The organism is Proteus columbae (assembly GCF_009914335.1).
GTDB lineage: Bacteria > Pseudomonadota > Gammaproteobacteria > Enterobacterales > Enterobacteriaceae > Proteus.
On record NZ_CP043925.1, the window covers coordinates 2,645,166 to 2,875,851 of the forward strand.

Annotated in this window: 195 protein-coding genes, 10 tRNA genes, 2 other RNA genes and 1 pseudogene (2 of these 208 only partly in view); 71 read left to right on the plus strand and 137 right to left on the minus strand. The window is 37.4% G+C overall.

The features are described from left to right. The 3 genes in view from phsA to phsC are tightly spaced (at most 14 nt apart) and all read left to right on the plus strand, a layout consistent with a single transcriptional unit that may run on beyond the window. Nucleotides 1-2,196, plus strand: the 3' portion of a protein-coding gene (gene phsA / locus F1325_RS12665) for a thiosulfate reductase PhsA (protein WP_160230544.1). The gene continues 84 nt to the left of window position 1, outside the view; 2,196 of the gene's 2,280 nt are visible here — the last part of the coding sequence; its start codon lies off the left edge, out of view; the stop codon is at nucleotides 2,194-2,196. A gap of 14 nt (nucleotides 2,197-2,210) precedes the next feature. Beyond that, nucleotides 2,211-2,789, plus strand: coding sequence for a 4Fe-4S dicluster domain-containing protein (locus F1325_RS12670; protein WP_023581663.1), 579 nt, complete (start codon nucleotides 2,211-2,213; stop codon nucleotides 2,787-2,789). Next, nucleotides 2,786-3,565 (plus strand): thiosulfate reductase cytochrome B subunit, encoded by a 780-nt coding sequence (phsC, locus tag F1325_RS12675; protein ID WP_109370939.1) that lies wholly within the window; start codon nucleotides 2,786-2,788, stop codon nucleotides 3,563-3,565. Before F1325_RS12670 ends, phsC begins: the two co-directional genes overlap by 4 nt. Before the next feature lie 870 nt (nucleotides 3,566-4,435). Here the strand turns inward: phsC and F1325_RS12680 are convergent. From F1325_RS12680 to F1325_RS12715, 8 genes are all read right to left on the minus strand, one after another. Then, complete coding sequence (locus F1325_RS12680; RefSeq protein WP_109370940.1) at nucleotides 4,436-4,738, minus strand: helix-turn-helix domain-containing protein; 303 nt, start codon at nucleotides 4,736-4,738, stop codon at nucleotides 4,436-4,438. Between the two features lie 2,144 nt (nucleotides 4,739-6,882). After that, a tRNA-Val gene (locus F1325_RS12685) sits at nucleotides 6,883-6,958 on the minus strand. A gap of 14 nt (nucleotides 6,959-6,972) precedes the next feature. Then, nucleotides 6,973-7,048: transfer RNA gene (locus F1325_RS12690), tRNA-Lys, on the minus strand. Between the two features lie 40 nt (nucleotides 7,049-7,088). After that, nucleotides 7,089-7,164 (minus strand) — tRNA-Lys (locus F1325_RS12695). A 38-nt stretch (nucleotides 7,165-7,202) separates the two neighbouring features. Continuing rightward, nucleotides 7,203-7,278 (minus strand) — tRNA-Lys (locus F1325_RS12700). Between the two features lie 41 nt (nucleotides 7,279-7,319). Beyond that, a tRNA-Val gene (locus tag F1325_RS12705) sits at nucleotides 7,320-7,395 on the minus strand. A 43-nt stretch (nucleotides 7,396-7,438) separates the two neighbouring features. Beyond that, nucleotides 7,439-7,514: transfer RNA gene (locus F1325_RS12710), tRNA-Val, on the minus strand. 39 nt (nucleotides 7,515-7,553) lie between these two features. Further along, nucleotides 7,554-7,629, minus strand: a tRNA-Val gene (locus F1325_RS12715). 321 nt (nucleotides 7,630-7,950) lie between these two features. Here F1325_RS12715 and gltX point away from each other — a divergent pair. From gltX to F1325_RS12730, 3 genes are all read left to right on the plus strand, one after another. Next, nucleotides 7,951-9,369: a glutamate--tRNA ligase gene (gltX, locus tag F1325_RS12720; RefSeq protein WP_109370941.1), complete on the plus strand. Its 1,419-nt coding sequence runs from the start codon at nucleotides 7,951-7,953 to the stop codon at nucleotides 9,367-9,369. Between the two features lie 157 nt (nucleotides 9,370-9,526). Beyond that, a tRNA-Ala gene (locus F1325_RS12725) sits at nucleotides 9,527-9,602 on the plus strand. A gap of 27 nt (nucleotides 9,603-9,629) precedes the next feature. After that, nucleotides 9,630-9,705 (plus strand) — tRNA-Ala (locus F1325_RS12730). A 259-nt stretch (nucleotides 9,706-9,964) separates the two neighbouring features. Here the strand turns inward: F1325_RS12730 and F1325_RS12735 are convergent. The 4 genes from F1325_RS12735 to zipA form a co-directional block, all read right to left on the minus strand. Beyond that, complete coding sequence (locus F1325_RS12735) at nucleotides 9,965-10,180, minus strand: DUF3820 family protein (RefSeq protein ID WP_023581656.1); 216 nt, start codon at nucleotides 10,178-10,180, stop codon at nucleotides 9,965-9,967. A gap of 166 nt (nucleotides 10,181-10,346) precedes the next feature. Further along, complete coding sequence (locus F1325_RS12740) at nucleotides 10,347-11,531, minus strand: NupC/NupG family nucleoside CNT transporter (RefSeq protein WP_160230545.1); 1,185 nt, start codon at nucleotides 11,529-11,531, stop codon at nucleotides 10,347-10,349. A gap of 227 nt (nucleotides 11,532-11,758) precedes the next feature. Beyond that, complete coding sequence (ligA, locus tag F1325_RS12745) at nucleotides 11,759-13,786, minus strand: NAD-dependent DNA ligase LigA (RefSeq protein WP_109370942.1); 2,028 nt, start codon at nucleotides 13,784-13,786, stop codon at nucleotides 11,759-11,761. A gap of 58 nt (nucleotides 13,787-13,844) precedes the next feature. Then, the gene (zipA, locus tag F1325_RS12750; protein ID WP_406588774.1) at nucleotides 13,845-14,870 is read right to left on the minus strand and encodes a cell division protein ZipA; all 1,026 of its coding nucleotides are present in this window, start codon (nucleotides 14,868-14,870) and stop codon (nucleotides 13,845-13,847) included. 226 nt (nucleotides 14,871-15,096) lie between these two features. On the opposite strand from zipA, the gene cysZ reads away from it, so the two are divergent. Continuing rightward, a complete protein-coding gene (gene cysZ / locus F1325_RS12755) occupies nucleotides 15,097-15,867 on the plus strand; it encodes a sulfate transporter CysZ (RefSeq protein ID WP_109370944.1) in 771 nt (256 codons plus the stop codon). Between the two features lie 113 nt (nucleotides 15,868-15,980). Here cysZ and F1325_RS12760 read toward each other — a convergent pair whose 3' ends face one another. Continuing rightward, nucleotides 15,981-16,511, minus strand: coding sequence for a hypothetical protein (locus F1325_RS12760; protein ID WP_109371467.1), 531 nt, complete (start codon nucleotides 16,509-16,511; stop codon nucleotides 15,981-15,983). Nucleotides 16,512-16,746: 235 nt separating this feature from the next. Here F1325_RS12760 and cysK point away from each other — a divergent pair, with 235 nt between their 5' ends. The 4 genes from cysK (at nucleotide 16,747) to crr (ending at nucleotide 20,712) form a co-directional block, all read left to right on the plus strand. Further along, complete coding sequence (cysK, locus tag F1325_RS12765; RefSeq protein WP_109370945.1) at nucleotides 16,747-17,700, plus strand: cysteine synthase A; 954 nt, start codon at nucleotides 16,747-16,749, stop codon at nucleotides 17,698-17,700. A gap of 330 nt (nucleotides 17,701-18,030) precedes the next feature. Beyond that, nucleotides 18,031-18,288, plus strand: a complete 258-nt coding sequence (ptsH, locus tag F1325_RS12770) for a phosphocarrier protein Hpr (protein ID WP_006533407.1) — start codon at nucleotides 18,031-18,033, stop codon at nucleotides 18,286-18,288. 137 nt (nucleotides 18,289-18,425) lie between these two features. Further along, nucleotides 18,426-20,153: a phosphoenolpyruvate-protein phosphotransferase PtsI gene (gene ptsI, locus F1325_RS12775; RefSeq protein WP_109370946.1), complete on the plus strand. Its 1,728-nt coding sequence runs from the start codon at nucleotides 18,426-18,428 to the stop codon at nucleotides 20,151-20,153. 49 nt (nucleotides 20,154-20,202) lie between these two features. Further along, entirely contained in the window at nucleotides 20,203-20,712 is a 510-nt protein-coding gene (crr, locus tag F1325_RS12780; protein ID WP_036935451.1) for a PTS glucose transporter subunit IIA, read from the plus strand. A gap of 221 nt (nucleotides 20,713-20,933) precedes the next feature. On the opposite strand, the gene cysM is transcribed toward crr, so the two are convergent. The 8 genes from cysM to F1325_RS12820 all read right to left on the minus strand — a co-directional run bounded on the left by cysM (nucleotide 20,934) and on the right by F1325_RS12820 (nucleotide 28,475). Continuing rightward, nucleotides 20,934-21,818: a cysteine synthase CysM gene (gene cysM, locus F1325_RS12785; RefSeq protein ID WP_109370947.1), complete on the minus strand. Its 885-nt coding sequence runs from the start codon at nucleotides 21,816-21,818 to the stop codon at nucleotides 20,934-20,936. 173 nt (nucleotides 21,819-21,991) lie between these two features. Continuing rightward, the gene (gene cysA, locus F1325_RS12790; RefSeq protein ID WP_109370948.1) at nucleotides 21,992-23,080 is read right to left on the minus strand and encodes a sulfate/thiosulfate ABC transporter ATP-binding protein CysA; all 1,089 of its coding nucleotides are present in this window, start codon (nucleotides 23,078-23,080) and stop codon (nucleotides 21,992-21,994) included. Nucleotides 23,081-23,112: 32 nt separating this feature from the next. Further along, nucleotides 23,113-23,955 carry a sulfate/thiosulfate ABC transporter permease CysW gene (cysW, locus tag F1325_RS12795; RefSeq protein ID WP_160230547.1) on the minus strand — a complete coding sequence of 281 codons (843 nt, stop codon included), beginning with the start codon at nucleotides 23,953-23,955 and terminating at the stop codon, nucleotides 23,113-23,115. Beyond that, entirely contained in the window at nucleotides 23,955-24,788 is an 834-nt protein-coding gene (cysT, locus tag F1325_RS12800; protein WP_072068681.1) for a sulfate/thiosulfate ABC transporter permease CysT, read from the minus strand. Before cysT ends, cysW begins: the two co-directional genes overlap by 1 nt. Next, nucleotides 24,788-25,807, minus strand: a complete 1,020-nt coding sequence (cysP, locus tag F1325_RS12805) for a thiosulfate ABC transporter substrate-binding protein CysP (protein WP_109370950.1) — start codon at nucleotides 25,805-25,807, stop codon at nucleotides 24,788-24,790. Before cysP ends, cysT begins: the two co-directional genes overlap by 1 nt. A 246-nt stretch (nucleotides 25,808-26,053) precedes the next feature. Beyond that, nucleotides 26,054-26,950: a Dyp-type peroxidase gene (locus F1325_RS12810; protein ID WP_160230548.1), complete on the minus strand. Its 897-nt coding sequence runs from the start codon at nucleotides 26,948-26,950 to the stop codon at nucleotides 26,054-26,056. Between the two features lie 153 nt (nucleotides 26,951-27,103). Next, the gene (locus tag F1325_RS12815) at nucleotides 27,104-27,700 is read right to left on the minus strand and encodes an RpoE-regulated lipoprotein (RefSeq protein ID WP_244184986.1); all 597 of its coding nucleotides are present in this window, start codon (nucleotides 27,698-27,700) and stop codon (nucleotides 27,104-27,106) included. A 337-nt stretch (nucleotides 27,701-28,037) separates the two neighbouring features. Then, a complete protein-coding gene (locus F1325_RS12820; RefSeq protein WP_109371471.1) occupies nucleotides 28,038-28,475 on the minus strand; it encodes a GNAT family acetyltransferase in 438 nt (145 codons plus the stop codon). Nucleotides 28,476-28,608: 133 nt separating this feature from the next. On the opposite strand from F1325_RS12820, the gene hemF reads away from it, so the two are divergent. Continuing rightward, on the plus strand, nucleotides 28,609-29,517 hold the full coding sequence (hemF, locus tag F1325_RS12825; RefSeq protein ID WP_109370952.1) for an oxygen-dependent coproporphyrinogen oxidase: 909 nt from the start codon (nucleotides 28,609-28,611) through the stop codon (nucleotides 29,515-29,517). A gap of 89 nt (nucleotides 29,518-29,606) precedes the next feature. On the opposite strand, the gene F1325_RS12830 is transcribed toward hemF, so the two are convergent. Both F1325_RS12830 and F1325_RS12835 read right to left on the minus strand, forming a co-directional pair. Next, nucleotides 29,607-29,954, minus strand: coding sequence for a hypothetical protein (locus F1325_RS12830; RefSeq protein WP_232797509.1), 348 nt, complete (start codon nucleotides 29,952-29,954; stop codon nucleotides 29,607-29,609). Between the two features lie 106 nt (nucleotides 29,955-30,060). Next, nucleotides 30,061-30,630 carry a hypothetical protein gene (locus tag F1325_RS12835; RefSeq protein WP_109370953.1) on the minus strand — a complete coding sequence of 190 codons (570 nt, stop codon included), beginning with the start codon at nucleotides 30,628-30,630 and terminating at the stop codon, nucleotides 30,061-30,063. 319 nt (nucleotides 30,631-30,949) lie between these two features. Here F1325_RS12835 and F1325_RS12840 point away from each other — a divergent pair, with 319 nt between their 5' ends. Continuing rightward, complete coding sequence (locus F1325_RS12840) at nucleotides 30,950-31,864, plus strand: Gfo/Idh/MocA family protein (RefSeq protein ID WP_160230549.1); 915 nt, start codon at nucleotides 30,950-30,952, stop codon at nucleotides 31,862-31,864. Nucleotides 31,865-31,935: 71 nt separating this feature from the next. Here the strand turns inward: F1325_RS12840 and der are convergent, their stop codons facing one another. From der to trmJ, 22 genes are all read right to left on the minus strand, one after another. Beyond that, nucleotides 31,936-33,426 carry a ribosome biogenesis GTPase Der gene (der, locus tag F1325_RS12845; RefSeq protein WP_098942308.1) on the minus strand — a complete coding sequence of 497 codons (1,491 nt, stop codon included), beginning with the start codon at nucleotides 33,424-33,426 and terminating at the stop codon, nucleotides 31,936-31,938. A gap of 119 nt (nucleotides 33,427-33,545) precedes the next feature. After that, complete coding sequence (bamB, locus tag F1325_RS12850) at nucleotides 33,546-34,718, minus strand: outer membrane protein assembly factor BamB (protein ID WP_109370955.1); 1,173 nt, start codon at nucleotides 34,716-34,718, stop codon at nucleotides 33,546-33,548. Nucleotides 34,719-34,732: 14 nt separating this feature from the next. Continuing rightward, nucleotides 34,733-35,353, minus strand: coding sequence for a YfgM family protein (locus F1325_RS12855; RefSeq protein WP_109370956.1), 621 nt, complete (start codon nucleotides 35,351-35,353; stop codon nucleotides 34,733-34,735). Nucleotides 35,354-35,363: 10 nt separating this feature from the next. Further along, nucleotides 35,364-36,647 carry a histidine--tRNA ligase gene (gene hisS / locus F1325_RS12860; RefSeq protein WP_036912557.1) on the minus strand — a complete coding sequence of 428 codons (1,284 nt, stop codon included), beginning with the start codon at nucleotides 36,645-36,647 and terminating at the stop codon, nucleotides 35,364-35,366. A 122-nt stretch (nucleotides 36,648-36,769) separates the two neighbouring features. Then, nucleotides 36,770-37,891 carry a flavodoxin-dependent (E)-4-hydroxy-3-methylbut-2-enyl-diphosphate synthase gene (ispG, locus tag F1325_RS12865; RefSeq protein WP_160230550.1) on the minus strand — a complete coding sequence of 374 codons (1,122 nt, stop codon included), beginning with the start codon at nucleotides 37,889-37,891 and terminating at the stop codon, nucleotides 36,770-36,772. A 47-nt stretch (nucleotides 37,892-37,938) separates the two neighbouring features. After that, nucleotides 37,939-38,907: a cytoskeleton protein RodZ gene (gene rodZ, locus F1325_RS12870; protein WP_109370958.1), complete on the minus strand. Its 969-nt coding sequence runs from the start codon at nucleotides 38,905-38,907 to the stop codon at nucleotides 37,939-37,941. Between the two features lie 76 nt (nucleotides 38,908-38,983). Beyond that, nucleotides 38,984-39,418: a hypothetical protein gene (locus tag F1325_RS12875; protein WP_109370959.1), complete on the minus strand. Its 435-nt coding sequence runs from the start codon at nucleotides 39,416-39,418 to the stop codon at nucleotides 38,984-38,986. Between the two features lie 88 nt (nucleotides 39,419-39,506). Next, nucleotides 39,507-40,688 (minus strand): bifunctional tRNA (adenosine(37)-C2)-methyltransferase TrmG/ribosomal RNA large subunit methyltransferase RlmN, encoded by a 1,182-nt coding sequence (locus F1325_RS12880; RefSeq protein ID WP_023581631.1) that lies wholly within the window; start codon nucleotides 40,686-40,688, stop codon nucleotides 39,507-39,509. A gap of 155 nt (nucleotides 40,689-40,843) precedes the next feature. After that, on the minus strand, nucleotides 40,844-41,269 hold the full coding sequence (gene ndk, locus F1325_RS12885) for a nucleoside-diphosphate kinase (RefSeq protein ID WP_023581630.1): 426 nt from the start codon (nucleotides 41,267-41,269) through the stop codon (nucleotides 40,844-40,846). 343 nt (nucleotides 41,270-41,612) lie between these two features. Next, entirely contained in the window at nucleotides 41,613-43,934 is a 2,322-nt protein-coding gene (gene pbpC, locus F1325_RS12890; RefSeq protein ID WP_109370961.1) for a peptidoglycan glycosyltransferase PbpC, read from the minus strand. A gap of 48 nt (nucleotides 43,935-43,982) precedes the next feature. Beyond that, nucleotides 43,983-49,076, minus strand: coding sequence for an alpha-2-macroglobulin (locus tag F1325_RS12895; RefSeq protein WP_160230551.1), 5,094 nt, complete (start codon nucleotides 49,074-49,076; stop codon nucleotides 43,983-43,985). Between the two features lie 288 nt (nucleotides 49,077-49,364). Beyond that, entirely contained in the window at nucleotides 49,365-49,790 is a 426-nt protein-coding gene (locus F1325_RS12900; RefSeq protein ID WP_109370963.1) for an enhanced serine sensitivity protein SseB C-terminal domain-containing protein, read from the minus strand. A gap of 27 nt (nucleotides 49,791-49,817) precedes the next feature. Next, complete coding sequence (gene pepB / locus F1325_RS12905) at nucleotides 49,818-51,113, minus strand: aminopeptidase PepB (protein WP_160230552.1); 1,296 nt, start codon at nucleotides 51,111-51,113, stop codon at nucleotides 49,818-49,820. A gap of 280 nt (nucleotides 51,114-51,393) precedes the next feature. Further along, nucleotides 51,394-51,588 (minus strand): Fe-S cluster assembly protein IscX, encoded by a 195-nt coding sequence (gene iscX, locus F1325_RS12910; RefSeq protein ID WP_006533441.1) that lies wholly within the window; start codon nucleotides 51,586-51,588, stop codon nucleotides 51,394-51,396. Nucleotides 51,589-51,603: 15 nt separating this feature from the next. After that, a complete protein-coding gene (fdx, locus tag F1325_RS12915; RefSeq protein ID WP_006533442.1) occupies nucleotides 51,604-51,939 on the minus strand; it encodes an ISC system 2Fe-2S type ferredoxin in 336 nt (111 codons plus the stop codon). 2 nt (nucleotides 51,940-51,941) lie between these two features. Then, entirely contained in the window at nucleotides 51,942-53,792 is a 1,851-nt protein-coding gene (gene hscA / locus F1325_RS12920; RefSeq protein WP_109370965.1) for a Fe-S protein assembly chaperone HscA, read from the minus strand. An 11-nt stretch (nucleotides 53,793-53,803) separates the two neighbouring features. After that, nucleotides 53,804-54,325, minus strand: coding sequence for a co-chaperone HscB (gene hscB / locus F1325_RS12925; RefSeq protein ID WP_100158400.1), 522 nt, complete (start codon nucleotides 54,323-54,325; stop codon nucleotides 53,804-53,806). 48 nt (nucleotides 54,326-54,373) lie between these two features. After that, complete coding sequence (iscA, locus tag F1325_RS12930; protein WP_006533446.1) at nucleotides 54,374-54,697, minus strand: iron-sulfur cluster assembly protein IscA; 324 nt, start codon at nucleotides 54,695-54,697, stop codon at nucleotides 54,374-54,376. Between the two features lie 89 nt (nucleotides 54,698-54,786). Then, the gene (gene iscU / locus F1325_RS12935; RefSeq protein ID WP_006533447.1) at nucleotides 54,787-55,173 is read right to left on the minus strand and encodes a Fe-S cluster assembly scaffold IscU; all 387 of its coding nucleotides are present in this window, start codon (nucleotides 55,171-55,173) and stop codon (nucleotides 54,787-54,789) included. Between the two features lie 24 nt (nucleotides 55,174-55,197). Next, entirely contained in the window at nucleotides 55,198-56,412 is a 1,215-nt protein-coding gene (locus F1325_RS12940) for an IscS subfamily cysteine desulfurase (RefSeq protein WP_100158398.1), read from the minus strand. A gap of 68 nt (nucleotides 56,413-56,480) precedes the next feature. Further along, nucleotides 56,481-56,975, minus strand: a complete 495-nt coding sequence (gene iscR, locus F1325_RS12945; RefSeq protein ID WP_006533450.1) for a Fe-S cluster assembly transcriptional regulator IscR — start codon at nucleotides 56,973-56,975, stop codon at nucleotides 56,481-56,483. Between the two features lie 131 nt (nucleotides 56,976-57,106). After that, nucleotides 57,107-57,835, minus strand: coding sequence for a tRNA (cytosine(32)/uridine(32)-2'-O)-methyltransferase TrmJ (gene trmJ / locus F1325_RS12950; RefSeq protein ID WP_109370966.1), 729 nt, complete (start codon nucleotides 57,833-57,835; stop codon nucleotides 57,107-57,109). A 124-nt stretch (nucleotides 57,836-57,959) separates the two neighbouring features. Between trmJ and suhB the strand changes: the two genes are divergently transcribed. Both suhB and F1325_RS12960 read left to right on the plus strand, forming a co-directional pair. Further along, nucleotides 57,960-58,763, plus strand: a complete 804-nt coding sequence (suhB, locus tag F1325_RS12955; RefSeq protein WP_023581619.1) for an inositol-1-monophosphatase — start codon at nucleotides 57,960-57,962, stop codon at nucleotides 58,761-58,763. Nucleotides 58,764-58,881: 118 nt separating this feature from the next. Then, nucleotides 58,882-60,092, plus strand: a protein-coding gene (locus F1325_RS12960; RefSeq protein WP_160230553.1) for an IS3 family transposase whose coding sequence is annotated in 2 segments (ribosomal slippage) — nucleotides 58,882-59,224 and nucleotides 59,224-60,092 — 1,212 coding nt in all. Because the reading frame shifts where the segments join, the coding sequence is not laid out codon by codon here. A gap of 52 nt (nucleotides 60,093-60,144) precedes the next feature. Here F1325_RS12960 and F1325_RS12965 read toward each other — a convergent pair. Both F1325_RS12965 and glyA read right to left on the minus strand, forming a co-directional pair. Continuing rightward, nucleotides 60,145-61,299: a 3-phenylpropionate MFS transporter gene (locus tag F1325_RS12965; protein WP_109370967.1), complete on the minus strand. Its 1,155-nt coding sequence runs from the start codon at nucleotides 61,297-61,299 to the stop codon at nucleotides 60,145-60,147. A 92-nt stretch (nucleotides 61,300-61,391) separates the two neighbouring features. Further along, nucleotides 61,392-62,645, minus strand: coding sequence for a serine hydroxymethyltransferase (gene glyA, locus F1325_RS12970; RefSeq protein WP_088495048.1), 1,254 nt, complete (start codon nucleotides 62,643-62,645; stop codon nucleotides 61,392-61,394). Nucleotides 62,646-63,011: 366 nt separating this feature from the next. On the opposite strand from glyA, the gene hmpA reads away from it, so the two are divergent. Continuing rightward, nucleotides 63,012-64,211, plus strand: a complete 1,200-nt coding sequence (gene hmpA / locus F1325_RS12975) for an NO-inducible flavohemoprotein (protein ID WP_160230554.1) — start codon at nucleotides 63,012-63,014, stop codon at nucleotides 64,209-64,211. 95 nt (nucleotides 64,212-64,306) lie between these two features. Here the strand turns inward: hmpA and F1325_RS12980 are convergent, their stop codons facing one another. The 7 genes from F1325_RS12980 to purL all read right to left on the minus strand — a co-directional run bounded on the left by F1325_RS12980 (nucleotide 64,307) and on the right by purL (nucleotide 75,685). Then, a complete protein-coding gene (locus tag F1325_RS12980; protein WP_160230555.1) occupies nucleotides 64,307-64,954 on the minus strand; it encodes a hypothetical protein in 648 nt (215 codons plus the stop codon). Nucleotides 64,955-65,219: 265 nt separating this feature from the next. Continuing rightward, nucleotides 65,220-65,558, minus strand: a complete 339-nt coding sequence (gene glnB, locus F1325_RS12985; RefSeq protein WP_023581614.1) for a nitrogen regulatory protein P-II — start codon at nucleotides 65,556-65,558, stop codon at nucleotides 65,220-65,222. 15 nt (nucleotides 65,559-65,573) lie between these two features. Next, a complete protein-coding gene (locus tag F1325_RS12990; protein WP_109370970.1) occupies nucleotides 65,574-67,190 on the minus strand; it encodes an NAD+ synthase in 1,617 nt (538 codons plus the stop codon). Between the two features lie 73 nt (nucleotides 67,191-67,263). After that, entirely contained in the window at nucleotides 67,264-68,601 is a 1,338-nt protein-coding gene (glrR, locus tag F1325_RS12995; RefSeq protein ID WP_072063249.1) for a two-component system response regulator GlrR, read from the minus strand. 11 nt (nucleotides 68,602-68,612) lie between these two features. After that, nucleotides 68,613-69,656, minus strand: a complete 1,044-nt coding sequence (gene qseG, locus F1325_RS13000) for a two-component system QseEF-associated lipoprotein QseG (RefSeq protein WP_244184988.1) — start codon at nucleotides 69,654-69,656, stop codon at nucleotides 68,613-68,615. Next, entirely contained in the window at nucleotides 69,656-71,104 is a 1,449-nt protein-coding gene (locus F1325_RS13005) for a sensor histidine kinase (protein ID WP_167514944.1), read from the minus strand. Before F1325_RS13005 ends, qseG begins: the two co-directional genes overlap by 1 nt. Before the next feature lie 690 nt (nucleotides 71,105-71,794). Continuing rightward, nucleotides 71,795-75,685 (minus strand): phosphoribosylformylglycinamidine synthase, encoded by a 3,891-nt coding sequence (gene purL / locus F1325_RS13010; RefSeq protein ID WP_109370971.1) that lies wholly within the window; start codon nucleotides 75,683-75,685, stop codon nucleotides 71,795-71,797. 264 nt (nucleotides 75,686-75,949) lie between these two features. Here purL and mltF point away from each other — a divergent pair, with 264 nt between their 5' ends. The 6 genes from mltF (at nucleotide 75,950) to F1325_RS13040 (ending at nucleotide 83,885) form a co-directional block, all read left to right on the plus strand. Beyond that, nucleotides 75,950-77,422, plus strand: a complete 1,473-nt coding sequence (mltF, locus tag F1325_RS13015) for a membrane-bound lytic murein transglycosylase MltF (protein ID WP_109370972.1) — start codon at nucleotides 75,950-75,952, stop codon at nucleotides 77,420-77,422. Nucleotides 77,423-78,232: 810 nt separating this feature from the next. Further along, nucleotides 78,233-78,781 carry a fimbrial protein gene (locus F1325_RS13020; protein WP_109370973.1) on the plus strand — a complete coding sequence of 183 codons (549 nt, stop codon included), beginning with the start codon at nucleotides 78,233-78,235 and terminating at the stop codon, nucleotides 78,779-78,781. Nucleotides 78,782-78,959: 178 nt separating this feature from the next. Then, nucleotides 78,960-81,446 (plus strand): fimbria/pilus outer membrane usher protein, encoded by a 2,487-nt coding sequence (locus tag F1325_RS13025; RefSeq protein ID WP_160230556.1) that lies wholly within the window; start codon nucleotides 78,960-78,962, stop codon nucleotides 81,444-81,446. 30 nt (nucleotides 81,447-81,476) lie between these two features. Further along, nucleotides 81,477-82,241, plus strand: a complete 765-nt coding sequence (locus F1325_RS13030) for a fimbrial biogenesis chaperone (protein ID WP_109370975.1) — start codon at nucleotides 81,477-81,479, stop codon at nucleotides 82,239-82,241. A 25-nt stretch (nucleotides 82,242-82,266) separates the two neighbouring features. Continuing rightward, nucleotides 82,267-83,337, plus strand: a complete 1,071-nt coding sequence (locus tag F1325_RS13035) for a fimbrial protein (RefSeq protein ID WP_109370976.1) — start codon at nucleotides 82,267-82,269, stop codon at nucleotides 83,335-83,337. After that, nucleotides 83,337-83,885 carry a fimbrial protein gene (locus F1325_RS13040; RefSeq protein ID WP_109370977.1) on the plus strand — a complete coding sequence of 183 codons (549 nt, stop codon included), beginning with the start codon at nucleotides 83,337-83,339 and terminating at the stop codon, nucleotides 83,883-83,885. The genes F1325_RS13035 and F1325_RS13040 overlap by 1 nt, the downstream gene beginning before the upstream one ends. A gap of 7 nt (nucleotides 83,886-83,892) precedes the next feature. Here the strand turns inward: F1325_RS13040 and tadA are convergent, their stop codons facing one another. Both tadA and F1325_RS13050 read right to left on the minus strand, forming a co-directional pair. Further along, nucleotides 83,893-84,423, minus strand: a complete 531-nt coding sequence (gene tadA, locus F1325_RS13045) for a tRNA adenosine(34) deaminase TadA (RefSeq protein ID WP_109370978.1) — start codon at nucleotides 84,421-84,423, stop codon at nucleotides 83,893-83,895. Nucleotides 84,424-84,530: 107 nt separating this feature from the next. Then, nucleotides 84,531-85,166 carry a LysE family translocator gene (locus tag F1325_RS13050; RefSeq protein WP_109370979.1) on the minus strand — a complete coding sequence of 212 codons (636 nt, stop codon included), beginning with the start codon at nucleotides 85,164-85,166 and terminating at the stop codon, nucleotides 84,531-84,533. A 330-nt stretch (nucleotides 85,167-85,496) separates the two neighbouring features. On the opposite strand from F1325_RS13050, the gene F1325_RS13055 reads away from it, so the two are divergent. After that, entirely contained in the window at nucleotides 85,497-85,757 is a 261-nt protein-coding gene (locus F1325_RS13055) for a YfhL family 4Fe-4S dicluster ferredoxin (RefSeq protein WP_109370980.1), read from the plus strand. Nucleotides 85,758-85,797: 40 nt separating this feature from the next. On the opposite strand, the gene acpS is transcribed toward F1325_RS13055, so the two are convergent. The 12 genes from acpS to trmN form a co-directional block, all read right to left on the minus strand. Beyond that, the gene (gene acpS, locus F1325_RS13060; RefSeq protein ID WP_109370981.1) at nucleotides 85,798-86,178 is read right to left on the minus strand and encodes a holo-ACP synthase; all 381 of its coding nucleotides are present in this window, start codon (nucleotides 86,176-86,178) and stop codon (nucleotides 85,798-85,800) included. Beyond that, the gene (gene pdxJ / locus F1325_RS13065) at nucleotides 86,178-86,909 is read right to left on the minus strand and encodes a pyridoxine 5'-phosphate synthase (RefSeq protein ID WP_075673670.1); all 732 of its coding nucleotides are present in this window, start codon (nucleotides 86,907-86,909) and stop codon (nucleotides 86,178-86,180) included. The genes acpS and pdxJ overlap by 1 nt, the downstream gene beginning before the upstream one ends. A 69-nt stretch (nucleotides 86,910-86,978) precedes the next feature. Then, nucleotides 86,979-87,719, minus strand: a complete 741-nt coding sequence (gene recO / locus F1325_RS13070; protein ID WP_099073674.1) for a DNA repair protein RecO — start codon at nucleotides 87,717-87,719, stop codon at nucleotides 86,979-86,981. A 9-nt stretch (nucleotides 87,720-87,728) separates the two neighbouring features. After that, nucleotides 87,729-88,637: a GTPase Era gene (gene era / locus F1325_RS13075; protein ID WP_023581601.1), complete on the minus strand. Its 909-nt coding sequence runs from the start codon at nucleotides 88,635-88,637 to the stop codon at nucleotides 87,729-87,731. Next, on the minus strand, nucleotides 88,634-89,314 hold the full coding sequence (gene rnc, locus F1325_RS13080) for a ribonuclease III (protein ID WP_075673668.1): 681 nt from the start codon (nucleotides 89,312-89,314) through the stop codon (nucleotides 88,634-88,636). Before rnc ends, era begins: the two co-directional genes overlap by 4 nt. Before the next feature lie 194 nt (nucleotides 89,315-89,508). After that, a complete protein-coding gene (gene lepB, locus F1325_RS13085; protein ID WP_109370983.1) occupies nucleotides 89,509-90,480 on the minus strand; it encodes a signal peptidase I in 972 nt (323 codons plus the stop codon). A 14-nt stretch (nucleotides 90,481-90,494) separates the two neighbouring features. Beyond that, nucleotides 90,495-92,291, minus strand: a complete 1,797-nt coding sequence (gene lepA / locus F1325_RS13090; RefSeq protein ID WP_109370984.1) for a translation elongation factor 4 — start codon at nucleotides 92,289-92,291, stop codon at nucleotides 90,495-90,497. Nucleotides 92,292-92,592: 301 nt separating this feature from the next. Further along, nucleotides 92,593-93,057, minus strand: coding sequence for a SoxR-reducing system protein RseC (rseC, locus tag F1325_RS13095; RefSeq protein ID WP_109370985.1), 465 nt, complete (start codon nucleotides 93,055-93,057; stop codon nucleotides 92,593-92,595). Nucleotides 93,058-93,070: 13 nt separating this feature from the next. Continuing rightward, nucleotides 93,071-94,039 (minus strand): sigma-E factor regulatory protein RseB, encoded by a 969-nt coding sequence (rseB, locus tag F1325_RS13100; RefSeq protein ID WP_109370986.1) that lies wholly within the window; start codon nucleotides 94,037-94,039, stop codon nucleotides 93,071-93,073. 47 nt (nucleotides 94,040-94,086) lie between these two features. After that, entirely contained in the window at nucleotides 94,087-94,713 is a 627-nt protein-coding gene (gene rseA, locus F1325_RS13105; RefSeq protein ID WP_244184989.1) for an anti-sigma-E factor RseA, read from the minus strand. Nucleotides 94,714-94,751: 38 nt separating this feature from the next. Beyond that, on the minus strand, nucleotides 94,752-95,330 hold the full coding sequence (gene rpoE / locus F1325_RS13110; protein WP_006533574.1) for an RNA polymerase sigma factor RpoE: 579 nt from the start codon (nucleotides 95,328-95,330) through the stop codon (nucleotides 94,752-94,754). 296 nt (nucleotides 95,331-95,626) lie between these two features. Further along, the gene (trmN, locus tag F1325_RS13115; RefSeq protein ID WP_109370988.1) at nucleotides 95,627-96,382 is read right to left on the minus strand and encodes a tRNA(1)(Val) (adenine(37)-N(6))-methyltransferase TrmN; all 756 of its coding nucleotides are present in this window, start codon (nucleotides 96,380-96,382) and stop codon (nucleotides 95,627-95,629) included. Nucleotides 96,383-96,646: 264 nt separating this feature from the next. Here trmN and srmB point away from each other — a divergent pair, with 264 nt between their 5' ends. After that, nucleotides 96,647-98,011 carry an ATP-dependent RNA helicase SrmB gene (srmB, locus tag F1325_RS13120; RefSeq protein ID WP_160230557.1) on the plus strand — a complete coding sequence of 455 codons (1,365 nt, stop codon included), beginning with the start codon at nucleotides 96,647-96,649 and terminating at the stop codon, nucleotides 98,009-98,011. 136 nt (nucleotides 98,012-98,147) lie between these two features. Here the strand turns inward: srmB and grcA are convergent, their stop codons facing one another. Then, nucleotides 98,148-98,531, minus strand: a complete 384-nt coding sequence (gene grcA / locus F1325_RS13125; RefSeq protein WP_023581591.1) for an autonomous glycyl radical cofactor GrcA — start codon at nucleotides 98,529-98,531, stop codon at nucleotides 98,148-98,150. A gap of 334 nt (nucleotides 98,532-98,865) precedes the next feature. On the opposite strand from grcA, the gene ung reads away from it, so the two are divergent. Beyond that, entirely contained in the window at nucleotides 98,866-99,546 is a 681-nt protein-coding gene (gene ung, locus F1325_RS13130; RefSeq protein WP_109370991.1) for a uracil-DNA glycosylase, read from the plus strand. Nucleotides 99,547-99,664: 118 nt separating this feature from the next. On the opposite strand, the gene grpE is transcribed toward ung, so the two are convergent. After that, nucleotides 99,665-100,276: a nucleotide exchange factor GrpE gene (gene grpE / locus F1325_RS13135; RefSeq protein WP_160230558.1), complete on the minus strand. Its 612-nt coding sequence runs from the start codon at nucleotides 100,274-100,276 to the stop codon at nucleotides 99,665-99,667. Between the two features lie 100 nt (nucleotides 100,277-100,376). On the opposite strand from grpE, the gene nadK reads away from it, so the two are divergent. The 3 genes from nadK (at nucleotide 100,377) to bamE (ending at nucleotide 103,501) form a co-directional block, all read left to right on the plus strand. Beyond that, nucleotides 100,377-101,276, plus strand: coding sequence for an NAD(+) kinase (gene nadK / locus F1325_RS13140; RefSeq protein ID WP_109370993.1), 900 nt, complete (start codon nucleotides 100,377-100,379; stop codon nucleotides 101,274-101,276). Between the two features lie 87 nt (nucleotides 101,277-101,363). Next, nucleotides 101,364-103,025: a DNA repair protein RecN gene (gene recN / locus F1325_RS13145; protein WP_109370994.1), complete on the plus strand. Its 1,662-nt coding sequence runs from the start codon at nucleotides 101,364-101,366 to the stop codon at nucleotides 103,023-103,025. Between the two features lie 113 nt (nucleotides 103,026-103,138). Continuing rightward, nucleotides 103,139-103,501: an outer membrane protein assembly factor BamE gene (gene bamE / locus F1325_RS13150; RefSeq protein ID WP_160230559.1), complete on the plus strand. Its 363-nt coding sequence runs from the start codon at nucleotides 103,139-103,141 to the stop codon at nucleotides 103,499-103,501. Nucleotides 103,502-103,707: 206 nt separating this feature from the next. On the opposite strand, the gene F1325_RS13155 is transcribed toward bamE, so the two are convergent. Both F1325_RS13155 and F1325_RS13160 read right to left on the minus strand, forming a co-directional pair. Next, on the minus strand, nucleotides 103,708-104,004 hold the full coding sequence (locus F1325_RS13155) for an RnfH family protein (RefSeq protein ID WP_406588818.1): 297 nt from the start codon (nucleotides 104,002-104,004) through the stop codon (nucleotides 103,708-103,710). Then, the gene (locus F1325_RS13160; protein ID WP_006533588.1) at nucleotides 103,994-104,428 is read right to left on the minus strand and encodes an SRPBCC family protein; all 435 of its coding nucleotides are present in this window, start codon (nucleotides 104,426-104,428) and stop codon (nucleotides 103,994-103,996) included. Before F1325_RS13160 ends, F1325_RS13155 begins: the two co-directional genes overlap by 11 nt. Before the next feature lie 155 nt (nucleotides 104,429-104,583). Between F1325_RS13160 and smpB the strand changes: the two genes are divergently transcribed. The 7 genes from smpB to F1325_RS13195 all read left to right on the plus strand — a co-directional run bounded on the left by smpB (nucleotide 104,584) and on the right by F1325_RS13195 (nucleotide 111,047). After that, on the plus strand, nucleotides 104,584-105,066 hold the full coding sequence (smpB, locus tag F1325_RS13165) for an SsrA-binding protein SmpB (protein WP_109370996.1): 483 nt from the start codon (nucleotides 104,584-104,586) through the stop codon (nucleotides 105,064-105,066). 59 nt (nucleotides 105,067-105,125) lie between these two features. After that, nucleotides 105,126-105,492, plus strand: a transfer-messenger RNA (tmRNA) gene (gene ssrA / locus F1325_RS13170). Nucleotides 105,493-105,706: 214 nt separating this feature from the next. Continuing rightward, nucleotides 105,707-106,917 (plus strand): IS3 family transposase gene (locus F1325_RS13175; RefSeq protein WP_160229872.1). Its coding sequence is split into 2 segments (ribosomal slippage): nucleotides 105,707-106,049 and nucleotides 106,049-106,917, totalling 1,212 coding nucleotides; the frame shifts between segments, so codons are not numbered across the junction. 374 nt (nucleotides 106,918-107,291) lie between these two features. Next, the gene (gene hprR, locus F1325_RS13180) at nucleotides 107,292-107,984 is read left to right on the plus strand and encodes a response regulator transcription factor HprR (RefSeq protein ID WP_099074890.1); all 693 of its coding nucleotides are present in this window, start codon (nucleotides 107,292-107,294) and stop codon (nucleotides 107,982-107,984) included. Then, nucleotides 107,959-109,317 (plus strand): heavy metal sensor histidine kinase, encoded by a 1,359-nt coding sequence (locus tag F1325_RS13185; RefSeq protein WP_160230560.1) that lies wholly within the window; start codon nucleotides 107,959-107,961, stop codon nucleotides 109,315-109,317. Before hprR ends, F1325_RS13185 begins: the two co-directional genes overlap by 26 nt. 108 nt (nucleotides 109,318-109,425) lie before the next feature. Next, nucleotides 109,426-110,436 carry a protein-methionine-sulfoxide reductase catalytic subunit MsrP gene (gene msrP, locus F1325_RS13190; RefSeq protein ID WP_160230561.1) on the plus strand — a complete coding sequence of 337 codons (1,011 nt, stop codon included), beginning with the start codon at nucleotides 109,426-109,428 and terminating at the stop codon, nucleotides 110,434-110,436. After that, the gene (locus F1325_RS13195; protein WP_160230562.1) at nucleotides 110,436-111,047 is read left to right on the plus strand and encodes a protein-methionine-sulfoxide reductase heme-binding subunit MsrQ; all 612 of its coding nucleotides are present in this window, start codon (nucleotides 110,436-110,438) and stop codon (nucleotides 111,045-111,047) included. Before msrP ends, F1325_RS13195 begins: the two co-directional genes overlap by 1 nt. A gap of 113 nt (nucleotides 111,048-111,160) precedes the next feature. On the opposite strand, the gene F1325_RS13200 is transcribed toward F1325_RS13195, so the two are convergent. The 4 genes and pseudogenes from F1325_RS13200 to F1325_RS13210 all read right to left on the minus strand — a co-directional run bounded on the left by F1325_RS13200 (nucleotide 111,161) and on the right by F1325_RS13210 (nucleotide 115,968). Beyond that, nucleotides 111,161-113,398 carry a TonB-dependent hemoglobin/transferrin/lactoferrin family receptor gene (locus F1325_RS13200; protein WP_109371000.1) on the minus strand — a complete coding sequence of 746 codons (2,238 nt, stop codon included), beginning with the start codon at nucleotides 113,396-113,398 and terminating at the stop codon, nucleotides 111,161-111,163. 174 nt (nucleotides 113,399-113,572) lie between these two features. Continuing rightward, nucleotides 113,573-113,662, minus strand: a pseudogene (locus F1325_RS19405) (hypothetical protein); the annotation flags it as partial. Nucleotides 113,663-114,431: 769 nt separating this feature from the next. Then, a complete protein-coding gene (locus F1325_RS13205; RefSeq protein WP_160230563.1) occupies nucleotides 114,432-115,319 on the minus strand; it encodes a PhzF family phenazine biosynthesis protein in 888 nt (295 codons plus the stop codon). A gap of 67 nt (nucleotides 115,320-115,386) precedes the next feature. Next, nucleotides 115,387-115,968 (minus strand): histidine phosphatase family protein, encoded by a 582-nt coding sequence (locus tag F1325_RS13210; protein WP_109371002.1) that lies wholly within the window; start codon nucleotides 115,966-115,968, stop codon nucleotides 115,387-115,389. A 505-nt stretch (nucleotides 115,969-116,473) separates the two neighbouring features. Here F1325_RS13210 and F1325_RS13215 point away from each other — a divergent pair. Then, entirely contained in the window at nucleotides 116,474-118,024 is a 1,551-nt protein-coding gene (locus tag F1325_RS13215; protein WP_109371003.1) for a methyl-accepting chemotaxis protein, read from the plus strand. Nucleotides 118,025-118,133: 109 nt separating this feature from the next. Here F1325_RS13215 and F1325_RS13220 read toward each other — a convergent pair whose 3' ends face one another. From F1325_RS13220 to F1325_RS13230, 3 genes are all read right to left on the minus strand, one after another. Continuing rightward, nucleotides 118,134-118,712, minus strand: a complete 579-nt coding sequence (locus tag F1325_RS13220; RefSeq protein WP_109371004.1) for an NAD(P)H-dependent oxidoreductase — start codon at nucleotides 118,710-118,712, stop codon at nucleotides 118,134-118,136. A 357-nt stretch (nucleotides 118,713-119,069) separates the two neighbouring features. After that, nucleotides 119,070-119,969, minus strand: coding sequence for a DNA-binding transcriptional regulator YafC (gene yafC, locus F1325_RS13225; RefSeq protein ID WP_160230564.1), 900 nt, complete (start codon nucleotides 119,967-119,969; stop codon nucleotides 119,070-119,072). Nucleotides 119,970-120,215: 246 nt separating this feature from the next. Then, the gene (locus F1325_RS13230) at nucleotides 120,216-120,506 is read right to left on the minus strand and encodes a putative quinol monooxygenase (protein ID WP_109371006.1); all 291 of its coding nucleotides are present in this window, start codon (nucleotides 120,504-120,506) and stop codon (nucleotides 120,216-120,218) included. Between the two features lie 114 nt (nucleotides 120,507-120,620). On the opposite strand from F1325_RS13230, the gene F1325_RS13235 reads away from it, so the two are divergent. From F1325_RS13235 to F1325_RS13255, 5 genes are all read left to right on the plus strand, one after another. Further along, nucleotides 120,621-121,049 carry an MFS transporter gene (locus F1325_RS13235; protein WP_160230565.1) on the plus strand — a complete coding sequence of 143 codons (429 nt, stop codon included), beginning with the start codon at nucleotides 120,621-120,623 and terminating at the stop codon, nucleotides 121,047-121,049. A gap of 1,761 nt (nucleotides 121,050-122,810) precedes the next feature. Beyond that, nucleotides 122,811-124,337 carry an L-lactate permease gene (locus tag F1325_RS13240; protein ID WP_109371008.1) on the plus strand — a complete coding sequence of 509 codons (1,527 nt, stop codon included), beginning with the start codon at nucleotides 122,811-122,813 and terminating at the stop codon, nucleotides 124,335-124,337. Between the two features lie 119 nt (nucleotides 124,338-124,456). Then, nucleotides 124,457-125,176, plus strand: coding sequence for a (Fe-S)-binding protein (locus F1325_RS13245; protein WP_099659343.1), 720 nt, complete (start codon nucleotides 124,457-124,459; stop codon nucleotides 125,174-125,176). Between the two features lie 12 nt (nucleotides 125,177-125,188). Next, entirely contained in the window at nucleotides 125,189-126,610 is a 1,422-nt protein-coding gene (locus F1325_RS13250; RefSeq protein WP_075670932.1) for a LutB/LldF family L-lactate oxidation iron-sulfur protein, read from the plus strand. Between the two features lies 1 nt (nucleotide 126,611). Beyond that, on the plus strand, nucleotides 126,612-127,316 hold the full coding sequence (locus F1325_RS13255; RefSeq protein ID WP_109371010.1) for a LutC/YkgG family protein: 705 nt from the start codon (nucleotides 126,612-126,614) through the stop codon (nucleotides 127,314-127,316). A 123-nt stretch (nucleotides 127,317-127,439) separates the two neighbouring features. Here F1325_RS13255 and umoC read toward each other — a convergent pair whose 3' ends face one another. Then, entirely contained in the window at nucleotides 127,440-127,844 is a 405-nt protein-coding gene (umoC, locus tag F1325_RS13260) for a lysozyme inhibitor LprI family protein (RefSeq protein WP_109371012.1), read from the minus strand. A 398-nt stretch (nucleotides 127,845-128,242) separates the two neighbouring features. Here umoC and F1325_RS13265 point away from each other — a divergent pair, with 398 nt between their 5' ends. Together F1325_RS13265 and F1325_RS13270 are read left to right on the plus strand one after the other, a co-directional pair. After that, nucleotides 128,243-128,587: a DMT family protein gene (locus F1325_RS13265; RefSeq protein ID WP_075670926.1), complete on the plus strand. Its 345-nt coding sequence runs from the start codon at nucleotides 128,243-128,245 to the stop codon at nucleotides 128,585-128,587. Between the two features lie 407 nt (nucleotides 128,588-128,994). Next, nucleotides 128,995-129,378 carry a YkgJ family cysteine cluster protein gene (locus tag F1325_RS13270; protein ID WP_109371014.1) on the plus strand — a complete coding sequence of 128 codons (384 nt, stop codon included), beginning with the start codon at nucleotides 128,995-128,997 and terminating at the stop codon, nucleotides 129,376-129,378. Nucleotides 129,379-129,853: 475 nt separating this feature from the next. On the opposite strand, the gene F1325_RS13275 is transcribed toward F1325_RS13270, so the two are convergent. The 10 genes from F1325_RS13275 to galE all read right to left on the minus strand — a co-directional run bounded on the left by F1325_RS13275 (nucleotide 129,854) and on the right by galE (nucleotide 143,249). After that, the gene (locus F1325_RS13275; RefSeq protein ID WP_406588764.1) at nucleotides 129,854-130,435 is read right to left on the minus strand and encodes a DUF1287 domain-containing protein; all 582 of its coding nucleotides are present in this window, start codon (nucleotides 130,433-130,435) and stop codon (nucleotides 129,854-129,856) included. Between the two features lie 224 nt (nucleotides 130,436-130,659). Then, a complete protein-coding gene (locus F1325_RS13280) occupies nucleotides 130,660-131,826 on the minus strand; it encodes an MFS transporter (RefSeq protein ID WP_160230566.1) in 1,167 nt (388 codons plus the stop codon). A 398-nt stretch (nucleotides 131,827-132,224) separates the two neighbouring features. After that, nucleotides 132,225-133,082 carry an alpha/beta hydrolase gene (locus F1325_RS13285; protein WP_244184990.1) on the minus strand — a complete coding sequence of 286 codons (858 nt, stop codon included), beginning with the start codon at nucleotides 133,080-133,082 and terminating at the stop codon, nucleotides 132,225-132,227. Between the two features lie 114 nt (nucleotides 133,083-133,196). After that, complete coding sequence (locus tag F1325_RS13290) at nucleotides 133,197-135,233, minus strand: IreA family TonB-dependent siderophore receptor (protein WP_109371024.1); 2,037 nt, start codon at nucleotides 135,231-135,233, stop codon at nucleotides 133,197-133,199. Nucleotides 135,234-135,490: 257 nt separating this feature from the next. Then, entirely contained in the window at nucleotides 135,491-137,125 is a 1,635-nt protein-coding gene (locus F1325_RS13295; RefSeq protein ID WP_109371026.1) for a sodium/sugar symporter, read from the minus strand. A 323-nt stretch (nucleotides 137,126-137,448) separates the two neighbouring features. Then, on the minus strand, nucleotides 137,449-138,459 hold the full coding sequence (locus F1325_RS13300) for a substrate-binding domain-containing protein (protein ID WP_109371028.1): 1,011 nt from the start codon (nucleotides 138,457-138,459) through the stop codon (nucleotides 137,449-137,451). 183 nt (nucleotides 138,460-138,642) lie between these two features. Beyond that, entirely contained in the window at nucleotides 138,643-139,713 is a 1,071-nt protein-coding gene (galM, locus tag F1325_RS13305; RefSeq protein WP_160230567.1) for a galactose-1-epimerase, read from the minus strand. Continuing rightward, entirely contained in the window at nucleotides 139,713-140,873 is a 1,161-nt protein-coding gene (galK, locus tag F1325_RS13310; protein WP_160230568.1) for a galactokinase, read from the minus strand. The genes galM and galK overlap by 1 nt, the downstream gene beginning before the upstream one ends. 258 nt (nucleotides 140,874-141,131) lie before the next feature. After that, on the minus strand, nucleotides 141,132-142,187 hold the full coding sequence (locus tag F1325_RS13315) for a UDP-glucose--hexose-1-phosphate uridylyltransferase (protein WP_109371034.1): 1,056 nt from the start codon (nucleotides 142,185-142,187) through the stop codon (nucleotides 141,132-141,134). 45 nt (nucleotides 142,188-142,232) lie between these two features. Continuing rightward, nucleotides 142,233-143,249 (minus strand): UDP-glucose 4-epimerase GalE, encoded by a 1,017-nt coding sequence (galE, locus tag F1325_RS13320; protein WP_109371036.1) that lies wholly within the window; start codon nucleotides 143,247-143,249, stop codon nucleotides 142,233-142,235. A 612-nt stretch (nucleotides 143,250-143,861) separates the two neighbouring features. On the opposite strand from galE, the gene ghrB reads away from it, so the two are divergent. Next, complete coding sequence (ghrB, locus tag F1325_RS13325) at nucleotides 143,862-144,821, plus strand: glyoxylate/hydroxypyruvate reductase GhrB (RefSeq protein ID WP_109371038.1); 960 nt, start codon at nucleotides 143,862-143,864, stop codon at nucleotides 144,819-144,821. Between the two features lie 81 nt (nucleotides 144,822-144,902). Here the strand turns inward: ghrB and F1325_RS13330 are convergent, their stop codons facing one another. After that, nucleotides 144,903-145,817, minus strand: coding sequence for a cation diffusion facilitator family transporter (locus tag F1325_RS13330; protein ID WP_109371479.1), 915 nt, complete (start codon nucleotides 145,815-145,817; stop codon nucleotides 144,903-144,905). 534 nt (nucleotides 145,818-146,351) lie between these two features. On the opposite strand from F1325_RS13330, the gene F1325_RS13335 reads away from it, so the two are divergent. Continuing rightward, nucleotides 146,352-146,789 carry a universal stress protein gene (locus F1325_RS13335; RefSeq protein WP_023581562.1) on the plus strand — a complete coding sequence of 146 codons (438 nt, stop codon included), beginning with the start codon at nucleotides 146,352-146,354 and terminating at the stop codon, nucleotides 146,787-146,789. Between the two features lie 88 nt (nucleotides 146,790-146,877). On the opposite strand, the gene eco is transcribed toward F1325_RS13335, so the two are convergent. Next, a complete protein-coding gene (gene eco / locus F1325_RS13340; RefSeq protein ID WP_036912483.1) occupies nucleotides 146,878-147,357 on the minus strand; it encodes a serine protease inhibitor ecotin in 480 nt (159 codons plus the stop codon). A gap of 264 nt (nucleotides 147,358-147,621) precedes the next feature. Here eco and F1325_RS13345 point away from each other — a divergent pair, with 264 nt between their 5' ends. Then, nucleotides 147,622-147,837 (plus strand): DUF465 domain-containing protein, encoded by a 216-nt coding sequence (locus F1325_RS13345; RefSeq protein ID WP_109371040.1) that lies wholly within the window; start codon nucleotides 147,622-147,624, stop codon nucleotides 147,835-147,837. Nucleotides 147,838-147,947: 110 nt separating this feature from the next. After that, nucleotides 147,948-148,187 carry a YecH family metal-binding protein gene (locus F1325_RS13350; protein WP_023581559.1) on the plus strand — a complete coding sequence of 80 codons (240 nt, stop codon included), beginning with the start codon at nucleotides 147,948-147,950 and terminating at the stop codon, nucleotides 148,185-148,187. Nucleotides 148,188-148,308: 121 nt separating this feature from the next. Here F1325_RS13350 and F1325_RS13355 read toward each other — a convergent pair whose 3' ends face one another. Next, complete coding sequence (locus F1325_RS13355) at nucleotides 148,309-148,554, minus strand: DinI-like family protein (RefSeq protein ID WP_036934877.1); 246 nt, start codon at nucleotides 148,552-148,554, stop codon at nucleotides 148,309-148,311. A gap of 178 nt (nucleotides 148,555-148,732) precedes the next feature. Between F1325_RS13355 and F1325_RS13360 the strand changes: the two genes are divergently transcribed. Further along, on the plus strand, nucleotides 148,733-149,083 hold the full coding sequence (locus tag F1325_RS13360; RefSeq protein WP_109371042.1) for a nitrous oxide-stimulated promoter family protein: 351 nt from the start codon (nucleotides 148,733-148,735) through the stop codon (nucleotides 149,081-149,083). Here the strand turns inward: F1325_RS13360 and F1325_RS13365 are convergent. Together F1325_RS13365 and F1325_RS13370 are read right to left on the minus strand one after the other, a co-directional pair. After that, nucleotides 149,061-149,618 carry a GNAT family N-acetyltransferase gene (locus F1325_RS13365; RefSeq protein ID WP_109371044.1) on the minus strand — a complete coding sequence of 186 codons (558 nt, stop codon included), beginning with the start codon at nucleotides 149,616-149,618 and terminating at the stop codon, nucleotides 149,061-149,063. The genes F1325_RS13360 and F1325_RS13365 overlap by 23 nt on opposite strands. An 81-nt stretch (nucleotides 149,619-149,699) precedes the next feature. Then, on the minus strand, nucleotides 149,700-150,215 hold the full coding sequence (locus F1325_RS13370; RefSeq protein WP_244184991.1) for a bactofilin family protein: 516 nt from the start codon (nucleotides 150,213-150,215) through the stop codon (nucleotides 149,700-149,702). Nucleotides 150,216-151,378: 1,163 nt separating this feature from the next. On the opposite strand from F1325_RS13370, the gene F1325_RS13375 reads away from it, so the two are divergent. Then, complete coding sequence (locus F1325_RS13375) at nucleotides 151,379-152,215, plus strand: helix-turn-helix transcriptional regulator (protein ID WP_160230569.1); 837 nt, start codon at nucleotides 151,379-151,381, stop codon at nucleotides 152,213-152,215. An 84-nt stretch (nucleotides 152,216-152,299) separates the two neighbouring features. After that, nucleotides 152,300-153,175, plus strand: coding sequence for a T3SS regulon anti-activator ExsD domain-containing protein (locus F1325_RS13380; RefSeq protein ID WP_244313522.1), 876 nt, complete (start codon nucleotides 152,300-152,302; stop codon nucleotides 153,173-153,175). A gap of 59 nt (nucleotides 153,176-153,234) precedes the next feature. Here F1325_RS13380 and F1325_RS13385 read toward each other — a convergent pair whose 3' ends face one another. Both F1325_RS13385 and F1325_RS13390 read right to left on the minus strand, forming a co-directional pair. Then, nucleotides 153,235-155,937, minus strand: a complete 2,703-nt coding sequence (locus tag F1325_RS13385) for a sugar transporter (RefSeq protein ID WP_160230571.1) — start codon at nucleotides 155,935-155,937, stop codon at nucleotides 153,235-153,237. Nucleotides 155,938-156,049: 112 nt separating this feature from the next. Next, nucleotides 156,050-156,433, minus strand: coding sequence for a hypothetical protein (locus tag F1325_RS13390; RefSeq protein WP_244313523.1), 384 nt, complete (start codon nucleotides 156,431-156,433; stop codon nucleotides 156,050-156,052). A gap of 438 nt (nucleotides 156,434-156,871) precedes the next feature. Here F1325_RS13390 and F1325_RS13395 point away from each other — a divergent pair, with 438 nt between their 5' ends. After that, entirely contained in the window at nucleotides 156,872-157,420 is a 549-nt protein-coding gene (locus tag F1325_RS13395) for an NADPH-dependent FMN reductase (RefSeq protein WP_109371056.1), read from the plus strand. Between the two features lie 501 nt (nucleotides 157,421-157,921). Then, nucleotides 157,922-158,131, plus strand: coding sequence for a sigma-S stabilization anti-adapter protein IraP (locus F1325_RS13400; RefSeq protein WP_109371058.1), 210 nt, complete (start codon nucleotides 157,922-157,924; stop codon nucleotides 158,129-158,131). A gap of 901 nt (nucleotides 158,132-159,032) precedes the next feature. Here the strand turns inward: F1325_RS13400 and F1325_RS13405 are convergent. The 7 genes from F1325_RS13405 to xerD all read right to left on the minus strand — a co-directional run bounded on the left by F1325_RS13405 (nucleotide 159,033) and on the right by xerD (nucleotide 167,456). Next, nucleotides 159,033-160,583, minus strand: a complete 1,551-nt coding sequence (locus F1325_RS13405; RefSeq protein WP_109371060.1) for a methyl-accepting chemotaxis protein — start codon at nucleotides 160,581-160,583, stop codon at nucleotides 159,033-159,035. Between the two features lie 376 nt (nucleotides 160,584-160,959). Continuing rightward, nucleotides 160,960-161,033, minus strand: a tRNA-Gly gene (locus F1325_RS13410). Nucleotides 161,034-161,240: 207 nt separating this feature from the next. Continuing rightward, nucleotides 161,241-162,755, minus strand: coding sequence for a lysine--tRNA ligase (gene lysS / locus F1325_RS13415; RefSeq protein WP_109371062.1), 1,515 nt, complete (start codon nucleotides 162,753-162,755; stop codon nucleotides 161,241-161,243). 8 nt (nucleotides 162,756-162,763) lie between these two features. After that, nucleotides 162,764-163,862 (minus strand): peptide chain release factor 2 gene (prfB, locus tag F1325_RS13420; protein ID WP_109371064.1). Its coding sequence is split into 2 segments (ribosomal slippage): nucleotides 162,764-163,786 and nucleotides 163,788-163,862, totalling 1,098 coding nucleotides; the frame shifts between segments, so codons are not numbered across the junction. Nucleotides 163,863-164,033: 171 nt separating this feature from the next. Beyond that, complete coding sequence (gene recJ, locus F1325_RS13425; RefSeq protein ID WP_160230572.1) at nucleotides 164,034-165,767, minus strand: single-stranded-DNA-specific exonuclease RecJ; 1,734 nt, start codon at nucleotides 165,765-165,767, stop codon at nucleotides 164,034-164,036. 9 nt (nucleotides 165,768-165,776) lie between these two features. Beyond that, nucleotides 165,777-166,484 carry a bifunctional protein-disulfide isomerase/oxidoreductase DsbC gene (gene dsbC, locus F1325_RS13430; protein ID WP_109371068.1) on the minus strand — a complete coding sequence of 236 codons (708 nt, stop codon included), beginning with the start codon at nucleotides 166,482-166,484 and terminating at the stop codon, nucleotides 165,777-165,779. Between the two features lie 33 nt (nucleotides 166,485-166,517). Then, complete coding sequence (gene xerD / locus F1325_RS13435) at nucleotides 166,518-167,456, minus strand: site-specific tyrosine recombinase XerD (RefSeq protein WP_109371070.1); 939 nt, start codon at nucleotides 167,454-167,456, stop codon at nucleotides 166,518-166,520. Nucleotides 167,457-167,564: 108 nt separating this feature from the next. On the opposite strand from xerD, the gene fldB reads away from it, so the two are divergent. Continuing rightward, entirely contained in the window at nucleotides 167,565-168,083 is a 519-nt protein-coding gene (gene fldB / locus F1325_RS13440) for a flavodoxin FldB (RefSeq protein ID WP_088495999.1), read from the plus strand. Nucleotides 168,084-168,099: 16 nt separating this feature from the next. Here fldB and F1325_RS13445 read toward each other — a convergent pair whose 3' ends face one another. Together F1325_RS13445 and sdhE are read right to left on the minus strand one after the other, a co-directional pair. Further along, nucleotides 168,100-168,507, minus strand: a complete 408-nt coding sequence (locus F1325_RS13445) for a protein YgfX (protein WP_109371072.1) — start codon at nucleotides 168,505-168,507, stop codon at nucleotides 168,100-168,102. Between the two features lie 481 nt (nucleotides 168,508-168,988). Further along, nucleotides 168,989-169,264, minus strand: a complete 276-nt coding sequence (gene sdhE, locus F1325_RS13450; protein WP_036913402.1) for an FAD assembly factor SdhE — start codon at nucleotides 169,262-169,264, stop codon at nucleotides 168,989-168,991. A 264-nt stretch (nucleotides 169,265-169,528) separates the two neighbouring features. Here sdhE and ygfZ point away from each other — a divergent pair, with 264 nt between their 5' ends. After that, a complete protein-coding gene (gene ygfZ / locus F1325_RS13455) occupies nucleotides 169,529-170,515 on the plus strand; it encodes a tRNA-modifying protein YgfZ (protein WP_109371074.1) in 987 nt (328 codons plus the stop codon). A 31-nt stretch (nucleotides 170,516-170,546) separates the two neighbouring features. After that, the gene (locus F1325_RS13460) at nucleotides 170,547-171,149 is read left to right on the plus strand and encodes an HD domain-containing protein (RefSeq protein ID WP_099074840.1); all 603 of its coding nucleotides are present in this window, start codon (nucleotides 170,547-170,549) and stop codon (nucleotides 171,147-171,149) included. A 90-nt stretch (nucleotides 171,150-171,239) separates the two neighbouring features. On the opposite strand, the gene gcvP is transcribed toward F1325_RS13460, so the two are convergent. The 7 genes from gcvP to F1325_RS13495 form a co-directional block, all read right to left on the minus strand. Next, nucleotides 171,240-174,116, minus strand: a complete 2,877-nt coding sequence (gene gcvP, locus F1325_RS13465; protein ID WP_160230573.1) for an aminomethyl-transferring glycine dehydrogenase — start codon at nucleotides 174,114-174,116, stop codon at nucleotides 171,240-171,242. Between the two features lie 133 nt (nucleotides 174,117-174,249). Continuing rightward, nucleotides 174,250-174,642: a glycine cleavage system protein GcvH gene (gene gcvH / locus F1325_RS13470; protein ID WP_100159082.1), complete on the minus strand. Its 393-nt coding sequence runs from the start codon at nucleotides 174,640-174,642 to the stop codon at nucleotides 174,250-174,252. A 34-nt stretch (nucleotides 174,643-174,676) separates the two neighbouring features. Continuing rightward, on the minus strand, nucleotides 174,677-175,771 hold the full coding sequence (gcvT, locus tag F1325_RS13475; protein WP_109371078.1) for a glycine cleavage system aminomethyltransferase GcvT: 1,095 nt from the start codon (nucleotides 175,769-175,771) through the stop codon (nucleotides 174,677-174,679). A 414-nt stretch (nucleotides 175,772-176,185) separates the two neighbouring features. After that, the gene (gene ubiI / locus F1325_RS13480) at nucleotides 176,186-177,421 is read right to left on the minus strand and encodes an FAD-dependent 2-octaprenylphenol hydroxylase (protein ID WP_109371080.1); all 1,236 of its coding nucleotides are present in this window, start codon (nucleotides 177,419-177,421) and stop codon (nucleotides 176,186-176,188) included. A gap of 69 nt (nucleotides 177,422-177,490) precedes the next feature. Further along, nucleotides 177,491-178,663 carry a 2-octaprenyl-6-methoxyphenyl hydroxylase gene (ubiH, locus tag F1325_RS13485; RefSeq protein WP_109371082.1) on the minus strand — a complete coding sequence of 391 codons (1,173 nt, stop codon included), beginning with the start codon at nucleotides 178,661-178,663 and terminating at the stop codon, nucleotides 177,491-177,493. Between the two features lie 13 nt (nucleotides 178,664-178,676). After that, on the minus strand, nucleotides 178,677-179,987 hold the full coding sequence (pepP, locus tag F1325_RS13490) for a Xaa-Pro aminopeptidase (protein WP_109371084.1): 1,311 nt from the start codon (nucleotides 179,985-179,987) through the stop codon (nucleotides 178,677-178,679). 51 nt (nucleotides 179,988-180,038) lie between these two features. Next, a complete protein-coding gene (locus F1325_RS13495) occupies nucleotides 180,039-180,617 on the minus strand; it encodes a YecA family protein (RefSeq protein WP_109371086.1) in 579 nt (192 codons plus the stop codon). A gap of 176 nt (nucleotides 180,618-180,793) precedes the next feature. Between F1325_RS13495 and zapA the strand changes: the two genes are divergently transcribed. From zapA to F1325_RS13525, 6 genes are all read left to right on the plus strand, one after another. Continuing rightward, nucleotides 180,794-181,123, plus strand: coding sequence for a cell division protein ZapA (zapA, locus tag F1325_RS13500; protein ID WP_023581530.1), 330 nt, complete (start codon nucleotides 180,794-180,796; stop codon nucleotides 181,121-181,123). Nucleotides 181,124-181,232: 109 nt separating this feature from the next. Further along, nucleotides 181,233-181,416: non-coding RNA, 6S RNA (gene ssrS / locus F1325_RS13505), on the plus strand. 172 nt (nucleotides 181,417-181,588) lie between these two features. Then, complete coding sequence (locus F1325_RS13510; RefSeq protein ID WP_109371088.1) at nucleotides 181,589-182,182, plus strand: 5-formyltetrahydrofolate cyclo-ligase; 594 nt, start codon at nucleotides 181,589-181,591, stop codon at nucleotides 182,180-182,182. Nucleotides 182,183-182,305: 123 nt separating this feature from the next. Continuing rightward, nucleotides 182,306-184,363, plus strand: coding sequence for a peptidase domain-containing ABC transporter (locus tag F1325_RS13515; protein WP_160230574.1), 2,058 nt, complete (start codon nucleotides 182,306-182,308; stop codon nucleotides 184,361-184,363). A 2-nt stretch (nucleotides 184,364-184,365) separates the two neighbouring features. After that, nucleotides 184,366-185,727, plus strand: coding sequence for an HlyD family type I secretion periplasmic adaptor subunit (locus F1325_RS13520; protein ID WP_160230575.1), 1,362 nt, complete (start codon nucleotides 184,366-184,368; stop codon nucleotides 185,725-185,727). Between the two features lie 187 nt (nucleotides 185,728-185,914). Beyond that, nucleotides 185,915-187,855: a type I secretion system permease/ATPase gene (locus F1325_RS13525; RefSeq protein WP_244313524.1), complete on the plus strand. Its 1,941-nt coding sequence runs from the start codon at nucleotides 185,915-185,917 to the stop codon at nucleotides 187,853-187,855. A gap of 72 nt (nucleotides 187,856-187,927) precedes the next feature. On the opposite strand, the gene serA is transcribed toward F1325_RS13525, so the two are convergent. Beyond that, nucleotides 187,928-189,178, minus strand: a complete 1,251-nt coding sequence (gene serA / locus F1325_RS13530; RefSeq protein WP_109371094.1) for a phosphoglycerate dehydrogenase — start codon at nucleotides 189,176-189,178, stop codon at nucleotides 187,928-187,930. 272 nt (nucleotides 189,179-189,450) lie between these two features. Then, on the minus strand, nucleotides 189,451-190,107 hold the full coding sequence (gene rpiA / locus F1325_RS13535; protein WP_072063358.1) for a ribose-5-phosphate isomerase RpiA: 657 nt from the start codon (nucleotides 190,105-190,107) through the stop codon (nucleotides 189,451-189,453). Between the two features lie 160 nt (nucleotides 190,108-190,267). On the opposite strand from rpiA, the gene F1325_RS13540 reads away from it, so the two are divergent. Next, nucleotides 190,268-191,167 (plus strand): LysR family transcriptional regulator ArgP, encoded by a 900-nt coding sequence (locus F1325_RS13540; RefSeq protein ID WP_088494952.1) that lies wholly within the window; start codon nucleotides 190,268-190,270, stop codon nucleotides 191,165-191,167. Nucleotides 191,168-191,239: 72 nt separating this feature from the next. On the opposite strand, the gene F1325_RS13545 is transcribed toward F1325_RS13540, so the two are convergent. From F1325_RS13545 to ampD, 10 genes are all read right to left on the minus strand, one after another. Continuing rightward, entirely contained in the window at nucleotides 191,240-191,974 is a 735-nt protein-coding gene (locus F1325_RS13545) for an oxidative stress defense protein (protein ID WP_109419752.1), read from the minus strand. Between the two features lie 84 nt (nucleotides 191,975-192,058). Continuing rightward, nucleotides 192,059-192,682, minus strand: a complete 624-nt coding sequence (gene argO / locus F1325_RS13550) for an arginine exporter ArgO (protein ID WP_160230576.1) — start codon at nucleotides 192,680-192,682, stop codon at nucleotides 192,059-192,061. Between the two features lie 164 nt (nucleotides 192,683-192,846). Then, entirely contained in the window at nucleotides 192,847-193,707 is an 861-nt protein-coding gene (gene mscS, locus F1325_RS13555; protein WP_109371100.1) for a small-conductance mechanosensitive channel MscS, read from the minus strand. Nucleotides 193,708-193,799: 92 nt separating this feature from the next. Next, nucleotides 193,800-194,171, minus strand: coding sequence for a YacL family protein (locus F1325_RS13560; RefSeq protein WP_100159097.1), 372 nt, complete (start codon nucleotides 194,169-194,171; stop codon nucleotides 193,800-193,802). A 135-nt stretch (nucleotides 194,172-194,306) separates the two neighbouring features. Then, nucleotides 194,307-196,904, minus strand: a complete 2,598-nt coding sequence (gene acnB, locus F1325_RS13565; protein ID WP_109371102.1) for a bifunctional aconitate hydratase 2/2-methylisocitrate dehydratase — start codon at nucleotides 196,902-196,904, stop codon at nucleotides 194,307-194,309. Between the two features lie 488 nt (nucleotides 196,905-197,392). Then, a complete protein-coding gene (gene lpdA, locus F1325_RS13570) occupies nucleotides 197,393-198,820 on the minus strand; it encodes a dihydrolipoyl dehydrogenase (protein WP_109371104.1) in 1,428 nt (475 codons plus the stop codon). A 200-nt stretch (nucleotides 198,821-199,020) separates the two neighbouring features. Next, on the minus strand, nucleotides 199,021-200,892 hold the full coding sequence (gene aceF / locus F1325_RS13575; protein WP_160230577.1) for a pyruvate dehydrogenase complex dihydrolipoyllysine-residue acetyltransferase: 1,872 nt from the start codon (nucleotides 200,890-200,892) through the stop codon (nucleotides 199,021-199,023). 12 nt (nucleotides 200,893-200,904) lie between these two features. Next, the gene (aceE, locus tag F1325_RS13580; protein WP_109371108.1) at nucleotides 200,905-203,571 is read right to left on the minus strand and encodes a pyruvate dehydrogenase (acetyl-transferring), homodimeric type; all 2,667 of its coding nucleotides are present in this window, start codon (nucleotides 203,569-203,571) and stop codon (nucleotides 200,905-200,907) included. 163 nt (nucleotides 203,572-203,734) lie between these two features. Beyond that, on the minus strand, nucleotides 203,735-204,505 hold the full coding sequence (gene pdhR, locus F1325_RS13585) for a pyruvate dehydrogenase complex transcriptional repressor PdhR (RefSeq protein ID WP_109371481.1): 771 nt from the start codon (nucleotides 204,503-204,505) through the stop codon (nucleotides 203,735-203,737). 325 nt (nucleotides 204,506-204,830) lie between these two features. Then, on the minus strand, nucleotides 204,831-205,373 hold the full coding sequence (gene ampD, locus F1325_RS13590) for a 1,6-anhydro-N-acetylmuramyl-L-alanine amidase AmpD (RefSeq protein ID WP_109371110.1): 543 nt from the start codon (nucleotides 205,371-205,373) through the stop codon (nucleotides 204,831-204,833). 211 nt (nucleotides 205,374-205,584) lie between these two features. Here ampD and ppdD point away from each other — a divergent pair, with 211 nt between their 5' ends. The 6 genes from ppdD (at nucleotide 205,585) to yacG (ending at nucleotide 210,295) form a co-directional block, all read left to right on the plus strand. Further along, complete coding sequence (gene ppdD, locus F1325_RS13595) at nucleotides 205,585-206,028, plus strand: prepilin peptidase-dependent pilin (protein WP_109371112.1); 444 nt, start codon at nucleotides 205,585-205,587, stop codon at nucleotides 206,026-206,028. A gap of 100 nt (nucleotides 206,029-206,128) precedes the next feature. Next, nucleotides 206,129-207,229, plus strand: coding sequence for an ATPase, T2SS/T4P/T4SS family (locus tag F1325_RS13600; RefSeq protein ID WP_109371114.1), 1,101 nt, complete (start codon nucleotides 206,129-206,131; stop codon nucleotides 207,227-207,229). Continuing rightward, nucleotides 207,226-208,425 (plus strand): type II secretion system F family protein, encoded by a 1,200-nt coding sequence (locus F1325_RS13605; RefSeq protein WP_109371116.1) that lies wholly within the window; start codon nucleotides 207,226-207,228, stop codon nucleotides 208,423-208,425. Before F1325_RS13600 ends, F1325_RS13605 begins: the two co-directional genes overlap by 4 nt. 234 nt (nucleotides 208,426-208,659) lie before the next feature. Beyond that, the gene (gene coaE / locus F1325_RS13610) at nucleotides 208,660-209,283 is read left to right on the plus strand and encodes a dephospho-CoA kinase (protein WP_109371118.1); all 624 of its coding nucleotides are present in this window, start codon (nucleotides 208,660-208,662) and stop codon (nucleotides 209,281-209,283) included. After that, nucleotides 209,276-210,028 carry a cell division protein ZapD gene (zapD, locus tag F1325_RS13615; protein WP_109371120.1) on the plus strand — a complete coding sequence of 251 codons (753 nt, stop codon included), beginning with the start codon at nucleotides 209,276-209,278 and terminating at the stop codon, nucleotides 210,026-210,028. Before coaE ends, zapD begins: the two co-directional genes overlap by 8 nt. A gap of 54 nt (nucleotides 210,029-210,082) precedes the next feature. After that, the gene (gene yacG / locus F1325_RS13620; protein ID WP_088494938.1) at nucleotides 210,083-210,295 is read left to right on the plus strand and encodes a DNA gyrase inhibitor YacG; all 213 of its coding nucleotides are present in this window, start codon (nucleotides 210,083-210,085) and stop codon (nucleotides 210,293-210,295) included. Nucleotides 210,296-210,381: 86 nt separating this feature from the next. On the opposite strand, the gene mutT is transcribed toward yacG, so the two are convergent. From mutT to tnaC, 4 genes are all read right to left on the minus strand, one after another. Next, nucleotides 210,382-210,774 (minus strand): 8-oxo-dGTP diphosphatase MutT, encoded by a 393-nt coding sequence (gene mutT, locus F1325_RS13625; protein ID WP_160230578.1) that lies wholly within the window; start codon nucleotides 210,772-210,774, stop codon nucleotides 210,382-210,384. 106 nt (nucleotides 210,775-210,880) lie between these two features. Then, the gene (locus F1325_RS13630; RefSeq protein WP_109371124.1) at nucleotides 210,881-212,131 is read right to left on the minus strand and encodes an aromatic amino acid transporter; all 1,251 of its coding nucleotides are present in this window, start codon (nucleotides 212,129-212,131) and stop codon (nucleotides 210,881-210,883) included. Nucleotides 212,132-212,203: 72 nt separating this feature from the next. Next, complete coding sequence (locus F1325_RS13635) at nucleotides 212,204-213,607, minus strand: tryptophanase (protein WP_160230579.1); 1,404 nt, start codon at nucleotides 213,605-213,607, stop codon at nucleotides 212,204-212,206. Between the two features lie 114 nt (nucleotides 213,608-213,721). Further along, on the minus strand, nucleotides 213,722-213,826 hold the full coding sequence (gene tnaC, locus F1325_RS19565) for a tryptophanase leader peptide (protein ID WP_071788547.1): 105 nt from the start codon (nucleotides 213,824-213,826) through the stop codon (nucleotides 213,722-213,724). Nucleotides 213,827-214,657: 831 nt separating this feature from the next. Here tnaC and F1325_RS13645 point away from each other — a divergent pair. Together F1325_RS13645 and hpmA are read left to right on the plus strand one after the other, a co-directional pair. Next, nucleotides 214,658-216,343, plus strand: coding sequence for a ShlB/FhaC/HecB family hemolysin secretion/activation protein (locus F1325_RS13645; RefSeq protein WP_160230580.1), 1,686 nt, complete (start codon nucleotides 214,658-214,660; stop codon nucleotides 216,341-216,343). 33 nt (nucleotides 216,344-216,376) lie between these two features. Continuing rightward, nucleotides 216,377-221,110 carry a calcium-independent hemolysin HpmA gene (gene hpmA / locus F1325_RS13650; protein ID WP_160230581.1) on the plus strand — a complete coding sequence of 1,578 codons (4,734 nt, stop codon included), beginning with the start codon at nucleotides 216,377-216,379 and terminating at the stop codon, nucleotides 221,108-221,110. 200 nt (nucleotides 221,111-221,310) lie between these two features. On the opposite strand, the gene secA is transcribed toward hpmA, so the two are convergent. Both secA and secM read right to left on the minus strand, forming a co-directional pair. Continuing rightward, on the minus strand, nucleotides 221,311-224,019 hold the full coding sequence (gene secA / locus F1325_RS13655; RefSeq protein WP_109371130.1) for a preprotein translocase subunit SecA: 2,709 nt from the start codon (nucleotides 224,017-224,019) through the stop codon (nucleotides 221,311-221,313). Nucleotides 224,020-224,118: 99 nt separating this feature from the next. Next, on the minus strand, nucleotides 224,119-224,646 hold the full coding sequence (gene secM, locus F1325_RS13660) for a secA translation cis-regulator SecM (protein WP_160230582.1): 528 nt from the start codon (nucleotides 224,644-224,646) through the stop codon (nucleotides 224,119-224,121). Nucleotides 224,647-224,691: 45 nt separating this feature from the next. On the opposite strand from secM, the gene F1325_RS13665 reads away from it, so the two are divergent. After that, the gene (locus F1325_RS13665) at nucleotides 224,692-225,207 is read left to right on the plus strand and encodes a DUF721 domain-containing protein (RefSeq protein WP_160230583.1); all 516 of its coding nucleotides are present in this window, start codon (nucleotides 224,692-224,694) and stop codon (nucleotides 225,205-225,207) included. Nucleotides 225,208-225,241: 34 nt separating this feature from the next. Here the strand turns inward: F1325_RS13665 and lpxC are convergent, their stop codons facing one another. From lpxC to murC, 6 genes are all read right to left on the minus strand, one after another. Further along, nucleotides 225,242-226,159 (minus strand): UDP-3-O-acyl-N-acetylglucosamine deacetylase, encoded by a 918-nt coding sequence (gene lpxC, locus F1325_RS13670; protein WP_036913397.1) that lies wholly within the window; start codon nucleotides 226,157-226,159, stop codon nucleotides 225,242-225,244. Nucleotides 226,160-226,257: 98 nt separating this feature from the next. Beyond that, nucleotides 226,258-227,424: a cell division protein FtsZ gene (gene ftsZ / locus F1325_RS13675; RefSeq protein WP_023581499.1), complete on the minus strand. Its 1,167-nt coding sequence runs from the start codon at nucleotides 227,422-227,424 to the stop codon at nucleotides 226,258-226,260. 70 nt (nucleotides 227,425-227,494) lie between these two features. Then, on the minus strand, nucleotides 227,495-228,751 hold the full coding sequence (gene ftsA / locus F1325_RS13680; protein WP_098942190.1) for a cell division protein FtsA: 1,257 nt from the start codon (nucleotides 228,749-228,751) through the stop codon (nucleotides 227,495-227,497). 45 nt (nucleotides 228,752-228,796) lie between these two features. Next, nucleotides 228,797-229,582, minus strand: coding sequence for a cell division protein FtsQ (ftsQ, locus tag F1325_RS13685; protein WP_023581498.1), 786 nt, complete (start codon nucleotides 229,580-229,582; stop codon nucleotides 228,797-228,799). 1 nt (nucleotide 229,583) lies between these two features. Then, nucleotides 229,584-229,940 (minus strand): hypothetical protein, encoded by a 357-nt coding sequence (locus tag F1325_RS13690; RefSeq protein WP_160230584.1) that lies wholly within the window; start codon nucleotides 229,938-229,940, stop codon nucleotides 229,584-229,586. A 5-nt stretch (nucleotides 229,941-229,945) separates the two neighbouring features. Then, a protein-coding gene (murC, locus tag F1325_RS13695) for a UDP-N-acetylmuramate--L-alanine ligase (RefSeq protein WP_160230585.1) crosses the window boundary here: on the minus strand, nucleotides 229,946-230,686 show its 3' portion. Its footprint extends 723 nt past the window's final position; only the last 741 of its 1,464 coding nucleotides appear in the window; its start codon lies beyond the right edge, outside the window — the gene reads right to left on this strand; the stop codon is at nucleotides 229,946-229,948.

The following is a 230,686-nucleotide window of genomic DNA, read 5'->3' on the forward strand; positions in this document are numbered from 1 at the left end:
CTTGCATTTAATCCAGTAGATTCTCTTAAGGGTCAGTCAAAATTAACACCTAGCCTGTGTGAAATGTGTTCTTATCGTTGTCCAATAGAAGCTCAGGTTGTTAACAACAAGACCGTTTTTATCCAAGGAAATAGAAATGCGGAACACCAGAGTAGCCGAGTTTGTGCAAGAGGTGGAAGTGGCGTTAGCCTAGTTAATGATCCAAACCGGATTGTCAAACCCATGAAACACAAAGGCCCTAGAGGTGCTGGTGAATGGGAAGTAATAAGCTGGGAACAAGCTTATCAAGAAATTGCAGAAAAAATGAATACCATAAAACAAAATTATGGTGCAGAAAGTATCTCTTTTTCATCTAAATCAGGTTCACTCTCTTCTCACCTTTTCCATTTGGCAGCCGCATTTGGTTCACCGAACACGTTTACACACGCATCGACTTGCCCTGCGGGTAAAGCCATTGCAGCATCAGTGATGATGGGTGGCGATCTTGCGATGGATTTAGCAAATTCTAAGTATATTATCTCTTTCGGTCATAACCTTTATGAAGGTATTGAAGTCTCTGAAACGCACGAACTAATGAGCGCCCAAGAGCGTGGTGCAAAACTAGTCAGTTTTGATCCTCGTTTATCTGTCGTTTCAAGTAAAGCTGATGAGTGGTTCGCAATCCGCCCAGGCGGGGATTTACCTGTTTTAATGGCAATGAGCCATATTCTTATTAAAGAAGATCTTTACGATAAAGATTTTATTGAGAAATTTACCGTTGGCTTCCCACAATTAAAAGACGTTTTACAAGATACAACACCTGAATGGGCTCAAGCACATTCTGATGTTCCCGCTGAAGATATTGTTCGTATCACACGCGAAATAGCAGCAAAAGCACCTCATGCACTGATTATGCCTGGTCACCGCGCAACCTTTAATAAAGAAGAAATCAATATGCGCAGAATGATCTTCACCCTCAATGCCTTACTCGGCAATATTGAACGTGAAGGCGGTATGTATCAGAAAAAAGCAGCTTCAAAATATAATAAATTAGCAGGCATTAATGTTGCTCCTGAATTAGCGAAACCAAGCGTTAAAGGTATGCCTGAAATTACCGCAAAACGCATTGATGCAACAGCACCTCAGTTCAAATACATCAATAAAGGTGGTGGTATTGTTCAGTCCATTATTGATTCAACTTTAGAAGGTGTGCCGTATCAAACAAGAGCATGGATTATGTCTCGTCATAATCCATTCCAAACGGTCAGTTGTCGTCCAGAGTTGGAAAAAGCAGCACAGAAATTAGATTTAATTGTTAGCTGTGATGTGTATTTAAGTGAAAGTGCTGCTTATGCAGATTATCTGTTACCTGAAACCACTTATTTAGAGCGTGATGAAGAGATTTCTGATGTTTCAGGGCTAAATCCTGCTTATGCCTTACGCCAGCAAGTTGTTGAACCTATTGGCGATACAAAACCAAGCTGGTTAATTTGGATGGAACTAGGTAAAAAATTAGGTCTAAGCCAATATTTTCCTTGGGAAAATATGGGCGTTCGTCAGTTGTATCAAGTTAATGGCGATGAAGCACTGTATAAAGAAATCCATAAAAAAGGCTATTTATCTTATGGTATTCCATTGCTATTACGTGAACCTACCTATGTTAAAGCGTTCGTAGAACAATATCCTGATGCGATTAAGCATGTTGATGACAATGATATGATGGAAAAATCCCTCTCATTTAAATCACCAAGTGGCTTAATTGAAATTTACTCTGAAGAATTAGAAAGCCGTTTAGAAAACTATGGTATTCCACGCTTCCACAACTTCCCATTAAAAGAAAAAGACGAGCTTTATTTTATCCAAGGTAAAGTCGCCGTTCATACTAATGGTGCAACACAATACGTACCATTATTAGCTGAATTAATGTGGGAAAACCCAGTTTGGCTACACCCTGAAACAGCTAAAAATCATGGAATTAAACATGGTGATGAAATCATTCTGGAAAACAGTATAGGCAAAGAAAAAGCACATGCTTTGATCACTGAAGGCATTCGCCCTGACACCGTATTTGTTTATATGGGATCAGGTGCAAAAGCAGGTGCGAAAACAGCAGCGACTACAACAGGCGTTCACTGTGGCAACTTATTACCTCATGAAATTAGTCCTGTATCAGGTACTGATGTGCATACATCAGGTGTCAGAATTAGTCGGGCTTAAGGAAAAAAATAACGATGAACAATAATGATAAACAATTTGTCATGTTACATGATGAGAAACGTTGTATTGGCTGCCAAGCTTGTACTGTTGCGTGTAAAGTCATCAATGACATTCCAGAAGGATTTAGCCGACTTCAAGTCCAAATTCAAGGTCCTCATGACGACGAAGCAGGTAACCCACATTACCAATTTTTCCGTGTTTCTTGCCAGCATTGTGAGGATGCACCTTGTGTTTCTGTTTGTCCTACTGGTGCCTCTTTTATTGATGAGAATGGTATCGTTCAGGTGAAAAAAGAGCTGTGTATCGGCTGTGATTACTGTGTTGGTGCTTGTCCTTACCATGTTCGTTATATCAATCCAATGACGCATATCGCAGACAAATGCAACTTCTGTTCTGATACTCGATTAGCTGAGGGTGAATTACCTGCATGTGTATCGGTATGCCCAACAGATGCACTTGCTTTTGGTCGCATCGACTCACCTGAAATTCAGGCTTGGATCAAACAAAAATCCGTTTATCAATACCAATTAGATAATGTCGGAAAACCAAGTTTATTCCGTCGTAAAGAAATCCATCAGGGAGATAAAGCATGACTAGTATCTGGGGAGCAGAACTCCATTATACGCCAGATTATTGGCCTGTATGGTTAATGGCAGCTGGTTTATTAATCGTTGCTATGATAGCAGTATTAGTTATTCATGGCTTACTACGCTATGCCCTTGCGCCAAAACACTCTGGTCATTATGAAGAAGAGCGAGTTTATTTATATTCTAAAGCAATTCGTTTTTGGCACTGGGGTAATGCTTTACTGTTTATCCTATTACTATTAAGCGGATTTTTAGGGCATTTCTCTATCGGAAATGTCACTTCAATGGTGCTATTACATAAGATCTGTGGTTTTGTACTTATCGCATTCTGGATTGGTTTTATTTTTATCAATCTAACAACCAGTAACGGTGTGCATTACAAAGTAAGATTTAGCGGATTAATTGGTCGTTGTATCAAACAAGCTCGCTTTTATCTTTACGGTATAATGAAAGGCGAACCACATCCTTTCGCAGCAACTGAAACTGATAAATTTAACCCACTTCAGCAACTCGCTTACCTAGGTGTGATGTTTGGCTTAGTGCCACTGTTACTTGTTACTGGTTTATTATGTTTATATCCTGAAGTCCTCGGTTATGGCTATTGGATGCTAAAAGCACACTTAGTATTAGGAATAGTGGCATTAATGTTTATTTGTGCACACTTCTACTTATGTACACTGGGTGATACTTTCACTCAAACATTCCGTAGCATGATCGATGGTCATCACCGTCACCAGAAACATGATGATCATGGTTCCATAGCAGAAAAAACAGAGCATTAATTTCTCAATATTCCTTCTGTTACGTTTCATTTCCTAAAATGCCCGTTTGAACGGGCATTTTTTTGATCTTAATTCAGAAATAATTTTATAGTTTTATTATTAGCAAATATATCATTTTATTTACATGTTATTCGGTGTATATTCGGCGCCCCTTTCGATATATAAATATTTATATAATGATATACATTGCATTTGCGATGGGTATCGTTATATATATTTTTTAATATCACCCTCACCGATCAGCAACTCAAACACATTCTTAAACCTCTCAAAGACTAACTGTTACCGCCTCTTCATATTCACAGCGAAGAGGCAACAATAGTCCATCCCAATGTGATATTAACTACTATTATCCATAGATAGTCATTTAATGATAAATACTTAAATTTTGATCTAATAACGTATTCCCTCCAATGCACACATTTTGTCTTTATCATATTAAAATTCATTCTTTTTAAATTTATTGGTATAAAAGGCATAAGTTATACGTTTAATAGCTTCAAAAATGTTATCAGGAGGTGAAATCGTGGTGGATAATATAAGAGGTAATTTTATGGGAAGCTTATTCTAAACAAGTATTAATTAGCTGTTTTTTTCTCATACAAATAAATACGAGAATATATTTCTCTAAGTATGAAACTCTCAGTTCATTTGTAATAAAATTATTCTTTTTTCTTGAAAATTAAAAATTCTCATTCTCTATATACGTAAAATGCCCTAATAAGGGCATTGGTTTCATATAGAGGCTTTATTTCATCTATTAAGAAAATTCTTATTATTAACTAACCAGAGAGAAACACTTACATATAAGAATTATCTTACTCAATTTAGTTATTCTAAAATGAGTTACTTTCTAATTTAAGAATATTATTAGAAGATAGAAAGAGCCTTGCTATCGAAATGAGCTGGAATATGTTGTTCATGACGCTCAGTTTCTTGAGCTATTCCACCTGTTACTTCTTCAAAGAAGCTACCAATATTAACGCCTAGTACTTCAAGAACTCTAACTAAGCAATCAATATCAATACGGTTTACACCACGCTCATAACGAAATAACTGTTGTTCACTAATATCAATCTCTTTTGCTAACTGAAATACAGTATAACCTTGAGATTTTCTTAATGACTTAATTTTTTGTCCAACTGCATAAGCGACTGGATACTTGCTACTCATAATATTGTTCTCGCTTTTCACTTTGATTGATATCTAATTTTATAATGGTGTGTTCCTGCGCAATAATATGTAAAAATATATACTATCGAGGACACCTTTTTGTTTTAATAAAATATTATTTTTAGTAGATAAGAAATATTACAATTCATAACATGACTTATCATATGTAAATAATATACTACGCATTTAAACACTTTCAACTAGTCAAAAAAAGACAGTACAAGTACAATGATTTACTCATACTAGTAAACAATACCTAGGATAATGGTACATTCCCTTTATTTTCATGCAGTTAAAATATTTTATTTATAAAATTACGCTTTTTTTTCCTTAAACTTTACTCATTAATTAGAATTATTATCTACTACAAGCTTAATTTAAAGTGTGATTGTTTGAATTGTGTAAAAATAAATCAACTTATATCAGTCTAATTTATTTAAAATAATAAATTAACCTCATAAAGGTAACGATTTTCTTATTTTTATTAAATAACTTAAGCAATATCAATGAAATCTGATGAGTTTACAAAAAAATCAATATTATAGTTTAATTTCAATAAATTACATGCATTGCATTGAAATATAGATATAAATCTCATTTTAAACATTTGTTAATTAATTTATATAAGCATAAACCCTTACTCTTTCAACTAAATATATTACAAAACCTACAATTCTTTATTACTCTAGAATAAAAAATTATAGATTTAATTACTCATTTTTTTTGAATTTTTATTAATGAATAACTTATTTTAATTTTCAATTAGATTAAAAACCTTCTTTATGAAATAGAAAAAAGGTGAATGTTAATATAAATATATTTTGTTTTATCAGTAAGTTATTAGAATACTACACTTATTACCATAAAAACTATTCTTTTTATGAGCATAAAATACTATTCTTTCTTTTTCACTCAAATACGCGTATTTGATACATTACAAAAATAATGTAATCATCGCATCTTAAGCCAAATTAACGAGGGAATGAACTATTAATTATCGCCTTTAGCATGATCTAATTTTGTTAAAAAAAACAAAAATTAATCTTTTTACGTCCTAAGTAACTATACTCATTCCATATAAGAGTTATTCTTAGGGCAAAATAAACATTAATATTTTTATATAATTTATATTCCTGCTAAATGCACAATTTTCTCCATTTTTCTTAAAAAATGAAATTAACCACTTCAGGACAAATCAATTAATGATGAAACAAGTGCTTTTTGCTTTATATCATTTACTATCTAGTTCATTATGATGAAAAAATTGATAGATATCAAATTTTGAAATTAATTTATTTTAAATCATAGAATTAAGCAAGATATCCCGCTCTATCATATCTTTAAAAAAGAAGAATAAAGAAGATAAAACATCATTATATTTTATCTTTCTTCTTGTTAGCAGTATCCTATGATTTATAAAAAGTAAGAAGTATTAACTATAAAACCCTATTCTTATCTTTTAATCTTCTGAATTTTTTCTTAAAAAATGCGCACCACATATTTTTCAATGCTGATTTAAAATGTTTTAACTTACTCATTTTATGAGAGATATCGCTCATAAAAAGTGCTCAAAAAATTTATAACAGCGCATCTAAGGTTATTTAATTTTATTAATAAACTGGAAATGCCTATATCTACGTCTAAATAGAGTAGATCTTTCTTTTTCAGTTAGAGTAATTTTTTTAATATTTTCAGCTCAAAAATAAATACATACTTTCTACTGAGCACCCCCTCATCCAAAGTGATTAACTTAACAATAGAAGAGTGATTTTCTTTTTAAGCGCCTACACTTTAAATGATAAAGACATGACAGAATGTAAAAAAGCGTAATAAAGAAACTGAGTGACTGCTCCCCGCCCGTATTGGCCGAGGGTTTACGGCGTTTTTCGCTAAGTATTGCCTTGGGTATAGGGTATATGCCAATACAAGGATTAGGAAAGCATGTGGGTAAGGATATGCAGCCATGAACGGGGCATGCATGAGCAAGGTGATAAAACAGCAGATATAGAAAAAACAATTAAGGCTTAAAAGAATACAACTAAACTGCAATAACACAGGTATTAAAAACAAAATAACTATTGTTGCTTGTTTTTGATAAGTACTAGGGAGGACAAAGAAGAAATTATAACGAAGGAATAAAGAAGTGGTGGGCGGTATTGGGCTCGAACCAACGACCTCCTCCTTGTAAGGGAGATGCTCTACCAACTGAGCTAACCGCCCGCTTTATTATTAAATGGTGGGTCGTGGGCGATTCGAACGCCCGACCAATTGATTAAAAGTCAACTGCTCTACCGACTGAGCTAACGACCCATTTAATAATTTTGCGTAAATCTGTAAGTAGCTTTGTGAATGGTGGGTCGTGGGCGATTCGAACGCCCGACCAATTGATTAAAAGTCAACTGCTCTACCGACTGAGCTAACGACCCGGCACAATGTTCACTACTTTATGTTGTATTTTTAGGAATGGTGGGTCGTGGGCGATTCGAACGCCCGACCAATTGATTAAAAGTCAACTGCTCTACCGACTGAGCTAACGACCCATACCTAAATGTGTGATATTGCGCGAAATAACCGGATGAAGTGGTGGGCGGTATTGGGCTCGAACCAACGACCTCCTCCTTGTAAGGGAGATGCTCTACCAACTGAGCTAACCGCCCACTTCATGATGACTAAATTCTCACTACCACGCTTTAATGTAATTGGTGGGCGGTATTGGGCTCGAACCAACGACCTCCTCCTTGTAAGGGAGATGCTCTACCAACTGAGCTAACCGCCCAACTACACTAAATCATACAACTTATCACAACGAAAATAATGGTGGGCGGTATTGGGCTCGAACCAACGACCTCCTCCTTGTAAGGGAGATGCTCTACCAACTGAGCTAACCGCCCGTCGTGATGGGGTGCATTATAGGGATACTGCGCTATGAGTCAACGATTTTTATCAGTTTTTTATCGTGAAAATGATCGTTCGTTTTATTTTTAGTCAAGATGCTTTTTTTAGCACCATAAGTGACACAGCAATTAATCAAAGTAATCCTACGGATACTCTTCGTCAAACAAAAAATCATCAATTTGAAAAATTTATCTCTGTTAAAAGCTTAATGCCATTGAGGAATTAGCATCCAGTGATAAAATAAGGCAACCATTTCGTTTTTTTGATAATCACGATTACTTATCTATATATAAGTAAGACGTACAAAGGCAATCCCAATGAGTAAAATAAAAACCCGTTTTGCACCAAGTCCTACTGGCTATCTACATGTTGGTGGTGCGCGTACCGCACTTTATTCCTGGTTATATAGCCGTCACAATAAGGGCGAATTTGTACTGCGTATAGAAGACACCGACTTAGAACGCTCTACACAGCCAGCCATCGATGCAATCATGGACGGTATGAATTGGTTAAATCTGAATTGGGATGAAGGTCCTTATTATCAGACTAAACGCTTCGATCGCTATAACCAAGTGATTGATCAAATGTTATCTGCGGGTACTGCATACCGTTGCTATTGTTCTAAAGAGCGTTTAGAACAACTACGCGAAGATCAAATGGCGAAAGGTGAAAAACCTCGTTACGATGGTTGTTGCCGTGGCGGTAACCATAATCACAGCGCTGATGAGCCTCATGTTGTGCGTTTCTTAAACCCACAAGAAGGTTCTGTTATTTTTGATGACAAAATTCGTGGCCCGATTGAATTTAGTAACCAAGAACTTGACGATCTGATTATTCGTCGTACTGATGGTTCTCCAACTTATAACTTCTGTGTTGTTATTGATGACTGGGATATGGAAATCACTCACGTTATTCGTGGTGAAGATCATATCAACAACACACCTCGCCAAATCAATATTCTCAAAGCATTAGGTGCACCTGTACCTGAATATGCCCACGTATCAATGATTTTAGGTGATGATGGCAAAAAACTATCTAAACGTTATAACGCAGTCAGCGTAATGCAATATCGTGATGACGGCTATTTACCAGAGGCACTATTAAACTACTTAGTACGTTTAGGCTGGTCCCACGGTGACCAAGAGATCTTTACGATTGATGAAATGATTGAACACTTCACTTTAGAAGCTATCAGTAAATCAGCAAGCGCATTTAATACTGATAAACTACTTTGGTTAAACCATCACTACATCAATACATTGCCAGCAGAGAAAGTTGCGGTTCATTTAGATTGGCATATCAAACAGCAAAATATTGATACCAGCAATGGTCCATCATTAGTTGAGCTGATCAAATTATTAGGCGAACGTTGCAAAACATTAAAAGAGATGGCTGAAAGTTGCCATTACTTCTATGTTGATTTCGAAACCTTTGAAGAAGCTGCCGCGAAAAAACATTTACGCCCAGTAGCTCGTCAACCACTAGAAGTTGTTCGCGATAAATTATCAGCAATTACAGAGTGGACGGCTGAAAATGTTCACCAAGCCATTCAAGATACTGCTGATGAATTAGAAGTGGGTATGGGTAAAGTGGGTATGCCGTTACGTGTTGCTGTAACAGGTGCAGGCCAATCTCCTGGCTTAGATGTTACTGTTCACGCTATTGGTAAAACGCGTAGTATTGCACGTATTAATAAAGCATTAGACTTTATTACTGAAAGAGAAAACCAAGCTTAATTACCACGTTAATCTTGCTTATTAAGAAAGATACATTCCTAAAATGGGGAATGTATCTTTTTTTTGTACTCTTTTTCAGCAATCAATAAATAATGTGAGATTAACTGATTGACAGTATTGTGCTTGTTGCCTATTATCAAGCCCGTTCCAGTATGTTGGGGCTATAGCTCAGTTGGGAGAGCGCTTGCATGGCATGCAAGAGGTCAGCGGTTCGATCCCGCTTAGCTCCACCAATATACTTCTAGAACAATCCAATATGTGGGGTTATAGCTCAGTTGGGAGAGCGCTTGCATGGCATGCAAGAGGTCAACGGTTCGATCCCGTTTAGCTCCACCAGAATTTTAAGATCCTGAAGAGAAATCTTCGGGATTTTTTGTTTTCTACTCCCTCCACTTTTTAATATCGCAGATATGCCCATATTCAAACATAAAAAATGAATGGCCTGATCATATTAACTTTAGTTAACATAATGCATGAGTGGCATATTTATGAAAAAGAGTGAATTAGAAAATGTATTGTCATTATTTATTGAATTAAGCCAAAAAATTATTAATGCATTACCACCTGAAAAACCAGGTATGAACAATAATTAGCATCACCGCTTTAATGGCTTTAATAACCCTTCTAGACCTTCAATTTTAATTGCTAAGGTCATCTCCATAAGTTGACCAAGCTTACCTTCAGGAAACTCGCCTTTCTTTGCAAACCACAATAAATATTCTTCAGGTAAATCAACCAACATACGCCCTTTGTACTTACCAAATGGCATTTGAGTGTTTGCTATATCGATAAGGTGCTGTTTCTCTAACATGTTTTCTACCACGTTGTCATTGAAGGAATAGAACCGATTATAGGGCAATTTAAAGATAAAAAAAGCAGTACCCAAAGGTACTGCTTTATTTTCTGTTACTTGATTAACAAGTGACGCTGTTTACATTGTTATTTTATTCACATGCTATCTGTTTTATCTTCAGAGATTAAACAAACAGACCTGCGATAGCTGCTGATAAGAAGCTTACTAATGTAGAGCCGAACAGTAATTTCAGACCGAAACGAGAAACAACGTTGCCTTGTACTTCGTTCAGACCTTTAATCGCACCTGCTACAATCCCGATTGAAGAGAAGTTAGCAAATGAGACCAAGAATACAGATAAGATCCCCACAGAGCGTGGTGTTAACTCAGAAGCGATATCTTGTAAGCTACCCATTGCAACGAATTCATTAGACACTAATTTTGTTGCCATCACACTACCAACACGTAATGCATCTTGTTCTGGCACACCAATTACCCATGCTAATGGATAGAAAACGTAACCTAAACAATCTTGGAAGCTGATACCAAAAATCATGCTGAAAATCGCATTCACAGCAGCGATTAATGCAATGAAACCAATCAACATTGCAGCAACGATTAATGCAACTTTGAAACCCGCTAAGATGTATTCACCTAACATTTCAAAGAAGCTTTGGCCTTCATGCAGACTACCCATTTGAATATCTTCTTCATTTTCAACAGCATATGGGTTAATCACAGAAAGAACGATAAATGTACTGAACATATTCAGTACCAGTGCAGCAACAACGTATTTTGGATCTAACATTGTCATGTATGCACCAACAATTGACATAGATACTGTCGACATTGCTGTTGCAGCCATAGTGTACATACGACGCTGAGACATTTTGCCTAATACATCTTTATAGGCAATAAAGTTCTCTGATTGACCAAGAACCAGTGAGCTCACCGCGTTGAATGATTCCAGTTTCCCCATACCGTTCACTTTAGAAAGCACAGTACCGATAATGCGGATCACGAAAGGTAATACTTTGATATGTTGAAGAATACCAATTAATGCAGAAATAAAGATAATTGGACATAAAACATTCAAGAAGAAGAATGCTAAACCACCTTTCATCATGCCACCGAATACAAACTCAGTACCCTGTGCGGCATAGCCTAATAAGTGATCAAATAATCCAGCGAAGCCACGAACAAAACCTTCACCAACATCAGAGTTGAGGAAGAACCATGCTAATGCGATTTCAATAACTAATAACTGCACGATATAACGCAGACGGATCCCTTTGCGGTTGTTACTCGCAACGAATGCTAATGCGCCAATAACGGCGAGTGCTAAAACGAAGTGAATGATAGAGGACATGCATGCTCCAAAAATAAAAATAAATCTTGTAGAGCATTTTATGTAACGCGTAACATTACGATGTGACTACTGTCACAATCTCATGAAACCGCATACACACTATTTATTAAATAAGATAGGTTGATCACACTTTGAAAGTTACTTAAGAAACATTAAATGTAAATTTAGCTTAAGTGAAAATGCCACTGAGAAGGTTTCCCAGTAGCATTTATTAAATATTAGGATGATTATTTCGATTGATCAAGTAATCGTATCATTTCATCTTCATCGATAACAGTTATCCCTAATTCGTTAGCTTTCACTAACTTAGAGCCTGCTGCTTCACCCGCAATGACCATGTCAGTTTTTTTAGAAACACTTCCGCTTACTTTTGCGCCTAACGCCACTAATCTGTCTTTTGCTTCATCACGCGTTAACTGTGAAAGTGACCCAGTTAACACAACGGTTTTACCAGCAAAAGGATTATCACCCGCTTCATGAGTCACAATAACAGGCGCTTGCCATGTAATACCGGCATCATTGATCAATTGATCTATAACCGTTTTATTGTGTTCCTCTTGGAAGAAATTAACGACATGTTTAGCGACGACATCACCCACATCAGGGACTAATTTTAGCGCTTCTACATCTGCATTTCGTAATTCATCAAGGGTTGAGAAATGTGTTGTCAATCCACTTGCTGTTGCTTCACCAACTTCTCGAATACCAAGTGCATAAATAAAACGTGCAAATGTCGTTGATTTAGCCTTATCTAAAGCAGTGATCAATTTTTTAGCTGATTTTTCACCCATTCTCTCTAAACCAGATAGAATTTTTTCATCTAAACGGAAGAGATCTGCTGGTGTCTTGACATATTCTTTCTCAACCAGTTGGTCGATAATTTTATCGCCCATTCCATCCACATCCATAGCTCGACGTGAAACAAAATGTTTAAGTGCTTCTTTACGTTGCGCTCCACAAATTAAGCCGCCAGTACAACGAGCAACCGCTTCGCCTTCAATGCGCTCAACATCAGAATCACAAATAGGACAATGTGTCGGAAAGACAATCTCTTGAGCATCATCAGGGCGCTTTTCTTCAATCACACTGACAACCTGAGGAATAACATCACCAGCTCGACGAATAACGACCGTATCGCCAATGCGTATTCCTAAGCGTTCAATTTCATCAGCATTGTGTAACGTTGCATTACTCACAACAACACCTGCAACTTGAACAGGTTCTAAACGTGCAACAGGTGTAATCGCTCCAGTGCGTCCTACTTGGAATTCGACATCTTTGATAATCGTCATTTGCTCTTGAGCTTGGAATTTATAAGCAATAGCCCAACGTGGTGCTCTTGATACGAAACCCAGTTCCTCTTGCAATGCAATATCATCAACTTTGATAACAACACCATCAATATCAAAACCTAAATTGGGGCGAACTTCTTCTACATGGTGATAAAAATCAAGTACTGCTTTGCTGCCGGTGCAAAGTTTTACAGCATCGCTAACGGGCAATCCCCACTTTTTAAATTGTTGTAGGCGCTCATAGTGGCTTGTAGGTAATTCGCCACCTTCAAGTACACCGACACCATAACAGAAAAAGGTTAATGGACGTTTTGCTGTAATACGAGGATCAAGCTGTCTTAATGAGCCAGCTGCGGCATTGCGAGGATTAGCAAAAACTTTTCCGCCTGTGCGGCGCGCTTCTTCGTTTAAATATTCAAAGCCTTTTTCATTCATAAAGACTTCGCCACGAATTTCAATACGAGCAGGAATATCTTCACCATATAAACGCAGTGGAATGGCTTTGATTGTTCTCACATTCTCAGTGATATTTTCCCCTGTTGTGCCATCACCACGCGTTGCAGCTTGTACTAATACTCCATTTTCATAAAGTAAACTCACTGCCAATCCATCTAATTTTAATTCACAACAGAAAGTGATCTCTTCACTATTTTTTAAACGATCACGTAAACGCTTATCAAAAGCCAGATAGCTTGTTTCATCAAAAGCATTATCTAAGGAGAGCATCGGAATTTCATGTCTCACTTGCTCAAATGCCGTTAGAGGTAAAGCACCAACTCGCTGTGTAGGCGAATCAGAGGTAATTAATTCAGGGTGTTCAGCTTCTAATGCTTTTAGCTCATTCATTAAGCGATCGTATTCAGCATCAGGTATTTCAGGTGCGTCCATGACATGATAGAGATATTCATGGTGACGTAGAGTAACGCGAAGTTTATCAATTTTTTGTTGAGTGTTTTTATTCATGATTATCACCAAAGAAGAAAAACCCCCGCAAGCGGGGGCTTTTTTTACAGATATAAAGCTATTGATTTAAATCCAGCGTCCTACGAATTCTAGATTTATAAAGCTCGATTTTTTGTGGTGTTAAGAGTTTGCGTTCATCATCCAGCACAACACCACCTACATCAGATGCTATACGTTGAGCCGTAAGTAACATCAATTTAAAGTTTTGATTAGCATCACCATAAGATGGCACCATCATAAACATCGATACACCTGGTGTCGTTAATTCAGCCATCGTATCAATGTTAAATGTTCCTGGTTTCACCATATTCGCTAAACTAAACAACACAGGCCCATTGGCTGTTGGATTGAGATGACGATGGAAAATATTCATTTCACCAAACTGGAATCCAGCTTGAATGATACTTTGCATCAACACTTCACCATCCAGCATTTGACCATGATGTGCACTTACGTTTAGAACAATAACCAGCTCTTTCTCTGCTTCTGTTGCTTGCGGAGCAGATTCAACTTTTGGCTCTTCAGCCGGAGCATGATGCGAAGCCTCAGTTTCAACAGGAGTCACATGAGCCGTTGTCTCTGAAATTAAAGGCTCAAAACTCGTTGATGGGCTTACTGTATTAACGTGTGATTTTATTTCACTCGCAACATTAACCATAGGAGCTTGTTTTGGCTCATCCCTAACAATCGGTACAGGCTCATTTTCAATAACATCAAAAACACCAAGACTTGGCTCTTGCTGTAATGATGTGTCGTGAGAATTCCCTTTTGTTTGGTTTTCAGACATTAATGGATCTCTATCTACCACTGAAATTTCAGGTTCATGTAGAGGCTCCGATTTTATCGGTGGCTCACTCTCCCGCTTTTCAGTAGAGGATAAAGTTGATGTCTGATGACTAACCTCAGCATATTGTGGTTCGTCATCGTTCTCATCTGACTGATAATTCTGTTTCTGACGTTTTACTGGGCGATTACGGAAAAGCTTAGAACGCTCTTTTCGACCAATCCATAAGCCGTGTAATAACAAAGCTATGATTAAAATCGCACCAACAACGATTAATATCAGACGCAAATTTTGCTGCATCATTTCTATCTCTGTTGTCTTGAGGTTTAATAGCCACGTTGGCAAATATTACTTTTTACTAAGAGTATTTGCCAATGCTCATAAGTGCAAGCCAATACTTAATTTTCTTGTCACAAAGATACACACATCAATCTCTTATGCGCGTTTTTTAGACAATTCATGACTAGTAAGGCTGATTATCTCCCTATATGATACTAGCTTGCCCTCACTGGAGAGAATAGGAAGTATGACAAATTTGACAGAAACGAATAAAAATTTAAATGGATTTCATTATTTTGCTCTTGGTTGGCGTTTAATTACACGCAAAGGGCTGAAGCGTTTTGTTATCTTACCCTTACTTGCCAACATTATTATTCTCGGAAGCGCTTTTTGGTGGTTATATGGTCAAATTGGTGGCATGGTCAATTGGATGATGGAAAAAATTCCTGATTGGTTACAGTGGTTGAGTTATTTGATCTGGCCATTATCCGTTATTTTTATCTTATTAGTGTTCACTTATTTCTTTAGCACCTTAGCCAACATTATTGCTTCTCCGTTTAATGGATTATTGGCTGAAAAATTAGAAGGCCAAATAACTGGTATTGCCCCACCAGATACGGGTGTTGCAGGTATATTGAAAGATGTTCCACGTATTTTAAAGCGTGAGTTAACTAAAATAGCTTATTATTTACCTCGCGCTATTGTTTTGTTATTGCTCTATTTTATTCCTGCTATCGGACAAACCGTTGCGCCTGTTTTATGGTTTGCTTTTGGTGCTTGGATGATGGCAATTCAATATAATGACTTTCCATTTGATAACCATAAAATTTCATTTGCAGAGATGAAATCTTCGCTTAAACAGGATAAATGGAATAATCTTCAATTTGGTATGATTATTAATATTTTTACCATGATCCCTATTCTAAATTTAGTCATCATGCCAGTTGCGATCTGTGGTGCAACAGCAATGTGGTGCGATCGTTATCGTAAACAACATGTGCAAGATGGACAGTGGTAAACCTAATTTAGCGACGTATCGATAAATATAAAAGACCCCGTTTTATTCTTAGACGGGGTCTTATTTTATGGTTTTTCTAAAATGTGATTTGGCTTATTTTGTTATTAACCAGACTACTCAATTAATGAACGAATATAATCTTTCGTTTCTTCTCTATCCATCGGCTCACGCTCATTAATACCCATTTCAAAGATATTTAATGCGCCATCTAGTTTTTCAATAATCTCTTCATCATCTCGAATACAGAGAATATAAGCATTTTCAAACGGTGTGATATCGACCAATCGTAACCCTTTTTCTGTCAAAAAGTGGTTAATATATTCCAAATAAGGTAGTTCATAAGGCAACATATAAGGATCTACACTCACCTCATCCCAGTCAATATTTTCAACTTGAGATAAAATCAACGCACTCGGCGATTCAGGCAAAGAGATGTGCTCTAACGATTTTAGATCAGGAATATCACCGAAATATTCTGTCCACTCCACATAGTCCATTAATCCTTGAGCTGAGAGTGATTCATATAGCCAATTAAGGACATCTTCTTGAGCATCTGACTCGGGTAAATTTTCACGCAAAGCTTGCGCATCTAATTCAGGTACGGCGAGTTCAAGCGCACTAATCAACTCTTCAATGGTTTCCATTATGACCCCTGTATTTGCAGTAAATGTGGTTAAAAATAGATTATCAGCCATCAATATACTGTACATCTCTTGATTTATTAATTTGTGAATCGTCTCACTGACTCTTGATTAGAACCTTTTGGAATAAAAAGAGAAAAAAGTTATAAGTATATTCATAAAGCTTATTTCCATCTTTAGCTTGATGGCGTATGGTAATTTCATCTGACCTTATAAAAATTATGTACCGAGGATAAAAATGAGCAAGATTTTCGAAGACAACTCGCAAACTATTGGGCACACGCCCTTAATTCGCTTAAAACATTTCGGAAATGGCAACATTCTGGCTAAAGTGGAATCTCGTAACCCAAGCTTCAGTGTAAAATGCCGTATCGGTGCCAACATGATTTGGGATGCAGAAAAAAAAGGCATTCTTAAAGAAGGTGTTGAGCTTGTAGAACCTACCAGTGGTAATACTGGGATTGCTCTGGCTTATGTTGCAGCAGCTCGTGGCTACAAATTAACACTGACGATGCCAGATACCATGAGTGTAGAACGCCGTAAATTACTCAAAGCATTAGGTGCTAATTTAGTGCTGACTGAAGGCGCAAAAGGCATGAAAGGTGCCATTGATAAAGCCAATGAAATTCGTGATAGCGATCCTAAGCGTTACCTTTTACTACAACAATTTAGTAATCCAGCTAACCCTGAAATTCATGAAAAAACCACAGGCCCTGAAATCTGGAATGATACTGATGGTGAAGTAGGTGCTGTTATTGCTGGCGTCGGCACTGGTGGTACTATTACGGGTATTGGTCGCTATTTGAAAAAGACACAAGGTAAAGCGGTAACAATGGTTGCTGTTGAACCAGTAGGCTCCCCTGTTATAACTCAAGCTCTCGCAGGTGAAGAAATAAAACCAGGTCCACATAAAATCCAAGGTATCGGAGCTGGCTTTATTCCTGAAAACCTAGATTTATCGTTACTGGATCGTGTTATTCAAATCACTAACGAAGAAGCCTTTGATACTGCTCGTGAACTGATGACTAAAGAAGGTATTCTTGCGGGCATTTCTTCAGGTGCAGCTATTGCAGCAGCAGTAAAACTCGCAAAAGAACCAGAATTTGCAAATAAAGAAATTGTGGTTATTTTACCTTCTTCAGGTGAACGTTATTTAAGCACCCCACTTTTTGCTGACATTTCTGACAGCTAAATCGCGTCATCTCAATTGTAAAATATTTATTAAAAAAGCACCTCAATGGTGCTTTTTTTGTGGTAGAGATCAAAGTTTGTTATCCAGACAGGTGATTTATTTCTTCGAGTTTAGTATTTAATCAATTAATTATTTCGAAGGTCGAAATTAATCAGAAAATAACCGAGATGACAAAACGAACTCTTTTATCTTTCTGAACACTATTTTTATCAGATGACGCTTTACGGCTTAATATTATCTGATATTGCTACGCAAAGCAGGACAAATTCATCTACACTTACTAAGTCCTGACTTAATGTGAACAATTGAGTTATAAAAGGAAAAAATCCTATGTACCAGCAAGAAGTTACTATTACAGCACCAAACGGCTTACATACTCGTCCTGCGGCACAATTTGTAAAAGAAGCCAAAACATTTTCTTCTGATATCACGCTTATCTCTAGCGGTAAATCTGCCAGCGCTAAGAGCCTTTTCAAATTACAAACTTTAGGCTTAACCCAAGGTACTGTTGTAACTATCTCTGCTGAAGGCGAAGATGAAAAACAAGCTGTTGAAGCATTGGTAAAATTAATGGCGGAATTAGAGTAATTCGCAATTAAGCATTAACGCACTATTTATTCCCCTGAAACCATTCAGGGGAGTTAATTTCAATGATGATTTTAAAACAACAGTATTTTGCAATCCTATTCTTTTAAGATTATCACCAGCAAGTCGTAGGATAAATTATGATTTCAGGAATTTTAGCGTCACCCGGTATCGCATTTGGTCAAACCCTTCTCCTCAAAGAAGAACCCATCATCATTAGCCAACGTAAGATCCAAAGTGATGAAATTGAAAATCAAATCGAACGCTTTAAAGACGGTCGTAACAAATCTGCACAACAACTAGAAATTATTAAAGAGCGTGCTGAAAAGAACCTTGGTGCGGATAAAGCCGAAATCTTTGAAGGCCATATCATGTTGCTAGAAGATGAAGAGTTAGAACAAGAAATTGTTACTCTCATCAAAAGTGACAAAAAAACCGCTGAAGCTGCGGTTCAATCTGTTATTGAAGATCAAGCAACCGCATTAGAAGCGTTAGATGACGAATATCTAAAAGAACGTGCAGCTGACGTTCGTGATATTGGTAAACGCTTAATGCGCAATATCTTAGAAATGCCAATTATCGATTTAAGTGCTATCTCAGAAAAAGTTATTTTAGTTGCAACTGACCTTACCCCTTCTGAAACTGCGCAATTAAGCTTAGACAACGTATTAGGCTTTATCACTGACTTAGGTGGCAGAACATCTCACACATCTATCATGGCTCGTTCATTAGAAATTCCAGCTATCGTGGGAACATCTACTGCGACACAAACTATTAAAAAAGACGATTATCTTGTTCTTGATGCGATTAATAACAAAATCATTATTAACCCATCAGATGAGGAACTCGAAGCATTAAAAGCCATCAAAGAAGAGTATCTACACGAAAAAGAAGAATTAGCAAAACTCAAAGACTTACCTGCTATTACACTTGATGGGCATCAAGTCGAAGTTTGCGCTAATATTGGTACAGTTCGAGATGTTGCTGGTGCTGAACGTAACGGTGCTGAAGGTGTTGGTCTGTATCGTACAGAGTTCTTATTTATGGATAGAGACTCTTTACCAACAGAAGATGAGCAATTCCAAGCCTATAAAGCAGTAGCCGAAGCTGTAGGAAGCCCAGCGGTCATTATTCGTACTATGGATATTGGTGGCGATAAAGACTTACCTTACATGAACCTACCAAAAGAAGAAAACCCATTCTTAGGCTGGCGTGCAATTCGTATTTGTCTTGACCGTAAAGAGATCCTTCATCCACAATTACGTGCTATCTTAAGAGCATCTGCTTTTGGTAAACTACGCATTATGTTTCCAATGATTATCTCTGTTGAAGAGATCCGTGCATTGAAAGCAGAACTTGAAATACTGAAAAGCCAGCTTCGTGAAGAAAAGAAAGCTTTTGATGAATCTATTGAAGTCGGTGTTATGGTAGAAACCCCAGCCGCAGCAGTGATGGCTCGTCATATGGCAAAAGAAGTTGACTTTTTTAGTATTGGGACTAACGATCTAACACAATATACTCTGGCTGTAGACCGTGGAAATGAGCTGATATCTCATCTATATAATCCAATGTCACCTGCAGTACTTAACCTGATAAAACAGGTGATTGATGCATCACATGCTGAAGGTAAATGGACTGGAATGTGTGGTGAACTTGCTGGAGATGAACGAGCAACATTGCTCCTTCTCGGCATGGGATTAGATGAGTTTAGTATGAGTGCGATTTCAATTCCTCGCATCAAAAAAGTGATCCGTAATGCGAATTACGATGATGCAAGAGCACTAGCAGAGCAAGCACTTGCTCAGCCAACTGCAAAAGAATTGATGGACTTAGTAGAAACTTTTACTAAAGAAAAGACACTATGCTAATCGCATTAGCCAGAGCCCGGTCCCAACTACAATAATTAGGAGAAGATTCATGGGTCTGTTTGATAAATTAAAATCACTGGTTTCAGAGGAAAAGAAAGGCAGTGGCACGATTGATATTGTTGCACCACTTTCTGGTGAAATCGTCAATATCGAAGATGTTCCTGATGTTGTTTTCGCTGAAAAAATCGTAGGTGACGGTATTGCTATCAAACCTGCTGGTAATAAAATTGTTGCGCCAGTCGATGGTACTATCGGTAAAATTTTCGAGACTAACCATGCTTTCTCTATTGAGTCTGACAACGGTATCGAGTTGTTTGTCCACTTCGGTATCGACACTGTTGAACTGAAAGGTGAAGGGTTTAAACGTATCGCTGAAGAAGGTCAGCAAGTAAAAGTAGGTGATACGATTTTAGAATTTGACTTAGCTGTATTAGAAGAAAAAGCAAAATCAGTTCTAACTCCGGTTGTTATCTCTAATATGGATGAAATTCAAGGTTTAACCAAAATGACAGGCCCAGTTACTGTTGGTGAAACCGTTATTATTCAGATTAAAAAATAATCTTCTGTGATGTTCTCTATTTAAACCGCCACCAATAATGTGGCGGTTTTTTATATTCAAAAATCCAAGAGCGAAGATCAAAAATACGCTAACTCATTCGACGATGTTCTTACTCTAAATAATTCAAGGTGTAGCTAGGCGACAAGTGAATAAGTCCCTAGGAGCATACATTAGTATGTGACTAGGGTGAGTGAACGCAGTCAACAACGCTATAACTTGAATTATGACGAGAAAACGCCCGTAGATAAATAACGATCGCCTCTATCACACACAATCGCAACAATCACCGCACCAGGATTCTCTTTTGCAACGCGCAGAGCGCCAGCAACAGCCCCTCCAGAACTTACGCCACAGAAGATACCCTCTTGGCTAGCTAAAAGGCGCATCGTTGATTCTGCTTCTTTTTGTGACATATCTATCACACTATCCACCAACTCTTTTTTAAAGATACCCGGTAAGTAAGCAGGTGACCAACGACGAATACCAGGAATTTGACTTTTCTCTTCAGGCTGAAGACCTATCACTTGCACACTATTAGATTGTGTTTTTAAGTAACTTCCCACACCTGTGATTGTGCCCGTTGTTCCCATACTTGAAACAAAATGCGTAATACGACCTTGTGTTTGTTGCCAAATTTCAGGGCCTGTTGAAATAAAATGTGCTCTTGGATTATCGGGGTTATTAAATTGGTCTAATACCTTACCTTCACCCTGTTGTTCCATTTGTTGTGCGAGATCTCGTGCACCTTCCATACCGATTTCACGACTCACTAAAATCAATTCTGCGCCATAAGCTTGCATTGATGCTTGACGCTCTTTACTCATATTCTCAGGCATTAGCAGCTTTAAACGGTAACCTTTTACCGCCGCAATCATCGCTAAGGCAATCCCCGTATTACCACTGGTTGCTTCAATCAACGTATCACCCGGCTTTATTTCACCGCGTAATTCCGCTTGTTCAATCATCGATAATGCAGCTCTGTCTTTTACTGAACCTGCGGGATTATTGCCTTCAAGCTTAACCCAGATTTCAGCGTCTACCTCTTGTGTAAGTCGTTGTAGTTTTACTAATGGTGTATTACCAATAAATTGTTCTAACCCTGCCACAATAAGTCCCTGCTCATTTGTTTGTCTGTATTAATGAAGAAATCACATTTAACTTATTAACGCAATAACATTAACGTAATTCGATAAGTCTCTACACTTTCGTAAAAACCAAAACACCCACGCTAAAAATAAGCATGGGTGAGAAATAATAAAAGGCTATGCTATTAATAAAATTAAGCGGTATAAGCTAACGATACTGTATTTAAGGGAGTATCTCCCGTATATAAACGGGCTTGAGCACCTCCCATATAATAGGTATTTCCTTTTGTTGGCGCCGAAGAAATATCATTCCAAACTGCAGTAATAGGTGTTTCACTCCAACCTAATGGCTGTAAAATTAACTGCCAATAATGCCCTTTGGGTGATACCTCAATAACCTTAACGGGTAATCTGCAAACACTATTGGCATGTACACTTAATGCAATTTCCCACGGACGTAAGAACACATCTACCGAACCTTGATAAAGCGGTGTCACAGATAATGGCAAGTGATATCCCCCAATCTGTAATTGAGCGCCATTAATTTTACCTTTTAGGTGGTTCACATCACCTAAAAATTCTAAAACAAAGCGACTTTTTGGTGATTGCCACACTTCTTGTGGTGTCCCTACTTGCTCTATTTTGCCATTTCCCATAATCACAATGCGATCAGCCACTTCCATCGCTTCTTGTTGATCATGAGTGACGAAGACACTGGTAAATTTAAGCTCTTCATGCAATTCACGTAACCAACGGCGTAATTCGGTTCTCACCTTGGCATCTAAAGCACCAAAAGGCTCATCTAATAACAAAATTTGAGGTTCAACGGCCAATGCTCTTGCTAAGGCTACACGCTGTTTCTGTCCGCCTGACAATTGTGCTGGATAACGTTGAGCTAAATGAGGCAATTGGATCATCTCTAATAACTGCTCAACTTTTTTATGAATTGCGTCTTTGCTAGGGCGCTCGCGGCGGGGCAATACGGTTAAACCAAAAGCGATATTCTCAAATACGGTCATATGGCGAAACAATGCATAATGCTGAAAAACAAAACCGACTTTGCGATCTCTCGCATGTAATCGGCTAACATCCTGCCCTTCAAAACGAATACTTCCTTGGGTTTGATGCTCAAGACCTGCAATAATACGTAAAAGTGTCGTTTTTCCCGATCCTGAAGGACCTAACAGCGCCACCATTTCACCTGAAGCCACATCAAGACTGACATCATGCAACACTTCAGTGCGATCAAAATATTTTGTGACACTATTAATTTCAATACTCATATTTTGCCTCTACTTTTGTGTAAATAATGATGTCATTGCTGACGAGCTAAGTGCCATTGCAATGCACTTTTAAACATTAAAGTGAATATTGCCATCATGGCGAGTAATGCAGCCGCCGTAAATGCGCCAACGGTATTGTAATCTTGATGAAGTAATTCCACTTGTAACGGTAGTGAATAGGTTTCGCCACGAATAGCACCAGACACCACAGAAACTGCACCAAACTCACCAATTGCTCTAGCATTCGTTAATACAACACCATAGAGCAATGCCCAGCGAATATTAGGCAACGTCACACGCCAAAACATCTTCCACCCACTCGCTCCTAATAACACGGCGGCTTCATCTTCTTGGCTACCTTGGCTCATCATCACTGGTACCAGTTCTCTGACTACAAAAGGGCAAGTGACAAACACCGTAACTAATACCATTCCCGGCCATGAGAACATAAGTTGGATATCAAATTGCGATAACCACTGCCCAGCCCAGCCATTGCTACCGTAAAAAAGCAGATAAAGTAATCCAGCAACCACTGGAGATACTGCAAATGGAATATCTATCAACGTCATTAACAGTTGGCGCCCCGGAAAACGAAAGCGCGTGACAAGCCATGCCATACTGACACCGAACAACATATTGACAGGTACAGTGATTATCGCGATGAGAACCGTTAACCAGACAGCATGTAACATATCGCTGTCTAATAAATTCTCAGTAAATATTTCAACGCCTTTTGAAAACGCGGTCATAAAGATCCACGCAATAGGCACAACTAAAAATAAAATGGATAACACAACGCCAGTAAAGATTAACCCCCACTTTACCCAATCAATTTGGAGACGATATACCGAGCGTTGTTGCATAATATCTGACATCAATGCCCCCTTAACCGTTGACCAAATCGGCTTTGTAATCCATTAATTGAAAACAGTAAGACTAATGAAACAAGTAAAATTACAGAAGCAACGGCACTTGCCGCAGGATAATCAAACTCTTGCAATCGAATAAAAATCATCAAAGAAACGACTTCTGTTTGCCATGCAATATTGCCAGCAATAAAAATAACGGCGCCAAACTCACCTAAACTGCGCGTAAAAGAGAGCGCGGTTCCCGCTATTAGTGCCGGTGATAATTCAGGTAATACAACCTTACGAAAAGTCTGCCAACGACTCGCTCCTAGCGTCTCAGCCGCTTCTTCATACTCAGGGCCTAACTCTTCAAGAACTGGCTGAACCGTTCTTACAACAAAAGGTAAACTGGTAAAAGCCATAGCAACGGCAATACCAATCCATGTATTAATGACTTTTATATCAAATTTATCCAATACAAAACCGTACCAGCCTTGTGTTGAAAAAAGCGTTGCGAGTGTCAAGCCCGCAACAGCCGTAGGTAAAGCGAAAGGTAAATCCATTAAACCATCAAGTAGTTGTCTACCTGGAAAACGGTAACGAGTAATGATCCACGCAAGCAACATACCGAAAATAGCATTAAAAATGCTGGCAACTGCCGCCGCTAATAGCGTGACTTTATAAGCGGCCACAATTTGTGGATGCGTGATTACTGCCCAATATTGGGCCCAACTCATATCAGAAAGTTGCACAACCAGCGCACTCATTGGTAACAGCAAGATCAAGCAGGTATAAAACAGTGTTCCACCTAAACTTAATCCAAATCCCGGTAAAACCCGTTTGCTGGTTGTGGTAAACATTATTGACGTCCTTGCGCTAATAACTTGTCAAGCATGCCATCTGTCGTGAAATGTGTTTTCATCACGTTATTCCAGTCACCAAATACTTCTTCAACCGTAAATAGTGACGTTGCGGGGAACTGTGCTGTTTTTTCAGCCATGACCGCTTTATCATTTACGCGATAATTAAATTGCGTGATGATCTCTTGTGCTCTAGGGCTGTATAAATAGTTTAGATAGGCTTTTGCCAGTGCTTCGTTGTCATTACGTTGAACATTTTTATCAATCCAAGCGACTGGAAATTCAGCTAAAATATCAACAGGTGGTACAATGACTTGATATTCATCTTCACCATATTGTTGACGAATATTATTAACTTCAGATTCAAAGCTTATTAATACATCTCCGAGTCCACGTTCAATAAAAGAAGTCGTTGCACCACGGCCTCCTGTATCAAACACCTCAACATTCTTGAGGAATTTCTTCATCGCTTCTTGTGTTTTCTCATCGTTACCATAAGCTTTTTCAAAAGCTCCCCACGCGGCTAAATAGGTATAGCGGCCATTACCCGATGTTTTAGGATTAGGGAAAACCACTTTGACATCTTCACGCGTTAAATCTTCCCATGAAGTAATGTTCTTTGGATTTCCTTTGCGTACTAAATACGCCATGGTCGAATAATAAGGTGAACTATTATTAGGAAGACGTTGTTGCCAATTAGCAGGAATTAATTTGCCTTTATCATGCAAAATTTGCACATCAGTAACTTGGTTATAGGTCACTACATCCGCAGGTAAACCTTGCAATATTGCAAGTGCTTGCTTAGAAGAGCCTGCATGTGATTGTTTGATGGTGACTTTATCGTCAGGATGTTGTGCATCCCATTGTGTTTTAAAATCGCTGTTTAGCTGTGTGAATAACTCTCTGGCGATATCGTAAGAGCTATTAAGTAATTGAGCCGCCCCTGCATAACTACTAACCACCAAAGACAATGCTACGGTTGCTTGTAATGCAAAGGTTCTGATCGTGTTTTTCTTCATTAAAAGTACCCATCATTGTAAGTTTTATTCTAATGGTTACTCTATCGACTTTATTTATAACAGTGTAGTTAGCTTTTGTTATTTGATATAACTATAAGCTATTAAAAATGAATAAAACTCAGGCTAATTAATTAAATTTGCATCAATTACTCTTTATATGAAAAAAATTCAGACAAAAATGCCCGCTTTTAAAGCAGGCATTTCATTAATAAAGCGTATTTAACACTATTTAACACTAGATAATAATCACAGTGATTTTAATACTTCATAAGAAGGTGCGAAGTAATAACTTCCCGTTACAGGTTTACTCATACGTAATAGGTCATCATGTTTGCCGTCTAATTCACCAAACATGCTCAATAGTTGCTGCTCGATGTTATATAAACGACTACAGTAAGCTAAGAAATATAAACCATGTTTACCGCTTGCAGTACCGTAAGGCAGGCTGTGACGTAAAATCGCTAGCTCTTCACCATCTTCTTCAATCACAACACGAGAAACGTGAGATGTCACATTACGCTCAGATTCATCAAGTTCAACACTGTCTTTTTTAGTGCGACCGATCATTTTTTCTTGGTCTGATTCACTAAAACGAGCCCATTTTTTCAGGTTATGCTCATAACGTTGCACTAAAACATAACTACCACCAGCATCAATGCCGTCATTAATTAGTGCAACACCATAACGTTCATCATCCTGTGGATTTTCTGTGCCATCAATGAAACCACTTAAATCGCGCTCTTCTATCCAACGGAAACCATGAATTTCTTCTTCAACTTTGATTGCGTCACCAAAAGCAGCAATTGTGGCTTGTGCCAGTGAGAAATTCACATCATGACGCATAGATTGGATATGAATAAGAAGATCACGCTGTGTTGCAGGCGCTAAACCTTTACCTAGAGGGCGAAAAGGTTTGAGCTCTGGTGCGCTATTTTCATCGGAAAGTTTTTTCCAGAGATCAGAACCAAATGCAACAACTGCGCCTAGTGATGCATCAGGAAATTGCTTTTGTAAATCAGATAATGATTGCATGAATTTCTGACATCCTTCACGCAAAGCCTCTAATTCACCGACAACCATTGCTTCGATAAAAAGACCAAATTTACTATGTGCGACTAAAATGCCACTTTGTGCATGAGACATATTGCTTTCCTAATCAATAATCAAAACACCTAGAATGATGTTAATTATATCGAATATTTTTTCCTGAAGATTTGCCTTTTAACAAAAATCGGACAGTCTGATTATAAAATCTTCCTTGTTTTATAAGGAATAGCATAAGGAATAGCGTGAAGGCTATTTGTTCTGCCAAATAATCTGCGTTAATGTCCAGTTAGATAGAACTTCATCAGGTGGCATTAATCCATCAGGACCATCCCATTGACCACTAAAGACATAACTCACCGATTTAGCTTCTGTGGATTGACATAAAATAGTTCTCTGTTTTTCATCTTTAGGGCCTTTGCTGCACACACCAAATGCTTTTTTATAGATATCTTTAAATGGTGTACCTATCGTTATTCCCCAATCTGTTGTTGCCTTAGCATCAAAGACTTCTATTTTCTCAACGGTGCCTTTTTCTTTGCCATAGAAAGCCACTTGGATTTTATTATCTTCAAGTGCTTGGACTACAACAGTAATATCGCTACCTTGCATCTCCATACCTTCACGATAATTGAAGCTACCGCCTAGCGCATTTTTTATTTCACTTTCTGTTATTTTTGTTGAGCTGGTGATATTACCTAATCCATTAGCAGAAACTGTTAACGTATCATTTGAAAACCAATTCATCGGATTTAGTGCAGAAAAAGACATTCCTCCCATGGATGAACAGCCACTTAATAGCAAAACACTTGTGCTCAAACACAAGGGTAACCAAAACTTAGGCATCATTTATTTCTCCGTTAAACTTTTTCGTCACACATTAAAATAGATATTGAGGTTATTAAGTACACCTTATCTTACTCTTTGTATCGTCTCAATCATCAGGCTAAAACTGTCGCAATAAGTCAGAATAACAAAATATTTACTGATTTGATCTTAGATAACCACATGAAAAGAAAGCCTAGTTACGACCATCAACATAACATTTTGTTCCACAGAAAAGGCAATATCAGATTTTACGCATAAAATAAGAAGTACAAATGTAAGAATAGAAACAAAGAAAAAAGAGATAAAATAGAAAGGGAAGAGAAATAACCCCTAAAAATATCAGGGGTTTTAAACACAATTAAAGATCAAAATCCTGATCAACAATTAATCGTTTAGTATAAGTTGTGCTTTCTTGGTTTTGATCTTCATACAATAACTTCTCAAACATACAAATTGTTGCATCATTTTCTTCTGGTACAACTAATGTAATTTGAGGACACCCTTTCGCGATCAGCTTTTTCTCTAACCGAGAGATCAATGCATTCGCAATGCCTCTTCCTCTAAAATCTGGATGAACGCCTAAATAGTATAAAGAACCACGATGACCATCATAGCCCCCCATCACACTACCCACGAGTTCACCCGCGACTTCGGCGATCAGAAACAAATCTGGTGAGTGGTTTATTTTTCTTTCAATATCAATTTCAGGATCGTTATCAGGCGATATCAAATCGCAACGCTCCCAAAGTGTAATAATTGCCTCAAAATCATCTTGGCGAAATACACGTATTTCCATGGTTTTGCCCATTATCGGTCACATAAATCTGAATTTATTATCGCTTGTTTAGTTTATGAATCAACTTGAAAATGAGAACATAGACAATATGGAGTTCTATTTTTAATAAATATGATAAAAATTGTAGGTTATTATGAATTTACCTGATATTCATCGCGTTAAAGAATTTTTCTTATCACTACAAGATACGATTTGTCGCTCTCTTGAAAACATAGACCAAAAAGCCACTTTTCAGCAAGATAACTGGGAAAGAAAAGAAGGGGGCGGTGGTCGTACTCGCGTTTTAACCAATGGCGCTCTTTTTGAACAAGCTGGCGTCAATTTCTCGCATGTTTATGGCGACACATTACCGAAATCTGCCACTGCACATCGCCCTGAATTAGCAGGACGTCGTTTTCAAGCCATGGGTGTTTCATTAGTTATTCATCCTCTTAATCCTTATATTCCAACTTCTCATGCTAACGTGCGTTTTTTTATTGCTGAAAAAGAGGGAGAAGATCCTGTTTGGTGGTTTGGTGGTGGCTTTGACTTAACACCTTATTATGGGTTTGAAGAAGATGTTATTCATTGGCATAAAGTAGCTAAATCGGTTTGTACTCCTTTTAGTGGAGATTATTACTCTCGTTATAAAAAATGGTGTGATGATTATTTTTATATTAAACACCGCAATGAACCTCGTGGTGTAGGTGGCCTTTTCTTTGATGATTTAAATACTCCAGATTTTGACCATTGTTTCGAATTTGTCCAACAGGTTGGGCTTGGTTATCTTGATGCCTATTTGCCTATTGTTGAAAAGCGCAAATCAATGCCTTGGGGAGAGCGTGAACGCCAGTTCCAACTCTATCGCCGTGGCCGCTATGTTGAATTCAATTTAGTGTGGGATAGAGGTACATTATTTGGCTTGCAAAGCGGCGGAAGAACAGAGTCCATTTTAATGTCGATGCCTCCCTTAGTCCGTTTTGAGTACAATTACTCACCCGAACCGAATACCCCAGAAGCAAAGTTATACAGTGACTTTTTGATCCAAAAAGAGTGGGTATAAAATACTTAATTTATTGAGAGTAAAGCCACATTAAAAATGTGGCTTTACTCGAATCAAACGAGAAGTTTAATAACAAATATTTCCTAAAATCAATTAAACAAAAAAGCCAGTAAACCTGTCACTTTATTTTTGTTTTCCCACCCTTCTGCTCTCATACAGGTATTGAAATAGTCTTTACGTTCCCATTCATTAGCATCGGAAGGAAGAGATGCTCCTGCGCCTGAATTAGGAATATCTTTACCATTTATACTCATAGGAGCAAAAGAAGGCTGGCTTGAAGCCACATATCTCGCGGGATATCGCGCTTTAGCTTCTTGCATACACATATTCTTAGCAATATCTAACGGTGATGGATTTGTAGTTTTTGCTTCCCATTTTTCAGGTGTTGCACAAGCAGAAAGCGTAAAAATTGATGCAATGATGATCGTTTTTTTCAAAGTAATAGCTCATTAAGACGAATGGGAATCAATTGCATTTTAGCTATTTTTTTAAAGAAATAATTAATTTTTTATGAAGTTTAATCTCATTGAAGTGAGAGCGCTTTTACTCTTCAAATAATGCATCGGGACAATCTGAAATAACATCAAATCCCAAATAATAATATAAGTGATATTTATTTATATCGTCTTTATTAAAAATATGGATCCCTTCAGAGCTGTAGCAGTTCGTTATATTCACTTTATTAGTATTAAAGATAATTTCAGCTTGATTTAATGCACCAGTGATTTTAACCATATTTTCTTGCTTAGGATTATTAGGATAAATAACAGATATTGATAACTCATCCATAAAATGTGCAAGTTGAGTCAGTTTTTTATTATAAAAAAATGTGTAAGTTGTTTTATCGTCAACAGAGTCATAAACCACATTGTGTTTATCTGAAAGGATAAAGTCATCACCTTTTAATGATAAACAACGATTGTTATTTTTATCAGTAGCATCATTAAAACATGTATAAACAGATTGAGCTGCAAGTGTGGCTTTATCGGTGTATAAAAAAAGCCCCTCTTCTTTATTAGAAACGAGTCCAAGAGAAAAATTATTTGATGTATCACTACTTAATGCAATGTTTTGATACCCAAGAAGAACAAAGAGAACAAATACTCTAAGCATATTAATTTCCTAAAAATAAAAGAAAGACGCAAATACATTGTGGATGAAATTTATCAGTATTTCTAAGAAATTACACTACCGAAATACATTAACAAAGATAGCACTTTATAAGTGTAAAGCTCTTCCTTCTAGTGTCAGTTGAGGCGCATCACGGATAGTATGGTCAGCACCAATTGCTAGAACAGACATAGTCAATTTTTTCTCAGCATATTGCTGGCTTTGAATTATTGTTTGTGGAATGGCACGATAATATGAGTAACATACCTACTTTTTAATTGTCTTAAACTGATAACACATTGAAAAAATGAGAAGGTGAATAATGGGAAAACTGCGTATTGGTATGGTCGGTTTAGGATCAATTGCACAAAAAGTTTATCTACCTATTTTAAGTAAAGCTTCTAAGTGGGAATTTATAGGCGCATTTTCACCTAATCAGGAAAAAGGGAATATAATTTGTGCCACTTATCGTATCCCTTTATTCACTAGCTTAAGTGCTTTAGCCCAACAGTGTGATGCGATATTTGTACATAGTGCAACTTCAAGTCATTTTGAAGTTATAGACTATTTATTAAACGCAGGTGTACATGTTTATGTTGATAAACCCTTAACAGAACATATTCACCAATCTGAGGCACTTATTGAGCTTGCTGCCAAGAAAAATAAAAAACTCATGGTGGGTTTTAATCGCCGCTTTGCCCCCTTTTATCATCAGTTGAAACAAAATATTACCCACCTTTCTTCTTTAAGAATTGATAAACATCGATGTGATAGTGTCGGCCCTAAAGAGACACGTTTTACCTTGTTTGATGACTATTTACATGTTGTTGATACGGCGCTTTGGTTAGCAGGTTCAAACGCTAAATTATTAAGTGGTAGTATTATCCAAACAAAAGAAAATGCACTTTTTTATGCTGAACACCATTTAAAAATCGACGATTGCTGGATAACAACATCAATGCACAGAAAAGCAGGAAGCCAGCAAGAGCAGATTATTGCTGTTGATGAAGATGCAATCCATCAAATTACAAATATGAATTTATGGCGCAGTGAAAGCAGAAGTAGGCTCACTGAAAAACATCCAGAAAATTGGGATCCCATTTTATTACAACGAGGTTTTATTGGGGCGGTAGAACACTTTATCGAATGTGTTACGAATAATACAGAGCCATCGACAAGTGGAGAGCAAGCCATTGTTGCTCAACTCATGATAGAAAAAATGCTAGCTAATCAATAAATTCTATGTATAAAAAAACTGAGTTCATTATAAATTGAACTCAGTTTTTATTTTTTTGACGTTAAATTAACTTATTTCGATTTCTTCAAATGTGACATTAAACGCTTACGTTTACGCAACTGAGATTGTGTTAATTTATTTTTCTTATCCGCATAAGGGTTTTCACCCTCTTTAAATTGAATACGGATTGGCGTACCCATCACTTGCAGAGTACGGCGGAAATAGTTCATCAAATAGCGCTTATAGCTATCTGGTAAATCAGTGACCTGATTACCATGAATAACTACAACAGGTGGATTATAACCACCGGCATGTGCATATTTCATTTTTACACGACGTCCACGAACAATTGGTGGCTGATGATCATCTTCTGCCATCTTCATGATGCGAGTTAGCATAGAAGTTCCTACGCGACGCGTTGCACAGACATAGGCCTCTTGAATTGATTCAAAAAGATTACCCACGCCACTACCATGTAATGCAGAAATAAAGTGAACACGCGCAAAGTCAACAAAGCCTAGTTTAAGATCAAGCATGGCTTTTACTTGTTCGCGATCGTCTTGTGTCATGCCATCCCATTTATTAACAGCAATGACTAATGAACGACCTGCATTCAGGATATAACCTAATAATGAAAGATCCTGATCTGAAATACCTTCACGGGCATCAATAACCAGCAATGCAACGTTAGAGTCTTCAATGGCTTGTAATGTTTTGATAACAGAGAATTTTTCTACTGTTTCTTTTACTTTACCACGTTTACGAACACCCGCTGTATCGATGATGATATATTCTTTCTCATCACGTTCCATTGGGATATAGATACTGTCACGGGTTGTACCTGGCATATCGTAAACAACCACACGATCTTCACCAAGCATACGGTTTGTCAATGTTGATTTACCGACATTAGGACGACCAACAATCGCTAATTTTACCGGTAATGTAGAAGGGTCAAAGTCGTCTTCTTCCTCTTCTAACGCTTGTGCTTCTTGTTCTGCTTCTAATGCAGCCCAATAAGCCGCATTTTCTTCTTCTTCAGTCAGCTCTAGCTCTTCTTCCACCACTTTACCCGTAATTGGTAAGAGTGCTTGTTCAATCAATTGAGCAACACCACGGCCATGAGATGCAGCAATTGGGAAGATTTCGCCTAATCCTAAAGAGTAAAAATCAGCTAATGCAGTATCAATATCGATACCGTCAGTTTTATTCGCAACTAAATATGTTTTTTTCTCAACACCACGAAGGTGTTTTGCAATACCTTGGTCTGCTGGCATCAAGCCCGCACGAGCATCAACTAAAAACAGTACGATATCGGCTTCTTGAATAGCCTGTAGCGATTGTGATGCCATATGGGTTTCAACACCCTCTTCAGCACCATCAATACCACCGGTATCAATAATAATAAATTCTTCGCCTTCTAACTCTGCTCGACCATATTTACGGTCACGGGTGAGGCCTGGAAAATCGGCAACTAATGCGTCTCTTGTGCGTGTTAGTCGATTAAATAACGTGGATTTACCCACGTTAGGGCGCCCTACTAAGGCAATAACGGGTATCATTTTTTGATGCCTCATAAAAATACAATCACAAACCTGATTGTATTTTACATGTAATTACTAAAAAGACGAAACGGCTCCTTTAAAGGAGCCGTAAAATAAATAGATTTGTCAGCAATTAATTACCGACTATAAAGATAAAGCTTACCGTCGCGAGCTTGGATCATCAGTTTATCTTGTACCGCTTGAGGGCGACTTAATAAGCCTGAACTGTTCACTTGGTTTTGCGCAATAAATTTACCTGTGTTGGTATCAATCCAATGGAGATAACCTTCTGCATCACCAACCACTAAATAACCATCAAAAATAGCCGGAGCAGTTAAATTGCGATGCAATAAATCTTCTTGTGTCCATAATGTCACACCATCAGATTTACGAACAGATAAAACTCTGTCATTTTGGTCAACAAGGTAAAGATTATCACCCAACAGCACCATATCATTGACTGAGCCTAACTCACGTTTCCAAAGAATTTGTCCAGAACGCATATCAAGGCTAACTAAATTACCGTTATACGCCATTGCATAAACAGTATTTTCATCAATAATCGGTGTGATATCCACATCATTTAATCGGCTAATTTCAGTAGAGCCTTTAATTTGTGAAATATTTTGTTGCCAAATCAACTGCCCTTGAGAAAGAACAACTGCACTGACACGGCCATTATCTGCACCAATAATAGCTGCGCCATAAGCAACAGCAGGTGCAGACTCGCCACGAAGAGATAATGATGGAGTATCTAAGTTAATAGTCCAAGAAATCTCACCACTTAACAAGTCGAGTCCTTGCAACATACCATTACTGGTATGAATAAGTACTAAACCATCACTAACAACAGGTTTTGAAATGGCTTCGCCAGCGACATCTGCTTCCCAATCAATGGAGCCATCTTCAGTGTTCAGTGCGTATACTTTCGCTTTTTCAGTTCCCACAAAAACGCGAGTGCCTGAAACTGTTAGCCCACCAGAAAGTAATGCGGACTCATTGGATGAAAGAAAACCTGTTTTAATAGAGAGATCTTGCGACCAAAGCTCTTTACCTGTTTCTACATCTAATGCTTTCACTAAACCATGGCGATCAGCGACATAAACAACTGCGCCATCCCATGTTGGTGACAAGTGAGAATAGTATTTACCAATACCATTTCCAACTGATTTGTCCCAAACAGCTCTAGGTGTAAATTGGCTTTGCACCTCAGGCAATGGAGACATTGTCACATTATCCTGTTCACTAGAACATCCTGCCAACAAAGCAGATGCTAGTAGACCAACCAGGAGAGTTTTACGCAGTTGCATGTCTGAAGATCCCTTTAATTGGATAAATTATTGAGTTTAAGTTCAACCAGTGAGCGAATAGCACCCGCATTTTCATCAGTTAATGCGCTACGATAAGCGGTTGTAGCACCTGTGTTATCGCCTTTTTTCGCTAAGACATCACCACGGATATAATTTTTCATTCCATTCCATGCTTTGCCTTTCACTTGCTCTAACGAAACTAAAGCAGCATCTGTTTTATCTAATGCTAATTGTACACGAGCTAAACGAAGATTAAGCATATCTGCAAATGCGTCATTTTTTACTTTTGCCACAGCATTCGTTAGATGACGTTCACCACTGACTAAATCATTAGCATCAATAGCGATTTGGGCTAGCTCTAATGAAGCTAAAGCGCCATAAATATCATTCGTTTCAGTAACAAATTTTTCAGCTAATGCAATATTTTCAGGCGTAGGCTTAGCAAGTGCCTCGCTGACTGTTGCAAAAGCACCTGCACTTTCTTGCAGACGATTTGTTTGATGTGATTGCCAATATTTCCAACCAAACACACCACCAAAACCAATAACAGCGGCTAAAACAATAGTTAAACCGTAGTTTTTAAAGAACTGTTTAATTGCATCAACTTGTTCGTTTTCGGTGCTATAAACTTCCACAAGTCTCTCCTTAACCTAATAACAGAGTCAATTGCTGAGCGAGCTCATTGCGAGCAACGATTGTTTGTTCCCCTGAACGCAAATCTTTCACTGCAACAGTGCCGGCATTAATTTCATCTTCGCCTAAAATCAGAGCAATTTTAGCGCCTTGTTTATCAGCACGCCCTAACTGCTTTTTAAAGTTACCATTACCATGATTCGTCATTAAACGTAATGTTGGTAATTGATCACGAATTTCTTCAGCCAGCATTAATGCTGCGCTTTGACTCTTTTCGCCAAATGAAGCAAGGTAAACATCAGCGACATTAGTATCTGCAACAAATTCAGGGTTAACCGCTTGAACTAATAAGATCATGCGTTCCATCCCCATAGCAAAACCAACTGCTGGTGTTGGGTGCCCACCAAGTTGCTTCACTAGGCCATCGTAACGGCCACCCGCACACACGGTTCCCTGTGAACCTAATGCGCTAGTTACCCACTCAAAAACAGTACGGTTATAATAGTCTAAACCACGAACTAAACGCTGATTAACGCGATATGTAATACCGACAGCATCCAATAAAGCACAAAGACCATCAAAGTGCGCTCTTGATTCGTCATCAAGATAATCGAAAAGTTCAGGCGCATCATTCAATAAAGTCTGAATTTCTGGATTTTTTGAGTCTAAAACACGTAATGGGTTAGAATACATACGACGTTTGCAGTCTTCATCTAACTTATCTACGTGCTGCTCTAAGAAAGCAACTAACGCTTCACGATATTTAGCACGCGCTTCTAATGAACCAATAGAGTTAAGTTCTAATGTTACGTGTTCTGCAATACCTAACGCTTTCCACCAACGCGCAGTTAGCATAATTAATTCCGCATCAATATCTGGTCCTTGTAGACCAAAGACCTCTGCACCTAACTGGTGGAATTGACGATAACGACCTTTTTGAGGGCGCTCATAACGGAACATTGGTCCTAAATACCATAAACGTTGTTCTTGGTTATAAAGCAAACCATGCTCGATACCCGCACGAACACAACCTGCTGTGTTTTCTGGGCGTAATGTCAGACTTTGGGCATCTTCGCCACGATCGGTAAAAGTATACATTTCTTTTTCAACAACATCGGTCACTTCACCAATTGCTCGCTGAAATAGAGGGGTATGCTCTACGATAGGTGTTCTGATTTCACTAAAGCCGTAACCCGCTAAAATTTGTTTTAGCGTATTTTCAATTTTCTGCCATACACGAGTGTCAGCAGGTAGATAGTCGTTCATACCACGAATGGCTTGGATTTTTTGTGCCACTTTTCTTCTCTAATAGTTATTAATTGATTGTTAGGCTGATTATAGAAGCGAAATCAATCAGTATTCAATGTGAAATCAATAGTAAAACTGGCTCATAGATTAATGAGCCAGTTTTTTGAGTATTATTTGTCCAGCTGATTTATATTTATACGCATACTGTCATCAAGTATTGATGCTTTAGCTCGAATTTTTGCTTCTAATAAATCAATCATATTAACGTTATCAAGACGCTCTTTTTGTCTCACGCCATCTTCATAAAAACCACTTCGTGTTTTAGCGCCAGTTACACCTAACGTTGAAACTTCAGCTTCACCCGGTCCATTAACAACACAACCAATAATAGAAACATCCATAGGTGTGATGATATCTTCCAAACGTTGCTCTAATTCGTTGACTGTTCCGATAACATCAAATTCTTGACGAGAACACGTTGGGCAAGCGATAAAGTTAATTCCACGAGAACGAATACGTAAGGATTTAAGAATATCAAAACCGACTTTAACTTCTTCAACTGGATCTGCAGCTAATGAGATCCTTAATGTATCGCCGATACCTTCTGATAATAAGATCCCAAGACCAATCGCAGATTTAACCGATCCCGCTCTTGCGCCACCGGCTTCGGTGATCCCAAGATGCAGTGGTTGATCAATTTTTTTCGCTAATAAACGGTAAGAATCAACTGCAAGGAAAACATCAGAAGCTTTTACACTGATTTTAAATTGTTCAAAATTCAGTTTATCAAGGATATCCACATGGCGCATTGCCGATTCAACTAACGCTTCAGGTGTTGGCTCTCCGTATTTCTCTTGAATATCTTTCTCAAGTGAACCACCGTTTACACCAATACGAATAGGAATATTGTTGTGACGAGCGCAATCAACAACTTGGCGAATACGTTCTTCACTACCAATATTACCCGGATTGATACGTAAACAATCAACACCATATTCAGCGACTTTTAATGCGATACGGTAGTCAAAATGAATGTCAGCGACTAAAGGCACATTAACTTGTTGCTTAATTAATTTGAATGCTTCCGCAGCATCCATTGTGGGTACAGAAACACGAACAATATCCACCCCAACACGTTCCAGAGATTTTATCTGGCGAACAGTCGCTTCTACGTCTGTTGTTCGTGTATTTGTCATCGACTGTACCGTGATAGGAGCGCCATCACCAACAGGTACATTGCCCACATAAATTCGTGTCGATTTTCGACGAATAATAGGTGATTCTTTATGCATTGATTAATTCTCCCATGCTTCCATGCTTGCTCAAATGTGTAGTCAGATTAAGCGCTCGGTACTGTTATTTTCGCTATTTTTCCAGTAAAACGGCTTAAATCAACAGATTCACCATTAAACTGTAAGCGAGTAACAGAAGGTGCGCCTATTTTTAGTTTATAAGGTTGCTCACCATCAAATTCCAAACGATCACCCGCTTTCTTAATACCATTAAATAAGACTTTATTTTGAGCATTACGAACTTCTAACCAACATTCACCATCAAACATAAGAACCAATTGATTCGCAATAGCAGGTGCTTCCGATGAAGTAGATTCTTGCGTTGAATTTGCTCGAGAAGTTGTTGATGTTGTTAGCGGTGAGACTGGTAATGGAACCGTTCTCACTTCTGTTGGTGCTGGTGATGTCGTTTCAGTCGTTGGTGATGTAGCGACATTATTAGCCTGATTATCAACTAATGGCGGCGCAGATACTTGTAAATTATCACCTTCAGATGTTGACATATTATCTAAGGTTGCCAAAGGAGAATCTATCGTGTTGGTGTTTTCTTGTGTACTATTTTGCCCTACGTCTTGAGATGCCATAGAGACTAATTCTTGTTGATCCGCCTGATGACCTTGCCACCACCAAACACCTACTAATGCAATCATAACAATCAAAATCACCCAAGTGATTTTCATCAGCCAACCTTCACGTTTTTTATGACGTTTGCCTAATGAGTAATTTTGTGTGGTTGTCATTCTAATTTGTTTAACAGGCGCTTGTTGGTCGATAAAACCAAGGATGTCTTTTTCAGGAACACCAACGAGCTTGGCATAAGAACGCATATATCCGCGTAAAAATGTGGGTGCAATATCAGAAGAAACAGAATCTGTTTCAATGTCGCGCACTGTTGATAACTTCAAACAAAGTCGATCAGCAACAGTTTGTTGTGTTAGCCCTACTTTTTCTCGTGCCTGACGTAAAAGTTGACCTGCTGTTAATTTCACTTCTTCGGTTTTGTTTTCAGTATTCATTAGCAATCTAGGCACTGTGGCTATTGGATGTTTAACATTGATGAACTCGCAAAAGCACAAAGTACCTTAACGTATATCACCGCGATTTTTTTGATATTTTATTATCACTTTGCTGGCAGACCAAATAATCTGGCGGTATATCCTCAATTAACACACTATTATTGTTTAATAGTTTTTGTTCACAAAGGAAATTACCATAAAGCCTTAATACATTAACATTTACTGGCTTCGAGTTCATCGCTAATTTGTAATAATCTAACGCTTGAATAGAATTTCCCAATAACTGCGATGTTAATGCCATTCCTAAATTCGCATCAGGATGATTTGGCATCACTGATAACACTTTTTGGAAATGATATTGCGCTATTTGATATTGTCTTTCAGCTAAATAAGCATCACCTAATTGTAAACGTGTAGACACTGCAACACGTTCTTGATTGGCTGATGATTGACAACCGAGTGTCAATAGCATCAAGCCAATAGTTATAACTACTGATGATATCCTTATCATCGTTTTATTCCTCAAATATATTCATCCTTGTTCTCTCTACATTGTAATTATGTAATACACTTCACAAAGAAAGAGATATCCAACTGTATCAGACTGCTTTTACTGAAATTAGTTCACCTTGTTGGCGTTTTTTCAGTGTACGCTTTGTACGGTCAATAACATCACCAGCTAATTGTCCACAAGCCGCATCAATATCATCACCACGGGTTTTACGTACAATCGTCGTGAAGCCATATTCCATTAATACTTTAGAGAAACGGTCAATACGGCTATTAGAACTACGTCCATATGGCGCACCCGGGAACGGATTCCATGGAATTAAGTTAATTTTACACGGCGTGTCTTTTAAAAGCTCGGCTAATTGGTGAGCTTGATCTGTGCTGTCATTAATATGATCAAGCATGACATATTCAATCGTCACTCGCCCTTGGTTCGCGTTTGATTTAGCAATATAACGGCGAACACCTTCAAGAAACATTTCAATGTTGTATTTCTTGTTAATTGGAACGATTTCATCACGAATTTCATCAGTTGGAGCATGCAATGAAATAGCTAAAGCCACGTCCACAGCATCACCTAATTTATCTAATGCAGGTACAACACCTGATGTAGAGACAGTAACACGACGTTTAGATAGACCAAAACCAAAATCATCCATCATGATTTCAAGCGCTGGAATAACATTATTTAAATTTAGTAATGGCTCACCCATTCCCATCATCACGACATTAGTAATAGGGCGACGGCCTGTCTCTTTTAATGAGCCAATAATTTTAGCTGCACGCCAAACTTGCCCAATAATTTCAGACACTTTCAAGTTACGGTTAAAACCTTGCTGTGCAGTTGAACAGAACTTGCACTCTAAAGCACAACCCACTTGTGAAGAAACACATAATGTTGCGCGATCATCTTCTGGAATGTACACAGTTTCTACTTGTTGATCGCCAACTTTAATTGCCCACTTAATCGTGCCATCTGTTGAACGTTGTTCTTCAGAAACTTCAGGTGCTTTAATTTCAGCAATTTCTTTTAATTTATTGCGTAACACCTTGTTGATATCGGTCATTTGATCGAAATCGTCATAACAGTAGTGGTACATCCACTTCATAATTTGGTCAGCACGGAAAGGTTTTTCGCCCATAGAGACAAAAAGCTCACGCATCTGTTTACGATTTAAATCTAACAGATTAATTTTAGTTTTTTGATTCACAGTATTTTCTTTAGAAACAGCGACAGAAGCGCTTGGCGCTGGAGTGGTAGATTGGGTCATGACATTGCCTCGTTGTTACACTATGCGGCCTGCATTAGCATTGATGCTAATGGGATACTTATATATTTGTATAATAAACAATAATAAAAAACGCCCTGTTAATTATCAAACAGGGCGTCGCATTGTACTGTTTTTCGCGTAGAGATGCTAATAAATTAGCGCGCGCAAACTTCGTTTTCAGTGAAGAAGTATGCGATTTCACGAGCAGCAGAAGCTTCTGAATCTGAACCGTGTACCGCATTTTCAGTAAAGCTATCAGCGTAATCAGCACGTAATGTACCCGCTAATGCGTTGTCTGGGTTAGTTGCGCCCATCAGATCACGATGACGTTGAATCGCATTTTCACCTTCTAACACTTGAACCATGATTGGACCAGAAGTCATAAATTCAACTAAACCGTCAAAGAAAGGACGGCCTTTGTGTTCTTCATAAAAGCCTTCAGCTTGTTCGCGCGTTAAATGCAACATTTTAGCACCAATGATGCTAAAACCTGCACTTTCAAAACGGTGATAGATAGCGCCGATAACATTTTTTTTCACTGCGTTTGGTTTGATAATAGAAAATGTGCGCTGAATAGCCATGTCTTACCTCTAAATTATTTTATTAATGATAACTTTTGTTATCTCTTTTATCGCAGATCATGGAAAAACGAATCAAAAACCGCATTCCCTGCAAAAAATAGGGCTCGATTATAGGAGGATAAAAATAAATTGCACAGATTGAATATCCTTTTTTTTAAGAAACTGTGGCAAAAAAGTTATAAATTATCGTTCTAATCACATTTTTGACGTATTCCATGTTCAAACTTGAAAATAAGAATAAAAAAGAACCGAAATGACACTCGATAAATAGTCTAATTATCTTTATTAAAAAACCTATTTTAGTGAAAAATCCCTCAGTTCTCGTTTATTCCATTGATTTAGTTTAACGAAATATAAAATTAACCATATCCGTTTGACCACTTAGATCAAGCACAGAAAGTTGATATTTACCTCGTTTCTCTAATAAATAAGAGAATGTTTCTCCGTTTTCTGTTTTACCTATTTGCTCACCATTTAAAAACCACCATTGCATACCACTTCCTCCTTGTGTAGAAACTGTTATTTCGAGATTAGTTTCACCAGGTAATGGCCTTAATAAATCACCCGCACGAATACCCGAGATAAACAAGGGAATAATATCTTCTTTAATTGGTGGGCAAGTTTCAGAAATCGGTGGCAGTCGTTTTGCTCTGCGCTCTTTTTCAGGTAACCATGCTTCTAATGCTATCGGCCATAAAGCAATATCTTTTAACTCTGCGTTAGGACAATTAGGCCCAGTGCGTTTACCTTCATCATCTAACCAAATTTTTTCGTTGATCCCCAAAATACCTTCTTGGCTATCATTCAATAAAGTTGGCGGAATAGTGTTATCTAAGATCCAGCTTCGACGACTAACTCGACAGTTACTATCTTCTTTAGGTAATGCCTTACCTGTCGGCCAACAGATTGTTGCTGCTGTTACACTATTAGGACGTAAATCAGTAGGTGGTCTTTGTTTATTTTGATAGAAATAGCCAGTTAATAAGTTATTGACCTGATTCATAATAGGGACAGCCGTTGCAAAGCCGAATTGCCCTGCAACAGGTGTTCCATCAGGTCTGCCCACCCAAACACCAATGGTGTAGCGAGCATTCACACCGATAGACCACGCATCCCGATAGCCATAACTTGTCCCTGTTTTCCAAGCTAAAGGAACAACGGGTGAAATTGCACTATCTGGGCGAGGTCTGGCTTCTCCGGCTAATATGCGTCTGACAATCCATGCCGAACCTTGTGACATCAACACTCGGTTTTCTATTATTTGTTCCGGCTTAAAACGCAACGGTGCTGTTTTTCCTTGCCTTGCTAATGCACTGAAGGCGGAAACAAGCTCATCCATTCGTGTTGCAGTTCCTCCTAAGATCAGCGCTAAATTTGGCTCTGAACCATAAGGAAAGCGCATTTCAAGATGGTTATGACGCAATTTCGCTGCAAATTTCTTTGCACCATACACTTCGATAAGTTGTACTGCTGGCAAATTCAAAGAACGACTTAGTGCTTCACTGGCACTGACCGCACCATTAAAATCAGAGTCAAAATTACCAGGGCGATAATTATCAAATCGACGAGGAACATCTTGTAAGAGTGATTCTGCATGAATAAGCCCTTCATCTAATGCGAGTGCATAAATAAATGGCTTTAATGTTGAACCTGGCGAACGCCATGCGCTAATCATATCGACGTGGCCAAAGCGCGAATTGTCATTAAAATCAGCAGAACCAACATACCCTTTCACACTCATATCCGTATGATCAACAACTAGAATGGCTAAGGATGTTTTATCCGCTAATTGATACTTCCATTGATTCGCAATATCTTCGAGTTGTCGTTGAATATTGATATCAATCGTGGTGGTAATAACAGGCTCTCGCTTTTCGTTATACATACGACGAGCCAGCAGTGGTGCTAATTGTGGTGTTTGCCTTGGCGCTAATAAAACCTGCTCTTCTTTGATTTCATCAACTTTTTCTTGTGGCCATATTTGATACTCAGCCAATCTATCTAATACTTTATCTCTGGCAGCTTGAGCACGTTCAGGATATCTATCTGGTCGTAAACGACTTGGTGCTTGTGGCAATACAGCCATTAATGTCGCCTCTCCCGCAGATAAATCAGCGGGTGATTTGCCTAAATAAGCCCAACTTGCAGCTCCAATGCCCTCTAACGTACCGCCAAAGGGTGCTCTATTGAGGTAAATTTCCAGAATTTCATCTTTTGAGTAATACCACTCTAATTGCAAGGTGCGCCAAAGCTGTTTGATTTTCCCCCCTAAAGTACGGGAGTGAGGATCAATAAGGCGAGCTACTTGCATTGATAACGTGCTTCCACCTGACACAATTCTTCCTGAACTTAGGTCTTGCCACGCCGCACGTAATATCGCCATCGGGTTAACACCAGGATGCTGATAAAACCAGCGATCTTCATAAGTGATTAAAGCTTCTAAATATTCAGGAGAGACATCAGCGAGTTTGACATGATAACGCCATACCCCTTCTTTATCGGCAAAGCGCCAAAGAGGAGTACCATCTTGCGCTGTAACAATCGTCGCAATTTGAGGTTCAGGATCAGGGAGAGGCCAAATTTTATCTGCGATCCAGACTAAAATTGGCGTTGTTAGCAAAAAAATAATGATAACAGCAATAAGCCGTTTATATCCTAGTTTCATTCAATCACTCAAAGGAAAAAGCCCTTTCCGAAGAAAGGGCTACAAGATTTAAGGAACAACGTCAATCTTGGTTTCTGTTGATCCTATTGCACGCCAATAAGGCACATACATGGATTCAACTTGTGGTGGTGGTACTTGATAGTTACCTGGTGTTACAGCTCTTGCTAAATAGAGCAATGTCGTTGGGCGATATTTATCAACAGAGATAGCGGCAACAAAGCGATCATCTCGATACTCAAGATGTTTGATATTCGCTTGTCCCATATCATCGATAAATTCCTGCAAGTCTGCAGCACTATCACTTAAGCTTGCACTACTTGATGCTAAGTTTTGGTTTTCGATTTCAAGACCAGCTGGTAATAAATCAACAACTAATGCATCAGGTACATCTCTATCAGCAGAAACTTCCAGTTTAACCACCAGCATTTCACCACTTTGTAAGCGATTAGGATGAACGCGGTTTCCTTTCAAATCATAATAACTGCGATGGATATTTAATATATTACTATAAGGAGCAGGAGCCACTTTAGGATAGCCCACGATATTCATGCGAGAATAAATCGCGGCACCACCACGATTATTTAGCTCTAAGCCTTCTTGTAATTGTGCTGATGTTAATGTCTCATTGACTGCACGATCGCTACTGATTGCAGGAACTTGACGATTAACAGCAACTTCCCAAGGCTGTTCTGCCATATTAATAAAGAAGCGCCCAGCAAGGTATAACGAGTTACTTTCTTGGGTTGAGAACCATTCACGGCTTGTTAAGTTATCAGACAGTGTCATCACACTTGCATCACGAGATTGTGTTTCAAGGTTATTTTCACTTAACAATGCAATAATTAATGCTTGGTCACGAATGGTGCTACCGTAGTCGCCCAATCCATAATTATATTTACGCGTTGTTGTCACACCTTCAGCAATCAAGCTTTCAGCGCGGCTGCTATCCCCCATCAGTTTTAATGCGATACCTAACTGAACTAAGGCTAAACCACTTCCTGCTTGATTACGCTCAAGATAGAGACGACGTAATTCACCTAAAGGTGCTTTTTGCTGATTAGCTAATACTAACGCGGCATAAGCCCTTGCTGAGAAACGTGCTGCATCTTGATTAACCGCATATTCATAGTTAACTAAGCTTTTATCTTGTAAATAACGTAATAAACGATCATTCGCACGTTTTAATGAATCAGCTGGAACTGAATAACCTTGTTGTGACGCACGGAATAAGAAGTCAGTCGCATAAGCGGTTAACCAATATTCTTCACGTCCACCCTGATCCCATAAAGAGAATCCGCCTTCTGATTTTTGCATCGTCAGCAGATGCGCAATACCTTTATCAATAGCCGCTTTTCTATCAGCATCAGTTTGCGTTTTAATTCCCAACTGTTTCAACTCTTTTTCTGTTGAATACAGTGAAGGATAAAGCCCGCTGACTGTTTGTTCTAAGCAACCATAAGGATAAGCAAATAGCTCTCTAACATAACGCGCTACTTGTAATGGAGGGCGACTTGTCAGTAATAATTCACCTTCAAGCGTTGAGCTATTAAAGCGACTTAAAATTTCTGATGGTAAACGCCAAGTATCACCATCTTGCAATGTACTTGCATAATGGATAGTTTCTGCTGGGAATGCAGGGCGAACACCAATATTCCATGTATTGTGATAAGGTTTAATCTCTTCACCTGGTACTTTAATACCATAAATAGACAGAGAGAATTCACCCTGACCAAAACCATGTTTCGCTTTTACTGGGATTTGAATTTGAGTACGTTCACCTTTCGTTAGCGAGACAGTTTTGCTTTCAGCGCCACCTAATCCCACCAAACCTGAAGCGGTATAATTTAAGGTAATAGATTGTGCATCATCTGTCAGATTGGTTAAATCTAACGATAAAAGTGCATTATCACCACCAGCCATAAAGCGAGGTAATGAAAGCTGAGTCACTAAAGGTGCAGCAATAACAACTTTACCTTCCTGACTACCAAATTTATCCGCAGTCCAAGCTTGCGCCATTAAACGAACTTCACCATTAAACTCTGGAATAGGCAAAGAAACTTCGCCCTCACCTTGAGCATTTAATTTTACAGGAGCTGTTTGTTGAGCAATGATTTGCACATCAGTTAATGGCTTTTTGCCACCACGAGATAATGCGGCGGCTTCACCACCATCACCACCAAAACGCAAGTTAGCTAAACGACCTTGCCCTTCAATTAATTGACCGTAAACATCATATTGGTCAATGCTATAACGTTTACGACCAAAGAAGGCATCGTAAGGATCAGGGGTTTTATACTCTGTGATATTCAATACACCAGTATCAACCGCAGAAACTAATACATTAATATTTTCAGGTAATGGCTGACCAGCAACTGGATTCGCTTTAATACGAATTTTTAAATCTTGGTTAGGGCGAATTTTTTCAGGTGCATCAAGTGAAATATCAATCCGACGGTTTTTATCCTGTAATGGTAAATGCAAAATACCCACAGCACGTTTTACTGTCGCTTGTTTTGAAGTATCTCCTGGTCTTACAACAACAGAAGTCAGATAGAGATCGTGTCTTGCCCACTCTTTATTAATAGGCACTTCAACATCAAGCCCTTTTTCTGGTACATCAATTTCCTGCCACCATAAAGGTCCATTACTTGATTCAAGTAACACATAACCTTTACCCGGATGAGGTGCAACAATGTTTAACTTAACTTTTTCGCCCGGTAAATAACCATCTTTATCCAGTTTCAATTTAACTTGGTCTGGTCTTACCGCGCCTGTTCCACCAGAGTTATCCATCCAAGAATAACCTGCCCAGAAACGTAGGCTACTAACTAATTCTGTTTTAGGATCAACAACTTCAATACGATAAGAGCCCCACTCAACAGGGAATGCCACTTTTGCGGTGCCATCTTTCGCAATCTTAATTGTTTGCTCATCCATTTGCAGATCTTTTTCGTTATAGCCAGATTCCCAGCCATTCGAACTAGACCAACGCCAGTAATAATCATGGCGTTCATAGATAAACTTCACTTTCAGATCATTAGCAGGTAGTTTTTTGCCTTCTTGGTCTGTATAGACAATTTCAAATTCAGCCATTGAGTTTTCATCAACGCTATAACCTGATTTATATTTGTCTGTACGATAATCGTAGACTTCTTTTTTAGGAAAGACAGGACGAATACCCGCAAGATGAGTGGCAGGCCAAACTGCTTGTTGATAACGACGAGTAACAGGACGTCCACCCGCTTCAAGTAAGCTTGCTTGTAGAATGATATTGATAGGTGATTTCAACTCAGCGTAGCGTTCACTATCAACACTTAACTCACCTTCACCATCAGAGTCTAAATTAAGTTCAAACTCATCCAGTAGACGGCTGAAGTTTTCATCTTTTACAGTACCAAATTCATATCCAGGTAATTTACTGACAGCTTCACGAGAGGCTTTTAAGAAGACTTGCCCTTGTAAGCGATTATCGGCAGCTGGTGCGCCATAAAGATAGCGACCCTTAATGTCAAAATAAGCGTCATTACCACTCAATAAAATACCTTTCTTACCAGTGATTTCTAATGCCATACGTTCTGGCATAAAATCTTCGACCTGAAACTCATAGAAACGAGGTGTACCATCGCCTACATCAAAACGTAAGGTACGTGTACCAGTATTTTCATCCGCAGGAATAACTAATTTTAATTGATAAAGCCCCTTTTCAGGTTGCCAAACAAAACTACGAGACACTTGCCCGTCTGTTTTAAGCAGATCAACTTTAACAGGTTGCTCTTTAATAGGATTACCATCACCGTCACGTAGCAATGCGTTAACGATCAATGTTTCACCGGGACGATAGAGATCACGTGGGCCGAAAGCAAAAAACTGTTTGCTATAACCTTGTGGGCCGCCAATATCAAATTCAGACAGATCAAGCGCAGGTTTACGCAAGTCAATCATACTGGTTTGCCCATCACGAATAGCCATTAATAAACGTGCTTTATCACTTTTCTCAAGTGTGGCATGCCCTTGGCTATCTGTCTGTACTTTAGAAATCAATCCACCTTTTTCATCTAATAGGCGAATTTCTACTTTATCTAATGCAGAACCATTTTTAAGTGATTGGGTAAAGATATCTAATGTATCAAGATAACTGTGCATCGACAGTCCGATATCACTAAATGTGAATACCGTTGCTGGCACCGTATAAGAATACTTACCCGCTTGTTGCATAACCGCAATGTAGGCCCCCTCTTTTTTCAGGGCATCTATTGATTTTAGCGGTAACAACACGTTTTCACGGGTATTTGTTTCTGTGTTTAATTCAAAGCGACCGGTATAAACCAGATCAGCTTGAGATAAAAACTCATCTGATTCCCAATAGTTAATATTAGAACGGCTTTCCCATTGCGTTAAGAATTGGGCTAATTGCTCATCTTTAACACGGAAAAAGTTTACGTCAACTTGCCCCACATTTAACGCAATGATGGGTAGACCTTCAGCCGCTTCAAGTGGCAGTAACGATCCTTTACTGGTAAAGCCAACAGATGGGAAAATTTCTTCTGTTGTTAGTTTCTGGCTAAAAGGTGTCGTTAATGTACGTTCATTAATACCTTTTATTTTTTCATCAATGGTTAAATTTAATTCTGTTGATGGTGGTAAATGACGGAAACGTAGTTCCATTAGGTTATCAGATAGCTCCCACGCACCTTCTAATTTCCCTTTTTTGGTATCAACAAGGTGAATAACATCATCAAACTTTTGATCAGGATCAAGCGGTACAGAGAAAGTCACAACCATTGTGCTCGCACCATCACGCTGTAATTCTGATGCATCTAATACGGTGACTTCTTTTCCAGCAAAACGCATTGCCAACTCATCACGGACTTCTTTGCTTTTTAATGCAGTTTCGTTATTCGTTTTTGTTGTAACTGCTGGTTTTTCGCTTGTTTGAGTTGCAATACCTGATGTGCTCTGAGCGGTATCTTTTTGCTCTGTCACTTGTGTATTTTGCATCTTATCAGCAGATGATGTGTTTTCATCCGTTTGATCATCACAACCTATAAGAGCCAATGCTGATGCCAATACAACAGCAAGAGAGCTCCAACGATAGCCTCTCTTTTCTGTATATTGTCTAAATTGGTTTTGGTTCATATCCATTTCCTTTAATTCAACCCCTGAATAATGCGATGTTCTATGCAGGCAGAGATAATATATGTATTTTTTTATACTAATAAGATAAAGAATAACTTAATAAGCTATCTTTTACCGCGTAAGACGAAATAAATTACAACACAAAGTCGTCTTATTTTTACTTTAAAAATAAAGCCTAGCTAAAACAAAGCGTTATATAAAAATGCAAACAATTTGCTAATTTAGTCAATTTTCTATTATAAGATAAAAAAAAGCGATACCTGATGAGATATCGCCTAAATTTAGCGGGCTGTATTAACTATCTAAATTAACTATTGGGATGCCTTTTCTTAAGAATCCCCCTAGTTTGCGTTGATAAAAAGGTGATACATGGTGGATCATAAAATGACTCACGCCTTTTTCATCTTTATTCACAAAGCAAAAATCTAGAGATTGTCCTTCTTCTAAATATTCAAAAGCCGATTCAGCCGCTTGTGGGAGTATCTGCATGATCACATCTTCTTCACCCGTTATTTCTAAACCAATAAGATAAAATGACTCTTCATCATCTTGCTCCTGAGCATTAACAATAAAGGCGCGGCGGATCGGTTTATGTTCACCAAAAAACTCGCTAAGTGCGGTTGTTAATTTTTCAGGTTGTGGCTCTAGAACACTCAACTTTAAAGAAGAACCTTCAACAGAAACAATTTCTTGTGCCTCAAATTGTTCAGATACACCCATTACAAACTCCAAATCAAATAACGTTTATTATTTTGCTTTTGCTAATAACAGATTCGCGATAGAACGTACACCGTAGCCCGTAGCACCTGCCGCCCATTGCTCTACAGAAGATTTTCTGTACGTTGCTGAACAGTCGATATGTACCCAACCTTTTTTGTAGTTAGTGACAAAGTGCGATAAGAATGCAGCCGCAGTACTTGCACCTGCAGTATGGGAAGGTGCTGCGATATTATTTAAATCAGCGAAGCTAGAAGGTAATTGACTACGATGGAAATCCGCTAATGGTAGACGCCAGAACAATTCATTTTCTTGTTCAGCGCTAGTCAGTAGCTCTGCTGCTAATTTATCATCAAAACTTAATACAGAGTGATAGTCATTACCTACTGCAACTTTAGCTGCACCAGTTAATGTTGCTGCATCGATAATCAGCTCTGGTGCAATATTACTTGCATCAATTAAACCATCAGCTAAAACTAAACGGCCTTCAGCATCTGTATTCATGATTTCAACTGATTTGCCATTACGGTAACGAATAATATCACCTAATTTAAAGGCATTACCGCTGACCATATTATCTGCGATACACAGCAGTAGTTTTACGCGTTTATTTAAACCACGAGTAACCGCTAATGCTAAAGCACCTGCTAAGGTTGCTGCACCACCCATATCGACTTTCATTGAATTCATGGATGATGAAGGTTTGATGCTATAACCACCTGAGTCAAAAGTAATACCTTTACCGACTAAACAAGCAAATACAGGGGCATTGCTATCTTTTGTTGGATTGAAATCTAATGCTAAATAGACAGGATCACGAGAAGAGCCTCGTCCTACTGTATAAATACCGGCATAGTTTTGATCGCGCAGATCAACACCTTTGGTGATCTTATAGCTAATATCTTCTTTATCAAGACCACAGAACAGATCAACTGTGCGTTGTGCTAGTTGTTCAGGCCCTAATTCTTCAGCTGGTGTATTGATGGTATCTCTAACCCAATCAACGATGCGAATACGTGATTCTAGTTCGTGTTTATCTGCATCCTTTAATTGTGGCCATTCGATTGAACGAGCGCCTTTAGGTGCTCTAAAACCTAACCAGAAAGCCCAACTACGTTCTAAATCCCAGCCTTCGCCAACAAGTGCAACATTACGAATACCTTGGCCATCAACTTTACGTCCACCACGCTGAATAGCGCCTAAACGGTTTTCTTCCGTTAAGTGGATTGTCATGCCGGTTTCGCTAGTGCTAATTAGTGCTTTTTCACCCCAACATGCAGCAGCAGGTTCATTTGACAGCATGATAGGCATAATTTGTTTATTCATTTATTGTCTCACTTATTATTACTGGTGGCAGTTAACCTATTCAGACTACCAGATATTTACCGTTTAGCGTGATCAATTTACTGCAAAAACAAAGAGGTCACCATTATCATTCAGTGATCTTACGTATTTACATGATATTCCTCGAAGAAGATCGCACAATAAAATCCCCATACTTCCCTCTTTATGGTTATTTTTAAATCACTGATAAAGCAAAGTGAGAAAGGTCATAATGCAAAAAGACCAGCAATAAGCTAGTCTTTTAAATTTACGATGTCAGCAATTATTCAAATTCATCAAGCCAAACAAGTAAAATAGCCTCAAGAATTTTTTCATTGGATTTCTGTGGATCATCATCAAAATCTTCTAAATCACAAATCCACTGATGCATATCAGTAAAGCGTACCGTTTTAGGATCAGTGTCAGGGTAAAGATCAAATAATGCTTCCCCTATTTCACGCGTGTCACTCCATTTCATACTCGGCTCCTAAAATTAATGCTCTCTTGCGTGATTAATCGAATATTTAGGGATCTCAACAACTAAATCTTCGTCAGTCACTTTTGCTTGGCAACTTAAGCGGCTTTCTGGCTCTAAACCCCATGCTTTATCTAACATGTCGTCTTCAAGCTCAGAGCTCTCTTCTAGTGAATCAAAACCTTCACGCACTACACAGTGACAAGTTGTACATGCACAAGACATTTCACAAGCATGTTCAATCTCAATGCCGTTGCGTAATGCAACATCTAGAATAGACTCACCTTCTGTTGCGTCAACAACAGCACCTTCAGGGCACAGTGTGCTATGGGGTAAAAATACAATTTTAGGCATAGTTATATCTCATCCACAGAATGACCTGCCAACGCTTGTCGAATAGATGAATCCATACGACGCGCTGCAAAATCCTGAGTTTGCTTATCCAGTAGTTTAATCGCGTTTTCAATAGCAACAGGATCTGTTCCTTCAACGCTCTCTATTAAGGTATCTACAACTTTGTCGATAGCCATTTTCTCATCTTCATTTAACAGATGAGCATCTTCTTCTAATGCTGCAGTTAAACTTTCTAACACGCGAGCTGCTTCGACTTTTTGCTCGGCTAGACGACGAGCTTGTAAATCTTCTTGGGCATTTTCCATCGAAGATTGGATCATCTTAGCGATTTCAGTATCACTAAGACCATAAGATGGTTTGACTTGTACTGAGGCTTCAACACCCGTTGATTTTTCCATTGCACTGACACTGAGTAAACCATCAGCATCAACTTGGAAAGTGACACGAATATGTGCGCCACCCGCAGCCATTGGAGGAATTCCACGTAATGTGAAACGAGCTAAAGAACGACAATCACTCACCATTTCACGTTCACCTTGAACAACGTGAACACTCATTGCCGTTTGACCATCTTTAAATGTCGTAAATTCTTGCGCTCGGGCAACAGGAATAGTGGTATTGCGAGGGATCACTTTTTCAACTAATCCGCCCATTGTTTCAAGACCAAGAGAAAGTGGAATAACATCTAACAATAGCATTTCGCTATCCGGTTTATTACCCACCAAAATATCAGCTTGGATTGAAGCACCAATGGCAACCACTTTATCTGGATCGATAGAGGTTAACGGTTCTCGTTTAAAATAATCACCCACCATTTGACGAACTAATGGCACTCGTGTTGAACCGCCAACCATAACCACTTCTAGAACTTCATCTATTTCAACATCCGCGTCTTTTAATGCGCGGCGAACAGATAATAATGTACGTTTCACTAATGATTGAATTAATGATTCAAACTCAGCACGAGTGATCTCACCTTTCCATCCATTAATGTTGATATCTGCAACATCGTTATCACTCAATGCAATTTTGGTTTCTGATGCAACATCGAGTAATTGACGTTGTAATACAGCATCTTTTTGATGTCCAAAACCAGCACGTTCTCTTATCCAGTCTGCCAGCATCATATCAAAATCATCGCCACCTAACGCAGTATCACCGCCAGTCGCTAAGACTTCAAAAACACCTTTAGTTAAACGCAGAACAGAGATATCAAAAGTACCACCACCTAAATCATAAACAACGATGGTGCCTTCTTTTCCTGAATCTAGACCATAAGCAATAGCTGCCGCTGTTGGTTCGTTTAATAAACGTAGAACATGTAAACCCGCACGACGAGCCGCTTCTTTTGTGCCTTGACGTTGAGCATCATCAAAATAAGCAGGCACAGTAACAACAACACCATCAAGTTCGCCACCTAATGATTGTATCGCGCGCTCTGATAATGTTTTTAAGATGTCAGAGGAGACTTGGATAGGATCGACAATACCTGCTGCGGTTTTAATTAATGGCAGACCGTTGTCATTTTCATGAAAATGATAAGGAAGGTTTGGATAACGGCTTGTCACATCACTCAGTGAGCGACCCACCATTCTTTTTATTGAGCTTATCGTGTTAGCAGGATCTTTTTCTGCTTCTTTTTTAGCATTCCAACCAACATTGATATTATCAACTTGATACTGCACAACAGATGGCAATAAATAGCGACCTTCGCTGTCTGAAAGCGCTTCGGCTTGCCCACTACGTACAGTGGCAACTAATGAGTGTGTCGTACCTAAATCAATACCCGCTGCAAGCCGGCGCTGGTGCGGTGCAGGAGTTTGACCCGGTTCACTAATTTGTAATAATGACATAACAGTTTCCCTTAAAAACCATCAAACAAGCGTTCTTCAAGTTGCTCTACTTGCTCTTTTAATTTTGCGAGAAAACGCAATTTTCTCACATTATCTGCAGCAATATCCCAAGTTTGATTATCTAACGTTTTGACCATTTCATCATGGCGTACTGTGTACATTTTTTCTAAACGTGCAGAAAAATCGGCTAACAAACTTTCGGCTTCAGCACTGTGTTCGATGTTATCCAGCTCTTCACGTAATGTGAGTTGCTCCATTAAAAATGCAGTATCGTGCATCGTTTGTTGCTCATTAGCAATATCGATACCGTGTAATGAGAGCATGTATTCAGCTCTTGAAAGTGGATTTTTTAAGGTCTGATAAGCCTGATTGATGGTTGAAGCAAGCGAGATTGCTTGAGCCTGTTCTTTTTCAGACTGACCTGCAAAACGATCTGGGTGATATTGACGCTGCATATCTTGATAACGTGTAGCAAGTTGCTGTTTATCAATATCAAAACGATTAGGCATGCCTAATAGTGTGAAATAGTCCATACATCTACTCTTGGATTAATTAACGTTAATACTGTGTTTTAACACAAATTACACAGTGAAGCTCTCACCACAACCACACTCATTCGATACATTTGGGTTGTTAAATTTAAAGCCTTCGTTTAATCCTTCTTTGACGAAATCAAGCTCTGTTCCATCTAAATAGACCATGCTTTTACCATCAACGATAACTTTCACACCTTTGTCTTCAAAAACAGTATCTTCGTCATTGATAACATCAGCAAACTCAAGAACATAAGCCATTCCAGAACAACCGGATGTTCTTACGCCTAAACGCAAACCTTCACCTTTTCCACGATTAGATAGGAAAGAGCGAACACGATTAGCGGCGGATTCTGTAAGGGAAATTGACATGGCACACCTCACTCATAAAGAACGAAAGCGGATACTGAAAAAAAGTTTCAGCATCCGCCAATATTTTATTTTTTTATTATAAAAGACAATTACTTGCCTTGGCGTTTGCTTTTATAGTCTGCAATCGCTGCTTTTATTGCATCTTCTGCGAGAATTGAACAGTGAATTTTCACTGGTGGTAATTCTAATTCTTCTGCAATTGCTGTGTTCTTAATAGATTCGGCTTCATCTAATGTTTTGCCTTTCATCCATTCTGTTACCAGTGAACTTGATGCAATTGCTGAACCACAACCATAAGTTTTAAAACGCGCATCTTCAATTACGCCATTATCGTCAACTTTGATTTGCAGTTTCATAACGTCACCACAAGCAGGTGCGCCAACCATACCACTCCCTACAGTAGGGTCATTATTATCAAATGATCCCACATTACGAGGGTTTTCATAATGATCAATTACTTTTTCGCTGTAAGCCATGATTTAACTCCTGAAAACGTCTGATTAATGGTGAGACCATTCGATGCTGTTGATATCAACACCTTGTTTATGCATATCCCAAAGTGGCGAAAGATCACGTAAGCGACCAATAGCACTGTGGATTTGTTCAATTGCATAATCTATTTCTTCTTCAGTGGTGAAACGCCCCAGAGAGAAGCGAATAGAACTGTGTGCAAGTTCATCAGTTAAACCTAAAGCACGCAGTACATAAGAAGGTTCTAAACTAGCTGAAGTACAGGCAGAGCCTGAAGATACAGCAAGATCTTTCAGTGCCATCATTAATGATTCGCCTTCAACATAGTTGAAGCTCACATTAAGAATATTTGGCGCAGTATGTTCTAAAGAACCGTTGATATAAACTTCTTCGATATCTTTAATGCCATTCCATAAACGTAAACGTAATTCGTTTAAGCGTTTAGTTTCATCAGCCATTTCTTCTTTCAAAATACGGTAAGCTTCGCCCATACCTACAATTTGGTGAACGGCTAATGTACCTGAACGCATACCACGCTCATGTCCGCCACCATGCATTTGAGCTTCTAAACGAATGCGTGGTTTACGACGGACATAAAGCGCACCAATACCCATAGGGCCGTAAACTTTATGCGCAGAAAGAGAAAGTAAATCAACTTTTAACTTAGAGAGATCAATCGGTAGTTTACCCACGCTTTGTGTCGCATCTACGTGGTAAACAATACCTTTGCTACGGCATAATTCACCGATAGCAGCAATATCTTGAACAACACCAATTTCGTTATTTACATGCATGATAGAAACTAAAATAGTGTCTTCACGCATCGCTTCTTCAAGCTCTTTCAGGTCAATCAGACCATCACTTTTTGGTGCTAAATAAGTAACTTCAAAACCTTCACGCTCAAGTTGACGACAAGTGTCTAAAATGGCTTTATGTTCAGTTTTTGAAGTGATGATGTGCTTACCTTTTTTCTGGTAAAAGTTAGCAACACCTTTTAGTGCGAGGTTATCAGCTTCAGTTGCGCCTGATGTGAATACGATTTCACGAGGATCTGCACCGATTAAATCAGCAATCTGATTACGTGCAATATCGATAGCTTCTTCTGCTTGCCAACCAAAACGGTGTGAACGAGAGGCTGGGTTACCAAAAATGCCATCAATAGTCAGGCATTGCATCATTTTTTCAGCAACTCGTGGATCAACAGGAGTGGTTGCTGAATAATCTAGATAAATGGGTAATTTCATTGCTCACTAACTCCAAAGACGACGGATCTTCTTTAATAATTTTGTTTTTGCCTACCTAGAGATCGCCGTTAAACTCGCATATTAACAATGGTTTCTTGTAAACGACCATTGATAGCATGGCGTTTTTCATTGTCTTGACGATCGGCGACATCCATAACCTCTTCGTTATTGACTAACTCTTCAAGGCTGATACTGCTTAGGAAACTGGTTATACGATCACTTAAATCACGCCACAAAGTATGAGTCAGGCAACGATCGCCACCTTGACAACCTTCTTTGTTACCCTGACAACGGGTAGCATCGACAGATTCATCAACCGCAGAAATAACTTGAGCAACAAAAATTTGCCCTGCATCACGGCCTAATAAATAGCCGCCACCAGGACCACGAACACTTGCGACTAATTCATTTTTGCGCAAACGTGAGAAAAGCTGCTCAAGATAAGAAAGGGAAATCCCTTGACGCTCTGAAATATCAGCGAGGGGGACAGGGCCTTGCTGTGAATGCAATGCAACATCAAGCATTGCAGTAACTGCGTAACGCCCTTTTGATGTCAGTCTCATAACAAATACTCCGTGGTGAACAATAATCAAATTGTGTCATTCCCGAGTAATTTAGTCAACTATTTATCCGAGTGTTTTAGTCAAGTATTATACTCAGCCAAAAGTTGACTTAAGTTAATCAACTTTGTCCTCTATTTCTTAGCCCATTTCTCAACTGACGTCAGAATACCACGTAAGATATGAAGCTCTTGTGTTTCTGGGCGCGCACGCGTAAATAGACGACGTAAACGGCTCATCACTTGTCCCGGATGTTTAGGGCGAATAAAGCCAGATTCATTAAGCACCTGTTCTAAGTGAACGTAAAAACGTTCTATATCATCAGCTGGTGGATAATCAATCTCTGATGGGTTATTTTCCTCTTGTTTTTCTTCTTGGGCAAGTGCTGCCATACGAATTTCATAACTAACAAGCTGAACAGCCATCGCTAAATTTAAAGAACCATATTCTGGATTAGTCGGAACATACAGATGAAAATCACATTTTTGTAATTCTTCATTGGTTAAACCTGTGCGTTCACGGCCAAAAATAATAGCAACAGGCTTATTTTTAGCTTCCATGACACAGCGCTCACCACATTCACGCGGTGCAAGCATTGGCCAAGAAAGTGTACGGCTACGGGCACTTGTTCCTATGACTAAACCACAGCCTTCAATCGCTTCATCGATACTATTAACAATATGTGCATTGCCAATAACATCACTTGCACCCGCTGATAGGGCAATAGAATGCGAATCTGGTTTTTCTTTTGGATTAACAAAATAAAGATTGGTTAATCCCATAGTTTTCATAGCTCGAGCTGTAGAGCCCATATTGCCTGTATGCGAGGTTTCTACAAGGATGATGCGAATATTTTCTAACATTGATTTCTTGTTAATTGCTTTGTGATCTATCTATTTTATCACAATTGTAGCCAGAAACACGAATGCCTGTTATACTCTGGCACGTTTTTTATCCCCGTTCTTTAACATCTTGTGGAAGATAACCATGCATCCGATGCTGAATATTGCCATACGTGCCGCACGTAAGGCTGGTAATTTAATCGCCAAAAATTACGAAAATCCTGAATCTGTAGAGACTAATCAGAAAGGTACCAATGATTTTGTCACTAACGTTGACCGTGACGCAGAACAAGCAATCATTGAAATCATCCGTAAATCTTATCCAAAACACACCATTATTACGGAAGAAAGTGGCGAGTTACTCGGTGAAGATCACGACATACAATGGGTTATTGATCCACTTGATGGCACGACTAACTTCATTAAACGTCTTCCACACTTCTCTGTTTCTATTGCTGTACGCATTAAAGGCCGTACTGAAGTGGCTGTTGTTTACGATCCTATGCGTAACGAATTATTCTCAGCCGTTCGTGGTCAAGGCGCACAATTAAATGGTTATCGTCTGCGTGGATCTAATGCTCGCGATTTAGATGGTGCTGTTCTTGCGACTGGTTTTCCATTCAAAAGCAAGCAACATTCAGCTGCTTACATGAACATGTTAGGCAAACTGTTTGTACCTTGTGCTGATTTCCGTCGCACAGGTTCAGCAGCATTAGATTTAGCTTATGTTGCCGCAGGTCGTGTTGATGGTTTCTTTGAGATTGGCTTAAAACCTTGGGATTTCTTAGGTGGCGAATTAATCGCTCGTGAAGCAGGTGCTATTGTTTCTGACTTTACAGGTAACCATGGCTACCTACAAACAGGTAATATTGTTGCAGGTAACCCTCGTGTTGTCAGAGCATTATTAGCTGAAATTCGTAGCGAATTAACAGATGCATTAAAACGTTAATCTCGTTGATACGAATAAAATATAAAAGAAAAAGACCATAATATTATGGTCTTTTTTATTGCACTTGACCCGTCCTGAATAAGGTTGACACTTTTCCAATCTGAAATTGGAGAGTGTAATGAAACCAATCACTAAACGAACTCAACGCGATTATTCTCTCGCTTTTAAATTACAGCTTGTTGACCAAGTTGAAAAAGGCGAAATAACCTATAAACAAGCCCAAGATCGCTATGGTATACAAGGATGCTCTACTGTTTTAGTTTGGCTTCGTAAGCATGGTAGGTTAGATTGGTCAAACGGTACCCCTGATACTTTTTATAGAGGTTCAGCTATGACCCAATCTTCTGAACAACAAACGCCGGAACAACGCATTAAGATCCTTGAAAAGGAACTTGAAGAGGCTCGGCTTAAATCCGATTTCTTCGAAGCAGTGGTTAAAGTCATGGATAGAGACTTTGGAGTTCGTTTGTCAAAAAAGCGCAAAGCCGAGTTATTAAAGAAAAAACGGTTAAAAACCTCACCGTAACAATTGCTTGCCGTTTTATGCAGATCAGCCGACAGGCTTATTACAAGAGACTGGATAGAACTGAGGAACGAAAGAAAGCCGATTCGGCCATCATTGATGCTGTTAAATCTGAACGAGTCTTACAACCTCGACTGGGTGGGCGTAAATTACATTTTATTTTAAAGCAAAAACAGATGGTTATTGGTCGTGATCGGCTATTTTCTTTATTGAAGGAACATCAGTTACTGGTGCCTAATAAACGGGCTTATCATCGAACAACCTTAAGCCATCATCGTTTTTATCGGCATCCAAATTTAATTAAGTCAGGGTTTATCCCCACACAACCAGAACAGCTTTGGGTAGCAGATATTACCTATTTATCGACGCATGAAGGTGATACTTATTTAAGTTTAATTACGGATGCGTATTCACGAAAAATCGTGGGATATCATTTAGATAACAATATGAAAACAAGTTCAGTGAAGAAATCGTTGGTTCAGGCGTTAAAAAAACGGACTTCGACAACTTCGTTAATCCATCATTCAGATCGAGGGATACAGTATTGTTCTTCGGAATATCAGGAGATACATAAAGAGCATAATATTCAATGTTCTATGACTGATGGGTATGATTGTTATCAAAATGCCTTAGCAGAACGAATTAATGGAATATTAAAAATGGAGTATCTACTGATAAAACCGAGTAATCTGGAACAAACAAGAAAATTAGTAGAAGAATCAATCCAACTCTATAATGAAAAACGGCCACACTTATCGTTAAACTATAAAACGCCCGATGAAGTACATCGAGCGTTTTATGCCTGAAAAGTTGTCAACCTATATCAGGACTAGTCAACTTTTTCTTATGTAGAACAAGTTAACTATTTTGAGGTTTAACTTGAGGTCTTATAAACATCGCAGGAATAGTTAATGCGGCCATTAACCAGAAAATTAATGATTCTTGATTTGGCAGTTTCTCATATAGCCAACCTGAAACTATCGTCATAATCGCAATACTTCCTCCCATTGCTAAAGCAGAATAAACGGCTTGCAAGCGAATAATTTCATGCTCTTGACGCGCACTAATAAAGCGCATAGCGGCTAAATGGCATACTGTAAACGTACCACTATGTAAGATTTGCACAACAATAAGCGCGGGTAATGCGGTGAAACTCCCCATTAATCCCCAACGTAAAAGCCCAGCAAAAGCAGAAAGTAAAAGTAGATTTCTTGCGCTCCAACGACGGAATAAACGATGGCTCAGCATAAAAACAACCACCTCTGAAACCACACCTAATGACCAAAGATAGCCGATTGTTGCGGTGTCATACCCTGCTTTTTCCCAATAAAGCGCGCTAAAACCATAATACGCTGCGTGTGCGCCTTGCAGTAAAGAGACACATAACAGAAAACGCCAAACTGGCCCATCTGAAATGAGTTTCATAAAGGACACATTGCTGTGTTCTGCTTTTTTCACTTTACCCTGTGGCATAACTTTAGGGCGGAGCATAGATGTCAGGAATAGTGCAAAAGTACTGGCAATCAATCCATAAAGAATAATGGGATGCCCAAAAGCATCAATTAAAACACCTAGCAATGATGAGCTAATAATAAAAGCGATTGAACCCCAAACGCGAATTTTTCCATAATCAAAAGGAAACTGTTTTTGCCACGTTCCTGCTAGAGAATCTCCTAAAGGCACCATAGGTGAAAAGAAAACGTTAAATCCTGTCATCACAAAGAATAACCATGCCCAATGGCTACCCATCATAAATGCAACAGTAAAAAGTAATGAGAGAAAAGCAAATAATCTCAATGCAGTGATAAGTTTTGACGGATCTTTTACCGCAGGCGTTAAAATTAGGCTACCAACAAAACGTGCGGTTAAACCTACACCTAATAACAGACCTATCATTGCCGGATCGACACCCTCTCCTTTTAGCCATATGGACCAAAAAGGTAAAAAGATGCCGTATGAAAAGAAATAGGTAAAATAATCTAAGGCAAGCCACAATGTTGATGGAATAACCATCCAATCCCCCATTTTTAAGATGCAAAAAAACCCGCCAAGAACAAGTTCTCGAAGCGGGCTTGTACAACGGGTTTTATTATATCGTTACAAACTTATGCGTAAACTGGAAATTTAGCGCAGATATCCAAGACTTTTTGTTTCACTTTCTCAATGTTCGCTTCATCATTGATATTATCAAGGACATCACACATCCAACCGGCTAATTCACGAGCTTCCGCCTCTTTAAAACCACGACGCGTAATCGCAGGAGAACCGATACGAACACCAGAAGTTACAAATGGACTACGTGGATCATTTGGTACGCTGTTTTTGTTAACAGTGATATTTGCACGACCCAGTGCAGCATCTGCATCTTTACCTGTAATATCTTTGTCGACTAAATCTAATAAAAACAGGTGGTTTTCAGTTCCGCCAGACACTACTTTATAACCGCGATCTAAGAAAACTTCTACCATTGCTTTCGAGTTTTTAGCAACTTGTTGCTGATAAACTTTAAATTCTGGTTCCATAGCTTCTTTTAATGCTACCGCTTTACCTGCAATAACATGCATTAAAGGGCCACCTTGAGAGCCAGGGAATACAGCAGAGTTCAGTTTTTTATAAAACTCTTCGTCGCCACCTTTAGCAAGGATAAGACCACCGCGTGGGCCTGCTAAGGTTTTGTGAGTTGTTGTTGTAACAACATGTGCATGAGGGACTGGGTTAGGATAAACACCAGCAGCAACCATACCTGCTACGTGTGCCATATCAACAAATAAGAATGCACCAATGCTATCTGCAATTTCACGCATTTTAGCCCAATCAACCAGACCAGAATAAGCAGAGAAACCACCGATGATCATTTTTGGTTGATGTTTTTTAGCCTGAATAGCAATATCTTCGTAATCAATTTTACCTGATTCATCAATACCATAAGGTACTATGTTATACAGTTTACCAGAAAAGTTAACTGGTGAACCATGAGTTAAGTGACCACCTTGCGCTAGGTTCATACCTAAAACGGTATCGCCTGGTTTTAATAATGCCATATAGACAGCGGCATTCGCTTGAGAGCCTGAGTGAGGCTGTACGTTAGCGTAATCTGCACCAAATAATGCTTTTGCACGATCGATAGCCAGTTGCTCTACAACATCCACATACTCACAACCACCGTAGTAACGTTTACCCGGATAGCCTTCAGCATATTTATTTGTCAGCTGAGATCCCTGCGCCTGCATAACACGAGGGCTGGTATAGTTTTCAGAAGCAATAAGTTCGATGTGCTCTTCTTGACGAGTCACTTCACCTTCCATTGCATTCCATAATTCTGGATCGTAATCAGCAATATTCATTTCACGTTTTAACATTCACATCTCCTGACTCAGCTAACTTCACTAAAGACAAACTCCCATGCGGGAGAAAGAATGGCATACAGTGTAAACTCTTTTTCTTCATTGAGATAGCCCCTAATGAAAAAATACGCAATCGTTTGCCATCCAACTATAACAGCATATTATTACTTTTTAACAACCTCATTTTATCCTGTACTTATTCCTCTTTTTGAGGTGCATCTCGCCTTATTTTGCAAACACCCCGCATCATTCTCTAAGAATTGAGATTTTTTGTTAAAAAATAAAAACAGAGATTTACAAAATACTCAAAAAGAGATAAGTTGCATATAAAATACAATTTATAAAAATTCACAATAAACTGAAAATTTTTCAGGAGCAATTATGTTAGATGCACAAACTATCGCGACAATTAAATCAACAATTCCCCTCATTGCTAAAACAGGCCCTGCGTTAACTGCCCATTTTTATGATCGAATGTTTTCTCGCCACCCAGAATTAAAAGATATTTTCACCATGAGCCATCAAAGCAGTGGTGCACAACGTGAAGCTTTATTTAATGCGATATGCGCTTATGCAACGAATATTGAAAATTTAGCCACCATTTTGCCTGCCGTTGAAAAAATTGCACAAAAACACACCAGTTTAAATATTCTTCCTGAACACTATCCCATCGTCGGTGAAAATTTATTAGCAACAATTGATGAGATGTTTAATCCAGGGCAAGAAGTGCTAGATGCTTGGGGGGCGGCTTATCAAATATTGGCTGATGTCTTTATCAATCGCGAAGAACAAATTTATCAACAAAAAGAACAAACAAATGGAGGTTGGAGAGGATTACGAAACTTTAAAGTTAAACATAAAGTAAAACAAAGTGATGTAATTACCAGTTTTGAATTAGAGCCTGAAGATGGACTTGCGGTTACTCCTTATCAAGCAGGGCAATATTTAAGCATTTATATCCGTGATGAACATCTTGAAAACCAAGAAATACGTCAATATTCATTAACTCACTCTTCAAATAATAAAACCTATCGCATCGCAGTAAAACGCGAAGATAAAGGTATTTTATCGAATTTTCTGCATGACCATATTCAAGAAGGTGATACTTTACAAGTCGCCGCACCAGGGGGCGATTTCTATTTAGATGTGTCACCAACAACACCTGTAACCTTAATTTCAGCAGGTGTGGGTTTAACGCCAATGCTATCTATGTTACACACACTTTCAGCTCATAAAGCTAATATCAATTGGTTACATGCAGCTGAACATGGTGGTGTTCATGCTTTTAAAGATGAAGTTAATCAAGTCGGCAATCAACTTTCACATTATCAACAAGCGATATGGTATCGCACGCCACGAGCGGAAGACGTGCAAAATAAAGATTATCAATTCGAAGGCTTAATGACATTAAAACAAGTTGAAGATTGGTTAACTATTCCTGATATGCATTTCTATTTTTGTGGTCCATTACCTTTTATGCAATCTGTTGCTAAGCAACTTATTGAATTAGGTATTAATAGTGAAAAACTTCATTATGAATGTTTTGGTCCTCATGCTGTTATTACACAAGATTTACAGTAAAAATACTTTCATTAAAGTTCGATTTTAAATTGAATAAAAAAAACGCTGATAGAGTTATATTTATCGGCGTTTTTATTAGCTATTTCACTGCCTTTTTATGATCGATATTTATTTTCAATCGCCGCAGGAATAACATGATCTTTAGCAGAAAGACCGTACCAAATAACACTAATTAAGCAGAGCGTATAACCAAATAATTCACTGCCCTCTTCCACCATGTTTTTAACAGCACGGTTATAATCCTCACCCAATAATTTATGCCAAAGTATTCCCATTCCAAATAAACGAGAGAACAGTAAAACACATAATAGACCAGCAACTAACATTCCATGGCTTGGATGAGTAATAAAGTGAATTAAGCCTTTTAACGTTCTCTTGCCTTCTCTAATTGCAATAGCAATACAAATAAACGTTACCGTTAGAGCAAACCAAACCCAAGAGCCGTGTGCAATCTGATCAAATACACCATCTAACTCACGAATTAAAATACATAGAAAAAAGCCCAGAATAAGCGTGAATGCTCCCTGTTGTTCACTTCCTTGGCACGCTTTAACAAAAAAGAATAAACAGATAATGGCAACGATAATTTCTTGACCTAATTCAGTTACCGACGTTTCAGAAATACCATTATCAAGAACCAAAATATCAAGAAAAATAAATCCCGTAGTGATAGCGATTAACACTGCTGCACATAAAAATAAAGCGAGACGCTTTAATAAATAATTAAACACTATTTTGCCCATACCTTAATGATTTTTTAATATTGATGATAATAACTTTCCTTAAAAGTTATTGAATAACATTTTGTGCCTTAAAGTTTATAAAAAATAGTAAAATAAATTGCTCAGGAGCATCAATAGACTTGTATAAGATATAAATAGCATTATAGGCAAAACATTAAAAAATTAATTATGCACAAAAAAAGAAAAAACCCGATATCTTGATTAAAAAATATCGGGTTTTAATAAAAATGAAAAATATAATTATTTGGCTTAAATTAATTAATAACTAAATAGCCTCTTCGTCTTGTTCACCAGTACGAATACGAATAACGCGACTCACATCAAAGACAAAAATCTTACCATCACCAATTTTACCTGTTTGTGCCGTTGTCATAATTGTATCTACACAGGTTTCAACAATTTCATCAGAGACAACAATTTCAATCTTCACTTTAGGTAAAAAATCGACCATGTATTCAGCACCGCGGTAAAGCTCAGTATGCCCTTTTTGGCGACCAAAGCCTTTCACTTCTGTTACAGTCATTCCAGTGATACCCACTTCGCCGAGCGCTTCTCTTACATCATCTAATTTAAACGGCTTAATTATCGCTTCAATTTTTTTCATCGTATTATCCTGCTATTACCAGTTGTGGCGACCAAAACCGCTTGTAATTGGGTATCTGCGATCTTTACCAAAATTACGACTTGTAATACGTGGCCCAACAGGGGCTTGACGTCGCTTGTATTCATTAATATCGACTAATTTTATCACTTTACGGACTGTCGCTTCATCAAATCCTGCTGCAACTAAATCAGATACAGATTTATCTTGCTCAACATAACCTTCAAGAATAGCATCCAGAATGTCATAAGGAGGTAAATTATCTTGGTCTGTTTGCCCTGGTGCAAGTTCTGCTGATGGTGGTCTATCAATAACACGCTGAGGAATAGCAGGTGAAAGTGTATTACGATATTTAGAAAGCTCGAAAACTAATGTTTTAGGTACATCTTTTAGTACATCAAAACCACCCGCCATATCACCATACAATGTAGAATATCCCACTGCTGATTCACTTTTATTACTTGTGGTTAACACTAAACGACGACGTTTATTCGACATTGCCATCAAAATAACCGCACGACAACGAGCTTGTAGATTTTCTTCTGTGGTATCTGCAACAGTATCTTTAAACATAGGCGCAAGTTGAGCCATAAAAGCATCAAACATGGGTTCAATAGAAACCGTATCAAACTCAACACCTAATAAATCCGCTTGTTCTTTTGCATCATGAATACTCATTTCTGATGTATAACGAAATGGCATCATAACAGCCTGAACACTCTCTTTGCCTAAGGCATCAGCTGCGATAGCAACCGTTAATCCAGAGTCAATACCACCAGATAATCCTAGAATTGCCCCTTTAAAGCCGTTTTTAATCACATAATCACGCGTTGCAAGCACTAACGCTTGATAAACTTGCGCTAAAGGTGAAAGTTCCGGAGCAGGATCTGCCATCGGAACAATATTCAATTCGTCAAATTCAACGATGGTAGTTTGTTCATCAAATGCAGCTAAACGATGCGTAATAGTACCGCGTTCATCAAATACTTTTGAACAACCATCAAATACCAACTCATCTTGACCACCAATTTGGTTAAGATAAATCACGGGAAGGTGTGTTCTTTGGCAATGTTCTTTAATAAGCTGTGTACGAACATGGGGTTTTTCACGGTTATAAGGTGATGCATTAATAGATAGAACAAGATCAGCACCCGCTTGTTTTAATGCATCGATAGGTTCATTGATCCAGATATCTTCACAAATTAACAAACCTAGGTGATAACCTTTAAATGGCACTACACAGCGCTCATTTCCTTGTTGGAAATAACGCTTTTCATCAAACACACCATAATTAGGTAATTGTTGTTTGAAATAACGCGCTTGTAATTCACCTTTATAGAAAAATGAAAGTGCGTTGTAAATTTTGCCGTTTTGCCACCAAGGATGTCCAACAACAATCGCCGTTTTTTTACTTGCTTGTTCTAAACGTGTAAGTTGTGTTTCACAACGCTGTTGGAAATCAGGACGAAATAGCAGATCTTCAGGAGAGTAACCGCATAAAGCCAACTCAGAAAACATGACCAAATCGGTATCTTCTTGTGCTTTTACGGTAGATAACATGCGTTCGCAGTTACCTTCAATATCGCCAACAACCCAATTAAGTTGAGCCATGGTGAGTTTTAGTTTACGACTCATAAAAATTAGTCTCTCCGCTATCTTCCGCATAAAAGGAAAGTTAGTTTAAAAATATATTCGTTATCTGAAAAGGTTATTCTTTAAAATCATTCGCATCTAGCTCATGACGAGATAACAATTTATAAAACTCAGTTCGATTGCGCCCAGCCATACGTGCGGCTTGGGTCACATTGCCTTTTGTCATTTGCAAAAGCTTTCTCAAATAGGTCATTTCAAAATGCCCTCTCGCTTCTGCAAATGTGGGCAATGCCGTATTTTCACCTTGTAATGCCTGTGTTACAAGCGCTTCACTGATCACGGGTGCTGTTGTTAACGCAACACATTGCTCAATAACGTTAACCAATTGACGCACATTACCTGGCCAACTTGCTGTCATTAAGCATTTCATCGCATCGGTTGAAAAGCTTCGAACAAAAGGTTTATGGCGTTTAGCAGACTCTCTCAATAGGTGATTAGCAAGAACAGGAATATCTTCTGCTCTCTCACTTAATGTCGGAATACGTAAGTTAACCACATTTAAACGATAGAACAGATCTTCTCGAAATTCATTACGTTCCATCGCTTTAGGTAAATCACGATGCGTTGCAGAAAGAATTCGTACATCAATATCAATATCGCGATTACTGCCTAATGGGCGAACTTTTCGCTCTTGTAAAACACGTAATAACTTAACTTGCAATGCCATTGGCATATCGCCAATTTCATCTAAAAATAATGTGCCACCTTCAGCTGCCTGAAATAGACCTTCACGGCTACTCACCGCGCCTGTAAAAGCGCCTTTCGCATGGCCAAATAATTCAGACTCTAGAAGTTGCTCAGGTAAAGCACCACAGTTAATGGCAATAAAAGGTTTTTTCGCTCTAGGGCTTGCACGATGGATAGCTTGAGCAAGGACTTCTTTACCCGTACCACTTTGGCCATTGATAAGTACACTGACATCAGATTGGGCGACTAGCTTTGCTTGCTCTAATAAACGTAGCATTTGCGGGCTACGTGTCACGATATCTTTTGACCACTCTTCATCTGAAACAATAGTCACAAGCTCAAGTGCTTCATCAATCGCTTTATAAAGTGCGTCTCTATCAACGGGTTTGGTTAAAAAGCTAAATACGCCTTGCTGTGTTGCGGCCACTGCATCAGGAATAGAGCCATGAGCCGTAAGAATGATAACGGGCATGCCCGGCTGCTGACGTTGTATTTCAGCAAACAGCGCCATACCATCCATTTCATCCATTCGGAGATCACTAATAACAAGGTCTATTTTTTCTTTTAAGAGAAGTTTTAGTGCTTCTTGTCCACTTTCAGCGGTGAAGATATGAAAACCCTCACTTGTTAATCGCATACCAAGTAACTTTAATAACCCAGGATCATCATCGACAAGTAAAAGATTTGCTGATTTATGGCCAGCCATGCACATTCTCCTTATTTAGAACCTGCTTCAGTCGGTTTTGAGCCTTGTGTGTCAGTATCTGTTTTGACAGGTTCTGGTTTTACCGCCTCAGTTTTCGTAGATTCGGTTTTTGTAGATTCTGGTTTGGAAGGCTCTGGTTTAACCACTGTTGCAGACGGTTGTTTTTCCTCACCTTTTGACTTCTCTGTTATCGATTGCGTCGAAACGGGTTTTTCATTCGTTTTTTCAACGGCTGGTTTTTCAGCAGCAGGTTTCTCTGCATTCACTTTTTCTGTTTCCGTTACGCTCTCAGCTAAATCTTCATTTTGCGATAGCGAATCAACAGAGCCACTCTGTTTTCTATTCGATAACTGCCGTTCAATTTGGGTAAGGCTTTCAAGCTTTTTCAGGGTGACACTCAGTTCATGCTGTAACGCATTATTCTCTTTTCTTAGTGCATCAATTCTATTATCTGTATCTGTGATTAAACGACGATAACGACTCTTCTCTTCTGCTAAAGAGAGAATAAGCGTTTGGTTCTCAATCCATGTCGATAATAGAACTCGCATAGAACTTGGAAATTGTAATTGATAGCTTTCTAATAATACTAATTGTGTTCGACGATCGGCAATCGTCATTCCAGCACGCTCTAATAGAATACTTTTATAAAATGCATCATCCCAACCAGTGACGACAACACTGCTGGCTTGGCGTTGTGCTTCGGTCGTCATTATGCGGTTTGTACATTCAATGGCACGTAACCAATAAAGCGCGTTATTGATGCCTTCATCATAAAATGAGCTTAATGTTTTACATTCAGCCCAACGATAATCAATCGTTTTTTGTTTAACAACGGGGATTTCTGGCTCAGGCTCTTGTGTCTCAGTGAGCAACTTTGGTGTACACCCTGAAAGAACCAGTGGAAACAGAATAAACAAGAAACACTGCTTCCAATTTAATGCAATTTTTCTAGTTGATGCAGGGGCCATAGATAACAATTCAATACCAAGCATCTTCTTATTTATTTTTTTATACTCATGATGAGGAGATGCTTGTTTTTGTGACCTGATTTGCATTATTTAATCTCAGAAAGTAGCGGTAATTCAATACGAAAACAGACATCGGCATAGTCAGAAGGAACAACACTTAGTTCACCTTCCATTCTTTTGATACAGTCATGAGCAATACTTAAACCTAAACCACTTCCTTTGACAGCCCCTTTGCGTAGCAAAGATCCTTGGAAAAAGGGTTCAAAAATCATTTTTTGTTCAGATTCAGGAATAGGTGTTCCTTTATTGGCTATATCAATAACTATTTTCTGTTCAACTTGATAACTAGAGATCCAGATATTACCTGATTCAGCACCATAGTGCACCGCATTCGAGTAGAGATTGTCGATAACTCGCGATAATAACGTCGCTTCTGCTCGACATGTGGTTAGATTAAGTGAAATTATCGTTTTAATATCTTTTGCTCTCGCGGGTAAACTGTGGGCTAATACCACATTATTTACTAAATCAGTCAAGTTAATTTCTTCGATTTGTTGAGGAACTTCAGAAAGTTTGCGATTGTAATCAAGTAGTTGTTCAATTAATAACTGTAACTGCTTACTGCTATTATCGAGAATTGAAACGACTTCTTTTTGATCAAGAGTTAAAGGACCCGCAACTTCATCAGCTAATAATTCCGTACCTTCTCGCATACTGGCTAACGGTGTTTTTAACTCATGAGAGATATGACGCAAAAATTCATGTCGTTGTGACTCAAGCCATGCTAAACGCTCACTTAACCAAATAATACGTTGTGCTAATGAACGCAGTTCTCGTGGCCCTTGAAAAGTATCTAGATTATTACTCAGTGTTCGACCTTCACCTAATCGATTGATCATCTTCTCAATCCCTTTAACAGGGCCAATAATCATTCGAGTAAATAGCGCAATGAGGATCAAGCTGAACACAAAAACGATAAGACTTTGCCAACCGAAATAGCGCCCTTTTTCAGCGATTGCCATTTGAAGTTGTTCACCACGGCTAAAAATAATCTCTTTAGTTAATACAACTATACGGTTATTGGCATAAGAAAATTGCTCTAAAGCTTGTTGCATCTCTTTTGTGGGTTCACTACTTTCACATTGAATCGATTTTAGTTTTTCAAGTGAAGTATTAAGTACATCGGCTTCTTTAGATGCCGAAAGAGGAATAATGGTTTGCTGTAATGTTGAGAAGAGTTTGGTGTATTGCTGGTAGCGTTGCTGATACATATCATCATCAGTTTTATCTCTTAAAACACAATATCGACGATAGTTTCCTTCCATTTCAATCGCAAGATTTCGCATTACTTCACTTCGTTCAGTATCTGCGAGTGCATTTTTATTAGTAATAGCCGCCTGATTACTTAATTGATCGAGACTTTGATAAGCCTGATAAGCAAGCACAAGTAAAGGTAATAGCACCATCCAAAATGCCATTATCACGAGCTGTCTTAAAGAACGGGGGAAAACACGCCACTTTTTCAATGAAATCATCTCAACACCTATTAGAGTAATGCGATGCTACATGACTTGATAACAAGAAAAAAGTCCGACATTGGGAAAATTAGGTAAGAGAACAAACACAAACGAGGAAATGCGACAGGCTCTAGAAGTGGGAGAGCGGAATATCTTATTGAGATATTCCGCTCGTCAATATTTCATCTCTTTTTTCTCTAAAAGAGAATGAAGGTGGTGCCTCACTCCACGTGTCGCCCTGTGTTTGATAAGGTCCGAAGACGAGTATCATGATGTTGGACGGTAGGCACCTTACTCTGGCGTCATTCCTGGCTTATGTGGTATGTTCCCACCCATATTGTGGACCGACATAAAAAGTTGAATGAGCAACTGATTTATATAATGCACAAGGCGTGCCAACTTTTAAAGAAATCTTTTAACAAACTGAAAATAAACAAAAAATAAAAATACCTCTCTGATATTTTATTTATAACTCTTTTTTATCTAGTTATAAAACAACCAAGCTGTCTCCATATCCAGACAGAGTTACCCTAAATTTAATAATTACTTATATTTCAATAAATTAAATGTCGCTAAAAAGAGACAAGTAAACTGGTAAGTGTCTCCGTTTTTACACAACAAAAAATAATTCTTTTATTATCAATAAAATAAAGCCTCTAACAATGTAGAGGCCTTATGTATTTATCTCTAAGATAATATTACATTTGATTAATCAAATTGTTTTCTTGCATTGCGGAATAAACGCATCCAAGGGCTGTCTTCACCCCAATTATCTGGATGCCAAGAATTACTGACTGTTCTAAACACTCGTTCTGGGTGAGGCATCATAATGGTTGAGCGACCATCTTTTGTAGTGACAGCAGTGATCCCTTTTACAGAGCCATTAGGATTTAATGGATATTGTTCTGTAGGATTACCGTAGTGATCCACAAAACGTAATCCCACTAAATTTTGTGCTTCTAGTTGTGCTAGTTGCTCAGCATTACGGAATTCAGCAAAACCCTCACCATGAGAAACTGCGATAGGCATTTGTGAACCCACCATACCTTGTAGTAATAATGATGGGCTTTCTGTCACTTTCACTAAACTAAAGCGCGCTTCAAAACGCTCAGAACGATTGCGAACAAAACGAGGCCACAAATCTGCACCTGGAATAAGTTCTGATAATGTCGACATCATTTGGCAACCATTACAGACCCCTAGGGATAAGGTATCTTGGCGTTCAAAGAATTGGGCAAACTCATCACGTAAGCGAGAATTAAATAAGATGGACTTCGCCCAGCCTTCCCCCGCACCTAATACGTCACCGTAAGAGAATCCACCACAAGCCACCAGCACATCAAAATCACTGAGTGAACGTCGTGATGAATGTAAGTCACTCATATGAACGTCGATAGCATCAAAACCAGCCCTGTCAAAAGCAGCCGCCATTTCAACATGAGAGTTAACACCTTGCTCTCTTAAAACCGCAATACGAGGGCGGCTCCCTGTTGCAATATAAGGTGCAGCAATATCTTCATTTGGATCAAAGGTTAACTTCACATTTAACCCAGGATCGTTGAGATCTTGTTTTGCTTGATGCTCTTCATCCGCACACTCTGGATTATCACGTAAGCGTTGCATTTGCCATGTTGTTTCTGCCCACCAAAGACGCAATGTACTGCGTTTTTCGTTGTAAACTTCCGTTTCACGACTTTGGATAATAATGGCATCATTTTCTGTTGCTTGACCTAAATAATGTAAACAATCCGATAAACCATATTCAGCAAATAATGCTTCGACGACTTCTTGATGTTCAGCACGAATTTGGATCACACCACCGAGCTCTTCATTAAAGAGTCCAGCTAAAATATCTTCATCATAAGCACTGATATCAACGTGTAAGCCACAATGGCCTGTAAATGCCATTTCTACAAGAGTGACAAATAACCCACCATCAGAGCGATCGTGATAGGCCAACAATTTGCCTTCATTGACCAATTGTTGCATCACATTGAAGAACTGTTTCAACTGTTCAACATCACGAAGATCAGCCGCTTTCTGACCTAATTGGCGATAAACTTGAGCTAGTGCCGTTGCACCTAATGCATTATGACCATTGCCCAAATCAATTAAATACAAGCGGTTTCCAGCTTGTGTTGATAATTCAGGCGTCACTGTTTTACGCACATCTTCAACACGAGAGAATGCTGTAATAACTAAAGATAGTGGAGAAGTAACCTCTTTGGTTTTCCCATCTTTATCTTGCCAGCGCGTCTTCATTGACATCGAATCTTTGCCCACAGGAATAGTAATACCTAGCTTTGGACATAACTCTTCACCAATGGCTTTCACTGCGTCATATAAACCTGCATCTTCACCCGGATGACCTGCTGCTGACATCCAGTTAGCCGAAAGCTTAATGCGATTAAGCGCTTCTACATCACAACCCGCCATATTTGTTAGTGCTTCACCGACAGCCATACGTGCAGAGGCAGCAAAATCTAACAGTGCGATAGGTGCTCGTTCACCAATAGACATAGCTTCGCCATAATAGCTATCTAATGTTGCTGTGGTAACAGCACAATTGGCAACCGGAATTTGCCAAGGCCCGACCATTTGATCACGCGCAACCATTCCTGTTACGGTACGGTCACCAATGGTAATTAAGAAGGTTTTTTCAGCAACGGCTGGTAAATGAAGAACACGATAGACGGCATCTTTTAAATCGATATCTTTACGGGAGAGATACTCACCTTCTGTTTTAAGTGATTTTACATCACGCAACATTTTAGGTGCTTTACCTAATAATATGTCTAATGGCATATCAATCGGCTTATTATCAAAGTGTGTATCATTGAGCACTAATTCACGCTCTTGCGTTGCTTCACCAATCACAGTATAAGGTGCTCTTTCACGCTGACATAACGCATCAAAAAGAGGCATTTTTTCAGGCGATACCGCTAATACATAACGCTCTTGAGATTCATTACACCAGATCTCAAGTGGGCTCATACCCGGTTCATCATTAAGAACATCACGTAATTCAAAACGACCACCACGACCGCCATCATTAACTAATTCAGGCATTGCATTAGAAAGACCACCAGCACCAACGTCATGAATAAATAAGATCGGGTTATCGTCACCTAATTGCCAGCAACGGTCGATAACTTCTTGGCAACGGCGTTCCATTTCTGGGTTATCACGCTGAACAGAGGCGAAATCTAAATCAGCATCTGATTGACCTGATGTCATAGAAGAAGCGGCACCACCACCAAGACCGATGTTCATAGAGGGTCCACCAAGTACAATTAACTTAGCACCAACTGTGATTTCGCCTTTTTGTACGTGATCTTCACGAATATTACCAATACCCCCTGCTAACATGATGGGTTTATGGTAGCCGCGAATTTCAACACCATTGTGGCTATTTACTTGTTCTTCATAGGTTCTGAAATAACCTAATAATGCCGGACGACCGAATTCATTATTAAATGCCGCACCACCTAGTGGACCTTCAGTCATAATGTCTAATGCATTAACAATACGCTCTGGTTTGCCAAAATCTTCTTCCCAAGGCTGTTCAAATCCCGGAATACGTAAGTTAGAAACCGAAAATCCAACTAGACCAGCTTTAGGTTTTGCACCGCGTCCCGTTGCGCCTTCATCTCGAATTTCACCGCCTGAACCCGTTGCAGCCCCCGGCCATGGTGAAATTGCTGTTGGGTGGTTATGTGTTTCTACTTTCATCAAGATATGTACAGGCTCTTGATGATAGTGATAATGCCCTTTTTCTGTATCAGGATAAAAACGCCCCGCCACAGAGCCTTCCATTACTGCCGCATTATCTTTATAAGCTGACATGACATAATCAGGCGTTTGCTCAAACGTATTTTTAATCATTTTAAATAATGATTTATCTTGAGCTTTACCATCAATTATCCAATCAGCATTAAATATTTTGTGGCGACAGTGTTCAGAGTTAGCTTGTGCAAACATATAAAGCTCAACATCTGTTGGATTACGCTGTAAGCGGTTAAAAGCATCGACTAAGTAATCAACTTCATCGTCTGCCAGCGCTAATCCCATTTCGATATTCGCTTTTATTAGTGCATCTTTGCCTTTTGCAAGCACATCAATCGTTTTTAGTGGTGCTGGCGTTTGCTCGGCAAAAAGTGCATTTACATCTTGATAATTTAAGAAGATGGTTTCCATCATTCGATCATGAATAAAACCATAAAGCTGTTGCCACTGATTGTCTGTCATCGTACCGCACTCAATAAAGTAGGCGATACCACGTTCAATTCGGACAACCTTGGCTAAACCACAGTTATGTGCAATATCTGTCGCTTTAGAAGACCAAGGTGAAATTGTTCCCGGGCGAGGTGTAACAACTCGCATTTCCCCAACAGGCTCATGTTCTGTTAATGAAGGTCCATAATGCAGTAGTTGACGTAATTTAGTTTGATCATCTTCAGATAACTGCCCTTCCACTTTCGCGAAATGGACAAATTCCGCGTATATACCTTGTACAGGAAGATCATTTTCCTGACATAGAGTGAGTAATTTATTAATACGAAACGCGGATAAAGCGGGGGAGCCACGCAGGATTTCCATAGTATTGAGTTCTCTCTTTTAGCAGCTAACCTGACCAATCATTCAGGGGAAACGCGCCTAGTATAATAGAATAACCGCTCAGACGAAACCGTTTGCGTGAACAAAATAACGGCATTTAACTTAGAGTGTTTTAATGATTAATTGGTGTAATCAAGTTGCGTCTTGCCAATATGTTAAGCAAAATGCTCGATTACTGGAAATTTATCCATGTTAAAATGACGATTTTACACACAACAATAAACAACGTTAACGAGAACCAACCTATTGAATAATATAAGGATAAACTATTTCGTTATCGTTATCATAGCGCTCTTTTCAGCGGCTATTATCGCGTTGAATATTACATGGCCAGATAGGCAAAAAGCGCAGATAAATAAGATTTTATCTCGTGGTGAGTTAAGAATTAGTACGATACCTTCACCATTGATAACGATGAACGATAAAAAGGACCCCGTAGGTTTCGATTATGAATTAGTGAAACGCTTTGCAGATTACCTAGGCGTGAAACTTGTCGTTAATATGCGGACAAATATCAACCAAATGTTTGATGATCTGGAGAATAATAAAGCTGACTTTATCGCCGCCGGATTACTTTATAATAAAGAGAGATTAGATACGACACGCAGTGGCCCTGCTTATTTTTCAGTTTCTCAACAGCTTATTTACCGTAAAGGGACATTAAGACCACGTAGTTTTGATTCGTTAGATGGGCGACTTGTTGTCACTGCTGGCTCAGCTCATGCAAGTTTATTGCGAACATTAAAAGAGACGCAATACCCCGAGCTTGAATGGGAAGAATCAGATAATCAGACGACCTCGCAACTGCTAGAAGCATTATCAGAAGGTAAAATAACCTATGTTCTAGCAGATTCCATCAGTGTTGCAGTACAACAACGCATTCATCCTAATGTTGCCGTAGGGTTTGAAGTCACTGAAAGCCGTCCACTAACGTGGTATTTGCCTGATGGTGAAGATAATAGCTTATATGCAGCGATGCTCGATTACTTTAATCAATTATCTCAAGAAGATGTGTTAGCAAGACTAGAAGAAAAATATTTTGGCCATGTAGGTACATTTGATTACTTCGATACTATCTCTTTTATTACAGCGATAGATTCTATTTTGCCAAACTATCAGCCTCTTTTTGAAAAGTATGCAGATACTTTCGATTGGCGGTTATTGGCAGCTATGGCATGGCAAGAATCACATTGGGATCCTCATGCTACATCACCAACTGGAGTTAGAGGATTGATGATGTTAACTCGCCCTACTGCATCAAGTATGGGCGTTACTGACAGGCTTGATCCCGAAGAGAGTGTTCGAGGAGGAGCACAATATCTTAAACATCTCCTTTCGCGCTTGCCGGATTCTATTCCAGAAGATGAAAAAATTTGGTTTGCATTGGCAGCATATAATATGGGATTTGGTCATATGCTTGATGCCAGAAGGCTTACGGAGCAACAAAATGCCGATCCTGATAGTTGGCTAGATGTAAAATCAAGATTACCTCTACTTAGCCAAAAGAAATATTATGCAGACCTCCCTTATGGCTATGCCAGAGGCCATGAGGCTTATCGCTATGTTGAAAACATTCGACGATATCAACTTAGCCTTGTCGGTTACCTTCAAGCCAAAGAGAGCAAAAATAAAATATTATCTAAAGATAAAGAGAATGATAACGATGAAGAGCAAGAAAGCTCATCATTATCATTGACTCAAGATATGGCTTATCAATAATTTTTGTACTTAAAAACAGCCTATTAAACAACATAGCCTCTTTTATAGAGGCTTATTTATTTCATTTCTACTATTCAAAAATCACTCCAACCATTAAAACAATCCCTAAATTAATATTTTCTTAATATTAAAAATTGTTACATTTTGTCATGCTATTTTTTACCCAAAATAGGGAAAATTCATGTGTTAAAAAATGTAACACTCATTAGCCAAAACACTCACCTAATGAGTAAATTGTATTTAAAATGATCCAATTAGTCATTTTAGGACTATCAGAATAAGTGAAATATAAGAAAAAATTAACTTAAATACGTAGGAATTATCTCATACGTTATTATTCATTTTATGATTATTATTTTGGGAGAAACTTTTTTCACGATAAAAATTAACCTAAACGCGTCATTATTAACATCTAACTTATTGAATTATATATATTGCGATAATCTATAATTGATTTTATTAATTTTTCTAACCTAATGTTAATAACATTACTTTTTGTAAAGTTAAAATAATGTTAATTGCATTGTCTATTAAATTTATCTGCCTGATAAACTTTTTCACCCATAAATTGAGTAATAAAAAGAATAAACCTACATAAAACTCTATTAATATGGAATAGGCAAGATTAAATATGAAAATTGAGTAAATCAACAAAATGTTATATCAAATAGAATGCCTTTGTTGATATCATATAAACCAGTCATTATTCGAAACAACTCGAAATATAATGCAAATCAATTTTTATATTCCGACACTAATATTATTTTTCTATAAATAATAATACGCACGATCTTCAAGGGATTATCTATAATGAAACTGAGTAAAATTGCTTTAGCTGCTGCTTTAGTATTTGGTATTAATTCTGTTGCAACTGCTGAAACTTCTGCACCAAAAGTTGGCGCAACTAAAGGCGAAATTCAATTAAAAGGTGAAATTGTTAATTCAGCTTGTGGATTAGCAGCTTCTTCAAGTCCTGTTATTGTTGATTTCAGTGAAATCCCAACTTCTGCATTAGCAAATATGCAGAAAGCAGGTAACGTTAAAAAAGATATCGAATTACAAGACTGTGATACTACCGTAGCAAAAACAGCTACTGTTAGCTATACACCAAGTGTTGTTAATGCAACAAATAAAGACTTAGCATCTTTCGTATCTGGCTCAGCTTCTGGTGCAGGTATCGGCTTAATGGATGCTGGCAGCAAATCAGTAAAATGGAACACAGCAACAACACCAGTACAATTAGTTAATGGTGTTTCTAAGATCCCATTCGTTGCTTACGTTCAAGCTGAATCAGCAGACGCAACTGTAACTCCAGGTGAATTCCAAGCCGTTATCAACTTCCAAGTTGATTATCAGTAATCGTTTTATTTATTTAAATTAATTAAATAATAAATTAATTACTGCATTAACGCAGGGGACTTCCTCTGCGTTAAATTTGATAAAACACTTCAATTTAATAAGAATAAAATAAAAAGTAATAAAATAAATATTCATTATTTAATTACTTTTTATTTTATTAATAATTAGGCGTTTATTCATGTTAATTTCTTTTTTTCACAGCACAATATGGAAAAACATTTGTGCCATTTTGCTATTGTGCTTAGCGTTTTTCGCTCAAGCCGAGCCTGATGATTCTGTGGAATTTAACATTCATATGCTAGATGCCGAAGACAGAGATAATGTCGATTTATCTCGTTTTGCAACCTCTAATTACATTATTCCGGGTATGTACTACTTAGATATCCGTATAAATGGTCGTGACTTCCCTCGCCAAAACATTAATTATGTTGAAGTGAAACCCAATTACTCCATCGCTTGTATTGATCCTACTCTTCTAAAAAAGTTAACAGTTAACGAAGAAAATCAAAAATTTATCGAAGAAATCTCACCAGATTGTTTCAATATTAGTCAATTACCAGGTATCTCTATCAAAAATGATGGCGGTATTCTCGATATTGTTATGCCTCGCTCACTAATGAAATATGAAGATGCGGATTGGACACCACCTGAATTGTGGGACCCAGGTGTATCTGGGTTATTAGTTGACTATACCTTAACAGGTACATCAACTCGCCCAAATCAAGGCAATAACAACAACTCATTAACAGGATATGGGCAAGCTGGAATTAACCTTGGTGAATGGCGACTACGTGCTGAATATCAAGGAAACTACTCATCTGAATATTCATCAAATAATAGCTTTGATTGGAATCAGATATACGCCTATAAACCATTACCTAACCTAGCTGCAAAATTAACGCTTGGTGAAACTTATTTAAACTCTCAAGTTTTTGATAGTTTTCGTTTTACAGGTGCCAATATACAAAGTGATGAAAGAATGTTACCCCCTTCTTTGCAAGGTTATGCACCTGAAATTCATGGCATCGCAAACACTAATGCCAAAGTGACTGTAACGCAAAACGGTCGCTTAATTTATGAAACTACGGTACCTGCGGGCCCTTTTGCTATTAAACATTTACAAGATACAGTACAAGGCCAATTAAATGTCAGAGTCGAAGAGCAAAACGGTAAAGTAAGCGAATTCCAAGTACAAACAGCCAATCTACCTTATATGACTCGCCCAGGCTCAGTGCGTTATAACACATCAATGGGTCAGTCATCGCTCAACAACCATAAAATGCAAGGCCCTGTTTTTTATCAAGGCGATTTTTCATGGGGTATGAACAACACATGGTCGCTGTATGGTGGGGTTTTGTTGACGGCTAAAGATTACAATGCGTGGTCATTAGGTTTAGGTCACGATATGGGGCGTTTAGGTACGCTTTCAGGTGATATTACTCAGTCTTATAGCAAAACTTATGATAATGAAAATATCAATGGGATGTCATTCAAACTGAACTACGCTAAAACCTTTGATGAGTACCATAGTACGATTACTTTTGCGGGTTATCGCTTTTCAGAGAAAACATTCCGATCTTTCTCTCAATATATGGATGAGCGTTACAACGATATTAATAACAATGGTTATGAAAAAGAGATGTATACCATTACAGGTAACAAAACTTTTTGGGCTGATGATATTGAAAAATCGACAACACTTTATCTCTCTTATCGACACCAAAACTATTGGGATAAAAAGACACAAGAACAGTATGGTGTTACGGTAAGCCTTAATTTTTCTATTATGGGTATAGAGCAGATTAATACTAACTTATCTGCCTTCCGTACTCAGCATAAAGGTAATACTGATGACAGTATTTCTTTTAATATTTCAGTTCCATTAGGAAGTGGTAAAAGCATTGGTTATAGCTTGCAAGACAGTAACGGAAAAGTGAACCAAATGGCCTCTTATTCTGATAATAGCAATTATAATAATCTATGGCGTGTCCGTGCAGGTTTAAGCTCAGACAATAAAGCCAATACTGATGGTTATTATCAACACCGTTCGCAATATGCAGAAATTAACGCCAATGCGAGCTATCAACAAGATAATTATGTTGCACTAGGTGCAACAGTTAAAGGCGGATTTACTGCAACACGCCACGGCGCTGCATTACATAGCAGTAGCATGACATCAAGTACTGCTCGCATGATGGTTGATACTGATGGCGTTGCAGGCGTACCATTTAATAATCAAAGCACAACGACAAACCTATTCGGTATTGGGGTATTAACTGACTTAACTAGTTATAACAATGTTGATGCTCGTATTGATGTTGATAAAATGGATTCAGATATTGAAACACACAAAGCCATTACTTCTGCCACATTAACTGAAGGCGCAATTGGCTACTATAAATTCCCTGTTCGCCAAGGTGAGCGCCTAATGGCTATCTTACAAACAGTCGATCAAAAACACCCGCCATTTGGTGCCGAAATCACCAATAAAAACGGTGAAAATATGGGAATGGTGATGGAAGATGGTTTAGTTTATATCGCCGGTGTTAACCTTAATGAATCATTAAACGTGATCTGGGGTGGTAAATCCCAGTGTACGATTACAATCCCAGCTGCAATTAACGATCCACTAAAACATGAATTGTTATTATGTCAGGGATTTTAATGAATAAAATGAATTACTAGAGATAATTGTATGAACTCATTCAACACACTTAAAACGCTTTTTTGTGGCTCATTAATTGCACTTAGCATTGTGAGTACGACTCAAGCGGGCGTGTCATTAGATAGAACTCGCATTGTACTAATGGGCAACGAAAACTCAGCTAGCGTAAACCTAAAAAATACTAGCCCTGATATTCCTTTCTTAGCGCAATCATGGGTTGAAAATGAACACGGACAAAAAATCGCTTCTCCTTTAGTAGCATTGCCACCTTTACAGCGTCTTGATGGTGATCAAAAAGGCGTGGTTAGAATTACCAAAACAGCAGAAATTGGTCTTTTGCCACAAGATAGAGAATCACTGTTTTATTTAAATGTGCGTGAAATTCCACCAGCACCAAAACAAGCTAACGTGTTGCAAATGGCAATGCAGTCTCGCATTAAATTATTCTACCGCCCAACCACCATTATTCCTGAAAAGCCAGGCATGGTTTGGCAAGATCAATTAGTGTTTAAAAAACAAGGCAATCAATTTATTGCAGAAAATCCGACACCTTATTACATCACAATTATCGGGCTTTCTAATAAGTTGAATGGTGAGGATAGCGATAAGTTAACTACCTTCCCTGGTTTAATGGTTGCGCCTAAATCATCACTGGAAATTCCAGTTAAAACCAGCAACATAAATCAATTTTACATGATGTATGTAAATGATTACGGCGGACATCCAGAATTAAAATTTGTTTGCCAACAAAATAGCTGTAAAGCAGCACCTAAAGAACAACAACCCAAATATTAATTAACTTGACGCCGGTAGGAATAAAATGAAATTAACAACAGTAAATTTTTATTTCAATACGCTAAAATTACTTTTTACTGGCGCAATGTTATGTACTCCAGTTGTGGCATCTGCTTATATTCATGGTGAAGTTCGCACTGTTGGAGGCCCTAATATTTTTAGAGTTGCATTAAATAACGCAACATTTCCTAATAACCGACCTGGCGAAACGGCCACAGTAAACTTTTCTTTGCCTGACAGATACTTAGCAACGGTTTATTGCCCTAAAGATCCCTTAGTTCCGAATTCTCGCACTTATTATATGGCAAATTCTGACCTACGCTATTTAGGTAATAATTACTATGAACTGAATGAATATGTCGATGTTCAGATCAAGTTTTCTATTTGGGGTCCTGAATCACTTCCTACTGTTCCTTTTATTGAAAAACCGAACAATCGAAATGGGCAACAAGGTTGCCGTGTCCCTGAATCACCAAAACCCAACATGTCATCAGGAAGTAGTGGTGTATTAGTCTTTCGCTTGAAAAAACCGATTATTAATGGGGTTTCATTAACAGGACAAGCTGTAGCTCAAATGTATGCACGTGTAGGTAATGGCTTATATCAAGAATATGGCCCTGAGCCAATTTCAAAATTAGTGATTAGTTCAGGAATATTAACCACGGAAGATAGATGTACATTTAATAATGGCTCTCCAATTACCTTTGATTTTGGCAATGTCGGTAATACCTCTGACTATTTAAATGGTCAAAACTACAAGATCACGCGCAATATTCCCATCAAGTGTGAAGGTGGAAGTTTTACTAATCCTAACAGTAGAATTATGTTCAAAATTCAAACTGGGAGCTCAGGTATCGCTAGTTTTAACCCTAATTATCTTGGCACAACAGGACCTGTAGATAGAACTAATTTAGGTATTGTTTTAAGAGACAAATCAGGAGCGATTGTGCCACCTAATCAATATTTTTCTGTCGGGAAACTGAATAATTTTAAAGGAAACTGGGAAGTCACAGCAGCTCCTATTGCAAAAACAGGTAGCAAAATTACAGAAGGTGAATTTTCAGCACATGCCACATTAGTTGCGGAGTTTATGTAATGGAAAACCCAATAACAAAATCTGCTATTTCTCTTTTATTATTACTTTCACCTTCCGCTTTTGCTGTGACCGAGCTTATTGGTGGTGATATGGAATTTAAAGGTGTTGTGGTTGCACATGGTTGTACTATTGTTGCTGGTGATGAAAATAAAGTAATTGACTTCAAGCAGATATCAGCAAAAGATCTTTATACTTTTCAAAAAAGTGAACCTGTTGCTTTTAGTATTAGTTTAGAAAATTGCAGTCAAGATATTTATAAAAGCGTCACGATTACGTTAGATGGGAAAGAGCATCCTACAATGCCCGATCACCTTGCTGTTGTTGGCACAGGATCTGAAGATCCTAAAAGTATTGGGATTGTATTTACAGATGTTCAGCGCAATGTTATCCAATTAAAAAAGCCGAGCTCAACTCGACTTCTTAATAATAAACGTATTCAGTTTAATTTTATGACATATGTTGAGGCGTCACCCTCTGCACTGAAAAATCAAACATTGCTCACTGGCCCATTCCAAGCACAAGCAACGTATACCCTTAATTATCAGTAAACAGGTATTATTCTTTTATGGCTGGTTCAGTATTGATTATAACTGGACTGTTTTTTTGCTTTTTAAGTTGTTTCTTTTCAGCCCTTCTCATTTTAAAAAATTGGCTTAAAAGCTGTGAACACTCTTCACCTAATACACCTGATGTTATCTCAACTTTATGGTTCATTCCGGGATGCTGTAAAATATCAATAAATGAACCAGCTGCGCCAGTTTTTAAATCTGAGGCGCCGTAAACTACGCGTTTTACCCGACTATGCACAATCGCTCCTGCACACATCACACAAGGTTCTAGGGTAATATAAAGAGTTGTATCAAGTAGACGATAATTTTGTAAATGCTTTCCCCCTTTGCGTAATGCCATAATCTCTGCATGTGCAGTGGGGTCGTTATCGATAATTGAATGATTCCATCCTTTAGCAATGATTTTATTATCAACGACTAACACTGCGCCCACTGGTATTTCACCGATTTCTTGTGCTTTTTGCGCTTGCTCAATCGCTTTATGCATCCAATAAATATCATCTTTAACTTTATTCACAAGGATATCTCTTCATGATCATATAGCGGGATATTGTACCCTGTTTTCTATTGATAACTAAAGAGATTGTCTTGAATTCTTTATGACAAAGATAGCAAGATGAAACTTTAGTTTACGCGCGCTTCTGTGGCTAATTTGATAGCTAAAGCCCCTAAGATTGTTGCCATAAACCAACGTTGAATGAGTGCCCAACGAGGCCTTTGCATAAAGAACCCTGCAATAGAGCCAGCGGCAATAACAATCAATGCATTTACTGCGATGCTAATAATAATTTGAATACTACCTAATACTAATGATTGATTTAAAACGCTGCCATTTTGAATGCTAATAAATTGAGGCAACAGTGATAAATACATCAATGCAATCTTAGGATTCAATAGATTGGTAACAAATCCCATAACAAAGAGCTTTGTTGTATTGCCTGAAAGCAATTTTTTTGGATGAAAGATAGAACGCCCACCAGGTTTAATAGATTGCCAAGCTATATAAAAAAGGTAAATCGCACCACAAATCTTCAATGCATCATAAGCATAAGGTACAGCCATAAAAATGGCTGTAATACCAAATGCCGCTAATAACATATAAAAAATATAGCCGACAGCCACACCGATTAGTGAAATAAATCCGGCTTTTTTCCCTTGAGAGATTGAACGTGAAATCAGGTAAATCATATTAGGACCTGGAGTTAACACTAATCCCAAAGATAAAAGCGCAAACGTCCAAATATTAAACAGTGTTGGCATAAAATACCCCTTATGTTATTGCATTATTTAACATCAATAACAGGGTATTAGGTGTGCTGAATACCACAAAATATGCCCATAATAAAAAATATTTTTTTATAGTCTATCTGATATTTTACGACTCATAAGATAAATGTTACTCTTGCGAGGTTTTTTACTCTGCAAAATATACACCTATTAAATAGGTAAAATAAAATCATTAACAATGCAGAAATTTAAGATAAAAATAAATACAATTACTAAATTGTATTAGTAATAATTATACATGTAACATATAAGTGCAAGATATAAGTTACTGAAATTTAATAATTTATATATTAAGTGACTGATATGGCTTTACTAATTACGAAGAAATGCATCAACTGTGATATGTGTGAACCCGAGTGCCCAAATGATGCGATTTCAATGGGGGATGAAATTTATGAAATTAATCCTGATCTTTGCACTGAATGCGTAGGACATTACGATAAACCGACTTGCCAATCGGTTTGTCCGATTACTAACACGATCATCACTGATCCTGCTCATACTGAATCTCAAGATGAATTATGGGAAAAATTTGTGTTGATCCACCATGCAGATAAGCTCTAAACCTTAGTCAATGATTTTGTGGGTGATAAATCTAAGAGAGCTATTTTTCTAAAATAACTGTCGCACAAGCATAACGCTGTTCATCAGCAAGTGTTACGTGAATAGAGTTTATCCCCGCTTTCTCTGCCATCTCTTTTGCAATCGCTAAAAAATGCAGTGTAGGTTTGCCTAACTCATCATTACGCACTTCAAAATGATTAAAAGCCAATCCTAAACGGATGCCTGTTCCTAATGCTTTTGCCGCCGCCTCTTTTACTGCAAACCGTTTAGCTAAAAAGCGTATTGGCTGTTTATGGGATTGATAGATTTCCCATTCGGTATCAGTAAGAATGCGACGAGCAAGGCGTTCACCAGAACGCCCTATAATATCTTCGATACGCGATATCTCAACGATATCCATACCTAAGCCAACAATAGCCATTAGCGACGCGCTTCTCGCATTAAGCGTTTCATTTCTTCAACCGCTGGTGCTAATCCACTAAATACGGCTCTACCAATAATTGCATGGCCAATATTCAGTTCATAAAGTTCAGGTAATGCGGCAATACGTTGTACGTTGTGGTAATGCAAACCATGTCCCGCATTCACTTTTAAGCCTTTAGATGCGGCGTAAGTCACTGCATCACGAATACGGACAAACTCTTTTTCTTGAGCCATTTCATCTTCAGCGTCAGCATAAGCACCAGTGTGGATCTCAATAAAAGGTGCACCAACACGATCGGCTGCGTTAATTTGCTCATGATCAGGGTCAATAAACAGAGAAACTTTGATACCCGCTAAAGATAAGCGTTTAATTGCATCAGCAACTTTTGCTTCATTGCCAACAACATCTAAACCACCTTCTGTTGTCACTTCTTGGCGTTTTTCAGGTACTAAGCAGCAAAAATCAGGCTGAGTTTGACAAGCTATCTCAATCATCTCTTCAGTAACTGCCATTTCCAGATTTAATCTTGTCTGAACCGTTTGGCTTATCAACATTAAATCGCGATCAGTGATATGACGTCTATCTTCACGTAAATGGATAGTAATACCATCAGCACCAGCTTGTTCTGCAATAAAAGCCGCTTGAACAGGATCGGGATACGTTGTGCCTCGGGCATTACGAAGGGTGGCGATATGGTCAATATTAACGCCAAGTAGAATATCAGACATGCTCTTCTCCTGAAAAATAACGTTGCATTACCTTAGTTTACACATTCCATAGAGAAGAAAAAGACAATATTACTGTTCTGCCATCAATGCTCTTTTCTTTGGGGATTTTTTAATGGCAAATTGTCTAAAAAGTTCTCTACTTTTTAATGGTTTTCCGCCTAAATAGGGCTTCAATGCCATTCGAGTAAACCTTTTCGCCGCTTTTAATGTTTCAACAGTAGGAAATTCGCGACTGGCTAAGGATTTTAATTCAAATCCCGTAAAACTATTATGATCAACCACTAAACTCGCAATAAAACCTTTTTCTTCCCGATAACGATAGGTCATCGAATCTGAAACAGGCTCTCCACTTCCGGCACAATGCAGAAAATCTAAGCCATAGCCAAGTTGTGTTAATAACGCAAGTTCAAAGCGTCTTAGTGCCGCTTCGGGTGTGGTATCGCTAGCAGCAAGAATTTGCAAACAGGAGAGGTATTCAAAAAAAAGTACACTATAAGACGTACCATTTTCTAAAACGCGAGACAATAACTCATTAAGATACAAGCCACTGTATAGTACAGAGCCTGTCAGTGGTAATGCTAAAGAGATAGGTTCAGCATCACGAAGTGTTTTAACTTCTCCTCGCCCACTCCAACGAATGAGCAAAGGAGTAAAAGGTTGAAGTGCCCCTTTTAAGGGTGAACGACGGCCTCGCGCACCTTTTGACAATATGCGTACTCGCCCTTCATTTTCAGTGAAAAAATCGAGTAATAAACTCGTTTCACTGTAAGGTCGAGCATGGATAACGAATGCACGTTGCCAGCCATCCACTTCAGTTACCTACTTTAAATCGTCCACATAGCCAAGGCTACGTAAAGCACGTTCATCATCAGCCCAGCCCGCTTTGACTTTCACCCAAAGTTCTAAGTGAACTTTGTTTTCAAATAAGTCTTCCATATCCATACGGGCTTCAGTACCAATTTTCTTGATTTTCGCACCTTTATTACCAATAACCATTTTCTTCTGGCCTTCACGTTCAACCAGAATTAATCCGTGGATATCATAGCCACCACGCTCATTGGTAACGAATTGCTCAATTTCAACAGTGACAGAATAAGGTAATTCTTCACCCAAAAAGCGCATCAATTTTTCACGAATAATTTCTGATGCCATAAAACGCTGAGAGCGATCAGTAATATAATCTTCAGGGAAATGATGAGTCGCTTCTGGTAAACATTTACGTACGATTTTCGCTATCGTATCGATATTCATGTCTTTTTCAGCACTGATTGGTACAACATCAAGAAAATCCATTTGTTGGCTTAAAAAGCCAATGTGTGGAAGTAACTTGGTTTTATCAGTTACGTTATCCACTTTATTAATTGCTAATAAAACAGGGCAGCGTAATGATTTTAATTTATTTAACACCATTTCGTCATCAGGCGTCCAATTGGTGCCTTCAACAACGAAAATAACCAATTCAACATCACCTATTGAACTGCTTGCTGCACGGTTCATTAGTCTGTTGATGGCTCGCTTTTCTTCGATATGCAAGCCCGGTGTATCCACATAAATCGCTTGGTAAGCACCATCTGTATCAATACCCATGATACGGTGACGCGTAGTTTGCGGTTTACGTGATGTAATAGAAACTTTCTGCCCCAGTAATTGGTTCAGTAGTGTTGATTTTCCCACATTTGGGCGACCGACTATCGCAATAAATCCGCAATAGGTTTGTTCTTCGCTCATTCAAGCTCCAGTTGTATTAATGCCTGTTCAGCAGCGGCCTGTTCAGCTTTACGACGGCTTGTACCCATCCCTTTGACAGGTTGTTCGATACCGCTTATCTGACAATGGATCGTAAACTCTTGATCATGGGCTTCGCCACGAACCTGTACCACAATATAAGAAGGTAATGGTAAATGACGGCCTTGCAGATACTCTTGCAAACGAGTTTTAGGATCTTTTTGCTTATCGCCTGGGCTAATTTCAGCCAAACGATTCTCATACCAGTTTAAAATAATTTTTTCGATATTTTGAATATCACTATCGAGGAAAATTGCACCAATTAAAGCTTCCACCGTATCCGCTAAAATTGATTCGCGACGAAAGCCACCGCTTTTTAATTCCCCTGGGCCTAAACGTAGACATTCACCTAATTCAAATTCACGTGCTAATTCAGCGAGTGTATTTCCACGAACAAGTGTTGCTCTCATTCGGCTCATATCACCTTCATCAACACGAGGAAAGCGATGATAAAGTGCGTTAGCAATTACATAGCTTAGAATTGAATCACCTAAAAATTCTAAACGTTCATTATGTTTACTGCTGGCACTGCGATGCGTTAAAGCCTGTAGTAATAATTCATTTTGCGTAAAAGTATAGCCCAGTTTCTTTTGTAACTGGTTTATTAATAAAGTATTCATGTGCGATCAATTCCATAACTTAATTTGAAGCACACGCAACAAATCTGTTTAAGACAACGAGAAATTATCGAGTTGGATAACAGAACTGTTGCGTTTGCACTGGCTCCTGTCAATAACAGGAGCCAATCATATTTAAAGAAGCGACACATTCTACACTTAGATAAGAAGGAATGCTGTCGCTATTTTGTTAATAATTACTTAATGCCACCGATACGGCTAAAACGAACGCCTGTTGGCCATTCATTCTCTACTTTTTCAAAGCTCATCCAAATTGTTGTCGCTTTACCTACTAAGTTTTTCTCTGGAACAAAGCCCCAGAAGCGACTATCTGAACTACCGTCTCGATTATCACCCATCATAAAGTAATGACCTTCAGGAACAATCCATGTACCAACAGGTAATCCGGGTTGTATAAACTCTGGCATCGTCATATCACCGGGTATTGTCATGATGCGGTGAGAGACTTTATCAATAGTTTCTACTCTTTCTTCTTCACGTAATTGAGTTGCTGTTGAAATAGGCTCCTCAATTGGAATAGATTTCATACCATTAATACGCTGACCACCCGGTACATTTTGTAATAATAACGTCCATTCACTTGGATAAGCAGTACCATAAGTTACTGATATTTCTTCATTACAAATGGTTTTATCACAATTTGGATAGATATGAAGTTTTTTCGACACCATATCATAAACAATTTTATCGCCCGGTAATCCAATAACACGTTTAATAAAGTCAGTAGAAGGATCACGAGGATATTTAAATACGGCGATATCACCTCGTTTAGGTTTCCCTGTATTAATTAACGTGGTTTGTGTAATTGGATCTTTTAATCCATAAGCAAACTTTTCAACCAAGATAAAATCGCCAACCAATAAGGTTGGCATCATGGAACGAGAAGGTATTTGAAACGGCTCATACACAAATGAACGCAGAACCAAAACAATAATCAAAACTGGGAATAAAGAGCCTAATGTCTCTGCCCAGCTTGGTTTATTAATTGATTTTGCTAACTCTTGCTGATCCTCGGTCCCTTGCGTCATCTCTTGAAGACGCTTTAGTTTTGCTTTTCGGGCTGGTTTGAGTTTAAAGCGCTCAATTCCCCAAAAAACTCCCGTTATTAGCGTTGCCAGCGTTAGGATCAAGGCAAACGTGTTAGCCATGTTTTCTCCTTAAATTATTTATCTTTACCAACATGAAGAATGGCTAAAAACGCTTCTTGTGGTAGCTCTACGTTACCAATTTGCTTCATACGTTTTTTACCATCTTTCTGTTTCTGTAACAGTTTCTTCTTACGGCTAACGTCACCGCCATAACATTTGGCTAATACGTTTTTACGTAACTGTTTAACAGTTGAACGAGCAATAATATGGTTACCAATTGCCGCTTGGATAGCGATATCAAACTGTTGGCGTGGAATAAATTCTTTCATTTTTTCCACCAGCTCACGACCACGATAAGGTGCATTATCGTTATGTGTAATCAATGCTAAAGCATCAACGCGATCACCATTAATCAAGACATCTACACGTACCATGTTAGAGCCTTGGAAACGAATAAAGTTATAGTCTAAAGAAGCATAACCGCGTGATGTTGATTTTAAACGGTCAAAGAAATCTAATACCACTTCAGCCATCGGAATTTCATAAGTCAATGAAACCTGATTACCATGATAGACCATATTGGTTTGAACGCCGCGTTTTTCGATACATAAAGTAATTACGTTACCTAAGTATTCTTGCGGTAATAACATATGACATTCAGCAATAGGTTCTCTGATTTCTTCGATATTATTCAGTGGTGGTAATTTAGACGGGCTATCCACTAACACAATATCACCGTTAGTCATTTCAACTTCATAAACTACGGTTGGAGCTGTTGTGATCAGGTCGAGGTCATATTCACGTTCTAAACGTTCTTGAATAATCTCCATATGAAGAAGACCCAAGAAACCACAACGGAAACCGAAACCTAACGCTGTTGAGCTTTCTGGCTCATAGAATAATGAAGCATCGTTCAGGCTTAATTTGCCTAATGCATCACGGAATGATTCATAGTCGTCAGAGCTAATTGGGAATAAACCCGCATAAACTTGTGGCTTAACTTTTTTAAAGCCAGGCAATGGCTTATCTGCTGGTTTTTGCGCTGCTGTTAAAGTATCCCCAACAGGTGCACCTAAAATATCTTTAATACCACAAACAACCCAGCCTACTTCACCACAATTTAGCGTGGTTGTATCAATTTGTTTTGGTGTAAAAATACCAATACGGTCAATGTTATAAACCTGTCCCGTACTCATTACCTTGATTTTATCGTTTTTGCTGACTTTACCATTTTTCACACGGATCAATGAAACAACACCAAGGTAATTATCAAACCAAGAGTCAATAATCAGTGCTTGTAATGGAGCGTCTGCATCACCTTCAGGTGCTGGAATTTCTTTAACAAGACGTTCGATAACTTCTTTGACACCAATACCTGTTTTTGCAGAGCAACGCACTGCATCTGTGGCATCGATGCCCACAATGTCTTCAATCTCTTCAGCAACACGCTCAGGCTCTGCTGCTGGTAAGTCTATTTTATTTAAAACAGGAACGACGGTGAGATCCATATCCATCGCGGTATAGCAGTTTGCTAATGTTTGCGCTTCAACCCCTTGCCCAGCATCTACGACCAATAACGCGCCTTCACACGCAGCGAGTGAACGAGATACTTCATAAGAGAAGTCAACGTGTCCTGGGGTATCGATAAAGTTAAGCTGATAAACTTCACCGTCATCAGCGGTGTAATTCAAGGTTACGCTTTGCGCTTTGATTGTAATACCACGTTCACGCTCAAGATCCATAGAATCAAGAACCTGCGCAGCCATTTCACGATCTGATAAGCCACCACAAATTTGAATAATTCGATCTGATAACGTCGATTTACCGTGGTCAATATGTGCGATAATGGAAAAGTTACGTATGTTTTTCATTCTGAAATTATTTTTCTCTATTGCTTTGCTCTATAAATCTGGCTTTGGCGTCATTCATGGACACAAAGCGAAAACTCTATATTGCAGGAGTTATTATTGATGACGCATTCTACACACTAGAGACATTATACTCAAAGAAACGTTCATCAAACACAAACATTTATGCTAAGACTTGCATTTATTTGTAATTTTTTGCGGGTAATTTCCAGATATAGAAACGTGTTAATTTAAGATAGATATTATTACAAAAGCAGCATGACAAGAATAATGGGGCAGATGCCCCATTATTTTAATCAACTCATTATTCTTGAAATTGAACTTTAAGTTCATGAGGTGGAAGCCCTATTTGCAATACAATAGGCTCAAAACCTTCATCTTTGCTCCACCAAGTCGCCACTTTTTTGGCAAATAAAAAACCAAGAGCACCACCCACAAGTCCACTGCAAAAAATAGCAAATTCACTCGAAAGCCAAAAGCTCGCAATGCCTGCGACAATAAATAAGCCAATAAGTGGCGTTAAATACACTAGCATTGCGGAAAGAAGTAGATTATTTTCAGGAATACCTACTTCCACTTTTTGCCCTTCAACTAAAGGTTGTGCAACGGGAAGTTCGAGTTGATGAACTGTCTCAGGCCCTATTTTATTTAATAAATAAGAGCCACACGCAGCGCGAGCTTGGCAACTACCACAGCCAGAAGAAGATCCGTAGCGTAATAACGCCCGTCCTTCATGCCAATGTATAACTGTTGCCCACTCTTTAACCATAACTTATACCCTTTTACTTTTTCGTAAATACAACACTATTAACTATTGCTTGTGCCGTAGAAAATGGTAGCTGACCAATAAAGGTAATTTCATTACCTTCTTTGTCATAGGTATAAATTGTATTACGACCATACCTCAACATTTTATCGCGTTCGGGCGAATTAACCTGTTGACCACTTTTATTAACATAAATAGAGAAATCAAATAAACCATCACTAAATAAAATAGACTGACTAAACTCAGTTTCAGAAATTTGATGATTACTGCGTTTTACCTCTTTAAAACCTTCAGGCAATTGACTAACCGACCAGTTATAAACCAAAGGTTTAGCTTTTGGTACAAGTAATAAAGGAGGCATATTGACGGTACGTAACGAATTAAGTTCTGCTCCGACTTCACTCCCTTCATTAACTGTAATCACTCGAAATTGTTCAATGATGTCATTATTCTTATCTAGTAGATCGACTCTTAAAGGTAGATATCTTTCTTCATCTATAAACAAGACATAATCATAACGGTCATTATTTTTTGATAGCACGCGAACAACTCGGCTTGGAATATCACCAATATGCGTTCTACCTGCATCAATAAAATTATAATAACCTGATAATTCATTGAAATCTTGGTAAATAATAGAAGGGATATAATCAACGATATGATCATTTCTTAAGCTGAAAGCATCTAAGCCTGGCTCAAAATAGCTGATTTCATCACCACGTTGAACGATTTCACGGCGAGTACTATCCATTTGCATTAATTGTGCAAGCGGTTTGCCATCGATAAGAGTGTGACGGTAGCGAATAGGAACAATACCTTGAGAATTGATATTGATAAAAGATAATTCATAGGTAGAGCTTTGACTTGTCTGACCCATCTTTTGCAACAAAGCCTCGACACTACCTGTTTGAGGTTGTGCCAAGGCTTGTATCGGCATTGACAGGCTGCCCACCAGCAATAAGGTGGATAACCATGATTTTTTCATTACGACTGTTTCATTCCCACACGTTATTTATACATTAACATTTATTATTACTGTGCTACTGCAGGTTGAGTTTCACCTTTAGCGTTAACTGGCGCTTCATTTTGTGGTGCATTATAGATGCGGCGATCTAACTCATACTGTTGCAACATTAATCCAAGGCGCTGATTACGCTCTTGTAAACGTGTTTGCTGGTCTTTACCTAAAGTATCATTTTGAAGATTTAAGCTTACTGGTGAACCTGACCCCATAATAGGTTGAGTATTAAATACAGGTGTATCTACTTGAAAATCTTCAGAACCACTTTTTCCATTATATTGCTGAACACCAACAATAACAGCTAATGAAACACAAGCCGCGACACCGATTTGAGTTAACTGACTTGCCCAAGGACGTAACGTTTGTAAGAAAGAGTGCTGACGCCATTGTGATGGCGCAGGTTGCTGCTCTTGTTGTTGTTCAGGACTTATGCGAACAGGTTCATTCTCTAAAGCGAGCGCAACGCGACTTGCGATATCGAAGTGGACTACTTCACCTACATCACCACGCATTGTGTCACGAATTAAATGGTAGCGTTGCCATGTCTCTTTCATGGAGTCATCACGAGCAATTGTACCCATTAATTCTTTATCAAGAACTTCGCCATCCATAAATGCAGAAAGTTTTTCTTTTTGCATGTAAAAGTACCCTTCAGTCAATGATGGTTCACCCACAATTAAAACTCTTGTATTAATGGTTGAACCTTATTATCAATAGCTTCTCGCGCCCTAAAAATACGTGAACGTACTGTTCCGACAGGGCAATCCATAATGACCGCTATCTCTTCATAGCTTAGCCCGTCAAGTTCCCGAAGTGTAATAGCAACCCTTAAATCTTCAGGTAATGACTCTATGGTGTGAAAAACCACTCTCCGTAACTCTTCAGACAACATTAAATTCTCAGGGTTCGAAATTTCTTTTAGTGCATTGGGTGATTCGAAATTTTCAACATCACTCGCATCTAAATCATTCGAAGGCGGACGTCGCCCCTGTGCGACCAGATAATTTTTTGCTGTATTCACAGCAATGCGATAAAGCCATGTATAAAAAGCACTATCTCCACGGAAAGAACCGATGGCACGATAAGCTTTAATAAAGGCTTCTTGCGAAACATCTGGTACATCGCCCTGTGGTACATAACGGGAAATCAGGCTTGCTACCTTGTGTTGATAGCGGATAACCAGCAAATTAAAGGCTTTCTGGTCACCATTTTGTACCTTTTCAACCAACATTTGGTCCGTTAACTGCTCGCTCATTAGAGATGGACTCTCCCGAAGTCAAGCTTCGCACTATTTTTAAATGACTCCGTCATATTTACTCTCGTTATTCCTTCTCGTTTTTATGAGCTACAAGACTTAGAGCGCAAAAATAGTATGAAGTTCAATTCAATCATTATTTTAAGAGATGAATCACAAAAAAATCATCATGGTGATCACCCAACCCAAATGCAATCTGCCAATAAAAAAACGATAACACAATGATATTATTTGAATATATACGATTACTTACAACAATATATATTATCTTAAACAAGATATTATTAAATATAGATTTAATAATATAAATAAAAGTCAGTCACCCAAGATTGGAACTTGTCGGTATAGTGCCCTTCATTATTACGAATAATAAGTTCATCTATACTACATGCAACACTGCCTTGATTTTGTCTTTGAAATGCTAACAAAATTCGATGATAAGGTTTATCTGCACTGTCTTTAATATTAACGCGTTTCGCAACATTCCACTCTTTTTTTTCTGCAATTTCAATAAATTGCTCACCAATAGAATAAGGTAATACAACACAGAACAAACCATCTTCGGTGATAAGTGATTGCGCACTATCCAGCAATCCCTCATGCGTTAAAGTTTTGGTATAACGCGCTTGCTCACGAACATCATTACGACAAGCAATTGCTGGCTCAAAATAAGGAGGATTACTGACAATCAAATCATACTTATTTTGCGCTTGCTCTGCATAATGATGAATATCACTATGATGGATATGAATAAATGAATGCCATTGTGACTCCTGAGCATTTTCCGTCGCTTGTAATGCGGCTTTCTCATCAAGTTCAATGCCATCAATACACTCAATTTTAGTCGCTCGTTGAGCTAGCATTAATGCAATTAGTCCACTTCCCGTACCAATATCAAGTGCTCTTCTTACCTTATCGATAGGTGCCCAAGCCCCTAATAAAACACCATCTGTACCCACTTTCATTTCACACTTATCATGAGCAACAAAAAATTGTTTAAATGTAAAACCACCTTTGCGTAATCCTGCTTTTTTTACTTTCTTTTGATTCATCTATTGGCTCTATTGATTTGTACAGCAATCTCTTTTTTATTGCTTATCAAGCATGTCACGGAAAAAGAGATATATGATAAGATAACGTTTCTACAACCCCTATCTTAACATTAAACTATTTGTATACGATGCACGCTTATTTAGATTAAGCCTAAAAACAACGAATACCTTCGTCTATCGGTAATATATAATGTGATAGCGGTAAATCCTCTGGCTTTTAGCGGGGGATAATGTCAAAATCCGCGCCCTAAACAGAGGTATACAATGACAGCCACGACATTTTCCAGTCTTGAACTTGATGAAAGTTTATTGACCGCATTAGAAGAAAAAGGATATCAACGTCCTACAGCTATTCAAGCAGATGCAATTCCTGCTGCAATGGATGGACGCGATATTTTAGGCTCTGCGCCAACAGGCACAGGGAAAACTGCGGCCTTTTTGCTTCCGGCAATTCAACACTTGCTTGATTATCCACGTAAAAAATCAGGCCCACCGCGTATTCTTATCCTGACACCAACACGCGAACTTGCTATGCAAGTTGCCGAGCAGGCAAAAGAATTATGTGCGCACACACATTTAGATATCGCCACAATCACGGGCGGTGTTGCTTATATGAATCACGCTGAAGTCTTCAGTGAGAACCAAGATATCGTTGTTGCGACAACAGGTCGTTTATTACAGTACATCAAAGAAGAAAACTTTGACTGCCGCGCAGTGGAAATGCTGATTTTAGATGAAGCAGACCGCATGTTAGATATGGGTTTCGCTAACGATATCGAAACTATTGCAGGCGAAACTCGCTGGCGCAAACAGACATTACTGTTCTCTGCAACACTGGAAGGTAATGCGGTTATTGATTTTGCACAGCGCATCCTCAACGAACCTGTTGAGCTTAATGCCGATCCTTCTCGCCGTGAACGTAAAAAAATTCAGCAGTTCTATTATCATGCTGATAATCTTGAACATAAAACAGCGTTGCTTGCTGCATTACTTAAGCAAGACGATGTTAAAAAATCGATTGTCTTTGTTCGTAAAAGAGAGCGTGTAAGAGAGCTTGTCACTGCGTTAGAAAAACAAGGTATTAAATGCAGCTACCTTGAAGGTGAAATGGCGCAAACACAGCGTAACGATGCAATCAAACGTTTAGAATCAGGCAAAATGAATGTGCTTGTTGCCACAGACGTTGCTTCTCGTGGTCTTGATCTAGATGATATCACACACGTTTTCAACTTTGACTTGCCTCGTACTGCGGATGTTTACTTGCATCGTATTGGTCGTACAGGACGTGCGGGCCGTAAAGGTATCGCAATTTCATTAGTTGAAGCTCACGATCACCCATTATTAGGGAAAATTGGCCGTTACGTTCAAGAGCCAATTAAATATCGTGTTGTTGCTGAACTACGTCCAGAAACCAAAGCACCAAGCCTGAAAGCAACATTCAAACCTTCTAAAAAAGTACTTGCTAAACGCAAAGCGAAAAAAGAAGAAGAGAAAAAAGCAGTTAAAGAAAAAGTGCGAACTCGCGATCGTAAAAATATTGGTAAACGTCGCAAAGCAGTTGCTGAACATACAGAAAAAAATGTTGCGCCTACTGCACCAGCAAAAGAAACAAATACTGATAACGAATAATCTATACTCTTTCTGAACTTATAAAAAAACCGTAGCTATATAATATAGTTACGGTTTTTTATTTTTTCTTTTGTATGGAAAAAAAGCCCGATATTTTCATATCGAGCTTATTATTAACTTATTACTTTAGTGAAAATTACAGGCTTTCTGTGAAAGTACGAGTAATAACATCACGTTGTTGTTCTGGAGTCAGTGAGTTAAAACGCACAGCATAACCAGAAACACGAATAGTTAATTGAGGATATTTCTCAGGATTGTTAACAGCATCTTCCAGTGTTTCACGGCTTAATACGTTAACGTTAAGGTGTTGACCACCTTCTACACGAACAACCGGTTTAGATTCTACAGGCACTTCACGATATTCGATATTGCCTAACTCTTTACGGTTAATCACTTGGCCTTCTTCAAAACCTTTTTTAGCACAGATGCAACGAGCTTCGCCGTTTTCATCATCTAATAACCAGAAAGAGTGTAATAAATCGTCGTTATCAGCTTTAGTAATTTGGATACCAGTAATCATTTCGACCTCCAATTTGGGCGCAAAATCAAATTCCAATCTCATATCAGAACTTGGGTATTTGGTCTAACCAATGTTTCTGTCTACTTATATACCAGTATAAATGGCGCCATTCTTTGATAAATATCAATAAAATTCATAAGCACTTTATCCCAGAAGGTGCAAAGTGTTGTTTTAAATCAACAATCATTTATCACTGATTTGCAATTTTTTTTGTAAATTTTCAAATAAAAGTTGAGAACTCAATTAATTTTTATTTTTAGCCCATAATATTTTCATTCCCTTGATGAAATCGGTAAGCTTAGACACTATAAGATATCAACAAGGATTTTAGGTTATGACTACACCATTAACTTGGCATGATGTGATAGGCGCTGAAAAAGAAAAGCCTTACTTTCATCAAATTATGTTTCAAGTCGCACAACAAAGAGCCGCAGGTAAAATTGTTTATCCTCCTCAAGAAGATATTTTTAATGCTTTTCGTTTTACGCCTTTTGATAATGTGAATGTAGTTATTTTGGGGCAAGATCCTTATCACGGCCCTAACCAAGCACATGGACTCTCTTTTTCAGTGCGACCAGGCGTGCCAGCACCACCTTCATTAGTTAATATGTATAAAGAGCTTGAAAAAGAATATCCTGATTTTAAACGCCCGAATCACGGCTATTTAGAAAGCTGGGCAAAACAAGGCGTTTTATTACTTAATACAGTATTGACGGTAGAGAAAGGCCAAGCACATTCTCACGCTAACTATGGTTGGGAAATCTTTACTGACGCAGTAATCGAACAGATCAATCAGCGTAGAGATGGAGTTATTTTCTTACTTTGGGGCGCTCATGCTCAGAAAAAAGGACGTTTTATTGATACAAATAAACACGTTATTTTAAAAGCACCTCATCCATCCCCGCTTTCTGCTCATAGAGGCTTTTTAGGTTGTGGTCATTTTAAACAAGCCAACGATATTTTACAGCAGCAAGGTCGCAAACCAATCAATTGGCATCTTGCTCCCATTGAATAAAATTCCCCTATAAAACATAAAACCGCACAATAACAAGAATATTGAATAATCTTCGTATTGTGCGGTTTACTTTATCTACATGTAATAACTCATGTGATAACGAATGTTTTAATCAATATTACTTAGAAACGATAACCATAGCTGGGCGCAATAAACGACCGTTTAAGGTGTATCCTTTTTGCATAACATCCACAACATGATTAGAGTCATGTGCTGGGCTATCAATTAATGTCATCGCTTGGTGAACTTCAGGGTTGAATACCACATTTTTTTCTTCAACCACTTCAATGCCAAATTTATGAACAGCATCTAAGAATGATTTCAGCGTTAACTCTAACCCTTCAATCATAGGTTTTAGCGATTCATTTTCATGATCAGCTGCAGATAAAGCACGCTCTAAATTATCGAGTACAGGCAGTAACTCATTAGAAAATTTCTCAAGCGCAAATTTATGTGCTTTCTCAACATCTTGTTGAGTACGGCGACGAATGTTCTCAACTTCAGCTTGAGCGCGGATCATTGCTTCACGCTCTGTTTTTTGAGATTGCTCAAGTTGTTTTTCGAGAGAATCAACACGCGCTAATGCTTCCACTAATTCAGCTTGAGCATTAAAGTCCGCTTGTGCTTCTTCGGTCATTGTTGGCTCTTGAGACTCATTCATTGCAGATCCCATTCCTTCTTTTTCTTTTGAGGCTTGCTCTTCATGTACATTTTGTTCTTTACTACTCATGAACATCTCCGCGTAGTTTTGGTATTCATCTTCATATTTAGTTTATTATGGGGATCAATAAACGGGTTTCAAGGAATTGGCGCAAAACGAGGGTAAAAAAATGCCAGATAATACCGTAACAGAAGAAAAACACTTTAAATGCATTGGCATTGTCGGCCATCCCCGTCATCCTGAAGCAATTTCAACGCATGAAATGCTCTATCATTGGCTATTGGCTCAAGGTTATGACGTTATTATTGATACACAAGTTGCACAAGAACTAAAACTAGAAAATGCACAAACAGGTGATTTAACACAAGTGGGCAAAGTTGCTGACCTTGTCATTGTTGTTGGTGGTGATGGCAATATGCTTGGTGCTGCGCGCGTTTTATCTCGCTATAACATTAAAGTAATTGGCGTTAACCGAGGTAATTTAGGTTTCCTTACCGATCTCGACCCTGATAATGCCTTACAGCAATTAACCAATGTGTTAGCTGGGCACTATCATGAAGAAAAGCGTTTTTTACTTGAAGCACGCGTCTATGCTGAAGGTCAAAGAAATCGCATTGGTACAGCAATCAATGAAGTCGTGCTTCATCCTGGCAAAGTTGCTCATATGATCGAGTTTGAAGTTTACATTGATGATCGTTTTGCTTTCTCTCAACGTTCTGATGGCTTAATTATCGCAACACCAACAGGATCAACAGCCTATTCACTCTCTGCCGGTGGTCCTATTTTAACACCCAATCTTGATGCTATTGCGCTTGTACCTATGTTTCCACATACCTTGTCAGCACGCCCTTTAGTTATCAGCAGTGATAGCCAAATTCGCTTAAAATTCTCACAAACAAATATCGATTATGAAGTCAGTTGCGATAGCCAATTAGTGTTACCCATTAAAGAAGGTGATGAAGTTATTATTAAGAGAAGTCGTCAAAAGCTCAATTTAGTTCATCCGACTGATTACAATTATTTTAATACGCTCAGCTCAAAATTAGGTTGGTCGAAAAAAATGTTCTAATTTTTGTGCCTCACTACTTTACTGTATAAAAAACCAGTTTATACTGTATGTAATTACAGATATGTTTTTATACACAGGAGAGGCACTATGCTGACTCAATTAACCATTAGTCATTTTGCCATAGTCCGTGAACTTGAAATCGATTTTTCTGGTGGCATGACCACCATTACAGGCGAAACTGGCGCAGGTAAGTCTATTGCAATTGATGCACTAGGTTTATGTTTAGGTAACCGTGGTGATGCCAATATGGTGCGCCCAGGTGCAACTAGAGCCGATTTATGTGCACGATTCTCACTCTCTGACACGCCATCAGCACAACGTTGGCTTGAAGAACATCATCTTGATGATCATAACGAATGCCTATTAAGAAGAACTATCTCTGCTGATGGGCGTTCTCGTGGTTTTATCAACGGCACTTCCGTACCACTTTCACAATTAAGAGAGCTTGGTTCTTTACTTATCCAGATCCATGGACAACATGCTCACCAACAACTTCTAGAGCCTCGTTATCAAAAACAACTGCTTGATATCTATGCCCATGAACCGGCTTTATTAAAAAGCATGAAGTCGGCTTATCAAACATGGCATCAAAGTTGCCAAACTTTAGCCGCTTTTCAACAACTCTCTTTAGAACGAGAAGCTAGGCAGCAACTGGTTGATTACCATTTAAAAGAACTCAATGAGTTTCAGCCAGTACAAGGTGAATACCCAGAATTAGATCAAGAATATAAACGTCTTTCTAACTGCGGGCAATTTTTGACTTTAAGCCAAAATAGCTTACAAATTTTAAGCGATAACGAAGAGCAAAATATTTTAAGTATGCTCAATGTGGCTAAACATGAAATTGCTGAACTGACCTCTATGGAAAGTCAGTTCAATTCACTACTAGAAATGTTAGAAGAAGCAACGATTCAAATTAGTGAAGTGAGTGATGAACTTCGTCATTATAGCGATCGCCTAGAGATGGACCCTAATCGCTTATTTGAAGTAGAAAAACGCATGTCTAAGTACATCAGTTTGTCACGCAAACATCGTGTCGCACCTGAAGAATTATACGATCTTCATCAGCAATTAATTGAAGAAAAAAATGCCCTACTTCGTCAAAATGATGATTGTGATGCGTTAATCGAACAAGTTAAAGCTGACCATTTAATTGCATTAGATGTCGCAAAACAGTTACATCAGGTTCGCCAGCAGTATGCGAATGAATTAAGCCAGCTTATCACCAACAGTATGCATCAATTATCAATGCCTCATGGCTATTTTACTGTTGATACTCATTTTGATGATAGCTCACTGCAAATCGATGGTGCCACAAAAGTTGAATTTAATGTCACTACAAACCCAGGACAACCGCATCAAGCCCTTTCTAAAGTTGCTTCTGGTGGTGAATTATCGCGTATTGCACTTGCAATCCAAGTGATCACGGCGAAGAAAATGGATACACCTGCTCTTATTTTCGATGAAGTCGATGTAGGTATCAGTGGCCCAACAGCAGCTATTGTGGGTAAATTATTACGCGAATTGGGTGAATCAACTCAAGTAATGTGTGTCACTCACTTACCTCAAGTCGCGGGTTGTGGTCATCAACACTATTTTGTCAATAAAGAGACAAATGGTGAAGAAACTGAAACAACCATGAAACTACTATCGAAAAAAGAACGTCTACAAGAGCTCGCTCGTTTGTTAGCAGGCAGTGAAGTCACTAAAAATACCTTAGCAAATGCGAAAGATTTGTTGGCTGCATAACGATTAACAAACTTTTATTGATATTTAGGGTCATAGGCAGAGTGTGAAAGGTTTTCAATTGCTGCGTTGTCGATTATCATCGTCACTATGACCCTAAAAGGAATGTAATAACCATGCGTTTTAAACTGTTAAAAGTTGCCGCCTTATCTTTAGTCGTAATGACTTCAGGTTGCTCTATGTTCGAGAGACTGGTTTATCACCCAGATATCAATCAGGGAAATTATTTAACGCCAGCCGAAGTCGCAAAAGTTCAGCAAGGAATGACACAGCAGCAAGTTCAATTTGCCCTTGGTACGCCAATGCTAAAAGATCCTTTCGGAAGCCAGACTTGGTATTATGTTTTCCGTGAAAAGCCTGGTCATCAGAAAGTACGTCAAGAGACTCTTACCCTGACTTTTGATAGCAATGGCATACTGACTAAGATTGATAAACAAGGCAATATGCCTAACTTCTCAGCACCTACAACAAAATCGTAATGCGATTACAGTGCTAAGAAAGCTTAGTTTTGTATAAGATTGGCAAAAGTGAATTGCACCCCATACGTTAGATTTGACGTTGGGGTGTGTTTTTATAAAGAGAAATTGCTTTATAACAGTGTTGTCTTTTATTATATCTGTCTGTAATCAAACAGCCTATCAATGCAATATATGATGCTCCCCCCTATTGGGCAAAAAGCATAATATTAATCCGCTTTTTGTCGTGCTTTCTCAGCACGTTTACGACGCATTTCTTTAGGATCGGCAATTAAAGGTCGATAAATTTCAATTCTATCACCGTCTCGCACATTATCGCTTAACTTTGCTGGTCGACTATAAATACCCACTTTATTCTTAGTCAAATCAATATCATTACAAATCGTTAAGATATTTGAAGCAATAATGGCTTGTTCAACAGTATCCCCTAATGTTAGTTCCACAGGGATAAGATACTGTTTGTCAGGTAACGCATAGGTTACCTCTACCCATATTTTAGTCACGATAGATCTCTTTCGCTCTGTGAGTAAACGCCTGCACCATATTGTTCGTTAAATCCTTAAAAATACGACCAAAGGCTAACTCAATTAATTTATTGGTGAACTCAAAGTCTAGCTGAAACTCTATCTTACACGCATTATCATCAAGTGCGGTAAACACCCATCCCCCAGTTAATTTACGAAAGGGACCATCAACAAGACGCATATCCACACGTTCATTTGTCTTTAAAAAATTATGGGTAGTAAATGTTTTACTGATCCCCGCTTTAGAGACATTTATTGATGCAATCATTTCTTCTGGTGTGCTTTTGATCAGTTTACTTCCAACGCATCCTGGTAGAAAATCAGGATAAGTAAGAACATCATTAACCAGTTTAAACATTTGCTCTGTACTAAAAGGGACAAGAGCAGATCGACTAATCTGAGGCATAGTTATTCCTGTACGACAACACTGTGCGGATCATATCATTGAACAGTGACTAATTAAAAATCTAATGGAATATAGCTTAAGTTTTATGCAATTGAAAAGAAAACAGTCGGTTAAATGATTTCTTTCTATTGCTCATACAGTATAATGTGGACATTATGACAAAGAAAAAATCACACAAACCTGGTTCTGCGACCATTGCGTTAAACAAACGCGCTCGCCATGAATATTTCATCGAAGATGAGATAGAAGCGGGCTTGGCGCTCCAAGGCTGGGAAGTTAAATCACTGCGAGCCGGTAAAGCAAACATCAGTGATAGCTATGTTATCATGCGTGATGGCGAAGCTTATCTTTTTGGTGCAACGATTACGCCTTTAAATGTTGCATCAAGCCATGTCGTTTGTGATCCGACACGTACCCGTAAACTATTATTAAAACAGCGTGAACTTGATAACCTTTATGGTCAAATCAACCGTGATGGTTATACCGTTGTTGCACTTTCTCTTTATTGGAAAAACGCTTGGTGCAAAATCAAAATTGGCGTTGCAAAAGGTAAAAAAGATCACGATAAACGTGAAACCATTAAAGATCGTGAGTGGAAATTAGACAAAGCACGTATTATGAAAAATGCTAACCGCTAAATTGCGTTAAGTACTAGCAATGACAAGTATTTTTCTGATATACTCGCTGTCAACAACTTGGGGCTGATTCTGGATTCGACGGGATTTGCGAAACCCAAGGTGCATGCCGAGGGGCGGTTGGCCTCGTAAAAAGCCGCAAAAAAGATAGTCGCAAACGACAATCAATATAAAGCACTAGCAGCTTAATAACCTGCTTTGAGCCCTCTCTCCCTAGCTTCCGCTCTTAAGACGGGGATAAAGAGAGGTCAAACCCAAAAGAGATCGCGTGGATGCCTAGCTTGGGGTTGAAGCGTTAAACTTAATCAAGCTAGCTTATTCATGGCGCGTCTGTCCGCAGTGGGTAAGTAAAATTAAAGATAGACTAAGCATGTAGTACCGAGGATGTAGAAATTTCGGACGCGGGTTCAACTCCCGCCAGCTCCACCAAATTTGGTGGGTCAGTGATAGGACAACGGCTTCAAAAACAAGAAGTTAGCGAAATCGACAAGACTACACACTGACAATAAAAAGACTTTAAAGTGCACGCCCAATGCACGTGCATTTTAAAGTTTAGAAAAGCTCACTTCGGTGGGCTTTTTTAGTTTCAATGACCCGTCCTGAATAAGGTTGACACTTTTCCAATCTGAAATTGGAGAGTGTAATGAAACCAATCACTAAACGAACTCAACGCGATTATTCTCTCGCTTTTAAATTACAGCTTGTTGACCAAGTTGAAAAAGGCGAAATAACCTATAAACAAGCCCAAGATCGCTATGGTATACAAGGATGCTCTACTGTTTTAGTTTGGCTTCGTAAGCATGGTAGGTTAGATTGGTCAAACGGTACCCCTGATACTTTTTATAGAGGTTCAGCTATGACCCAATCTTCTGAACAACAAACGCCGGAACAACGCATTAAGATCCTTGAAAAGGAACTTGAAGAGGCTCGGCTTAAATCCGATTTCTTCGAAGCAGTGGTTAAAGTCATGGATAGAGACTTTGGAGTTCGTTTGTCAAAAAAGCGCAAAGCCGAGTTATTAAAGAAAAAACGGTTAAAAACCTCACCGTAACAATTGCTTGCCGTTTTATGCAGATCAGCCGACAGGCTTATTACAAGAGACTGGATAGAACTGAGGAACGAAAGAAAGCCGATTCGGCCATCATTGATGCTGTTAAATCTGAACGAGTCTTACAACCTCGACTGGGTGGGCGTAAATTACATTTTATTTTAAAGCAAAAACAGATGGTTATTGGTCGTGATCGGCTATTTTCTTTATTGAAGGAACATCAGTTACTGGTGCCTAATAAACGGGCTTATCATCGAACAACCTTAAGCCATCATCGTTTTTATCGGCATCCAAATTTAATTAAGTCAGGGTTTATCCCCACACAACCAGAACAGCTTTGGGTAGCAGATATTACCTATTTATCGACGCATGAAGGTGATACTTATTTAAGTTTAATTACGGATGCGTATTCACGAAAAATCGTGGGATATCATTTAGATAACAATATGAAAACAAGTTCAGTGAAGAAATCGTTGGTTCAGGCGTTAAAAAAACGGACTTCGACAACTTCGTTAATCCATCATTCAGATCGAGGAATACAGTATTGTTCTTCAGAATATCAGGAGATACATAAAGAGCATAATATTCAATGCTCTATGACTGATGGGTATGATTGTTATCAAAATGCCTTAGCAGAACGAATTAATGGAATATTAAAAATGGAGTATCTACTGATAAAACCGAGTAATCTGGAACAAGCAAGAAAATTAGTAGAAGAATCAATCCAACTCTATAATGAAAAACGGCCACACTTATCGTTAAACTATAAAACGCCCGATGAAGTACATCGAGCGTTTTATGCCTGAAAAGTTGTCAACCTATATCAGGACTAGTCACAATGACCAAGCAAATACATTCTTCCTCTTCAACTTTTATAGCATATTCATCATAAATTATTGCTAAACCCTAGCCGCATACATATAAGTTTTACAATTTTTTCTTAAGAATGAAAATACAAAAACGAGTGAATCTACTGTCATAAAAAATTTCTGGAATAAAATTAGTTACTTACTCTTTTACATAAAAGCTATTTAATAACAATGTTATGAGTCTCTAAAATCTATTATTACAAGGTCATTTTTAGTAAAAACTATCATATTTAATTAGCTCTATTAATCCTATATATGACTGGTTTAAAATAATACAAAATACCTATTCTAAAGAGTTTAAGAGGATCATAATGAAAATACTCTTAATTGAAGATCACGAAAAAACAGCCAATTGGGTTAAAAAAGGGCTAGAAGAAGCTGGATATACTATTGATATTACGAATGATGGTCGTGATGGCCTCTATTTAGCATTAGAAAATGATTACAAATTGATTATTCTTGATATCATGCTTCCCGGAATGAACGGTTGGAATATTTTAAAAATATTACGCACATCAAAGTCAGTCCCTGTGATTTGTTTAACAGCAAGGGATGCTATAGATGACCGAGTTAAAGGATTAGAATTAGGTGCAAACGATTATTTAGTAAAACCTTTCTCATTTTCAGAATTATTGGCAAGGGTCAAAAATCAATTAAGAGTTCAAAAAAATATTTCAACAATTATTGAAATTGCTGACTTAAAAATCAATTTATCTCGTCATGAAGTGGAGCGTAATAATATACAGATCCCAATGACTCGCCAAGAATATTCTTTATTACTTTTTTTTGCTTTACATATTAATGAAATATTACCAAGGACATTAATTGCAAGCGAGATTTGGGGAATTAACTTTGATAGTGATACTAATATTGTAGATGTTGCTATCCGTCGTTTACGAAAAAAAATTGATGATGGATTTGAAATCAAATTAATCGAAACGGTTAGAGGAATGGGATATAGGTTAAATGGAGTCAATAATGAAAACAAAATCACTGAGATTTAAAATTATCTTTTTATTTATCATATTGATGATTGCAAATGCAGGTTTTATGTCTTTAACGCTTTATCAATCGCTTAAAAATGAATTAATATCTCGTGATAATAACTTACTTGTAAATCGTGCAGACCAATTAGTAAAGTTAATTAATAGTGGAATTGATATCAAAACATTACCTATCTATTTTCAACGTATGATGGATATGCAACAAGATATTATTTATATTACGGATGCTAATAATAAAATTTTAGTTGATACTAATTCAGATATTTTATTTGCAGATCATCTAAAAACCACTGATACAAAGAATATAGATTTAAACATGATTACCTCCTGGGAAACAGAATCAGGTGTTCCTGTTTCGGCTATTAACTTTACAATAGAATCACCAATAGGCGTATTAAATGTAGTGATCGCCAAAGCATCCTTTGTGCGCATCAGTATGCTAAGCGAATATTTAAGTAAAATATTGATTATCTCATTAGCTTCTATTTTATTTATGGGAATATTAAGTTTTTGGTTAATTAAACATGGATTGAGAGATATCCGTTTTCTTAGCCAAATTACGGCTAAAACAGACAGACATACTCTTAGCCAAACCATAAATATCTCACAACTTCCCAATGAACTGAAAAGTTTAGGTGACTCATTAAATATAATGAGAAAAAGGTTAAAAAATGATTTTGTAAAGCTAACTCAATTAGCCGATGACTTGGCTCATGAACTCAGAACACCCATTAACGCTATAAAAGTTCAAAATGAAATTATGTTACAACGCTCTCGTAGCGTAGAAGAATATGAATCAATTATTATTAGTAATATTGAAGAACTGGATAAACTTGCAAAAATAATTGAAAATATTTTATTTATCGCTCGTGCTGAAAATAAAAATATCATTTTAAATAGAGAAAGCTTGGATTTATCGGATCTAATTGATGAAATTTATAACCTATTTTCATTTTATGCAGAAGAAAAACAGATTACCTTATTAAAAGAGCCTACAACATTAACAGTTAGTGCAGATCACTTACTTTTTACTCGCATATTAATGAACCTCATATCAAATGCAATTAAATATTCTCCCGCTAATACACAAGTCGTCACTCAATGTAAAAAAGAAAAAAATCAGTTACTGATTTGTATCAGTAATATTGGTGATGAATTGAATCAACATGAACAAATATTTACTCGTTTTTGGCGTGGTGATAATGCAAGAACAACAGATGGAAATGGCTTAGGCTTATCAATTGTACAAGCGATTATGACATTACATGAGGGTAAAGTCAGTTACGAGCGTATTGGAAAACATAATGTATTTATTTTAACCTTTCCATGCTAATTACGCGATATGACAAAATTGTCATCTTTTTGTCAGCTTTTTTATAAAACATCTCTGCATAATTAATTTATCAATCAAATATCTTCTTAATTATGTAGAGGTAACATCATGAAAAAAAACAGGAAAAACAACCTATCAGAAATTACACCTGAATCTGTTTTTATGATGAAACGACGTAATTTACTAAAATTATTAGGCATCGGCGCTGCTGGAATAGCGGTTTCATCCACTGCAAAAGCCGATTTATTTTCATGGCTTACTGAAGATAACAAACCAACAACACCAAAATCATCCCGTAAAGAATTACAATTTATTCAACCTGAAGAATATCAATCTTCATTACAATTAACTCATGAAGATAAAGTAATCGGATATAACAATTTCTATGAATTTGGCCTTAATAAATCCGATCCTGCTAAGTATGCACACACAATGAAAACAGAAGAATGGACATTAACTATTGATGGTGAAGTTAATCGCCCACTTACTTTAAACTTAGACGATATTAATCATAAATTTCAATTAGAAGAACGTATCTATCGTATGCGTTGTGTTGAAGCATGGTCGATGGTCATTCCCTGGGTCGGTTTTCCATTAGCGAGCTTACTTTCTTTAGTTGAACCCAATAGTCGTGCAAAATATGTTGCCTTTGAAACGCGTTATGCACCACAGGAGATGCGCGGACAAGATAGTCGCTTCATTGGCGGCGGTTTGCAATACCCGTATATCGAGGGATTAAGACTCGATGAAGCGATGAATCCACTCACATTATTGGCGACAGGGGTATATGGAAAATCCTTGCCAAACCAAAATGGTGCACCTATTCGCCTTGTTGTTCCGTGGAAATATGGATTTAAGGGGATCAAATCCATTGTCAAAATTCGTTTAACTGAGTCAATCCCACCAACAACGTGGAATCTTTCAGCACCGCATGAATATGGTTTTTATGCAAATGTTAATCCAGATGTTAGCCATCCTCGTTGGTCACAAGCAACAGAACGCTTTATAGGCACAGGTGGATTAGGTCAAGTTACAAGACAACCAACATTATTGTTCAATGGCTATGGCGACCAAGTCGCACATTTATATAAAGATTTAGATTTGCGGAGAAATTTTTAATGCAACCAATATATGGAATAAAAGTTAAGTTATTAAAAACCATATTCCATCTTATTGGTTTATTGGCTTTCACTTGGCTTATTTATACAATTTATACGCAAAATTTCAGCGCAGATCCTTCAAAAGATATTCAGCATTTTACTGGAATTACAACGTTACGTTTATTAATTATATTAGCTCTGATCCCTATGGTTGCCTTTTACTTAAAATTAAACACATTATTTCAAGTAAGAAAACTATTAGGATTATGGTGTTTTTTTTGGGCTAATTTACATTTAGCAAGTTATCTGCTACTTGAAATAGGTTGGGAAAATATTACTTTCTTTTTTAGCGAAGTTTTTTCCCGTATTTATCTTATTATAGGCGCTTTATGTTGGATAATTTTATTATTGATGGCTATAAGTTCATTTGATTGGTTAAAAAATAAATTTAATCAAGAATGGAAAAGAATACATAATCTTTTTTATCCACTCTTATTATTAGTCTGTATTCATTATTTTTTATCATTAAAATCGCCAACACCAGAGCCTATTATTTATCTAATTATTATTGGATTAACTTACCTTTTTCGCTTTTGGCAACAGAAAAAAAACAAATCAACTAATATATAAAATAGCCTACCCACCAATTTAATTCTAATATTATATAAATGATCTTGTTAAAGCCTCATTTAAGAGGCTTTAACAAATTGTAATAAACTAAATAGTTGCCTATCAATTCAGTATTAGAAATACAATGATATATCCATAGAAAAATTACGCCCAGGAGCAGTAAAACGTTGTAAACCAAGACGATCACGATCTATTTGATTTGTTGTACCAAATTCTGGCAGACTTCTTAATGCATCCCAAGTACTATATTTTCTATTAAATAAATTAAAAACCCCAGCACGTAATACAATATTTTTATTTACATTATAGTAAGCTGTTGTGTCAAATATAGTATAAGAATCACTAAGATATGGCCATTCACGACCATTCCGTATTGCTTGATTACCTTCTTTTCGTGCTGAATAAGTCATAAATATCCCTGCACCATATTTTTTATCCGCATTATCATAAGATAAGGAAGAAACCCATTTAAAAGGTTGTACAGAAAGTAATGAATCTCCAGAAGCATCTTTTCCGCGTGTATAATTAAATGTATTACGCAATATATATGTATTATCTAAGCCGAATATTTTAGAAAGCCGAATTTCATTCGTTAGCTCAAAACCATAAACGTATGCTGAGGCAACATTACTATATTGAAGATGATTTTGTGGTAATGTTGGCTTATTCCAATAACTATCGCCCATATTAGGATCATACCACGGATTAGGAACTTGTTTTTCGCTCTGCTTAAGATCAATAAAGTTATTGTATTTAGTATAATATACATTTACTTTATTAAATAATTTATCATTATTATAACTTAATGATATTTCATTACTTAATCCTTTTTCTTGCTTTAAATTAGGGTTAGGCTCTAAGCGATTACGAGCATCATTACCTCCATAATCAAAATAAAGCTCTTGAGCTGTTGGAATACGAAAACCCTGCCCAATTTTATATTGGAAAGTATAATTTGGTGTTATGTTATAACTGGTTGATAATGCCAAAGATAAAGCCTGATAATGATTATCAGTGAGATCGCTATCTTTCGCTAAAGATAATTTAGCATTATCTGTATGATGAGAAACATTATCATATCTACTGCCTAAAACTACATTTAATTTGTCATCAAACATTTTTATTTCATCAACAAAAGCAATACTAATATCTTGAGTATATACAGGTCTGATGATGCTATAATTAGATTGATAAGGAACTTTAGGCTTTCCTAGATATTTAGTATCTATATTTTTATTGTTAATTGTTTTTGTAGAATATGAAGTTCGTAGTGCTAATGAGTGCGTTGTATTAAATAAAGATAATGGCATTAATACTATTTCATTATTAATAAACCTACCATATTGAATGATATTCCTACTATTTTCTTCAAAAATATCATAATAATGACCATTATAATGTTCATCAAACGTAGAGCTAAATGCTTTTTGTTCTATTTTTTGCCAATTAAAGCTTGTCGTCATACTGTCAATATATCTTTCTGGAGTCCACGTATCAGAGAGTGTATATCTAATTCTTTTTGATAAATCATCACCAGTACGATAATAGGAAGAAAATAAGTACCAAGATTTTTCATCTGTATATGTTTTACCCTCACTGTATTCAAAAGTAGCACCTATTTTATGGTTTTGAATACCTAATAGATTAATTTTTGATAGTAAAGAATGACGCGTTTTTTCTTGAGGATCTGGTGTTCCCCTAGCAGAACCGAATATATCATTTTCATGTTTATAATTATTAGTTTCATGCCCATTACGATAAACATATAAGAGCATCCCTTCTACATCTTGTTGGGAAGTTGCAATACCTATCGTTTGCATTTTTTCATTATTTTTAGAAGTATAAACACTACGAGAAACAAATCCCCAATTACCTTCACTAATCAAATCAGCAGGATCTTTAGTAACGTATTTTACAGCCCCTCCTAATGCTCCACTACCTGAAAATATAGAATCAGCACCCTTAGATATAATTACAGACTTTAAATGTTCTGTTTCGATATCATTCATACTTCCATTAAAATAACCATAACCTTTATAAATGGTATTATCGAAGGTTTCTGCTTGAGGGATATCATCAACCTGTATAGCAACACGATCTTTATCAACACCTCTTATTGCATATCCATTATTACCAAAACGTCCTTCGGATGAGACACCGACACCAGGAAGATGGCGAACAATATCTTCCATGCTAAATATTAAATTTTTTTCCAATTGTTCTGAATTTAATGTTTTTTCATTAATTTTTTCTTCTTTTTTTTCAATCACATAAAGAACATCTTCAGATATAGCTTTATTATTAAAAAAAACTATCGAGGTAACAACTAGATAGAGTAACGTTTTTTTCATAAACACTCCTTAATTAAGGTATTGAATGATAATTATAATCATTATCATTCAATTCAATAAAAGGAATTGTAATACAATTGAAAATTTAGTTGTTTTATCTAATTAATAACAAATTAATTATATTTATGTTTACATATATTAATTTAAATGCATTCTTTAAGAATAAAAAAACACAAAATCATAAGCTGCAGTCTTAACCTCAATTGCCTCTTCCATACCTTTAATAATTAAATCAGCTAATTCACTCCACCTCATATGGCGTAGCCATTATATATCGCCATTACTTTTAACTATCTGTTTATGTTGTTTTATGAAAATCACTGGTAAGCCTATTACAAACGTCAAGATATGTCTGATAAACGGGCTTATCATCGAACAACACTCTATCACCATCATTGAAACCATCAATCTCATTACTTGCGAAAAGGAGAGAACTGGTAATCAACAATATATACCCCCATAGCCCCTGTTTTTACTGTTACCCATACTGTTCCTTGGTTTTCGATTTTGAATTGCTAATACAAAGTAATTTCCACCGTTCTGTAGAAATTTTTTTATCCATATACCGTAGTCACATCGGCCAAATTGGTTAGTGCTAAAGCCCGGTGATGTGATCTCATATTCAGTTTGAATATCAAAATACCCACAATGATATTTCTTTATGGCAGAAAAATAGGTACTGCAAAGGTAATGTAACGACATCTAAAGCTAATGTCACAGGAAGTAATACTCGGGCAATTTTTTCCCCAAACGAGTTTGATTTAGTATGATTAATTTAACACAACTCACCAAACTAGATTTACGTTGGAACAACTTCACCAAAGAACCATCAATAATAAACAAATTAAGAAATAATGGATGTATTGTTTTTATATAAAAATTAATTAATTATATATTTATTCTCGACTATAAAAATAATTTTCCAGTGGTTCTTCCTATTTTAGGATAGATACACTGGATTTATTTTATAGCTAGGATCAAATCGGATTTCAATTTTAAATAAGTTTTCGAAATTAAAAATCTTTTATTTTCTCTAAAGAGTAATAATCTTCGTGCCTATCATTGTCGCTTTTCCACCCACTCTAACTCGACTAATTGTATTTTCTGTTGAATCAATAATAACGTGAATAAGAGAGGAACATTGCATTGCACGCCCTTGCTCTAATAAAAAATGTGTTTGATGAGGGAAAACATGCTTAACAAGATAGCAGCCTAAAGCGCCACTAGAACTCCCTGTTGCAGACTCTTCATTGATGCCATATAAAGGCGCAAAGTTACGACAATGAGCAGTGATTTCTTTATCTTGGCTAAACTCAAAAACATGAAAACCAATAGTATTAAATTCACGACTTAAGTTTGCAATTGCTTCAAAATTAGGTTTTAGCGTATCTAATTTCCCAAATTGTACAGGGATCAAAATATCAGGTAGTCCCGTTGAAAATATCTCAATGGGTAAGCCTGTTTCTGAAATAGTTTCGCAATTTATTCCCAGTGCTGCAGCCACTGCATCGATATTTGGAGCTTGTCGTGAAACTGGCAGTGTTTGCTCCATAACGACATTTTCATCATCAATTGCGACGCTTAAAATACCTGCTTTCGTTTTTTGTGTGTAATGGCCAGAAGCCAATAAGTTGAGTGAAGATAAAGTAAAAAATACCGCTAATGTCGCATGACCACAAAAATCGACCTCTCCTTCAGGAGTAAAAAAATCAACTTTAAAATCAGTCTCTTCACCTTGATAAACAAAAGCTGTTTCAGAAAACCCAACTTCTTTCGCGATAGCAATTTTCTGCTCATCACTTAATTGAGGAGGGTTAAGTACCACGCCAGCAGGATTGCCACCTTTATTATTTCGAGTAAATGAGTTTACAAGGTGTACTTTGATCTCGTGCTCTACTGAGCGTATAGCTTCATTTTGCATATATTTCCCGCATTGCTTCGAATAGCATTAAATCTGTGTATAAAAATAGAGTGTTATAAAATACGCATTAATTAGGGCAAACTTCTGACACGCCATCTAGCCCTTGTTGTCTTTGTTCAAATACGACGCTTTTTTTATCCCCTTCTCGGATAATTTTTAAGATATAAATACTATCAAAATCACTACTTTTCCATTTAGGAATTAATTTAGGATCGCCTCCCTCTTGTTTCATAATATCTCGCGCAACCTTGGTTAAATTATCATGCTCCCATGCAATAAAAATAACCGAATTTTCATACTGTTGACTTAACAGTTCCTCACGTAATGCTTTTATCTCTTTAGCATGATATTGAAGATGAATAGGCAATGAGGTTTTAATAGCGATAGGTGAAATCGTTTGGAGTGAACGCAATGAATTCCCTAACTTACTCTGTTTAGGTGCCGCGGCGAATAATGCATCAGGTTTGCCAAATTGATTTATAAGCACGTCGGGTAGGGCTAATGCTCTATTTAACCCTTTACAGGTCAGTTGCCCACTATCATTATCAGGTTTTTCACCATGTCTTATAAAAACCAGTGTTTGATCGGAATACGCCATATGACTAAATCCTAAAATAAATACGCTCAAAAATATCAATACACTGCGCATACAGCGTTACCTTTAAGTCAATTGAGTATAAGAAATATGGGAAGTCAAAACACATCTAATATTAACCATAGACTCACCGAGTTTAAGCCACTCAGTCTATCATAGCCAAAAGTGTTTCAGCGGTGAGCAAGTTTTTGATAGCGCATATTTAACCATTTTTATACTCTGTTGATCTTTATTCTACCTTCTAAACACCCCAAAATTAATTAACAAAATTAAAATAGACCAAACAATTGTTAACAGAAAATAAAGAGTTTTTTAATTTTTTATTACTTTACATCCAAATTTATAAAGCTAAATGAAACTTAAATACTCAGCACATTTAGATAAAAAAATGGAGGAGATCTCTTTTTTACAATAAAAATAATATGTTAAAAATCAATGTAAGCCTTTTTATCTCCCTTTATTTAGTTTAATGACTAAAGTTCTGCCACTGCTTACCGATACTGTTTGTTCTTAAATAAGTTACCAATACTTATTAATTATTATTTATCCAGGGTTAAGCATGTTCTTTAAAAACTTTAAAATTCGTACAAAGTTAACCATCGCATTTACAACTTTTGTGATGCTAATTATGTTGGGTTCCAGTTTCGCATTAATGGGTTTAAATAGTGCGAATAAAGATATTCATGATGTCGTTGATGATATCTATCCAGCCACAGTCAGAGCCAACTTACTGATTAATAATTTCAATGAATTTATCATATTTCAGCAACTTACTATGCTTGATGAGCAAGGAAGTTTAGCGGCTGAGCAAGAGAGCAAAAAAGCAGAGATCACCGCTAAAGTTGCGCAATTGCTGAAAGAATTAGACGAAACAACACACGATGCTGAATCAAAAAAAATCTTAGCTGAGGTTTATGAGATCCGTCAGCAATATATAAACTCTCAAAACTTTGTGGTGAAGGCATTTAATGAAAATAACAAACACGCAGCAGTCAATGAACTGATCACAAAAACTTCCGCTATTCAGTTAAAGTATCGCGATAAAATATTAGAGTTTATCGAATTACAAGACAAAAAAATGGCAGAGGCAGGTAACGCTGTTGAACGTGATTTCATTGAGAAAAGAATATTTTTAGTATTATTAACCCTAGTCAGTATTATTGTGGGCAGTATTTTAGGATGGTTTATTACTAAAGGCATTACACTTCCATTAGAGAAGGCAATAAATTTTGCTAAAGCGATTGCCAATGGTGATTTAACACAAGAAGTGAATATTGATTATCATGATGATGCAGGAATACTATTACAAGCCCTTGCTGAAATGAAAACGCACCTATTAGAAGTTGTGCAAAATGTACAAAACAGCGCTGAAAATATTTCGTCGGCAGCAGAGCAAATTACAGCTGGTAGCCAAAATTTAGCAGCAAGAACAGAAGAACAAGCAACATCAGTAGAAGAAACGGCAAGCTCAATGGAGCAAATGACATCAACTGTTAAAAACACCGCAGATCACACTCATGATGCGATTAATGTTGCTGAAAAAACTGAAATCGCCGTACATCATAATGGCGAAATGATGCTTCAGATAACTGAAAAAATGAGAACCATTAATAGCTCATCATCTCAAATGACAGATATTATTAACTTAATTAATGCCATTGCATTCCAAACTAATATTCTTGCACTAAATGCCGCTGTTGAAGCCGCTAGAGCGGGCGAACATGGTAAAGGTTTTGCGGTTGTTGCTGGTGAAGTCAGACTACTGGCACAAAAAAGTGCAGACTCCGCTAATGATATACGCACTCTTATCGATAATTCATCAACTCAAACACAAGAAGGAATGGAATTAGTTGAACAAGCCGGTTCACAAATCCAAAAAATGATCGCTGATGTCGAAGAGATCAGTGCGCTATTGCGTGAAATTGGACAGGCAAGTAATGAACAAAGTGATGGTATATCGCAAATCAATAACGCTATAAGTCAGCTTGATTCAACAACTCAACAGAATGCGGGATTAGTTGAGGAATCGGTAGCTGCTGCAAGTTCACTTAATGAACAAGCACTTAATCTGAATAAATTAGTGAATTACTTTCAGATTAAAAGTATCTAATATTTAGTTGAATAAGTTTATTGAAAAAATAAAGGTCACTAGTCTTCTATCATAGTGACCTTTAAACGTGTTTTATGTATGTTCCAAACGGCTATACGAATAAATAAACTCAACCAAAGACGTGAGTTAAATGTGCTTTATATTCAGCAATATCATTATCAACCGTTGGCTCTTTAATAACATCATTGACCATAAAAGTCGGTAATTGAGATAATCCTAAAAATTGTTGTGACTTGTGGAAAGCGAAATAAACACCATCAACACCTCTGCCATCAAAAAAATTACCAAATTCATTAAAGGCTTCAACAGGCGCATTCCACGTTACAGAGATCATGTATTTCTTACCTTGTAACAGCCCCCCTGTACCGTATTGCTTTTTAGGATCACGACGCGTACGCCCATCGTTCTCATATAACTTGCCATGACCAAATGTATACACATCATCCATATATTTTTTTACTTTCCACGGCATCATCATCCACCAGCCAGGCATTTGATAAATAATGGTGTCTGCCCATAGAAATTTCTCGATTTCGTCGTCAATATCATAGCCATCTTCTATTTGAGTTTCTTTAACGCTATGACCTAATGTAACTAAATGCTCAGCAGCAACATCATGTAGTGTACGGTTTAATTGACCAGCAGAATGACCGAAGTTTTGACCACCATTAATCAATAAAATATTCATGCCAACTCCTAAATTTTCTCTTGCGATACGTTTAATAGAGTTAATTTAACAGGAAATAAAAAAATTCGCACACAACACCAAAATCTATAAAAAATTAAAATTCAGGATTATTTTCTTATCATTAAAAATTAACAAAGATAATTAAGAATAAAAAACTGAAATAGACCACTTCTACGATTAGGTATATTAATAATAGAGATTATTGCTTTTTAGGCAAAAGTCTATTGTTGCTCAGGCTATTTTTTTAAACCGTTGGCTGTTATAACATTAATAAGAATATCTTCTAATCTGATAGGATCGTCTTACTATCACACTAAGATAAACTGTAAGAAATTAAGGACATTAGTGTGCTAAAAGTTACAGCTTTAATGTGTCAGATAAATATTGAGTTAAACTATCAATAAAAACGCGGATACGTTGGCTCACCACGCGATCACTATAATAAACAGCATGAAAAGGTAATGGTATAGATTGTAATTTATCGCTAAATAGCTCAACTAGTTTGCCTTCTTGAATATCTTTATTCACCATAAAATCAGATAAACAAGCAATCCCTTCACCACTCACGCATAATTGCCTTAATGTTTCGCCACTGTTTGAAGATATCCCTTCTGTTACCGTAATTAATGCATTTTTTTCGATTTCTAAAGGCCATGTATTTAATGAAACAGGCTCAGTAAATGTTAAACAAGTATGTTCGCTCAATGCTTGCGCTGTTGTCGGAATTCTTTTTCGCTCTATATATTTTGGTGAAGCAATAATTTTACGATAGCTATTAAATAAAGGGCGAGCACGTAAACTTGAGTCTGTTAAATGGCCAACTCGTATGGCCACATCCACTTTACGCTCAATTAAATTCACAAAAGTTTCTGATGAGACTAATGACAAAATAATATCAGGGTATTGTTGGCGAAAAATAGAAATAAAAGGGATCAACATATGTAATACAACAGGGGTAGCCGCATCGATACGCAGTAAACCTTTAGGTGAATTTTGTGTGCCATATAACTCATTTTCAGCGGCTTGCATTTCCTGCAAAATAACTTTCATTCGCTGAAAATAAAGTTCACCTTCTACGGTAAGATCAATTTGGCGGGTCGTTCTATTCAGTAAATTAACACCTAATTTATCTTCTAATTTCTTCACTGTTCGGCTAACGGCTGAGTTAGCCAGATTCAGTTTATCAGCTGCTTTTGTAAAGCTTTTATGTTCCACAACTTCAACGAATACTCTCGCTTCTTCTGACGTTGCTTTCATACAATAAGTCCCAGTGCTATCAGGTAGTATATTGGGATTTAAGGATACGGACATTTTTTTATTATTGCAATTAAGTTAATAGTCAAGGGAGAATAGTGAGTTATTGTAAATAGTGTGAATGGTATAAATAAGCGTGACTACTTAAAAAACAAGCAGATATACATAATGTACATCTGCTTAAATCATGGTTTAAACATAAAATTTTTATTTAAAATAATAAGACACATTAACGGAGGGTAAATAAAATTAGGCTAATTTTTCAACAAATTTGATATCTAATAATTCAATTTTATCTTTTAGGTTTTCAACAAACGCTTTCATATGTGCCGTTTCATTGTGTTTATCGATAGCGCTCTGGTTTTCCCATATTTCAAAGAAAATAAAGGTTCTTGGTTGAGTGGTATCCTTATGAAGTTCATACTGGATACATCCTTCATCTTTATGGCTTGGTTTTATCATTGCTTTGCAAGCAGATAACACTTCATTTTCATGATTTTCTTTTGCCACAATCGTGGCAATTAATCTGACATTATTCATATGAAATCCTATATTCCAACATAAGTGTAAATGACAAATAAATAACAACCTGAAATTACTCTAGCATAATTCTTTATTTCATTATTTACATTTAGGCAAAAATAGCTACTTGTTGTGATTGGATTAGGATTTACCGTAGGTAATTACTTAGGGGGTAAGTTATCGGCAAAAGGAATTGATAGAACATTAGTGATGTTTTTTATATTACTGATTTTATCAATGATCCTTTTACCCTTAGTTTCAAATCATTTGTTCTTAACGATTATCACTCTTTTTATTTGGAGTGTGGCGAGCTTCGCCCTTGTTCCACCACTGCAAATAAAAACAATGCAGATAGCCCATGATGCACCGGGTTTAGTTTCATCAGTAAATATCGGTGCATTTAATTTAGGCAACGCTATTGGAGCCGTTATTGGCGGAGTTGCTTTAAAATACAGTTGCAACATTGTCCCTTTAAGTGCGGCCTTAGTTGGGATCATTGGTTTATTACTGGTTTTTGCTCAATATAAAGTGAAAAGAGAACCACAAAGAAGCTTGGCTTAGTCTTTAACGCCCTATTCATACTCACTAAAAAATGAACCTAGTTCACACTTTGGTTCTTTTTTTTCATGTGTAACAACGTCGACAATAAAATGTAAACAATTTTACCAATATCAGACAAACTGTTTGTTTTTGCCAACTTATTTCAACGTTTATGGATGGCGTCAAATGTTAAATCCTAAAACATCGCTAACATAATCGCTGATTTCCGTTATCAAAACAGCGCTATTTAATGATGAAAATAATCTTTTCACTATTAATACTCCCATAATAATCTCAGGATAATGTCACTTATTGTGAGATAAGCTTATAGAGCTAAAACAGGCAGCAACACATTTACACACTAAAGAAAATATTCCGTTAGAGATTATTACGTAGCTGAATCGAAAATAATTATCTGTAAACTCACTTTTCAATCACCTTTTTTACCTTGAATATTTGTATGACAATTATCTAGATGAAATTAATATTTCACCTAAAAATGAGACTATTACTTCAAAAATATTTCATATCTTATCTTTGTTCTATAACAGTCAACTTAAACACTTTTAAAAAGGTAAGAAATCCCCTTAAATAAATATTTTCCTATTATCAAATAGAATTTATTTCGTACTTTCTCATTTATAAAGAATAAGAAAAATAGACTTTTTACTTTTATCAATACGATCAAGATCACGTCAATCATATCTTTAATTGAGAAACGTTAGGAAGAACCATTCTCATTTATTATTTACTTTGCTTATCATAAATTCATTATCCCACTGATTTGTATTACAATTAAATCTAGTTTGAAAGCGAGTAATTGTGCGACTCTGGATACAAAAAGAAGTTAATCATTGATGAGAGAATCATATTAAAGTCCATTTAAACAGTTAATATAATAATATTAACTTTGTATAATTAAAATTATTATATTAAGGATAAATAAAAACAAATCAATGATAATAATTTATTTTCACACTAGATAAAAATAGATATAAATTAGAAATAAAAAAATAAATATATTTTAATAAATAAAAAACACGTAAAGAATAGGCAAGAAATAAAAAAAACAAAAGAAAGAAAACAATAAACATTAAAACAAGATATAAAAAAACAAAATAAAATATTAAAAATACAAAATAAAATATCATTGATAATGAAAGAGAGTGTTATAAAAATAAAAAAACGATAATTTAAATTATTAAGACAATAAAATTTATAACAATAAAATATCGAAATAAAAAATTTTTAGTTTATTTGTTAATAAAATAAGCAAAAAAGCAATTCATTAATTTAATTTATATTTATTTTGGGGATTGATGGTCTTTTTTTACCCTAAAAATGGCATTTTAGACTTCAATTTATCTTTTTATTACATAGCTAAAACCATCAATATCGTTCTTTTTTTCATCAAAAACAAATTTTGCAACAACATTAGCAATACAATTACATTGATGGGCGTCAAAAAACACGACAATTAACAAGCAAATAATGAGAAAAAAGGAATTTTTTTATATTTGTCACACAATTGATTTTATTCTATTACATATCAATAAATATTCCCTACAATAGCCAACTAATCTAACCTGACAATTTCCTAAGTGATGATATCTTTCATTGTTTAGGTTAGTAACTATCTTTTTTTATTTATGATTTATCGTTTCAGCAAAGTAGAGCATTAATAAAACCTAGTACCCTACACAATTATATAATGACCAACTTATAGGTTTGCCAACGCAGTTATAAACGATAACAATTGCAAACTTAAGGATAAAAATAATCATGTCAGACTATCTATCATTCTTATTAGGCATTGTGCCTTTAGCGGTTTTGATTTTTATGATTTTAAAAATGAAATCAGCCGTTCACCATGCCGTACTTGTATCTTTAGTGATAACTGTTGCACTTGCTATTTTCCATTGGAACAACACCATTCAATTTGCTTCAGTCTCTGTCCTTTATGGTGCAGTTAAAGGATTGTGGCCAATCATCATCGTTATTCTTGCTGCTATTTATAGCTATAACTTAATGCTAAAAACAGGTGGCATGGATGTCCTTAAAGATGTACTGGCTGGCATAAGTGATGATAAGCGAGTGCAAGTTCTGCTTATCTCATGGTGTTTTGGTGGCTTTCTTGAAGCTGTTGCGGGTTATGGTACTGCGGTTGCCATTCCTATCGGCATTTTAATTGCACTTGGATTTGATCCTTTTAAAGCAGCAGTTGCCTCTTTAGTTGCCAATACAGTTCCTACTGCTTTTGGTGCAGTCGGTATTCCAGTTTCAATTTTGGCGCAAAATACTGGGCTTGATGTATTAGTATTGAGTAAAACGATTATTATTCAGTTGGGATTATTTAATATCGTATTGCCTTTTGTCATCGTTGCCATTGCTGGTGGCGGAATTAAAGCGATTAAAGGTGTCGGATTTATTACCTTAATGTGTGGTATCAGTACACTGATCCCTCAATATATCGTTGCAGCTAATTTAGGTGCTGAATTACCAGCGTTTGCAGGTAGCTTAGTCAGCTTAATTGTGGTTATTTTCCTTGCTAAACGCATGAAAAATAGTGGTGATAAACAAAAAAATGTCAAAAAACATACTGGCAAAGAGTTGTTAGTAGCAAGTTCTATTTATCTGTTTACTTTTATCTTTATTTTAGCGTGTTCACCTTTATTCCCTACGCTCCAAAGCATGGCGAGTGCGATTTCCACAAAGATCCCATTTGTATTAAGTGAAACACAAACGGAATATCAAACCATTGCTTGGTTAAGTACACCGGGGGTATTAATTATTCTCGCCAGCTTTGTGGGGGGAACCATTCAAGGTGCAAGTGTTTCAACACTTATCTCTGTTCTGGTTAAAACGACTATCCAACTGAAAAACTCTATTATTGCCATCACAGCAATCGTAGCGATGGCAACTGTCATGGATTTCAGTGGCATGATTGGCAGTATCGCTGAAACCTTAGTCGATTTCACAGGCGCAGGATTTATCTTTATTGCCCCAGTGATCGGTGCGTTAGGAACGTTCGTAACAGGTAGTGACACCAACTCTAACGTACTGTTTGGTAAGTTACAAACCAGTGCAGCAGCTAAACTTAATATTGACCCATTCATTCTGGCCGCTGCCAATACCTCTGGTGCAACGGGCGGTAAAATGATTTCACCTCAAAGCATCGCCATTGCTGTTTCAGCGACAAAAATGGATGGCCAAAGCAGTGCCATTATGCGTGAAACCTTAAAATACTGTATCGCCTACATCGTTATTCTTGGGGCGAAGATCGGTATTATTTATCATCTAATGAACTAATTAATAAGGAGAAGTGAGCGTGTTTATTTCATTCACTTCTCCTCTTATAACGAAGCAATAAAAGAATTTTATCTTTAGTAAAAATAATAACATCTGAGCGATGTTTTGGAGTTCGATTAATGAAAGTTAATTTTTATGCGACCTGTCTTGGTGATGTGCTGAAAGCAGATTCAGCCCGAGACACCGTCTTGTTACTTGAAAAATTAGGCTGCGAAGTCTTATTTCAAGAACGCCAAGGTTGCTGTGGTCAGCCTGCGCTTAATAGCGGTTATGTAAATAACGCAAAACCCGCCATGAAATCGTTAATTGAAACATTGGAAGTGAACGACTATCCCATTATTTCACCCGCAGGCTCCTGTACTTACGCCATTAAAGGTTATCCAACTTATCTTGCTGATGAACCACAATGGGCATTACGGGCACAAGGTGTTGCCGATCGCCTTATTGATTTAACCAGCTTTATTGTTAACACCCTTGGTGTTGTCGATGTTGGGGCTCGTCTGCCAGGTAAAGCGGTTTATCACCCATCTTGCAGTTTAACCAGAAAATTAGGTGTCGTAAGTGAGCCTTTAACGCTGTTAAAACATGTTGAAGGTCTTGAAATGTTACCTTTTGCAAACTCAGAAACCTGCTGTGGCTTTGGGGGAACTTTCTCCGTGAAGATGTCTGAAATTTCAGGCGAAATGGTGACTGAGAAAGTCAAACATATTATGGATGTGAGTCCTGATTATGTCATTGGTGCCGATACAAGCTGCTTAATCAACATTCAAGGTCGTTTAAGTCGTGAAAAACGTCCTGTAAAAGTGTTGCATATTGCACAAGTTTTAATGAGCCAATAAGGGAGCCTGCTTATGTCTATCAAAACCAGTGATATAGATTTCAGACCTCGTCTAGAACATGAAATGAAAGACACAATCATGCGTAATGCGGTTGTTATGGCGCAAGAACGCATTGGGGCTAACCGTCAAATCATGGTGAAGGAGCTAGGTAATTGGGAAGAGTGGCGTGATCGCGCTGAACAAATCCGTAACCATGTTCTTGAAAACTTAGATGCTTATCTCTATCAATTATCCGAAAAAGTGACTGAAAACGGAGGCCATGTTTATTTTGCTAAAACAGCAGAAGATGCCTCTCGTTATATTTGTGAAGTTGCCAAAAAGAAAAATGCGAAGAAGATTGTAAAATCTAAATCAATGGTCACCGAAGAAATTGGAATGAATAAAGCCTTACAAAATGAAGGCATTGAGATCATCGAAACTGACCTTGGTGAATATATTCTTCAATTAGATAATGATCCACCGTCTCATATCGTGGTTCCAGCGATCCACAAAGATCGTTATCAAATTCGCAAAGTCTTAAATGAAAAACTCAATTATGAAGGCAGCGAAACGCCCGAAGATATGACGCTTTTCATTAGACAACGTATAAGACAAGATTTCCTTTCTGCTGATATTGGTGTCACTGGCTGTAACTTTGCCGTGGCTGAAACAGGTACTGTCTGTTTAGTCACCAATGAAGGTAATGCAAGAATGACCACAACATTACCTAAAACCCATATAGCGGTTATGGGTATGGAACGTGTGGCTCCTACCTTTGAAGAAGTTGATCCGTTGATAACCATGTTATGTCGTAGTGCCGTTGGCTCACGTTTAACCAGTTATAACACTTGGGTGACGGGCCCACGCGAAGCAGGTAATGTTGATGGCCCTGAAGAGTTCCATTTAGTGATTGTCGATAATGGTCGTTCTGAAATTTTAGGCTCACAATTTAAAGATATTTTACGTTGTATTCGTTGTGGTGCTTGCCTAAATACATGCCCTGCTTATCGTAATATTGGTGGTCATGCTTATGGATCAATTTATCCTGGTCCAATTGGTGCGGTAATTTCACCATTATTAGGGGGTTATAAAGATTTCCACGATCTCCCTTATGCATGTTCGCTATGTAACGCTTGTAATGTAGTTTGTCCAGTCAAAATTCCTTTAGCACAACTGATTTTAAAACATCGCCGTGTGATGGCAGAAACAGGCCTTACACCAAAAGCAGAACGTCGAGTTACAGGTATGTTTAACTACCTCAATTCACACCCTGCCCTTTGGAAAGTGGGTATGAATGTCGGTGCAAAAATGGCGGGATTAATGATCAAAAATGGTTCTACACCAATCAAAATCAGTGTTCTTAATGATTGGATGGAATCGCGAGATCTCCCTAAACCAGATGGTTATAGCTTCCGTAGTTGGTTTAAACGCCATAAAGCAGAAGGAAAAAAATAATATGTTAAACGAACAAAATCGTAATGAATTTCTGCAAACTATTGCTGAAAAATTAGGACGTCCTATTGCGCATAAGCCACAGCCGCAGCCTACACCAGTGAATGATTTAGCGAAAACACGCTTAACTAATTTAACTCAAGATGAACTGTGCAAAGAGTTTACGGACTTTGCACAGACTCAAATGGTGAAATGTGTTGTTAGCAAACCAGATGAAGTTATTAATAGCCTAATTGAGCTATGTGAAAGTTATGATTGTAAAGGCTCAGTGGTAATAAGTGGTGATGAGCGTTTAGATGCACTTGGCATCACAAAAGCGGTTAGCGAAAAATACGAAACTTATATTTGGAACCCTACACTTGGGCGTGAAAATATTGTTCATGCTGAACGCTCTCAAATCGGAATTGTTTTTGCTGAAGCGGGATTAACGGAATCTGGTGGAATTGTTTTATTTTCGTCTCCAGAGAAAGGACGTGCCGTGAGTTTATTACCTGAAACCTCAATTGTGATCCTACGTAAAAGCGATATTTTGCCTCGTGTAGCTCAAATTGCTGAGCGTTTACATAAGATGGCTCAAGAAGGTGTGAGAATGCCGTCTTGTATCAATTTAATTGGTGGTGCAAGTTCTACTGCTGACATTGAATTGATTAAAGTATGGGGGGTTCATGGCCCTGTTCATGCAGCTTATCTTATTATTGAAGATTGCTAATTCAAGATAAAATAACGTTAAAACGATAACAAAATAGCTAACAGTCAGAGTCGATCATCGACGCCTAAATCAAACCCAAAAGATAAGTTAATGGCTTTTGGGTTTTTCTCTATTATTTACCAATTAATTATTTAATAAAACTTTTGCTCTCCATTGATTTAATTTTATTTCACATGCGAGTAAAACATCCCCTGCCCCAGAACCGCCCATTAATAATGCTGATTGTCGTTGACATTCAGCGCTTCTAAATTGAATAAAATGCTGCTGAGAACTGGCTAATGCATCAATGGCACTTTTCGCTGCAACAGAATCAATATCTTCAAGATCACTCTTACTTTTATCATAAATGACATTCATTTGCTGTTCTGTCAGTTTTAACTCATCCAATAAACAAGCTTGCACAGCGGTTCTTGGCTCGTTTGCGGTCACTTCATAACATTTCGCTAAAGGATCGTATTTACCTTGTGCTGAAGAAAAAAAGCTCACTGTAAGTAAACTACAAGAGATCAGAAATAAACTTATCTTCACGCGAATTCCTTATAGATATTTATAATAAAATTTATGTTTAACATAATGTATAAAATAACTAATATCATATCTATTAGTGCGAATAGCTTCATTTTAGGACATATCGCATCTTACTTGATAAATTTAAATTTCAATCGATTAATAATAAGAAAATATTATTTAACACAATATCAATAGATTGAAATTCAACCAATAATTTTAAAAATAGCCATTTACTACTTTAACTTTGCATTTAATTGATAAAATAACAAACTTTCTTATACCGAAAAAAGTCTGCCATTTTAGTTTTCACTATTTTTTTTCTTAGCATAGCAATAGAAAACCCTCTTTTTTTGCAGTAATCTCATACTATTCTTATTGGCAATTTTTGCCTAAAAACGACCCGTGGTATCACTAATATGTTCTACAAATTTACCCCTATTATTCTTCTTATAATTTCCAACGTTTTTATGACATTTGCTTGGTATGGACATCTAAAATATGGCAATAAACCCCTTATTGTTGTCATTATTTTAAGCTGGTTGATTGCATTTGTTGAATACTGCTTTGCTGTACCCGCAAATCGCATTGGTCATAATTATTACAGTGCAGCAGAATTAAAAACCATACAAGAAGTGATCACATTAACTATTTTCGCTATTTTTTCTGTCACTTACTTGGGAGAAAATTTTACATTAAATCATTTTATTGGTTTTCTTTTAATTGGTGCAGGTGCTTTATTTATTTTTAAAGGCCCTTTTTAGAAAAATCGATTAGTAGATATCATTAGCTCATTTTTACAGCATGTTATCTACGCTTATTTTGTTATCGCCTTATCAAAACTGATAAGGCTTTTTTTATTCGAAATCTCATTTTCTGATTACTTTTAATACTCTTTATAGTGTGGTTTTTACGGAGGATTAAATAACATCATCACTTACCATTAAGTTATATAGTCTACTCAGAATTTTTTTCCAAAATAATAGTCTGTTTTGTAATAAAAATATTCTATATATAGAAACATTTCTCTTGAAAAATATTTTTCATTCGGCGCATAATGATTGCTCTAAGAGAAGCATCGTTTCTCTGTCTTTTTTTTGCCTCTCTTAAACTACCGCACCCTTAAAACGTGCGTTTTGTCACTTTAACGTCAGATAAAATGGTATCTGGTATGAGCAAACATTCTAACGATTTTATTTATATGCAGGATAATCCCTGTATGCATTGTGGTGCTTGTTGCGCCTATTTTAGAGTTTCGTTCTATTGGGCTGAAATGGTAAGTGGTGGAGGTGTGGTTCCAGATGAATTAACAGAACCATTAACGCCTTTTCTCTCTTGCATGAAAGGAACAAATTCTAAAAAACCACGCTGTGACAAACTGATTGGTGAAGTTGGAGAGTGTGTAAGCTGTTCTATCTACGAACAACGTCCTTCTCCTTGTCGTGAGTTTCAACAATCTTGGGTAAATGGCATTCCTAATGAAGCTTGTGATCGTGCGAGAGCGGCTTATGGTTTACCTCCATTAACTCATATCACCTTACCGCACAGCGCGTAAGACATCAGAGGGGTTAAGCCCCTCCTGATCATTGAGTAATACCCAACACGCTTTTTATAAAAAATAAAATAACAGCGCAAAAAATCATTATTAAATAATACGTTAGTTTGACTTTATTTTTAAATAACCTAGTATATAAGGTAATGAATTAATAACGTGTGTTTAGTGAGGTTTTTTATTTAAAAATAGCGATATATTTGGAGGGTATTATGATCAGTAGCTCTTTTTTTATCCTTTTCCTTTCTTTTATCTGTTCTACTGCTGTTGTTAGTATGTTACTCGGTGGCTTAGAGGAATGATTATGAATATTTCTGATGAAAATATTCTTCCCCAGAAATAATGCCCATACTTTATATAAAATCAGTATGGGCATTATTTTACTTGTCGTTTAAATTCTAGATTTATTTTTCCTGTTATTATTTTTATTCTATTTTTTATAAAAAATCAGATACCCAAATTTTCCTTGTTTATCTATTTAGTAAGTGAAATGCCCCGTTATTTTCCATGAAAATAAGACATCCTCAGCGACTTGTCCAAACCCAATATTATGCATAACTAGATAACGTTGGTTATCCCCGCTTTTCTTATTTACTACAATGCCAATATGAGGGCGCCCATTATCTAAACGCCAGCTAACAATATCGCCTGGCACATAATCTTCGGCATTTTTTGTAATTGGTTTTACTTTTCCTTTTCGTGTGAAAAAGACCTCTAAATTGGGAACTCTACGGTGATCAATATTCGTATCGGGTTTATTCAATCCCCACATTCGTTTACTTGGGTAAGCGGAAAAATTTGCTTTAATATCTTCATGTAATAATTTTTGTAAATCGATATCAATCCCACGATAACTACGAATAATCACATCACTACAGACTCCTTTATAAGCAGGCACGTCCCCCATTGGGTAGTCTATTTTACGATAATCAGAGTCGTAAAATACGGCTCTTGGTAAGTCAGCCGCATACTCCACCAGCTTTTTATTTTGTTCTGAAGTTAGCGCTTGTGCACTTGAAAAGGGAGTAATGAGTAAGAGTAAAACAGTAATTCCCATTATTTTCACTGTATGTTCTCCATGAAAAAGTTAAATCCATTATTTAAGAAAGAAATAACGTTATCTGTTTATACTGATAAAGCACAGCATAAAAATATCAGGGAAGTCTTAATTCGTTTTTAGATTCGCTTTTAGAGTAGAGATAAAAAAACCGAGCCACCTTTAGGGTAAGCTCGGCTGATAAATAAGGGAAAAAATAAGAAAGAGAAAAAGTAAGAGAATACAGTTTAGTTCAACACAATATGACTTTTACGGCGTAAACTTGCAAACAGCATGTAAACTGCCGTCACTAATAACACCACAAAGAAGAAATTCATAATGCCGTTATTGGCTTGCGCCATAAACATTCCCACCCCTAAAGGCCCAATAGCAGAGCCAATGCTATAACTTAATAGCATCACTTGTGTAATAGCGACAATGTAACTCGCATTCACATGATCGCATGCCAATGTAATAGCGATAGGATAAAGTGCAAAAGAAGACATTCCCAATAACGCTAGTGCAATAATAAGCACCATATAATCGCTAGAAAGATAAGTCAGTCCCATGGCAAAAACGCCCACTAAACACATCATCGCTAATAACAGTGTCTTGCTGATCATCACAGACAATTTGCTAATAATAGGCTGGATCACCATTCCGCCTAAAATAATTGCTGCCATCAACACACCTATTTGGTCTGTTGTAAATTGCCCTTGATTTAAAGCCAATGGCATCATGCCATAAATACTACCCATCACAACGCCAGACACCATACAGCCCACTAAAGCGGCTTTATTTAATCGGCTCATCTGTTTGAGTGATAAACTTTTATGAGAGTGCCCTTGTGGTTGCCCTTGTTTAAAAAGCAGAGGCGGTAATACGGCAATGAGTAATAAAACTAATATCGCCATAAACGGGATAGCGCCTTGCGTACCAATTGCACCAATCGCCAATTGCCCTAATGTTGTGCCGCCATAAAGCGAGGTCATATAAAAGCCTAAGCGTTTAGCTCGCTCTTTAGGATTATCGCCAATTAATAGCCATGACTCGACAACAACAAATATACCAGCAACCGCCATACCACCAATAAAACGGAAAACCATCCATGCTGATAAATAAGGCATTAAAGGCAACACACCGACAGTCACTGCCAACAATAATAAAAATACAACGAAAGAAAGACTGTGCCCTATTCTTGCAATAATAGGTTCTATCATGACTGAACCTATTAATAATCCAATAAAATAAATACTTGCTAACCAACTGGCATAGAGCGTATCCATTCCAAAACTGCTCATAGAGAGTGGAATTAAACTCATTAAATAGCCTGACGCGATAGCAAATACCGTTAACCCAGCCACAGGTACTAATGTACTGTCGCCTTTGCGTACCAAAGTAGTGTTCTGTTTCACTACCCTCGTCTCCACAGTCAAAACGGTTGATGATGCGCTGTTTTCTCGATGCCTGATAGAGGCGTTTCTTTTATCTAGGAAAGATAAAAGAAACAAAGGTGAAAACAGTGGATGGCGTCCCTAAATTCAGGAGACGCGAATATAGCGTTTAAATGATGATAAATAAAATTATAAAATCTAATGTCAGAAAACAATTTTATTTATATCAATCATGATTATCGTCTTTTTCCACCAAAAAGAAATAGCGCTAATCTAATATTTATTTTTATTAAATGATAAGTATTTTTTATTAAGAAAACTATGAGTAAATACGTGCTAAATAAAATAAAAATAATAAACATTCATTACTATCCTATCGTTACTCGATAGGATAGCTAAAAATGAAGAGATACTTTTGTTTATTCCACACTTTTCTCTAAAGCAATTTTAATGGCATCAGGAATTGAACCACCGTGACCTTTGCCCTCAAACAGATAAAACTCACACTGTTTTCCCGCTTCCGATAAATATTGACATAACTGACGTTGCGTTAACCAGCTACTACGCTCTTGATAATTTTTCTGTTGTTCTTCACTTAATTGGCTTAAATCTGGGTTTTCTTCTTTTTCACCCAAGGTTATTGCAATAGAAATATCATTAGGAATAGCTTGCCATTGCTCTTGTTTCACCCATTCGCCTTTTCCCCACCATAATGATGGGCTTGCTGCGATATAACGTTGAAATGTTTCTGGATGATTGAATAAAACATAGAGGGTAAACACGCCACCAAAGGAGTGACCAAACAGAGATTGCTGAGTGATCGAAACGTGTTCTTTAGCGAGTTGCTCTAACGCATAAGGCCTTACTTGCGTTAAGAAAAATTGATAAAAATTTTCTGCATTTCCACCTCGGCTAAATGCATCTCCTTTTACACTCGGCGTGTAGTCATGCGTTCTCTCTGTAATATAATAAGCTTTATCACCCACATATCCCACACTGATAATCGCAGGCAACGGCTTGTCTTTCTGCTTTATGGCTTCGTTTATCATCAACGGAAACTGGGCATTTCCATCAACGCTATAAATTAGCGTTGTCTTAGTGGTGTTTTTAGGAATAGCAAGAAAGAGGCGATATTGTTTTCCTTCATATGCCACTTCTTTATTTGTAATTTGATAATAAAAGTGAACCTGAGACTCAACTTCAGGAACTTCTTGGTTAGGTCTAGCTTGAGCCACCGCAGATAACATAATCATTCCACATAACATTAGTATTCGCATAAATCAGATACTCTGTCGGTAATTTAAAAAGTGAGCCATTAAGATGAAAATAATAGAGAGGCATAAAAAAATAAACCCCATACTTATACGGGGTTTATTTAAATTTAGGCTCGATTAGAAGCTATATTTAATATTCGCCCAATAACGACGACCTTCATCGACAACCCAGTTACCGCCTTTATCATTTACAGCAGGACCTGTTTCATCTGTAATATTTAATACTGCAAAATTAAACATCGTGTTTTTATTAAAGTTGTAGGTCATTCCTAAATCAAAGGTTGTGTACCCACTACGATAACGTGCCCCAGTGTAACCATTACGTTGTGCCGCCCAAACTTGCTTACCGGTATAAGCGGTATTGGCATAAAAACTGGTTGCTTCGTCAAACTGCCAATCAACTCGTGCATTGGCGCTATGTTTTGGTGTTAAATCTAATGGATAGCCTTTTAAGGATTCACCTGATGCTAATTTTTCATCATCACTTTTACGTTCTGAATCGATATAGGTGTAGTTTGCATTGACATGCCAACTTTCCGTAATTGGGAAACCAACCGCGGTTTCAATCCCTTTAATATTCGCTTTACCGACATTATCGTATTGATACAGTTTTAAACCTGTAATTGGGTCTATTTCACCTGTGTCGTAGTTAGTTAGCTTATCTTTAAAATCAGTATTAAAGAACGTCACACTTGCAGTAACACCATCTCCATTATCATAGCCAATACCAATTTCTTGGCTAACTGATGTTTCAGGTTTTAAATCACGATTACCGTACATAATCGCGCGACCTTTCTCTGTTGAAGTGCCATATTCTGGGCTAATTTCACGTAAGCTTGGTGCTTTAAAGGCTTTAGCCACACCACCTTTTAAAGTGAATTCATCCGTTAAATGATAAACGGCATACGCTCTTGGGCTCCAGTGATTACCGTAATATTCGTGATCATCAAGACGCACACCGCCAGTTAACGCGAGGTTGTCTGTTACGCTATATTCATCTTCAAGGAATAACGCTTTTTGATCAGCGGTAATGGTGGATTGTTTAACACCAGAGCCAGTGGATGATTCATCTTTTAAACGTGAATATTGATATTGGCCGCCAAAAGTCATCACGTTATCAGGCAAGAATGCAGTAAATTTCGCATCAAAAACAGTATTGGTAATTTCAGGGCGGCGATCTTCATAATACTTCTCGCGCTCTTTTGTCACCTTATCAATCATTTCTGTTTTGGTGATGCGTTTAGTCTGTTCTTGATAAACACTTAATTCTGAATGCAGAATATCAAACTGATTTTTATAGGTTAATGCCCAGTGATTACGGTCATTATTGGTTTCCAGCATTTTATTTTCATCCGCTTTTCCACCACGGATAGTAAATTCGCTCATGGATTTACCCGGTGTCGTTGTACGTTGTAACGTATTGCGACCCGCTTCTAATAAAATGGTTTGATTATCAGTCGGTGTGAATGCCAATTTTGCCGTAATATTTTTATTGTCATTACGACCTTGGCCATAAGTGATTTTATCTTCAGCACGTAAATAGCTACTGCCATAAAGCTGTAAGCCTAATTTATCTTCAATTAAAGGTCCTGAAAGATAAAAATCACCATTAATGGAATCGCCTGCATCACGGTTATGTTGCAATGTACCGCCAAGTGCAACAGAGCCATGCCACTCTTTTGTTACTGGTTTCGTGATGATATTGATAACACCACCCATTGCATCTGAACCATACAGAGATGACATTGGTCCACGAATAACTTCTATGCGTTCAATCGCCTCTGCTGGTGGAATAAAACCACCTTCATAGCCACCACTCCCATTAGGACGTGACTCACGGCTATTTTGGCGACGACCATCAACAAGAATAAGGGTGTAGTCACCCGGTAAACCACGCATGGTGATTTCTTGTTTATTAGCATTACCATTAATGCTAACACCTTCAACACCTTTTACGGCGTCGGCTAAATCATGAACGGGCTTTTTAGCGAGTTGTTCTTTGCTGATCACGGTAATACTTGCTGGTGCATCTGTAATTTGTTGAGCAAACCCTGATGCTGATACTACAAGTTTTTCTTCTTTGTTTTCTTGTGCATACAGCGGATAAGAGGCAGATAAAATACAGGCTGTTAAAACACCCATTTTAAAGTTCATAGCAGTTCCCTGAATTAATAACGGTTATAGTAATGAGAATGATTAATATTATCTTAATCAAATATTCATGAGAATGATTTTCTTTTCATATTTAGTGTTTTTTTTTAATCTGCATCAAAGCAAATTAGTGCTATTCCGATTAAGTACAGAAATAGCGGATCTTGAGCACAAAAAAAGCAGATGGCATAACCATCTGCTTTTTATCGTTTTGTAGAGTATTTTTAGATTTAGAAAATTAACAAATTACAATCTTGCTATTACCAGAATACGGCATAAAGCACACACAAGATGACCATAATGGCATAAGAAGCAATATTGAATCCGCTTTGTGTTTTAAAGGTTTTATCTGTTAATGCAATCGCTCCTACACTGTCATCAGTTTTAGTCGAGGTTAAACTCACTAAAGCAATCACAACAGTAGTAAAAATAAAGGTGTACATCATTTGATCAAGGAATGGCATACCTAATGGCATTAATTTTAGAAATAATGCAAACGGTATAGATAAAACCACACCAATGATTGCGCCTTTTGCATTCGTTTTTTTCCAGAATAAACCTAACAGGAATACCGCTAAAATTCCTGGGCTGACTAAGCCTGTATATTCTTGAATATATTGGAATGCCTGATCGATACCACCTAATAATGGTGCAATAAAGCAAGCAATAATTAAAGCAACAACTGCACTAATACGACCCACGTTCACTAAACGGGTTTCAGAAGCTTTTGGCCCAATATATTCTTTATAGATATCCATCGTGAAAATAGTCGCGATAGAGTTAAGCATAGATGCCAAAGATGAAACTATTGCAGCGGCAAGTGCAGCAAAAACAACACCTTTTGCACCTACTGGTAAGAACTGAGTTAACCAAGGATAAGCTTTATCTGCTTGTGATAAAGTTGGAATATGCTGTTGTGCCATTGTACCTAAACCTGCCATTAATTCAGGGTTAGTCGTAATAACAAATGCAGCAATACCCGGCACAACCACAAGAACAGGCACTATCAGTTTTAAGAATGCAGCAAACACTAACCCTTTTTGTGCTTCATTGATGGATTTAGCTGCTAAAGCACGCTGAATAATGTATTGGTTAAAGCCCCAATAATAAAGGTTAGCCACCCACAACCCACCAATCAGCACCGCGATACCCGGCAAGTTCATAAACTGCGGATTATCTTTTTCTAAGATCATTTTAAAGTGATCAGGTGCGGCTTGTGTCATTTTGCTCAAACCTTCCATAATCCCGCCATCTCCACCGATATAGCTGACTGCTAATACAGTGGTAAATAAGCCACCAAGGATAAGGAAAAATACTTGTACCACGTCTGTCCACGCAACAGCAGAGAGTCCGCCATAGAGTGAATAGACAACAGCAAATAATGCTAAACCAATAATGGCATACATCATTGGTACACCAAGGATGGTTTCTAATGCCAATGAACCTAAATATAGTACCGATGTTAAGTTAACAAAGATAAATAATGCCAGCCAGAATACGGCAAGAATGGTTTTTAAGTTACGGCTTTTAAAACGATTCTCGACAAATTCTGGAATGGTATAAATACCTTTTTCGATAAAAACAGGTAAAAAGTATTTAGCAACAATAATTAATGTCAGTGCAGCCATCCATTCATAAGAAGCGATAGCAAGACCAATGGAAAAACCAGAACCAGACATACCAATGAATTGTTCTGCTGAAATATTAGCAGCAATAAGCGAAGAACCAATTGCCCACCAAGGAAGGGTTTTACCTGCTAAGAAATAGTCCTTTGTTCCTTTTTTCTCACCATCCTTTGAACGAGAAACCCATAATCCTAGACTAATAATGATGACGACATAGAGGGCAAAAATTGCATAGTCTATTGTGCTTAACCCAACACCTTCTGTATGCATAATATTTTCCTTTCAGACCCATAGAGAGAATAGGATTTTAATGTAAACGTTTTCACAATCTTTTTCCGTTACTCTGTTCACAAATTTATCGCTTATGTTACGTAAATGGATCATAAAACAGGAAAACAAACAATTAGCATGACGAGTAAAGCAAAATTTAAGCTTAAAATACGATGATAGTTTTATTTTATAAATTTCAGATATTAAAATAATCGTTGAAAAAAGCCCTACAAATGATAACGATTACACAAATTAATTAAGTATGGCCTCTTAATGTAAAAACCATTAAGAGGATCGATTAAATTAAAAAGAAAATTAGGTAATTAAGAGAGGTGACTAAGATTAAAAACGGAATTACGTTGAACTAATGTTGGCGAAAAAATACGTTGTTTTTGTTCAAGCACTTCACCTTTAGAAAGCCTGATAGCGAGTGTTGCGGCTTGTTCTGCCATCATTTGTACGGGATAACGCACCGTGGTTAAACGAGGGTGAATATAGCGTGCAATTAATACGTCATCAAAGCCAATAACTGAGATTTTTTCAGGCACAGGGATTTCATTTTCATCAAGAACAGATAAAGCCCCAGCGGCCATAAAATCGTTGTAAGTCACTACGGCTGTAAAATCGATAGATTTCGTTAGCAGATGCATCATTGCTTTTTCACCGCCTTCACCTTCAGGCTCACCATACTCAATATAGCTTTCTGGCAATGAGATATTATTAGCTTCTAAAGCAGCTTTATAACCAGCAAGACGCTGAGTTGTATCTTCAATATGATGAGTAGATGAAATATATGCGATTTTAGTATGACCTTGACGAATAAGATGCTCTGTTGCCATCCATGCCCCTTTATAATTATCTAAAGCGACACAACGTTCGGCAATTTCAGGAATAAAACGGTTAATCAATACCATGCTTTTAACTTCTTGAGCATAAGCCAGCAACTCTTCATCAGAGAGTGCTTTTGAATGGATCACCAGACCATCACAGCGACTATTAATCAATAACTCGATAGATTGTCGCTCATCTTGAGCATCATGATAACCATTACAGACCAAGATGTGTTTCCCTGATTGTCTTGCAACGTTATCAACCGCTTTAACGAGTGTACCAAAAAAGGGATCCGAAACGTCATGCACTAAAACACCCAAAGTTTGCGTACTTTGGCTAACCAAAGCCCTTGCTGCTGCATTAGGTCGATAGCCTAGCTTTTGCATCGCAGCATTAACGGTTTCAATAGATGTCTGACTTGCTTTCGGCGAGTTATTAATGACTCTAGATACAGTCGCGACAGAAACCCCCGCTTCTTTCGCTACATCTTTGATAGTCGCCATATCCACCCCTTATGGATCACCTTTATTCATGGTTAAGAAATAACGAACCGTTAATCTACAAACAAAGAAAAAAGAGAGTAATAGAATTTAAGTGGCTTGATTATCAGCGAAGAAGGAAAATTTAAAAAGTAAAAAGATCAAATAAATAGTAAAAAGGAAAGCGTTTACACTTTCCTTTTGTTGTTACGAGTAAAACTTATAGATTGTTTGGCTATTCCACGCGGTATTTGCAGGTAAAATACCTTGGTTTTCATGCCATTCTGGATGATTAGGGCCATCTGGGAAATATTGTGTTTCTAATGCCAACCCTGAGTAATTGCCGTAATGACGACTCTTTCCTCTTGTTCCTACCAGAAAGTTACCTGTATAGAACTGTACAGAAGGCATGGTTGTAAAAACATCCATTTTAAGTTCGCCTTCAGGAGCAATCACCGTCGCAATAGGAGTTTTATCATCAATCGCTTTCTTATCTAAAATAAACGCATGATCGTAACCATTTGCGGCTTTTTGGCACTCATCTGCCATAAAATCAAGACCTACACGCTTTAATTTACGAAAATCAAACCCTGTCCCTATTACGCTTGCAAACTCCCCTGTAGGAATATTGCCTTTACCATTTTTTAAATAATGAGTCGCACAAATTTTTAAATCATGCTCAAGTGCAGTGCGCGCAGTATGTTCACCCGCAAGATTGAAATAAGCATGATTAGTTAAACTTAATGGTGTCGTTTTATCACTCATCGCCCGATAATCAATACACACTTCATTATTATCTGTCAGTGTATAGGTCACGCTTACTTTTACAGTACCAGGAAAACCTTGGTCACCATCATTTGAAATTAGTGAAAAAGTGACGGATTGAGAAGATTGCGCGGTGATCCCCCAGCGAAGATGGCTAAAGTTTTGCTTACCACCATGTAAGGTATTTTTACCTTCATTCGCACTAATTTTATATTCTTGCCCCTCTAATACAAATTTTGCCCCTGCAATGCGATTAGCAAAACGCCCAACCGTTGCACCTAAATACGCGGTTTGTTGTTTATGGGCATTCATATCCGCCGAGCCTAATAACACATCTCGACGATATCCATTAACTGGTACAATACAGGTTAACCAAGTCGCACCAATATCCATTAAAGAGATAGACATACCAAAACGATTTTTAAGCACTACTATTTGCGCAGGTTTTCCATCTGATGCGGGTTGTGCTGTCATTTGTTCAGGTTCAAGAAAACGAAGCTCATTAGTCGCCATTATTTTGTCTCCGAATAGCCCGCTCCTTGGCTTGCAGAGCAGACATAGATAGTTTCTTTTAATCCCGTTTTAGCTTCGTATTGCGCCTTAACAGAGTCAATGACTTTATCAACTAAATCTGGTGTCACTAATGCTACGACACAACCGCCAAATCCACCACCAGTCATTCTTACACCACCACGATCACCAATCACCGATTTCACAATTTCAACCAATGAATCAACCTCCTTGACTGTAATTTCAAAATCATCACGCATTGAGTGATGTGATTGCATCATCAGTTGACTTAATGTTGTTAAATTACCTTCACGCAAGGCGTCAGCCGCTTCTAATGTACGGCTATTTTCAGTAATAACATGGCGAGCCCGACGATAAACCACGTCGCTCATTAATGCTTTTTTAGCAAGTAGATCCTCTAATGTGGCATCTCTTAATGCAGTTACATTTAAAATCTGAGCAGCTTCTTCACACTGTTGGCGACGAGTATTGTACTCACTATCAACTAACCCACGCTTTTTATTAGTATTGATAATCATCACAACCATATTTTCGGGCATTGTCACTGCCGACGTTTCTAATGAACGACAATCAATTAATAGTGCATGATTCTCTTCACCACAAGCCGAAATAAGCTGATCCATAATGCCGCAGTTACAACCCACAAATTGGTTTTCTGCTTTTTGGCCATTTAATGCAATCTCTTTTTGGCTAATAGGTAATTGATAAAGTGTTTTAAGCGTTTGACCAATGGCGACTTCTAACGCAGCAGAAGAACTTAACCCTGCGCCTTGAGGGACATTTCCGGATATCGCAATATCCATACCATGAAAAGAATAGTTATCTTGTTGTAGAAAATGAATAACACCTCGAACGTAGTTAGCCCACATTTTATTAGGTAAAAACTCAATGGTATTATCGAGGCTAAATTCATCAACTTCATTTTGGTAATCAACAGCAATGACACGAATAATATTATCTTCTCGTTTTGCTGCGGCAACGACCATTTGATAGTTAATTGCACAAGGTAAAACAAACCCATCATTATAATCAGTGTGTTCGCCAATAAGATTTACCCTACCAGGCGCTTGAATAAAATGTGTAGGTGCGTAACCAAAAATAGATGAAAATGAACGAGTCACATTATTAATAAGTGCCTGCATAATAAATCCTTAGCTTAAAATTAAGTAATATACTCAAAATCATTTGAGTTGCAGATAGGCGGCAAGCAAAGATATCCCGATGAGCATACTCATGTATGTGATTCGGGTAGCTGAGCGTAGCCAACACCTCTGCAACTTGAAGGATGAGGGGTATAAAAAACCCACCACATCATTATGTAAATAATAAGATGCTTGATTTAATTTATTTCGTGCGCAAAAAGCAGATTAATTAAAATACCTTGCTATATTGCATGGTCATTAACGTTGCTTTTTATAATGAATGTCACTTACTTGACGTAAATTATTCGCGGCTTGTTCTGGCGTTAGATCTCTTTGCGATTCTGCCAGCATTTCATATCCCACCATAAATTTACGCACCGTGGCTGAACGTAATAATGGCGGATAATAAAGCGCATGTAATTGCCAATGATCGATATTTCTATCATCTTTAAAAGAAGGCGCAAAATGCCATCCCATTGAATAAGGGAAAGAACAGTGGAATAAATTATCATAACGACTTGTTAATTTTTTCATTGCAATAGCAAGATCATCTCGCTGAGCACTATTTAATTCACTCATTCTTCGAATATGCGCTTTAGGTAATAACATCGTTTCATAAGGCCAAGAAGCCCAATAAGGTACTACCGCCAGCCAATGCTCAGTTTCAACTACGGTACGACTTGCATCTTTACATTCAGCATCGACATAATCGATTAATAGATTTCGCCCGTATTTTTCAAAATAAGCTTTTAATTGTGCATCTTTTCGCGCTAATTCATTAGGTAAAAAATCACTCGCCCAAATTTGCCCATGAGGATGAGGTTGAGAACATCCCATCGTTTCGCCTTTATTCTCAAATACTTGAACCCAAAGATATTCTTTGTTGAGTTCTTCTATTTGATTATCCCAAGTATCAACGATTTTACGTAAGCTACTGACGGATAATTCAGGAATAGTTTTTCCATGATCAGGTGAGAAACAGACAACTCGACTAATTCCTCTTACTGCTTGAGTTTGAAATAAAGGATTTGATGAAGGCTCAATATGATATTCGTCTTGCAACAACGCAGAATGGTCATTATTAAAGACATACGTTCCTGTGTAATCTGGATTTTTATCGCCAGAGACACGGGTGTTATTTGGACACAAATAACAGTGAGGATCATAAGAGGGAAGTGTCGCAATCTGAGGCTTTTCATCTTTGCCATTCCAAGGTCGTTTCGCTCTATGTGGTGAAACTAAAATCCACTGGCCAGTTAACGGATTATAACGACGATGAGGATGTTCAACAGGATCAAAAATCAGTTTCGACATAGCCTTCTCTCTTATTTATTCAAGATTATCTGAATACTTTACGTCTTATTTCAGATAACCATTTGGGTTTTGTAACTGCCAACGCCAAGCATCCGCAGCCATATCATCAATTGAACGAATGGCTTTCCAGTGTAAATCTTTCTCTGCTTTTGCAGGGCTTGACCAACATTCTGCAATATCACCAGGACGACGAGCTTGTAATTGATAAGGAATAGGTTTACCGCTAGCTTTACGAAATGCTTCAATCATTTCAATCACGCTAGTACCGTTACCTGTTCCCAAATTATAAATATGTAAGCCCGCTTTTTTACCTAATACATTTAATGCTGCGATATGACCATCTGCCAGATCCATAACATGGATATAATCACGAACACCGGTACCGTCTTTTGTTGGGTAATCATCGCCAAAAACAGCCACTTGTTCACGACGACCAATTGCCACTTGAGCAATATAAGGGGTTAAGTTATTTGGAATACCTTTAGGATCTTCCCCCATCGTACCTGATGGATGCGCCCCTACTGGGTTAAAATAACGCAACAAACTAATAGACCAACTTTCATCAGCAATAAATAAGTCAGATAAAATGCGCTCAACCATATATTTACTGGTACCATAAGGGTTAGTCGTACCCCCTACTGGCGAATCTTCAGTGATAGGAACCGCTTGCGGATCACCATAAACAGTTGCAGATGAGCTAAAAATAATGCTTTTTACGCCCGCATCACGCATACAACGTACGAGCACCAATGTGCCATTAACATTGTTGTCATAATATTCAATTGGCTTCTGGACGGATTCACCAACCGCTTTTAATCCCGCGAAATGAATAACAGACTGAATAGAATGCTTAGCAAAAATTGATGCTAATAGCTGCTCATCACGAATATCACCGTTATAAAACAGAGGGCGTTTACCTGTTAGGGCTTCAACACGATTAAGTACTTCTTCATTCGCATTGCTAAGATTATCGTAAATAATCGGTGTCATGCCTGCTTCAATCATTTGTACGCAAGTATGACTACCGATATATCCCATACCACCTGTCACTAATATTTCCACATTCACCTCTTTTGATTCAAAGGAAAAGCGCAAGACGGTTTCTGTTCACTGACACAGAGTTTAGCAAGATCAACAAAATCATTTCGTGATCAAACCGACATTTAGTGTAAACGTTTACACTCTTTTGGTGCGCTTTAAATTTTTATACAACATCCTAATTTAAAATTGTATTACAGTAATCCAATAGAATAAGTAACACTATATCTCGCCTTAACACTAAAAATAATACACATTAAAAGTAAACGATTACATCTCATTTAATGCGCTAATTATATGATAAAACTGACATTCAATGGGTTTTATCATACCTTATTAACTTCCTCGCTAATATGTTTAAGCGGAGTAAGAACACTCCCCTCTAAATAATTCGGGGAAAAACGAGTCAACGACTACATACAATAATCACCATTAATAAACACGTTGAATATATACTCTAAATAATTCAAGGCACAGCTAGGCGACAAGTAAATGAGTTGCTAGGAGCATACATTAGTATGTGACTAGTGCGAATGAACGCAGTGTATGACGAGTATTGAAGTATGTGACTAATGCGAGTGAACCCAGTCAACAACGCTGTAGTTTGAAGTATGACGAGTATATAAGGAAAATATAATGAAACCGATTGTCGTGCTATATCAAGATCTTCCTGAAAAACTGTACAAAAAACTAGCTGATTTTGCTGATATCAAACAATTTAAAACGCTCTCTTTAGACTCTAATGATTTTCGTTCCACATTGGCAAATGCGTCAGGACTCTTAGGTGCTGGTGGCAACATCGATGAAAATTTTATTAATCAAGCACCTCATTTAAAAGCCGTTTCAACGGTTTCTGTTGGCTATGACAATGTTGACGTTAATGCACTCACTAAACGTAATATTAAACTAATGCATACTCCAACCGTATTAACAGACACCGTCGCAGATACCATGATGGGATTAGTACTTGCCGTAGCAAGACGTATTCCTGAACTTGCTGATAATATTAAACAAGGCTTATGGATCAAAGGTATCACACCTGATTGGTATGGCACTGACGTTCATCATAAAACCATGGGTATTATTGGAATGGGGAGAATAGGCAAAGCTTTAGCACAGCGCGCACACTTTGGTTTTAATATGAATATTCTTTATCACTCACGTACAGAATATACAGAAGTAAATGATAAATTTACTGCAAAGCATTGCACTTTAGAGACCTTATTACAGCAATCAGATTTCGTCTGTATCACGTTACCATTAACACCAGAAACGCATCATTTAATGGGACAGAAACAATTTTCGATGATGAAACCTGACGCTTATTTAATTAATGCAGGGCGCGGAGCTGTGGTGGACGAATTGGCACTAATCCATGCATTAGAACAAAAAGAGATCGCAGGTGCTGGACTTGATGTTTTTGAAAAAGAACCTCTATCTTCATCTTCACCTTTATTAACGATGAAGAATGTCGTTGCTGTTCCACATATAGGCTCTGCAACAAAAGAGACTCGCTATGCGATGGCTGAATGTGCAGTAGATAATCTGATTGCGGCGCTAAGTGATCACATAAAAGAAAACTGCGTCAATTTCTAAAATAGTAAATAGCGTTTTTTTAGATACAAAAAAGGTAATGAAAATCTATCATTACCTTTTTTATTAGATGTGCAAATCAGTTTAAGCAGGATCAACGTGAGCCATCACACTCAAGATCTGTTTATTTTGCAAAACCTTATTACGTGCATTAACAACAATCTCGTGACTTTCATTAACGGTGAGATCACCTTTAATTTCAAGATGTACATCTACGAGTAAATAATCACCTGAACGACGCGTCTTTAAATCATGAACGCCTTGCACGCCTGGAGTTGAAACCAGCATCTGTTTAATCTCTTCCAGCGTCTCTTTATCAGCCCCTCTGTCCATTAAATCCTGTAGAGCTTGATAAGTAAAACGCCATCCCATACGACCGACAAATAGTCCGACAATTAATGCTGCTAATGGGTCAAAAAATTTAAATCCAGCCAAACTTCCGATAATACCAATCGCAACAACTAATGAAGAAGCTGCATCAGAACGCGCATGCCAAGCATTTGCGACTAACATATTTGAGTCCACTTTTTTTGCAACAGCAAGCATATAGCGAAATAATCCTTCTTTAGCAGCTAATGCAAGTAAAGCCACATATAAAGCAACACTATGAACTTCAGGAATAGTAGAGGGATCTAAAATTTTATGAATGGCAGAAAACACCATTCCTAAACCAACAATTAATAAAATCGTCCCAAGAATAAGTGATGCCGCATTTTCATAACGAAAATGCCCATAAGGATGATCAGCATCAGGTTGTTTCTGACTACCTTTATTGGCAATTAAAACAACAAAGTCAGCAATAAGATCAGAGAGTGAGTGAATGCCATCGGCAATTAAACCTTGAGAGTGTGAAAAAAAGCCCACTGTAATTTGCCAAATGGATAAAATGATATTGACAAAAACACTCACTAACGTGCTTTTCTTAGCTGCCTTAAATTTTTCAGACTGCTTATTATCAGCCCGATCCAACTCAATATCATCAATGTGATTATGTGTCATAATAATAATCTTATTTGGTTTTAAATAGCCTACTCTATTGCCATAAATAAATAGAGTTCCATAGGTTATTTCAGGTTCCATAACTCATTGGTGAGGATAAAGGACGACTCTGAATAACAATCCAGTTTAGGGACTAAGATTGCTGTCCAGACATCATATTGAGATGTCATTGTCTATTAATATGCCATATTTAAATCTTTCTGTCTCTTATTTTTATCAATAAAATCTTATAGATACAGAATAATAATATAATTGATAATCATTCTTTTATGCATTTTCTATTTTTAATGAGAAAAAGAGAAATTTATTTTTAACATGACATTATTAATTGCTTCCCTGTCAACGAGTTAAGGTATATAACTTATTTTCATTATATTGTTAATATTATTTCAGACTGTTTTTAATTTTTAATGCTTAATAATGTAAAGTAGTAAATAATCATTCTCACTCTTATTTAAAACACAGATCACAGCTATTTTTTACTATTAGGCGATAATGGTAAATATTTTAAACTAACGCTAAGTGAGGTTTGTAATGTATAAGAAAATCCTAGTTCCCATTGATATTTTAGAAGATGAACTTTCTCAGGAACTAATCGCTCACATTGAACAAATAGCAAAGGTGGGTAAACCTGAGATCCACTTCCTCACCGTTATTCCTAATGCTGAACTTTTCTTTGGTATCGAGTTTGCTGCTATTCCTGAAAAATTCAAAGACTCGTCAGAACGTACTCGTCTTGCTTTTGTTGCACTACAAGAAATGATTAAAGATGCAAAAATTCCTGATGAGCAAATTATATGTAATGTTGGTGTTGGTAACGCAAAAGATGAAATTTTAGAATATGCCCGCCATATTGATGCTGATTTAATTGCGATTGCGTCACATAGACCTAATGTTTCCTCTTATTTATTAGGCTCAACAGCATCATCAATTGTACGCCATGCCAAAATGTCAGTTTTAGTTATACGTTAATATTTAGCTTAAATAACAATAAAGCCCTTTGTCTCAACAACAAAGGGCTTTTTAGCAAATGATGGTCTATTTTAAATCAGATTGACTGTTATTTTTTAACTGAATCTTGAGTAGTCTCAGCCGCTGACCAAATGCGATATTTCACATCAACATCTTTTGGTGCATAAACAACGATAGGTAATTTGCTGTTATAGCGGATAAAGGCATCTGATCCCATATTTGCCTGTACAAAGGCATCTTTTTTCGTATTGTCAGCACATCCCATCATTGTTGACATTGGGCCATTTAAATCGCCAACAACATAATAGCTATAACCCCAACCTTCTAAATTCTTTTCATCTAAATCCGCACCAAACCACTGATGGTTGCAATCTACTTTAAGTTCTTTACCAATAATTAATTCAACTTGGTAATTGCTTTCATTATCTTTTTTCTCTAATTCGATAACATGACGAACTTGATTTTCTTGAGCCTTAGGATAAGGTGCAACTTTATCTAAACTGTCAGTAGCTTGTGCACACGCAGATAAAGACATTGCGGCTACTAAAGATAATATTACTTTGTTCATCACTCTCTCCATTTTTACAGCGAACACTTCGCCGTTAACAAAATTAGTCAGATGTTTTTATTGCTCATTATCTGAATACTAATATTTTTAGTGCTTGAATGCTAACATCTTAGTAAATAGTACTATGAGTGGATAATTCTGAATGTTTTAAAAAGAAAAATCACGTTTTTTCATGAAATGTAAATTTGTGATACATCACCGTGCAGATAAGCTATCTATGATTATACTGAAATAGAGACCCAATTTCTTTTCATAGGAGGTTATATGTTCTCAGATCAACAAGCCCTTGTTTCTCAATTAAGAAATAGTGATCCCCGCTTTGAAGCTCTCTACGATAAACATCATCGACTCGATCAAGAAATTGCTAAATTAGAAGGTCCTAACGGAGCTGGCTATAACGATGAAGTTGCCAAACTAAAAAAAGAAAAGCTTCATCTTAAAGATGAAATGCAAAAAATACTTCAACGATGTGAAAAATAAGGCTCTTTTTAAGCGATGATAATCTGTCATCGCTTTTTATGATTAAAAACAAAGATACTACCCCATAAAGATGCATAATTAATGTATCTTTTATTTTTTAGGGGCTCAATATGTCATCAATACATGGTCATGAAGTTTTGCAAATGATCCTTTCTTCAGAGACTGCATTTACTAAAACATCGCTAATTGATGCTATCCATAAACAATTCGGCAATGACTCACGTTTTCATACTTGTTCAGCTGAAAATATGACAGCGACTGAATTAGTTGATTTCTTAGAAAGGAAAGGTAAATTTATTCCAGCAGAAGGTGGATTTACAACGAGTGAAAATAAGATTTGTCATCATTGATAGATATACAGTTTTAAAGCTCGATTGCCAGTGATTTCCTTTTCTATATCATTGGCTTTTTATATAAACAAATAAAAAGCCAATTCGTTCTGACAATCGTAATTACTTTATTTACTACATTTTATTCATCGTCTGTTTGCAACCAGCCATCATCTTCCCAAACGCTTTGAATAAGTTCCATTATGTGTTCATGCTTCGTTTCATCTTTTATGCCTGTAACTTGAATCGAATTCATGCTGCTAAAGGCAATACGAAACTGCATATCTGGATATTCTGGAATGATCTTTTTTCTCAGTTCGTGTTCTAAGAGCGGAAATAATGAGTCGGTTATCTTAGATTGTTTATTAAATAAAATTTCCACACGCATTGGTTTCACCATTTAAAGGCAAATAGACTGTATATAAATACAGTATTATATTCTAAGAAAAAAGAAAAGCCTTTTTAGTAAATTTTTTATTATTACGCATTAAATAATATTTTAGCGTCTCTATCGGCTTAATGATAAGATGCATAACAAATGCAACATACAACTAAGAGAGAAAAGTATGTCAGGAAAAAGAATAAATCGTGAAAAAAAAACCATTCAAAAAATGGTTCACCTTTATGCTCATTCACATCCTGAAGCTGACTCAGATTATTATCAAAAATTAATCAATTATTCCTATAACCGATTAGATAAATGTCGTTATGGTGAAGACAAACCCGCTTGTAAACAATGCCCTATCCATTGTTACCAACCAGCAAAACGAGAAACAATGAAACAAATCATGCGTTGGGCTGGTCCACGAATGTTAATTTATCATCCAATCTTAGCAATACGCCATCTTATTGACGATAAAAAACCTGTTCCTCCACTTCCTGAAAAAAAACGCACTATTCGTTCGACTGAAAAGTAAAATCGGATTTCTTCAAGCGGTATAAAACATGCTCAGCGAGAGGATGGGTCTTATCTAATGCTGGATGAAAGAAATTATCAGACTGATGCATACCTAGTTTTTGCATTACACCTTGAGATGGAAGGTTTGAAACCGCGGTAAAAGCAACAACTTCCTCTAACTCCAAAGTCTCAAAAGCAAATTTAAATACAGCTAACGCCGCTTCATAAGTATAACCTTTTCGCCAAAACTTTTTCGCAATCCGCCAACCAATTTCTATGCAGGGATTAAATGGCAAAGGCGCTGCTGGAATATTTAATCCAACAAAACCAATAAATTCTTGAGTCTCTTTTAATTCAACTGCCCACATTCCCCATCCATTTTGTTGAACAAATTTTTCACGGATAACCTCAACCATATTATCACTTTCTAATTGAGATAAAGTGCAAGGAAAATAGCGCATCACTTCAGGTGAAGAGTTGATTTCAGAAAAAAATGGCGCTTTATCACTCTCACGCCATTCTCTTAGGTGTAGTCTGGGAGTATCTAAATTCATCGTTATTCTCTGTTTATATAAAATTAAGATAATAGCGATAAAATAGGATAAGCAACGAACAATGAAAAGAAAAATGGTACTTTATTTTTTGTTTTCTTTTAGTTGGTTTTCTACTGGAGCAACAACTTTATCTTTATTTGCATTAGAGCTTTCTTTTATTGAAACAACGCGTTGTTGAGCAACTGATTTTGCTTGATGTTCAACTTGCTCTGATTGCCCAGTAAAAATACCACCACGCTTAATAGACATACTGCCACAACGGCTCGTACCACGTAATTCACCATGCTCTAAAATATCTAGGTTATTAGCAGCACAAATTCCTTTTACAAAACCGTCAATAATAATATCTGGTGCTGCTAATTCGCCTTCAACTTGTCCCGCATGCATAACACGAATAACGCCATCTTTGACATTAATATTACCAGCTACTTTACCCCAAATTTGGATATCGCCTTCAACATTAATATCGCCTTGGAATACCGTTCCTTTTGCAATAATCGTGTATAATTTCTGCTCTGGCATCGGTTTTTTCTCTTCTGTTATTACTGGTGCAACAGGCTCTGCTGCTTTTGGTGTTTCAGTTTTACGACTAAACATAGCGGTTTTTTTTAACCTCAACGTCATATAATAAATAATAATGCTAAAAATTAGGATTAGAATAATCAAAAATTCGCCTGCCATTTGATAACGCCAAAAAGCAATTAAGGCAAGAGTCCAAATTATCCATATCCCGCTGAATATAATATTTCGCAGTGTTCGCTTATTCTCCATAATTAGCTATATCCTTATCTCCCTGACAATAAATACACTTATGCATTCACCATTCTAATAAATAGATGGCAAGCATAATGCCAGCAATAAGCCTATTATTACCTTTTAGTTTTTTGATTTGTTCCTTAGACTAAATAATATTTAATTAAACACAAAGATTATCTATTTTAATCACCAAACTTTAATGTAAATAAATTATGAGTAGCAAACACTTATCTAGATAAATATTTCGCATTAAAAATTAACATTTTATACTTATATTCTTTTTTTATAAAAATATTGTTCAAAAATATTTATTATAAAGCCGCAGAACAATCTAATTTTTCAAAATAAAAATATGAGACATCTGTCACAGTAAAAATGGAAATGAAAAATTACCAAGAAGAAATCAGATTTAAGTGTGAGATTTATGTTTATTTTTTGTTAACATTAATCTTTACTTATCCATTTTTATAACTTATGTTAATATAACAGGGAAAACTAGTTTTCTTTTTTAGTTTTAACTTACATTTTATAACTTTATCTTTTCAAATAAAACATAACAATCAAACAACAAAATAACCACAATAAAAAACAATGATTATACCTATCTTTTAAATTCATCTATTATTTATTTACACTGTAAAGAAAACTAAGTAAGAATAACTCCATGTTATATATAAACTTTAATACTTTAAAAAATAAGTGTAAATTATTGATTACACAAATGCACTTACCATTCTTTATTGCCTAAAATAAAAATTTTTTCTTATTTAATTTTCTTTTGCAATTTATACCAAACCCCATTAAATTAACAAAATGACTTATCTTAAATTAGCAAAACAAAATGCAGTGTCTAATATCTAAAAAAAAACATCATCAAATTAAAGAAAATAGTCTCCTTTTTATTTTTAATAGCACTCAATAATAAAGAAGTGTTTTTATAAATGTTCTTATATTTATCATTATAAAAATACAGTGATACTCATATAATAATTTCTGGGCGAATTATGAATACAATGCAATGTGACAAAAAAAATCAAAACGATTGTGCGATTCAAAAAAAATCTTTTTTCTATCCACAATATCAAATACTAGAAAATGAACAAAAAGCCCTCTTCCTTATTCGGAAAAACACACTTATTTTGCAAAACTGTACGGATACAATCACAGCAAACCAAGATCAAGTTCTTTTTTTACAACAGGGCAATTACACATTAAAAACACAAGGTACCGATCCTGTAGAGATTATTGCGATACCCCTTTCAGATGATTTCTTAAGAGATTTCATGTCAAAATACAACGATATTTTGTGTAATATAGCAAGGGATGAAGAATTTTCTAGTGCCTTTATTTGTTTTCAAAACTCTCCTCTTATTCACTTTTGTAGCAATGGTTTTGAATATCTCACCGCCCAATCCTGCCCTGAAGCGTTCACACGGTTACGAATTGAAGAGCTTTTAATTCTTTTACTGTCAACAGAACAAGGGTCAGATTTAATGGCATTATTGCGTCAACTCAGTCATCGCCAAGTTGATCGCTTGAAAATATTTATGGAAAAAAATCATTTAAAAAGTTGGAAGCTAAAACAATTTTCCCGTGAATTTGGTATGGGGTTAACAACATTTAAAGAGCTTTTTAACCACGTCTATGGCACATCACCAAGAACATGGATCTGCGAAAGAAGAATTATTTACGCACATCAACTATTGCTGACTACTGAAATGAGTATTGTTGATATTTCTATGGAGTCAGGCTTTTCAAGCCAATCTTACTTTACACAAAGTTATCATCGTCGTTTTAATATGACACCAAGTAAAGCGAGAAACATCAGATTAAAATTATAAAAAATCCGACCGAATATCATAATATCTAAAAGTCATTCATAGTTAGAATACTTGAAATTTATTCTTATGAGTGAGTTCTATATCGTGATCAAAGAAAATAAACATACCCCACAAGCCCATTATTATGACTATTTAGCTTTACTGAAAAAAATGATGGCAACCAGCGATAAAAAAACTGTAGATGATTTGTTTGATCTACAGTTTTCTTTGCAGTCTAATAAAAACGGCGACACTGAATGTGATGTTAATGCACATCAGATAAAAATATTATCTCGAGTATTATGTCGTGAAAGCTTAGACAATTTATTGCAATCCACTTGGTTTTTACGAAAAAAATACTGTTTTGTTGATATCACTAAAGAAGAAATTCGTGATGTTGTTAGCGTGGCACGTTCATTTCATACGCAACAAGCAAATTCTACGTTAACCCCAATGGATTGGGATAAATCATTGAGAGCTACTGTCAATATCAATGAACATATGCGCTTAATTCAAGCTGTTATAAAGCCTCTATTTATTTGGTGGGTTCAGCATATTACCCCTCAACTATTCACACTTTATAAAACTAAAAGAGAGCTAGAGTCTCAAATTAAGCAGTGTGAAAATATTAAGTCATTCGAAAGAAAACAGCTATCAAATACAAGTGATTCTTTTTTATCTTTAGATGACATCAATATCAAACTAAATGCAGATAAAGTCCGACTAATTGTGATTAATGATCTACTACAAAAAGATATTAAGTTACTTTTAGAGAATTGGAAAAATGAACCGGTATTTAATCTTGAAATTAATAACACACTAGATTATATCCAAGGTGTAACACCACACTCAGAATTGATAAAACCGCTATGGAATATTTTAAACAATATTCCTGAAAATCCTGAAAATTGTCAAAGTTTAAAAATTTGGTTATTAGAAAGAGATCTTTGCTTAAAGAACGATGAATTTTTATGGCGATAATAAAATTTCAGCTCTTCTCTAAATAAAAAGAGAAGAGCTGATGTTAACTTTTAATTATTCTATTTAATATCTAAGATTTCAATTGTCACAATAGACATGGACTCTGGAGGCACTTGCCCTGGAACACCATTTTTCCCATAGCCACCACCTGGTTTTATATAAATTTTAGCTTTACCATTGATGCCTGCTTTGGCAATAAAGGTATTCAATGGTAGTGGTAATTGGCGATAAGGCAAGATAAGAGGCTTAGCTTTATCATAATTAAGCGTCACAGTACCATCCGTTAGCTCTTCATGCATAGTAAATACAACTGTTTTGCCCGCAATTGATGTAACGGGTTTACCCTGTTTTAAAATTTTAAAATAGGTATTGTCGTCATATTGTATGTAATTCTGTTTTTGGATCTCAGATAAAATGGATTTATTACGCTGGGCATTATCTTTTCCAATAATCGAATAAGCATAAGCAAGTTGCCCTGCAATCATTTGCCCTTCACCCGCCATTTTCTCAAGCTGCTCTTTTAGCGTTTTATTTTCTTTTAAAATATTACTAGTATCTGTATTAACTTTCGCTAATTCAGCATCTTTTGCTTTAATTTGCTCATTTAATTTAGCAATAGATTCTGTTTGCTGTTGCTTTAATGTACTAATTTGCTGTGTGCTTTCTGTATTTTGTTTTTCTAATTGTACTTTCGCTTCAGCTAATTGAGCACTCAACTTATCTGTCGTATTTTGCTTTTCAGAGAGTTGTTTTTCTAGCAATGCTAACGTTTTCTCACTTTCTGTTTTGCTCGTGGTGACTTGAGCTAATGCGATATTATTCTCTTTAAATTGTGTATCTAATGTTTGATATTTATTCGATAGCTCACTTTGCGCTTTCTCTAACTTAGCTATCAGATTATTTTTATCAGTAATTAAACTATCAACGGCTTTTTCACCCGCAGATAAGCTCTTTTTCAGATCAGCTAATTCAGTTATTTTATTATCTAACTGTAATTTTAATTCTGGAATTGCTTTTAGTTTTTCATCTGCCTGCTCTTTTTGTTGCTGGACAGCTAAAAGCGTTTTATTAAGTTGAGTTTGTTCCTGATTATTTTTTTCAACCTGTGTTTGTAATTGTGCTATTTCTTTACGTTGTTCCTCAACAAGTTTGCTATTAGCATCTTGTTGCTTTTCTGCTTCTGCTACTTTTAATGCAAGTTCTTTAGATAAATCTTCACGTTCTGACGTGATCTTCAATAATGTGCTTTGTAATTTATCTATCTCTTTTTTCGCAGAGTCATCTTTTAGCAAAAGTTGAGCCTGTGCAAATTGAGTCTGCACATCTTCTTTCTCTTTCTTTATTGTTGCTAATTGATTTTGTACATCTGTGAGTTGTTTCGTTAATTTATCTTGCTCAGTCGTTATTGTTGATAACGAATTTTCTAATGTTGCTATCTCTTTATTTTTTGCTGCTTCTAAATTAGCTAATTCTTGTTCTTTTTGCTTATTGTTATCATTCAGCAATTGCTGAGATTCAATATACTGAGCTTGTATAGCTTCTTTTTCTTGTTCAATTTTAGCAAGTAGTGCCTGCTTTTCATTTAATTGGCTAATTAACTTCTCTTGCTCTACTTTTATGCTTTCAAGTGAACTTTGTAATTTATCAATCTCTTTTTTGGCGCTATCATCTTTTAACAGAGCCTGAGCCTGTTGATACTGAGATTCTAATTGCTCTTTTTCTTGATCAAGCTGAGTATATTTCGCCTCTAAGCTTTTAAGTATTCCTGCTTGTTTTTCAAAATCTTGTTGCTGTTTTGCTAACTCTGTATTTTTTACTGTTGTAGCTTGTAATACGTTCTCTTTTTCGGCTAATTGCTTAACTAATAAGTCACGCTCTTTTTTTATTGTTTCCAAATCACTTTGTAGCTTGGAAACAGCTTGTTTTAACGAGTCATCAGTAAGTAAGTTATTCGCCGTAGCTAATTTTTCTTCTGTTTCAGCCAGCGTCAATTCGAGTTGTTTAATTTGGTTATTGGCATTTTGAAGTTTTTCCAAATGCTCTTTTGTTATAGCTGCCTGTTCAGTGTATTTTTGATACAACCTTTGGTATTTATTTCTCGTATCAGCTAAACGATTTAATAGCTCTTTATTAAAAAGAGGTTGTTTATGATCGAGTACAGAGCGATTGAACTGATATGCAAAGTGAAAAGGGATGGCCGTAACAGAATAAAATGTTCCTGGAATAATATCTAACAAGAAGTTGTCATTACGTTGAGGCCTTGTATAACTCTCTTTTGAATAAAGAGCTAACGGGTTATAAACCGTTGCATTATTTCGGTAGCTATAACGATTAAGATCCTCTGGTGTAAATTGTGGTTTAATCGGAACAAATGAAAGCAACGGCGTTAAATAACGAGTGTAATCACTCTTTAATTTTGAATAACTGGCGGGTAACACAGGGCAATTTTCTGCCAGCGTGATATCAGGAGTCTTAACAGGTTCGACTGCCTGATTATCTGTTTTAGCTCGCGTAGAAGGTTTAACTCGTTGCTCTGGTTTTGTTTGTTGAGTCGCTGTTGTGGTGCGGTTTACTCCACGATTAGCCTGACCAGCTCTCGTTGACGATGAAATTGTAGCAGATGTTTTAGGCTCAATTTTAATTGGCTCTTGCGTTTCAAAATAACGGTCAAAATCTTCAATAACAGAATTAAACTCATTATTGGCAAACGATAGTGTTGGAAACAGCATAAAAGCGAGACAAACACTCTGCTTTAATTTCATAGTAATTATTCACCTAATTTTTTTAATGTCGAATTAACTGACATAATCGACAAATAGCGAACTTTTGCACATAAAACTTCTGTTTTTGATTCAATACTCATTTTCAATAAATCTAAGCTATCTTTACTTGCTGTACCTTGAACACTACGGACATCGCATTGATTTCGCTAATTTCTTTAAATGAGCTCATCATGGATTGATAGTCAGATGGAGAAAAAGTTTTCAAAGAATCAAGTTGTTTGATGCAAGCGCTTTGTGGTGCTAGCCCCAATTTTCTTGCATCTACGCCATTATCAGCAGGCTCTGCTGCAGGCGCCATAGAAAGCGGTTGTGCAACAGCCACTGGTTGAGTAGTTGCTACAGGCTGTGTGGTTTGTGTTAGCGCTGGCGTTTCAATTGGACGAGTGTGATCAGTCCACGCACACCCAGATAGGGTGAGGACGCTGGTTGCCATAAATACAGCGAGGACATTCTTTTTATTTTGTAATAAGGACATCATTTTTCCTTAATTCCGATCAGACTTAAATAAGAGCATATGAGTTGTCGCATTTTAAGCCATTTTATTATAATTTTCTATTACCTACTGCATACTAAATAAATAGGCTAACACCCTTGGTTGCAATGAGTGTTTCTATCATTTCATTTATTTTTTCTTAAAACACTACTTACATCACACTAAATACATCAAATATTGAATATCGGATTTATTGAGTAAAAATGTTGTCATATAAACTGATCGTTTTTTATATTGATGAAATAATACCAGATAATAATAAAAATAATAATACTAATTTTATCATTTATTTACGTAATTTACGTGTAAAAAATACCCTTATATTTTGTTGCTGTTTTTTAATACCGAGATAAAATCAAAAAATGAATATCTAATATCGGTATTGATATTCATTTTATCCTTCCAAATAGGAGAACTAAGATGAGTCATTTTAAAATTGGTATCGTTGTCGGTAGTTTAAGAAAAGATTCGTTTAATAAACAAACAGCACATGCTTTAATTAAGTTATTTCCTCAAGAATTTACCTGTCAGTTTATCGATATTAGTGCTCTTCCTCTCTATAACCAAGATGATGATAGTCATACCCCTTCTTCTGTTATCGATTTCAAACAACAAATAAAAGCATGCCAAGGTATCATCTTTGTCACACCAGAATATAACCGCTCAATACCTGGTGTACTTAAAAATGCGATAGACCAAGCTTCTCGCCCTTATGGAACGAATGCTTGGAATGAAATTCCAGCCGGTATTATTGGTGTTTCAATTGGTAATATTAGTACGGCAATAGCTCAACAGCATTTACGTAATTCGTTAGCCTTCTTAAATATGCCGACTCTAAATCAACCTGAATGTTATCTAAAATGGTATGACGGAATGGTTGAGAATGGGCAGTTTTCAGAGAAAACAGCAACTTTTATGCAAAACTGGGTTGATGCATACGTGGCTTTTGTAAAGCAAAATAATCAATAATCAAATAAACTAAAAAGAGCTTTATGTGAAAAACATAAGCTCTTTTTTTAAACATCAAAGTTAATTTAATTTATTTGGTTATAATATCTCTACTGACAAATAAAAGTTTTAACATTTTATAGATAAAAAGTGATAATAATCTTGCTCTCTTCAACATTTAATAACAAAAGACAAAAATAGATTATCTTTAAAAGATATACTTTATTATTACAATTAAAAACTGTTTATTATACAACCAAAAATAAAGTGATTTAAATAGAATCGGGCTTGAGATCAAATTTAATCATTTATCTTATTCGTTCTAAAGTCAGAAAATATCAATAGACTTCAATCTACTACCACATATAAAACTTAAAATTTGATAATTATTTTTAATAATTTATATTAGGTAAGAACGTTAGCCATAATGTGCGATACATATCTAAATAATATGCTTCTATAATTGTGATAAACAAAAAAATTATCTATATTATTCATCCATTAAATACTGGCAGATAAATCATGGATAAAAATTTAAAAGAAATTGAATGTGAAATTGCTGCTCTAAAAATTGTTATCAAATCTTTACTTTCCACGCTAAATGATAAACAACGAAGAGATATGTTGGGCAATATATCTATAGTGCTTGAGGATACATCTAACAAATACCCTCAGCTTAATGAAGTTATTAACTTAACTGAGCAATATGTGAAAAAGCTTATTCAAACCTAATGAAAACGATATTTTCTATTGCTATTAAATTTATCCCCTAATTCTTATAGGGTACTAATAGTATCCTATTGATTATTTTGTATAGGATATACTGTGATTTTTCTTTCATTAACACAACGCTAAGTTAAATTTACTGAGTGTCTATTTCCTACATCTCAAATATCCTCACAGTTACTGTTCTAACGAAAAATGCGATAAAGTTGTATATTCTTTTATCAATTTAATTTTTTCTTGGATTTAAATAAACAATTAATTAATATAAAAATAATTTATCACACAGCAATAAATTGTCGTTCTTTTGAGGATCTTATGGAAAAAAAATTGTCAATATAGAGTATGAAATTGCAGCAGTAAAAGTAGTTCTAAAAGCCTTGTTATTGACTTTGACAGATAAACAAAAAGAAATAGCGATCCACGATATAAATAAGACCATCAATGATGCTTATATTGATCATCCTCAATACCAAAATATTATAAGCAAGACCGAACAGTATATAAAAAATACTCTAAACATTAAAGCAACATTCTTTATCGCCCTCTCTATTATTATTTATATTAGAGAGGATTTATATCTACATCTTTAAAAATCAAATCGCTTAAAGCTTTAACATAATCATTGATTGATTATGAAAGTTGAAATAAAAAGTACTTTTTAATTGATTGAGTATAAACGAAATAACATTATTATTTATGGCTCACTTAATTTTAATAATGATTTTCTGTTCCTCATGAGAAAATTTATAAACCATTATCCTTTCAATACTCAATCAGTGACCAAGTTAAACTTATTTCTAATTTTAAATAAAAGCACGAATAATAAGAATTTAAATTTATTATGTTTATGCGTCTAAAGAGTAAAAACTTACCACCTTAGACACACACTTTCTGAATATTTGCTATATCAACGATGAGCAAGATTGAATTTTTGTACCGATAACTGTAATTCTTCGGTTTGTCTTTCTAATGAAATAGCTGCCGCTGAAACTTGTTCAACTAAAGAAGCATTCTGTTGTGTTACACCATCCATTTGAGTAATAGCTACACTCACTTGGCCAATACCTTTACTTTGCTCTTCAGATGCAATAGTGATTTCTTTCATTATTGACGTTACCTGCTTAACTCCCGTCAAAATGTCTTCCATCGTGTTTTCCATATCACTCACTAATTTTGCACCTTTTTTTACACGCGCTGTGGAATCAGCAATAAGGACTTCAATCTCTTTAGCGGCTTTGGCACTATCTCCTGCTAAATTACGCACTTCATTGGCGACAACCATAAATCCTCGACCATGAGCCCCTGCTCTTGCCGCTTCCACTGACGCATTTAAAGCGAGTATATTTGTTTGAAACGCAATGTTGTTAATGACATTGATGATATCTGCAATCTTACTTGAACTATTAGAAATCCCGTCCATTGTTGTCACAACAGATTCAGCTAATTCATTGCCTTTTTCAACAGTCACTGATGCAACTTCAGCCAACTCTCTCGCTTGATAAGCATGTTCCATGTTCTGGTTAACAGCAGCTGTTATCTCTTCCATACTTGCTGCTGTTTGCTCTAATGCCGTTGCTTGCTCTTCTGTACGAGAAGCTAAATCGTTATTCCCTTTGGCTATTTCAGATGCGCCACGATAAATACTATCACTTCCCATTCGGATCGTACTTACCGCTTCATGCAAACTATTTTGCATATCATTTAATAACGGTATTAATCGCCCAGCACAGTTATTACCAAAAGGTTCTAGTGACTGACTCAGATCACCTTCTGTAATTTTCACAAAATGTTGGCGAATATTTTCGAGTGGTTTTTGTAACATAGCGACTAAATAACGATCAGTGAGGAGCAGAATAATCCCTCCTAAAATGACACTAATAATAATAACAATTTGTGTCACCTCAATAAGGTTATCCACTTCTTCAATCGTACTATCAATTTTTATATTTGCGGCATTATTAAAGTTTTCACTCACATTACCTAATTCTCGACTCAACGCAGGTGTTACATTTTTTGCATGATGTACATATTGCTCTATAGTGCCATTGAGCGCTAATTCCATCTGCTTTTTTACTCCTTGTTCAAAAAGCGCTTGCCATACGTCCATTAGTTCTTTTGATACTTTTTCATCCATCGGCCCTGGAGAAACAGATTTCATATACGAGATCTGTTTTCCCATATTTTCCATCGCCAATTGTACTTGCGTAAAATCGACGTCTTTGCCTTCTGCTTTTTCCTCAACGAGACGATTTAATCGAGAAGTGAATCGAAAATACTGATCATTTCCCTGACTGAGTGCAGCCATTTGTTTTATTATTTGATTATCAGATTGATTGCCTTTGGATATTTGCTCTAGCGCCCATGCGCTATAAAGACTGACACCGCCAAATAGCACACATAATGTCCCCAGTATGACTAACATCATCAGACGAATAGTAATGTTACGAAGTTTCCGCATCGAATTTCTCAACTAACAAGATAAAGTAAGCCCAATAGGGCGTAATGTACTTTTATCGACACTTTTTCAATTTATTTTAATTTTTTACTAAAGTTTTTTATAAATTAGTTTTTTATTTTCTATACATAAAAAGAGTTAGATGAAGGAAGTAAAAATGTTACTTATCTATCATTTTTTATAATTTGACATGAGAATAATAAATTCATTTAAAATCAACAAACTATAAAATTAGTGACTTGAAAAACAAATAAGAAGTATTAAAGAGATAAAAGGATAATTGAAGGGGAAAATAAGGTTTAGAATATTCTTAAATTAGCTAAATGAAGATAAATTTTGAATGGTCAATATTGAGAGTATATTTGAAGAAAAAATAAGTTGGAGCGGGCGAAGGGAATCGAACCCTCGTATAGAGCTTGGGAAGCTCTCGTTCTACCATTGAACTACGCCCGCATTCGATTTTTTTGATTATACGCCTCCTTGATTGAACGACAATCCCCTTCTTATTTAAATGATTATTTAATCATCAAAAAAAAGATAGCCATTTGTTTTAAAAAACAATAAAGCCACCTTTCGGTGGCTTTATAACTATATTGATATTCGTTAATGCTATTCGCTAATTAACCATTTATTTAAAATAACAGTTATTTAAAATAACAATTATTTATTAGGGCGCATTGCCGGGAATAAAATAACATCACGAATAGTATGGCTGTTAGTAAATAACATCACCATACGGTCAATACCAATACCTAAACCTGCAGTTGGCGGTAAGCCATGTTCTAATGCCGTGATATAGTCATGGTCGAAGAACATTGCTTCTGCATCACCCGCTTCTTTTTGGCGAACTTGATCTTCAAAACGCTCTGCTTGGTCTTGTGCATCATTTAGTTCTGAGAAACCATTACCAATTTCACGACCACCAATAAAGAATTCGAAGCGGTCAGTAATAAATGGATTATCATCGTTACGACGAGCCAGTGGAGAAACTTCTGCTGGGTATTCAATGATGAAAGTTGGTTGAATTAAGTGGCTTTCTGCAACTTCTTCAAAAATTTCACACTGAACACGACCTAAGCCCCAACTTTTCTCAATCTTAATACCAATAGATTGAGCAATAGCAACCGCTTTATCCATATCATCAAGATCAGCCATTACGGTTTCTGGACGATATTTGCAGATAGCTTCTTTCATGGTTAATTTGGCAAAAGGTTTACCAAAATCAAACTCTTGATCACCATATTTCACTAATGAAGAGCCCAGTACATTTTCAGTTAATGTACGGAATAATTCTTCAGTTAACTCAATCAAGTCGCGGTAATCTGCATACGCCATATAGAGTTCCATCATGGTGAACTCTGGGTTATGACGTGGTGATACACCTTCGTTACGGAAGTTACGGTTGATTTCGAATACACGATCAAAACCACCCACAACTAAACGTTTTAAATATAATTCAGGTGCAATACGCAGATACATATCGATATCTAACGCATTATGATGGGTAATGAACGGGCGCGCACTCGCTCCACCAGGAATGGTTTGCATCATTGGCGTTTCAACTTCCATAAAGCCTTTGTTCACCATAAATTGACGGATACCCGCCATGACTTGTGAACGAATTTGGAAAGTTTTACGCGATTCTTCATTAGAAATCAGATCTAAATAACGCTGACGATAACGCATTTCTTGGTCAGCTAAACCGTGGAATTTATCTGGTAATGGGCGTAGTGCTTTCGTTAATAAACGCACTTCGTGACAATGAATACTTAGTTCACCCGTTTTCGTTTTGAAAACACGACCGCGAGCACCTAAGATATCGCCGAGATCCCATTTTTTAAATTGCTCGTTATAGATACCTTCTGGTAAATCATCACGAGAAACATAAAGCTGAATACGACCACCCATGTCTTGCAATGTAGCGAAAGATGCCTTGCCCATAATACGGCGAGTCATCATACGACCTGCAATAGAAACTTCCACATTTGCTGCTTCTAACTCTTCTGCACTCATTGCATCATACTTTTGATGTAATTCGTCAGACAGCGCATCTCTGCGGAAATCATTTGGGAATGCGTTACCATTATCACGTAAAGCGGATAATTTTTCGCGGCGTGTTTGCAGTTCGTTATTTAAATCAGGTGCCTGCTCCGCACCTTGTTGCTGTTGCGACATGTTTTTCCTCACAGGCCCGCTTTTAAGCTAGCTTCAATAAATTTATCAAGATCACCGTCTAATACTGCTTGTGTATTACGCGTTTCCACACCAGTACGTAAATCTTTAATACGTGAATCATCAAGAACATAAGAACGAATTTGACTACCCCAGCCAATATCGGACTTGTTATCTTCCATTACTTGCTTGTCTGCATTTTTCTTCTGCATTTCCAGCTCGTATAACTTCGCTTTCATCTGCTTCATTGCCTGATCTTTGTTCTTATGCTGAGAGCGATCGTTTTGGCATTGAGTAACAAGACCTGTTGGAACGTGGGTAATACGAACCGCAGATTCTGTTTTGTTAACGTGCTGTCCACCCGCACCCGAAGCACGATAAACGTCAATACGTAAATCAGCTGGATTGATTTCAATATCAATATTGTCATCAACTTCAGGGTAAATAAAGGCAGAACTAAATGAGGTATGGCGACGGCCACCTGAGTCAAACGGGCTTTTACGAACTAGGCGATGAACACCTGTTTCTGTACGTAACCAACCATAAGCGTACTCACCAATAATTTTGATAGTCGCTGATTTTAATCCTGCAACATCACCGTCAGATTCTTCAATAATTTCTGTTTTAAAGCCTCTTGATTCAGCCCAACGTAAGTACATGCGCATCAGCATACTTGCCCAATCTTGCGCTTCTGTACCACCAGAGCCCGCTTGTAAATCAAGGTAGCAATCCGCACTGTCATATTCACCAGAGAACATACGACGGAATTCTAATTGCTCAAGCTTTTTATTTAAACCATCTAATTCAGCAATAGCTTCGTTAAATGTTTCTTCGTCATCAGCTTCAACCGCTAATTCAAGTAAACCAGAAACGTCTTCTAGTCCTTGCTCTAACTGATCGATTGTTTCTACGATAGCCTCAAGAGATGAACGCTCTTTGCCTAATGCTTGTGCCCTTTCTGGCTCGTTCCATACATCAGGTTGTTCTAATTCAGCGTTAACTTCTTCTAAACGCTCTTTCTTGGCATCATAGTCAAAGATACCCCCTGAGAACATTCGTTCTTTCAGAGACTTCTTCAATTTGGTGTTTTACGGGGTTGATTTCAAACATATTTTTTCGTCTTTATGTTGTTTTCAAAAACAATTGGAATAAATTTTGAACCGCATATTGTAACGGATATATCAGCGGGTTTATAGCATTTATATACAACTGTCTATCAGATAGTTGTTACCATAACAACGTTACTCTCTATATCACGGTAAATTGTTTAATTTATTCGCATTAACAAGGCCAAATGTGCTCAACAAGCAATTGAGCATTACGTTGCCCTCTAAATTCATTCACATCTAATCGATACGCTAGCTCAACTATTTTAATGCTGTTATCAGGCCACATATTAATATCAACATTAAAGGCAATAGCATCAATCATAAGATGGCTATTTACAGGCTGAAGCATCATTTTTAAATGCTTACTACCCACAATACGTTGCTGTAATAACGTGAATTTACCGTCAAATAAAGGCTCTGGAAAAGCTTGCCCCCACGGACCAGCCTCTCTTAGCATTTCAGCAATTGGTAGTGATAGCTGGTTTTCTGTTAGCTCACCATCAGATAAAATAACGCCTTGCAATTGCTCGTCAGAAACCAACTCTGCCATTAAAGACGAAAAATGACGCTGAAATAACGGGAATTTATCTTCTTCAAGTGAAAGCCCTGCTGCCATTGCATGCCCACCAAATTTCACCATCAAACCCGGATTTAATGTATTTAATCGCTCTAAGGCATCTCGCAAATGTACGCCACTAATTGAACGACCAGAGCCTTTTAACAGACCATCACCACTAGGTGCGAACGCAATAACAGGACGATGCAATTTCTCTTTAATACGAGAGGCTAAAATACCCACAACGCCTTGATGCCATTCGGGATGATATATCGCTAAACCATTAGGTAAATCATGTTGAGTGCCCATAAATTGGCGAAAAATGGTTGAGGCTTCTTCTTGCATTCCCGCTTCAATTTCACGCCGAGTTTGATTTAATCCATCAAGTTCATTGGCAATTTCACGAGCAGTACCAATATTGTCAGTTAAGAGTAAAGCAACCCCCACCGACATATCATCTAGGCGCCCTGCTGCATTTAAGCGAGGTCCTAAAGAAAAACCTAAATCACTACTAACCAATTGAGATAGTTCTTTACGAGACACTTCTGTTAACGCTTTAATACCCACACAACAACGTCCAGCTCTAATTCGGCGTAATCCTTCATAAACAAAAATACGGTTATTTTCATCAAGAGGAACAACGTCTGCCACTGTGCCTAGTGCAACTAAATCGAGAAAATCCGCCATATTAGGGCGAGCTAAGTTTTGTTGCTTGAACCAGCCTTGTTTTTCTAATTCAGCTCTTAATGCCGTCATTAAATAAAAAGTAACGCCAACACCTGCTAATGATTTAGATAAAAAAGAACAATCTGTCAGATTAGGATTAATAATCGCATCTGCGGCAGGTAAGGTTTGTCCTGGTAAATGGTGATCGGTAACGAGGACACGAATACCATATTCATGAGCCGCATCTACACCTTCAAAAGAGGAAATTCCATTATCCACAGTGATAATGAGATCAACCCCTTTTTTAGCAACGTCATGAACAACTTGAGGGCTTAAACCATAACCATCATCAAAGCGATTAGGAATATGATAGTTAACCTGCTTAAATCCCATTTGGCGTAATGCTTTAATCGCAAGTGCGGTACTTGTTGCACCATCAGCATCAAAATCGCCAACAATAACAATACGAGATTGTTGCTGTAATGCATCAATCAGTAATGAAATTGCCGTTTCTATTCCTGTTAATGCTTGATAATGAAGTAAGCCTTTTAACGATCGTTCTAGTTGAACTTCAGAGGTTATTCCACGATTAGCATAAATTTGTCGTAATAAGGGATCTAAGTGATCTGGTAATTGAGTTACCTGTGCAATTCGACGACGTAATGTCGGTTCAATAGTGACCATAAAACGTAATTACTTCTCTTTTTTATCTAATAATTCAACAAGGTTTTGTGCAGAAATATATCCACCATAAATACTAGCATTAGGTAATACAATAGCAGGTGTGCCTTGGATCCCCATCATGGTGCCTAATTTAAAATGTTCATTGATATTGATTTTTTTGCAATCATCAATCGCAATAATTTTGTCACCCTTAAATGCACTGTCTAATGATTTATTAGGGAAGCCACTACACCACACAGCATTCATTTCTTTGCTCACAATATTGTTGCTAATGCCATTACGAGGAAACGCTAAATAGCGTACTGTCACTCCTTGTTTATTCAATTCGGGTACTTCTTGATGAAGTTTTTGGCAATAGGGGCAACTAATATCAGTAAAAATAGTGATCACATGACGTTCATTTTGTGCTTTATAGACAATCATTTCATTTTTAAGTGAATCTACTTTTTTCATAATAATTTGATTGGCAATACTGACTGGCTCACCATTACTGATATTATAAATAGGGCCCGCGGTTAGATACTTACCATCATCTGTAATATAAAAAATGCCTTTGTCTGATAACACCGCATTTAACCCAACAATCGGTGTAGGTTGAATACTTTCTGCTTTAATTTGCATTTTAGCCAGTTGCGCTTCAATTGAGGCATTGTCAGCAAGCACGGACATTGACGCCATGCTTAATAATATTGGCAACCAGAATAATTTCTTTTTCATTTGAATTCCTATTTAACGCCTGCTCTTTAGCGGCTATCCCCTTGGATGATGTTGCTGATGAAGCGCTTTCAAGCGTTCTGTTGCAACATGGGTATAAATCTGTGTTGTAGAGAGGTCACTGTGCCCCAATAACATCTGTACAACACGCAAGTCTGCTCCATGATTTAAGAGATGTGTCGCAAATGCATGACGCAACACATGAGGTGATAGTTTTTCCGTATCGATCCCTGCTATCACAGCATAATGTTTTATCCGATGCCAAAATGTTTGGCGTGTCATTTTTTGCCCTCTTAAGCTAGGAAAAACAATATCGTCTGTTTTTCCTTGCATTAAAGTGGGTCTTCCATATTGCAGATATTGCTCCAGCCAGTAAATAGCTTCTTCACCTAAAGGAACTAATCGTTCTTTATCGCCCTTACCAATAACACGTAGCACACCTTGTCGTAAGCTGATATCAGAGAGGGATAATCCCACTAATTCAGAAACACGAAGCCCACATGCATAAAGGACTTCAAGCATTGCTTTATCGCGCAATTCAAGTGGCTCATCAATACAAGGGGCATTGAGTAAATCATCAACTTGTCGCTCACTTAAATCTTTTGGTAAACGCTTAGGAAGCTTAGGTGTTGACAGTAATGAGCTTGGGTCATCTAAACGTAATTTTTCACGATACAGATACTGGAATAATCGACGCATTGTGCTGAGTAGACGCGCGGCACTACTGGCTTTATAGCCTTCATCTAAACGCGTTGCGAGAAAGGATTGCAAATCCAAAGTAGTGACTGATAACCAGTCTAATTCGTGATGTGCAAGCCATTGTCCTAATGCTTGTAAGTCTAAGCGATAAGAACTGAGCGTATTTGCAGATAAGCCTTGCTCTAACCAAATATTGTCGAGAAATTGTTCAATGATAATATCAGTATCTTCATTGATATGAGTTGTCTTTTTTGTCGATAATTTGGTTTGTGACACAGTCTTACTCTCCCTCTCTTTAGCTTATCGCCTTTACATTATGCCTTATAAAAAAATTTTTCTGGTACAATAGTGACCTTTATTGGCAAAAATATCCTAAAAATCTTTATGAAAATTGGTCTATTTTACGGTTCCAGCACTTGTTACACCGAAATGGCAGCAGAAAAAATTCGTGATATTCTCGGTGAAGAGTTCGTTGATCTTCATAATGTTCAAGAGTGTGATATCACACTTATGGAACAATATGACATCCTTATTTTAGGTATTCCAACTTGGGATTTTGGTGAGATCCAAGAAGATTGGCTCAATATTTGGGATACATTGCCGACATTAAATTTAAAAAATAAGCTTATTGCAATGTATGGGATGGGTGATCAGGTTGATTACAGCGAATGGTTTCTTGATGCGCTGGGTATGCTCTACCATCATTTATTACCAAGTGGTGTTAAGTTTATTGGGTTCTGGCCTGTTGATGGGTATGAATTTGTCAGCCCAAAACCTTTATCTGATGATGGTAAACATTTTGTTGGTCTTGCATTAGATGACGTAAACCAGTTTGAAGAAACTGATGAACGTTTATCACAATGGTGTATGCAAATTCTACGTGAAGTAGAAGAAAATTTATAAATTTAATATCCAGATATTAAATATCTGGATATTGCATCAATAACTGAGAAAAGTTACGCCACTCATTTTCAGTCATACTATCAAAAGCAACCCATAACGTGATTTGCTTTTTATTTAGAATAGAGGTTAACGTTATTCGAGCACCAAAACGGCTGATCCAAGGGCGTTTTGTTATTTGCCATTCATGCAGTTTCCATTGAATTCGGTTGCCATTCAGTAAAATAAAATCCCCTTTGATACGACTAATATTCTTTTGTGTGAAATACCAACTACCTATCAAGAAAAGTAACAATGGAACCCAAACATAAATAAAATCAGGAGGCCATGGATACAACAGTAAACCGATCTCAAAGGCAACATAAGCAACTGTTGAGAAGAGTTGAGTAAACCATGATACTGTGAGGTGCGATTTCCATAAAATCACGAGTTATATTAACTCCTGCTATAATTCTATACGAATATAAATAAGTTAAAGATAATAAAGACCAACCTATTTATAATGTAACTTCTTCCTTAACCTTGCAAATAGTTTATCTTATATTTTAGCTTAATTATTTATTGTTACTTTTTCGATTTAATATGTGTTCAAAAAAATATAACTTAATAATAAGTACGAAATTTCTATTCTTTCTTAATCGCTGTTTTAATAAAGTCAGCATACCTGATTTATTAAGTATAAAGCGAAAAACATCAAAAAAAGGCGATTTAAGCGATCATTTTTAGAGGTAGTGCGCAAATTTAACGCAACTATATTTTTTATTTCAGTAAATTTTAGAGTGTCATTAATATTATTAAATTTCTATATAAAAAATAAAAACGCCTTTATTTGATGAGAAAATAAAAGCGTCATTCTTAATCAATCTTAATTACTATTGAATCTATCGCTGATTTGATAATCTATTTTATTAATATTTATCAACGATCTCCGCCATTCTAGCTTTATTGCGATCTTGGATTAATTTCACCATATAATAGAGCGCATCATCATCAGGGCGTCCATGATTCATTAACCAGTTAAATAAATCAGGATCTGCACACTCTAGTAAACGAACAAAAAGCGCTTTATCGTTATCAGATAGCGTATCGTATTCATTCTCGAAAAAAGGCATGATAGAAATATCCAGTTCACGCATTCCACGACGACATGCCCAGTTAATTCGTGCTTTATTCTCTATATCGATAGTCATACTCTGCTCTTTACATTGTTCAAATCAAGAAATACCACTATTTCTTCCTAGCATTGATAATAGTCTTATCGCAAAATTTTTAACATCAAAATGATCACAGTTTGCAGGTTTAGTCTCATAGACAACCTATTGAACACGCTTTCATTTGTTATTTATCAAGTTCATTTTCTGTGCGTTAAAAATAATAATGACTTGCATTGTCTTGCCACTCTTTTACCATAACTGATGTATCTGATTAATTTAATAGCTGGTGACATCATGACTCAAAATTCTACTCAGGCTAAACGCCCTCATGCAGCAATCAATTTGCCATTAACACTGGTTTCTTTAGATGAATGGTCACTGATAACAGCAACAGGTGCTGACAGTGAAAAATATCTACAAGGTCAACTAACAACGGATATTGCAGCACTTCCAACAACAACACATACATTGTCTGCACACTGTGAAGCAAAAGGTAAAATGTGGAGTACACTTCGCTTATTCCACCAGCAAGACGGTTTCGCTTATATTTTGCGTAAAAATGTCGCACAAAAACAACTTGCTGAATTAAAAAAATATGCTGTATTTTCAAAAGTAACCTTAGCTGAAAATACAGATAGCGTTTTATTAGGATTAGCAGGGCAAGGTGCTGCTCTTGCATTAGCAGATTACTTTCCAAATATCCCTCGTAAAGCAAACGAAGTGGTTAATCACGATAATACTTATATTCTGCAATTACCTTTACCTACTGAACGCTTTTTAATCGTAACAGACGAAGAAACGGCAAAAAATCTTGCAACAACATTAAAAGCAGAAACCAGTGATAGTGAGCAATGGTTAGCCTTAGATATTGAGGCTGGATATCCTGTTATTGATACTCCAAATATTGAGCAATTCTTACCTCAAGCAACAAATCTGCAAGCATTACCACTGAGTATCTGCTTTAAAAAAGGCTGTTATACCGGGCAAGAGATGGTATCTCGTGCGAAATTCAGAGGCGCAAATAAACGTGCTATGTATTTGTTATCAGGTGGTGGTACTGAATTGCCTGAGATTGGTGGTAGCGTTGAATGGCAATTAGGCGAAGATAAATGGCGTAAAACAGGAACGGTATTAAGCGCTGTACGTATGGCTGATAATACTATTTTGGCTGAAGTTGTTATGAATAACGATATGGAGCTAGATAGTGTATTTCGAGTTCAAGACGATAACATCAGTCGTTTATCCATTAAACCACTGCCTTATTCTTTAGAAGAAGAGTAATTCTTATTTATCATAACCAATACGGACTTTTATGACACAATTACCAAAAGGGGCATTTGGCCCCTTCTCTGATACTATTAACTTTATTATGGAGTTAGATAAACTAAAACGTGTTTATCGTAAAAATAATGTATTAGACAATAGTCGTTCCGAAAATACCGCAGAACATAGTTGGCACTTTGCCGTTGCAGCAATGAGTTTTCAGCCTTACGCGGGTGACATTGATATGGGACGAGCTATTCAATTAGCCCTTGTTCACGATATCGTTGAAATAGATGCTGGCGATGTGATGGTTTATGACGTTGCCGCTCGAGAAGCGATTAAAGAGCACGAGCAAAAAGCCGCAAAACGTATTTTCTCTTTATTGCCTTCTCCACAAAGTGAATATTTCCTCAATTTATGGCTGGAATATGATGCGGCTGAAACACCAGAATCTCAGTTTGCTAATATTCTTGATCGCACCATGCCAATGCTGATGAATTTACATAATGAAGGTCAAAGCTGGGTCGAAAATAATATCCGCTTAGAGCAAGTATTAGCGCGTAATCTGTTTATTGAAAAACAGTGGCCTGAATTTTGGCAATATCTCTACCCTCAATTATTAGAGGCACAGAAAAAAGGCTGGCTGAAGTAATCGATTCAATGCTGAATTTATTAAATAAAAAATACCGATGGCTAACTTAACCATCGGTATTTAAATTTAAGAATATAGCTAGATTAAAGCTTATTCATAGTCACTAATTGGCGCACATGAACAATGTAAATGGCGGTCGCCATACACATCATCCAGACGTTTAACCGCTGGCCAATATTTGCTTTGTTTCGTTGCTTCACTTGGGAACACCGCACATTCACGACTATAACTATGTGACCACTCTTGCACTAATTCATATTGTGTGTGAGGTGCATTAACTAATGGATTGTCATCAATTGGCCATACGCCTTTATCTACTTGTGCAATTTCAGCACGAATAGAAAGCAGCGCTTCAATAAAGCGATCAATTTCAACTTTACTTTCAGACTCTGTTGGCTCAATCATTAATGTACCCGCAACAGGGAATGACATGGTTGGAGCGTGGAATCCATAGTCAATTAAACGCTTAGCTACATCCATTTCACTGATACCGTAATTCGCTTTTAATGGGCGAATATCGATAATACATTCATGTGCGACATAACCATCAGCGCCAGCATAAAGAATGTCATAATCATTTTTCAAACGTTGTGCGATATAGTTCGCATTTAAGATTGCCACTTGGCTTGCTTGTTTAAGCCCTTGTGCACCCATCATACGAATATACATCCAACTAATCGGTAGTATTGAAGCGCTACCAAATTGAGCCGCAGAAACAGCACCTTGTGTAGTGACATTTTCCATTTCAACAACAGAATGACCTGGTACAAATGGCGCTAAGTGTGATTTCACGCCAATAGGCCCCATTCCTGGACCACCACCACCATGAGGAATACAGAAGGTTTTATGTAAGTTTAAGTGAGAAACATCAGAACCAATAAAGCCCGGTGTTGTGATCCCCACTTGTGCATTCATATTGGCACCATCAAGATAAACTTGTCCGCCATATTGATGAATGATTTCACAGACTTCACGAATACCTTCTTCATAAACACCATGCGTTGATGGGTATGTCACCATCACACAAGAGAGTTCAGCTTGATGTTTTTCTGCTTTGGCTTTTAAGTCTGCAATATCGATATTGCCGTTATCATCACAACCGACCACCACCACTGTCATGCCTGCCATATGAGCAGAAGCGGGGTTAGTACCGTGTGCTGAACTTGGGATCAAGCAAATATGTCGCGCACCTTCACCACGGCTTTGGTGATAACGACGAATCGCTAATAAGCCCGCATATTCACCTTGCGCACCCGAGTTTGGTTGCATACACATCGCATCATAACCCGTTAATGCAGCAAGCCAATTGGATAGTTGTCCAATCATCACTTGATAGCCTTTCGCTTGATAGGCTGGGCAGAATGGATGTAGCTCTGTAAATTCAGGCCATGTAATAGGGATCATTTCAGCGGCAGCATTAAGTTTCATCGTACATGATCCTAATGGGATCATCGCTTGATTCAATGCTAAGTCTTTATTTTCTAAACGATGCATATAGCGCATCATTTCTGTTTCACTGTGATACTGATGAAAGTTTTCATGTGTCAGCACAGTGTCTTTACGTTGCATAGAAGCAGGAATTGATACTGATGAGGAGGCAACTTGTTTATCAAGTGCATCAATATCACCAGTTAATGCTTTACCACTAATAATTTCAACAAGCTTTAATACATCTTCACGCGTTGTAATTTCGCTTAGTGTTACACCTACAGCACCCACAATATCAGTACGTAAGTTAATTTCGGCATCTTTAGCGCGTTGTAATACAGCGGCTTTATCGGCGGTATCAATCGTTAATGTATCAAACCAAGTTTTATGGCGTAATACCATACCGTTTTGTTGTAAACCCGCAGCTAAAATATCCGTTAAACGATGAATACGTTGAGCGATGGTTTTTAACCCTTCTGGCCCATGATAAACCGCATACATAGCCGCGATATTGGCAAGTAAAACTTGGGATGTACAAATATTCGAGTTCGCTTTTTCACGACGAATATGCTGTTCACGCGTTTGCATCGCCATACGTAATGCACGATTACCCGCAGCATCGCGAGAGACACCAATAATACGACCCGGCATCGCACGTTTATATTCATCACGGCAAGCAAAGAATGCCGCATGTGGGCCACCGTAACCCATTGGGACACCAAAACGTTGCGCTGAGCCTAATACGATATCAGCACCTTGATGACCTGGCGCAGTGAGAACCACCAGCGCCATTAAATCAGCGGCAACACTAGTAATTATTTTGCGCTCTTTTAGTGCGGCTAATAACTTGCTGTGATCATGAACTTCGCCCGTTGTGCCGACTTGTTGTAATAGCACACCAAAGACACCTTCAAGCTCTAATACTTTTTCAGCTTTATCAACAACAACCTCAAAACCAAAAGTATCTGCACGAGTTCTGACAACATCTAAGGTTTGAGGGTGAATATCATCAGCGACAAAGAAACGATCCGCATTTTTCAGTTTGCTTACACGTTTTGCCATTGCCATTGCTTCAGCTGCGGCCGTTGCTTCATCTAGCAACGATGCAGAAGCGAGATCCATTCCTGTATAATCAATTGTAACCTGTTGGAAATTCAATAGTGATTCTAGACGACCTTGAGAAACTTCTGGCTGATAAGGTGTATAAGCGGTATACCAACCTGGATTTTCTAATAAATTACGCAAAATCACAGGAGGCAATACAGAAGGTGCGTAACCCATTCCAATGTAAGAAGTAAAACGTTTATTTTGGCTGGCGATCGCTTTTAATTCAGCCAAGGCTTCTTGCTCTGTTGCCCCTGCACCCACATTCGGTGGTGTTTCTAATTGAATATTATTTGGAACAATTTTTTGAGTTAATTCATTTAATGAGGAGACGCCAACAGCACTGAGCATCTCTTTAATCTGTTCTGGTGATGAGCCAATATGGCGACGAATAAATTCATCGCGATACTCTAACTGATTTAAAGTCTGTGTCATTGCAAGTAATTTCCTGAATTCACTATGAATGGATAGGTAAATAGCACAAGGCTTAAAGCGCGTTGAGATAGCATTACGATAACAAGCTAACAAATAAAAACGCCCCGACATTGATTTGACGGGGCGCTTCGTTTTACTCTTCGCTATCTACCAGTTCTTGATAACCGGCGGCATCAAGTAAGTCATCTAATTCGCTTTCATTATTTGCTTTAATGCGAAATAACCAACCTTCTCCGTAAGGCGCACTGTTCACCAGTTCTGGAGAACCATCTAACTCTTCATTTACTGCGATAATTTCACCCGATAATGGTGCGTAAATATCTGATGCTGCTTTTACTGATTCCGCTACCGCACAATCATCACCAGCTGCGACTTCTCTACCCACTTCTGGTAGATCAACAAACACCATGTCACCTAATAATTCCTGTGCATGTTCAGTAATACCGATAGTGTATTCACCATTGCCTTCTGAACGGATCCACTCATGAGATTGTGCGTATTTTAATTCACTAGGTATTTGACTCATTGACCTTACTCTCCATTTAAAATAATTGTACGTGTTATACCAATGCTTTACCTGAACGAACAAAACCAGGTTTTACCACTTCTACTGGCATCTCACGATTACGCATTAATACAATTGCGCTATCTTTTATACCTGCTGGAACTCTTGCTAATGCAATACTAAAGCCTAATGTAGGCGAAAAAGTACCACTTGTAATAATACCTTCTCTTAACTCACCTAAATCATCAGTAAAGTGTACGGCAGTGCCAGCACGCAACACACCTTTCTCTCGCATTACAAGACCAACAAGTTTATCTGTGCCTGTTGCGCGTAATTTTTCTAATGCTTCTCGACCAATAAATTGACGATCTTCTGGTGCCCATGCAATCGTCCATCCCATATTTGCTTCAAGTGGATTAATCGTTTCATCCATCTCTTGGCTATAGAGGTTCATTCCCGCTTCTAGGCGTAATGTGTCTCTTGCACCTAATCCTGCGGGTTTAACTCCCACAGCTAATAATTTTTTCCAAAAATCGACTGCTTGCTCTTTTGGCATTGCGATTTCATAGCCAGCTTCACCGGTATAGCCCGTTGTCGCAATAAACAAGTCTCCAAGCTCTACACCATAGAAAGGCTTCATGGCAGAAACGACTTGGCGTTGCGCTTCGCTTAATAAGCTTTGTACTTTCTCTTGTGCATGAGGACCTTGAACAGCGATTAATGCTAAATCGTCACGAACAGTGATATTAACCACATAATCTGAAGCATGTTGTTCAATCCACGCGAGATCTTTTTCACGAGTAGCAGAATTCACAACGAGACGATAGAAAGAGTCATCAAAGTAATAGACGATAAGATCATCAATTACACCACCTGATGCATTTAGCATACCGGTATAAAGCGCCTTACCTTTTTCGGTGAGTTTAGCGATATCATTCGCTAATAAATAACGTAGAAAATCTTTAACTTGTGAGCCATGTAAGTCAACAATGGTCATATGAGAAACATCAAACATACCTGCATCACGACGTACAATATGATGTTCATCTATTTGGGAGCCATAATGCAAAGGCATCATCCAACCATGAAAATCGACCATACGAGCACCGCAGGCTACGTGCTCATCATACAACGGAGTCTGTTTTGCCATTCTTCCCTCTTTCTACTTTTACTTTAGATTATTCAGAGAACGTAATTTGTTAAATATAAAATTAAACTTGATTTGAAATCATAGTGTTAATCTCAAACTTAAGTTTATTTTTAAACATTGATTTAACAAATACGAGCAATTAACGTACAACGCAAACGATACCATCCCCTTGAACTTAGCATTGTGAGAAAAAATAAACCATAAGTTAAAATAGGGTATTGTGTCTCCTAATCATAATGTAGACATATGGGTATGCAGAACTAATGATTGCAATTATGCGTATCAGCGCTCATTTTTAGCGAGGAATTACTGAAAAAAGGGAATTAGTGCAAAGAATAGACTGAAAAAATAGATTTTTTTAGTTCTATTTCTTCAGTCAGATATAAATAAAAGTAATGTGAAATAAGAGAGAAATTAGATTTTTTCAACTGAAGTGAAATTTTTATTACTTAACCATTCAGGTAAATCAGAAAGTCCCATTGCTTGCTCAAGTAACTTAGGTTTTACCCCCGGTAAACTATCCGCTAACGAAAGACCGATATCTCGAACCAGTTTTTTAACAGGGTTATTGCCAGCAAAAAGTTCACGAAATCCTTGCATACTTGCCAACATCACCGCGGCTGCATGTTTGCGGCGGCGTTCAAATCGTCTCAAATAGAGATATTCACCAAAATCTTTACCTTCAGCTTTTAAGCGGCGAATTTCACCAATTAACTCTGCGACATCCATAAAACCAAGGTTAACACCTTGTCCAGCTAAAGGGTGGATAGTATGAGCAGCATCGCCTAGTAACGCTAAGCGAGGAGCGGCAAATTGGCGAGCATAACGACCTGTTAATGGTATGGTCATGCGATCACTTATTAATTCACATTGACCTAAACGCATATCAAAGGTCACACCCAATGTGCGCTCAAATAAGCTTTTTTCTGCGCTTTTATAACGTTCAGCAAGGTTGCTTGGTAAAGACCAAACAATAGAACAAGTATGAGGATCAGAAAGAGGCAGAAATGCCAAAATACCTTCGCCATGAAAAACTTGGCGCGCAACATTTTCATGAGGTTGCTCGGTACGAATAGTGGCAACTAATGCGTGATGTTCATAGTCCCAAAACGTCAGTGGAATATCAGCATGTTTACGTAGCCATGAATTAGCACCATCAGCGCCCACAACAAGTCTTGCGGTTAACATTTCGCCATCATTAAGGGTAATGAAAGCATCGTTTTCCCCCCACACTACACGCTCAATTTGTGTTGATGAATAGAAGGTAATATCACTATGGCTTTCACATTTTTGCCAAAGCACTTCACGAATAAGGTTATTTTCGATAATAGAGCCTAAGTGACTGAATCCTTCTTTTTGTGCTGAAAACTCAATACGGCCAAAGCTATCTTGATCCCAAACTTCCATGCCTTGATAAGGTGCTGTTCGTAATGCTTGCAAATTTTCCCAAACACCTAGTTTTTTCAGCAGCATTTCACTGGCTGTATTAATAGCAGATACGCGTAATGAAAAATCATCTTGTGGGTGAAAAAGCGTCGTTACTGGGTGATTTTCTATTATCGCTATACGTAATCCACACCCGTGTAATCCGCTGGCTAATGCAAGCCCAACCATTCCACCACCAGCAATAACAACATCAAATGATTTCATAATAAAAGTATCCTAAAAAGCGATTATATTTAATTCGAATAAAAATTGACCATCAAAGATCAACACGCTCTAGTCTGTCCAGCCAAGTGTTTGATGCGCCAATTTATCTCTCATCATTGGGAGTAATTCCATCGTCATTAGCCCTAAGTTGCGAGAAACAATCAGTGGCACACAACGATTTGCAAACACTTTCACCAACCCATCAGTAATAGAGATTGTTTTTTCTCTATCTTGTTGGCGAAGTTGTTGATATTGAGAGAGTACTCGATAACTACCAATATCAGTATTGGCATTAATCGCTTGGGTGATCGTATTGGCGAGAGCCATAACATCACGTAAACCAAGGTTAAAACCTTGTCCTGCAATAGGATGAAGTGTTTGCGAGGCATTTCCAACTAACGCTAAACGATGACCAATAATTTGATTAGCTTTTTGTAGCGCTAAAGGGTAGCAATTTCGCTTACCAATATGCTCTATCTTTCCTAAACGCCAGCCAAAGTCACGCTGTAAATGTGCGATAGTTGTTTCATCATCCCACTGTGAAACTTCATCCAATTTTTCAATAGGATGACACCATACTAATGAGCTACGCCCTTCACTCATTGGTAACATGGCTAATGGACCAAACTCCGTAAAACGCTCAAAAGCTTTGCCTTGAGGATCAATTTCTGTTTTGACATTAGCGATCACTGCCACTTGATGGTAAGGCTCTCGTTGCCATTGAATATGGCACTGGTGACCAATAGGTGAATGAGTACCATCAGCAGCAATCAGTAAATCACCCGATAATTGCGAACCATCATCAAGTGTTACCTCAACAGAATCGATATTACGTTGAACTTGTTCAACTTTAGCGGGGCAATAAAGCGTGATATTAGATTGTTTTTTTAACTTAGCAAAAAGCTGACGCCCAGCATCATGCAATTCAATAACATAACCCAGTGCTGAGATATCATAGTCTTGTGCATGAATATTAACAAAACCACAATGACCTTTATCAGAGACATGAACATGATTAATGGGAGTGACAAAAGGTTTTAATGTTGACCAAAGCCCGATTTGCTCTAACCGTTTCGCTGTTCCATGTGCTAATGCGATGGCTCTTGCATCAAACCCAGGGTGCCCATTGTCAGGCTCTCTTGCTTCAATTAACGAAATTGAAATCTTACCTTTATTTAATGCACAGAGAGCAAGTGCTAATGTCGCACCTGCCATTCCACCACCCACAATAATCACATTCATGCTGATTTTAGCCTTAAATTTTTCCTGCCATCAGAGCTTCAATTTCATCAGGATCTTTAACGACAGATGCCGTTAAATTCTCATTGCCTGTTTCCGTGATAACAATGTCATCTTCAATACGAATACCAATGCCACGATACTCTTGTGGCACATCTGCATCTGGCGCAATGTAAAGTCCCGGTTCAATGGTCAGTACCATGCCCGGTTCTAAAATGCGGTCACGCTCCGTGCCATAATGTCCAACATCATGAACATCAAGACCTAGCCAATGGCTTAAGCTATGCATAAAGAAACGCTGATAAGCTTTTGTCTCAATAAGATGCTCGATTTCACCGTGCATAATGCCCAGTTTAACCAGTCCTTCGACCATGATATACACGACATGCTCAGTGACTTCTTTGATACTTGTACCAGGTTTGTACAATTCCAAAGAAACATTGATGGATTTTAAGACTATGTCATAAATTTCACGTTGTTGACGGCTAAATTTACCATTAACAGGGAAAGTACGGGTGATATCACCGGCATAACCTTCATATTCACAGCCTGCATCAATAAGGACTAAATCCCCATCACGCATTTTGGTTTCGTTTTCGGTGTAGTGCAAAATACAACCATTTTCACCACTGCCGACAATACTGTTATACGAAGGGAAACGCGCACCATGAGAGGTAAACTCATGTTCAATCTCACCTTGAAGTTGATATTCATACATACCCGGCTGACATTTTTGCATCGCACGCGTATGTGCTAATGCGGTAATTTTTCCGGCTTTACGCAGTAATTCAAGTTCAAAATCAGATTTAAATAGGCGTTGCTCATGAACAATTGGACGCCAATCAATGATAGTTTGTGGTGCTTTTAAGTTACGACGAGAACCTTTTCTTAAGGTGTCTAATGCACCAAAGACTATCTCATCAGCAAACGCATATTCACCTTGAGCATGATAAACAACATCTAACCCGTTTAATAATTGGTACAGTTGCTCACCAACATCTTCATAAGGTAGCGCCTTATCAACACCTAATTTTTCAGGTGCAGCTTCTTGTCCAAGGCGACGACCAAACCAAATTTCAGCGGTTAAATCTCTAACGCGATTAAAAAGCACACTGTGATTATGTGTTTCATCACTTTTAATCAGCACAAGAATAGCTTCAGGCTCGCTGAAACCAGTTAGATAAAGGAAATCACTATGTTGGCGATAAGGATACTCACTATCGGCATTACGTTGCGCTGGTGGTGCGGCAAAAAAGATAGCTGCACTCGCAGGCTTCATTTGAGCTAATAATGCCTGACGACGGGATAAAAATTCTTGCTTATTCATACCCACTCCTGTCTTTCATTTATCTTTATGGTTATCTAATTAATGATGAAATTAATGTAGTACACGTTGCTCATTTTGTTTGTCATTTCCTTTGTCTTTTGGTGCGACAAAAGTGATATAACAAAGTTGAACGGATACTTTTACATATTCACTGACTTCTTCAAGTGCATCTTCAAGTTCTTCTTGGTTTTCGTCTTCTTCATAACCTAGCGCACCAATATTACGCAAATCAGTAATCACTTCGGTCAATTCTTTATGATCAGACAACTTAGGTTGAGCAACACCCAGACCTAAAAGAAAATGATTAACCCATCCCGCAAGGGCATCGGCTCTTAGAAAAACAGATTCAGATTCGTCAGGTACTAACATAGAGAAGTTGAACACACTGTCATCGAGCTGTTCATAGGTGATGTGATAAAGCTCTTCAAGTGGCTCTGATAACGTTTTAGGAAAAGCTAAACCCTCATTAGTCAGATCGTGTAATAAGGTTTTCCAACTGTTATCGCGCACTGCACCGCAAATAAATCCTGTAATCAAACCATGCATTTCAGCCGCGGTTAAAGGTACTGTATGTTGCTGTAATAATGCATCAATAGTTTGATAATTCGGTAATGTGTTCTGTTTTGACATAAGAATAAACGTCGCATTTAGGGGAATAGTTCAAGATATGCTACCATCAATAGAAGTCGCTGTACCAGTTAAGCCATGTTAATCATTGGAATTTTTGCAGTAATAGCGTTTAATACAGCGTTATAACCGTATACACTACTAAACACGTAGCACAGATTTTATGTCAGGAAGGAATCATGTCCGCACAACCCGTTGATCTTCAAATTTTTGGGCGCTCATTACGTGTCAATTGCCCACCAGAACAAAGAGATGCTTTACTGGCTTCTGCTGCTGAACTGGAACAACGATTACAAGATCTCAAAGAACGCAGTGGTGTTTCCAACACAGAGCACTTAATTTTTATCGTGGCATTAAATATGAGTCATGAGTTGGCAGAAGAAAAGTTAAAAACCAGAGACTATGCCTACAACATGGAAGAGAAGATAAAAATGCTACAACAATCCATTGAACAAGCTTTACACGATCAAGGCAAGCATCATGATCGCACTTTTTCAACTGCGAAGTAGATTTGTTCAGAAAGCACGCGTACACCACGAAATTCACAGATAATAGGTTGCTTTCTACAATTAAAATAATACAATAGTTCATAGATAAGGTGCTTAACGCACCCACCAAATTTCTCTGAGATGTTTGCCAGCGGGCCAGTCCCCTGAGCCGATATTCGAAACACATAGAACGTGGTGATCTGTTGCTTGTGAGCATACCCGATTCGTTCAGGCAGCCTAATGGTAGCAACACTATGTTCACCTTGGACCATGGGTTCAAGGGTTACAGCTTGCGGCGGCATCTTGGAGACCTCCATTTAAGTTCTAAACACTGAGTATTTTATAAATGCTTAATGTTTAGAACTTTTTTTATACCCTTTTCCCTTATCCAATCTTGGCTTTTCTCTTTTTTACCTCTAAAGTGTAATAAATTGATGTTAATGATACTTCATCATTAACACTAACGACTTACTGATGGGTTGATGAATGATAGAAGCCTCACTTTTTCAGCAAAGAGATGAAATACGCAAGTCTATCCGCCAAAAGAGACGCTTACTCACTCAAGAGCAACAGCAGGACGCTGCGCTAAAACTATGCGAGCAAGTTCTTACTCACCCTAAAATCAAACAAGCGCAGACGATTGCACTGTTTCTTTCTTTTGATGGTGAAATTGATACATCACCTTTGATCTCCCAGCTATGGGCATTAAATAAACAAGTTTGCTTACCTGTATTGCATCCCTTTCATCGCCATCACCTCCTTTTTTTACGCTACACACCGTCTACTACATTAGTAAAAAATCGCTTTAATATTTCAGAGCCGCCTTTAAATGTGAACATGGTGATTCCTATCTCTAGTATTGATATTATTTTTACGCCGTTAGTAGCTTTTGATGAACAAGGTCAACGATTAGGTATGGGGGGCGGTTTTTACGATAGAACACTAGAAAACTGGCAACAAAAATCATTTTACCCAATGGGATTAGCGCATACTTGCCAACAAGTTGCTCACCTTCCTATTGCAAATTGGGATGTGCCATTACCTGAAATTATTACACCAGAAAAGATCTGGCATTTTTAGTTTTGTATTAGTACTAGATTAAGATTAATAATTATCATCTGTGTTTTTTTATATTTTTGATAAAAAAAATAATATTAAATACCTTTTTATATTTTTCAGCTATACAAAAGGTATTTTATTGTCATGGATAATAAAACAGAAAGTCACCTAATAAAAAGCATTAGTATTATTATCAATCTAACTAAAAAGAGAGAAATAGAAATAAAAAAAGACTCTAATATAAACTCATTAGAAAATGAACATCAATTTAAACTAAAAAAAACAAAAAAATCACTTATTTTAAAAAAAATAGAACATCACATTATTTTTTTAGATAATAAAAACAACACATTTATATTATTAAAAAAAAATGAAAACACATATCTGATTTATAATCTGCAAACAGATAAAACAGAAAATCTAAGTCAAAGCCAATTCAATTCATTAAACATTACACAATGTTATTACCTTTGCTTTAAAGAAAATCCATTTTTTAGTCTCTCATGGTTTTTTACAGTAATAAAGAAATACAAACTTATCTTTATAAATATCCTTTTTTACTCACTCATTCTTCAACTATTAATGCTCACATCGCCTTTTATAATACAAATTATTATGGATAAAGTGATTATCCATCAGTCTCTATCAACACTAGATGTTTTAATTATTGGTTTAATTTTTATTGCTATTCTAGAAGGGACACTAAAAGGAATTCGAGAATATATTTATCAACACACAGCAAATAAAATTGATATAACGTTAAGTCTAAAACTCGCTCAACACTTGTTTAGACTTCCTATCGGCTATTTTAAATCACGTCAAACCGGTGCCATTGTTGCTCGAATAAAAGAATTAGATATTATACGAGAATTTATAACAAAAACACTGTTACTGTTATTTGTTGATTCTTCTTTTATTTTTTTATTTATATTTGCAATGGCAATATTATCGCTAAAGCTAACATTAATATTTATTTCGACAATTCCTCTTTATCTTATTTTAGCTAAATTACTTGCCCCAAAAATAGAATTTGCAGTTCAGCATCTTTATCAAAAAGTTGCAGTCAATACTGCCTTTCTTACTGAAAGCTTAGGTGGTATTGAGACAATTAAAAGCCTTTCTCTTGAGCCAAGATTTACACAACAATGGTATACACAAATACATAAACTAACAGGTGAAAGCGAAAAGCTTCAAAATATTGATAATTTATCTCGCTTTATTGTGTCATTTATAAATAAAACAACAGTTGCACTACTCTTATGGGTAGGGGCTTGTGAAGTTATTTCGCTCTCAATGACAATAGGTCAGCTTATTGCTTTTACGATGCTACTTGGCTATTGCTTACAACCTTTAGCGACAGCTATTGATGTTTGGGGAAAATATATCAAAACAAAAACAGCAATCTACAACTTACAAGATATACTTAACCTTCCTAAAGAACAAAATAGTTCAATATTAGAAACAAATATTAAGGGGGGAATTACCTTTGATAATGTCAGTTTTCATTATCAAAATCATACGCCTGCTATTTTAAATAATATTTCATTACATATAAAAAGACATGAAATTATTGGTATTGTTGGAACATCAGGATCAGGAAAAAGTACTTTAGCACGCATGATCTCAGGTCTTTATATTCCACAATCAGGTCATGTCACACTTGATAATATTCCTCTTTCACAACTTAATTTAAATAGAGTACGCCAGCAAATAGGTATTATTCTACAACAAAATTTTTTATTTAATCTCAGTGTGTTTGATAATATCCGACTCACTCGACAAAATGCCTCTTTAGAAGACGTTATTTACGTAGCAAAACTAACGGGTGCTCATGAATTTATTTTAAAACTACCATTAGGTTATGACACTATTATTGCAGAGGGAGGACAATCCTTATCAGGAGGACAACGCCAACGTATTGCGATTGCAAGAGCCTTATTATCTTCGCCTAAAATTTTAATCTTTGATGAAGCCACCAGCGCATTAGATGATGAATCTCAGGCTATTATCCAAGAGCACCTTCCTCTTATTGCAAAAGAGAGAACCGTTATCATTATTGCTCATCGACTTTCAACGGTGAGAACTTGCCATCGTATTATTGTGTTGGAAAAAGGCAACCTTATTGAAGAAGGAACACATAAGGAATTAATTGCAAAAAATAGCCACTACAAAAAACTTTGGCAACGTCAACAAGGATGTTGAGTATGAACCTAAATATAAAATCTGCACTTTCTAAAGTATTTCATCGTAATAAAAAGAATATTAATTATGATTTCTACCCTAATCATATTGCACTTATTGAAAAACCTTTAACGCCATATAGTCGTTATATTGCGTCAATTATTTCATTCAGTGTTATCGCTTTTCTTATGTGGGCCTATTTAGGTAAATTAAATGTGCAATCATCTGCAACAGGTAAACTTATTGTTGCAGGGCATTCTCAAGTTATTCAAATTTATGAGCATAGCCGCCTTGCTGTCCTTCATGTAAAAGAGGGACAAAAAGTAAATCAAGGTGATGCATTATTAACACTCGATATACTGGGTGTTGATGAGGAAGTTAAGGGAATACAGAAAAAAATAGATAGCCTGCTGTTACTTAAACTTCGTTATCAAGCATTAAGCCAAGAAACATCTCCACAAAAACTTTATCATTTTAATAAATTAGATGAAAAAACAAAAAAATCCATTCTTATCAGTTACCAAAAAGAAAAAGATGAATTTGAAAGTAATATAAATTTAATTGATGCCGAAATCGAGGTTAATAATAAAAATCAAACCATGATCCATAATGAACTATTATCATTAAATATATTAAAGGAAAATATTAAACAACGTTTTATTCTTAAGAAAAAGCTCTTTATAAAAAAAATAATTAGCCAAATGGAATATCTAGAAAATGAAAAAGAGTTATTAGAAATAAACCGAGTCATTACAATTAAGAATGCTGAATATCAACTTATTAAGAGTCAAGAGAAAAAACTAAATGAAAATTTAGATAATTTGGAGAAGCAGAAAAAATTAGAATGGCATGATAAATATAAACAGTATGAAAGTGAACTATTAATTTATAGCCAAAATCTTAATCATGCCCAAAAACGACAACAGCTAAAAATCGTCCGTTCTCCCGTTGCTGGTACTGTACAACAAATCACAAATTACACACTTGGCAGTATCTTACAACCATCACAACAAGTGATGACGATAATCCCTGATAATCAACACAATATAGCAGAAGTTAATATTCTCAATAAAGATATTGGTTTTATTCATGTAGGGCAAAAAGCAATGATAAAAATAGATGCTTTTCCTTACACTCGTTATGGCACCTTAGAAGGAAATATAACTAATATCGCCAGAGATTCCGTTCAACATGAGCAGCTAGGTTTAGTTTATCCCGCAACAATTGAACTAAATACGCAAATGATAGAAAGCAATAATCAACAATATAACCTTGCTCCAGGAATGTCTTTAATCGCTGAAATTATTATCGATAGACGTCGTGTTATTGACTATTTCTTAAGCCCAATAGAAGTTTACCGTCATAACGCACTAACAGAAAAATAATAAGATGCTGAATATCATGAATAATATTAATTTAGAGAAAGAAAAAAAATATCACTCATCAATTATTGATGGACTAATTTATTTTTCAAAAACACAAAGTGGAAAGATAAAAAAATAGCAAGTTATTCATTTTCTGGGTAAAGAAGATCATCTTAATAAATGGGATATTCTTGAAGCCATTCAACTTTTGGAATTAAAAGGTGATTTCTGCTTATTCGATTATAATGAGCATTTTATTATCGATACCCTTATAGAAATAAATGATTCTTGGTATATATTAAAAAAAATAAAAGAAAAAACATTAATTATTATAAATCCTAAAAATAATATAAAAACCGAACATATCATTGATAAAGAAAAAAAGCTTAATACATTACAACTTATTGCTAAAGAGCCCTCTTCATCATTATCAAAATTTAATCTAAATTGGTTTATTCCTTCTATACTAAAGCAGAAAAAATCATTATTCCTGTTTTTTATTTTATCTTGTTGCATTCAACTTTTTGCTCTAGTGAATCCCATTATTTTTGAAAAATTTATCGATACCGTTTTAACGGGGAGAAATTTATCTAATTTACATCTATTTGGCTGTCTATTCGTCTTAATTGCTATCACGGAACCCATATATCTTTTTTTGCGAGATAAGTTATATGCATTTATATCTTGTCAATTAAGTGCTGAATTTTCAGGAAAAGCGTATCAACATCTCGTCCGCTTACCGAGTCATTTTTTTACTCAACGCCCATCTGGACAAATCATTGCTCGTATACAAGAGCTTTCACATATCAGACAATTTATTACTGGTTCAGCATTGATGATGGTGCTTGATCTTATTTTTATTGCTGTGTTTATCTTTGTGATGTTTATTTATTCATCAACCTTAACGTGGATAACATTAAGTTCTTTAGTTCTTTATTTTATATTTTGGCTTATTCTAGGACCTATCATTCGTTATTGGGTAAAGCAAGAATATCAAACCAACGCAGATAATATTAGTCTACTGACAGAAGCGATAAATGGCATAGAAACCATTAAAGTGACGGCGACAGAAAATCATTTTATAGAAAAGTGGCAATACAAGTTGACCGATCACATCAATAAACGTTTTTCAGGTGCTAAAAAAGCGTTATTCGCTCAGCAATTTATTTTTATTATTCATAAGATCACTACTGCAATTATTTTATGGCAAGGCGTCAATTTCATTATTAATGCACAAATGACCGTAGGTGAACTTATCGCGTTTAATTTATTTGCCGCCCATATTACACAACCTATTTTACGTTTAGCGCAATGTTGGCAAGATTTTCAACAAACATCCATTTCTTTGCGCCGTATTGGTGATATTTTAAGTAATCCCACAGAACACCAATACCAAGGATTAGCTACCGTTCCTAAAATAACAGGGAGCATTACTTTTTCAAATGTCTATTTTCGTTACACAGACAAGACACCTGATGTTATTGAGTCACTTTCTTTATCTATTCCAGCAGGGAAATTTATTGGTATTACAGGGCGTTCTGGCTCAGGAAAAAGTACTCTTACTCGCTTAATTCAACGTTTCTATACGCCCCAACAAGGAAAAATTTATATTGATGGCATGGATTTAGCTATCGCTGATCCTTTATCTCTACGCCAAAGCATGAGTATCGTTTTACAAGAGAGCTTTTTATTTAGTGGCTCTATTTTTGAAAATATTCATTTATCAAAACCGAATGCGAGTGAAGAAGAAATAACAGAAGCGGCTCGACTTGCTGGCGCTTTAGATTTTATTAATCAACTTCCTTTAGGATTTAATACACAAGTAGGAGAAAGAGGCGCTAATTTATCAGGCGGGCAACGCCAGCGTATTGCACTTGCTAGAGCCTTATTAACTAATCCACGTATTCTTATTTTAGATGAAGCAACATCTGCATTAGACTATGAGTCTGAAGCACAAATTTTAGCGAATTTACCTCAAATTTGTAAAAACAGAACCGTAATAAGTATTGCACACCGTCTTAATACATTAGCGCATTCAGATTATATTTATGTAATAGATAAAGGGCAGGTATTAGAAGAAGGCTCTCACTCCCATTTATTAGAAAACCAAGCACTCTATTACCAATTATGGCAGCAACAAATTCAATAAATAAAGATTAAAAGATACAAAAAAGGCTCGATATTTCGAGCCTTCAATATATTACGAATAATTTATTAATAATTAGTAAAGCATACGAGCGCGGATTGTTCCCGGTAATGCTTTGATTTTTTGTAACACTAACTCAGCTTGAGCTTTCGTTTGTGTTGTAATATCGATCACAACATAACCTACGTTACCTGACGTACGTAAATATTGCGCGGCTACGTTGATATTTTCTTCAGTAAACACTTTGTTGATGCTATTCATCATACCTGGGCGGTTTTCATGAATATGCAGTAAACGGTTTACATCGTCGCCGTGGCTTGGCAGTGATACTTCTGGGAAATTAACAGCAGATAATGTAGAGCCGTTATCTGAATATTTCGCTAATTTACCCGCAACTTCATAGCCAATGTTTTCTTGCGCTTCTTGAGTTGAACCACCGATATGTGGTGTTAATATCACATTGTCAAATTTGATAAGTTCAGAAACAAACGGATCGTTAGGATCGTTATTCGCACCCGGCTCTGATGGGAATACGTCAACCGCAGCACCAGATAAATGTTTTGATTCTAACGCTTGAGCCAATGCAGGAATATCAACCACCGTACCACGAGAAGCGTTGACAAGAATTGCTCCCGGCTTCATGCGCTGAATTTCTTCATGTCCAATCATATTCTTGGTTGATGGTGTTTCTGGCACATGTAAGCTGACAATGTCACACATATTCAACAGTTCAGAGAGATGACGAATTTGCGTTGCATTACCTAATGGCAGTTTGTTTTCAATATCATAGAAATAAACATCTAAACCCACACTTTCGGCTAAAATACCTAATTGTGTGCCAATGTGACCATAACCAATAATACCCAGTTTTTTACCTCGTGCTTCAAAACAGCCTTTGGCTTGTTTATCCCAAACACCACGATGGGCTTTCGCATTGGCTTCAGGAATACGACGCAATAATAACAGTAATTCGCCAAGCACCATCTCAGCCACGGAACGGGTGTTTGAGAAAGGTGCGTTGAAAACAGGAATACCACGACGGGCAGCAGCCTCTAAATCAACCTGATTGGTACCAATACAAAAGCACCCCACTGCAACTAATTTTTCAGCCGCAGCAAAAATCTCTTCCGTTAAATGAGTGCGGGAACGAAGACCAACAAAACGTGCATCACGGATAGCTTCTTTTAATTCTTCGTCCGATAATGCACCTTTGTGATATTCAATATTGGTATAACCCGCAGCTCTTAAATTTTCTACTGCACTTTGGTGCACACCTTCGAGGAGTAGAAACTTTATTTTTTCTTTTTCCAAAGATACTTTGACCATTTACCCTGCCCTATCGTTATTACATTTAATGAAAAACAAAATCCTGTCTCAACAACATAACAAAAATAGATTTTGTGGCAATACAACCGATTGCTGTGATGACAGAATAAGCGGTAAAGAAAGCGATTTTCTACCGAGTAAAATGATTTTGACTTTGAAAATGGCAGGATTTTAAAGAGAGATATAACTGTCGTGTGATATATATCACTGAATTTGCAGTTTCTAAAATAATTTAAAAAATAGGTAGCCATCGCTACCTATCTTAAAAAGAATTACTTAATGGTTTTCACACCTTCAGAGGTACCCATTAAAACAACATTCGCACCACGGTTAGCAAATAATCCTACGGTTACAACACCTGGAATACTGTTAATTTTGTTTTCCAGTTCAATAGGATTAAGAATAGTTAAGTTATGAACGTCTAAAATAACGTTACCGTTATCCGTTACCACATTTTCACGATATTCAGGTAAACCACCTAACTTAACGAGTTCACGCGCAACATAAGAGCGCGCCATTGGGATCACCTCTACGGGGAGTGGGAATTTACCTAATACGTCGACTTGTTTAGATTCATCAACAATACAGATAAATGTTTTCGCTACACCTGCGATAATTTTTTCACGGGTTAATGCTGCTCCGCCACCTTTGATCATTTGCATGTGATGGTTAATTTCATCAGCACCATCAACATAAATGTCTAAAGAGTCAACTTCATTACAATCAAAAACAGGAATGCCGTAACTTTTTAATTTTGCAGTTGATGCTTCTGAACTTGAAACAGTGCCTTCGATTTGACCTTTCATTGTTGCTAATGCATCAATAAAGTGAGAAGCCGTAGAGCCAGTACCGACACCCACAATCGTGCCTGGTTTTACATATTCAAGCGCCGCCCAACCTACTGCTTTTTTCAATTCATCCTGAGTCATTTAAAAAACCTTATTTATCACGTTAATGGACTAAGAATAGCATATCGCATTCAAAACTAGCACGAGACACATCAAAAACTGAGAAGCAACATTTTAACTCATTACAACGAAAAATATGGCATAGTAAGCAATAGAATATAAAATCGAAGAGAGTCTGTTAATGAAACGCCCTGATTATCGAGCATTGCAAGCCCTTGATGCCGTCATTCGAGAACGTGGCTTTGAAAGAGCCGCGCAAAAGTTATGTATTACACAATCTGCCGTTTCACAGCGTATCAAACAATTAGAAAACTTATTCGGGCAACCGCTATTAGTCAGAACTGTTCCACCTCAACCCACTGAGCAAGGACAAAAATTATTAGCGCTATTGCATCAAGTAGAATTACTTGAAGAACAATGGTTAGGTGATGAAAATAGCGGTTCTACGCCTCTTTTACTCTCTTTGGCTGTGAATGCTGACAGTTTAGCAACATGGTTATTGCCTGCTTTACATCCCGTATTAACGCAACTGCCTATTCGTCTCAATATTCAAGTAGAAGATGAAACTCGTACTCAAGAGCGATTAAGACGAGGCGAAGTGGTTGGTGCAATCAGTATTCAGCCACAAGCACTACCAAGTTGCCTTGTTGATCAATTAGGCGCTCTCGATTACCTATTCGTTGCTTCTCCTGACTTTGCTCAACGCTACTTTTCCAATGGCGTAACAAAATCTTCGTTATTAAAAGCGCCAGCAGTCGCATTTGACCATCTTGATGATATGCATCAGGCATTTTTACAACAAAATTTCGGCTTATCACCCGGTAGTGTGCCGTGTCATATTGTGAACTCATCTGAAGCCTTTGTGCAATTAGCTAAACAAGGTTCAACCTGTTGTATGATCCCTCATCTGCAAATTGCTAATGAACTAAAAAGCGGGGAATTGGTTGATTTAACGCCAGGGCTTTGCCAGCGACGTATGCTTTATTGGCACCGATTTGCGCCAGAAAGTAGAACCATGAGAAAAGTGACAGACGCACTCATTGATTTTGGCCGTAAAGTTTTAAAACAGGATGAAGAGTAATACGCTATTTCATCTTATTAACACAAAAAATAGGCTTCATATTGAAGCCTATTTGTTTTTATCACCACATGATTATTTAGTGCGTTTTAATTCAAAAACGACATCAACATAATCTTTAAACTCAATGCTTTGCTGTTCATAGGTTTCTTGCACAGCAGCAGGTGCTTGTGCTTTTAATGCCATTGCATCCATGCGCACTTGTGCGATTGGATAAGGTGTGGCTTCTGGCGCACGATAGCTCACGCTATAAACAGCACCTAAATCTGCACCGAAACCTTTTGCTACTGACGTTGCTTGATCAATTGCATTTTTAATCGCAACTTCTCGTGCTTTTGTTTTGTATTGTTCTGGATTATTGACACCAAATTCAACGTTATTAATCTCATTTAAACCAGCTGCTAATGCGCCATCAAGCAACGTATTAAGCTGTTCTAATTTCTTAATTTTAACATTAACAGTACGTGTTGCGGTATAACCATTAATCACTGAACGCTCTGCTTTTTTATCGTACTCATAGTTTGGTTGAGTACGGATATTAGCAGCATCAATATCTTCTTTAACAACACCATTTTCTTTTAAGAAGGCAAAATATTTTGCAACACGCTCATCAACTTGTTTCTTAGCCTGAGCTGCATCTTTTGCTCTTTCGTTAACCTGAATATTTAATGTTGCCATATCAGGAGCGGCTTTAATTGTCGCATTACCCGATGTTGTGATATGAGGCCCTTCTGGCTCAGACGCCGCTAATGCAAAAGAAGGTAATCCCAGCGTAAACACGGATGCTAATACAATTGCTTTTAATTTCACAAAAACCCCCGACATAATAAAATTTAAGACCATCTTTTATGGCTAAGAAGAACCTTAGCATATCTGATGTAAAGTTCTTTAAGATTAAAAGAGAGTTTTCCATCCTTGTGCCGCTAATTGAACAGCAATAAACCACATTACACATCCCACAAACAGATTAATAATACGTTGAGCGCGCGCTTTGCTTAATATTGGAGAAAACCAAGCTGCCAAGAGTGATAACGCAAAAAACCAGCTTATAGAGGCAAATACCGCACCAAATGTAAACCAAGGACGAAGTTCTGACGTTAATTGCCCGCCAATACTACCTATCACAACAAAAGTATCTAAATAAACATGAGGATTAAGCCATGTTACGGCAACTAATGTTACGATCACACGCCAACGGCTTTTTACCTGATTTTCGCTTTGTGACAATTCAATATCTTTTGAAAAAGCAGTTTTAAATGCATTCCAGCCATACCATAATAAGAACGCGACTCCACCCCAAGTGATCAGTAATAAAAGTATTTCTGATTGGCTAAGTAGAGCACTTCCACCAAAGACACCTGCCGAGATCAAAATAACATCACTTAAAGCGCATAAAAATGCACTCATCAAATGAAACTGCTTTTTACTTCCTTGTTGTAAAACAAAGGCATTCTGAGCCCCTATTGGTAAAATCATTGCTGCACTTAATAAAAACCCCTGAAAAAAAGTTGTGAACATGCAAAATATCCTAATAATTATTCGTTTAATATTGGATGAATAATAGAGGGGTTTTGATATTAGAGGAAATGAATCATTCTTATTGATAATAAGAAAAACTAATGGCAATAAATACAAAAAAGCCACGTTATTAACGTGGCTCTAAATCATCTATTTTAGTGTGACTATTCTGCTTTAGTCGTCGCACTTTGTATTTGATGCATATAGACATCCATTTGTGGGAATGGAATACCAATTTTATTCGCATCCAATGTACGTTTAAAGTCTTCCATTAAGTCCCAATAGACAGGCCACGCATCATCATTTTTTGTCCACACTCGTACCACAAAATTTAATGAAGACGGTGCCATTTCATGTAAACGGATAGTCACGCCTTTATCATGTTGAATACGTTTGTCTTTAGCAACGACATCACCTAATACTTTTTTTACCGTATCAATGTCAGCATCATACGCTACACCAACAATGATTTGAGTGCGGCGATCAGGCTCTCTCGTTAAGTTAATCACTTCGCTACTGATTATCTTACTATTTGGGATAACAATAATTCTGTCATCTGCTGAGCGCAAAGTCGTTGAGAAAATTTGGACATCTCTAACAGTACCTTCCACAGCCCCTATAATCACATATTCGCCTGCACGAATTGGGCGGAAAATAACAATAAGCACACCAGCAGCAAAGTTTGAAAGTGAGCCTTGTAAAGCTAAACCAACCGCTAAACCAGCCGCACCTAATACAGCAATAACAGAAGCCGTTTGTACACCTAATCGGCCTAATACTGCAATTAAAGTGAAAGCGACAACGGTATAACGCACTAAAACAGATAAGAATGTCACGACAGTAGCATCGATATGACGTAACGTTAAAACTCTAGCAACACCTTTTCCAATCATTTTTGCCACAAATAAACCTATAAATAGGATCAAAAATGCGGCAACAATATTGACTGCATACTGAATAAAGAGATCTTGATTGGCGACAAACCAACCCGTTGCTTCATCTAAACTAGCAGGTAATTCATTCATTAGACCACCTTTTAAACTTAAAAACGTAATAAAAAGAAGAGTAATTCAATAGTATATTGTGGCAGATTTATTCCAAAAATATATAGGATTTGTTAATTTTTTCTATTTTCCAGAATAAATAACCGGTATTTTTGTAGCATAGTAGCGAAATCATCTAGCCCACAAAAAGCAATACTCTCGTTATCGTAATAACTCATGCCCTCTTCCATTTCATCTGTTTCAAAATGTAATGTATTTGCTCTTACCATTACTTCTTCGTCATCAATAGAAAGGCTGTATTCTTTACCGATTAATTCCCACTGTCTTTCACTACCTTTAATACCTTCCATTTCTTCAAGAATTTGATCTATCAGACTAATATCGCCCTGAATTTCATCATTCAGCCAATAGCCTATTGCTTCATGATCCATCGAAAAACGGGCTAGTATACCGCCAGTGAGATCTCGCTGAAATTCATAATCCATGGTGTACGCCCCTTATTAAGCTGCCACTTTTTGATAAAAAATATCTTATTCTTATTATGACAAAAATAACAAAAAACGGGAGGCATTTGCCTCCCGTTTGTTCATATAAAATACTTTAAAGCAATAAATTAATCGTTATACCGTTGTTTGGAAAATAACTTGGTCTGCTTTATCTGTATATTGCTCTAGTTGGTCAAAGTTTAAATAGCGATAAGTATCTTCTGCAGTTTCATCCACTTTACTCATAAAGTCCAGATACTCTTGTGGCTCAGGTAAACGACCTAATAATGACGCAACTGCGGCAAGCTCCGCAGAAGCAAGATACACATTCGCACCTGTACCTAAACGATTAGGGAAGTTACGTGTCGATGTTGAAACCACTGTTGCACCATCAGCAACGCGTGCTTGGTTACCCATACACAATGAACAACCCGGTACTTCGATACGCGCACCACTCTTACCAAAGACGCTGTAATAGCCTTCTTCCGTTAATTGTGCTGCATCCATTTTTGTTGGTGGTGCAACCCATAAACGTGTTGGTAATTGACCTTTATGCTGATCAAGCAGTTTACCCGCAGCACGGAAGTGGCCAATATTGGTCATACAAGAACCAATAAATACTTCATCAATTTTGCTGTTTGCCACTTCTGAGAGCAGACGTGCATCATCAGGATCATTCGGCGCACATAAAATTGGCTCTTTGATCTCATTTAAATCGATTTCGATAACAGCCGCATATTCTGCATCTGCATCAGCTTCAAGTAATTGAGGATCTTTCAGCCAGTTTTCCATTGATGTAATACGACGTTCAATAGTACGGCGGTCGCCATAACCTTCAGCAATCATCCATTTCAGTAAGATGATATTAGATTGCAGATATTCAATGATAGGCGCTTTATCCAGTTTAATCGTACAACCTGCTGCTGAGCGCTCTGCTGATGCGTCAGCAAGCTCAAATGCCTGTTCTACTTTAAGCTCTGGTAAGCCTTCAATCTCAAGAATACGACCAGAGAAAATATTTTTCTTACCTTTTTTCTCAACTGTCAGTAAACCGTCTTGGATCGCGTAATAAGGAATAGCATGAACTAAATCACGCAGTGTCACACCCGGTTGCATTTCACCTTTAAAACGTACCAGAACAGATTCTGGCATATCTAATGGCATTACTCCTGTTGCCGCAGCAAAAGCCACTAAGCCTGAACCTGCTGGAAATGAGATACCAATAGGGAAACGAGTATGTGAGTCACCGCCTGTACCAACAGTATCAGGCAGTAACATGCGGTTTAACCATGAGTGGATAATACCGTCACCAGGACGCAGTGAAACTCCGCCACGGTTCATAATAAAATCAGGTAAGGTGTGATGTGTTGTAACATCTACTGGTTTTGGATAGGCCGCGGTATGACAGAATGATTGCATCACTAAATCAGCAGAGAAACCAAGACACGCCAAGTCTTTTAGCTCATCACGGGTCATTGGACCTGTAGTATCTTGTGAACCCACAGAGGTCATTTTTGGCTCGCAATATTCGCCAGGGCGAATACCTGTACGACCACAAGCACGACCGACCATTTTCTGTGCTAAAGAGAATCCACGGTTGCTTTCTTCAACAGGTTTAGCATGACGGAACAATGTGCTAACCGGTAAACCTAGCGATTCACGCGCTTTTGACGTTAATCCACGACCAATGATCAATGGAATACGACCACCAGCACGCACTTCATCAATTAATACTTCAGTTTTCAGCTCAAAGGTTTCCAGTAACTCATTCGTTTCATGGTTACGAATTTCACCTTTGTATGGGTAAATATCAATAATATCACCCATATTTAATTTAGAAACATCGACTTCGATTGGGAGTGCTCCCGCATCTTCCATAGTATTAAAGAAGATAGGCGCGATTTTGCCGCCAAGAACAACACCACCACCTCGTTTATTAGGAACGAACGGAATGTCGTCTCCCATAAACCAGAGTACAGAGTTAGTTGCTGATTTACGTGATGAGCCAGTCCCAACAACATCACCAACATAAGCCAGTGGGAAGCCTTTCTTATTTAATGCTTCAATTTGTTTAATTGGGCCTACACTACCCGGCTGGTCAGGCTCAATGCCTTCGCGCGCATTTTTCAACATTGCTAAAGCATGTAATGGGATATCAGGGCGGGACCAAGCATCAGGTGCTGGAGATAAGTCATCGGTATTAGTTTCACCAGTGACTTTAAATACGGTAACAGTAATTTTTTCCGCTAATGCAGGGCGCTCAGTAAACCACTGTGCATCAGCCCAAGATTGCATAATTTGCTTAGCATAAACGTTGCCTGCTTTTGCTTTTTCCTCAACATCATAGAAGTTATCAAACATCAGTAATGTGTGAGAAAGCGCTTTGGCTGCAATTGGTGCTAACTTATCATTTTCCAGAGACTCAATTAATGCATGGATATTATAGCCACCTTGCATTGTGCCTAATAATTCAACAGCTTTTTCTGGTGTGATAAGAGGTGATGTGGTTTCGCCTTTCGCGAGGGCAGTTAAAAAGCCCGCCTTAACATAGGCAGCTTCATCAACTCCGGGTGGAACGCGGTTAACAATTAAATCAAGAAGAAATTCTTCTTCACCTTTAGGGGGATTTTTTAATAGCTCAACAAGTGCGGCTGTTTGTGTGGCATCGAGAGGTTTTGGAACGACACCTTCAGCTGCACGCTCTGCTACGTGCTTACGGTATTCTTCTAGCACGACTGTCTCCTCGCTTCTTTGTCATTTTGTATAACCCGGCTGTCTGCACCCTGTCTGTTGAAGGATGCCAGGTCAGAGGATCTTTTGCTCGCATAAAACATAAGAGATTGTAAAATTATGCCCAGCTAAGGGCTATCAGCATAGCAAATCTTCAACACGATGTTAATTCGTTCACATAAAAGTAACATTAATCAGATTCAAATATCCACTTATTCAGATTAAAACACTTAAACAAAATATATAACAGAGACTTTTAACCAAGATTTGGGTTAATAACCACACTTTTTATAGTTTTTTTAATACCCAAATTAGCACTAAAGTGAAATTAACGGTTAAATAAACGACTAATGCACATAATAATCGATATGAGTCTTCACAAAACAGTCATATTCTAAATAGAAACCATAAAAAAAGAGCCAAGTTCTATAAAGAACTTAGCCCTTATCATTTAAACAACTTTAGTAAACTGTTTTCAGTAAACGAGTCGCTTATTTTTTCTTTTTCGCTTTTGGATTTGGCAGGTCAGTGATACTACCTTCAAATACTTCCGCAGCCATACCAATTGATTCGTATAACGTTGGGTGAGCGTGGATAGTTAATGCGATATCTTCAGCATCACAACCCATTTCAATTGCCAGACCGATTTCACCTAACAGTTCACCACCGTTAGAACCAACAATTGCACCACCGATAACACGGTTAGTTTCTTTGTCGAAAATCAGTTTAGTCATACCATCAGCACAATCTGATGCGATTGCACGGCCTGATGCCGCCCAAGGGAAAGAAGCCACTTCATAGCTAACACCTTTCTCTTTCGCTTCTTTTTCAGTCATACCAACCCATGCAACTTCTGGTTCAGTATAAGCGATTGATGGAATAACTTTAGGATCGAAGTAATGTTTCTTACCAGAGATAACTTCTGCTGCAACGTGACCTTCATGAACACCTTTGTGAGCCAGCATTGGTTGACCAACGATGTCACCGATAGCAAAGATGTGAGGTACGTTAGTACGCATTTGTTTATCAACATGGATAAAGCCACGATCATCAACTTCGATACCTGCTTTACCCGCGTCTAACAGTTTACCGTTAGGTACACGACCGATAGCAACTAATACTGCATCGTAACGTTGTGGTTCTGCTGGGGCTTTTTTGCCTTCCATTGTTACGTAGATGCCATCTTCTTTTGCTTCAACCGCAGTTACTTTGGTTTCTAGCATCAGGTTAAATTTCTTGCTGATACGTTTGGTAAATACTTTAACCACGTCTTTATCAGCAGCAGGAATAACCTGATCAAACATTTCAACTACGTCAATCTGAGAACCCAGAGAGTGATAAACCGTTCCCATTTCCAGACCGATGATACCGCCACCCATAACCAGTAAACGCTCTGGTACGGTTTTCAGTTGCAGTGCATCTGTTGAGTCCCATACACGAGGATCTTCATGTGGAATGAATGGTAATTCGATTGGACGTGAGCCGGCAGCAACGATTGCATTGTCAAAAGTGATGGTAGTTGCACCTTCAGCACCTTCAACAGACAATGTGTGAGAACCAGTGAATCGTGCTTCGCCATTAACGACAGTAACTTTACGGCCTTTAGCCATGCCCGCTAAGCCACCCGTTAACTGAGAGATAACTTTATCTTTCCAGATGCGAATTTTGTCGATATCTGTTTTTGGTGCGTCAAATACAACACCGTGTTCAGACAATGCTTTCGCTTCTTCGATAACTTTAGCAACGTGGAGTAACGCTTTAGAAGGGATACAACCCACGTTCAGACAAACACCACCTAAAGTAGAGTGACGTTCAACTAAAACTGTTTCTAAACCTAAGTCAGCGCAACGGAACGCCGCGGAATATCCCGCAGGGCCTGCACCGAGAACCACTACCTGTGCTTTAATTTCAGTACTCATCGTGACCTCATTATTTATTTGTCCGGCGAGTCAGACGATAATCCATATTTAACACCGAGACTTACATACCGCATGCAGTTTACAGAAATGTTAATAAACTGAAAAGCGCTCTAACATGACGGATCTCACAACCTAAGATGTATGACTGTAAAACCCATCACTGTAATCAGAGAAACCGGCGCTAAGCACCGGTTTTAAAATTACATTACCAAACGACGTAAATCACTCATGTACTGATTAATCAGAGTGATGAATCGAGCACCGTCAGCACCATCGATCACACGGTGATCGAAAGATAGTGACATTGGTAAAATCAAGCGTGGTACGAATTCTTTACCATTCCATACAGGTTTCATGGAAGAACGGGAAAGTCCCATAATCGCAACTTCTGGTGCGTTAACGATTGGTGCAAAACCGGTAGTACCGATACCACCAAGGCTAGAAATAGTGAAACATCCGCCTTGCATATCTGCTGCTGTCAGTTTACCTGCACGCGCTTTCTTAGAAACTTCAGCTAACTCATAAGACAGTTCGATAATGCCTTTTTTGTTAACATCTTTGAAAACAGGAACAACAAGACCGTTAGGTGTATCTACTGCGATACCGATATTGATGTATTTTTTCAGGATCAGTTTCTGTCCATCTTCAGAGATAGAGCTGTTAAAACGAGGCATATCTGCCAGCGCTTTCGCTGCTGCTTTCATTACGAAGACTAATGGCGTGATCTTAACATCCAGTTTTTTCTTCTCTGCTTCTTTATTTTGCTGCTTACGGAATTCTTCAACCTCAGTAATATCTGCTTCATCAAACAGATTTACGTGAGGGATCATCACCCAGTTACGGCTTAAGTTAGCACCAGAGATCTTCTGGATACGGCTTAATTCAACTTCTTCAATTTCACCAAACTTGCTGAAGTCAACTTTCGGCCAAGGTAACATGCCAGGTAATCCGCCACCTGCATTAGCTGGCGCTGATTCAGCACGTTTAATTAATTCTTTCACGTAAGACTGAACGTCTTCACGTAAGATACGACCTTTACGACCAGTACCTTTTACTTTCGCTAAATTCACACCGAATTCGCGCGCTAAGCGACGAATAACTGGTGTTGCATGAACGTAAGCATCATTTTCAACAAACTCTTCTTTCGCAGCTGGCGCAGTCGCTTGTGCTTTAGCCGGTGCTGCTGGTGCAGAACTTGCTGGCGCTGGCGCGGTTGCTGCTGGTGCTTGAGCGACAGGCGCTGCACCGGCAACTTCGAAAGTCATGATCAGTGAGCCAGTTTTCACTTTGTCGCCCACTGCAATTTTGATCTCTTTAACCACACCTGCAAATGGTGCTGGCACTTCCATTGAAGCTTTGTCACCTTCAACTGTGATCAGAGATTGTTCTTCAGAGATGGAATCACCTACTTTCACCATCACTTCAGTAACTTCAACTTCATCACCGCCGATATCTGGAACATTCACTTCTTTCACAGCAGATGCTGCTGGTGCAGATGCCGCTGGAGCTTGTGCTGGTGCCACTTGAGCAACAGGTGCGCTACCTGTAACTTCAAATACCATGATAAGAGAGCCTGTGCTCACTTTATCACCTGTTGCAATTTTAATTTCTTTCACTACGCCAGCAAATGGTGCTGGCACTTCCATTGAAGCTTTGTCGCCTTCAACAGTAATCAGTGATTGTTCTTCAGCAACGCTATCGCCCACTTTTACCATTACTTCAGTAACTTCAACTTCGTCACCGCCGATATCTGGAACGTGAACTTCTTTCAGCGCAGCTGTTGCAGGTGCTGCAGCTGGTGCTGGTGCCGCTGCTTGAGCTGGTGCTGCTTGCGCGGCACCTTCTGCTTCAAAAATCATGATAAGAGAACCCGTTTGGACTTTATCGCCCACGGAAATTTTGATCTCTTTAACAATACCCGCTTGTGGTGATGGGACTTCCATAGACGCTTTATCGCCTTCTACGGTGATTAAGGATTGTTCTTCCTCAATACGGTCACCCACTTTCACCATCACTTCGGTGACTTCAACTTCATCAGCACCGATATCTGGGACTTTAATTTCAATAGACATTCACTTTACCTCTTACGCCAGACGTGGGTTTACTTTTTCAGGGTTGATGTTGTATTTTTTGATTGCTTCTTCAACAACCTTCACATCAATCTCACCACGTTTAGCTAATTCACCTAATGCAGCAACAATCACATAAGAAGTATCAACTTCGAAGTGGTGACGCAGGTTTTCACGGCTATCAGAACGACCGAAACCATCAGTACCTAATACGCGGTAATCATCTGCTGGTACATAAGTACGAACTTGTTCAGCGAACAATTTCATGTAGTCAGTAGACGCAACAGCTGGCGCATCATTCATAATTTGAGCGATGTAAGGTACGCGTGGTGTTTCTGATGGGTGCAGCATGTTCCAACGTTCACAATCTTGACCATCACGAGCCAATTCAGTGAATGAAGTTACGCTATAAACATCAGAACCAATACCGTATTCAGCAGACAGGATTTCTGCTGCTTCACGAACGTGACGCAGGATAGAACCTGAACCCAGTAACTGAACTTTACCTTTCGCACCTTCGTGTGATTTCAGTTTGTAGATACCTTTACGGATACCTTCTTCAACACCGGCTGGCATTGCTGGCATATGGTAGTTTTCGTTCAGTGTAGTGATGTAGTAATAAACGTTTTCTTGTTTATCACCATACATACGCTCTAAACCGTCTTGCATGATAACAGCAACTTCATAAGCGAATGCTGGATCATAAGAGATACAGTTAGGGATAGTCAGCGATTGAATATGGCTATGACCATCTTCGTGCTGTAAGCCTTCACCGTTAAGTGTTGTACGACCTGAAGTACCACCTACTAAGAAACCACGTGCTTGTTGGTCACCTGCTGCCCAGCATAAGTCGCCAATACGTTGGAAACCAAACATTGAGTAGTAGATATAGAATGGGATCATTGGCAGATTGTTAGTGCTGTAAGATGTTGCAGCCGCTAACCAAGATGCGCCAGCACCCAGCTCGTTGATACCTTCTTGCAGAATCTGACCTTTAACGTCTTCTTTATAGTAAGCAACTTGCTCACGGTCTTGAGGCGTATATTGTTGGCCATTCGGGCTATAAATACCGATTTGACGGAACAGACCTTCCATACCGAAAGTACGTGCTTCGTCAGCAATAATTGGAACTAAACGATCTTTGATAGATTTGTTTTTCAACATCACGTTCAGAGCACGAACGAATGCGATAGTTGTTGAAATCTCTTTAGATTGTTCTTCCAGTAATTGGCTGAAATCTTCCAGTGTTGGGATATCCAGTTTTTCTTCAAAACGAGGACGACGAGCTGGTAGATAACCGCCTAAATCCTGACGACGTGCGTGCAGGTATTTGTACTCTTCTGACTCTTTGTCAAAAGTAATATAAGGCAGGTCTTTGATTTGCTCATCAGCAACAGGAATATTGAAACGATCACGGAAATGGTGAACGCCATCCATGTTCATTTTCTTAACTTGGTGAGCGATGTTTTTACCTTCTGCCGTTTCACCCATACCATAACCTTTGATGGTTTGAGCTAAAATAACAGTTGGTTTACCTTGAGTCTCTTTTGCTTTTTGGAATGCAGCAAAGACTTTCTTCGGATCGTGACCACCGCGGTTTAATGCCCAAATCTCGTCATCAGTCATGTCTTTAACTAATGCAGCAGTTTCTGGGTAGCGATTGAAGAAGTGTTCACGAACGTAAGCACCATCACGAGATTTAAACGTTTGGTAGTCACCATCCAGTGTTTCGTTCATTAATTGAACGAGTTTACCAGAAGTGTCTTTACGCAGCAGTTCGTCCCAACGGTCGCCCCACATCACTTTGATAACGTTCCAGCCAGCACCTGCGAAGATACCTTCTAGTTCGTTAACAATTTTACCGTTACCTGTCACAGGGCCATCAAGGCGCTGTAAGTTACAGTTAACAACGAAGCACAGGTTATCTAATTTTTCGCGAACAGCAATAGTGATAGCACCTTTAGATTCTGGTTCGTCCATTTCACCATCACCTAAGAACGCATACACAGTTTGTGCAGTGGTGTTCTTCAAGCCACGATGATTTAAATATTTCAGGAATTTAGCCTGATAAATTGCAGATAGTGGCCCCAGACCCATAGAAACTGTTGGGAACTGCCAGAATTCAGGCATTAATTTAGGGTGCGGATAAGAAGATAAACCTTTACCACCAATTTCTTGACGGAAGTTGTTTAATTGATCTTCTGTTAAACGACCTTCTAAGAATGCACGTGCATAGATACCTGGGGAGATATGACCTTGGAAGTAAACCAAGTCGCCACCATCAGTTTCATTTTGCGCACGGAAGAAATGGTTAAAGCACACTTCATATAAAGTTGCAGAAGATTGGAATGACGCCATGTGTCCGCCGAGTTCCAAATCTTTTTTGGATGCACGCAGAACCATCATTACTGCGTTCCAGCGAATAGCAGAACGAATACGACGCTCTAATTCCAGATTGCCAGGGTAAGCGGGTTCATCTTCAGCAGGAATGGTATTGATATAATCACTGTGTACAGAACCGCCTAAAGCGATATTAAGACCACCATTACGGGCTTGTTTTAATACCTGATCAATCAGGAACTGTGCACGTTCAACACCTTCTTCACGGATGACCGAGTCGATCGCTTGTAACCAGTCGCGAGTTTCGATCGGATCCACGTCATTTTTCAGCATATCTGACATGGTGTATTCCTTATCTGTTATCTGTTTTTAATGGTTATGGGAGCCTATCTTCCCGTTCTACCCATCTGATATGACGGGAAGATAGGCCCTGCTGTTATTACCGCTTCCCCTGAAAATCACAGGGCGATAGATAGTACAGACTCAGCGGTCAGGATCTGTGCTACTAAAATAAATCAGGATGTTGTTGTAGCCGGCGCAAAGAGCGCTCACGGCGAGTATGTTCACGACTCATATCCAACAAAACATCTTCAATAAAGGCCAAATGGCGATGTGATGCTTCACGCGCAGCTTCTGGCTCTCTATTAATAATAGCCTGATAAATCTGACTACGATGCTCACTTACTGCTGTTAACATCTCTTTACGAGTGTAAAGAAACTCAAAATTCTGGCGGATATTTTGCTCAAGCATTGGCACCATGCATCGTAATAGATGCAATAAAACGACATTATGAGCAGCTTCCGTAACAATTAATTGATATTGCAATACAGCTTCAGACTCAGCGATTAAATCACCCTCTTCATGGGCTTTCAAAATGCAATCATGGCTAGCTTTGATACGTTCAAGATCTTCATCAGTACCACGTAATGCAGCGTAATATGCAGCAATACCTTCCAGTGCATGACGAGTTTCTAAAAGATCAAATTGAGATTCGGGATGCCCGCTAAGCAGTTGAGCTAAAGGATCACTAAAACTTTGCCAGAGATTATGCTGAACAAAAGTACCACCGCCTTGGCGACGGAGTAAAAATCCTTTAGCTTCTAATTTTTGGATTGCTTCACGCAATGAAGGGCGAGATACGTCAAATTGTTTTGCCAGTTCACGCTCAGGTAAGAGTTTCTCGCCTGGGCGCAGAGTACCTTCTAAAATCAGATGTTCAAGCTGTTGCTCAATAACATCAGAAAGCTTAGGTTGGCGGATTTTTGTATAAGCCATATTGCTGGAAGCCATTATTGGATAACTATTACCTTAGTGATTGAGTTGTCAATTGGTAATACCAATTTAATATAACGAATAATAAAGTAACAAAGTATTCACTAACTGTCCATACAGTTGTTGAGCGAAATCATAAAAACCTGCAAATTTTAACAAATTATTTTAAAAATTCATCAAAATTGATAACTAGATCGCATTACACAGAAACGCTAAAAATAAATTTTTTAACGTTTTTTAAACACATAAACAGTCAAACTGAAGCGTGACAGCAATATTATTTTGAATTTAAATTCATAATTAGTAGCTTTAAATTCAATTTGGGTGGTTATTTTGTTAACAAACTGCGGTAATAAGCCCAATCAAAGTGAGGTCCTGGATCGGTTTTTCTATTTGGTGCAACATCACTATGCCCAGTAATGTTTTCTTCAATAGCAGGATAAAGAGTAATAAGCGATTGAGTTATCTTCACTAATTGTTGATATTGCTGCTGGGTAAAATCGCATTCATCAGTACCTTCAAGCTCAATACCAATAGAGAAATCATTACATTTTTCTCTGCCTTTATATAAAGAAACACCAGCATGCCATGCTCTCTCAGTAAAAGGCACATATTGCACAATTTCTCCATCACGACGAATAAGACAATGAGCCGACACTCTTAAGCTAACAATCTCACTAAAAAAAGGATGGTCTTGCTCTGATAATGTATTGGTGAAAAGCTGATCAATATAAGGTCCACCAAATTGGCCAGGAGGCAAACTGATATTATGAACAATTAATAAAGAAGGCTGCTCACCTTCGGGTCTCTTATCATGATTAGGTGAAGGAACTTGTCTAGCATCGATTAGCCAACCTTGTTTAATTTCCACATCAACCCTCTTTTATTTTGTTTTAGCCATTATCAATAATGTTATTAACGCATACTCATCAATAAATGCGAACTTTCCCTCAATAATAAAGATTAACTATGTATCTCTCCTTTTTCTTTTCGATATTTTACTCAAATTTTATTTTATCTATTCGCCAATAAAGTCCTTTTTTTTCATACTACTAGTGTTTATTACTCAAGGAGGACGCTAAATGAATGTACTTAATTATCACTCTAATGAAAATGGTTTTACCCTTATGGAGCTTATGATTGTGATTGCTATCATCTCGATTTTAAGCTCTGTTGCTATTCCTGCCTATCAAGGTTATATCCAAAAAGCAGCATTAACCGATGTATTGCAAACACTGTCGCCCTATCGTTCTGCGATAGAATTATGTCGCTATGAAAACGATCCTCAACACTGTAATTCTGATTCAACCTTTATGCCGCAACAATTTCGTAGTCGATATTTGTCCGATATTAATGTGTTAAACGGTGTGATTAGTGCAACCGGAAAATCACAACTTGATGGTCTGACGATCACAATGTCGCCAGAGAAAGGAGTTAACGACCTTATTCCAGTATGGAAAACACAATGTTCAGCAGCAAATCTTACGTTGCAAAAACAGTGCAGTGAGATTTTAAAATCATATTAGTGCGTTAGATATAAAGGAGCACTTATATTAAGTGTTCCTATTACACACTTTAAATATTGAAGACAACGCAGATAAATCAAAAAGTATAAAGAGGTGAAGAATGGATATCACACACTCTGCAACAGAATTTATTGAGCATTTATTACGTGAAAGTATTTTAAAACGCGTCTCTGATTTACATATAGAGCCTCAACAAACCAGTGTAAGAATTCGCGCCAGAATAGATAATCACTTATATCTATTATCATCTCCTCCAGATGAATTCTCTGAAGGAATAGTCACTCGATTAAAGGTACTTGCTAACTTAAATATTGCAGAAAAGCGGTTACCTCAAGATGGGCAATTTAGTTGGTCTTATAATGAAAAAAACTATTCAATACGAATAGCGACACTCCCCACGCTGTATGGTGAAAAAGTTGTTTTACGACTTATAAATAATTTACAACAACCAGAATTAAATCATCTAGGTTTTCAACCCTCGCATTTAACGCTATTAAAGAAATATTTAAATTTACCGCAAGGAATGATTTTAGTCACAGGGCCAACGGGAAGCGGAAAAACACTCACTTTGTATAGTTGTTTACACTATTTAAATAAAGAGAACCTAAATATAAATAGTGTTGAAGATCCGATTGAATTACCTCTAAAAGGTATTAATCAAATTCAAATTTCTGAAAAATCAGGGATCTCATTTACGACAATATTACGAGCATTACTACGCCAAGATCCTGACATTATAATGGTAGGTGAGATACGTGACCAATCTACTGCTGAAATGGCAATAAAATCAGCGCAAACAGGGCACCTTGTATTATCAACCTTACATACTAATTCGGCGTCATCCACATTAATGCGTCTATATAACTTAGGGATTGAAAAAGATCTTATTCATTCCTGTGTTAGTTTAATTATTTCACAACGATTAGTTCGTTGTTTGTGCCCTCACTGTAAAATATGCTTATCCAATAAACAGCATATTAGTATAAATAAAGAAGAGGTCGAATTACCAAATTGGCAAGCTGTTGGTTGCCAGCAATGCTGTTCAGGCTATAACGGAAGAACGGCTATCTATGAATGCTTTGAACCATCAAAGCAAACACACTCATCCCTTTATCATCTACTCTATTCAGGTTTTTCATTAATTAAACAAGGCATAACAACACTTGAGGAGGTTTATCAAACGCTAGGAGATATTGAATGAGATTACAGCTAATTTATCGCTATGATGCATTAAATTATCAAGGAGAATGGTGCACTGGAAAAATACTGGCGTCCTCTAATAACGAAGCATTTATTAACTTAACTCAACAACAAAAAGTTCCCATAAAAATCCGTTTATATAAAATCGTTTTATTTCAAGATGCTGATAAACAATATCGAATTCAATTATTCGAACAATTAGCTTTATTACTTCGTTCTGGTTTAGCACTTCTTCCTGCATTAACACTATTAAAAAATGAATGTCGTTACTCACATTGGCAATGTGTATTAGAAGATATTATTTTTAACTTAATGCAAGGAGGCTCACTTTCTAAACAATTAAATCGCTATCCACTTTATTTTCCAACCTCACTAAGTCGTTTTGTTTTTATTGGTGAAGAAAGTGGAAAGTTAGATGAAGTGATTACTCTGCAAATAATACAGTTAAAAAAACACCGAGAGATTGTAAAAAGAATCAAAAAAGCTTTTAAATATCCTATTTTTTTACTGACTGTATTAGTTTTTATTACCAGTATTATGTTGCTCTATGTTTTACCTGAATATCAATCTTTATACAGCGCCTTTAATACAGAACTTCCTCTTTTAACACTCGCCCTTATTGATTTTTCACAATGGCTTACTGATTATATCTGCATGATAGTGTTTATCTTTATCGGGTTAATATTTATTTATCGTTTGATTCGTTACTCTTTATCACCCTTTTATTTTGCTGAACAAGCTCTCTTTCTTCATCTTCCCTATTTAGGTAAACTTTTAAAATATCAGCAGCTACATCTTATTTTTCAGATAATCAGTATTACACAACAAGCAGGATTACCTTTATTACAAAGCTTAAAAATAGGAACAGAACAACTTACACACCCTATTTATAAGCGAATCCTTTCTCAAATGAGTGATCACATTATGCAAGGTAAATCGTTGAGCTTATTTATGAAGAATGAGCCTCTTTTTACACCTATTTGTTATCAGTTTATTATTTGTGCTGAAAGCTCAGGACAGTTGCTCTATTTTTGCCAACAATTGAGTGATTGGTTTTATCATCAACTCAATGAGCAATTAAAGACAATAAGTGCTTGGTTAGAACCAATGCTAATGACGGTCATTGCATTGATTATTGGCACATTAATCATTGCTATGTATCTTCCTATATTACAGTTAGGTGATACTATACAGTGAATCACAAGTTTTATGAGTAACATGCTGTTACTCTGTATTGCACTAACTTATTGATTGATGGCAATTCTATTACATATTATGAGGTAGGGTGTCAGGGTAGCAGAAAATCATCTATCATAATAACCGAATAAAACCCAAATATTGCAGTTATTATCTTGTGATAAAAACAAAATTAGGCTTTAGAATACTTGGACTAATAGTAAATTTTAATTCATTAAAAACAGATAAACACAAATGGCTTATACGGTTGCTCTTACAGGCGGAATAGGCAGCGGTAAAACTACCGTTGCTAATGCTTTTGCCTCATTAGGTGTACCTCTTGTTGATGCTGATATTATTGCTCGATTAGTGGTAGAGCCGAACTCCTTAGGACTAAATGCATTGCATCAGCATTTTGGTGGTTGCATTTTGCTACCCGATGGCTCGTTAAACCGAGCACAGCTGCGCCAGATTATTTTTGAAAATAATGAAGAAAAAACTTGGGTTAACAATCTTCTTCACCCATTGATACAGCAAGAGACTCAAAAACAGATACAGCAAATTACAGCGCCCTACTTTATTTGGGTTGTTCCATTATTAATTGAAAATAAATTAACGCATCTCGCCTCTCGCGTTCTTGTTGTTGATGTTACACAGGAAGAGCAAATAGAAAGAACCATGAAACGAGATGGCGTAAGTCGAGAGCAAGTTCTCAATATTTTAAAAGCTCAAGCTCAAAGACAGGAACGATTAGCCGTCGCTGATGATATTATTGAAAATCACGATAATAGCCAAAATATGATTGGAAAAGTTAAGCAACTCCATCAGCATTACTTAGAATTAGCTCAACAAGCGTTACAGGACAATTGCCATGAGTGATGACATCACAACAATCATCTTCGAACATCCCCTCAATGAAAAAATGCGTTCATGGCTTAGAATTGAAAACTCATTGATTCAGATTAACAGTTTTAGTGCAATTGATTCATTACCCACGGCACTCTCGTTTTTCCGTGCGATATCAGAATTTATTGAAGTACTTGATCGTGGCGAAATCCGCGCTGAATTACTTAAAGAATTAGAAAAAAGACAAAAAAAATTACAGCAATGGCTTTCATTTCCTAATGTTGATAAAGCGATTGTCACTCAAATTATTGATGAATTAGCTGAAAATGCAGCCGTATTAAGTCAAGCACCTCGCATTGGTCAGCATTTAAAACAAGATAAAGTCATCAGTTTAGTTAAACAGCGCCTAAGTATTCCTGGCGGATGCTGTAACTTTGATGTGCCAGCATTACATTTGTGGTTAAGCTTACCTCAAACAACCCGTGATGAAAGATTACAAAGCTGGTTAACGGGTTTATTGCCATTACAAAATGCATTAAATAGTTTGCTCATGCTTATTCGCCAATCAGATACATTTAAGCCCGCGCTCAGTCACCGTGGTTTTTATCAAGACAGCGCTGAAGAAGGTGAATTGCTACGTCTTAAGATAGCCATTGATCACCAAATCTATCCTCAAGTCTCTGGGCATAAAAATCGCTATGCGATCCGCTTTTTACCACTTGATAGTGAAAATGGAACAGTACCTCTAGAGCTACCTTTTGAGATTGCTTGTTGCTAACATTATGTTTATTGATATGAGCATAAATCGCACCAATGAAATCTAGGAGAGATAATGAGCGAAGAATTAATTGTAAAATGCCCAACCTGTCAAACAGAAGTTGTTTGGAATGAAAGCAGCCCTTATCGTCCTTTTTGTAGTAAACGTTGCCAACTTATTGATTTAGGCGAATGGGCGGATGAATCAAAACGTATTCCCAGCCAGAGTGATATTAATGACAGTGATGATTGGAGCGAGGCTCCGCAACAAGAGCCTAAAGACTTTTAATACTCTGATTAATAACATAAAAATAGCCACTCAATCGAGTGGCTATTTTATTTATAAACGCTTATTTAACACGACTCTACTTTTACTTACTTCTGCAATAACGCCACAATAGTGCGGTTAGCTGGCGGAAAATCATCAGCATTTAACGATCCAATAGATATCCACTTGAATTTTTGCCCCTCTTTACCATAGGGCTCATTATCCCATTGTGTGACTAAGAAAAAGGATAACGTAATGTGTCTATCTGGAAAATCATGCTCTACCGTTTCAAAAAGAGAGCATTGTGTTACATCAATACCGATTTCTTCTTGTAACTCACGGACTAGCGCCTGCTCTGGGGTTTCTTTATCTTCTAATTTTCCCCCCGGAAATTCCCAAAATCCCCCCATATGCGATTTTAGAGAACGTTGGGTGATAAAGACATTATTGTGTTGATCACAAATAATACCCGCTGCAATATGTAGCTTTTTTTTATCCATTATAGACAACCTATTGAATAGTCCAGTTATTATAACAACTTAACGTTATTATAACGTATATCCAATAGCGCTACTCTGGTTTTCTTTCCCTGATTATCTTGGTTGATTAGCGATATATAGGTAATAAACCGAACTGTGCTAATGTTTGGCAAATAATTCCCACTGCACCAAAAGCGATAACAGCATAAATTAATCCATTGCCTCCCCACACTTTAAAGCCTGAGTTTGGGAATTTCTGGCGTGCTTTTAGCGCCATAACCGCAGGGCAAATAATTGCCCATACACATGCCGCGGTTCCTGCATAAGCAATTGCAATTAAGAAACCATTAGGGAAAAGTAAACATAATAGTAAAGGCGGAGTGAAGCATAAAACGCCAGATTTCAAGCGCCCTGTTTTGTTATCTTCAAATTTTAGTGATGCTAAAATATAGTCGAATAAACCAATCGCAACCCCTAAAAATGAACAGAATACGGCACTAATAGAAAACCATAATAAAAAGCCTTCAATATATTTACTATTTAATACAGTGTATAAAGAATCAATAAAGGCATCTAAGTTACCGCCTTTTTGGATAATGGTAATAAATTGCTCACGAGGTAAATTTCCCATAGTACCAATCATCCAGAGCAAATAAATCACCAGTGCTAACACACAACCAATAATACAGCTTTTCACGACCTTTCTTTCATTTTCATGATAAAGCTTATAAAGGCTACAAACATTACCATGATAACCAAAAGAGGTTATAGCATAAGGAATGATGATAAAAATAAAAGGATAAAGATATAATTGACTTTTGCCTTCAAAGGTAGCAGTAAATAATAAATCGCCTCTCGCTTTGAAGAATAAGCCCGAGAATGCTAATACGAATAGAACAATCTTAATAAATAAAAATATTGAGGTTAAACGGCTGGCACAAGCGCCTCCCCACCATATTGTTGCTCCGAGTACTATGGTAAATACAAAGAATATCGCTCTAAGGTTTAGACTAAAGCCATATAATGATGAAGCTTCATAAATGATCGAACCCGCAGCAGAGATATAAGCATAAATTAATATATACAATACAAATATCAAAGAGGCATTTGCGAGATAACACGCCCATTTAGGTAATAACTCTTTCGATATATGAAAGTAGTTTGTTCCTGCGCCATATTTCGATATACATTCAAGAATATAAATTCCCGAATGAAACATAAAGAAACAGACAATAAATAATATAAAGAGTGAGTTAATAAACCAAGCACCAGACATTATTGTTGGTAGGCTAAACATTCCCGCACCAATCATGGCGCCGCCCAACACAAATCCCCCTACAATAATTGAGGGTTCTTTATTTACCGACTTATTTTCCATTTTTTAGTCCTTACTGAAATAAGGATAGGGCTCCCGCATTGCACGAGAGCCATTATTATTGTGGAGTATTATTTATTTGATAGGTTTTAATCTAGCAGTAAAGTGTCTTAATACAGGTGGTTCATATTCGAACTCGAGACCTTTAAGCGTTTTAAACTTCTCTTTTAAACCGATAAGTGCGTCAGCAATATAATCCATATGGTCGTTGGTATAGACACGACGCGCAATGGTTAAACGCATAAATTCCATATCTGCGTGTTTTTGTTCTCCCGTTGCAGGATCACGACCCAATAAGAACGAACCAATTTCAACAGCACGAACACCAGATTCTAAGTAAAGTGCGTTAATCACAGCTTGAGCTGGGAATTGATCACCTGGGATATGCGGTACTAGTTTTTTACAGTCAACGAAAACAGCATGTCCGCCAGTAGGATATTGAATTGGAATACCCGCTTCACGTAGACGATCACCCAGATATTGAACCTGACCAATACGATAGTGTAGATACTCTTCTTCAGTACCTTCCTCTAAACCTTGTACCATTGCTGCCATATCACGACCCGCTAAACCACCATAAGTAACAAAGCCTTCCATTGGTACACAGCGCTGTCTTGCTAATGTGAATACTTCTTCATTATCACGAATTGAGACTAAACCACCGATATTTAACAGGGGATCTTTCTTCGCTGACATTGTTAATGCATCAGCATATTTATACATATCTAAAATAACTTCTTTGATGGTCGCATTTTTATATTTAGGATCACGCTGTTTAATGAAATACGCATTTTCACAATAACGCGCTGAGTCCATAACAACAAAAATACCGTGTTGTTTTGCGATTTCGTAAACTTCTCTTAAATTATCCATTGAAACAGGCTGACCACCAGCACTATTACAGGTCACTGTTGAAACAATGGCAACAACGTTATCAGCACCATGTTTAGCAATATTTTCTTTTAATTTAGCAATATCAAAATTGCCTTTCCAATCATCATAGGTTTCTGAATCAAACGCTTTTTCAGTCACAATATTAATTGCTTTACAGCCATTTAATTCAACGTGCGCTGCTGTTGTGTCAAAATGGAAGTTAGAAATAAATACAGGATTTTTCGCTTTTCCATCTTTTTGTTTATATTTTAATAATACTGGAAAAAGAATATTTTCAGCACCACGTCCTTGGTGAGCAGGAATAATATAATCGTAGTTAAACAACTCTTTGGCTTTATCTTTTAAATCATAATAGTTTCTTGAGCCTGCATAAGCTTCATCACCTGTTATCATTGCTGCCCACTGGTGATCACTCATTGCGTTAGTACCAGAGTCTGTTAATAAATCAATATAGACAGCATGACTTGGTAATAAGAATGGGTTATATCCTGCTTCTTTTAATGCAACTTCACGTTCTTCTCTTGAAGGAACACGGATTTTCTCTACCATTTTAATACGGAATGGTTCTACGATTCTTTTAGCCATGATAATACCTTTAATATAAATTAAATAATAAAATTAAAAATAAATAAAATAGCCTTCCCATTTAAATTAAACGGAAAAGAGTATTAAATTATTTTGGATGGATATAAAAAAGGATTATTTTTCAGGGAAGAAGAAGGCGAGTTCAGAATCAATATTAAACCATTTCTTCAATCTGAAGAAACCTCTTAATATTATCAAAACATTAAATGATGAGAACATACTTTAACCCTTATCGTCAGGAAATAGTACAATTTACACGCTAATTTATATAACAGTTAAACACGATTAGTAATATAACAATAGTATATTTTGGACAAAAATCACACTATTTATAATTAATGATACATTAACGTGATCACTATCACTTACTTTATTATTTAATAAACTATTTTTTATAACTTAAATTTTTATTGATAATATTAAGTGGTAATACATGTATTTATATTGCATTTTCATAGAATGAAAGTTGCATTTAAATAACCATACTTTTTATCATGATTAATGATTTAACAATAAAATCCTAATCTTTTTACTTTCTTGCTAATCATTTTATTCATTAAAATGAAATAATAATTCATGAAATATTTATTCCAGAATAAAACATTAATAAACTTCCAACCAACAAATGAAAATCTAATTAGCATTCTGCTTTTTTTATATCTTCGAATCTCCTCTCATTATTTATTTTCTCTTTATAAAAAATGAAAAAATTGTAATTAACATAGCTGAATCGATGGTAGTTTAGGCAAGAAGAAAAAATAACATGAAAGATTATAACCATGAAAATCAATACACTAGATACCATTTAAATGAATCATTTGTTTAAGTAATGCTATTTTAGATATCAATCATTTTAGTTATGTCGCTATTTAATAGCGAAAGAAATAAAAATTTATCTTTATTTCGTCGATTTTTAATTTCTTTTCATATTGAGAGTAGCCGGTATTTATTATTCTAAAATTAACGATAATATAAAAACATTAATTATTATCTTTCTATATTTAAGCAATATTATTTATATTTGAATTAATACCTTTATATTGAGGTAAAATGAGAAAAAAAGTTATTTTATTAACACTATTAAGTGGTTTTTCAACCAGTGGATTAACAGCAAATGACGCCGGTTATTTAGGCTCGATGGGAGAATCGCGGCGCGCATTACAAGATAGCCAACGTGAAATAAATCAACTTATTGAACAAAATCGCTATCAACAACTTCAAGAAAATGTATTAGAGGTTTCACCTACCCCCACACTTATTACTGAATCAGAACATTGTTTGCCTATTAATGGGGTTTATGTTCAAGGAATTACTTTACTTAATGAAAAAGATCTTGATTCCTTAACATCATTACCAGAGCAATGTATAAAAAGTGCTGACGTTAACCGTTTAATTAAAGAGTTAACCCAACGCTATCTTCAACATGGTTATATCACAGCCAGAGTCCAATTTTTACGTCCGAATCAAGAGCAACAACTTGGATTGTATGTTATTGAAGGCTTTATTGAAAAAATAGAAGGTGGCGATCGAGGCGTTAATACCGCATTACTTTTCCCTCATATTGAAGGAGAGCCTCTTAAACTTTCAAAATTGGATCAAGGGCTCGATCAAGCAAATCGCTTACAATCGAATAAAGTTAAACTAGATATATTGCCTGGTACGCAATTAGGTGGCTCTATTATTCAGCTCACCAATCAGCGACAAGCACCGTGGCACCTAAATATTTCAAGTGATAATTATGGGCAAAAAAACTCAGGACGCTGGTTAGTTAGAATGAATGCAAGCTTAGATAGCCCATTAGGGTTATCTGATTTTGTTAGCTTAAATGCCAGCATTACCACTGATAATCCCAATACACGTTTTAATCGTGCTTACACCCTACTCTATTCTTTACCTTATGGTGCATTGACATTCAGTACTTTTGGTAGCTATTCCGAGTATGAATTTCATCAAGCATTACAAACACGTACCGTACGTTTATCTGGTGATACCACACAAGTTGGTTTAAGGGGCGATTACGCTTTTTATCGTAGTCAAAAACAGATTGATGCCTTAAATATACAGGTAACGCATAAACGAATACGCAACTATTTCAGCCAAATCCGCCTTGATCTAAGTAGCCCTGCTCTTACAACGGTAGAGCTAGGTATCAACCATTTACACATTGTTCCAAGTGGTGTTATCAGCGTTAATTTAAGTGCTGAGAAAGCCATTGGTTGGTTTGGTGCAGATGAGTCACCTCGTGTTGCTATTGGCAATGGTAATGACTATCGCTTTACAAAAGTTAAGCTTTTTGCCAATTGGCAACATCGTTTTGCTATATCGAATTCTACATTTTTATTCAATAGCGCCTTCTTTGGTCAATATAGCCCCGACACCTTACCAGGTGTGGAATGGCTTAGTTTAACGGATAAAAACGCAATCCGTGGCTTTGATCAAAGCACACTTTCTGGCGATAACGGCGGCTATTTGCGCAATACGCTTTCTTATCCTTATCGGATAAACACATTTTCAATCACCCCTCGAATTGGTCTTGATGCTGGTCGTGTTCAACAACATGGTAACTATGAAGGATGGCGTAGTGGCTATGGGCTAAATTCGGGCTTAAACCTCCAATATCAAAAAGCACAGTTCGATATTGAAGTTGCCAAGGGGCATTTGCTTTACAACCAAACAAATTCCAATAAAACCAAAGACCCTACTCAAGTGTTAGTTAGATTTTCATACTTATTTTGATTCACACTCATAGCAATAAACGGAGAAAACTCTATGAAATCAAAAAACTTCAAGCTCTCTCCTTCGGGTAGGCTTGCTGCATCTTTAGCGATTATTTTCGTATCACTAAATGCATATGCTGGCGGTATTGTTCCTGATGCGGGCAATCAAGGACCGAATGTTTCATCAGTTAATGGTGGCACTCAAGTCATTAATATCGTTACACCAAATAACGAAGGTATCTCTCATAACCAATATCAAGATTTTAATGTAGGTAAACCCGGAGCTGTTTTTAACAACTCTTTAGAGGCAGGACAGTCACAGCTTGCTGGACAGCTAAATGCCAATAGTAACTTAAATGGACAAGCCGCTTCTTTAATTTTAAATGAAGTTGTTAGTCGTAATCCTTCGTTCTTATTAGGCCAGCAAGAAGTTTTTGGTATCGCTGCGGAATATGTACTTTCTAATCCAAATGGTATCACCTGTGATGGTTGTGGTTTTATCAATACCAGCCGCTCTTCTTTAGTTGTAGGTAACCCACTGTTTGAAAACGGTGAGTTAAAAGGTTATAGCACGCTTAATAATACAAATTTACTTTCTATTGGTAAAAACGGATTATATGCGCCCGGCCTTTTAGATTTAATTGCACCTCGCATTGATAGCCGAGGTAAAATAACAGCAGCAGAGATTTCTGCATTAACGGGTCAAAATACCTTCTCTCAACGTTTTGATATTCTTTCATCACAAAAACCCGCTTCTGCCTTAGATAGCTATTTCTTTGGAAGTATGCAATCGGGTCGTATCCGCATCATTAATACCGCAGAAGGAAGTGGTGTTAAATTAACAGGTAAATTTGTTGCTGATAACGAATTAAGTGTCAGAGCAGACAATATTCAAACGGATAGCCAAGTTCGTTATGACAGTTACGACAAAGATGGTAGTGAAAACTATCAAAATTACCGTGGTGGTATCGCGGTTAATAACAGTGGTTCAAGCCAGACTCTGACAAAAACAGAGTTAAAAGGTAAAAACATCACTTTAATCGCTGATAATAAAAACCAAATCAAAGCCTCTGATTTAATGGGTGATGATATTTTATTACAAGGGGCTCATTTAACTGTTGATGGCAAACAGTTACAACAAAAAGACACAGATACTGACAATCGTTGGTTCTATTCTTGGCAATATGATGTCACTAAAGAAAAAGAGCTAGTACAGCAAGTTGGTAGCCATATTGATGCCAAAAATAGTGCTACATTAACAGCAACTAAAGGTGATGTAACACTTGAAGGTGCCAAAGTTAATGCAGGTAACACGCTGGCAATTAATGCCAATAAAGATATTAATATCAATGGATTAATTGAAAAAGAAAGTCGCAGTGAAAACGGCTATAAACGTAACCATACTTCTCGTTTAGAAACAGGTAGCTGGAGCAATAGCCATCAAACAGAAACCTTAAAAGCGAGTGAACTGACCGCAGGTAAAACGCTGGGCTTAAATGCTGAAGGCTCTGTTACCACTCAAGGTGCAAAATTACATTCTAATGAGAATGTTGTTGTTAACGCTAAAGAGAACATCAATCTTAATGTTCAAAATACCAACAATGATAAAACAGTAACCAACAATCATGTTGTTTGGGGTGGTATCGGTGGTGGTAATAATAAGAATAATAACAACAAACAAGAAGTTAGCCATTCAACACAATTAACGGCTGACGGACAACTGTTACTTACGGCAGATAACAATGTCAAAATCACGGGTAGCCAAGTGAAAGGCAACCAAGGGGCTTTTGTTAACACAACCCAAGGTGATGTTGTTATTGATAATGCGATTAGCGAAACCATCACTAAAACTGATGAGCGTACAGGCACAGCCTTTAATATTACTAAGAATTCCCATAAAAATGAAACTAATCAACAAGTTTCAACCGGCAGTGAATTAGTTTCTGATGCACAATTAACTGTGATCAGTGGGAAAGATGTCAATGTTATTGGTAGCTTGATTAAAAGTGCTGATGAGTTAGGCATTGAATCTTTAGGTGATATCAACGTTAAATCTGCACAGCAGACCACAAAAATTAATGATGAAAAAACATCATTAGAGATCACCGGTCATGCTAAAGAAGTTGAAGACAAGCAATATAGCGCAGGTTTTCATATCACTCATACATCCAATAAAAACAATAGCACTGAAACCGAACAAGTAGGATCTACTATTAGTGGCGGCAGTGTTAAAGTTCAAGCGGATAAAGATGTCACTTTTGCAGGTTCTGATTTAAAAACAACCGCAGGTAATGCCTCTGTTTCTGGTGACAATGTTGCTTTTGTTTCAACAGAAAACAAAAAAGAAACAGACAGCACAGATAGAACCACTTCAGGTGGCTTTAGCTACACAGGTGGTGTTGATAAAGTGGGCTCTAAAGCTGATTTTCAATATGATAAACAGCATACAACAACTGAGATCACCCAAAATAAAGGTAGCGAAACTCAAGTTGCAGGTGATTTAACCATTACTGCGAACAATAATGTAACGCATCAAGGTGCATCACACAAAGTTGACGGTTCATATAAAGAATCAGGCGAAAATATTAATCATCTTGCGGCAAATGACAGTGCAACATCTAAAACAGATACCTTAAATATCGGTGTCGATGTGGGTGTTAATCTTGATTACAGTGGTGTTACTAAACCGATTAAAAAAGCAGTAGAAGACGGAATTGATACCACAAAACCGGGTAACAATACCGATATGGATAAAAAAGTTACTTTTAAAGATGCCATTAGTAATCTTGCTAACTTAAGTAATTTAGAAGCACCTAATGTCGGTGTTGAAGTCGGTATTAAAGGTGGCGGTAGCCAGAAATCACAAAGCGATAGCCAAGCGGTTTCAACATCAATTACTGCGGGTAAAATCAATTCTGACAGTAATAACAACTTACGTGACCAAGGTACCCATTACCAATCAACACAAGGTGATGTATCACTAACCGCAAATACTCACACCAGTGAAGCGGCTCAAAACAAACACCAAGAGTCTTTCCATGAAACAACAGGTGGTGGTCAAGTTGGTGTCAGCACGAAAACAGGTAGTGATATTACCGTTGCCATTAAAGGCGAAGGTAAAACCACAGATACAAGCTTAACCACAACACAAGCTAAAGGTAGCCAATTTGACTCAAAAGGTAATATCAACATTAATGTACGTGAAGAAGCACATTATGAAGGTGCCCAGTTTGATGCTCAAAATGGCAAAACCGTGATCAATGCTGGCGGTGATTTAGCACTGGCACAAGCCACTAATACTCATAATGAAAGCCAACATAGCGTTAATGGCAGCGCAAACCTCAAAGTAGGCACAACACCAGACAGTAAAAACTATGGTGGAGGCTTCAATGCTGGTGGTGCAAATCATCAAAAAGATCAGACGACCGCACAAGTGGGTTCAGTTAATGGCTCTCAAGGTATCGAATTAACGTCAGGTCATAATCTGACTCTACAAGGTACTCATTTAACCAGTGAACAAGATGTTTCTCTGACTGCAACTAACAAAGTTGATTTCCAAGCTACTGAGTCTCAACGTACTGAAACAGGTAAAAACTTATCTGGTGGATTACAAGCTGGCTTTGGTCAAAAAACGGGAGAAAAATCATCTTCTGTCAATGGCTTAGGTGGCGCTGAATTTGCTATTGGTAAACAAGATGAGAAAACCATATCTCGTGAAGGTGGAATGATTACTAACCAAGGTAACTTAACAGTTAATGGTAGTTCCGTTAATCTGCAAGGTACGCAAGTTAATAGTAAAGATGCACAATTAACCTCTCAATCGGGTGACACGACAATCACGTCAGCACAGTCAACAGATTACAAAAACAATTGGGGAACGGATATTTCCTTAAATGGAAAGCAGACCAAGACTACACCAAAAGAAGTCACTGAAGAGAACCCAGTCACTTCTATCCATAATATCGGCGGTAAAGTACTGGTCAATGTTGAAGATCAACAAAAATCTACACACCAAAACGCAACGGTAGAAACAGGCACATTAACCGTAAATAGTGATAAAAACGTCGCTCTTTCTGGTGCCAATGTTTCTGCAAATAACGTAACTGGCAATGTGGGAGGTGACTTTACAGTGACTAGTCAAAAAGACAGTGATCGTCACGTTAATGTCGATGTAAATGTGGGTTACAACCACAATAATGATCCTGAATCTAGCAAAGTGGATAAAACAGCCAAAGCAGGTGGATCATTATTGGAAAATACGATCAAAGAGACTATTGATTCAGGAATTAAATCTGCCACTGATGTCATTTCTGATAAATACAATTCACTCTCTTCAAGCATTGCAGATAAAACTGGTATCAGCGGCGAAACTAAAGCCAAAATCGACAAAGGTGTTGGCACAGTAGGCAATGGTATCAAAAATATCGTAACAGGTGCTGAAGGCCATACGGCGAATGCGGATATCAAAGTTTCTCATATTGATAATGATGCCGTTACCCAAACCACAACCTTAACAAGCAAAAATGACATTTCATTAAATGTAAGTGGTACAACTAAACTTACAGGTGCTGAAATTAAAAGTGAGCAAGGTCAGGTTGATTTAAGCGGTAGCAACGTTCAATTAAACAATATTGAAGGTCATCACTATGAAGCAGGTGCAGATCTTGATCTGAAATCATCTGCTGTTGATTTAGTGAAACAACTTGCAGGTGGTGACTTGTCATTAAAATCACCTGTTAAAGTTAATGAAACTGTAAACACAAAATCGTCTATTTCTGAAAAATAATAGACACCCTATAAAAGAGTAATGCCTATTCTTTTGTAAACCAAACCCCACTTATTAGGATAATAAGTGGGGTTTTTTTATGTGTTCGTTTCAAAATAGAACGTAAAGTATGATCAGTAATCAATAAAAAAGACCCACTTATGGCTAAGTGGATCTTTTTTTAATCAGTACATTACACAGCTATTATTATGAAAAATAAATTAACCTAACTGACCATGACAATGTTTAAATTTCTTACCTGATCCACAAGGACATGGTTCATTACGACCCACTTTTTTACCTGCAGCAACTTGACCATCGATTGCTGACATTTGAGATTCTTTTGTCACTTCATGGCTTAATTGTTGTTGTTTAGCTAAACGCTCGGCTTCTTCACGACGACGACGTTCTAACTCTTCAACTTCTTCTGGTAAACGAACTTGTACTTTGCTTAGTGTGCTGATCACTTCATATTTCAGTGATTCCAACATGTTAGCAAACATAGCGAACGATTCACGTTTGTACTCTTGTTTTGGATCTTTTTGTGCATAACCACGTAAGTGGATACCTTGACGTAAATAATCCATTGCTGCCAAGTGCTCTTTCCACAGTGAGTCTAGCGTTTGTAACATCACGCCTTTTTCAAAGTTACGCATCATTTCAGCACTAACGATCTCTTCTTTCGCTTTATAGACTTCGATAGATTTTTCTAAAATACGCTCACGTAATGTTTCTTCGTGTAATTCTGGCTCTTTATCTAACCACTCTTTGATTGGTAAATTTAAATCAAAGTCTTTTTGTAAACATGCAGTTAAGCCTTCAATATCCCACATTTCTTCTAGTGATTGAGGTGGAATATAGTTATCAATCATCGAAGTGAAGACGTCTTGGCGAATACTATCGATAGTTTCACTTACGTCTGCCACATCCAGTAATTCATTACGTTGAGTATAGATTGCACGACGCTGATCATTTGCCACATCATCATATTCAAGCAGTTGCTTACGAATATCAAAGTTGCGGTTTTCTACTTTACGCTGTGCATTTGCAATTGCTTTGGTTACCCAAGGGTGCTCAATCGCTTCGGTTTCATTCATCCCTAATTTACGCATCATGCCAGACACTTTGTCTGAAGCAAAAATACGCATTAAGGAGTCTTCCATAGACAAATAGAAACGAGAAGAACCTTCATCCCCTTGACGACCCGCACGACCACGTAACTGGTTATCAATACGGCGAGATTCGTGACGCTCAGTACCAATGATATGTAAACCACCTGATGCTAATACTGCATCATGGCGCTCTTTCCATTTGGCTTTGATTTCTTCAATTTTTTCTTCTGTTGGCTCTTCCAGTTTAGCCACTTCTGTTTGCCAGCTACCCCCTAACACGATATCGGTACCACGACCAGCCATGTTAGTTGCGATAGTTACCGCTGAAGGTAAACCTGCGTTAGCAATAATATCCGCTTCCATTGCGTGGAATTTCGCATTCAGCACGTTATGGTGAACATTTGCTTTCGTCAGCGCTTTAGAAATCTCTTCTGATTTTTCAATTGAAATGGTACCGACAAGAACAGGCTGACCATTTTGAGTACGTTCACGAATATCTTCAATAATGGCTGCAAATTTACCTTGCTCATTCATATAGACTAAGTCAGGCAGATCTTTACGTACCATTGGGCGGTTAGTTGGGATAACAATTGTTTCTAAGCGATAGATAGAGTTAAATTCAAACGCTTCTGTATCCGCAGTACCCGTCATCCCTGCTAATTTTTCGTATAAACGGAAATAGTTTTGGAATGTGATTGACGCTAATGTCTGGTTTTCATTTTGGATCTTCACACCTTCTTTTGCTTCAACAGCTTGGTGTAAACCATCAGACCAACGACGACCTTGCATTGTACGACCTGTATGTTCGTCAACAATGATAACTTCGCCATCTTTAACAATGTAATCAACATCTTTGGTAAACAGCGCGTGAGCACGCAATGCCGCTGTTACATGGTGCATTAACATAATATTAGCCGGTGAGTATAAAGACTCCCCTTCTTTCATCATGCCAGCATCTGCTAATAAACCTTCAATTTTAACCAGACCGCGTTCTGTGATGTTCACTTGACGTGTTTTTTCATCAACAGAGTAATCGCCTTCACCTTGGAATGTATCTGAGTCTTCTTTTTCTTGAGAAACCAAATGAGGAATGATTTTATTCATTTGGATATAAAGTTCAGAACTGTCTTCTGCTGGGCCTGAAATGATCAGTGGTGTACGTGCTTCATCGATCAAGATTGAGTCAACCTCATCCACTAATGCATAGTGTAATTTGCGTTGAACACGTTCTTGTGGACTAAATGCCATGTTGTCACGTAGGTAGTCGAAACCAAATTCATTGTTCGTACCATAAGTGATATCAGCATTATAAGCTTCACGTTTTACTGGTGGCGCCATATTTGGTAAGTTGATACCAACGCTTAATCCTAAGAATTCAAATAAAGGACGGTTGTTTTCGGCATCACGCTGTGCCAAGTAGTCATTGACGGTAACAACGTGAACGCCTTTACCTGATAGCGCATTTAAGTACGCAGGTAATGTTGCGGTTAATGTTTTACCTTCACCTGTACGCATTTCTGCAATACAACGTTCATTCAGAACCATACCACCGATTAACTGTACGTCGAAGTGACGCATACCAAAAACACGTTTACTGGCTTCACGCACTGTTGCAAACGCTTCTGGTAAAATATCTTCTTCTTTCTCACCGTTTTTTAAGCGCTCACGGAATTCATCTGTTTTCGCTTTTAGCTCATCATCTGTCAGCTTTTCAAATTCTGGCTCTAGTTTATTAATTTCAGCAACAACCTTGCGCATACGGCGGATTGAACGATCATTACGACTACCAAAAATTTTGGTTACAATTTTACCTAACATAAATCTTTATTCTCATTTATGGCGTAAAACGCCGAAAACAGCCTCTGTTTTTATTGATAAACAGAGATAATCATAATCTTATTAGATTAAGTGACTCAATTAAGCTGTTAGGTAAGGCCCTGCGCGAATACCACGGATTTGTGCAAGCCATAATCCGGTATGATAGGAAATTGTATTCTGTACTAAAACATAGCCAGAAAGAGGAAGGAGGCTTAATGCTGATGATGGAGTCTCTGTTAATAAGGCATACAGCGTATCAAGCATAACCGCTGCAACATTAGAAGCAGGTAACGGCTCATCTTTGGCTTTAACCATCAATTCGGGTGAATTAATGGTGAATGCAAAAGAGAGCTGTTTGATCACATTTTTTACTGCATGCTGTTGCCAGTAATTAAAGGTGAAGGATGAAGCAGGATTCTGTACACTTTGACGTAAGAATAAGTTATCAAACGCAATAATTGCCTGACTTTGACGGTTTTGAGAAGAAGGAGTATCTGTTTGCTGTGGATTTTCGGCATGAGCAGACAACAGCGAAGGTATTCCGATACCTGCTGCTACCATCCCTAAAAGCAGATGCGACCAAAAATATCGCCTGCCAAACTGTCGCCAAAAACTTATAATACTCATTAACCTTCGTTGCTCATTAATCTTTATTTTGTGGAGTCAAAATCTATGCGGGATAGTTACCCACAATCATTGGAAAAAATCTTCATTGAACTTGAAGGTTCCAACAAGAGTACACTACAACTTATACAACAGCGCGCAACGATTTTACTAAAATTAAATCGTGCCGTCATGGCTCTTTTACCCGTTCCTTTACGAGATAAGTGCCGTGTCGCAAATTATCGTAATGCTATTTTAATTATTGAAGTTGCAAACGCAAGTTGGTTAACTCGTTTACGTTATGAAACCCCGTCATTACTTTCCGCATTGAGACAAGAAATTTTACCATCCTTATCCTCAATAGACATCAAAATAAATCCGTCTTTAGGCGTAAAACAGGAAAAAAGATCTTTAATATCATCATTAAAAGAACAAAAGCCTAAAAAGAAACGTCACTTAAGTTTAGAAAGTGCGCAATCATTGAAGTATTTAGCTGAGAAAAGCCCAAAGAAATTAAGAGAGAGATTAGAACGGTTGGCTGCACTTGCCGGAGAGAGTACAAGTACAGCCAAAGATGAACGTTAATTAGAGATAATTAACGCGCTTTCCTTCGCAGGAATTAAGCAAAGACCATTGAGGGAGCTTTGAATGCCACTGGCATTTGCGCTTCGTCTTCAAATGTGACGAATTCCCACGCAGATTCTTTTGCTAATACAGCTTGGAGCAATTTATTGTTCAGTGCATGACCTGATTTAAACGCGGTGAATTCACCGATAATGTTATAGCCACACATAAATAAATCACCGATTGCATCCAACATTTTGTGACGAACAAATTCATCTTCAAAACGTAAGCCATCGTCGTTGAGAACACGATAGTCATCAACTACGATTGCACAATCGAAACTTCCGCCTAAACACAATCCTTTAGATTGTAGATATTCGATATCACGCATAAATCCAAATGTACGAGCACGGCTAATTTGGCTCATAAAAGATTCAGCGGAGAAATCTAATTTATAACGCTGCGTACTTGCATCAATGGCTGGGTGATTAAAATCGATAGTAAAATCTAATTTAAACCCGTTGTATGGGCGCATCTCTGCCCATTTATCGCCATCTTCTACACGTACTGTTTCTTTGATGCGAATGAATTTCTTCGCAGTACGAAGCTCTTCGATACCTGCATCAAGTAACAAGAAAACAAAAGGTGCCGCACTTCCATCCATAATTGGAATTTCAGGTGCATTCACTTCAATTACGATATTATCAATGCCTAAACCAGCCAGTGCTGCGTTTAAATGCTCAACGGTTGATATACGCACATCGTCTTCGTTGACTAAGCAAGTACATAACATAGTGTCACGAACTGATTTTGCGTCTGCTGGAAAATCCACCGGTGGATTTAAGTCAGTACGACGGTAGATGACCCCAGTATTTGCTGGCGCCGGACGCATTGTAAGCGTAACTTTTTTACCCGTGTGAAGTCCCACACCGGTTGCTTGTACAATTCGTTTTAATGTCCGTTGTTTGATCATCATTTTATCTCGCAATGTTATCCGTCCTACCAATCATTATACTTATAATTGGCAGGACAGTTTAGCACAAAAAGCGGAGATGCCAATCTTTTTGGCGATTAATCAGCCTGTTTTCTCAGGAACGCTGGGATATCTAAATAATCTGGTTCTTTGTTTGCCTGAGTAGATTGTTCGTTAACGGCTTTTGCGGCAGGCTTGCTTTCTTCTACGGCAGAGAAAGAAGACATGCTATTTTGCATTTGCTGGTAACGATTCTCCATTGCGCTTTGCTGATTCTGTTTATTAGTTACCAGCGTAATTTCTGGACGTTTGTCCATACCAATACCTGTTGCAACCACAGTCACACGCAATTCATCATTCATTTCTGGGTCAAGGGATGTACCGATAACCACAGTCGCATTATCTGATGCAAATGCACGAATGGTATTACCCACTGTTTCAAATTCATCAAGACGTAAGTCAAAACCTGCTGTGATGTTGACTAACACACCACGCGCGCCAGATAAGTCGATGTCTTCCAATAATGGACTTGAAATCGCCATTTCTGCTGCTTCTTCAGCACGATCTTCGCCTTTCGCAGCACCCGATCCCATCATGGCATAACCCATTTCAGACATCACAGTTCTTACGTCAGCAAAGTCAACGTTCATTAAACCTGGGCGAGTGATTAGCTCAGCGATACCTTGAACTGCGCCTTTTAATACATCATTAGCTGCGCCGAACGCATCTAATAATGAAATTCCACGACCAAGTACTTTTAATAACTTGTCATTTGGAATAGTGATTAATGAGTCAACATGTTTTGATAACTCAGTAATACCTTGTTCCGCAAATGCCATACGTTTTTTGCCTTCAAAATTAAAAGGCTTAGTCACTACAGCAACGGTCAAAATGCCTAATTCTTTAGCCACTTCTGCAACAACAGGCGCAGCACCAGTACCAGTACCACCGCCCATACCTGCTGCGATAAAGACCATATCGGCACCTTCAAGTGCTGCACGTAGCCCTTCGCGGTCTTCCTCTGCTGCATTACGGCCTACTTCAGGATTTGCACCTGCACCTAAGCCTTTCGTAATGGCATTACCGATTTGGATAGTCTGTCCGACCGCTGTTTTACGTAGCGCTTGAGCATCCGTATTGACTGCAAAGAAATCTACGCCTTCAATACGTTCACGAACCATGTGCTCAACCGCATTACCGCCGCCGCCACCAACGCCGATGACTTTGATCACCGCATCGTTGGTTAATTCCATAGGTTCAAACATAATTTCTCTCCGTTTTGTGCCTTCTCAGGGCCGCTTGCTCAAACGACCTCTTTTTAAATTTGTCTGATTATTAAAACTCTCTTTTTAGCCAACCAGTGAGTTTTTTAAATAAACCACCGACAGCAGAGCGTTTCTCGGTTTCAGTTTCCTCACCAAAGTGAGATTCTTTACCGTAATGCAAGAGCCCAACCGCTGTTGAGTAGTAGGGATCCTGCGCATAATCTGTTAGCCCGGTAATATTTAACGGTTTACCGATCCGTACTTGCGTGTGGAAAACACGTTGAGCACATTCAACAAGTCCATCAATCTGTGCAGCACCACCTGTTAGCACAATACCTGCGGCTAAATGATGCTTAATCCCTTGCTGGCGTAACTGTTCTTGAACTTTTAAAATCTCTTCATTAACAAGATTGAGCAGTTCGGTATAACGAGGCTCAATCACCTCAGCAAGAGTTTGTCGTTGCAGACTTCTTGGTGGTCTGCCTCCGACACTTGGAACTTCGACATTTTCATCTTTACCAACTAAAGAGCCTAATGCACAACCATGACGAACCTTGATAGCTTCCGCATCATTTGGCGGAGTGCCAAACGCGTAAGCGATATCGCTTGTTACTACATTACCAGCATAAGGAATAACGCGAGTATGTCTTAATGCTCCACCGGTATAAATTGCGATATCCATTGTACCGCCACCAATATCAACAACACACACACCTAATTCACGTTCATCTTCGGTCAATACAGCAAAACTTGAAGCCAGTCCCGCAAAAATCAGTTGATCCACTTTTAATCCACAGCGTTCAACTGCTTTTACAATATTCTTTGCCATATCGTTATGGCAGGTAATTAAATGAACTTTAGCCTGCATACGCACACCCGATAATCCAACTGGGTTTTTGATCCCTTCTTGATAATCAATGGCATACTCTTGCGGTATAACGTGTAAAACACGGTGTTCATCTTTTACTTTGACGGATTTCGCGGTATGAACCACGCTATCAACATCATCTTGAGTCACTTCTTCTTCTGAAATTGGCACCATACCAATCTCATTTTGGCAACTGATATGCTTGCCTGATAACGCCAAATATACTGAAGATATTTGGCAGTCAGCCATCAACTCAGCCTGATCTACCGCCCGTTGTACACATTTTACGACGGATTCGAGATCATTAACGCCACCTTTATCCATGCCCCGAGATGGACAACTTCCCACCCCGATAATATTCACTACACCATCAGGCAGGATCTCACCGACAAGGGTGGCTACTTTGGCCGTACCAATCTCAAGACCAACTACTAATTTTCTGTCCGTCGCTTTGATCATTATTGTTCTGCCTTCGCCTTCATCGTGTCATCTGCCACGTCTTGTTTATTCATTCTCAAGTAATAAAGGAGCCCATCCGACTGCACCACCACTGTCATAACGCAGATCCACGTAATCAACTCGTTTATCTGTTTGTTGTTGCAGTATCGGATACAACTCAATAAAGCGAGCGATCCGTTTTTCGTTATCCTTACGACCTAACTCCAATCGGACATCATTGTCTAAAACTAATTGCCATCCCTGACGGGCAGACATTGACGCTGCTTTTAAATTCAGGTTACTTGCAAGAAGCTGATCTCTCATTGCCACATAACCTGACAACACCATTTTTTCGCTTCCTTGAGGACCATATAACAAAGGATAACTTCCTTTGGTTTCCAACTGCGTTGGCAGACTGAAAACACGTCCTTCTTTATCAAGAAAGTAAGTGTCATTCCAACGGGTAAAGGGAACATACTCTACCAGATGGATTTTAAGTTCATCAGGCCACTGTTTACGAACAGTGACTTGCCTAATCCATGGCATACGTTCAATTTGTTGCTGAATAATATTCACATCCTGTGTCATAAATGTACCCGGCTGTCCTAAAGACAAAATGGCCTGACGTACATCATCATTCGTTGTGTAATGTCGCTCACCCGTTAATACAAGTTTTGAGATTGGCAGACGATTTGCGTCTTTCATCCAGTTAACCACTTGTATTCCACCCCAAATGATGGTGGCAATCACACATAAGAAAAAGATTAATCCTGATAAATAAGTACCATTACTCGGTCTGTCAGAATGTTGCTTCTCTTTGTGTTCTTTTATATTTAGCGCTGCTTGTGACATATTAACCCACTAACTCCTGAGCAACGTTTAAACAAGAGAATCGCCCATCCTTTTGTCCGATATTCCAGCGATTAATACTTTTCCTACATATATATACTTTATGAACACTTTTAGGTTTGATAATTAAATCACTAAATTGTTCAATCTGTTGAGAATTATTTACTTTAAAAGAAGAAATTGCGAATTTTTCTGCGTTTTTCTTACTTTTTAACTGAAATTTTTTCTCAACACAGATTTGAGCAAGCGAATTCTCGATCATTTTTTCCGCTAATACAGTGTTATTTTCCTCATAACACCCCATCATTACAGTTATTTTATTGACCATTTCACCATAAATGATGTTCACTTGCTCAAACATCCGTCTTAATCCTCGCTGAAAGATGGCTGTAATTTCGTATCTGCTAAGCGACGCGCTATTTTACCAATATTTCCAGCACCTTGAACTAAAACAAGATCATTATCTGTTAATACACCCGCCAATATTGATGAAATATTAGTCACATCAGAAACCCAGATAGGATCTAGCTTTCCACGTTGGCGAATTGTTCGACAAAGTGAGCGACTATCGGCACCTGCAATAGGCGCTTCCCCAGCAGAATAAACATCTGTTAATAATAAAATATCAACTTGATTGAGAACAGTTGCAAAGTCTTCATATAAATCACGAGTACGTGTATAGCGATGGGGTTGGAAAATCATCACTAGACGTTTATCTGGCCATCCTGCTCTCGCCGCTTTAATCGTTGCATCAACTTCTGTTGGATGATGACCATAATCATCCACTAGCATCACTTCACCTTCTTGACCATTAACATGCTCAAGACCGTAGTTACCTAAGAAATCAAAACGACGTCCAGTACCTTGGAAGTTAAGTAATGCGGCTAAAATATGTTCGTCAGCAATGCCTTCTTCTGTGGCGACAGCAACCGCAGCTGTCGCATTCAGTGCGTTATGGCGACCAGGTGCATTTAATACAACTTGTAAATCTGGCATACCTTCACGAGAAATAGTGAAAAAGCCCTGAGCACCTTTTTGTTCATAGTGTGTAATACGAACGTCAGCATCTTCACTAAAGCCATAAGTCGTAATATAACGACCCACTTT

Coding starts and splice junctions, on each gene's coding strand:
- iscU (WP_006533447.1), bottom strand. CDS start 55,173: ATGGCTTACAGCGAAAAAGTAATTGATCATTATGAAAACCCTCGTAAT.
- secM (WP_160230582.1), bottom strand. CDS start 224,646: ATGAGTATTATAAGTTTTTGGCGACAGTTTGGCAGGCGATATTTTTGG.
- ppdD (WP_109371112.1), top strand. CDS start 205,585: ATGAATGTACTTAATTATCACTCTAATGAAAATGGTTTTACCCTTATG.
- F1325_RS13215 (WP_109371003.1), top strand. CDS start 116,474: ATGTTCTTTAAAAACTTTAAAATTCGTACAAAGTTAACCATCGCATTT.
- pepP (WP_109371084.1), bottom strand. CDS start 179,987: ATGAATAAGCAAGAATTTTTATCCCGTCGTCAGGCATTATTAGCTCAA.
- F1325_RS12965 (WP_109370967.1), bottom strand. CDS start 61,299: ATGGTTATTCCATCAACATTGTGGCTTGCCTTAGATTATTTTACCTAT.
- F1325_RS13405 (WP_109371060.1), bottom strand. CDS start 160,583: ATGCGGAAACTTCGTAACATTACTATTCGTCTGATGATGTTAGTCATA.
- recJ (WP_160230572.1), bottom strand. CDS start 165,767: ATGGTCACTATTGAACCGACATTACGTCGTCGAATTGCACAGGTAACT.
- glnB (WP_023581614.1), bottom strand. CDS start 65,558: ATGAAAAAAATTGAAGCGATAATTAAGCCGTTTAAATTAGATGATGTA.
- F1325_RS13005 (WP_167514944.1), bottom strand. CDS start 71,104: ATGATTTCATTGAAAAAGTGGCGTGTTTTCCCCCGTTCTTTAAGACAG.
- F1325_RS13335 (WP_023581562.1), top strand. CDS start 146,352: ATGTATAAGAAAATCCTAGTTCCCATTGATATTTTAGAAGATGAACTT.
- F1325_RS13370 (WP_244184991.1), bottom strand. CDS start 150,215: ATGTTTAGTCGTAAAACTGAAACACCAAAAGCAGCAGAGCCTGTTGCA.
- rpoE (WP_006533574.1), bottom strand. CDS start 95,330: ATGAGCGAGCAGTTAACGGACCAAATGTTGGTTGAAAAGGTACAAAAT.
- ubiI (WP_109371080.1), bottom strand. CDS start 177,421: ATGAAATCATTTGATGTTGTTATTGCTGGTGGTGGAATGGTTGGGCTT.
- yacG (WP_088494938.1), top strand. CDS start 210,083: ATGAGCGAAGAATTAATTGTAAAATGCCCAACCTGTCAAACAGAAGTT.
- F1325_RS12680 (WP_109370940.1), bottom strand. CDS start 4,738: ATGAGTAGCAAGTATCCAGTCGCTTATGCAGTTGGACAAAAAATTAAG.
- glyA (WP_088495048.1), bottom strand. CDS start 62,645: ATGTTAAAACGTGAAATGAATATTGCTGATTACGATCCAGAATTATGG.
- F1325_RS13630 (WP_109371124.1), bottom strand. CDS start 212,131: ATGGAAAATAAGTCGGTAAATAAAGAACCCTCAATTATTGTAGGGGGA.
- F1325_RS13040 (WP_109370977.1), top strand. CDS start 83,337: ATGGAAAACCCAATAACAAAATCTGCTATTTCTCTTTTATTATTACTT.
- phsC (WP_109370939.1), top strand. CDS start 2,786: ATGACTAGTATCTGGGGAGCAGAACTCCATTATACGCCAGATTATTGG.
- hpmA (WP_160230581.1), top strand. CDS start 216,377: ATGAAATCAAAAAACTTCAAGCTCTCTCCTTCGGGTAGGCTTGCTGCA.
- ndk (WP_023581630.1), bottom strand. CDS start 41,269: ATGGCTATTCAGCGCACATTTTCTATTATCAAACCAAACGCAGTGAAA.
- trmJ (WP_109370966.1), bottom strand. CDS start 57,835: ATGTTAGAAAATATTCGCATCATCCTTGTAGAAACCTCGCATACAGGC.
- aceE (WP_109371108.1), bottom strand. CDS start 203,571: ATGTCAGATATGCTGAAAAATGACGTGGATCCGATCGAAACTCGCGAC.
- F1325_RS13195 (WP_160230562.1), top strand. CDS start 110,436: ATGCAACCAATATATGGAATAAAAGTTAAGTTATTAAAAACCATATTC.
- srmB (WP_160230557.1), top strand. CDS start 96,647: ATGACAGCCACGACATTTTCCAGTCTTGAACTTGATGAAAGTTTATTG.
- hmpA (WP_160230554.1), top strand. CDS start 63,012: ATGTTAGATGCACAAACTATCGCGACAATTAAATCAACAATTCCCCTC.
- F1325_RS12840 (WP_160230549.1), top strand. CDS start 30,950: ATGGGAAAACTGCGTATTGGTATGGTCGGTTTAGGATCAATTGCACAA.
- argO (WP_160230576.1), bottom strand. CDS start 192,682: ATGTTCACAACTTTTTTTCAGGGGTTTTTATTAAGTGCAGCAATGATT.
- F1325_RS13560 (WP_100159097.1), bottom strand. CDS start 194,171: ATGGATTATGAATTTCAGCGAGATCTCACTGGCGGTATACTAGCCCGT.
- F1325_RS13025 (WP_160230556.1), top strand. CDS start 78,960: ATGTTAATTTCTTTTTTTCACAGCACAATATGGAAAAACATTTGTGCC.
- F1325_RS12810 (WP_160230548.1), bottom strand. CDS start 26,950: ATGTCTCATGCACAAAGTGGCATTTTAGTCGCACATAGTAAATTTGGT.
- mscS (WP_109371100.1), bottom strand. CDS start 193,707: ATGAATGAATTACCTGCTAGTTTAGATGAAGCAACGGGTTGGTTTGTC.
- zapA (WP_023581530.1), top strand. CDS start 180,794: ATGTCCGCACAACCCGTTGATCTTCAAATTTTTGGGCGCTCATTACGT.
- F1325_RS13395 (WP_109371056.1), top strand. CDS start 156,872: ATGAGTCATTTTAAAATTGGTATCGTTGTCGGTAGTTTAAGAAAAGAT.
- gltX (WP_109370941.1), top strand. CDS start 7,951: ATGAGTAAAATAAAAACCCGTTTTGCACCAAGTCCTACTGGCTATCTA.
- F1325_RS13290 (WP_109371024.1), bottom strand. CDS start 135,233: ATGAACTTTAAAATGGGTGTTTTAACAGCCTGTATTTTATCTGCCTCT.
- rpiA (WP_072063358.1), bottom strand. CDS start 190,107: ATGACTCAGGATGAATTGAAAAAAGCAGTAGGTTGGGCGGCGCTTGAA.
- hscA (WP_109370965.1), bottom strand. CDS start 53,792: ATGTCATTATTACAAATTAGTGAACCGGGTCAAACTCCTGCACCGCAC.
- cysZ (WP_109370944.1), top strand. CDS start 15,097: ATGACAAATTTGACAGAAACGAATAAAAATTTAAATGGATTTCATTAT.
- cysA (WP_109370948.1), bottom strand. CDS start 23,080: ATGAGTATTGAAATTAATAGTGTCACAAAATATTTTGATCGCACTGAA.
- F1325_RS13055 (WP_109370980.1), top strand. CDS start 85,497: ATGGCTTTACTAATTACGAAGAAATGCATCAACTGTGATATGTGTGAA.
- F1325_RS12980 (WP_160230555.1), bottom strand. CDS start 64,954: ATGGGCAAAATAGTGTTTAATTATTTATTAAAGCGTCTCGCTTTATTT.
- F1325_RS13350 (WP_023581559.1), top strand. CDS start 147,948: ATGTCATCAATACATGGTCATGAAGTTTTGCAAATGATCCTTTCTTCA.
- F1325_RS13345 (WP_109371040.1), top strand. CDS start 147,622: ATGTTCTCAGATCAACAAGCCCTTGTTTCTCAATTAAGAAATAGTGAT.
- F1325_RS13030 (WP_109370975.1), top strand. CDS start 81,477: ATGAACTCATTCAACACACTTAAAACGCTTTTTTGTGGCTCATTAATT.
- F1325_RS13400 (WP_109371058.1), top strand. CDS start 157,922: ATGGATAAAAATTTAAAAGAAATTGAATGTGAAATTGCTGCTCTAAAA.
- hscB (WP_100158400.1), bottom strand. CDS start 54,325: ATGGACTATTTCACACTATTAGGCATGCCTAATCGTTTTGATATTGAT.
- gcvP (WP_160230573.1), bottom strand. CDS start 174,116: ATGACACAGACTTTAAATCAGTTAGAGTATCGCGATGAATTTATTCGT.
- F1325_RS13230 (WP_109371006.1), bottom strand. CDS start 120,506: ATGAATAATGTCAGATTAATTGCCACGATTGTGGCAAAAGAAAATCAT.
- F1325_RS13390 (WP_244313523.1), bottom strand. CDS start 156,433: ATGTCCTTATTACAAAATAAAAAGAATGTCCTCGCTGTATTTATGGCA.
- F1325_RS13315 (WP_109371034.1), bottom strand. CDS start 142,187: ATGTCGAAACTGATTTTTGATCCTGTTGAACATCCTCATCGTCGTTAT.
- ghrB (WP_109371038.1), top strand. CDS start 143,862: ATGAAACCGATTGTCGTGCTATATCAAGATCTTCCTGAAAAACTGTAC.
- ubiH (WP_109371082.1), bottom strand. CDS start 178,663: ATGAATGTGATTATTGTGGGTGGTGGAATGGCAGGTGCGACATTAGCA.
- hprR (WP_099074890.1), top strand. CDS start 107,292: ATGAAAATACTCTTAATTGAAGATCACGAAAAAACAGCCAATTGGGTT.
- yafC (WP_160230564.1), bottom strand. CDS start 119,969: ATGAAAGCAACGTCAGAAGAAGCGAGAGTATTCGTTGAAGTTGTGGAA.
- rseA (WP_244184989.1), bottom strand. CDS start 94,713: ATGCAAAAAGAAAAACTTTCTGCATTTATGGATGGCGAAGTTCTTGAT.
- F1325_RS13385 (WP_160230571.1), bottom strand. CDS start 155,937: ATGAAATTAAAGCAGAGTGTTTGTCTCGCTTTTATGCTGTTTCCAACA.
- F1325_RS13690 (WP_160230584.1), bottom strand. CDS start 229,940: ATGTTTGAGCAAGTGAACATCATTTATGGTGAAATGGTCAATAAAATA.
- F1325_RS13330 (WP_109371479.1), bottom strand. CDS start 145,817: ATGACACATAATCACATTGATGATATTGAGTTGGATCGGGCTGATAAT.
- der (WP_098942308.1), bottom strand. CDS start 33,426: ATGATACCCGTTATTGCCTTAGTAGGGCGCCCTAACGTGGGTAAATCC.
- ung (WP_109370991.1), top strand. CDS start 98,866: ATGACTACACCATTAACTTGGCATGATGTGATAGGCGCTGAAAAAGAA.
- bamB (WP_109370955.1), bottom strand. CDS start 34,718: ATGCAACTGCGTAAAACTCTCCTGGTTGGTCTACTAGCATCTGCTTTG.
- ftsQ (WP_023581498.1), bottom strand. CDS start 229,582: ATGTCACAAGCAGCGCTAAATATAAAAGAACACAAAGAGAAGCAACAT.
- trmN (WP_109370988.1), bottom strand. CDS start 96,382: ATGAATCAAAAGAAAGTAAAAAAAGCAGGATTACGCAAAGGTGGTTTT.
- F1325_RS12760 (WP_109371467.1), bottom strand. CDS start 16,511: ATGGAAACCATTGAAGAGTTGATTAGTGCGCTTGAACTCGCCGTACCT.
- F1325_RS13265 (WP_075670926.1), top strand. CDS start 128,243: ATGTTCTACAAATTTACCCCTATTATTCTTCTTATAATTTCCAACGTT.
- cysW (WP_160230547.1), bottom strand. CDS start 23,955: ATGTCAGATATTATGCAACAACGCTCGGTATATCGTCTCCAAATTGAT.
- F1325_RS12815 (WP_244184986.1), bottom strand. CDS start 27,700: ATGATGCCTAAGTTTTGGTTACCCTTGTGTTTGAGCACAAGTGTTTTG.
- cysT (WP_072068681.1), bottom strand. CDS start 24,788: ATGTTTACCACAACCAGCAAACGGGTTTTACCGGGATTTGGATTAAGT.
- F1325_RS13460 (WP_099074840.1), top strand. CDS start 170,547: ATGACACAATTACCAAAAGGGGCATTTGGCCCCTTCTCTGATACTATT.
- F1325_RS12875 (WP_109370959.1), bottom strand. CDS start 39,418: ATGATAAGGATATCATCAGTAGTTATAACTATTGGCTTGATGCTATTG.
- F1325_RS13050 (WP_109370979.1), bottom strand. CDS start 85,166: ATGCCAACACTGTTTAATATTTGGACGTTTGCGCTTTTATCTTTGGGA.
- msrP (WP_160230561.1), top strand. CDS start 109,426: ATGAAAAAAAACAGGAAAAACAACCTATCAGAAATTACACCTGAATCT.
- F1325_RS12940 (WP_100158398.1), bottom strand. CDS start 56,412: ATGAAATTACCCATTTATCTAGATTATTCAGCAACCACTCCTGTTGAT.
- glrR (WP_072063249.1), bottom strand. CDS start 68,601: ATGGCTGGCCATAAATCAGCAAATCTTTTACTTGTCGATGATGATCCT.
- F1325_RS12990 (WP_109370970.1), bottom strand. CDS start 67,190: ATGAGTCGTAAACTAAAACTCACCATGGCTCAACTTAATTGGGTTGTT.
- hemF (WP_109370952.1), top strand. CDS start 28,609: ATGAATTTACCTGATATTCATCGCGTTAAAGAATTTTTCTTATCACTA.
- lepB (WP_109370983.1), bottom strand. CDS start 90,480: ATGGCTAACACGTTTGCCTTGATCCTAACGCTGGCAACGCTAATAACG.
- F1325_RS12670 (WP_023581663.1), top strand. CDS start 2,211: ATGAACAATAATGATAAACAATTTGTCATGTTACATGATGAGAAACGT.
- F1325_RS13240 (WP_109371008.1), top strand. CDS start 122,811: ATGTCAGACTATCTATCATTCTTATTAGGCATTGTGCCTTTAGCGGTT.
- purL (WP_109370971.1), bottom strand. CDS start 75,685: ATGGAAATCCTGCGTGGCTCCCCCGCTTTATCCGCGTTTCGTATTAAT.
- F1325_RS13365 (WP_109371044.1), bottom strand. CDS start 149,618: ATGAATTTAGATACTCCCAGACTACACCTAAGAGAATGGCGTGAGAGT.
- ispG (WP_160230550.1), bottom strand. CDS start 37,891: ATGCATAAAGAATCACCTATTATTCGTCGAAAATCGACACGAATTTAT.
- nadK (WP_109370993.1), top strand. CDS start 100,377: ATGCCAGATAATACCGTAACAGAAGAAAAACACTTTAAATGCATTGGC.
- coaE (WP_109371118.1), top strand. CDS start 208,660: ATGGCTTATACGGTTGCTCTTACAGGCGGAATAGGCAGCGGTAAAACT.
- cysK (WP_109370945.1), top strand. CDS start 16,747: ATGAGCAAGATTTTCGAAGACAACTCGCAAACTATTGGGCACACGCCC.
- F1325_RS13035 (WP_109370976.1), top strand. CDS start 82,267: ATGAAATTAACAACAGTAAATTTTTATTTCAATACGCTAAAATTACTT.
- ftsA (WP_098942190.1), bottom strand. CDS start 228,751: ATGATCAAAGCGACGGACAGAAAATTAGTAGTTGGTCTTGAGATTGGT.
- grpE (WP_160230558.1), bottom strand. CDS start 100,276: ATGAGTAGTAAAGAACAAAATGTACATGAAGAGCAAGCCTCAAAAGAA.
- F1325_RS13300 (WP_109371028.1), bottom strand. CDS start 138,459: ATGGCGACTATCAAAGATGTAGCGAAAGAAGCGGGGGTTTCTGTCGCG.
- qseG (WP_244184988.1), bottom strand. CDS start 69,656: ATGCAAATCAGGTCACAAAAACAAGCATCTCCTCATCATGAGTATAAA.
- suhB (WP_023581619.1), top strand. CDS start 57,960: ATGCATCCGATGCTGAATATTGCCATACGTGCCGCACGTAAGGCTGGT.
- F1325_RS13665 (WP_160230583.1), top strand. CDS start 224,692: ATGCGGGATAGTTACCCACAATCATTGGAAAAAATCTTCATTGAACTT.
- zapD (WP_109371120.1), top strand. CDS start 209,276: ATGAGTGATGACATCACAACAATCATCTTCGAACATCCCCTCAATGAA.
- acpS (WP_109370981.1), bottom strand. CDS start 86,178: ATGGCTATTGTTGGCTTAGGTATGGATATCGTTGAGATATCGCGTATC.
- ligA (WP_109370942.1), bottom strand. CDS start 13,786: ATGAATAAAAACACTCAACAAAAAATTGATAAACTTCGCGTTACTCTA.
- mutT (WP_160230578.1), bottom strand. CDS start 210,774: ATGGATAAAAAAAAGCTACATATTGCAGCGGGTATTATTTGTGATCAA.
- F1325_RS13495 (WP_109371086.1), bottom strand. CDS start 180,617: ATGTCAAAACAGAACACATTACCGAATTATCAAACTATTGATGCATTA.
- F1325_RS13270 (WP_109371014.1), top strand. CDS start 128,995: ATGAGCAAACATTCTAACGATTTTATTTATATGCAGGATAATCCCTGT.
- F1325_RS13245 (WP_099659343.1), top strand. CDS start 124,457: ATGAAAGTTAATTTTTATGCGACCTGTCTTGGTGATGTGCTGAAAGCA.
- cysP (WP_109370950.1), bottom strand. CDS start 25,807: ATGAAGAAAAACACGATCAGAACCTTTGCATTACAAGCAACCGTAGCA.
- F1325_RS13220 (WP_109371004.1), bottom strand. CDS start 118,712: ATGAATATTTTATTGATTAATGGTGGTCAAAACTTCGGTCATTCTGCT.
- lysS (WP_109371062.1), bottom strand. CDS start 162,755: ATGTCGCAACAGCAACAAGGTGCGGAGCAGGCACCTGATTTAAATAAC.
- F1325_RS13205 (WP_160230563.1), bottom strand. CDS start 115,319: ATGCAAAATGAAGCTATACGCTCAGTAGAGCACGAGATCAAAGTACAC.
- pdxJ (WP_075673670.1), bottom strand. CDS start 86,909: ATGTCTGATATTCTACTTGGCGTTAATATTGACCATATCGCCACCCTT.
- F1325_RS13645 (WP_160230580.1), top strand. CDS start 214,658: ATGAGAAAAAAAGTTATTTTATTAACACTATTAAGTGGTTTTTCAACC.
- serA (WP_109371094.1), bottom strand. CDS start 189,178: ATGGTCAAAGTATCTTTGGAAAAAGAAAAAATAAAGTTTCTACTCCTC.
- F1325_RS13520 (WP_160230575.1), top strand. CDS start 184,366: ATGAACCTAAATATAAAATCTGCACTTTCTAAAGTATTTCATCGTAAT.
- pepB (WP_160230552.1), bottom strand. CDS start 51,113: ATGAATAAACAAATTATGCCTATCATGCTGTCAAATGAACCTGCTGCT.
- F1325_RS13200 (WP_109371000.1), bottom strand. CDS start 113,398: ATGAAAAAAACGTTACTCTATCTAGTTGTTACCTCGATAGTTTTTTTT.
- pdhR (WP_109371481.1), bottom strand. CDS start 204,505: ATGGCTTATACAAAAATCCGCCAACCTAAGCTTTCTGATGTTATTGAG.
- F1325_RS12835 (WP_109370953.1), bottom strand. CDS start 30,630: ATGCTTAGAGTATTTGTTCTCTTTGTTCTTCTTGGGTATCAAAACATT.
- iscX (WP_006533441.1), bottom strand. CDS start 51,588: ATGAAATGGAGTGACACGCGTGAAATAGGGGAAGCATTATTTGATCTT.
- F1325_RS13285 (WP_244184990.1), bottom strand. CDS start 133,082: ATGCGAATACTAATGTTATGTGGAATGATTATGTTATCTGCGGTGGCT.
- F1325_RS13375 (WP_160230569.1), top strand. CDS start 151,379: ATGAATACAATGCAATGTGACAAAAAAAATCAAAACGATTGTGCGATT.
- dsbC (WP_109371068.1), bottom strand. CDS start 166,484: ATGAAAAAGAAATTATTCTGGTTGCCAATATTATTAAGCATGGCGTCA.
- F1325_RS12900 (WP_109370963.1), bottom strand. CDS start 49,790: ATGGGTGTATCTGAACAATTTGAGGCACAAGAAATTGTTTCTGTTGAA.
- recN (WP_109370994.1), top strand. CDS start 101,364: ATGCTGACTCAATTAACCATTAGTCATTTTGCCATAGTCCGTGAACTT.
- iscR (WP_006533450.1), bottom strand. CDS start 56,975: ATGAGACTGACATCAAAAGGGCGTTACGCAGTTACTGCAATGCTTGAT.
- era (WP_023581601.1), bottom strand. CDS start 88,637: ATGAGCGAAGAACAAACCTATTGCGGATTTATTGCGATAGTCGGTCGC.
- gcvT (WP_109371078.1), bottom strand. CDS start 175,771: ATGGCAAAACAGACTCCGTTGTATGATGAGCACGTAGCCTGCGGTGCT.
- rodZ (WP_109370958.1), bottom strand. CDS start 38,907: ATGAATACTGAAAACAAAACCGAAGAAGTGAAATTAACAGCAGGTCAA.
- ptsI (WP_109370946.1), top strand. CDS start 18,426: ATGATTTCAGGAATTTTAGCGTCACCCGGTATCGCATTTGGTCAAACC.
- tnaC (WP_071788547.1), bottom strand. CDS start 213,826: ATGTTCTCATCATTTAATGTTTTGATAATATTAAGAGGTTTCTTCAGA.
- F1325_RS12740 (WP_160230545.1), bottom strand. CDS start 11,531: ATGTCCTCTATCATTCACTTCGTTTTAGCACTCGCCGTTATTGGCGCA.
- eco (WP_036912483.1), bottom strand. CDS start 147,357: ATGAACAAAGTAATATTATCTTTAGTAGCCGCAATGTCTTTATCTGCG.
- rnc (WP_075673668.1), bottom strand. CDS start 89,314: ATGAATACTTTATTAATAAACCAGTTACAAAAGAAACTGGGCTATACT.
- F1325_RS13295 (WP_109371026.1), bottom strand. CDS start 137,125: ATGCATACAGAAGGTGTTGGGTTAAGCACAATAGACTATGCAATTTTT.
- F1325_RS12820 (WP_109371471.1), bottom strand. CDS start 28,475: ATGGAAATACGTGTATTTCGCCAAGATGATTTTGAGGCAATTATTACA.
- smpB (WP_109370996.1), top strand. CDS start 104,584: ATGACAAAGAAAAAATCACACAAACCTGGTTCTGCGACCATTGCGTTA.
- F1325_RS12880 (WP_023581631.1), bottom strand. CDS start 40,688: ATGACCCAATCTACCACTCCAGCGCCAAGCGCTTCTGTCGCTGTTTCT.
- F1325_RS13600 (WP_109371114.1), top strand. CDS start 206,129: ATGGATATCACACACTCTGCAACAGAATTTATTGAGCATTTATTACGT.
- F1325_RS13160 (WP_006533588.1), bottom strand. CDS start 104,428: ATGCCTCAGATTAGTCGATCTGCTCTTGTCCCTTTTAGTACAGAGCAA.
- F1325_RS13210 (WP_109371002.1), bottom strand. CDS start 115,968: ATGCGCAGTGTATTGATATTTTTGAGCGTATTTATTTTAGGATTTAGT.
- lpxC (WP_036913397.1), bottom strand. CDS start 226,159: ATGATCAAACAACGGACATTAAAACGAATTGTACAAGCAACCGGTGTG.
- F1325_RS12735 (WP_023581656.1), bottom strand. CDS start 10,180: ATGTTAGAGAAACAGCACCTTATCGATATAGCAAACACTCAAATGCCA.
- F1325_RS13515 (WP_160230574.1), top strand. CDS start 182,306: ATGGATAATAAAACAGAAAGTCACCTAATAAAAAGCATTAGTATTATT.
- galM (WP_160230567.1), bottom strand. CDS start 139,713: ATGGCGACTAATGAGCTTCGTTTTCTTGAACCTGAACAAATGACAGCA.
- F1325_RS13540 (WP_088494952.1), top strand. CDS start 190,268: ATGAAACGCCCTGATTATCGAGCATTGCAAGCCCTTGATGCCGTCATT.
- F1325_RS13250 (WP_075670932.1), top strand. CDS start 125,189: ATGTCTATCAAAACCAGTGATATAGATTTCAGACCTCGTCTAGAACAT.
- F1325_RS13635 (WP_160230579.1), bottom strand. CDS start 213,607: ATGGCTAAAAGAATCGTAGAACCATTCCGTATTAAAATGGTAGAGAAA.
- lepA (WP_109370984.1), bottom strand. CDS start 92,291: ATGAAAAACATACGTAACTTTTCCATTATCGCACATATTGACCACGGT.
- bamE (WP_160230559.1), top strand. CDS start 103,139: ATGCGTTTTAAACTGTTAAAAGTTGCCGCCTTATCTTTAGTCGTAATG.
- gcvH (WP_100159082.1), bottom strand. CDS start 174,642: ATGAGTCAAATACCTAGTGAATTAAAATACGCACAATCTCATGAGTGG.
- rseB (WP_109370986.1), bottom strand. CDS start 94,039: ATGAAAAAATCATGGTTATCCACCTTATTGCTGGTGGGCAGCCTGTCA.
- iscA (WP_006533446.1), bottom strand. CDS start 54,697: ATGTCAATTTCCCTTACAGAATCCGCCGCTAATCGTGTTCGCTCTTTC.
- ygfZ (WP_109371074.1), top strand. CDS start 169,529: ATGACTCAAAATTCTACTCAGGCTAAACGCCCTCATGCAGCAATCAAT.
- zipA (WP_406588774.1), bottom strand. CDS start 14,870: ATGCAGCAAAATTTGCGTCTGATATTAATCGTTGTTGGTGCGATTTTA.
- secA (WP_109371130.1), bottom strand. CDS start 224,019: ATGTTAGGTAAAATTGTAACCAAAATTTTTGGTAGTCGTAATGATCGT.
- fdx (WP_006533442.1), bottom strand. CDS start 51,939: ATGCCTAAAATTGTATTTTTACCCCATAGCACACTGTGCCCTGAAGGT.
- F1325_RS13255 (WP_109371010.1), top strand. CDS start 126,612: ATGTTAAACGAACAAAATCGTAATGAATTTCTGCAAACTATTGCTGAA.
- F1325_RS13185 (WP_160230560.1), top strand. CDS start 107,959: ATGAAAACAAAATCACTGAGATTTAAAATTATCTTTTTATTTATCATA.
- aceF (WP_160230577.1), bottom strand. CDS start 200,892: ATGTCTATTGAAATTAAAGTCCCAGATATCGGTGCTGATGAAGTTGAA.
- ftsZ (WP_023581499.1), bottom strand. CDS start 227,424: ATGTTTGAACCTATGGAATTAACCAACGATGCGGTGATCAAAGTCATC.
- F1325_RS13605 (WP_109371116.1), top strand. CDS start 207,226: ATGAGATTACAGCTAATTTATCGCTATGATGCATTAAATTATCAAGGA.
- F1325_RS13510 (WP_109371088.1), top strand. CDS start 181,589: ATGATAGAAGCCTCACTTTTTCAGCAAAGAGATGAAATACGCAAGTCT.
- lpdA (WP_109371104.1), bottom strand. CDS start 198,820: ATGAGTACTGAAATTAAAGCACAGGTAGTGGTTCTCGGTGCAGGCCCT.
- fldB (WP_088495999.1), top strand. CDS start 167,565: ATGAAAATTGGTCTATTTTACGGTTCCAGCACTTGTTACACCGAAATG.
- F1325_RS12895 (WP_160230551.1), bottom strand. CDS start 49,076: ATGGATATGAACCAAAACCAATTTAGACAATATACAGAAAAGAGAGGC.
- F1325_RS13020 (WP_109370973.1), top strand. CDS start 78,233: ATGAAACTGAGTAAAATTGCTTTAGCTGCTGCTTTAGTATTTGGTATT.
- F1325_RS13360 (WP_109371042.1), top strand. CDS start 148,733: ATGTCAGGAAAAAGAATAAATCGTGAAAAAAAAACCATTCAAAAAATG.
- rseC (WP_109370985.1), bottom strand. CDS start 93,057: ATGGTTAAAGAGTGGGCAACAGTTATACATTGGCATGAAGGACGGGCG.
- grcA (WP_023581591.1), bottom strand. CDS start 98,531: ATGATTACTGGTATCCAAATTACTAAAGCTGATAACGACGATTTATTA.
- F1325_RS13355 (WP_036934877.1), bottom strand. CDS start 148,554: ATGCGTGTGGAAATTTTATTTAATAAACAATCTAAGATAACCGACTCA.
- pbpC (WP_109370961.1), bottom strand. CDS start 43,934: ATGAAACTAGGATATAAACGGCTTATTGCTGTTATCATTATTTTTTTG.
- ptsH (WP_006533407.1), top strand. CDS start 18,031: ATGTACCAGCAAGAAGTTACTATTACAGCACCAAACGGCTTACATACT.
- galK (WP_160230568.1), bottom strand. CDS start 140,873: ATGCAGGCACTTATTAATAATGTGACTCGTTCATTTTCATCTATTTTT.
- crr (WP_036935451.1), top strand. CDS start 20,203: ATGGGTCTGTTTGATAAATTAAAATCACTGGTTTCAGAGGAAAAGAAA.